This window comes from Pseudomonas sp. TE3899 (assembly GCF_056279105.1).
This window is the reverse complement of sequence record NZ_JBWBQR010000001.1, coordinates 6,300,686-6,531,371: the sequence shown is the minus strand read 5'-3', so window position 1 is coordinate 6,531,371 and position 230,686 is coordinate 6,300,686. Positions and strand designations below refer to the sequence as shown.

The 230,686-nt window shown below is 60.1% G+C and carries 198 protein-coding genes and 1 tRNA gene (2 of these 199 cut by a window edge); 97 read left to right on the top strand and 102 right to left on the bottom strand.

Annotation, left to right across the window (positions count from 1 at the left end; genetic code table 11):
• From ACZ89E_RS29700 to ACZ89E_RS29690, 3 genes are all read left to right on the top strand, one after another.
• Positions 1–1,147 carry the 3' portion of a sensor histidine kinase gene (locus ACZ89E_RS29700; RefSeq protein WP_463258314.1) on the top strand. It extends 620 nt beyond the left edge of the window, so the window shows 1,147 of its 1,767 coding nt (coding positions 621–1,767); its start codon lies beyond the left edge, outside the window; it ends in the stop codon at positions 1,145–1,147.
• Positions 1,141–2,472, top strand: a complete 1,332-nt coding sequence (locus ACZ89E_RS29695; RefSeq protein ID WP_463258315.1) for a sigma-54-dependent transcriptional regulator — start codon at positions 1,141–1,143, stop codon at positions 2,470–2,472. Before ACZ89E_RS29700 ends, ACZ89E_RS29695 begins: the two co-directional genes overlap by 7 nt.
• Positions 2,473–2,751: 279 nt before the next feature.
• Complete coding sequence (locus ACZ89E_RS29690; protein ID WP_149657931.1) at positions 2,752–4,074, top strand: MFS transporter; 1,323 nt, start codon at positions 2,752–2,754, stop codon at positions 4,072–4,074.
• A 135-nt stretch (positions 4,075–4,209) separates the two neighbouring features.
• Here ACZ89E_RS29690 and ACZ89E_RS29685 read toward each other — a convergent pair whose 3' ends face one another.
• A complete protein-coding gene (locus ACZ89E_RS29685) occupies positions 4,210–4,965 on the bottom strand; it encodes a COG4705 family protein (protein WP_149657932.1) in 756 nt (251 codons plus the stop codon).
• Between the two features lie 347 nt (positions 4,966–5,312).
• On the opposite strand from ACZ89E_RS29685, the gene ACZ89E_RS29680 reads away from it, so the two are divergent.
• A complete protein-coding gene (locus ACZ89E_RS29680; protein ID WP_149657933.1) occupies positions 5,313–5,567 on the top strand; it encodes a hypothetical protein in 255 nt (84 codons plus the stop codon).
• A 557-nt stretch (positions 5,568–6,124) separates the two neighbouring features.
• Positions 6,125–6,754: a flavin reductase family protein gene (locus ACZ89E_RS29675; RefSeq protein WP_149657934.1), complete on the top strand. Its 630-nt coding sequence runs from the start codon at positions 6,125–6,127 to the stop codon at positions 6,752–6,754.
• Here the strand turns inward: ACZ89E_RS29675 and ACZ89E_RS29670 are convergent, their stop codons facing one another.
• Both ACZ89E_RS29670 and ACZ89E_RS29665 read right to left on the bottom strand, forming a co-directional pair.
• Positions 6,755–6,985 (bottom strand): hypothetical protein, encoded by a 231-nt coding sequence (locus ACZ89E_RS29670; RefSeq protein ID WP_149657935.1) that lies wholly within the window; start codon positions 6,983–6,985, stop codon positions 6,755–6,757.
• Positions 6,986–7,028: 43 nt separating this feature from the next.
• Positions 7,029–7,382 carry a putative quinol monooxygenase gene (locus ACZ89E_RS29665; protein ID WP_149657936.1) on the bottom strand — a complete coding sequence of 118 codons (354 nt, stop codon included), beginning with the start codon at positions 7,380–7,382 and terminating at the stop codon, positions 7,029–7,031.
• A gap of 334 nt (positions 7,383–7,716) precedes the next feature.
• Between ACZ89E_RS29665 and ACZ89E_RS29660 the strand changes: the two genes are divergently transcribed.
• A complete protein-coding gene (locus ACZ89E_RS29660) occupies positions 7,717–8,646 on the top strand; it encodes an AraC family transcriptional regulator (RefSeq protein WP_149657937.1) in 930 nt (309 codons plus the stop codon).
• Positions 8,647–8,761: 115 nt separating this feature from the next.
• Here ACZ89E_RS29660 and ACZ89E_RS29655 read toward each other — a convergent pair whose 3' ends face one another.
• The 6 genes from ACZ89E_RS29655 to ACZ89E_RS29630 form a co-directional block, all read right to left on the bottom strand.
• Entirely contained in the window at positions 8,762–9,817 is a 1,056-nt protein-coding gene (locus ACZ89E_RS29655; RefSeq protein ID WP_463258318.1) for an ABC transporter ATP-binding protein, read from the bottom strand.
• A gap of 15 nt (positions 9,818–9,832) precedes the next feature.
• A complete protein-coding gene (locus ACZ89E_RS29650) occupies positions 9,833–10,681 on the bottom strand; it encodes an ABC transporter permease (protein ID WP_123409336.1) in 849 nt (282 codons plus the stop codon).
• Entirely contained in the window at positions 10,678–11,589 is a 912-nt protein-coding gene (locus tag ACZ89E_RS29645) for an ABC transporter permease (protein WP_149657939.1), read from the bottom strand. Before ACZ89E_RS29645 ends, ACZ89E_RS29650 begins: the two co-directional genes overlap by 4 nt.
• A gap of 205 nt (positions 11,590–11,794) precedes the next feature.
• Entirely contained in the window at positions 11,795–12,898 is a 1,104-nt protein-coding gene (locus tag ACZ89E_RS29640) for an ABC transporter substrate-binding protein (RefSeq protein ID WP_123409338.1), read from the bottom strand.
• A 218-nt stretch (positions 12,899–13,116) separates the two neighbouring features.
• Positions 13,117–14,565, bottom strand: coding sequence for an aldehyde dehydrogenase family protein (locus ACZ89E_RS29635; RefSeq protein ID WP_476256917.1), 1,449 nt, complete (start codon positions 14,563–14,565; stop codon positions 13,117–13,119).
• Positions 14,562–16,199: a 5-guanidino-2-oxopentanoate decarboxylase gene (locus ACZ89E_RS29630; protein ID WP_149657941.1), complete on the bottom strand. Its 1,638-nt coding sequence runs from the start codon at positions 16,197–16,199 to the stop codon at positions 14,562–14,564. The genes ACZ89E_RS29635 and ACZ89E_RS29630 overlap by 4 nt, the downstream gene beginning before the upstream one ends.
• A gap of 159 nt (positions 16,200–16,358) precedes the next feature.
• On the opposite strand from ACZ89E_RS29630, the gene ACZ89E_RS29625 reads away from it, so the two are divergent.
• Complete coding sequence (locus ACZ89E_RS29625; RefSeq protein ID WP_476256916.1) at positions 16,359–17,243, top strand: LysR substrate-binding domain-containing protein; 885 nt, start codon at positions 16,359–16,361, stop codon at positions 17,241–17,243.
• 28 nt (positions 17,244–17,271) lie between these two features.
• Here the strand turns inward: ACZ89E_RS29625 and ACZ89E_RS29620 are convergent, their stop codons facing one another.
• From ACZ89E_RS29620 to ACZ89E_RS29605, 4 genes are all read right to left on the bottom strand, one after another.
• Positions 17,272–18,294, bottom strand: a complete 1,023-nt coding sequence (locus ACZ89E_RS29620) for an alpha-xenorhabdolysin family binary toxin subunit B (protein ID WP_476256915.1) — start codon at positions 18,292–18,294, stop codon at positions 17,272–17,274.
• A 35-nt stretch (positions 18,295–18,329) separates the two neighbouring features.
• Positions 18,330–19,568 (bottom strand): alpha-xenorhabdolysin family binary toxin subunit A, encoded by a 1,239-nt coding sequence (locus ACZ89E_RS29615; protein WP_476256914.1) that lies wholly within the window; start codon positions 19,566–19,568, stop codon positions 18,330–18,332.
• Positions 19,569–19,916: 348 nt separating this feature from the next.
• A complete protein-coding gene (locus ACZ89E_RS29610) occupies positions 19,917–20,531 on the bottom strand; it encodes an NAD(P)-dependent oxidoreductase (RefSeq protein ID WP_476256913.1) in 615 nt (204 codons plus the stop codon).
• A 165-nt stretch (positions 20,532–20,696) separates the two neighbouring features.
• Complete coding sequence (locus ACZ89E_RS29605) at positions 20,697–21,578, bottom strand: MBL fold metallo-hydrolase (RefSeq protein ID WP_149657946.1); 882 nt, start codon at positions 21,576–21,578, stop codon at positions 20,697–20,699.
• Between the two features lie 113 nt (positions 21,579–21,691).
• On the opposite strand from ACZ89E_RS29605, the gene ACZ89E_RS29600 reads away from it, so the two are divergent.
• Positions 21,692–22,600 (top strand): LysR family transcriptional regulator, encoded by a 909-nt coding sequence (locus ACZ89E_RS29600; RefSeq protein WP_463258326.1) that lies wholly within the window; start codon positions 21,692–21,694, stop codon positions 22,598–22,600.
• A gap of 133 nt (positions 22,601–22,733) precedes the next feature.
• Entirely contained in the window at positions 22,734–22,910 is a 177-nt protein-coding gene (locus ACZ89E_RS29595; RefSeq protein ID WP_166656028.1) for a hypothetical protein, read from the top strand.
• Between the two features lie 9 nt (positions 22,911–22,919).
• On the opposite strand, the gene ACZ89E_RS29590 is transcribed toward ACZ89E_RS29595, so the two are convergent.
• Positions 22,920–23,816 carry a helix-turn-helix domain-containing protein gene (locus ACZ89E_RS29590; protein WP_149657948.1) on the bottom strand — a complete coding sequence of 299 codons (897 nt, stop codon included), beginning with the start codon at positions 23,814–23,816 and terminating at the stop codon, positions 22,920–22,922.
• A 188-nt stretch (positions 23,817–24,004) separates the two neighbouring features.
• On the opposite strand from ACZ89E_RS29590, the gene pobA reads away from it, so the two are divergent.
• Both pobA and ACZ89E_RS29580 read left to right on the top strand, forming a co-directional pair.
• The gene (gene pobA, locus ACZ89E_RS29585; protein ID WP_372242330.1) at positions 24,005–25,189 is read left to right on the top strand and encodes a 4-hydroxybenzoate 3-monooxygenase; all 1,185 of its coding nucleotides are present in this window, start codon (positions 24,005–24,007) and stop codon (positions 25,187–25,189) included.
• 59 nt (positions 25,190–25,248) lie between these two features.
• Positions 25,249–26,766: an MDR family MFS transporter gene (locus ACZ89E_RS29580; protein WP_476256912.1), complete on the top strand. Its 1,518-nt coding sequence runs from the start codon at positions 25,249–25,251 to the stop codon at positions 26,764–26,766.
• A 110-nt stretch (positions 26,767–26,876) separates the two neighbouring features.
• On the opposite strand, the gene ACZ89E_RS29575 is transcribed toward ACZ89E_RS29580, so the two are convergent.
• The 4 genes from ACZ89E_RS29575 to ACZ89E_RS29560 all read right to left on the bottom strand — a co-directional run bounded on the left by ACZ89E_RS29575 (position 26,877) and on the right by ACZ89E_RS29560 (position 30,975).
• Positions 26,877–27,725, bottom strand: coding sequence for a cache domain-containing protein (locus ACZ89E_RS29575; protein WP_463258329.1), 849 nt, complete (start codon positions 27,723–27,725; stop codon positions 26,877–26,879).
• Between the two features lie 291 nt (positions 27,726–28,016).
• Positions 28,017–28,862, bottom strand: a complete 846-nt coding sequence (locus tag ACZ89E_RS29570; RefSeq protein ID WP_149658162.1) for an ATPase — start codon at positions 28,860–28,862, stop codon at positions 28,017–28,019.
• Positions 28,863–28,987: 125 nt separating this feature from the next.
• On the bottom strand, positions 28,988–29,980 hold the full coding sequence (locus ACZ89E_RS29565; protein ID WP_149657952.1) for an NAD-dependent epimerase/dehydratase family protein: 993 nt from the start codon (positions 29,978–29,980) through the stop codon (positions 28,988–28,990).
• Positions 29,981–30,075: 95 nt separating this feature from the next.
• Positions 30,076–30,975: a LysR family transcriptional regulator ArgP gene (locus ACZ89E_RS29560; RefSeq protein ID WP_149657953.1), complete on the bottom strand. Its 900-nt coding sequence runs from the start codon at positions 30,973–30,975 to the stop codon at positions 30,076–30,078.
• Positions 30,976–31,071: 96 nt separating this feature from the next.
• On the opposite strand from ACZ89E_RS29560, the gene ACZ89E_RS29555 reads away from it, so the two are divergent.
• The 3 genes from ACZ89E_RS29555 to ACZ89E_RS29545 all read left to right on the top strand — a co-directional run bounded on the left by ACZ89E_RS29555 (position 31,072) and on the right by ACZ89E_RS29545 (position 33,120).
• Positions 31,072–31,473 carry an ACT domain-containing protein gene (locus tag ACZ89E_RS29555; RefSeq protein ID WP_476256911.1) on the top strand — a complete coding sequence of 134 codons (402 nt, stop codon included), beginning with the start codon at positions 31,072–31,074 and terminating at the stop codon, positions 31,471–31,473.
• A gap of 6 nt (positions 31,474–31,479) precedes the next feature.
• Complete coding sequence (locus ACZ89E_RS29550) at positions 31,480–32,082, top strand: LysE/ArgO family amino acid transporter (RefSeq protein WP_149657955.1); 603 nt, start codon at positions 31,480–31,482, stop codon at positions 32,080–32,082.
• Between the two features lie 441 nt (positions 32,083–32,523).
• Entirely contained in the window at positions 32,524–33,120 is a 597-nt protein-coding gene (locus ACZ89E_RS29545; RefSeq protein WP_008034365.1) for a superoxide dismutase, read from the top strand.
• A 200-nt stretch (positions 33,121–33,320) separates the two neighbouring features.
• Here the strand turns inward: ACZ89E_RS29545 and ACZ89E_RS29540 are convergent, their stop codons facing one another.
• Positions 33,321–33,569, bottom strand: coding sequence for a DUF6124 family protein (locus ACZ89E_RS29540; protein ID WP_149657956.1), 249 nt, complete (start codon positions 33,567–33,569; stop codon positions 33,321–33,323).
• Between the two features lie 1,054 nt (positions 33,570–34,623).
• On the opposite strand from ACZ89E_RS29540, the gene ACZ89E_RS29535 reads away from it, so the two are divergent.
• From ACZ89E_RS29535 to ACZ89E_RS29505, 7 genes are all read left to right on the top strand, one after another.
• A complete protein-coding gene (locus tag ACZ89E_RS29535; protein ID WP_149657957.1) occupies positions 34,624–36,675 on the top strand; it encodes a putative bifunctional diguanylate cyclase/phosphodiesterase in 2,052 nt (683 codons plus the stop codon).
• A 212-nt stretch (positions 36,676–36,887) separates the two neighbouring features.
• Complete coding sequence (locus ACZ89E_RS29530; protein WP_476256910.1) at positions 36,888–38,237, top strand: imelysin family protein; 1,350 nt, start codon at positions 36,888–36,890, stop codon at positions 38,235–38,237.
• Between the two features lie 289 nt (positions 38,238–38,526).
• Positions 38,527–39,954 (top strand): di-heme oxidoreductase family protein, encoded by a 1,428-nt coding sequence (locus tag ACZ89E_RS29525; protein WP_149657959.1) that lies wholly within the window; start codon positions 38,527–38,529, stop codon positions 39,952–39,954.
• Positions 39,955–39,980: 26 nt separating this feature from the next.
• A complete protein-coding gene (locus ACZ89E_RS29520; RefSeq protein WP_149657960.1) occupies positions 39,981–41,045 on the top strand; it encodes an imelysin family protein in 1,065 nt (354 codons plus the stop codon).
• A gap of 14 nt (positions 41,046–41,059) precedes the next feature.
• On the top strand, positions 41,060–42,157 hold the full coding sequence (locus tag ACZ89E_RS29515) for a DUF1513 domain-containing protein (RefSeq protein WP_476256909.1): 1,098 nt from the start codon (positions 41,060–41,062) through the stop codon (positions 42,155–42,157).
• Between the two features lie 264 nt (positions 42,158–42,421).
• On the top strand, positions 42,422–43,570 hold the full coding sequence (locus ACZ89E_RS29510) for an efflux RND transporter periplasmic adaptor subunit (RefSeq protein WP_476256908.1): 1,149 nt from the start codon (positions 42,422–42,424) through the stop codon (positions 43,568–43,570).
• A 13-nt stretch (positions 43,571–43,583) separates the two neighbouring features.
• Positions 43,584–46,619, top strand: coding sequence for a multidrug efflux RND transporter permease subunit (locus tag ACZ89E_RS29505; RefSeq protein WP_149657963.1), 3,036 nt, complete (start codon positions 43,584–43,586; stop codon positions 46,617–46,619).
• A 139-nt stretch (positions 46,620–46,758) separates the two neighbouring features.
• Here ACZ89E_RS29505 and ACZ89E_RS29500 read toward each other — a convergent pair whose 3' ends face one another.
• From ACZ89E_RS29500 to colR, 5 genes are all read right to left on the bottom strand, one after another.
• On the bottom strand, positions 46,759–46,986 hold the full coding sequence (locus tag ACZ89E_RS29500) for a hypothetical protein (RefSeq protein ID WP_133838174.1): 228 nt from the start codon (positions 46,984–46,986) through the stop codon (positions 46,759–46,761).
• Positions 46,987–46,988: 2 nt separating this feature from the next.
• Positions 46,989–47,702, bottom strand: coding sequence for a lipopolysaccharide kinase InaA family protein (locus ACZ89E_RS29495; RefSeq protein ID WP_476256907.1), 714 nt, complete (start codon positions 47,700–47,702; stop codon positions 46,989–46,991).
• 4 nt (positions 47,703–47,706) lie between these two features.
• Complete coding sequence (locus ACZ89E_RS29490; protein ID WP_149658163.1) at positions 47,707–48,375, bottom strand: class I SAM-dependent methyltransferase; 669 nt, start codon at positions 48,373–48,375, stop codon at positions 47,707–47,709.
• A 153-nt stretch (positions 48,376–48,528) separates the two neighbouring features.
• Positions 48,529–49,809, bottom strand: coding sequence for a sensor histidine kinase (locus ACZ89E_RS29485; protein ID WP_149657965.1), 1,281 nt, complete (start codon positions 49,807–49,809; stop codon positions 48,529–48,531).
• The gene (gene colR, locus ACZ89E_RS29480; protein WP_128872610.1) at positions 49,799–50,482 is read right to left on the bottom strand and encodes a two-component system response regulator ColR; all 684 of its coding nucleotides are present in this window, start codon (positions 50,480–50,482) and stop codon (positions 49,799–49,801) included. Before colR ends, ACZ89E_RS29485 begins: the two co-directional genes overlap by 11 nt.
• A 202-nt stretch (positions 50,483–50,684) precedes the next feature.
• Here colR and ACZ89E_RS29475 point away from each other — a divergent pair, with 202 nt between their 5' ends.
• Both ACZ89E_RS29475 and ACZ89E_RS29470 read left to right on the top strand, forming a co-directional pair.
• Positions 50,685–52,634, top strand: coding sequence for an LTA synthase family protein (locus ACZ89E_RS29475; protein WP_463258340.1), 1,950 nt, complete (start codon positions 50,685–50,687; stop codon positions 52,632–52,634).
• A gap of 54 nt (positions 52,635–52,688) precedes the next feature.
• Positions 52,689–53,432 (top strand): phosphatase PAP2 family protein, encoded by a 744-nt coding sequence (locus ACZ89E_RS29470; protein WP_149657968.1) that lies wholly within the window; start codon positions 52,689–52,691, stop codon positions 53,430–53,432.
• Positions 53,433–53,625: 193 nt separating this feature from the next.
• Here the strand turns inward: ACZ89E_RS29470 and groL are convergent, their stop codons facing one another.
• From groL to ACZ89E_RS29450, 4 genes are all read right to left on the bottom strand, one after another.
• Positions 53,626–55,269, bottom strand: a complete 1,644-nt coding sequence (groL, locus tag ACZ89E_RS29465; protein ID WP_149657969.1) for a chaperonin GroEL — start codon at positions 55,267–55,269, stop codon at positions 53,626–53,628.
• A 49-nt stretch (positions 55,270–55,318) separates the two neighbouring features.
• Complete coding sequence (locus tag ACZ89E_RS29460) at positions 55,319–55,612, bottom strand: co-chaperone GroES (protein WP_019827816.1); 294 nt, start codon at positions 55,610–55,612, stop codon at positions 55,319–55,321.
• Between the two features lie 247 nt (positions 55,613–55,859).
• The gene (locus ACZ89E_RS29455; RefSeq protein ID WP_149657970.1) at positions 55,860–56,336 is read right to left on the bottom strand and encodes an FxsA family protein; all 477 of its coding nucleotides are present in this window, start codon (positions 56,334–56,336) and stop codon (positions 55,860–55,862) included.
• A gap of 66 nt (positions 56,337–56,402) precedes the next feature.
• Entirely contained in the window at positions 56,403–57,134 is a 732-nt protein-coding gene (locus tag ACZ89E_RS29450; protein WP_463258342.1) for a HugZ family pyridoxamine 5'-phosphate oxidase, read from the bottom strand.
• Positions 57,135–57,301: 167 nt separating this feature from the next.
• On the opposite strand from ACZ89E_RS29450, the gene ACZ89E_RS29445 reads away from it, so the two are divergent.
• Positions 57,302–58,060, top strand: coding sequence for an SDR family oxidoreductase (locus tag ACZ89E_RS29445; protein ID WP_476256906.1), 759 nt, complete (start codon positions 57,302–57,304; stop codon positions 58,058–58,060).
• 83 nt (positions 58,061–58,143) lie between these two features.
• On the opposite strand, the gene apbC is transcribed toward ACZ89E_RS29445, so the two are convergent.
• Positions 58,144–59,238 carry an iron-sulfur cluster carrier protein ApbC gene (gene apbC, locus ACZ89E_RS29440; protein ID WP_149657973.1) on the bottom strand — a complete coding sequence of 365 codons (1,095 nt, stop codon included), beginning with the start codon at positions 59,236–59,238 and terminating at the stop codon, positions 58,144–58,146.
• 319 nt (positions 59,239–59,557) lie between these two features.
• On the opposite strand from apbC, the gene metG reads away from it, so the two are divergent.
• The 8 genes from metG (at position 59,558) to ACZ89E_RS29400 (ending at position 66,642) form a co-directional block, all read left to right on the top strand.
• The gene (metG, locus tag ACZ89E_RS29435; protein ID WP_476256905.1) at positions 59,558–61,609 is read left to right on the top strand and encodes a methionine--tRNA ligase; all 2,052 of its coding nucleotides are present in this window, start codon (positions 59,558–59,560) and stop codon (positions 61,607–61,609) included.
• Positions 61,610–61,756: 147 nt separating this feature from the next.
• Complete coding sequence (locus ACZ89E_RS29430; protein ID WP_149657976.1) at positions 61,757–62,326, top strand: electron transport complex protein RnfA; 570 nt, start codon at positions 61,757–61,759, stop codon at positions 62,324–62,326.
• On the top strand, positions 62,323–63,534 hold the full coding sequence (rsxB, locus tag ACZ89E_RS29425) for an electron transport complex subunit RsxB (protein WP_476256904.1): 1,212 nt from the start codon (positions 62,323–62,325) through the stop codon (positions 63,532–63,534). The genes ACZ89E_RS29430 and rsxB overlap by 4 nt, the downstream gene beginning before the upstream one ends.
• The gene (locus ACZ89E_RS29420; protein ID WP_149657978.1) at positions 63,521–64,513 is read left to right on the top strand and encodes an RnfABCDGE type electron transport complex subunit D; all 993 of its coding nucleotides are present in this window, start codon (positions 63,521–63,523) and stop codon (positions 64,511–64,513) included. Before rsxB ends, ACZ89E_RS29420 begins: the two co-directional genes overlap by 14 nt.
• The gene (locus tag ACZ89E_RS29415) at positions 64,510–65,121 is read left to right on the top strand and encodes an RnfABCDGE type electron transport complex subunit G (RefSeq protein ID WP_476256903.1); all 612 of its coding nucleotides are present in this window, start codon (positions 64,510–64,512) and stop codon (positions 65,119–65,121) included. Before ACZ89E_RS29420 ends, ACZ89E_RS29415 begins: the two co-directional genes overlap by 4 nt.
• Complete coding sequence (locus ACZ89E_RS29410) at positions 65,114–65,692, top strand: Rnf-Nqr domain containing protein (protein ID WP_149657980.1); 579 nt, start codon at positions 65,114–65,116, stop codon at positions 65,690–65,692. Before ACZ89E_RS29415 ends, ACZ89E_RS29410 begins: the two co-directional genes overlap by 8 nt.
• A 25-nt stretch (positions 65,693–65,717) precedes the next feature.
• Complete coding sequence (nth, locus tag ACZ89E_RS29405) at positions 65,718–66,356, top strand: endonuclease III (RefSeq protein WP_463258346.1); 639 nt, start codon at positions 65,718–65,720, stop codon at positions 66,354–66,356.
• A gap of 106 nt (positions 66,357–66,462) precedes the next feature.
• Positions 66,463–66,642 carry a PA3496 family putative envelope integrity protein gene (locus ACZ89E_RS29400; RefSeq protein WP_149657982.1) on the top strand — a complete coding sequence of 60 codons (180 nt, stop codon included), beginning with the start codon at positions 66,463–66,465 and terminating at the stop codon, positions 66,640–66,642.
• A gap of 43 nt (positions 66,643–66,685) precedes the next feature.
• On the opposite strand, the gene ACZ89E_RS29395 is transcribed toward ACZ89E_RS29400, so the two are convergent.
• A complete protein-coding gene (locus tag ACZ89E_RS29395; RefSeq protein WP_054045186.1) occupies positions 66,686–67,312 on the bottom strand; it encodes a response regulator transcription factor in 627 nt (208 codons plus the stop codon).
• A 566-nt stretch (positions 67,313–67,878) separates the two neighbouring features.
• Between ACZ89E_RS29395 and ACZ89E_RS29390 the strand changes: the two genes are divergently transcribed.
• Positions 67,879–68,601: a hypothetical protein gene (locus ACZ89E_RS29390; RefSeq protein WP_476256902.1), complete on the top strand. Its 723-nt coding sequence runs from the start codon at positions 67,879–67,881 to the stop codon at positions 68,599–68,601.
• A gap of 128 nt (positions 68,602–68,729) precedes the next feature.
• Here the strand turns inward: ACZ89E_RS29390 and ACZ89E_RS29385 are convergent, their stop codons facing one another.
• Positions 68,730–69,947 (bottom strand): argininosuccinate synthase, encoded by a 1,218-nt coding sequence (locus tag ACZ89E_RS29385; protein WP_133840112.1) that lies wholly within the window; start codon positions 69,945–69,947, stop codon positions 68,730–68,732.
• Between the two features lie 128 nt (positions 69,948–70,075).
• Positions 70,076–70,984, bottom strand: coding sequence for a flagellar protein MotY (locus tag ACZ89E_RS29380; RefSeq protein WP_476256901.1), 909 nt, complete (start codon positions 70,982–70,984; stop codon positions 70,076–70,078).
• A gap of 159 nt (positions 70,985–71,143) precedes the next feature.
• Here ACZ89E_RS29380 and pyrC point away from each other — a divergent pair, with 159 nt between their 5' ends.
• Positions 71,144–72,190, top strand: coding sequence for a dihydroorotase (gene pyrC / locus ACZ89E_RS29375; RefSeq protein WP_149657985.1), 1,047 nt, complete (start codon positions 71,144–71,146; stop codon positions 72,188–72,190).
• The gene (gene rnt / locus ACZ89E_RS29370; protein ID WP_133840115.1) at positions 72,187–72,864 is read left to right on the top strand and encodes a ribonuclease T; all 678 of its coding nucleotides are present in this window, start codon (positions 72,187–72,189) and stop codon (positions 72,862–72,864) included. The genes pyrC and rnt overlap by 4 nt, the downstream gene beginning before the upstream one ends.
• Positions 72,865–72,938: 74 nt before the next feature.
• Here rnt and ACZ89E_RS29365 read toward each other — a convergent pair whose 3' ends face one another.
• Positions 72,939–73,541, bottom strand: coding sequence for a peroxiredoxin (locus ACZ89E_RS29365; protein WP_133840116.1), 603 nt, complete (start codon positions 73,539–73,541; stop codon positions 72,939–72,941).
• A 316-nt stretch (positions 73,542–73,857) separates the two neighbouring features.
• Here ACZ89E_RS29365 and ACZ89E_RS29360 point away from each other — a divergent pair, with 316 nt between their 5' ends.
• Both ACZ89E_RS29360 and bfr read left to right on the top strand, forming a co-directional pair.
• Positions 73,858–74,076, top strand: coding sequence for a bacterioferritin-associated ferredoxin (locus ACZ89E_RS29360; RefSeq protein WP_008057530.1), 219 nt, complete (start codon positions 73,858–73,860; stop codon positions 74,074–74,076).
• 198 nt (positions 74,077–74,274) lie between these two features.
• Positions 74,275–74,748 (top strand): bacterioferritin, encoded by a 474-nt coding sequence (bfr, locus tag ACZ89E_RS29355; RefSeq protein ID WP_149657986.1) that lies wholly within the window; start codon positions 74,275–74,277, stop codon positions 74,746–74,748.
• Between the two features lie 173 nt (positions 74,749–74,921).
• Here bfr and grxD read toward each other — a convergent pair whose 3' ends face one another.
• The 3 genes from grxD to ACZ89E_RS29340 form a co-directional block, all read right to left on the bottom strand.
• Positions 74,922–75,263 carry a Grx4 family monothiol glutaredoxin gene (grxD, locus tag ACZ89E_RS29350; protein ID WP_109501982.1) on the bottom strand — a complete coding sequence of 114 codons (342 nt, stop codon included), beginning with the start codon at positions 75,261–75,263 and terminating at the stop codon, positions 74,922–74,924.
• 97 nt (positions 75,264–75,360) lie between these two features.
• Positions 75,361–77,460, bottom strand: a complete 2,100-nt coding sequence (locus ACZ89E_RS29345; RefSeq protein WP_476256900.1) for a molybdopterin oxidoreductase family protein — start codon at positions 77,458–77,460, stop codon at positions 75,361–75,363.
• Positions 77,461–77,593: 133 nt separating this feature from the next.
• The gene (locus ACZ89E_RS29340; protein ID WP_149657988.1) at positions 77,594–77,884 is read right to left on the bottom strand and encodes a hypothetical protein; all 291 of its coding nucleotides are present in this window, start codon (positions 77,882–77,884) and stop codon (positions 77,594–77,596) included.
• A 407-nt stretch (positions 77,885–78,291) separates the two neighbouring features.
• Between ACZ89E_RS29340 and argF the strand changes: the two genes are divergently transcribed.
• The gene (gene argF, locus ACZ89E_RS29335) at positions 78,292–79,212 is read left to right on the top strand and encodes an ornithine carbamoyltransferase (RefSeq protein WP_476256899.1); all 921 of its coding nucleotides are present in this window, start codon (positions 78,292–78,294) and stop codon (positions 79,210–79,212) included.
• The gene (locus ACZ89E_RS29330; protein WP_149657990.1) at positions 79,209–80,318 is read left to right on the top strand and encodes an ABC transporter ATP-binding protein; all 1,110 of its coding nucleotides are present in this window, start codon (positions 79,209–79,211) and stop codon (positions 80,316–80,318) included. Before argF ends, ACZ89E_RS29330 begins: the two co-directional genes overlap by 4 nt.
• A gap of 112 nt (positions 80,319–80,430) precedes the next feature.
• Here ACZ89E_RS29330 and ACZ89E_RS29325 read toward each other — a convergent pair whose 3' ends face one another.
• Positions 80,431–81,213 carry a PhzF family phenazine biosynthesis protein gene (locus ACZ89E_RS29325; RefSeq protein WP_476256898.1) on the bottom strand — a complete coding sequence of 261 codons (783 nt, stop codon included), beginning with the start codon at positions 81,211–81,213 and terminating at the stop codon, positions 80,431–80,433.
• A 15-nt stretch (positions 81,214–81,228) separates the two neighbouring features.
• Positions 81,229–81,699: a Cys-tRNA(Pro) deacylase gene (gene ybaK / locus ACZ89E_RS29320; protein ID WP_149657992.1), complete on the bottom strand. Its 471-nt coding sequence runs from the start codon at positions 81,697–81,699 to the stop codon at positions 81,229–81,231.
• Between the two features lie 369 nt (positions 81,700–82,068).
• Between ybaK and ACZ89E_RS29315 the strand changes: the two genes are divergently transcribed.
• The 13 genes from ACZ89E_RS29315 to ACZ89E_RS29255 all read left to right on the top strand — a co-directional run bounded on the left by ACZ89E_RS29315 (position 82,069) and on the right by ACZ89E_RS29255 (position 95,844).
• On the top strand, positions 82,069–82,920 hold the full coding sequence (locus ACZ89E_RS29315) for an MIP/aquaporin family protein (RefSeq protein WP_169373308.1): 852 nt from the start codon (positions 82,069–82,071) through the stop codon (positions 82,918–82,920).
• A gap of 74 nt (positions 82,921–82,994) precedes the next feature.
• Positions 82,995–84,500, top strand: coding sequence for a glycerol kinase GlpK (glpK, locus tag ACZ89E_RS29310; RefSeq protein ID WP_149657994.1), 1,506 nt, complete (start codon positions 82,995–82,997; stop codon positions 84,498–84,500).
• A 93-nt stretch (positions 84,501–84,593) separates the two neighbouring features.
• Complete coding sequence (locus tag ACZ89E_RS29305; RefSeq protein WP_007916700.1) at positions 84,594–85,349, top strand: DeoR/GlpR family transcriptional regulator; 756 nt, start codon at positions 84,594–84,596, stop codon at positions 85,347–85,349.
• 392 nt (positions 85,350–85,741) lie between these two features.
• Positions 85,742–87,280: a glycerol-3-phosphate dehydrogenase gene (glpD, locus tag ACZ89E_RS29300; RefSeq protein ID WP_149657995.1), complete on the top strand. Its 1,539-nt coding sequence runs from the start codon at positions 85,742–85,744 to the stop codon at positions 87,278–87,280.
• A gap of 419 nt (positions 87,281–87,699) precedes the next feature.
• On the top strand, positions 87,700–88,614 hold the full coding sequence (locus ACZ89E_RS29295; RefSeq protein WP_149657996.1) for a glutamate/aspartate ABC transporter substrate-binding protein: 915 nt from the start codon (positions 87,700–87,702) through the stop codon (positions 88,612–88,614).
• Between the two features lie 193 nt (positions 88,615–88,807).
• Positions 88,808–89,554: an amino acid ABC transporter permease gene (locus ACZ89E_RS29290; protein ID WP_149657997.1), complete on the top strand. Its 747-nt coding sequence runs from the start codon at positions 88,808–88,810 to the stop codon at positions 89,552–89,554.
• Complete coding sequence (locus tag ACZ89E_RS29285) at positions 89,554–90,225, top strand: amino acid ABC transporter permease (protein ID WP_476256897.1); 672 nt, start codon at positions 89,554–89,556, stop codon at positions 90,223–90,225. Before ACZ89E_RS29290 ends, ACZ89E_RS29285 begins: the two co-directional genes overlap by 1 nt.
• Positions 90,222–90,956 carry an amino acid ABC transporter ATP-binding protein gene (locus tag ACZ89E_RS29280; RefSeq protein WP_054045228.1) on the top strand — a complete coding sequence of 245 codons (735 nt, stop codon included), beginning with the start codon at positions 90,222–90,224 and terminating at the stop codon, positions 90,954–90,956. Before ACZ89E_RS29285 ends, ACZ89E_RS29280 begins: the two co-directional genes overlap by 4 nt.
• A 215-nt stretch (positions 90,957–91,171) precedes the next feature.
• Complete coding sequence (gene aauS, locus ACZ89E_RS29275) at positions 91,172–93,073, top strand: two-component sensor histidine kinase AauS (protein ID WP_149658000.1); 1,902 nt, start codon at positions 91,172–91,174, stop codon at positions 93,071–93,073.
• Positions 93,070–94,398 (top strand): two-component response regulator AauR, encoded by a 1,329-nt coding sequence (gene aauR / locus ACZ89E_RS29270; protein WP_149658001.1) that lies wholly within the window; start codon positions 93,070–93,072, stop codon positions 94,396–94,398. Before aauS ends, aauR begins: the two co-directional genes overlap by 4 nt.
• A gap of 8 nt (positions 94,399–94,406) precedes the next feature.
• Positions 94,407–94,736, top strand: a complete 330-nt coding sequence (locus ACZ89E_RS29265; RefSeq protein ID WP_178129047.1) for a GlpM family protein — start codon at positions 94,407–94,409, stop codon at positions 94,734–94,736.
• 339 nt (positions 94,737–95,075) lie between these two features.
• Positions 95,076–95,450: a DMT family transporter gene (locus ACZ89E_RS29260; protein ID WP_149658164.1), complete on the top strand. Its 375-nt coding sequence runs from the start codon at positions 95,076–95,078 to the stop codon at positions 95,448–95,450.
• Positions 95,443–95,844, top strand: coding sequence for an EamA family transporter (locus tag ACZ89E_RS29255; RefSeq protein ID WP_149658003.1), 402 nt, complete (start codon positions 95,443–95,445; stop codon positions 95,842–95,844). Before ACZ89E_RS29260 ends, ACZ89E_RS29255 begins: the two co-directional genes overlap by 8 nt.
• Positions 95,845–96,031: 187 nt before the next feature.
• Here ACZ89E_RS29255 and ACZ89E_RS29250 read toward each other — a convergent pair whose 3' ends face one another.
• Positions 96,032–96,784, bottom strand: a complete 753-nt coding sequence (locus ACZ89E_RS29250) for a MipA/OmpV family protein (protein ID WP_476256896.1) — start codon at positions 96,782–96,784, stop codon at positions 96,032–96,034.
• Between the two features lie 217 nt (positions 96,785–97,001).
• Between ACZ89E_RS29250 and ACZ89E_RS29245 the strand changes: the two genes are divergently transcribed.
• The 5 genes from ACZ89E_RS29245 to ACZ89E_RS29225 all read left to right on the top strand — a co-directional run bounded on the left by ACZ89E_RS29245 (position 97,002) and on the right by ACZ89E_RS29225 (position 103,223).
• Positions 97,002–97,700, top strand: coding sequence for an HAD-IB family phosphatase (locus tag ACZ89E_RS29245; RefSeq protein ID WP_476256895.1), 699 nt, complete (start codon positions 97,002–97,004; stop codon positions 97,698–97,700).
• The gene (locus tag ACZ89E_RS29240; protein WP_054045244.1) at positions 97,693–99,087 is read left to right on the top strand and encodes an aspartate aminotransferase family protein; all 1,395 of its coding nucleotides are present in this window, start codon (positions 97,693–97,695) and stop codon (positions 99,085–99,087) included. Before ACZ89E_RS29245 ends, ACZ89E_RS29240 begins: the two co-directional genes overlap by 8 nt.
• Positions 99,084–99,962: an alpha/beta hydrolase gene (locus tag ACZ89E_RS29235; protein WP_149658007.1), complete on the top strand. Its 879-nt coding sequence runs from the start codon at positions 99,084–99,086 to the stop codon at positions 99,960–99,962. Before ACZ89E_RS29240 ends, ACZ89E_RS29235 begins: the two co-directional genes overlap by 4 nt.
• A gap of 113 nt (positions 99,963–100,075) precedes the next feature.
• Positions 100,076–101,845, top strand: coding sequence for a sensor histidine kinase (locus ACZ89E_RS29230; protein WP_476256894.1), 1,770 nt, complete (start codon positions 100,076–100,078; stop codon positions 101,843–101,845).
• Positions 101,835–103,223: a sigma-54-dependent transcriptional regulator gene (locus ACZ89E_RS29225; RefSeq protein WP_463258356.1), complete on the top strand. Its 1,389-nt coding sequence runs from the start codon at positions 101,835–101,837 to the stop codon at positions 103,221–103,223. The genes ACZ89E_RS29230 and ACZ89E_RS29225 overlap by 11 nt, the downstream gene beginning before the upstream one ends.
• Before the next feature lie 152 nt (positions 103,224–103,375).
• Here the strand turns inward: ACZ89E_RS29225 and ACZ89E_RS29220 are convergent, their stop codons facing one another.
• From ACZ89E_RS29220 to ACZ89E_RS29205, 4 genes are all read right to left on the bottom strand, one after another.
• Positions 103,376–104,284, bottom strand: coding sequence for a hypothetical protein (locus ACZ89E_RS29220; protein ID WP_476256893.1), 909 nt, complete (start codon positions 104,282–104,284; stop codon positions 103,376–103,378).
• Entirely contained in the window at positions 104,281–104,976 is a 696-nt protein-coding gene (locus tag ACZ89E_RS29215) for a hypothetical protein (RefSeq protein WP_149658011.1), read from the bottom strand. The genes ACZ89E_RS29220 and ACZ89E_RS29215 overlap by 4 nt, the downstream gene beginning before the upstream one ends.
• Positions 104,977–105,085: 109 nt before the next feature.
• Positions 105,086–105,751: a DsbA family oxidoreductase gene (locus ACZ89E_RS29210; protein WP_463258358.1), complete on the bottom strand. Its 666-nt coding sequence runs from the start codon at positions 105,749–105,751 to the stop codon at positions 105,086–105,088.
• Between the two features lie 182 nt (positions 105,752–105,933).
• On the bottom strand, positions 105,934–106,953 hold the full coding sequence (locus tag ACZ89E_RS29205) for an alpha/beta fold hydrolase (RefSeq protein ID WP_149658013.1): 1,020 nt from the start codon (positions 106,951–106,953) through the stop codon (positions 105,934–105,936).
• A gap of 266 nt (positions 106,954–107,219) precedes the next feature.
• Between ACZ89E_RS29205 and ACZ89E_RS29200 the strand changes: the two genes are divergently transcribed.
• Positions 107,220–110,462: a hypothetical protein gene (locus tag ACZ89E_RS29200; RefSeq protein WP_476256892.1), complete on the top strand. Its 3,243-nt coding sequence runs from the start codon at positions 107,220–107,222 to the stop codon at positions 110,460–110,462.
• Between the two features lie 105 nt (positions 110,463–110,567).
• Here ACZ89E_RS29200 and metE read toward each other — a convergent pair whose 3' ends face one another.
• The gene (gene metE / locus ACZ89E_RS29195) at positions 110,568–112,880 is read right to left on the bottom strand and encodes a 5-methyltetrahydropteroyltriglutamate--homocysteine S-methyltransferase (RefSeq protein WP_476256891.1); all 2,313 of its coding nucleotides are present in this window, start codon (positions 112,878–112,880) and stop codon (positions 110,568–110,570) included.
• Positions 112,881–112,987: 107 nt separating this feature from the next.
• Here metE and metR point away from each other — a divergent pair, with 107 nt between their 5' ends.
• Positions 112,988–113,905 (top strand): transcriptional regulator MetR, encoded by a 918-nt coding sequence (gene metR / locus ACZ89E_RS29190; protein ID WP_123515140.1) that lies wholly within the window; start codon positions 112,988–112,990, stop codon positions 113,903–113,905.
• 135 nt (positions 113,906–114,040) lie between these two features.
• Here the strand turns inward: metR and ACZ89E_RS29185 are convergent, their stop codons facing one another.
• The 4 genes from ACZ89E_RS29185 to nosR all read right to left on the bottom strand — a co-directional run bounded on the left by ACZ89E_RS29185 (position 114,041) and on the right by nosR (position 117,185).
• Positions 114,041–114,544 carry a GNAT family N-acetyltransferase gene (locus ACZ89E_RS29185; RefSeq protein ID WP_149658016.1) on the bottom strand — a complete coding sequence of 168 codons (504 nt, stop codon included), beginning with the start codon at positions 114,542–114,544 and terminating at the stop codon, positions 114,041–114,043.
• A gap of 2 nt (positions 114,545–114,546) precedes the next feature.
• Positions 114,547–115,185, bottom strand: a complete 639-nt coding sequence (locus ACZ89E_RS29180) for a LysE family translocator (RefSeq protein WP_149658017.1) — start codon at positions 115,183–115,185, stop codon at positions 114,547–114,549.
• Between the two features lie 25 nt (positions 115,186–115,210).
• Positions 115,211–115,633 carry an NUDIX hydrolase gene (locus ACZ89E_RS29175; protein ID WP_476256890.1) on the bottom strand — a complete coding sequence of 141 codons (423 nt, stop codon included), beginning with the start codon at positions 115,631–115,633 and terminating at the stop codon, positions 115,211–115,213.
• Positions 115,634–115,823: 190 nt separating this feature from the next.
• A complete protein-coding gene (gene nosR, locus ACZ89E_RS29170) occupies positions 115,824–117,185 on the bottom strand; it encodes a response regulator c-di-GMP phosphodiesterase, NosR family (protein ID WP_149658019.1) in 1,362 nt (453 codons plus the stop codon).
• A gap of 256 nt (positions 117,186–117,441) precedes the next feature.
• Between nosR and ACZ89E_RS29165 the strand changes: the two genes are divergently transcribed.
• The 5 genes from ACZ89E_RS29165 to ACZ89E_RS29145 are packed head-to-tail and all read left to right on the top strand — an operon-like array spanning position 117,442 to position 125,834.
• Positions 117,442–119,748 carry a putative bifunctional diguanylate cyclase/phosphodiesterase gene (locus ACZ89E_RS29165; protein WP_149658020.1) on the top strand — a complete coding sequence of 769 codons (2,307 nt, stop codon included), beginning with the start codon at positions 117,442–117,444 and terminating at the stop codon, positions 119,746–119,748.
• Positions 119,745–121,619 (top strand): putative bifunctional diguanylate cyclase/phosphodiesterase, encoded by a 1,875-nt coding sequence (locus tag ACZ89E_RS29160; protein ID WP_149658021.1) that lies wholly within the window; start codon positions 119,745–119,747, stop codon positions 121,617–121,619. Before ACZ89E_RS29165 ends, ACZ89E_RS29160 begins: the two co-directional genes overlap by 4 nt.
• A gap of 44 nt (positions 121,620–121,663) precedes the next feature.
• Positions 121,664–122,623, top strand: coding sequence for a cytochrome-c peroxidase (locus tag ACZ89E_RS29155; protein WP_476256889.1), 960 nt, complete (start codon positions 121,664–121,666; stop codon positions 122,621–122,623).
• Complete coding sequence (locus tag ACZ89E_RS29150) at positions 122,620–124,431, top strand: DAHL domain-containing protein (protein WP_476256888.1); 1,812 nt, start codon at positions 122,620–122,622, stop codon at positions 124,429–124,431. Before ACZ89E_RS29155 ends, ACZ89E_RS29150 begins: the two co-directional genes overlap by 4 nt.
• Positions 124,428–125,834, top strand: coding sequence for an ATP-binding protein (locus ACZ89E_RS29145; protein ID WP_476256887.1), 1,407 nt, complete (start codon positions 124,428–124,430; stop codon positions 125,832–125,834). Before ACZ89E_RS29150 ends, ACZ89E_RS29145 begins: the two co-directional genes overlap by 4 nt.
• Before the next feature lie 458 nt (positions 125,835–126,292).
• Here the strand turns inward: ACZ89E_RS29145 and ACZ89E_RS29140 are convergent, their stop codons facing one another.
• Both ACZ89E_RS29140 and ACZ89E_RS29135 read right to left on the bottom strand, forming a co-directional pair.
• Positions 126,293–127,618, bottom strand: coding sequence for an APC family permease (locus ACZ89E_RS29140; protein ID WP_149658025.1), 1,326 nt, complete (start codon positions 127,616–127,618; stop codon positions 126,293–126,295).
• 230 nt (positions 127,619–127,848) lie between these two features.
• Positions 127,849–128,670 (bottom strand): carbon-nitrogen hydrolase family protein, encoded by an 822-nt coding sequence (locus tag ACZ89E_RS29135; RefSeq protein ID WP_476256886.1) that lies wholly within the window; start codon positions 128,668–128,670, stop codon positions 127,849–127,851.
• A 127-nt stretch (positions 128,671–128,797) separates the two neighbouring features.
• Between ACZ89E_RS29135 and ACZ89E_RS29130 the strand changes: the two genes are divergently transcribed.
• Positions 128,798–129,598 (top strand): helix-turn-helix transcriptional regulator, encoded by an 801-nt coding sequence (locus tag ACZ89E_RS29130; RefSeq protein ID WP_476256885.1) that lies wholly within the window; start codon positions 128,798–128,800, stop codon positions 129,596–129,598.
• Positions 129,599–129,749: 151 nt separating this feature from the next.
• Complete coding sequence (locus ACZ89E_RS29125) at positions 129,750–131,369, top strand: FMN-binding glutamate synthase family protein (protein ID WP_149658029.1); 1,620 nt, start codon at positions 129,750–129,752, stop codon at positions 131,367–131,369.
• 21 nt (positions 131,370–131,390) lie between these two features.
• Here the strand turns inward: ACZ89E_RS29125 and ACZ89E_RS29120 are convergent, their stop codons facing one another.
• From ACZ89E_RS29120 to ACZ89E_RS29110, 3 genes are all read right to left on the bottom strand, one after another.
• Positions 131,391–133,001, bottom strand: coding sequence for a glycosyltransferase family 39 protein (locus ACZ89E_RS29120; protein WP_476256884.1), 1,611 nt, complete (start codon positions 132,999–133,001; stop codon positions 131,391–131,393).
• A complete protein-coding gene (locus ACZ89E_RS29115; protein ID WP_476256883.1) occupies positions 133,001–133,405 on the bottom strand; it encodes a GtrA family protein in 405 nt (134 codons plus the stop codon). Before ACZ89E_RS29115 ends, ACZ89E_RS29120 begins: the two co-directional genes overlap by 1 nt.
• Before the next feature lie 107 nt (positions 133,406–133,512).
• Entirely contained in the window at positions 133,513–135,006 is a 1,494-nt protein-coding gene (locus ACZ89E_RS29110) for a glucosyltransferase domain-containing protein (RefSeq protein WP_476256882.1), read from the bottom strand.
• A 227-nt stretch (positions 135,007–135,233) separates the two neighbouring features.
• On the opposite strand from ACZ89E_RS29110, the gene ACZ89E_RS29105 reads away from it, so the two are divergent.
• The gene (locus tag ACZ89E_RS29105) at positions 135,234–136,358 is read left to right on the top strand and encodes an OpgC family protein (protein ID WP_149658032.1); all 1,125 of its coding nucleotides are present in this window, start codon (positions 135,234–135,236) and stop codon (positions 136,356–136,358) included.
• A gap of 178 nt (positions 136,359–136,536) precedes the next feature.
• Here ACZ89E_RS29105 and ACZ89E_RS29100 read toward each other — a convergent pair whose 3' ends face one another.
• Entirely contained in the window at positions 136,537–137,958 is a 1,422-nt protein-coding gene (locus ACZ89E_RS29100; protein WP_054045290.1) for an amino acid permease, read from the bottom strand.
• A gap of 839 nt (positions 137,959–138,797) precedes the next feature.
• Between ACZ89E_RS29100 and ACZ89E_RS29095 the strand changes: the two genes are divergently transcribed.
• The 3 genes from ACZ89E_RS29095 to ACZ89E_RS29085 all read left to right on the top strand — a co-directional run bounded on the left by ACZ89E_RS29095 (position 138,798) and on the right by ACZ89E_RS29085 (position 147,963).
• The gene (locus ACZ89E_RS29095) at positions 138,798–139,256 is read left to right on the top strand and encodes an REP-associated tyrosine transposase (protein WP_476256881.1); all 459 of its coding nucleotides are present in this window, start codon (positions 138,798–138,800) and stop codon (positions 139,254–139,256) included.
• A gap of 434 nt (positions 139,257–139,690) precedes the next feature.
• Complete coding sequence (locus tag ACZ89E_RS29090) at positions 139,691–142,801, top strand: transglycosylase domain-containing protein (RefSeq protein WP_476257080.1); 3,111 nt, start codon at positions 139,691–139,693, stop codon at positions 142,799–142,801.
• A 320-nt stretch (positions 142,802–143,121) separates the two neighbouring features.
• On the top strand, positions 143,122–147,963 hold the full coding sequence (locus ACZ89E_RS29085) for an NEL-type E3 ubiquitin ligase domain-containing protein (RefSeq protein WP_476257079.1): 4,842 nt from the start codon (positions 143,122–143,124) through the stop codon (positions 147,961–147,963).
• A 175-nt stretch (positions 147,964–148,138) separates the two neighbouring features.
• Here ACZ89E_RS29085 and ACZ89E_RS29080 read toward each other — a convergent pair whose 3' ends face one another.
• From ACZ89E_RS29080 to ACZ89E_RS29055, 6 genes are all read right to left on the bottom strand, one after another.
• Positions 148,139–149,350 carry a hypothetical protein gene (locus ACZ89E_RS29080; protein WP_476256880.1) on the bottom strand — a complete coding sequence of 404 codons (1,212 nt, stop codon included), beginning with the start codon at positions 149,348–149,350 and terminating at the stop codon, positions 148,139–148,141.
• Between the two features lie 70 nt (positions 149,351–149,420).
• On the bottom strand, positions 149,421–149,921 hold the full coding sequence (locus ACZ89E_RS29075; RefSeq protein WP_476256879.1) for a CS1 type fimbrial major subunit: 501 nt from the start codon (positions 149,919–149,921) through the stop codon (positions 149,421–149,423).
• 74 nt (positions 149,922–149,995) lie between these two features.
• Positions 149,996–150,739, bottom strand: coding sequence for a molecular chaperone (locus ACZ89E_RS29070; protein WP_149658036.1), 744 nt, complete (start codon positions 150,737–150,739; stop codon positions 149,996–149,998).
• 44 nt (positions 150,740–150,783) lie between these two features.
• A complete protein-coding gene (locus ACZ89E_RS29065; RefSeq protein WP_476256878.1) occupies positions 150,784–151,992 on the bottom strand; it encodes a hypothetical protein in 1,209 nt (402 codons plus the stop codon).
• A 5-nt stretch (positions 151,993–151,997) separates the two neighbouring features.
• The gene (locus tag ACZ89E_RS29060) at positions 151,998–154,520 is read right to left on the bottom strand and encodes a CS1-pili formation C-terminal domain-containing protein (RefSeq protein WP_476256877.1); all 2,523 of its coding nucleotides are present in this window, start codon (positions 154,518–154,520) and stop codon (positions 151,998–152,000) included.
• An 86-nt stretch (positions 154,521–154,606) separates the two neighbouring features.
• A complete protein-coding gene (locus tag ACZ89E_RS29055) occupies positions 154,607–155,101 on the bottom strand; it encodes a CS1 type fimbrial major subunit (protein WP_149658039.1) in 495 nt (164 codons plus the stop codon).
• A gap of 500 nt (positions 155,102–155,601) precedes the next feature.
• Here ACZ89E_RS29055 and ACZ89E_RS29050 point away from each other — a divergent pair, with 500 nt between their 5' ends.
• Together ACZ89E_RS29050 and ACZ89E_RS29045 are read left to right on the top strand one after the other, a co-directional pair.
• Complete coding sequence (locus ACZ89E_RS29050; protein ID WP_476256876.1) at positions 155,602–156,174, top strand: PadR family transcriptional regulator; 573 nt, start codon at positions 155,602–155,604, stop codon at positions 156,172–156,174.
• Positions 156,171–156,959, top strand: a complete 789-nt coding sequence (locus ACZ89E_RS29045) for a siderophore-interacting protein (protein WP_149658041.1) — start codon at positions 156,171–156,173, stop codon at positions 156,957–156,959. Before ACZ89E_RS29050 ends, ACZ89E_RS29045 begins: the two co-directional genes overlap by 4 nt.
• Before the next feature lie 149 nt (positions 156,960–157,108).
• Here the strand turns inward: ACZ89E_RS29045 and ACZ89E_RS29040 are convergent, their stop codons facing one another.
• The 3 genes from ACZ89E_RS29040 to ACZ89E_RS29030 form a co-directional block, all read right to left on the bottom strand.
• Positions 157,109–157,753, bottom strand: a complete 645-nt coding sequence (locus ACZ89E_RS29040) for a Pr6Pr family membrane protein (protein WP_149658042.1) — start codon at positions 157,751–157,753, stop codon at positions 157,109–157,111.
• A gap of 2 nt (positions 157,754–157,755) precedes the next feature.
• Entirely contained in the window at positions 157,756–157,986 is a 231-nt protein-coding gene (locus ACZ89E_RS29035; RefSeq protein WP_007903672.1) for a VF530 family protein, read from the bottom strand.
• 194 nt (positions 157,987–158,180) lie between these two features.
• Positions 158,181–159,569, bottom strand: coding sequence for an aminotransferase-like domain-containing protein (locus ACZ89E_RS29030; RefSeq protein WP_149658043.1), 1,389 nt, complete (start codon positions 159,567–159,569; stop codon positions 158,181–158,183).
• Positions 159,570–159,890: 321 nt separating this feature from the next.
• Here ACZ89E_RS29030 and ACZ89E_RS29025 point away from each other — a divergent pair, with 321 nt between their 5' ends.
• The 11 genes from ACZ89E_RS29025 to cmoB all read left to right on the top strand — a co-directional run bounded on the left by ACZ89E_RS29025 (position 159,891) and on the right by cmoB (position 172,504).
• Positions 159,891–161,090 carry a benzoate/H(+) symporter BenE family transporter gene (locus tag ACZ89E_RS29025; protein ID WP_476256875.1) on the top strand — a complete coding sequence of 400 codons (1,200 nt, stop codon included), beginning with the start codon at positions 159,891–159,893 and terminating at the stop codon, positions 161,088–161,090.
• A gap of 311 nt (positions 161,091–161,401) precedes the next feature.
• Entirely contained in the window at positions 161,402–162,784 is a 1,383-nt protein-coding gene (locus ACZ89E_RS29020; RefSeq protein WP_463258380.1) for a carbohydrate porin, read from the top strand.
• 191 nt (positions 162,785–162,975) lie between these two features.
• Entirely contained in the window at positions 162,976–165,387 is a 2,412-nt protein-coding gene (locus tag ACZ89E_RS29015) for a glucose/quinate/shikimate family membrane-bound PQQ-dependent dehydrogenase (protein WP_463258381.1), read from the top strand.
• Between the two features lie 171 nt (positions 165,388–165,558).
• A complete protein-coding gene (locus tag ACZ89E_RS29010) occupies positions 165,559–165,900 on the top strand; it encodes a hypothetical protein (RefSeq protein ID WP_476256874.1) in 342 nt (113 codons plus the stop codon).
• Positions 165,893–166,231, top strand: a complete 339-nt coding sequence (locus ACZ89E_RS29005; protein ID WP_476256873.1) for a hypothetical protein — start codon at positions 165,893–165,895, stop codon at positions 166,229–166,231. The genes ACZ89E_RS29010 and ACZ89E_RS29005 overlap by 8 nt, the downstream gene beginning before the upstream one ends.
• Before the next feature lie 132 nt (positions 166,232–166,363).
• On the top strand, positions 166,364–168,781 hold the full coding sequence (gene lon, locus ACZ89E_RS29000) for an endopeptidase La (RefSeq protein WP_149658049.1): 2,418 nt from the start codon (positions 166,364–166,366) through the stop codon (positions 168,779–168,781).
• A 175-nt stretch (positions 168,782–168,956) separates the two neighbouring features.
• On the top strand, positions 168,957–169,415 hold the full coding sequence (locus ACZ89E_RS28995) for a hypothetical protein (protein ID WP_149658050.1): 459 nt from the start codon (positions 168,957–168,959) through the stop codon (positions 169,413–169,415).
• Between the two features lie 156 nt (positions 169,416–169,571).
• Positions 169,572–169,964: a protease inhibitor I42 family protein gene (locus tag ACZ89E_RS28990; protein ID WP_149658051.1), complete on the top strand. Its 393-nt coding sequence runs from the start codon at positions 169,572–169,574 to the stop codon at positions 169,962–169,964.
• A 2-nt stretch (positions 169,965–169,966) separates the two neighbouring features.
• Positions 169,967–170,602, top strand: coding sequence for a lysoplasmalogenase (locus ACZ89E_RS28985; RefSeq protein ID WP_149658052.1), 636 nt, complete (start codon positions 169,967–169,969; stop codon positions 170,600–170,602).
• Positions 170,603–170,765: 163 nt separating this feature from the next.
• Positions 170,766–171,545, top strand: a complete 780-nt coding sequence (gene cmoA / locus ACZ89E_RS28980) for a carboxy-S-adenosyl-L-methionine synthase CmoA (protein ID WP_253436962.1) — start codon at positions 170,766–170,768, stop codon at positions 171,543–171,545.
• Positions 171,542–172,504, top strand: a complete 963-nt coding sequence (gene cmoB, locus ACZ89E_RS28975; RefSeq protein ID WP_149658054.1) for a tRNA 5-methoxyuridine(34)/uridine 5-oxyacetic acid(34) synthase CmoB — start codon at positions 171,542–171,544, stop codon at positions 172,502–172,504. The genes cmoA and cmoB overlap by 4 nt, the downstream gene beginning before the upstream one ends.
• A gap of 123 nt (positions 172,505–172,627) precedes the next feature.
• On the opposite strand, the gene tadA is transcribed toward cmoB, so the two are convergent.
• From tadA to treP, 7 genes are all read right to left on the bottom strand, one after another.
• On the bottom strand, positions 172,628–173,122 hold the full coding sequence (gene tadA, locus ACZ89E_RS28970) for a tRNA adenosine(34) deaminase TadA (protein ID WP_149658055.1): 495 nt from the start codon (positions 173,120–173,122) through the stop codon (positions 172,628–172,630).
• A complete protein-coding gene (locus ACZ89E_RS28965) occupies positions 173,122–174,498 on the bottom strand; it encodes a multicopper oxidase family protein (RefSeq protein ID WP_476256872.1) in 1,377 nt (458 codons plus the stop codon). Before ACZ89E_RS28965 ends, tadA begins: the two co-directional genes overlap by 1 nt.
• Before the next feature lie 273 nt (positions 174,499–174,771).
• The gene (locus tag ACZ89E_RS28960; RefSeq protein ID WP_463258387.1) at positions 174,772–175,062 is read right to left on the bottom strand and encodes a PTS sugar transporter subunit IIB; all 291 of its coding nucleotides are present in this window, start codon (positions 175,060–175,062) and stop codon (positions 174,772–174,774) included.
• Positions 175,063–175,064: 2 nt separating this feature from the next.
• Positions 175,065–177,599, bottom strand: coding sequence for a phosphoenolpyruvate--protein phosphotransferase (gene ptsP / locus ACZ89E_RS28955; protein ID WP_476256871.1), 2,535 nt, complete (start codon positions 177,597–177,599; stop codon positions 175,065–175,067).
• A gap of 149 nt (positions 177,600–177,748) precedes the next feature.
• Positions 177,749–178,972 (bottom strand): maltoporin, encoded by a 1,224-nt coding sequence (locus ACZ89E_RS28950; RefSeq protein ID WP_149658059.1) that lies wholly within the window; start codon positions 178,970–178,972, stop codon positions 177,749–177,751.
• Between the two features lie 95 nt (positions 178,973–179,067).
• Positions 179,068–180,717, bottom strand: a complete 1,650-nt coding sequence (treC, locus tag ACZ89E_RS28945; RefSeq protein WP_476256870.1) for an alpha,alpha-phosphotrehalase — start codon at positions 180,715–180,717, stop codon at positions 179,068–179,070.
• Between the two features lie 119 nt (positions 180,718–180,836).
• Positions 180,837–182,279, bottom strand: a complete 1,443-nt coding sequence (gene treP, locus ACZ89E_RS28940; RefSeq protein ID WP_463258390.1) for a PTS system trehalose-specific EIIBC component — start codon at positions 182,277–182,279, stop codon at positions 180,837–180,839.
• Between the two features lie 236 nt (positions 182,280–182,515).
• Between treP and treR the strand changes: the two genes are divergently transcribed.
• Positions 182,516–183,220, top strand: coding sequence for a trehalose operon repressor (gene treR / locus ACZ89E_RS28935; protein ID WP_476256869.1), 705 nt, complete (start codon positions 182,516–182,518; stop codon positions 183,218–183,220).
• Positions 183,221–183,355: 135 nt separating this feature from the next.
• Positions 183,356–187,657, top strand: a complete 4,302-nt coding sequence (locus ACZ89E_RS28930) for a membrane-targeted effector domain-containing toxin (RefSeq protein WP_476256868.1) — start codon at positions 183,356–183,358, stop codon at positions 187,655–187,657.
• Between the two features lie 76 nt (positions 187,658–187,733).
• On the opposite strand, the gene guaA is transcribed toward ACZ89E_RS28930, so the two are convergent.
• The 4 genes from guaA to ACZ89E_RS28910 all read right to left on the bottom strand — a co-directional run bounded on the left by guaA (position 187,734) and on the right by ACZ89E_RS28910 (position 192,595).
• The gene (guaA, locus tag ACZ89E_RS28925; protein ID WP_123410248.1) at positions 187,734–189,311 is read right to left on the bottom strand and encodes a glutamine-hydrolyzing GMP synthase; all 1,578 of its coding nucleotides are present in this window, start codon (positions 189,309–189,311) and stop codon (positions 187,734–187,736) included.
• 126 nt (positions 189,312–189,437) lie between these two features.
• Entirely contained in the window at positions 189,438–190,907 is a 1,470-nt protein-coding gene (guaB, locus tag ACZ89E_RS28920) for an IMP dehydrogenase (RefSeq protein WP_149658064.1), read from the bottom strand.
• Between the two features lie 209 nt (positions 190,908–191,116).
• Positions 191,117–191,665, bottom strand: a complete 549-nt coding sequence (locus ACZ89E_RS28915) for a sugar ABC transporter ATPase (RefSeq protein WP_123410247.1) — start codon at positions 191,663–191,665, stop codon at positions 191,117–191,119.
• A gap of 162 nt (positions 191,666–191,827) precedes the next feature.
• Entirely contained in the window at positions 191,828–192,595 is a 768-nt protein-coding gene (locus ACZ89E_RS28910) for a sulfite exporter TauE/SafE family protein (RefSeq protein WP_149658065.1), read from the bottom strand.
• A gap of 102 nt (positions 192,596–192,697) precedes the next feature.
• Between ACZ89E_RS28910 and ACZ89E_RS28905 the strand changes: the two genes are divergently transcribed.
• From ACZ89E_RS28905 to ACZ89E_RS28895, 3 genes are read left to right on the top strand one after another with little or no spacing between them, the layout of a single operon-like run.
• Complete coding sequence (locus ACZ89E_RS28905; RefSeq protein WP_476256867.1) at positions 192,698–193,582, top strand: LysR family transcriptional regulator; 885 nt, start codon at positions 192,698–192,700, stop codon at positions 193,580–193,582.
• Positions 193,583–193,638: 56 nt separating this feature from the next.
• Positions 193,639–195,018 (top strand): exodeoxyribonuclease VII large subunit, encoded by a 1,380-nt coding sequence (gene xseA / locus ACZ89E_RS28900; protein WP_123410244.1) that lies wholly within the window; start codon positions 193,639–193,641, stop codon positions 195,016–195,018.
• A 3-nt stretch (positions 195,019–195,021) separates the two neighbouring features.
• Positions 195,022–195,843 carry a peptidoglycan DD-metalloendopeptidase family protein gene (locus ACZ89E_RS28895; RefSeq protein ID WP_476256866.1) on the top strand — a complete coding sequence of 274 codons (822 nt, stop codon included), beginning with the start codon at positions 195,022–195,024 and terminating at the stop codon, positions 195,841–195,843.
• Positions 195,844–195,901: 58 nt separating this feature from the next.
• Here ACZ89E_RS28895 and ACZ89E_RS28890 read toward each other — a convergent pair whose 3' ends face one another.
• Positions 195,902–196,123, bottom strand: a complete 222-nt coding sequence (locus ACZ89E_RS28890) for a hypothetical protein (protein WP_476256865.1) — start codon at positions 196,121–196,123, stop codon at positions 195,902–195,904.
• A gap of 166 nt (positions 196,124–196,289) precedes the next feature.
• Between ACZ89E_RS28890 and leuA the strand changes: the two genes are divergently transcribed.
• Positions 196,290–197,972 carry a 2-isopropylmalate synthase gene (leuA, locus tag ACZ89E_RS28885; RefSeq protein WP_149658069.1) on the top strand — a complete coding sequence of 561 codons (1,683 nt, stop codon included), beginning with the start codon at positions 196,290–196,292 and terminating at the stop codon, positions 197,970–197,972.
• A 194-nt stretch (positions 197,973–198,166) separates the two neighbouring features.
• Here leuA and ACZ89E_RS28880 read toward each other — a convergent pair whose 3' ends face one another.
• Entirely contained in the window at positions 198,167–198,958 is a 792-nt protein-coding gene (locus ACZ89E_RS28880; RefSeq protein WP_476256864.1) for an amidohydrolase, read from the bottom strand.
• Complete coding sequence (locus ACZ89E_RS28875) at positions 198,946–200,094, bottom strand: pyridoxal phosphate-dependent aminotransferase (RefSeq protein ID WP_149658071.1); 1,149 nt, start codon at positions 200,092–200,094, stop codon at positions 198,946–198,948. Before ACZ89E_RS28875 ends, ACZ89E_RS28880 begins: the two co-directional genes overlap by 13 nt.
• Positions 200,095–200,269: 175 nt before the next feature.
• Here ACZ89E_RS28875 and ACZ89E_RS28870 point away from each other — a divergent pair.
• Positions 200,270–201,495, top strand: a protein-coding gene (locus ACZ89E_RS28870; protein ID WP_476255158.1) for an IS3 family transposase whose coding sequence is annotated in 2 segments (ribosomal slippage) — positions 200,270–200,621 and positions 200,621–201,495 — 1,227 coding nt in all. Because the reading frame shifts where the segments join, the coding sequence is not laid out codon by codon here.
• Positions 201,496–201,554: 59 nt separating this feature from the next.
• Here the strand turns inward: ACZ89E_RS28870 and der are convergent.
• The 19 genes from der to trmJ form a co-directional block, all read right to left on the bottom strand.
• Positions 201,555–203,024, bottom strand: coding sequence for a ribosome biogenesis GTPase Der (der, locus tag ACZ89E_RS28865; protein ID WP_008147761.1), 1,470 nt, complete (start codon positions 203,022–203,024; stop codon positions 201,555–201,557).
• 140 nt (positions 203,025–203,164) lie between these two features.
• Positions 203,165–204,316 (bottom strand): outer membrane protein assembly factor BamB, encoded by a 1,152-nt coding sequence (gene bamB / locus ACZ89E_RS28860; protein WP_149658073.1) that lies wholly within the window; start codon positions 204,314–204,316, stop codon positions 203,165–203,167.
• The gene (locus ACZ89E_RS28855) at positions 204,309–204,950 is read right to left on the bottom strand and encodes a tetratricopeptide repeat protein (protein ID WP_149658074.1); all 642 of its coding nucleotides are present in this window, start codon (positions 204,948–204,950) and stop codon (positions 204,309–204,311) included. Before ACZ89E_RS28855 ends, bamB begins: the two co-directional genes overlap by 8 nt.
• Before the next feature lie 40 nt (positions 204,951–204,990).
• A complete protein-coding gene (gene hisS, locus ACZ89E_RS28850; protein WP_123410235.1) occupies positions 204,991–206,280 on the bottom strand; it encodes a histidine--tRNA ligase in 1,290 nt (429 codons plus the stop codon).
• A gap of 23 nt (positions 206,281–206,303) precedes the next feature.
• A complete protein-coding gene (gene ispG, locus ACZ89E_RS28845) occupies positions 206,304–207,413 on the bottom strand; it encodes a flavodoxin-dependent (E)-4-hydroxy-3-methylbut-2-enyl-diphosphate synthase (RefSeq protein WP_133840204.1) in 1,110 nt (369 codons plus the stop codon).
• Positions 207,414–207,416: 3 nt separating this feature from the next.
• Positions 207,417–208,448: a RodZ domain-containing protein gene (locus ACZ89E_RS28840; RefSeq protein WP_476256863.1), complete on the bottom strand. Its 1,032-nt coding sequence runs from the start codon at positions 208,446–208,448 to the stop codon at positions 207,417–207,419.
• Positions 208,448–209,206 carry a type IV pilus biogenesis/stability protein PilW gene (gene pilW, locus ACZ89E_RS28835; RefSeq protein ID WP_149658076.1) on the bottom strand — a complete coding sequence of 253 codons (759 nt, stop codon included), beginning with the start codon at positions 209,204–209,206 and terminating at the stop codon, positions 208,448–208,450. Before pilW ends, ACZ89E_RS28840 begins: the two co-directional genes overlap by 1 nt.
• A gap of 12 nt (positions 209,207–209,218) precedes the next feature.
• Positions 209,219–210,367: a dual-specificity RNA methyltransferase RlmN gene (gene rlmN, locus ACZ89E_RS28830; RefSeq protein WP_149658077.1), complete on the bottom strand. Its 1,149-nt coding sequence runs from the start codon at positions 210,365–210,367 to the stop codon at positions 209,219–209,221.
• A gap of 28 nt (positions 210,368–210,395) precedes the next feature.
• On the bottom strand, positions 210,396–210,821 hold the full coding sequence (gene ndk / locus ACZ89E_RS28825; RefSeq protein WP_042560926.1) for a nucleoside-diphosphate kinase: 426 nt from the start codon (positions 210,819–210,821) through the stop codon (positions 210,396–210,398).
• An 88-nt stretch (positions 210,822–210,909) separates the two neighbouring features.
• The gene (gene iscX, locus ACZ89E_RS28820) at positions 210,910–211,110 is read right to left on the bottom strand and encodes a Fe-S cluster assembly protein IscX (protein WP_149658078.1); all 201 of its coding nucleotides are present in this window, start codon (positions 211,108–211,110) and stop codon (positions 210,910–210,912) included.
• Between the two features lie 14 nt (positions 211,111–211,124).
• Positions 211,125–211,466, bottom strand: coding sequence for an ISC system 2Fe-2S type ferredoxin (gene fdx / locus ACZ89E_RS28815; protein ID WP_149658079.1), 342 nt, complete (start codon positions 211,464–211,466; stop codon positions 211,125–211,127).
• Between the two features lie 3 nt (positions 211,467–211,469).
• Positions 211,470–213,332 (bottom strand): Fe-S protein assembly chaperone HscA, encoded by a 1,863-nt coding sequence (gene hscA, locus ACZ89E_RS28810; RefSeq protein WP_476256862.1) that lies wholly within the window; start codon positions 213,330–213,332, stop codon positions 211,470–211,472.
• Positions 213,333–213,383: 51 nt separating this feature from the next.
• The gene (gene hscB / locus ACZ89E_RS28805; RefSeq protein WP_123410227.1) at positions 213,384–213,905 is read right to left on the bottom strand and encodes a co-chaperone HscB; all 522 of its coding nucleotides are present in this window, start codon (positions 213,903–213,905) and stop codon (positions 213,384–213,386) included.
• 8 nt (positions 213,906–213,913) lie between these two features.
• A complete protein-coding gene (gene iscA / locus ACZ89E_RS28800; protein WP_054045385.1) occupies positions 213,914–214,237 on the bottom strand; it encodes an iron-sulfur cluster assembly protein IscA in 324 nt (107 codons plus the stop codon).
• A gap of 34 nt (positions 214,238–214,271) precedes the next feature.
• Positions 214,272–214,658 carry a Fe-S cluster assembly scaffold IscU gene (iscU, locus tag ACZ89E_RS28795; protein ID WP_003443374.1) on the bottom strand — a complete coding sequence of 129 codons (387 nt, stop codon included), beginning with the start codon at positions 214,656–214,658 and terminating at the stop codon, positions 214,272–214,274.
• An 83-nt stretch (positions 214,659–214,741) separates the two neighbouring features.
• Positions 214,742–215,956 carry an IscS subfamily cysteine desulfurase gene (locus tag ACZ89E_RS28790; protein WP_123410226.1) on the bottom strand — a complete coding sequence of 405 codons (1,215 nt, stop codon included), beginning with the start codon at positions 215,954–215,956 and terminating at the stop codon, positions 214,742–214,744.
• Between the two features lie 50 nt (positions 215,957–216,006).
• Positions 216,007–216,498 (bottom strand): Fe-S cluster assembly transcriptional regulator IscR, encoded by a 492-nt coding sequence (gene iscR / locus ACZ89E_RS28785; protein WP_121734138.1) that lies wholly within the window; start codon positions 216,496–216,498, stop codon positions 216,007–216,009.
• A gap of 230 nt (positions 216,499–216,728) precedes the next feature.
• A complete protein-coding gene (gene cysE / locus ACZ89E_RS28780; protein ID WP_149658082.1) occupies positions 216,729–217,505 on the bottom strand; it encodes a serine O-acetyltransferase in 777 nt (258 codons plus the stop codon).
• Between the two features lie 2 nt (positions 217,506–217,507).
• Positions 217,508–218,278: a tRNA (cytosine(32)/uridine(32)-2'-O)-methyltransferase TrmJ gene (trmJ, locus tag ACZ89E_RS28775; protein ID WP_054613614.1), complete on the bottom strand. Its 771-nt coding sequence runs from the start codon at positions 218,276–218,278 to the stop codon at positions 217,508–217,510.
• A 145-nt stretch (positions 218,279–218,423) separates the two neighbouring features.
• Between trmJ and suhB the strand changes: the two genes are divergently transcribed.
• Positions 218,424–219,242 carry a type III secretion system regulator SuhB gene (suhB, locus tag ACZ89E_RS28770; protein WP_092278434.1) on the top strand — a complete coding sequence of 273 codons (819 nt, stop codon included), beginning with the start codon at positions 218,424–218,426 and terminating at the stop codon, positions 219,240–219,242.
• A gap of 241 nt (positions 219,243–219,483) precedes the next feature.
• Here the strand turns inward: suhB and ACZ89E_RS28765 are convergent, their stop codons facing one another.
• The 6 genes from ACZ89E_RS28765 to queA form a co-directional block, all read right to left on the bottom strand.
• Positions 219,484–220,032 carry a glycine zipper 2TM domain-containing protein gene (locus ACZ89E_RS28765; RefSeq protein ID WP_133840635.1) on the bottom strand — a complete coding sequence of 183 codons (549 nt, stop codon included), beginning with the start codon at positions 220,030–220,032 and terminating at the stop codon, positions 219,484–219,486.
• A gap of 120 nt (positions 220,033–220,152) precedes the next feature.
• The gene (gene secF / locus ACZ89E_RS28760; RefSeq protein ID WP_476256861.1) at positions 220,153–221,067 is read right to left on the bottom strand and encodes a protein translocase subunit SecF; all 915 of its coding nucleotides are present in this window, start codon (positions 221,065–221,067) and stop codon (positions 220,153–220,155) included.
• 9 nt (positions 221,068–221,076) lie between these two features.
• Positions 221,077–222,945: a protein translocase subunit SecD gene (secD, locus tag ACZ89E_RS28755; protein WP_476256860.1), complete on the bottom strand. Its 1,869-nt coding sequence runs from the start codon at positions 222,943–222,945 to the stop codon at positions 221,077–221,079.
• 63 nt (positions 222,946–223,008) lie between these two features.
• The gene (gene yajC, locus ACZ89E_RS28750) at positions 223,009–223,347 is read right to left on the bottom strand and encodes a preprotein translocase subunit YajC (protein WP_003185175.1); all 339 of its coding nucleotides are present in this window, start codon (positions 223,345–223,347) and stop codon (positions 223,009–223,011) included.
• A gap of 43 nt (positions 223,348–223,390) precedes the next feature.
• A complete protein-coding gene (gene tgt / locus ACZ89E_RS28745; protein ID WP_476257078.1) occupies positions 223,391–224,506 on the bottom strand; it encodes a tRNA guanosine(34) transglycosylase Tgt in 1,116 nt (371 codons plus the stop codon).
• A 5-nt stretch (positions 224,507–224,511) separates the two neighbouring features.
• Positions 224,512–225,576 carry a tRNA preQ1(34) S-adenosylmethionine ribosyltransferase-isomerase QueA gene (gene queA / locus ACZ89E_RS28740; protein WP_476256859.1) on the bottom strand — a complete coding sequence of 355 codons (1,065 nt, stop codon included), beginning with the start codon at positions 225,574–225,576 and terminating at the stop codon, positions 224,512–224,514.
• A gap of 107 nt (positions 225,577–225,683) precedes the next feature.
• On the opposite strand from queA, the gene ACZ89E_RS28735 reads away from it, so the two are divergent.
• From ACZ89E_RS28735 to ACZ89E_RS28710, 6 genes are all read left to right on the top strand, one after another.
• A tRNA-Leu gene (locus tag ACZ89E_RS28735) sits at positions 225,684–225,768 on the top strand.
• Between the two features lie 209 nt (positions 225,769–225,977).
• The gene (locus ACZ89E_RS28730) at positions 225,978–227,186 is read left to right on the top strand and encodes a tyrosine-type recombinase/integrase (RefSeq protein WP_476256858.1); all 1,209 of its coding nucleotides are present in this window, start codon (positions 225,978–225,980) and stop codon (positions 227,184–227,186) included.
• A gap of 99 nt (positions 227,187–227,285) precedes the next feature.
• Positions 227,286–228,125, top strand: coding sequence for a DUF6387 family protein (locus ACZ89E_RS28725; RefSeq protein ID WP_476256857.1), 840 nt, complete (start codon positions 227,286–227,288; stop codon positions 228,123–228,125).
• Between the two features lie 110 nt (positions 228,126–228,235).
• Positions 228,236–228,445 (top strand): helix-turn-helix transcriptional regulator, encoded by a 210-nt coding sequence (locus ACZ89E_RS28720; RefSeq protein WP_476256856.1) that lies wholly within the window; start codon positions 228,236–228,238, stop codon positions 228,443–228,445.
• 738 nt (positions 228,446–229,183) lie between these two features.
• On the top strand, positions 229,184–229,978 hold the full coding sequence (locus tag ACZ89E_RS28715; protein ID WP_476256855.1) for a Rha family transcriptional regulator: 795 nt from the start codon (positions 229,184–229,186) through the stop codon (positions 229,976–229,978).
• On the top strand, positions 229,975–230,686 hold the 5' portion of the coding sequence (locus ACZ89E_RS28710) for a helix-turn-helix domain-containing protein (RefSeq protein WP_476256854.1). The gene runs 158 nt beyond the window's last position; only the first 712 of its 870 coding nucleotides appear in the window; the start codon lies at positions 229,975–229,977; its stop codon lies off the right edge, out of view. Before ACZ89E_RS28715 ends, ACZ89E_RS28710 begins: the two co-directional genes overlap by 4 nt.

Sequence of the window (230,686 nt, the reverse complement as noted above, 5' to 3'; positions counted from 1 at the left end):
TATCTTCATCGCCAACCAGCCGGGCTGGCGTTATCGCACATTGAAACCGCTGAACGACAGCGATCACACCGAACTCAAAGTCACCCGCCAATACGACAAGCAACCGCTGACACCGCTGGTGTATCAATCGAAACGCCGCTTCGACGACAACAGCGATCTGGCCCGGGTCGAAGGCCCCGACGGCACGGCGGATTACCTGTGGGAATCCCTGCCGCTGCCCGCCGAAGGCTGGACCTTGCACCTGCTGCGCCGCCCGCAAGTTGCGTTCGAAGACAGCCGCAATGCCGCCCTCGCCGCCGCCGGATCGTGGCTGGCGCTGGTGTTTTTGCTGCTGTTCCTCAACCAGCGCTGGCGCCTGGCGAAAATGCGCCAGCGCAGCCGCGAAGAGCTGGAACAACTGGTGGAAGAACGCACCCGCGACTTGCGCACCGCCCAGGATGGTTTAGTGCAATCGGCCAAGCTCGCGGCGCTGGGGCAGATGTCGGCGGCACTGGCTCATGAAATCAACCAGCCGCTGACCGCCCAGCGCATGCAGTTGGCGACCTTGCGTTTACTGCTCGATCACGGCCGGGTCGATGACGCCTACAAGGCGTTGAAACCGGTGGACGACATGCTCACCCGCATGGCCGCGTTGACCGGCCACCTGAAAACCTTCGCCCGCAAAAGCCCCAGCGGCTTGCGTGAACGCCTGGATCTGGCGGCGGTGGTCGATCAGTCCTTGCAGCTGCTCGACGCGCGGCTGCGGGATGAAAACGTCAGCACCGTGCTGCACCTGACCCGCCCGGCGTGGGTGCGTGGCGATGCGATTCGCCTGGAACAGGTGCTGATCAACCTGCTGCGCAACGCCCTCGACGCGGTGCAGGACAAACCGTGCAAACGCCTGGAAATCCGCCTCGAAGCCGACGAACAACTGTGGCGCCTGACCGTCGCCGATAACGGCGGCGGGATTGCCGAAGAGCACCTGCCGAATGTGTTCGATCCGTTCTTCACCACCAAACCGGTGGGTGATGGTCTGGGCCTGGGGCTGGCGGTCTCGTTTGCCATCGTGCATGAATCCGGCGGACGCCTGAGTGCCGCCAATCACGAGAACGGCGCGGTGTTTACCGTGACCTTGCCGATCGATCTGGAGGAACCTGTTCCATGCTGAATTCGGTGATCGTGGTTGACGACGAAAGCAGCATCCGCAGCGCCGTCGAACAATGGCTGAGCCTGTCGGGGTTCGAGGTGCAGCTGTTCAGCCGCGCCGATGAATGCCTGGCGCAACTGCCGGCGCATTTTCCCGGGGTGATCCTCAGCGATGTGCGCATGCCCGGCATGACCGGCCTGGAACTGCTGGCCGAAGTGCAGCGCCGGGATGCCGATTTGCCGGTGATTTTGCTGACCGGTCACGGCGATGTGCCGATGGCCGTGGAAGCCATGCGCGATGGCGCCTACGACTTCCTCGAAAAACCCTTCAGCCCGGAAACCTTGCTCGGCAGTTTGCGGCGGGCCCTGGAGAAACGCCGGTTGGTCCTGGAGAACCGGGCCTTGCACGTCCAGGCCGACAACCGCGCCAAACTCGATGCGACGTTGCTCGGTGTGTCCCGTGGTTTGCAGACCTTGCGCCGACAGGTGCTGGACTTGGCGACGCTGCCAGTCAACGTGCTGATCCGGGGCGAAACCGGCAGCGGCAAAGAGTTGGTCGCCCGTTGCCTGCACGACTTCGGCCCGCGTGCGGACAAGCCGTTCGTGGCGCTGAACTGTGCGGCGATCCCTGAGCAATTGTTCGAGGCCGAGCTGTTCGGGCACGAGAGCGGCGCGTTCACCGGTGCTTCGGGCAAGCGCATCGGCAAGCTTGAATACGCCGACGGCGGCACGCTGTTTCTCGATGAGATTGAAAGCATGCCGTTGGCGCAGCAGGTCAAGTTGTTGCGGGTGTTGCAGGAACAGAAGCTGGAACGCCTGGGTTCGAACCAGAGCATTCGCGTGGACTTGCGGATCATCGCCGCGACCAAACCCGACCTGCTGGACGAAGCCCGGGCCGGGCGCTTTCGCGAGGATTTGGCCTATCGCCTGAACGTCGCCGAACTACGCCTGCCACCGTTGCGCGAACGGCGCGAAGACATTCCGTTGTTATTCGAAACCTTCGCCCAGCACGCCGCCGAACGCCTGGGCCGGACCTTCCCGCCCTTGAGCGGCCCGCAACTGAGCCACCTGCTGAGCCACGACTGGCCGGGCAATGTGCGGGAACTGGCGAACGTGGCTGAGCGACAGGTGTTGGGGCTGGGTGAGCCGGAGCCGGTGGGGATTGATCCTGGCCAGTCGCTGGCAGCGCAACAGGAAGCGTTTGAAGCCCATTGCTTGCGTGCGGCGTTGACCCGGCATAAGGGCGATGTGAAAGCGGTGCTTGAGGAGCTGCAACTGCCGAGGCGGACCTTCAATGAAAAGCTGCAGCGGCATGGGTTGAGCCGGGAGATGTTTATCCCCGAATGATCGTTCCCACGCTCCGCGTGGGAATGCAGCCCGTGACGCTCCGCGTCACTCGTACCTGGGACGCGGAGCGTCCCTTGATGCATTCCCACGCGGAGCGTGGGAACGATCATTAGGCGGAAATCCGCTCATCTGCATCGTCACCTTGAGCGACTATCCGCTCAGCCACCCCCTCCACCCCCTCTAAACCGGCCCTCCTCCCTTTGGCACACCTCCTGCTATAGCCCTTGCAGGCTGCGTTTACACGCGCTCCACAAAAACAATTAAACGAAGGATCCTTCAATGGATAACTCCAACGCCCTGCCGCTTGGGTCGGCCGCCGTGCCTGCCAAAGAAAGAACCACCGCCAGCCGGATCAAATCGATCTTCAGCGGCTCGGTCGGCAACATGGTCGAGTGGTATGACTGGTACGTCTACGCCGCGTTTTCCCTGTACTTCGCCAAGTCCTTCTTCCCCGCCGGTTCCTCCACCGCACAGCTGATGAACACCGCCGCGATCTTCGCCGTGGGCTTCCTGATGCGCCCGATCGGTGGCTGGTTGATGGGCCTCTACGCCGACCGCGCCGGTCGTAAACGTGCGCTGATGGCCTCGGTGTACCTGATGTGCTTCGGCTCGCTGCTGATCGCCCTGAGCCCCAACTATGAAACCATCGGCATCGGCGCGCCGATCCTGCTGGTGTTCGCGCGCTTGCTGCAGGGCCTGTCGGTCGGTGGCGAGTACGGCACCTCGGCCACCTACCTCAGCGAGATGGCGACCAAGGAACGTCGCGGCTTCTATTCCAGCTTCCAGTACGTGACCCTGATCTCCGGCCAGCTCATCGCGTTGGCCGTGCTGATCGTGCTGCAACAGACCCTGACCACCGAACAGCTGTACGCCTGGGGCTGGCGCATTCCGTTCGCCATCGGCGCGCTGTGTGCGGTCGTGGCGCTCTACCTGCGTCGTGGCATGGAAGAGACCGAGTCGTTCAACAAGGTCAAGAAAGAGAAAAAAGAAAGCGCCATGCGCACGCTGATGCGCCATCCCAAAGAGCTGATGACCGTGGTCGGCCTGACCATGGGCGGCACCCTGGCGTTCTACACCTACACCACCTACATGCAGAAATACCTGGTGAACACCGTCGGCATGAGCATCACCGACTCCACCAGCATTTCGGCCGCCACACTGTTCCTGTTCATGTGCCTGCAACCGATCATCGGCGGCTTGTCGGATAAGGTCGGTCGTCGGCCGATCCTGATCGCCTTCGGTGTACTGGGCACGCTGTTCACCGTACCGATCCTGACCACCCTGCACACCATCCAGACCTGGTGGGGCGCGTTCTTCCTGATCATGGCGGCGCTGATCATCGTCAGCGGCTACACCTCGATCAACGCGGTGGTCAAAGCCGAACTGTTCCCGACCGAAATCCGTGCCCTGGGCGTTGGCCTGCCGTACGCGCTGACCGTGTCAATCTTCGGCGGCACTGCCGAATACATCGCGCTGTGGTTCAAGAGCATCGGCATGGAAACCGGTTACTACTGGTATGTCACCGCGTGCATCGCCGTGTCGCTGCTGGTGTACGTGACCATGAAAGACACCCGCAAGCATTCGCGGATCGAGACCGACTGACCGTTACATAGAGGTCGTTTGTATCGGCCCCATCGCGGGCAAGCCTTGCTCCTACGGAGATGAGTCGTTCATAAATTTCTCGAACGGCTTAAAAATGCAGGAGCAAGGCTTGCCCGCGATGGGCGCACCTCGATATCAGGACAACTCGGCCACCGCGCGCTTGCCATATTTGTTCTGCGCGTAAGCCGCCCCCGCAATCATCACCACCAGAATCCCCGCCAACACCAGCGACGAGCCGATGGTGCCGAAGTCCAGACCGCCCTTTTCATGGGGTTTGGTCAGGAAGTCGCCCAGGGTTGCGCCGAACGGTCGTGTCAGCACGAATGCCACCCAGAACAGCAGCACCGACGAAAGCCTGGTGAAGTATTTAAGCAACACAACCACCGCGATGGCCGAGCCGATCACCAGCGCACCACCGGCAAAGCCCAGGCCCGAATCGTCGGCCAGGTAATCACCCAGCGCAGTGCCCAGGGTGTTGGAAAACAGAATCGCCATCCAGTAGAACATCTCGCCGCGAAAGGTCTGGACCTTGCTCACGTTCAGCGAGTCGCCGCTCAAGCGCCACGCCGCGAAAATCCCCAGCAGAATCGCAATCAGGATCATCGAACCGGTGGCGTAGCCCAACCCGAGGGTGCGGTCCATGAAGTCGGACATGGTAGTGCCCGCCGTGCTGGTGGACAGAATCACGATCCAGTACAGCACCGGTTTGTAGGTTTTCGACATCAACTGCGTGATCAGGGTCAGCACGAACACGCTGATCAAAATCAGCGAGCTGATGGCATAGCCGACATTAAGGGTCATCGACAGCAAATCACCGGCGGTTTCCCCCAGGGTCGTCGCGCAGATTTTCATCACCCAGAACGCCAGGGTGATTTGAGGCAGCTTATTCATTACGGGTTGAACTCCAGTGGTCGTGGCAGCCGTTTCTCAGGGTGATGGCCGACGCGCAGACTGGCGGCGAAGCGGTGAAAAATAGGTAAGTGCTGTATGAAAAATCTGTCACGCAAGCCAACGAAACGATTAATCACCGGTTAATGCCCGGAATGCATCCTGCCCTTGTCTGATCGATTCATTGCGATGTGCTCACTCGAACCTTGAAAGCGAGAACGCGTCACGGCCTTAACATCAATTTAATCGATATTTACTAGCATTAATTTGCGCTTTTTAATCAATTTATCGAGCGTAAACTCAACCCCATACCCAAGGCACACCACGCCAACGAACCCGGAGCAACCGCCATGAAAACCCCACTGATCCTCGCCCTGACCCTTTCCGTACTGGCCGGTGGCGCCTTCGCCGCCGATGGTTATGACCGCACCGGCTCTGCCGTAGCTGCCGACGGTTACGACCGTACTGGCTCGGCCACTGTTGCTGCGGATGGCTACGACAAAACCGGTTCCGCTACTTTCGCCGCCGACGGCTACGACAAAACCGGCTCAGCCACCTTCGCGGCCGACGGCTACGATCGCACTGGCTCGGCCACCATCAGCTAACCCCCAAACGCGGCATCACAGCCCGGCTTCGGCCGGGCTTAGTCGTTTCTGGGAGACGCACATTCCCTGTAGGAGCGAGGCTTGCCCGCGAAGGCGGCCGGTCTGACACCTCATCGCTGAATGTGCCGCCGCATTCGCGGGCAAGCCCCGCTCCTACAAAAGGCGGCCGGTCTGACACCTCAACGTTGAATGTGCCGCCGCTTTCGCGGGCAAGCCTTGCTCCTACAAAAGGCGGCCGGTCTGACACCTCAACGTTGAATGTGCCGCCGCATTCGCGGGCAAGCCTCGCTCCTACAAATGGCGGCCGGCCTGTTACCTCATCGCTGAATGTGCCGCCGCATTCGCGGGCAAGCCTTGCTCCTACAAAAGGCGGCCGGTCTGACACCTCATCGCTGAATGTGCCGCCGCATTCGCGGGCAAGCCTTGCTCCTACAAAAGGCGGCTGGCCTGTTACCTCATCGCTGAATGTGCCGCCGTCATCGCGGGCAAGCCTTGCTCCTACAGGGTCGCGCTTGCACTATGCGTTTATCCCGAACATCGCCCCAGGAACCCCAAGCATGCGCGACGACATCCACTACTACGAACCCGCCAACGGCCACGGCCTGCCCCATGACCCGTTCAACGCCATCGTCGGCCCGCGTCCCATCGGCTGGATTTCCTCGCAGGATGCCGACGGCCACCTCAACCTGGCGCCCTACAGCTTCTTCAACGCGTTCAACTACATTCCGCCGATCATTGGTTTTTCCAGCGTCGGGCGCAAAGACAGCCTGAACAACATCGAACAGACCGGCGAATTCGCCTGGAACCTGGCCACCCGACCACTCGCCGAGCAGATGAACCAGAGCTGCGCCATGGTTGCGCCCGACACCAATGAATTCGAACTGGCCGGACTCACGCCCGCCGCCTCCAAAATCATTCAGGTGCCACGGGTCGCCGAAAGCCCGGTGTCCTTCGAATGCAAGGTCACGCAGATCATTCAGTTGCAGCGTGCAGACGGGAATGTGGTGCCGAGCTGGCTGATTCTGGGCGAAGTGGTCGCCGTGCATATCGCCAAGTGGCTGTTGAAGGATGGGGTGTACGACACCGCCGCGGCAGAACCGATTCTGCGCGGCGGCGGGCCGGCGGATTACTTTCAGCTGGGGCCAGAGGCCTTGTTCAAGATGTATCGCCCGGGGGCGAAGAAATAACTACCAGATCAAATCGCTGTCTTCGCTGACGCCTTTGAGCTTGGTCAACTCCAACGCCGCTGCTTCATCGGCTTCGCGCGCCGTGGTGAAGGTTTGTTCTTCAAGCAGCTTGTGAAAACGTGGAGCACCGCTGCCACCGATGGCTTTGACGGCGATTGCCGCGTAATAGCCGCCTTCGCGGGGTACTACGGCTGATACGGCTTCGAATGTTTCAAAGGCTTTGCGTGCCATGGTCGCGCATCCTGGCTAAGTTGAGATTGCCGCCATTAAACCCTCAACCGACCAGTTTGTGCACCTGTGCTTTGGTCTGACCGAGCGCCTGAGCTGCCGAGACGTCCTTGAACGTATGAAAATCCAGGCTGTTGACCACCAGGTCCTGCACCAGCTCGGCAAAAATCTGCATGGCGGGGGTGCTGAAGTACGCGGTCATGGCCTGTTGATGGGTCCAGAAACCGGACACCAGCCACAGGTCGGGATCGCATTGCGAGTGTTGCAAGGCAAAGTTCAGGCAACCGCTGGCCGAACGGGATGGCTCGATCAACGCGCTCAGGCGCGCACCGAGTTCCGCCGAGCGCCCGGCGCGGGCACGAACAAAGGCCATATGACTGACGGGAATCTGCGTAGACATGTTCAACCCTCCCAGGAGTTGCGTGGCAGCCAGGGACGGGCTGCGACAGGATCCAAGGTTAGGCGGCGCGCCTTCGTTGCCGTTAGTCGATTCCTGCCGGCTTGTTGCACAATCCTGCGAGGATGGCCAAATCGCGCTGAATCAACGACTTCGACGTGTCCGGACGATGACACAGCGGTTTCAAGCAAGTTTCAGTCCGGCGGCACTGCTCTGGCAGCACCGTGAAATAACCCAATGCAGAATCAGGCAAGCATCAGGCAGGATGTGTCTACCGCTTTGCCTTGCACAAACTTAAGCTCTGCCCATCAACAACGCCTCACCGAGGATGTCCTGCATGTCGTCGTTCGATCACTTTGAAGCCCCGCTGGATGCCGACATGGAGAAACAGCGCGAGGAACTGGCTGCGATCATCCGCCGCAACACCACGGAGGATGGCAATTACGCCACTGCCGTCGATTCGCTGATCATGTCGCGTCACAGCCAGACCCATCAATTTGCCCCGGTACTGGCGCAACCGGCGCTGTGCATCATGGCCCAGGGGCGCAAGGAAGTGCGGCTGGCCGATGAGGTGTTCAATTACGACCCGCTCAATTATCTGGTGGTCTCGGTCTCGATGCCGGTGAGCGGGCGCGTGGTGACTGTCACCTCCGAGGAACCGATCCTCTCCGTGCGGCTGGACATCGACCCGGCGGAAATCACTGCGCTGATCGCCGACGCCGGCCCCATGGGCGTGCCGACCCGGCCGACCGGGCGCGGGTTGTATGTCGAACGGCTGGACGCGGCCATGCTCGACGCGGTGCTGCGCCTGACCCGTTTGATCGACACGCCCAAAGACATCGCCATGCTCGCGCCGCTGATTCGCCGGGAGATTCTGTATCGCCTGTTGCGCAGCCAGCAGGGCCACCGCCTGTATGAAATCGCCATCGCCAACAGCCAGAGCCATCGCATCAGCCAGGCGATCAAATGGCTCAACGGCCACTATGAACAGCCGTTGCGCATCGATGACCTGGCCAAGGAAGTGAACCTGAGCGTGTCGACCCTGCATCACCGCTTCAAGGCGATGACGGCGATGAGTCCGTTGCAGTATCAGAAGCAACTGCGCTTGCAGGAAGCCCGGCGCCTGATGCTGGCCGAAGGGCTGGAAGCGTCGGCGGCGGGGTATCGCGTCGGGTATGAAAGCCCGTCGCAGTTCAGCCGGGAGTACAGCCGGTTGTTTGGCGCACCGCCGCTGCGGGATTTGGCGCGGATGCGGTTGACGGTATAACCGCCCCCTGTAGGAGCGAGGCTTGCCCGCGAAGGCGTCGTGTCAGTCGACATTAATGCTGGCTGACACGACGCCTTCGCGGGCAAGCCTCGCTCCTACAGATTTTGGGGTGTTTTCAGGCGCTGAGTACGCGGCAGGCTTCGGCCGGCAGCGTCACCGACACCGGATTGCCCACACTCAACCCAAACCCCTGACACGGCGTGCTCAGCGCGGTAAACGACACCCCGGAACACTCCACCGTCGTCTCGATCGTCGCGCCGATATCCCGCACAAACGTCACCTTGCCCAGCAAGCGATTCCCCGCCGTGGCCTGTGGCTGCGACAGTTGCAGGTCCTCAGGGCGAATCAGCATCTTGATCTTCTCCCCCACCACGATGCTGCTGCAAATCGGCACTTCCAGGGCATCGCCACCCGGCAATCCAACCTTGCCGTTGCCCAGTGCGGTGGCCGGAAAGATGTTGCCCGAACCGATAAAGTCCGCGACAAATTCATTGGCCGGGTGCCGGTAAATCTCAATCGGCGTCCCCACCTGCTGCACCTTGTGTTCGCCCAATACCACGACGATATCGGCCATGGTCATGGCTTCACGCTGATCGTGGGTCACCATGATGGTGGTGATGTTCAAGCGTTGTTGCAGTTGACGGATTTCCACCTGCATCGACTCACGCAACTTGGCGTCCAGTGCCGACAGCGGCTCATCGAGCAGGAGGATTTTCGGCCGCGAGGCAATCGCCCGGGCAATCGCTACGCGCTGGCGTTGCCCGCCGGACAGTTTCGCCACCGGTCGATCAATCATTTCCTTGAGTTGAATCAGCTCCAGCAACTCCACCACCCGCGCCTGCTGATCAGCCTTGCTCACCCCGCGCAGTTTCAACGGATAGGCGATGTTCTCCCCCACGGTCATGTGTGGAAACAGCGCCAACGATTGGAAGACCATACCGAAGTTGCGCAGGTGCGCCGGGGTATGGCCGATGTCTTCGCCATCCAGGCGGATCTCACCGCCGCTCAGGGTTTCGAGCCCGGCGATCATCCGCAGCAACGTGGTTTTGCCGCAGCCCGACGGGCCGAGGAAACACACCAGTTTGCCCTCGGGCAAATGCAGGTTTACATCCTTTACCGCGCAGGCCGAGCCGTAGTGTTTCTCGACGTTTTCCAGAATCAGACCAGTCATGTTGCACCTCAAGAATCAGAACGAAACGCCACCTTCACCGACCAGCTTCTCCAGCGCCCAGATCAGGACGAAGTCGATCAGCACGATCAGCACGGCAAACGAGAAAACGGTTGGGTCCAGCGATGACACGGTGCGGCTGTACATCCAGATCGGCACGGTCATGACGTCGATGGTGTAGAGGAAATAGGTCACGGTGAATTCGTTGAACGAGACGATGAACGCCAACAGCATCCCCGCCAGAATCCCCGACTTCATCAGCGGTACCACCACATCGATGATCGCCCGGGTCGGCGAGGCACCGAGCATCTGCGCCGCCTCTTCGACTTCGCTGCCGATGGAGAGCATTGCTGCTGTGCAGTTCTTCACCACGAATGGCAGTGCGAGGATCACGTGGGCGATCACCAGCCGCGAGGTGGTGATCTGGAACGGCAGGCTGTCGAACACCAGCAGCAAGGCCAGGCCCAACACCACCATCGGGAACACCAACGGCAACGACATCAATTGCAGCGCCACGGCTTTGCCACGGAACTCGCAACGGGTCAGTGCGTAAGCCGCCGGCACCGCGATAATCGTGGCGAAGACCATGGTCAGGCACGCCACCATCAGGCTGGTGGTCATGGCTTTGCCGAGGCTCAGCACGTCGCTGGCGTCCGGCGAAACAAAGGTGTGCCAGGCCGCGCGATACCATTGCAGGCTGTAGCTGCTCGGCGGGAAGTCGAGGTTCGACGCGCCGCTGAACGACATCACGATCATCGTCAGGATCGGCAACACCGCCAGCAGCAGGATGAAGCCCGACAGGATGCCAGCGAACTTGCCGGTTTCCCCCGGCAGCAGGCCATAACGTTTTTTGCTCAGGGTGCTCATTGCGAAGCCTCCAGCATGCGCCGACGACGGCCGGTGATGTATTCGGACAAGGTCATGATCGCCAGGGTGGTGACAATCAGCACCACACCGGCAGCGGACGCGGCGGGCCAGTTCATCAGCGGGGCGATCTGGTCATGCACCATGACCGCCAGCATCGGCACCCGCCGACCACCGAGCAGCAGCGGCACCACGAAGCTGCTGGCGTTGTAGGCGAACACCAACGTCGCGCCAGTGATGATCCCCGGCAGACTCATCGGCAACACCACTTGGCGGAACACCTGGAAGCGACTGGCGCCCAGTGTCGCGGCGGCTTCTTCATAAGTGCGAGCGACGCCGCGCATGGCGCTGGCAATCGGCAGCACCGCCAGCGGGAACGCGGTTTGCACCAGGCCCATCAACACGCCGTTCTGGTTGTAGAGCAGCATGATCGGGCGCTTGATCAAACCGATGCCCATCAGCGCCTGATTGAGCATCCCCGCCGGGCCGAGAATCACCAACCAGCCGTAGCTTTGCAGCAGCAGGTTGACCAGCAACGGCAGCAGCACCGCCGCGAGGAAAATCCGTCGGATAAACGGCGAAGTCAGGCGCGACATGGTGTACGCCACCGGAATTGCCAGCAGCACCGCGATCACCGCGCTGAACAGCGCCAGACGCAGGGTCAGCATCAGGGATTTGAGGTAATAGGGTTCCAGTAACTGCGCGTAGCTGGCGAGGCTGAACCCGCTCCATTCCGCGCCTTTGGTGCCGACGCTCATGCGCAACACCAAGAGGCTGGCAGCAATCAGCACGCCGAGAAACAGCATCGACGGCGACAAGAAAAGCCAGGCGCGAGTAGTCGGCGACACGCCCCGGCGTGGACGCGCTGGCGCGGCGGCGAGCGGATGAGTCAGAGGTGGTTGGTGTTCCATAGCAAGGGTCTCGTCAATGGAAAGCAGCAAGACTGCGATTTGAGTAACCCTGTGGCGAGGGAGCTTGCTCCCGCTGGGTCGCGAAGCGGCCCCCATCAATCACCGCGTCGATACAGAAAGGGTCGCGGTGTCTGGTTGTACGGCTGCTGCGCAGCCGAGCGGGAGCAAGCTCCCTCGCCACAAAAGGTCTTTCAAACCTCAGAAATCAGGAAGAAAAGATTTCCGTATAACGACGAATCCATTGGTCATGCACAGTGGCCAGGAAGGCGTTGTCGTGCATGATCGCCTTGTCGGCAATCTGCTCTGGCGTGAGGATGAACGGGCTCTTGCGCGCTTCGGCGGAGATGATCGCCTTGGCGTTGACCGGGCCGTTGTAGATGTCTTCGGCCATCTTGCCCTGCACCAGTGGGTCCAGGGAGTGGTTGATGAAGGCGTAGGCCAGGTCGGTGTCGCCGGGGCGATTCTTTGGCATCACCGACAGCATCAGGTCGGTGTAGAACCCTTCCTTCATGCCGAACGTGGCGCCGAGGCCGTAGTTCGGGTCGCGAATCTGTTTCGGGAAAAACGCCGGAGCGTACAGGCCGCCCATGTCCAGGGAACCGGTGCGGAACAGCTCGGCGATCTGGTTCGGGTTTTCACCCAGCGTAACCACGCGGTCCTTCAACTCCGCGAGTTTCTTGAAGCCCGGCTCGATGTTGTGTTCGTCACCCCCGGCCAGTTTGGCGGCGATGATGATCAGGTCCATCGCTTCGGTCCAGTTCGGCGGCGGCAGGAAGATGTTCGGCGCCAGTTCGGCGTCCCACAGTGCGGCGTAGCTGGTTGGCGCTTCGGTCTGGGTGCGGGTGCTGTAGACCAGGCTGTTGCACCACAGCAGGTAACCGATGCCATGACCGTTGGCGCCGGTGCGGTATTTCTCCGGCACGTCCACCAGGTTGGGGATGCGGTTGAGGTCGGGTTTTTCCAGCAAATCGGCGGCGGCCAGGCCTTCGGCGCCGACGCCGGCCAAGGTGATGATGTCGTACTGCGGACGATCACCGCCGGCCTTGAGTTTGGCGACCATTTCCGAGGTGCTACCGGTGCGGTCGGCGATGACCTTGCAGCCGTACTTAGCTTCGAAAGTCGCCGCGATGTTGCGCAGTGCCGCCAACCCGGTGTCATCGGACCAGGTCAGCAGGCGCAGGGTCTTGCCCTGAAAACGGGTGTCGCTGGCATTGGCACGGATGAAGGGCATGCTCATGGCCGCCGCTGCAACCGAAGCCACGCCCACGGTTTTGATGAATTGCCGTCTGTTCAGATCATGCTGGCCCATGAAGGACTCCCTTTGTTTTTGTAAGTATGAGGTTGGTCGCAACCGTTGCATCCGCGTGCTCGGATCAGCTCGAAGCCCCCGGTTTCAAAGGACTTGAGCTGAGCCGACGGGTTTATCCTGAGGTCGTGCAAAACACCTGACTATCGATAAAAACTCATTGAAGCCATGACGCCAGCGCATGCCTCAGAACGAGGCATGCGCTCACCGTTTTCGAGCGCTTAGACGGCTCGAATCACGTGTTTGATTTCCTGGAAAGCCTGCAACCCCCACGGCCCCAACTCGCGGCCGAGGCTGCTCTGCTTGTAGCCACCCCAGGCGGTCTGCGGGAAGATCACTTGCGGCGCGTTGATCCACACCAGCCCCGCTTGCAGGGCGTTGGCGACCCGATCCGCCGCTTCGACATCGCGGCTGACCACGCTGGCGACCAGGCCGAACTGGCTGTCGTTGGCCAGGGCAATCGCCTCGGCTTCGGAGGCAAAACTGCGTACGCAAATCACTGGACCGAAAATCTCTTCACACCACAGCGCACTGTCGAGGGGCACTTCGGTGAAGATCGTCGGCTGCAAAAAATAACCGCGCGGCAGGTCGGCGGGACGATTGCCGCCACAGATCAGCTTGGCGCCAGCGCTCAAGCCGCGATCGATGTGGCCGAGCACGCGCTGGTATTGCGCCTGATTGACCAGTGCACCCATTTCCACCTTCGGGTCGAACGGGTCGGCCACGCGAATCGCTTCGGCCCGGGCCTGCAAACGAATCAGGAATTCATCCGCCACTTCATCGGCGACCAGCACGCGACTGGTGGCCGAACACATCTGGCCGGCGTTGAAGAAACCACCGCCGCAGGCCAGTTCCACGGCCAGGGCGATGTCGGCGTCTTTCAATACCAGCAGCGAAGATTTGCCGCCCAGTTCCAGGCTTACGCCCTTCACGGTTTCAGCGGCGCGCTGCATGACCTGCACGCCCACCGCGTTACTGCCGGTGAAGGAAATCTTGGCGATGCGCGGATCAGCCGACAGCGGCGCACCGACCGCCAGACCGGTGCCGCAAACCAGGTTGAACACGCCTTTGGGCAGGCCAGCCTCGGCGATGATCGCGGCCAGTTCCAGCTCCGGCAGCGGCGTGACTTCCGATGGCTTGAGCACCACACAGCAGCCGGCGGCCAGGGCCGGGGCGAGTTTCCACGCGGTGGTGACCATCGGGAAATTCCACGGCACGATCAACCCGACCACGCCGCACGGTTCACGGCGCAGGCGTGCGCTGAAATCGTCGGTGGGCAGCTCGACGGTGCTGTCTTGCTTGGCATCGAGCCCTTCGGCTAAACCTGCGTAGTACTCGAAGGTGGCGATCACGTCGTCCACATCGATGGCGGCTTCGAACAGCGGCTTGCCGTTGTTGCTCGACTGCAAATGCATCAGTTGCTCGCGACCGGCCGCCACACCGGCGGCGATGCGGCGCAGGATCGCCCCGCGCTCGGTGCCGGTGGTTTTCGACCAGTCCTTGAAGGCGTTGGTCGCAGCGGCTACGGCGTGCTCGACAGCTTTTTCATCGCCGCCGTTTACGGTGGTCAACAGGGCTTCAGTGGCCGGGTTGATCACACGCAGGTGTTCTTTACCAGCGGACCATTGGCCATTGATGTACAGGCCATCCAGCGTGGTTGGGAAGCTCATTTCGACACCGCCTTCATCCACTGGGTCTGATCGATTTCAATCAGGGTCGGGCCCTGACGGTCCGTGGCGGCGCGCAAGGCGCTGCGCAGTTGCTCGACACCGTTGACCGCTTCAGCCGCACAGCCCAGTGCCTTGGCGACACCGATAAAGTCCGGGGTGTAGATGTCCACGCCCACCGGCTCAATGGCGCGGTTGACCATGTACTTTTTGATTTCTTCGTAGCCCTGGTTATTCCACAGCAACACGATCACTGGCGTGCGCGCTTCCACGGCACTGGCCAGTTCCGGCAGGGTGAATTGCAGGCCGCCGTCGCCGATCAGGCACACAACAGGAGGACGCGAACCGCCCTCGACGCTGCCGCCAAGCCACGCACCAATCGCCGCCGGCAAGGCGTAACCCAAGGTGCCGTAACCGGTGGACGAGTTGAACCAGCGGCGCGGACGCTCCGGGTTGAAGGTCAGGTTGCCGGTGTACACCGGTTGGGTCGAATCGCCGACGAACACCGCGTCCGGCAGTTCGTGCAGCACGGTTTCGAGGAAACGGGTTTGAGCCAGGGTCGGCGCATCCCAGGTCGCGGCGAGTTCTTCACGCAAACGCGCAGCGCGTACCTGGCCCCAATCGTTGCGGCGCTCGGCCAACGACTTGTGTGACAGGGCGCTGAGCAGGGCTTGGGCGGCGTTGCGCGAGTCGGACACCAGCGCCACGTGCGGCGGGTAGTTGCGCACGGTCTGGTCCGGATCGATGTCGACGCGCAGCAGTTTGCCGGGGATTTCGAAGCCGCCGGCGAAGGTCACGTCGTAGTCGGTTTCGGCCAGTTCGGTGCCGATGGCCAACACCACATCAGCTTCCGCGACCAGGGCGCGGGTGGCGACCAGGCTTTGGGTCGAGCCGATCAGCAGCGGGTGATTGGATTCGAGCATGCCTTTGGCGTTGATGGTCAACGCAACCGGGGCGTCGAGCAGTTCGGCCAGTTCAGTCAGCTCGGCGGCAGCGTCGATGGCGCCGCCACCGGCCAGGATCAGCGGGCGTTTGGCACCGGCCAGCAGTTCGGTCATGCGCGACACGGCGGTCGGCGCAGCACCGGCGCGGTCGATGTTGACCGGGACGCTGGCAAGCAGATCGTCGGCCTCTTCCACCAGCACGTCTAACGGAATTTCGATGTGCACCGGACGCGGACGCCCGGCCTGGAACAGCGCAAATGCCCGAGCCAATACGCCCGGCAATTCCGACGCCGACATCAGGGTGTGGGAGAACGCCGCCACGCCGCCGACCAAGGCACTCTGGTTTGGCAGCTCGTGGAGCTTGCCGCGACCGCCGCCCAACTGGTTGCGGGTCTGCACGCTGGAGATCACCAGCATCGGGATCGAATCGGCATACGCCTGGCCCATCGCCGTGGTGATGTTGGTCATGCCAGGGCCGGTGATGATGAAGCACACACCCGGCTTGCCACTGGTGCGCGCGTAGCCGTCGGCCATGAAACCGGCGCCCTGTTCGTGACGCGGCGTGACGTGGTTGATGCTCGAACGGGCCAGCCCGCGATACAGCTCAACGGTATGCACCCCGGGAATGCCGAACACCTGCTCGACCCCGTAGTCTTCGAGTAACTTGACCAATACTTCGCCGCACGTCGCCATGTCTTTGCCCTTTTTGTTCGTTTGAGACGCCGGGCCTGCGCAATGTTTATGATGCGAAGGCAAGCCCAGGGATGGCCTCATTGGAACGGGCGACACGTAGCCGCAACAATGGATAAAAAGTCATACTAGCCATGTCCTCACGTCATACCTTGGGTCCTCATGAAACGATTGCCTCCCCTGCCCGCCCTGCACACTTTTCTGATCACGGCACAGTGCTGCAACTTCACCCGGGCCGCCGAGCAGTTGCACATCACCCAGGGCGCGGTCAGTCGGCAGATCGCCGGGCTGGAAGATCACCTCGGTTATGAGCTGTCCATCCGCCAGGCCCGCGGCCTCGATCTGACGGCGCAAGGACGGGAATGGCTGCCACGGGTGCAGCAGATTTTCGGCTTGATCGGCGAGGCGGTGGAGCAGATCGGCGCCAAGCGCGAAACCCTGCAACTCAAGGCCCCGACCTGTGTCATGCGTTGGTTGTTGCCGCGTTTGATGCAATGGCAAAGGGAACGCCCGGACGTGCCGGTGGAGCTGACGACAACGGTTCGGCATGGCGTGGATTTTCATCGTGAGCAGTTCGATGCGGCGGTGATCTACGGCGTACCGCCAGACACATCACTGGCCTCCCATCGGTTGTTCGATGAGCAACTGACGCCGGTGTGTTCCAAGCCGTACCTCGAAGGGCCGGTGCCGTTGCAGGTGCCGGAGGATCTGGAACAACACATGTTGCTGCACCCGACTCGCGATGAACGGGATTGGAAAGCGTGGCTGGCCTCGGCGGATGTTCAGTTGAGCAATGTCGGCAAGGGCCAGCATTTCGAAACGCTGGACCTTGCGATGTCGATGGCGTCCCAGGGGACAGGCGTGGCGATTGGCGATTGGTCGCTGATTGGTGACGATTTGCAGGCCGGTCGATTGGTCATGCCATTTGAATTGAAAGTACGCACGGGGTTGGCGTACTACCTTGTCCACCCACTGAGACCGACCCCGAGCGCACCGCTGGCTGAATTGCTGGACTGGCTACAAGCCCAGGCCCACGACCTGTCATGAACCTGGGCGCCATTGCACCCTGTGGCGATCAGCGCCAGGTAATGCTCTTGAGATAATCGAGCATCGTTTTATGGCGTCCGGCCAGGTTCTGGATCGATGACGCGTCTTGAATCTGTTGCGGATGGCTTGACAGAATAAAACGCTCAAACGCAGATTGGATCTTTTCCGCCTCTTGCAACCAGTTGCGAGTGATCTGATCGAGGCCGCGAATAGCTTCAAGTTTTTCCAGCTTACTGTTCTGCTCGCCGATCTGCGCCTCAATGGTAGCCAGTTCCTGGCGCACACCTTCGAGTCGGCCGCGCACACCCTCTCTTGCCTGGGTGAGGTTGGCGTAGAGGCGCCCTTCTTCGATGCCTTGCAAGTTACCTTTGAGTCGCTTGAGCACCAGTTCGAGGAACTCGCGATCAGGCTTGCGGGTAGCCACCAATTTAAGCGCAGCTTCTATCTCTTCTGCGCTGGGGATCTGTTTATTGAAGATCTCCAGCCAGCCCGGAGCATTGAACTGCGAGATCTGCAGATCAATGTCGCTTTTCTCCTGCTCAAGCTTTGTGCGGTCATCAGTGAGCACACTCTGAGTCTGGCGCAAACGGGCGAGGTGCGCCGATTCGATTCGATCAAGATCGATTCCAACGTCGGCGAAACGAACCCCGGCCAAGTTGGGCAATGCCCGGCGCAGGTATTCGGTCGCGGTGTTCAAAGGCAGCAGCGCCGCTTCGACCCGACGCACGCAATACTTCACCAGTTCCTCAATTTTCTCTGCCCGTACCCCGGCCGCCACCGTGGTATTGCCCAGGATCTCGTCAACGCGCACCAGAATATTGTTGAACCCGACATTGGTCAGGGCAGCGATTGCTCGCTTGATATCTTCGCCCAAGTGCTGATCGTCGGCGTTGAGTTGGTCCCGAAGATAAAGGCTCTTCTCCTGGACGGCCGGTAAGTGCACAAAGGTTTTATCCGCCACTATCAAGTTGAAATGGCTTTGCGCGGCCTTCATCACCACCCTGTTCGGTAGTGCATAGCCATTCCTATCGTCAAGCGTATTAGCAGTCATAATATTTTTCATCCTTGAAGTATTTAACCAACCATTCAACCAACAACTTCGTTAAAAACCCTGGACAACGCATTGGCATGCCCTTGAATGACACCCCAGGGTTCAATCACTGAATGTAAATCCAGCACCAGCATGCCCAGATCAAGCTCATTATCGAGTTGCAACAATCGATCGGAGGATTCTTCAATACTCACCCAAATAATGGCCCATACATCTTCCAGATTTTTAGCACCGCGCTCAGCGTCACTCATCAGGATTTTCATATCGCTTAGCCGCCCTCCCACTTGATTCAAAAGTTGTGAAAAGCGCGTCTTGCCCATTTTACCCAGCAGTTCGTCCCGATTGGCCAACAGGGTATTTTTCTGTGACCTGACCTTTTCGGCCTGGGATCCGAAGATCCCCCCGGTAATGGCAACCCCGATAGGACCAAACACCAGGCCGGCAAAGGAATAACCGACCAGGTTGTTGTACTCGGCGATTTTTTCCGCGATGTGTGCATCCAGTTCTTTCAGTTGAGCCCTGAGCGCTTCCTCCTGGGCTGGCGCTTCGATACCTGCCTGTTCAACATAGCCCAGCGTGGCCACGACTGCAGGTAGGAGATCTTCTGTTATTTTGCGTGAAAATTCTGAAGCTAACGCTTTGACCGCACTGACACGCTGATAAAAACTCTCGATATCGTTTTTCATTCGCGTGAAATACTTGGCCAGGTTTTGCACCCTTTCGCTGTCGGAGTTGCCCAGGGGAACGGCTGCCAACGCCGCCCGCTCGGCATCATTGAGCGTATGGATCGTACCGCTCAGATCCTTGTAGCCGGCGAAGCTCTTCAAATGCTCGACCACCTGGATTCCGCTGTTTATAAACCCTTTGGAGAAGAGATCCAGACGGCTTCCGAGGTCCTTGGTGTCGCGTTCCAACGTTCCCCAGGAAAGCGCATGTTGATGAATGCGCTGGTGCAGTAACTGGATGTCTCGCGGCTCCAGGCCCTTGACCGTGGATTCGGTGTAACCCAGCAGTTTCTCGACTGCGCCAAGGTCCACCGGCAGGCGCAGACTTGCGCTGACATAACGTTTGATATCAATAATGTTGTGTTTCTGAACAATGAAAGTTCCGTCTTTGTAAGTCGACGCTTCAGCACCGGCCATGACGCCAAAGTATTGCACGGGCACATACTTTGCCGCTTCGGCCATAGTGTCCACGCCCTCCAACTCGGCCACGGCTTGATGTGCCACACGCCTTAATTCATTTTGTAACGCTTGCTTTTTATCGATCAGCATAAAAGACCCAATTAAAAAACCACAACACAATTAATAGATACGCTTGCAGAGCGACTTGTTATTCAGCGCCTACAATATATAACGCGAGATCACACTAACCTGCTGAAGTGGACTATTCAACTACGCCCGAGGAGGCAAACACTGTAGGAAAGCAAACCCCTTTCATGAATGATTTTTAACCCCACGAAAGACTGCGCGCTTAATAACGATTGCAAACCGACAGCACCCAATGCATTGCCCCCAATGAATATTGGCAGGTACGACGCCGATACCAATACCGTTTATTTTCAACCCACAAAAAAAAGCACACGTCACTTGCGTGACGTGTGCCTGATGTTGCTCTATGTATCAGTAACCAACTGTAAATCGCTGACGTGCAAAAACATGTTTTTCAACTTCATCAATGATCGCAATGGCGTAATCGGCAAATGTAATCCAACTGCGACCGTCGGCACTGACCAGCAAATCATCCTTGCCGAGACGAAACTTGCCGGTGCGTTCACCTTCAACAAACTCCGCCGACGGCGACACGAAGGTCCAGTCCAGTTCCTGTTCCTGGCGCAGATTCTCCAGGAACAACGCCCCGGCACTCGCTTCAGCCTTGTACTCCTCGGGGAAACCTTCGCTGTCGATCACGCGACCGCCATTGGGCAGCAACAACGAACCGGCCCCTCCCACCACCAACAGCCGTTTAACCCCGGCCTTCTTCACCGGCCCGATCACGGCGCTGGCCGGCAGGGTCGCGAAGTGTGCGGCGCTGATCACCACGTCATGTCCGGCGACCGCCGCTTGCAAGGCGTCGGCATCCAGCGCATCGACGGTCTTGCTGACCACACCGTCGCGCTGGCCGATCTTCGAGGTATCACGGGCGATGGCGGTAACGCGGTGACCGCGACGCAGGGCTTCTTCCAACAATTGGCTACCGGCGCGACCGGTGGCACCGATGATTGCGATTTTGCTCATGACGTTCTCCAGTGGGCTTGAATGTGTCTGTATAGATCGTTCCCACGCTCTGCGTGGGAATGCCTCAACGGACGCTCCGCGTTCGGCTGTTGATGGGACGCGGAGCGTCCCGGGCTGCATTCCCACGCTGAGCGTGGGAACAATCAGTCGATCAGGTGCGGCGGGTTACCACTTCATCTCGCCCTTGGCGACTTTGGCGCTCAGCTCCAGCGAGCTTTCCTCGCCCAGTGTCGGGTAGCGTTTTTTCATCGCTGCAATCAGCGCGGCAGAATCCTTGGCCTTGGCCGTTTCTTCGTCGAACGCCTTGATGTACTCGGCAGTGAATTGCACGGCCGCCAGGGACCGCGCGCTCTCACCCAGGTAGTGACCCGGCACGATGGTTTTCGGTTTCAGGGTTTCAATCGAATGCAGCGTAGTCAACCAATCGGCATGGGACTGCGCGGTCTGTGTATCCGCCATCCATACGTGGATGTTTTCCGCGACCACCACACCACCGACCACAGCCTTGATCGACGGGATCCACACAAAGCTGCGATCCGGTTGCTTGCCGTCCAGGCCCACCACCTGCAATTTCTGCCCTTCGAGCATCAGGCTGTCGCCCTTGAGCACACCCGGCACGATGGTTTTGGCGGGCACGTCAGCGCCCATTTTCGGGCCCCAGAAGGCGAGTTTGCCGTCGACGGTTTGCTTGATGTGGTCTACGGTCGGTTGCGAGGCCAGCACTTTGGCGTTCGGGAACGCGGCGGTCAGGGTGTCGAGGCCGAAGTAGTAATCCGGGTCACCGTGGCTGATGTAGATGGTGGTCAGTTGTTTGCCGCTGGCGCGGATCTTCTGCACCACTTGCTCGGCCTGGGATTTGCCGAACTGCGCATCCACCAGGATTGCGTCTTTCTCGCCGCTGACCAGCACCGAGGTCACCGGGAAAATCGCCTTGTCGCCCGGGTTGTAAACATCCAGGGTCAGGGTCGATGCGGCTGCCGCGTGAGCAGCAAAGCCGAGGGTGGCGGTTGCCAGGAGAATGCGCTTGATTGCGGTGAAACCGATCATCTGTTGCTCCGTTGTCCAAATGCCGTGCGGCGATGGGGGCAGAGCTTAGTTGCCAATCTCAGTACAAAAAATGCGATGCTGGAACATAGTTTGTTTCTAAAAGTGGGCAAATCATGGATCGTCTTCAAGCAATGCAGGTGTTTGTCTCGGTAGTGGACCTGGGCAGCCAATCGGCGGCGGCCGATCACCTGGACCTGTCGCGGCCGGTGGTGTCACGTTATCTGGCGGAGCTGGAAGATTGGGTCGGCGCCCGGCTGATGCACCGCACCACGCGCAAGTTGAGCCTGACCGCGGCAGGCAGCGAGATCCTGCCGCGCTGTCGGCAGATGCTCGACCTGACCACCGACATGCAAGCCGCCATCAGCGAACCGGACGAAGCACCCCGTGGCCTGCTGCGGATCAGCGTCAGCACCTCGTTCGGCCAGGCGCAACTGGCGGACGCCATGGCCGCGTACGTCAAGCGCTACCCCGGCGTCAGCATCGACATGCAGATGATCGACCGCACGGTGAACCTGGTGGACGAACGCATCGACCTGGCGATCCGCACCAGCAATGACCTCGACCCGAACCTGATCGCCCGGCGCCTGACCGTGTGCCGCTCGGTGATCTGCGCCTCCCCGGCGTATCTGGAAGAACATCCGGCACCACAACGGGTCGAGGACTTGAGCCAGCATAATTGCCTGACCCACTCCTACTTCGGCAAAAGCCTGTGGCATTTCGAGCAGGACGGCGAACAGGTATCGGTGCCGGTGCAGGGCAACATCAGCGCCAACGAGGCCAGCACCCTGCTGCGCGCCACCATGGCCGGCGCCGGCATCGCGATGCTGCCGAGCTACCAGGCCGGCGTGCACATCCACAGCGGCGAACTGATCCGCTTGCTGGCGCATGCCGAGCCGCGGCAGATGAACATGTACGCGGTGTATGCCTCACGCAAACACATGCCGTCGACGATGCGCAGCATGCTCGACTTCCTGGTGCTCAGATTTCCCGAAGAGCCTGAATGGGATAGAGGCAGCTACTAGCTTTGAGCTGCAAGCTGCAAGTTGGAAGCGCGTTGCTTGTAGCTTGTAGCTTGTAGCTTGTAGCTTGCGGCTGCCCCTGTCTGACCTATGCTGAATGTAAGTACCCAAGGGTATTCGTTCAGAGGTCAACGCCATGAACATCAGAACAAGAAGATACCTCGCCATTTTCATCACCTGCGCGGCGACGTTGGCGCTGTATGGCACTGCGGCCTGGCGGGTCGAGCAGTTGCGCAACCTGCCCCGTGAGTTCGCCAGCTGCAACTACGAGCGCTGTATCCCCCACAACGCGACCCTCAACGCCCTTCGCTAGTGAAGAACGTCAGGCCTCGTTGTCCTGATCGGCCTTCAAACGGTCGCGGAAGGCCTTGGGTGAGATCCCCACGCGACGCCTGAAAAGACGCGTGAAATTGGTCGGATCGGAAAACCCCAACACGTCAGACATTTCATAAATAGTCATGCTGGTGTAGGTCAGCAGGCGCTTGGCTTCCAGCAATTGGCGCTCGTGCATGATCTGCAACGCCGGTTGCCCCGCCAGCTCACGGCAGGTGCCGTTGAGGTGCGACACGGAAATCCCCAGCCGATGGGCCAGGTCCTCGACCTTGACGTGCTGGCGGTACGTCTCTTCCACCAGTTGAATAAAGCCGTTGAGGTATTCCCGGGCGCGCTGCGGGCGCTGGCTGGCGTTGCGGCGCTGGATCACCTGGCGGCTGACCCAGACCATGATCACGCTGACCAGCGAATGCATGAGCATTTCCCGGGCCGGTTGATGGCCGGTGTATTCGCTTTGCAACGCCGAAAACAGACTGTTGAGGTACTCGCTGTCCTTGCCCGCCGGATAGCTTTCGGCCTGGGCCAGAGCGTTCTCCGAATTACCCAGTTGTGACTGCAAATGCGCCACCAAGGGTGCGGCCAAGGTCACGACAAACCCTTCGACATCCTCGGAAAAACGATAACCGTGCACCGACAGCGGCGGCAGGATCAGCATCGCCGGGTCGGTCAATTGCGTGCGTTTACCTTCGATTTCAAGCTCTGCCTGACCTTTGAAAACGAAGAGTAACTGGCACAGATCAGCGTGGCGGTGGGGTTTGATTTCCCATTGATGTTCGCGACTGCGTTTGGAAATGGTTTCACAGTGCAGCAAGTCGGGGGTCGGCCAGTCCAGGCTTTCACCGTAGAGCTTGAACACCGGAATCGAAGGCAGGTCAGGCTTGTTCATCACTTCAATCCAGGCCTCGGGGTAGACGGGGCGATAATCGCACCGATTGGCAGAATGTACAGGTATCGGCTCAGTTTTCACCTTCAATTGACAGACTCGCAAGGGAAAAATGCAAGCACTCGATCCATAAAAATTATTCACCGGCTCTGGTCGCGTGACACTTGCGAGTCATAAAAACAATGAAAACGCTGAAGACCCAAATCGCCATCATTGGTGCCGGCCCCTCCGGTTTATTGCTCGGCCAATTGCTGCACAACGCCGGCATCGACACCCTCATTCTTGAACGCCAGACACCGGATTATGTACTCGGCCGAATCCGCGCCGGAGTCCTTGAACAAGGCATGGTAGAGCTGTTGCGCCAGGCCGGCGTGGGTCAGCGCATGGACGCCGAAGGACTGGTGCATGGCGGCTTCGACCTCGCCCTCGATGGCCGCCAGGTTCACATCGACCTGCACGCCCTGACCGGTGGCAAAACCGTGATGATCTACGGCCAGACCGAAGTCACCCGCGACCTGATGGCCGCCCGTCGGGACGCTGGCGCACAGACGATTTATCAAGCAAGCAATGTCGTTCCCCATGGCATGAAAAGCGACGAAGCCTTTGTCACGTTCGAAAAGGATGGCGAGACGTATCGCCTTGATTGCGACTACATCGCCGGTTGCGACGGCTTCCATGGCGTGGCCCGGCAATCGATTCCCGCCGAGTGCCTGAAAGTCTTCGAACGGGTCTATCCGTTCGGCTGGCTGGGGATTTTGGCCGACACGCCGCCGGTCCACGAAGAACTGGTCTACGCCCGCCACGAACGCGGGTTCGCGCTGTGCAGCATGCGTTCAGCGACTCGCACCCGTTATTACCTGCAAGTGCCGGTCGAGGAGAGCGTCGAGGATTGGTCCGATCAACGCTTCTGGGACGAGCTCAAATCCCGTCTGCCCCGGGCGCTGGCGGACAAACTGGTCACCGGGCCGTCCATCGAGAAAAGCATCGCGCCGCTGCGCAGTTTTGTCGTGGAACCGATGCAATACGGGCGGATGTTCCTGGTCGGTGATGCGGCGCACATCGTCCCGCCCACCGGCGCCAAGGGCCTGAACCTGGCCGCCAGCGACGTCAGCACGCTGTTCAATATTCTGCTGAAGGTGTACCGCGACGGGCGTGTGGATTTGCTGGAAAAGTATTCGCAAATCTGCCTGCGCCGGGTGTGGAAAGCCGAGCGGTTTTCCTGGTGGATGACCTCGATGCTGCACCATTTCGAGGAGCACGATGCCTTCAGCCAGCGCATCAGCGCATCGGAGCTGGACTACTTTGTGAACTCCGAGGCGGGTCGAAAAACTATTGCAGAAAATTACGTCGGGCTTCCATACGAGGCTATCGAATAGCCTGCTATCGACTTACACTGGCGAGCATTCACCCGCTCGCCGTGCCCGCAGGTTTTACCGTGACCAATCTGAACCAGCCTGAAACGCCCAAACCGGCCATTCGCAGTGTCTTGATCGCCCTGATGCTGGCGATCTTTCTCGGCGCGCTGGACCAGACCATCGTCGCGGTGTCGATGCCGGCCATTTCCGCGCAGTTCAAGGATGTCAGCCTGCTGGCCTGGGTGATTGCCGGCTACATGGTGGCGATGACCGTGGCGGTGCCGATTTACGGCAAACTTGGCGATCTGTATGGGCGGCGCAAGTTGATGCTGTTCGGCATGGGTCTGTTCACGGTGGCCTCGTTCTTTTGCGGCATGGCCCAGAGCATGGAGCAACTGGTGCTGGCGCGGATCCTTCAGGGCATCGGCGCCGGCGGGATGATTTCGGTCAGCCAGGCGATCATCGGCGACATCGTCCCACCCCGGGAGCGCGGTCGTTATCAGGGTTACTTCAGCAGCATGTACGCGGTGGCCAGTGTCGCCGGGCCGGTGCTCGGCGGGTACATGACCGAATACCTGTCCTGGCGCTGGGTGTTCCTGATCAACCTGCCGCTGGGCCTCGGCGCCTGGCTGGTGGCCAATCGCACGCTGGTGGGGCTGCCGGTGCCGCAACGCAAACCGATCATCGATTATGTCGGCACGGTGCTGATGATCATTGGGTTGACCGCTTTGTTGTTGGGCATCACTCAGGTCGGCCAAGGGCATTCATGGCGCAGCGCCGAAGTGCTCGGCCTGCTCGGTTGCGCGGTGGCGGTACTGGCGCTGTTTGTCTGGCATGAGCGCCGTGCGCGGGAGCCGTTGCTGCCGATGCATTTGTTCGCCAACCGCGACGCGATCTTTTGCTGGTGCACGATTTTCTTCACCAGTTTCCAGGCCATTTCCCTGATCGTGCTGATGCCGTTGCGCTTCCAGAGCGTCACCGGCGCCGGGGCCGACAGCGCCGCGCTGCACCTGTTGCCGCTGGCGATTGGCTTGCCGATTGGCGCCTATTTCGCCGGGCGCCGCACGTCGGTGACCGGACGCTACAAGCCGATGATCCTGACCGGCGCGCTGCTGATGCCGATCTCGATTCTGGGCATGGCGTTCAGTGCACCCCAGGCCTTGTTGATGAGCAGCCTGTTTATGTTGCTCAGCGGAATCGCCAGCGGCATGCAGTTCCCGACGTCATTGGTCGGCACGCAGAATTCGGTGGCGCAACGGGATATCGGCGTCGCCACCAGCACCACCAACCTGTTCCGCTCGCTGGGTGGCGCGGTGGGCGTGGCGCTGATGTCGGCGCTGTTGCTGGCGTTGTTGCAGGATTCGAGTTTCGCCCACCTGGCCGGCTCGACGCTGATTGCCGAGGGGCGTTCGGGGAATGTCTTGCTCGACGGTTTGAACGCCGCGCCGGGGGAAGCGCAGAACGCCTTGCGCGCGGAGTTGCTGCTGACGTTCCGGCATTTGCTGATGGTCAGTGCGGCGGTGTCATTGTTGGGGTTGGCGGCGGCGGTGGCCATGCCGAACAGGGTGTTGCGGGGGCGGGAAGATAAGGTTCGCTAGTCCCCCGCTCCGCGTGGGAATGCCTCAACGGACGCTCCGCGTTCGGCTTTGGATGGGACGCGCAGCGTCCCGGGCTGCATTCCCACGCAGAGCGTGGGAACGATCATTGCTCAAGGGCTGTAATACCCGACAGCCACCAGAAAATGCCCAACCTTCTTCAGATAAGCATGCTTGTCCTCAACCTTCCCGGTCACCGGGTTCTTCCAGCGATACTCGTACTCGCCCTGATCCTGCTTGGCGATCAACGCCAGAATCGGTTCGCCCACCGGTTTGCCTTCCGGGTCGTTGACCTTGCCGAAGTCGGTATTGATCAGCCTTAGATTGGTGCCATGGGCGACGTAGCGCTGGTTATCCAGATCCACCACGAACACATACAAGTCGTCCTGCAAGTAGCCGCCCTTGAGCGAGTTGATCGCCGTCAGCGTGCCCTTCTCATCTTTGGAGAGGTCGGCGGCGGCTTTATCGAGCAAGGCCTGGGCTTGCTGCGCCGATGCGCGGGGCACGTAGTAACCGACCGCCAGGATCCGCTGGCCAATGCGCTGATAGAACACGTGCTTGCGCTCGACCTTGCCGTCGGCCCAGTTCTGCCAGCGGTATTCAGCCTGCTGGATGCCGTTGCCTTCCGGCACTTTCAGGGCGTCCTTGAAGGCTTTCTGCAAATCCGGCGGCAGGGTCTCGGACACGTCGCGCCCGATCAACGCCGAGGACGGCCCACCGCTGGCGAGCATCACGCCTTGGGTGTCGACCACGAAGACGTAACGGTCCTTGTCGACAAACTCTCCCTGTCGGCTGAACGCCGCGAAGGCCTTGTCGCCGTTGTCGTGGTAATACGCCAGGGCTTTTTCCAGCAAGGCCCGGGCCGCCTGGCCGTCATCCTTGGCTGCCGTGGCCGCCTGAACCTGGCCTAGGCTCAGCAACAACATCCCCCCCAACCACGCCAACTTGTGCACAAACCCCATAGCGCATCCCTCGTTCTTGTTGATGTTTCAAGAGCGTAGACGGGGTTGGGGATATGGATGGATATTCAGCGAATCGCGGTGCGCGAGGCGAAAGAGCACTTTGAGGTGAGAGCGCTTTTGTGGCGAGGGAGCTTGCTCCCGCTCGGCTGCGCAGCAGTCGTAAACCCTGAGCATGCGGTGTGCCTGACACACTGCGGGGGAGCGCTTCGCACTCCAGCGGGAGCAAGCTCCCTCGCCACAGGCAAGCCCCTCGCCACAAAAGCGCCTTTGCTACAGATTTGGCGCGGCGGGCTATTTCGCCCGGGCGTTGATCTGCTGCTGCAAATTCTGGATCTGCGCTTGCAGGGTGTTGAGGTTGCGGGTGGTCTGGGCGCGGAAGGCGTCGAACTCGGCGGTGTTGGTCGGGTTTGGCGCGACGGCGGCCGGGCGGTTGTCCTGCTCGCTTTTGAGCACGACGATTTCCTGTTCCAGACGATCGATCGCCGCTGTCGGGTTGCCCTGTTTCTTCAGCGCAGCGATGTCGGCGTTGAGGCTTTTCAGCTCGGCGTCGACTTTGCTGGTGTCGGCCGGCGTGCTTTTCAGGGTCGCCAGGTCCGTGCTCAAGGTTTTCACCTGGGCCTGCAACTGCGCGTTGGCCGCCGTTTGCGCCGTGGTTTGCGCCGTCATCTGCGCCAGACGTTTGTCCAGATCGCTGGTCTGGCCGACCACACCCAGTTGGGCCTGGCTCTGGTCCTGGAGTTTGCTTTCCAGTTGTTTGATTTGCAGTTTCAGCGCTTCGCTGTCGCTGGAGACATTCGACTGGCTGGCCACCACCTTGCCGGAAATGTCCTGCAGGCGCCCCGCCGCTTCCTCACTGATCCGCGCGAAACTTTCCTGGGTCGCCACCAGTTGCTGCTCCATCAGCGAAATCTGCTGGAAGCTCCACCAGGCCAGGCCCGCGAACGCGAAGAACAACGCGCCGACCAAGGCCCACAACGGCCCGGTGCTGGCGCTTTTGACTTTGGTCACCGGCACCGGGCGCGAGTGCACGGTGGTGCGTTCACGGGCGGCCGGTGTGGTTGGGAAATCGTCGTCATCGAGGGGGTCGGCACGCAGGCTCGGTACATCGTCGAAGTCGTCGTTGGCATCGTTACGCATGGACATTGAGGCAACCTTTGTGGAACGCGGTGATGGCGGTGTGCGGCGAAGTATAACCCCCACTGCCGCATGGGTTGACCCTCAACCCCGCACTCGGTTCAGTGTCGGGACAGGTCCTACACCCATCAGCGAATATCCTGAGCCTTCCACCAGACGCAGAATTCATCGAGGGCGGCCCAGAGGCTGACTTTCGGATCGTAGTCCAGATAATGCCGGGCGCGGCTGATGTCCAAGGTGAAATTTTTGTTCATCACCTGCATACCCAAGCGCGACAGGGTCGGCTCGGGGCGCCCCGGCCAGAGTTTGCACACGCCTTCATTGAGCGCCGCGACGCTGTAGGCCAGGCCGTAGGAACGGTAGCGAGTGACCTGTGGGACGTCCATTTTGCGCATCACGTAATTCACCACATCCCACAACGGCACCGGCGCACCGTTGCTGATGTTGTAGGCCTTGCCCAATGCCGAGCCGCTGGCCAGCAAACTGCTGAGCAACGCTTCGTTGAGGTTTTGCATGCTGGTGAAATCGACCTTGTTCAGGCCGTTGCCGACAATCGCCAGGCGCCCCTTGCGCTGCATCTTCAGCAGACGCGGGAAGATGCTCATGTCGCCGGCACCGGTGACGAACCGCGGGCGCAGGGCAATGGTTTCGAGGCCGAATTCCTGGGCGCCGAAGACCTTTTGCTCGGCGAGGTACTTGGTGGCGGCGTAGTGATGCTTGAAACGCTTGGGCACTTGCTCTTCGGTCAGGCCCAGATGATCGCGGCCATCGAAGTAGATCGACGGCGACGACAGGTGCACCAGGCGCCGGACCCGCTGTTTCAGGCAGGCCTCGACCACGTTTTCGGTGACTTGGACGTTGCCCTGGTGAAACTCCTGATAGCGGCCCCACAAACCGACGGCGCCGGCGCAGTGCACCACGGCTTCGACGTCGGCGCACAGGTCGCGCACCAGTTCCGGGTCGCTCAAGTCACCCTGGATAAATTCGGCGCCACGGCGCACCAGGTGCTCGACCCCCTCGGCCCGGCGACCGTTGACCCGCACGTCCAGGCCCTGCTCCAGGGCGAAACGCGCAAAGCGTCCGCCAATGAAGCCGCTTGCGCCGGTGACCAGAATTTTCATGTAAAGCTCCAACAAAGCAGCAGCGAGCTTCAAGCTTCAAGCCGCAAGTTAAAAACACACCGCAAGCACTTCACTTGCAGCTTGCAGCTTGACGCTCATGGCTGCTCTCGGGGCACCAGCCATTGCTTCGACGAACGTACCAATTGGTCAGTGAGTAAACCCAGCAACTGACCGCCATTGCGCCAATGATGCCAGTACAGCGGCACATCGATGGGCTTATCTGGCAACAGCTCTACTAAAACACCTCGTTGCAGCTGCTCGCGCACCTGCAATTCCGGCACCAGGCCCCAGCCCAGCCCGGCTTCCGTGAGGCGGATAAAACCTTCGGATGATGGGCACAGATGGTGTTCGAAACCGCCATCCACGCCGAGAGATGCAAGGTAGCGATGCTGTAGGAAATCATCCGGGCCAAACACCAGCGCCGGGGTGCGCGGCAGCAACTCGGCGCGCACACCGTCGGGGAAATGCCGGGCAATGAACGCCGGGCTGGCCAACGCCCGGTAACGCATGGCGCCCAACAATACGCTGCGAGCCCCGGCCACCGGGCGTTCGCTGGCACAGAGACACGCCGCCACTTCCCCGGCGCGCATGCGTTTGAGGCCCACGGTCTGGTCTTCAACGACCAAGTCCATCAGCAAATGTTGCTCGGCGCAAAAATCCCCCACCGCATCGGCCCACCAGGTGGCGAGGCTGTCAGCGTTGAGGGCGATACGCAGGCGTTCCGGCAGGCCTGCTTCATCCAGCGCCGGCACCAGGGTCAGCAAATCCCGCTCAAGCAAGCGCACTTGCTGCACATGGTTGAGCAAACGCCGACCGATTTCAGTCGGCGCTGGCGGCGTCGCCCGCACCAACACCGGTTGGCCAATCCGCGCTTCCAGCAGTTTGATCCGCTGGGAGATCGCCGATTGCGACAACCCCAGCACCTGGGCGGCGCGTTCGAATCCGGCCTGCTCGACCACGGCGGCCAAGGCAGAAAGCAATTTATAGTCGAACATCAGTTTTCCTAATGAGCGATCAGCACTATTGGTTTTTCTTATACAGCGTAGCGCCGGAGAATGGCCAGCAAGAACTCTTGAACAAGGAATACCGACATGGCTGGCGAAACCTCATTGGCAACCCTGCTGCGCAGCATGAGCCCGCAACTCAACGCCGGCGAGTATGTGTTTTGTACGTTGCGCGACGGCACGCTGCCGGCGGGTCTGGAGATTGTCGGCAGCTTTCGCGAGCAGGAAGGTCTGACCGTCATTCTGGAAAAATCCCACGCCGAAAAGGCCGGTTTCAGCTTCGACTACGTCGCCGCGTGGATCACCTTGAACGTGCACTCGGCCCTGGAAGCCGTCGGCCTCACCGCCGCCTTCGCCACCGCACTGGGCAAGGCCGGCATCAGTTGCAACGTGATCGCCGGTTATTACCACGACCATTTATTCGTCGGCCAGGCCGATGCCGAACGCGCCCTGCACGTGTTGCGGGATCTCGCGGCCAACGGGGAGTAGAAAACCATGTGGCAAAGCTATGTAAATGGCCTGTTGGTCGCGGCGGGGCTGATCATGGCGATCGGCACCCAGAACGCCTTTGTGCTGGCCCAGAGCCTGCGCCGCGAACATCACCTGCCGGTCGCGGCGCTGTGCGTCGTTTGTGATGCGCTGCTGGTGGCTGCGGGCGTGTTCGGTCTGGCGACCGTGCTGGCGCATAACCCGACCTTGCTGGCGGTGGCCCGTTGGGGCGGCGCGGCGTTTCTGATTTGGTACGGTAGCCAGGCATTGCGCCGGGCCTGCGCGAAACAAAGCCTGGAACAGGGCGAAAACCAGACCGTGCGTTCGCTGCGGGCGGTGATGCTCAGTGCGTTGGCGGTGACCCTGCTCAATCCGCACGTTTATCTGGATACGGTTTTGCTGATCGGCTCCCTCGGCGCCCAACAGACCGAGCCCGGCGCCTATGTCGTCGGCGCGGCGAGCGCTTCTTTATTGTGGTTCTTTACGTTGGCGCTGGGCGCGGCATGGTTGGCGCCGTGGCTGGCACGGCCGAGTACCTGGCGGATTCTTGATCTGTTGGTGGCGGTGATGATGTTCACCGTAGCGTTCCAATTAATCACCACGCGCTGATTTATTCCAAAAGGCTAAGGGGATGCCCTCACTAAATGACGGTCGCGCCGCCACCCCGCAAAGCGCAACACTAGGCGTGAGGAGCGAGGTTTGGTGGTTCAAATGAGCGACGAACAACGACGGATTGCGCTTTGCGGGGTGGCGGCCCTTCGGGTTGGAGCTGTGATCGTGCCATGCGACGTTGCGGGACTCGAAGAGGCAAAAAGCATCCTCTTCGTCCCGCGCCTTGCCTGGCACGATCACAGCTCCAACGCGATCCGTCATTTAGTGAGGGCATCCCCTTGAACCTCTATCCCACACAGTTGTTGCGTGGTTATGCCGCACCCCCGGTGCTATGATCCGGTTCGATGCGCCGCAAAGAGTACAAACTCCCCGGCGCTTGTCTGGCCGCCCGTGATCGGCCTTGCGCTCACCGCAACTGACCTGATTAGGAGAATCATCATGGCTTTCGAATTGCCGCCGCTGCCCTACGCACACGATGCCCTGCAGCCGCACATTTCCAAGGAAACTCTGGAATACCACCACGACAAGCACCACAACACCTACGTCGTGAACCTGAACAACCTGGTGCCAGGCACCGAGTTCGAAGGCAAGACCCTGGAAGAAATCGTCAAATCTTCTTCGGGCGGCATCTTCAACAACGCCGCTCAGGTCTGGAACCACACCTTCTACTGGAACTGCCTGGCGCCAAACGCCGGCGGTCAACCGACCGGCGCGCTGGCTGAAGCCATCAACGCTTCGTTCGGTTCGTTCGACAAGTTCAAAGAAGAATTCAGCAAAACCTCCATCGGCACCTTCGGTTCCGGCTGGGGCTGGCTGGTGAAAAAAGCTGACGGTTCCCTGGCCCTGGCCAGCACCATCGGCGCAGGCAATCCGCTGACCAACGGCGACACCCCGCTGCTGACCTGCGACGTCTGGGAACACGCTTACTACATCGACTACCGCAACGTTCGTCCGAAGTACGTCGAAGCGTTCTGGAACCTGGTCAACTGGAAATTCGTGGCTGAGCAGTTCGAAGGCAAAACCTTCACCGCTTAAGATCGAAACCAGTCAAAAAAACCCGGCTTAGGTCGGGTTTTTTATGGGTGCTGGAAAGGCGTAGCCTGTACCGACGCCTTCGCGGGCAAGCCTTGCTCCTACAGGTTTGGGGTTGAATCGCGGTTATGCGCACGACACAAAACCTGTAGGAGCAAGGCTTGCCCGCGAAGAACGATAACGCGGTCAACCTGACGGAATGCCTAGCCCTGCGGGTCGACGATGTCCAACGCCCGATTCACAGCAAGGTCCGCCAGCATGACGACCTGCGCAATGGCCAGTGCCGTGCTGCGTTGGGAACCGCTCAGGTAGGTGGCGAAATCGCTGGCCAGGACACTTGCCGAAGCCAGTGATTCACAGGCGTGGGCCAGGAGGGTTTCGATGTTCATGTCCGGGGAAATCTGGAACATGGGGTTGGGGGTGTAGGGTGGGTCTGGGATTAATTTATCCATAAAAATTCCTCACGCGTTGAGGGCCACCACTTACCGTTCTCACGCGGTGAAGAGGTGGCAGCTATGTGCGGGGTGAGAAAACCGGTCATGGACACCCGGACCAGACAAAAGTCTGCCCGCACACAGCCGCCATAACGCATTTACGACAGGATAAGCTGGCGGCAATTATGCGTGTACGGGTTCTGTATGACCATAAGTTGCCGGGTTCTCACACCCGATCACTGAGGTTTCAGCGACACCCAAAAGGTTATTGAACCCGCTTCCTACGGGCAACCTGAAAACCTCGTGGGAAACGTCCGGTATTTTCGCAACCCATTAAACAAAAAACGGAACGCGGAGCGTCCCTGGCGGCATTCCAACGCGGAGCGTGGGAACGATCAAAACAGAGAACAAAAGCAGAGCGGCATGCACCGCCCGCCCTCACCACTCATTAGGCCGAGCGTTAGCTCGCCTGCTTTTGATCTTGCTCTACCGCCCCTTCGGGAGGCCGAGTGGAGGTTCTGCGCAGTGGGCAGCCCGGCATGGATGCCGGGCTAGCCGCCCCCGGCCATGGATGGCCGATGGCGGCGGGCCCACGGAGCAGGACCGGAGCGAGGGAACACCGAGCCTCAGCGAGGGGCCGGACGCCGGGGCGAGACCTTTTGGTTCCTTTTGGGGCGTTTGCCAAAAGGGACTCGCTGTAAGAGCGAAACCATAAGTGGCCGTAACCGCAGGAATGGATATGTACTCAACCAACAAGAGCCTGGTCGGCCCAGAGGCCGCCAAGCCCCACAAGCCCAGTCGAAATTTCCGACGATGAAACAAGCCGGAAGCCCCTTGCCCCAACGCCACAGCGGACTAACATCAACCCAAAGGAAAAATAGTCCCGATCCCCCTCAAGTTGAAGACCAAAACTACCGACACAGTACAAATAGGACAAACACTCAAAACAACAGAAAATTGGCCAAGCTACAGGCAAAATCCCCAGGGCTGAATTGTCCCTTTGACTGCCATCACGGGATTGCCAATACTCATGGCAACTTGATGCTACCCGCACGGAACAAGGAATAACCCTTTGAAGCTGGAACTCAAGAACAGCTTGTCGGTGAAGTTGCTCCGGGTCGTGCTCCTGTCGGCATTGATCGTCGGCGTGGTCTTGAGCTGCGCGCAGATCGTTTTCGATGCCTATAAAACACGCCAGGCCGTGGCCGGTGATGCCCAGCGCATCCTCGACATGTTCCGCGACCCCTCCACCCAGGCCGTCTACAGCCTGGACCGGGAGATGGGCATGCAAGTCATCGAGGGCCTGTTCCAGGACGACGCCGTGCGCCAGGCCTCCATCGGCCATCCCAACGAAGCCATGCTCGCGCAAAAGTCCCGCGAACTGCAGCATTCCAACAGCCGCTGGCTGACCGACCTGATCCTCGGCCAGGAACGCACGTTCACCACCCAACTGGTGGGTCGTGGGCCCTACAGCGAATATTACGGCGACCTGAGCATCACCCTCGACACCGCCACCTATGGCCAGGGTTTCATCGTCAGCTCGGTGATCATCTTCATTTCCGGTGTCTTGCGCGCCCTCGCCATGGGCCTGGTGCTGTACCTGGTGTACCACTGGCTGCTGACCAAGCCGCTGTCGCGGATCATCGAGCACCTGACCGAGATCAACCCCGACCGCCCCAGCGAACACAAGATTCCGCAGATCAAGGGCCACGAAAAGAACGAACTGGGGATCTGGATCAACACCGCCAACCAGTTGCTCGAATCCATCGAACGCAATACCCATCTGCGCCACGAAGCCGAAAACAGCCTGTTGCGCATGGCCCAGTACGATTTCCTCACCGGCCTGCCGAACCGCCAGCAATTGCAGCAGCAACTGGACAAGATCCTCGTCGATGCCGGCAAGCTGCAACGCCGGGTCGCGGTGCTGGTCGTGGGCCTGGATGACTTCAAGGGCATCAACGAACAATTCAGCTACCAGACCGGCGACCAACTGCTGCTGGCCCTGGCCGATCGCCTGCGCGCCCACAGCGGCCGCCTCGGCGCCCTCGCCCGTCTGGGCGGCGACCAGTTTGCGCTGGTCCAGGCCGACATCGAACAACCTTACGAAGCGGCCGAACTGGCGCAAAGCATCCTCGATGACCTGGAAGCGGCGTTTGCCCTCGATCATCAAGAGATTCGCCTGCGCGCCACCATCGGCATCACCCTGTTCCCCGAGGACGGTGACAGCACCGAGAAGTTGCTGCAAAAAGCCGAGCAGACCATGACCCTGGCCAAGACCCGCTCGCGCAACCGTTATCAGTTCTATATCGCCAGCGTCGACAGCGAGATGCGCCGACGCCGCGAACTGGAAAAAGACCTGCGCGATGCCCTGACCCGCGATCAGTTCTACCTCGTCTACCAACCGCAGATCAGCTACCGCGATCACCGGGTGGTGGGCGTCGAAGCGTTGATTCGCTGGCAGCATCCCGAACACGGGTTGGTACCGCCGGACCTGTTCATCCCGCTGGCCGAGCAGAACGGCACCATCATTGCCATTGGCGAATGGGTGCTGGATCAAGCCTGCAAGCAATTGCGCGAGTGGCATGACCAGGGTTTCGCCGACTTGCGCATGGCGGTGAACCTGTCCACCGTGCAACTGCACCACGCCGAGCTGCCACGGGTGGTCAACAACCTGTTGCAGATCTACCGCCTGCCGCCGCGCAGCCTGGAACTGGAAGTCACCGAAACCGGCCTGATGGAAGACATCAGCACCGCCGCCCAGCACTTGCTGAGCCTGCGCCGCTCCGGTGCGTTGATTGCGATTGACGACTTCGGCACCGGTTATTCATCGCTCAGCTATTTGAAAAGCCTGCCGCTGGACAAGATCAAGATCGACAAGAGCTTTGTGCAGGACCTGCTCGATGACGACGACGATGCCACCATCGTTCGGGCGATCATCCAGTTGGGCAAGAGCCTGGGCATGCAGGTGATTGCCGAAGGCGTGGAAACCGCCGAGCAAGAGGCCTACATCATTTCCGAGGGTTGCCACGAAGGTCAGGGTTACCACTACAGCAAACCACTGCCTGCGCGGGAGTTGAGTGCCTACTTGAAGCAGGCCCAGCGCAGTAACGCGGCTATTTTGTAAAAATCAAAAGATCGCAGCCTTCGGCAGCTCCATGAATCGCATCCCCGCGGAGCTGGCGAAGGCTGCGATCTTTTGATCTACCGCACCAAATTCCTGAATAAGAAATATTTCCAACCACAACCCTTTACACATAATGCGAAAGATTTGCATTATGTCGCAGCTTTGCGCGCCCATAGCGCCATTCCACCCCCAATCGAAGCAGGATGTTCGCCATGATTCGTATGCCTCTGGCTACCGCCAGTCTGTTGGCCATCGCTATTTCCCTCGCCGGTTGCGGCGAAGGCAAAGACAAGGCTGCCGCTCCACAAGCGCCAACACCGGCCGCCAGCACCGCCGCTGCTCCTGCCGTAGCGCCAGCCGCTGCCGGTAAAGTCGACGAAGCCGCCGCCAAAGCTGTGGTCGCGCATTATGCCGACATGGTCTTCGCCGTTTACAGCGATGCCGAATCTACCGCGAAAACCCTGCAAACCGCCGTCGACGCCTTCCTCGCCAAGCCGAACGCCGACACCCTCAAAGCCGCCAAGGCTGCCTGGGTCGCCGCACGCGTTCCTTACCTGCAGAGCGAAGTGTTCCGCTTCGGCAACACCATCATCGACGACTGGGAAGGTCAGGTGAACGCCTGGCCTCTGGACGAAGGCCTGATCGACTACGTCGACAAGACCTACGAACACGCACTGGGTAACCCGGGCGCCACCGCCAACATCATCGCCAACACCGAAGTCCAGGTCGGCGAAGACAAGGTCGACGTCAAAGACATCACCCCGGAAAAACTCGCCAGCCTGAACGAGCTGGGCGGTTCCGAAGCCAACGTCGCCACCGGCTATCACGCCATCGAATTTCTGCTCTGGGGTCAGGACCTGAACGGCACCGGCCCTGGCGCCGGTAACCGTCCGGCTTCGGACTACCTGGAAGGCAAAGGCGCAACTGGCGGTCACAACGATCGTCGCCGCGCCTACCTGAAATCCGTGACCCAACTGCTGGTCAGCGACCTGCAAGAAATGGTCGGCAACTGGAAGCCGAACGTGGCCGACAACTACCGCGCCACCCTGGAAGCCGAGCCAGCCGAAACCGGCCTGCGCAAAATGCTGTTCGGCATGGGCAGCCTGTCCCTGGGCGAACTGGCGGGCGAGCGCATGAAGGTTTCCCTGGAAGCCAACTCCCCGGAAGACGAACAGGATTGCTTCAGCGACAACACCCACAACTCGCACTTCTACGATGCCAAAGGCGTGCGTAACGTGTACCTGGGCGAATACACCCGCGTCGACGGCACCAAAATGACCGGCGCCAGCCTGTCGTCCCTGGTGGCCAAGGCCGACCCGGCTGCCGACACCGCACTGAAAGCCGACCTGGCCGCCACCGAAGCCAAGATCCAGGTCATGGTCGATCACGCCGCCAAGGGTGAGCACTACGACCAGTTGATCGCTGCCGGCAACACTGCAGGCAACCAGATCGTCCGCGACGCCATCGCATCCCTGGTCAAGCAGACCGGTTCGATCGAAGCCGCCGCTGGCAAACTGGGCATCAGCGACCTGAACCCGGACAACGCTGATCACGAGTTCTGATCAACGCTGGCTGAATAAAAAGGCGTCCTTCGGGTCGCCTTTTTCATTCCCGCCAGAACACAATCCCTTGTAGGAGCGAGGCTTGCCCGCGAAGACGGCTTCACATCCAACATCTTTGGTGACTGACACGCCGCTTTCGCGAGCAAGCTTCGCTCCTACATTGGATCGCAGTGACCGCGGTATCCGGGGAAACCTGCCCCACATCAACCAAACGATAATTCCTCTTATTCAAATTCCCCCGTCCTGTTAGACTTTGCGCCCTTATTTTGCTCGCCCGTCAGGAAGTCTGATGCCGTCGTTGCCTCTTCGCTGGTGCACCCTGTTCATGGCCTTGGGCCTGAGTGCCTGCGATGACGCCCCGCGTTTTACAACGGCCGAACCCGGTGAAGCCCGGTCCGGTGGCGCCGCGACGGTGCGCAAGACCGATCAGAATTCGTTTTCCCTGCCCTCGGCCAATCTGCCGCCGTCACGACGGGTGGATTTCAGCGTCGGCAACAGTTTTTTCCGTAGCCCCTGGGTGATCGCCCCGTCGACCACCACCGCCCGGGATGGCCTCGGCCCGCTGTTCAACACCAACGCCTGCCAGAACTGCCACATCAAGGACGGTCGCGGTCACCCGCCGACGCCTGATGCCACCAATGCGGTGTCGATGCTGGTGCGCCTGTCGATCCCGGATGCGCCGGCCTACGCCAAGGTCATCGAGCACCTGGGCGTGGTCCCGGAGCCGGTCTACGGCGGCCAACTCCAAGACATGTCGGTACCCGGCGTCGCCCCGGAAGGCAAAGTCCGAGTCGATTACACGCCCGTGCCGATTCGCTTCAAGGACGGCACCGAAGTCGAACTGCGCAAACCGGTCCTGCAAATCACCCAACTGGGCTACGGCCCGATGCACCCCGACACCCGGTTCTCGGCCCGCGTCGCGCCGCCAATGATCGGCCTGGGCCTGCTCGAAGCGATCCCCGACGAGGCGATCCTGGCCAATGCCGAGGCCCAGGCCAAAGACAAAAACGGCATCGCCGGGCGCCCGAACCAGGTCTGGGACGACGCCCAGCAAAAAACCGTCCTCGGCCGCTTCGGCTGGAAAGCCGGGCAACCGAACCTCAATCAACAAAACGTTCACGCGTTCTCTGGTGATATGGGCCTGACCACCAGCCTGCGACCTTTCGATGACTGCACCGACGCGCAAACCGCCTGCAAACAGGCGCCCAACGGCAATGGCCCGAACGGCGAGCCGGAAGTCAGCGACAACATCCTGCGCCTGGTGCTGTTCTACAGCCGCAACCTCGCCGTGCCCGCTCGCCGCGACATCAATGCGCCGCAAGTGCTGGCCGGCAAGAATCTGTTTTTCCAGGCCGGCTGCCAGTCCTGTCACACGCCGAAATACACCACCGCCGCCAACGCCGCCGAACCTGAACTGGCCAATCAAGTGATTCGCCCCTACAGCGATCTGCTGCTGCATGACATGGGCGACGGCCTGGCCGACAACCGCAGCGAATTTAAAGCCAGTGGCCGCGACTGGCGCACGCCGCCGTTGTGGGGCATTGGCCTGACCCAAGCGGTCAGTGGCCACACCCAGTTCTTGCACGACGGCCGCGCGCGCAATCTGCTTGAAGCCGTGCTCTGGCATGGCGGCGAAGCGAGCGCGGCGCAGCAACAGGTTTTGTCTTTCAATGCCGAGCAGCGCGCTGCGTTGTTGGCGTTTTTGAATTCTCTCTAAGCACTTAAAAGAATCGGGAGCCCGACATGTTCCGTCCCAAACTGTTGTTCACCAGCCTTGCAGCGCTCGCCCTCGGCGCCTGTTCGCCGCAGGATCCGCAAGCCGTCACTTCGGCAGCCATCGCCAAGCAAGTGATCCTGCCGACCTACAGCCGTTGGGTTGATGCCGACCGTCAACTGGCTGTCAGCGCCCTCGCCTACTGCGAAGGCAAGGCCGACCTGGAAACCGCTCGCAAAGATTTCCTGCACGCGCAGAAAGCCTGGGCCGAGCTGCAACCGTTGCTGATCGGGCCGCTGGCCGAGGGCAATCGTGCGTGGCAGGTGCAGTTCTGGCCGGACAAGAAAAACCTGGTCGGCCGTCAGGTCGAGCAACTGGTCACCGCCCAGCCGCAGATCGATGCCGCCGCCCTGGCCAAGTCGAGCGTGGTGGTTCAGGGCCTGTCGGCCTACGAATACATCCTGTTCGACAGCAAGCCTGACGTGGCCAACGACGCGCAGAAAGCCAAGTATTGCCCGCTGCTCAAAGCCATTGGCGAACGCCAGAAACTGCTAGCCGAAGAGATTCTGCAAAGCTGGAACAACACCGACGGTATGCTCGCGCAGATGAGCAAATTTCCGAACCAGCGTTACGCCGATTCCCATGAAGCGATCGCCGATCTGCTGCGGGTACAAGTCACCGCCCTCGACACCTTGAAGAAAAAACTCGGCACGCCGATGGGCCGCCAGACCAAGGGTGTGCCGCAACCGTTCCAGGCCGATGCGTGGCGCAGCCAGTCGTCCCTGACGGGCCTGGAAGCCAGCCTCGCCGCCGCCAAGACCGTGTGGGAAGGTGTCGACAACAAAGGCCTGCGCGGTCTGTTGCCGAGCGAGCAGAAGCCGTTGGCCGACAAGATCGATGCCGCCTACGCCGCTTCGCTCAAACTGTTCGCCAGCAACCAGCGCTCGCTGACCGAAATGCTCAACGACGATGCTGGCCGCCAACAGCTCAACGATCTCTACGACAGCCTCAACGTCGTCCATCGCCTGCACGAAGGCGAACTGGCCAAGGCGCTGGGCATCCAACTGGGCTTCAACGCCAACGACGGTGACTGATGAGGGCGAGTGCCATGCTGCGACGTCAGGCTCTGACTTTAGGTAGTTTGCTGCTGGGAGCAGTGACGCTGGGCGGCTGGACGCTGTTCAAGCACAAGGACAAGAGCCCGCTGCTGCTCTCGGCGCGGGACGATACCGACGGCAAGCATTACGCCGTCGGTTATCGGCTGGATGGCACCCGGGTGTTCGCCACCCAGGTCGGCCAGCGTTGCCACGACATCATCAATCACCCGACCCTGGCGATGGCGCTGTTCGTGGCCCGTCGTCCCGGCACCGAGAGTTACCTGATCGACCTGCGCGACGGCACGTTGCTGCAAACCGTGACCTCACAGCCGAACCGGCATTTCTACGGGCACGCGGTGATCCACAAGGATGGCGAGTTCTTGTACGCCACTGAGAACGACACCTCCGATCCGGGTCGTGGCTTGCTGGGTGTGTATAAGTTCGAAGGTGAGCGACTTATCCACAGCGGTGAGATGCCTACTCACGGCGTCGGCCCGCATCAGGTGTCATGGATGCCCGACGGCGAAACCCTGGTGGTGGCCAACGGCGGGATTCGCACCGAGGCCGAAAGCCGGGTCGAGATGAACCTCAACGCCATGGAACCGAGCCTGGTTTTGATGCAGCGCGACGGCACGCTGTTGAGCAAGGAAACCCTCGCCCAGCAGATGAACAGCGTGCGCCACCTGGGGATTGCCAGCGACGGCACGATCCTCGCCAGCCAGCAATTCATGGGCCCCTCCCATGAGTCGTCGGAGTTGCTGGCGATCAAGCGTCCGGGCCAGCCGTTCGTGGCGTTCCCGGTGCCTGAGCACCAGTTGCAAGCCATGGGGCATTACACCGCCAGCGTCGCGGTGCACAGCGAACTGCGCCTGGTCGCGCTGACCGCGCCACGGGGCAATCGCTTCTTCATCTGGGACCTGGACAGCGGCGAAGTGCGCCTGGATGCGCCGCTGCCGGACTGCGCCGGAGTCGGCGCGGTGGCGGACGGGTTTGTCGTGACCTCGGGTCAGGGCCGTTGCCGGTACTACGATTGCCGTCAGACAGATCTGGTTGCAAAACCGTTGGAGTTGCCGGCGGGGCTCTGGGACAACCACCTTCACCTCATCTGAGCGCCCTCCTCCCCAGTGGGTGAATTTACCCTGTGGCGAGGGGGCTTGCCCCCGTTGGAGCGCGAAGCGCTCCCTTACATTTCTCCAGTCATCCCGCATTTACAGGTTTTACGACGGCTTCGCAGCCGAACGGGGGCAAGCCCCTTCGCCACAAGTTTTGTGTTCGCCCCATTACAGACTGTAATAAGTGCCAGTTGGATTACCCCCCGCACTCGGAGTAATGTTCCGCCTGTCTCACCTGATTTTCTCCAAGGAAGTGGAAATATGCTGCGTCGCCGCATGCTGATCATGTTGGGGGTTGTCCTGCTTATTGTGCTGGCCCTGGGCGGGTACAAGGCCTTTTCGATCTACACGATGGTCCAGGGTTTCGCCAAGCCGAAACCGCCCATCAGCGTCGCCGTGGCCACGGCCGTCGAACAGCCGTGGCAGATGCGCTTGCCCACTGTCGGCACGCTCAAGGCGTTGCAGGGAGTGAACCTGAGCCTGGAGATCGCCGGCACCGTCAAGGAGCTGATGTTCGAGTCCGGGCAGAAGGTCAAGGCCGGGCAACCGCTGCTGCAACTGGACAGCGCCGTGGAGAGTGCCCTGCTGGAAACCGCCCAGGCTGACCTCGGGTTGGCCCAGCTGGATTTCGGGCGTGGCAGTCAGTTGGTCGATAGCCGGGCCATCTCCAAAGGCGAGTACGACCGGCTCTCGGCGCAGTTGCAAAAGAACAAGGCCACGGTCAATCAGCTCAAGGCCTCCCTGGCGAAAAAACGCATCCTCGCGCCGTTCAGTGGCACCATCGGCATCCGTCAGGTTGACGTCGGCGACTACCTCCCCAGCGGCACCATGGTCGCCACCCTGCAAGACCTCAGCAGCCTCTATGTCGACTTCTTCCTGCCCGAACAATCGGTGCCGAAAATCGCCCTCGGCCAACCGATCCAGGTCATCGTCGCGGCTTACCCGTCGCAGAGCTTCCCCGGCACCATCAGTGCGATCAACCCGAAGGTCGAGAACAGCACCCGCAATATTCTGGTGCGTGCGACGCTGGCCAACCCGGACGGCAAGTTGCTGCCGGGCATGTTCGCCAGCCTGCAAGTGATGCTGCCGGATCCGCAAAAGCACATCGTGGTCCCGGAAAGCGCGATCACCTACACCCTCTACGGCAACTCGCTGTACGTGGTCGCGCAGAAAAAAGCCGAGGACGGCACGGTGGAAAAAGATGACAAGGGCCAACCGATCCTGATCGCCGAACGCCGCTTCATCGAAACCGGCGACCGCCGCGATGGCCTGGTGATGATCAACAAAGGCGTGCAGAGCGGCGAACAAGTGGTCACGGCCGGCCAGATCAAACTGGACAACGGCGCACACATTGCCATCAGCGACGACAAGACCCTGACCGATAAGAACAGTCAGCCACGCACTGACTGATCAAGGAATCTTCATGGCTTTTACCGATCCGTTCATCCGCCGCCCGGTGCTCGCCACGGTGGTCAGCCTGTTGATTGTGCTGCTGGGCTTCCAGGCCTGGAGCAAGCTGCCGCTGCGCCAATACCCGCAAATGGAAAACGCCCTGATCACGGTAACCACCGCCTACCCCGGGGCCAACGCCGAAACCATTCAGGGCTACATCACCCAGCCGATGCAGCAGAGCCTGGCGAGCGCCGAGGGCATCGACTACATGACCTCGGTCAGTCGCCAGAACTTCTCGGTGATCTCCGTCTACGCACGCATCGGTTCCAACAGCGACCGCTTGTTCACCGAGTTGCTGGCCAAGGCCAACGAGGTGAAGAACAAGCTGCCCCAGGACGCCGAAGACCCGGTGCTGAGCAAGGAAGCCGCCGACGCCTCGGCGCTGATGTACATCAGTTATTTCAGCAAGGAGCTGAGCAACCCACAGATCACCGATTACCTGTCCCGGGTCATCCAGCCCAAACTGGCGACACTGCCCGGCATGGCCGAAGCCGAGATTCTCGGCAACCAGGTGTTCGCCATGCGCTTGTGGCTGGACCCGGTGAAACTGGCCGGGTTCGGCTTGAGCGCCAGCGATGTGACCAACGCGGTGCGCCAGTACAACTTCCTCTCCGCCGCCGGCGAAGTCAAAGGCGAGTACGTGGTCACCAGCATCAACGCCAACACCGAACTCAAGTCCGCCGAGGCCTTCGCCGCGATTCCGCTCAAGGTCGATGGCGACAGCCGAGTGCTGCTCAGCGATGTCGCGCGGGTCGAAATGGGCGCCGAGAACTACAACGCCATCAGCTCCTTCGGCGGTACACCCTCGGTGTACATCGGCATCAAGGCCACCCCGGGCGCCAACCCGCTGGACGTGATCAAGGAAGTGCGCAAGATCATGCCGGAGCTGGAAGCCCAGTTGCCGCCCAACCTTAAAAGCGAAATCGCCTACGACGCCACGCTGTTTATCCAGGCCTCGATCAACGAGGTGATCAAGACCCTGTTTGAGGCGGTGCTGATCGTCATAGTCGTCGTCTTCCTGTTCCTCGGCGCCCTGCGTTCGGTGGTGATCCCGGTGGTGACCATCCCGCTGTCGATGATCGGCGTGATGTTCTTCATGCAGATGATGGGTTACTCGATCAACCTGCTGACCCTGCTGGCGATGGTGTTGGCCATCGGGCTGGTGGTGGACGATGCGATTGTGGTGGTGGAGAACATTCACCGGCACATCGAGGAAGGCAAGACACCGCTGGACGCTGCCATTGAAGGCGCCCGGGAAATCGCCATGCCCGTGGTGTCCATGACCATCACACTGGCGGCGGTCTATGCGCCGATCGGCTTTCTGACGGGCCTCACGGGGGCGCTATTCAAGGAATTCGCCCTGACGCTGGCCGGGGCGGTGGTGATTTCCGGCATCGTCGCCCTGACCCTGTCGCCGATGATGTGCGCCTATTTGCTGCGCCATGACACCAATCCCAGCGGCCTGGCCCATCGCCTCGACCTGATTTTCGAAGGCCTCAAGCGCCGCTATCAGAGCATGCTGCACGGCACGCTCAATACCCGGCCGGTGGTGCTGGTGTTCGCGGTGATCGTGCTGTGCCTGATCCCGGTATTTTTAAAGTTCGCCAAAACGGAACTGGCACCGGACGAGGACCAGGGCATCATTTTCATGATTGCCAACGCCCCGCAACCGACCAACCTCGACTACCTGAACACTTACACCGACGAGTTCATCACGATCTTCAAGGAGTTTCCCGAGTACTACTCCTCGTTCCAGATCAATGGCTTCAACGGCGTGCAATCGGGTATCGGTGGCTTCCTGCTCAAACCGTGGAACGAGCGCGGCCGCACGCAAATGCAGATCCTGCCCGAAGTTCAGAAAAAGCTGGGGAGCATTCCCGGCTTGCAGATTTTCGGTTTCAACCTGCCGTCCCTGCCGGGCACCGGTGAAGGCTTGCCGTTCCAGTTCATCATCAACACCGCCAACGACTACGCCTCGCTGCTGGACGTGGCGGACCGGGTGAAAAAACGCGCGCTGGAGTCCGGCAAGTTTGCCTTCGTCGACATCGACCTGGCGTTCGACAAGCCGGAAGTGGTGGTGGATATCGACCGCGCCAAGGCCGCGCAGATGGGCGTGTCGATGCAGGACCTCGGTGGCACCCTGGCGACGTTGCTGGGTGAGGCGGAAATCAATCGGTTTACCATCGAAGGGCGCAGCTACAAGGTCATCGCCCAGGTCGAACGGGCCTACCGGGATAACCCTGACTGGCTGAACAATTACTACGTCAAGAACACCAAGGGCGAACTGCTGCCACTGTCGACCCTGATCACCGTGACCGACCGGGCGCGGCCACGGCAGTTGAACCAGTTCCAGCAGCTCAACGCGGCGGCGGTGACCGGGTTCCCGCTGGTCAGCATGGGCGAGGCCATCGACACCGTGCGCCAGATCGCCCAGGAAGAAGCGCCGGTGGGTTTTGCCTTTGACTATGGCGGCACGTCACGGCAATTCGTTCAGGAAGGCAGCGCGCTGTGGGTCACGTTCGCCCTGGCCCTGGCGATCATTTTCCTGGTGCTGGCGGCGCAGTTCGAAAGCTTCCGTGATCCGCTGGTGATTCTGGTCACCGTGCCGCTGTCGATTTGCGGGGCGTTGATCCCGCTGTTCCTCGGCTGGTCGAGCATGAACATCTATACCCAGGTCGGGTTGGTGACGTTGATCGGGCTGATCAGCAAACACGGGATCCTGATCGTGGAGTTCGCCAACAAGCTGCGCAAGGAGAAAGGTCTGACTCCGCGCGAAGCGGTGGAGGAAGCGGCGGCCATTCGTCTGCGGCCGGTGTTGATGACCACCGCGGCGATGGTGTTCGGCATGGTGCCGTTGATTCTGGCCACCGGTGCGGGGGCCGTCAGCCGCTTCGATATTGGCACGGTGATCGCCACGGGGATGTCGATCGGGACGTTGTTTACCTTGTTCGTGCTGCCGTGTGTGTACACGTTGCTGGCCAAGCCCGATAAACCCTCCGTCCGATGATCGTTCCCACGCTCCGCGTGGGAATGCCTCTTGTGACGCTCTGCGTCACGCTTTGGGACGCGGAGCGTGGGAACGATCAACGATCAGCCAAAAAAAAGACCCCGCATCTGCGAGGCCTTTTATTTTGGCTTCAATCTGTTCAACTTTGCGGCCTCAATCCCTGTGAAAGTCCGAACATGAACAGTAACAAGTCATGATCAGGTTGTGTGGCCACGGCTGCTTTGGCAACCCGTGGCAACGGACAGTGAGCGCCATCGTTCACTGCACTGAGGACTTGCGTGCGGGGCTGCTCCCAAGCCGCCACCGCCAATGAAGCAACTGCCAAGGCTCCTAGAAGAAACACACCTCGTGCAATTTCGAGTTTCATCGCTATAAACCCTTGATAGCGCTGCCAAACGCCGTCTCATAAAAGTAGACCAGATTCTTCCAGTCTGTATCGCTGAACGACGAGTGGCGACGCAGCTGCTTCATGTCATGGGCGGCGGCACGCTGGGCGGTCAAACGCTGGCGGCACTTTTCAAGATCGATCAACGCCACTTCCACCGTGGCCGCATCCCCTTCGCCAGTCACCCGCACGAATACGTGTTTGATGTAGATGCAGCTGTGCTGCCAGCGCCCCTTGTGCATGCGGGCCAGGTTCTCGGCCAGTTCCTTGAGGACGCGCTCGTGTACCACTTCGCCATGACGCTCGCGACCGCCACCGGCATACCAGTGTTCGATTTCCTCAAAGCCATCCAGAGACTTGGTAACCAGCAACGCGCGCCATTTGTGCACCGGGTCCCGTTGGGCACCACAGAACACCATTTCCGGCACGCGCACGCCGAGCGCCGTCAAACCGATCAGCGCATCCTGCTCGCGCAATACGGTCGGTCGGCCGAACGGGTGCAACCAACTGCGGTAGATATGCCCGGTCTGACGCTTGGCATACAGCAGTTGCCCGTCGTTGCCCCGGACGCGCTGCACGCCACTTTCCCCGCCGCGACGGACGTTGGGTTCTTCTACCCATTCACCGCGCTGATTCCAGAAATAGTCGAAGCGGTCCTGGGAAGCGACTTCCGTTTCTGCTGCACATTGCACTGCCATCCTGTTACCTCTTGCGTAATACGTAAACTCGCCACATGGCATAGAGCGGTAAAAAGTCCAGTTGTTCCTGGATACGAAAACCCGCCTGTTCGAACTCCTTTTCAACCGTGGTGGCCGGTAACACAAAGCGATTTTGGTAACCTTCCTGCCCGCGCTTTTTCTCGGCGCGCTTGCGCTTCCAGGCCTTGAAATTGCCGTCCACCCACAACGAAATGATCACGCTGTCACGGGTGACACGCTCGAATTCGCGCAGGATGGCCAGTCGATGCTCGGCTTCCCCGATGTGATGGAGCAAACGCATGCAAAAAATGCTGTCGACGGCGTTATCAGGCAAAGCAATGTCGAATGCAGAAGTGTGCAAGGGTTGTACCCGTTTCACCACTTCAGCCGGCTGCGACTGGGTCGCAATTTTCAACATTGATTCGGAGTTGTCGGCTCCGATGATCACCCGATTGGGCTTTTCTGCCAGTAACGGCCAGAAACGCCCGGCACCACTGGGTAAATCGAGGACCAAACCAGGCTCGCCGGCCAGGGTCAGCGCCTTGCGTGCCAGTTGTTCGTCACGCCAATGGGACAATCGACGACCGAGACCGTCCTGGTGCTTGCGCAAATATTTTTGCGCGTGTTGATCGTCGTACTTTTCCGAAAAATCCAGCTTGATCGGGCCCGTCATATCAAATGCTCCTGAATTGCTGATGGCAACCACCTTAGGTAGCGTCATGTCAGCGTCAGGTCATGACTTTGTGAAAACTTCGTTGTGTACAATCACCAAGTATTTCAGGGTTTTACAAGGATTGGATAGTGGCGCGGGGCCACCGCCTTTCAATCAGGCCCGAGGCTTACCCAATTCCACTTCAAAACGGCAGCCGTTTGGTTCCATGGTGGTCAGGCTGACGGTCCAGCCCTGGCTCTCACAGATCCGCTGCACCAGCGACAAGCCCAGCCCCAGGCCTTCGCCACGTTTTTCGGAGCCCCGCACAAAGGGTTCGAACATCGCCTCGCGCTTTTCTTCCGGAATACCGACACCGCTGTCCTCGACGACGAACCCGGTACCTCTCAGGGTGAGGCGAATGAACCCGGTTTCGGTGTAGTGCAGAGCATTGCGCAACAGGTTGCCCATGACCGCATGCAACAGCGTCGCGTTGTAGCCCTGATTCGCAGGACTTCCCCGCTCGAAGTCCAGCGTCAAGCCCTTGGACTCGATCGGCTCACGCCAGAGATTGAGCAGCCCGTCAGCCACCTGGCTGACCGTCTGCTGCGGGGACATGCTGGCGTCTTCATGCTGGGCACGGGCAAGCATCAGGAAGGTTTGCACCAACTCACGCATTTCCTCACAGGCCCTGGCGATGCGCTCGACCTGGGCGCGACCGCGCTGGTCGATGCCAGGGTTTTCCAGCAGCAATTCGCAGGAACTGGCCAAGACCATCAGCGGGGTGCGCAACTCATGACTGACGTCACTGGTGAACAGGCGCTCACGGGTCAAAGCCTGGCGCAGACGTCCGAGCGTGGCGTCGAAGGCCACCGCCAGTTCGCCCACTTCGTCCGCGGCGTAGTCGGGCGCCAAGGGCGGCGCCAAACCCAATAACTGATCGCGATGCCGTACTTGCCGAGCCAGCCGCACCACGGGCGCCATGACTTTGCGCGCCAGGATCCAGCCGAGAAAAACCGCCAGTGCCAGGCTCAGGACGAAGCCCACCAGCACCACGGCAAACAGCACCCGCTCACGCTCCTCGAAATCACTCTGATCCTGCAACAGCACGTACCGCCGGCCGTCGACGACTTCGACCATCGCGTGATACGAGAGCTGCTCGCGAAACACTTCGTGAAAACCCGGTTCCAGGTGACGCAGGTCCTTGGGCAACTCGAAGTCCCCTGGCCCGCCACTGAAATAGAACAGCTGGTCGGGCTCCGGGCGGTGGCTCCAGTCCGAGACGCTGTCCATCAGCAATAGCCGTTGCAAGTCGCCGCCCAGGCCTGCCGAAATCAGTTTCTCTTCCACCAGGTGCACGGTCGCCACGATGCCCATGGCGAAGGCCCCGGCCACCAGCGCGCTCATCAGCGCAAAGGCAATGATGATCCGTTGAGCAAGGCTCTGCTTAAACTCCATCACGGCCCTCGGCCAAGCGATAACCCACACCGTGCACGGTTTGCAGCAAAGGCTTGGCAAAAGGCTTGTCGATCACCTGGCGCAGTTGATGAACGTGGCTGCGCAGGCTGTCGCTGTCCGGGCAATCATCGCCCCACAGGGCTTCTTCAAGGATTTCGCGGCGCAGCACGTGGGGGCTTTTCTGCATCAGCACCGCCAGCAACTTGAGGCCGACCGGATTGAGTTTCAGCAGGCGGCCTTCGCGTGTCACTTCCAGGGTGTCGAGGTCGTAGTTCAGGTCGCCGACCTGCAGGGTACGCCGCCCGCCGCCCTGGGCCCGACGCATGACCGCTTCGATGCGTGCCGCCAGTTCGGACAGGGCGAAAGGTTTGATCAAGTAGTCGTCGGCGCCGGACTTGAAGCCCTGCAAGCGGTCATCCAATTGATCCCGGGCGGTGAGCATGATCACCGGCGTATCACGGCGGGCGTCTTCACGCAGGCGCTTGCACAAGGTATAGCCGTCAATGCCGGGCAGCATGATGTCGAGCACGATCAAGTCGTAATGCTCGGTGGCCGCCAGGTGCAGTCCCGACAAACCATCCTGCGCGCAATCCACGGTGTAGCCCTTGAGCCCCAGGTAGTCCGCCAGATTGGCGAGGATATCGCGGTTGTCTTCAACCAATAGAATTCGCATGGGCACTCCTCCGTACACAGTAACGGCCATCTTCGGCTCGCGCAGCTTACGGCCAAGCGCAGCGCAGGGCTAGGGCCGAAGACCGGATCCATCCATTCGTCCAACAAAATGAAAGACTTAACAAGTTTTTCACTATCGGTTCACAACCTGACTACAGTGGCCCGGTGAAACTCCCGCGCCATTGATATAAGGAATGTAGCCAATGGACTTTTTCAAGACAGCGCCTATGCGCTTTCTGCTGCTCGTCACCAGCGCCTGGCTGGTGATTTTCTCTTTGACCCGGACCGTTCTGCTGCTCACTCACCTGGATGAGGCCGGTAGCGGTTTTGTGTCGGTTTTTGCCATCGGATTTCTTTACGACCTCGGGTTCATTGCCTATGCGGCTTTGCCGATGGGCCTCTACCTGCTGCTCTGCCCGCCCGCCTTGTGGCGTCGCCGGGGCCATCGCTGGTTACTGCAAGGGCTGTTGACCGTCAGCCTGTTTGCCATGCTGTTCACGTCCGTGGCCGAATGGTTGTTCTGGGACGAGTTCGGCGTGCGTTTCAACTTCATCGCCGTGGATTACCTGGTGTATTCCGATGAAGTCTTGAACAACCTGCTGGAGTCGTACCCGATCGGCACGTTGCTGAGCATCCTCGCCGTGCTGGCCGTGGCCCTGAGCTTCGCGTTGCGCAGGGCCTTCAATGCGGCACTGGACGCACCGCTGCCGCCACTGCGTCGACGCCTGGTCAATGCCTTGGGCTTGTTGATCGTCGCCGGCCTGAGCCTGCAACTGCTCAGCCAGGACGCACCGCGCGCCCAGGGTGGCAACGCCTATCAAAATGAATTGGCAAGCAATGGCCCGTACCAGTTCTTCGCCGCGTTTCGCAACAATGAGCTGGACTACCCGCAGTTCTACAAAAGTCTGCCGCCCGACGTCGTGGCCCAGCAGATTCGCGCCGAACTGAGCGAACCTAACGCACAGTTCGTTGGCCAGGACCCACAAGACATCCGCCGCAACATCGATAACCCGGGCACCCCGCGCAAACCCAACATCGTGCTGGTGACCATCGAAAGTTTCAGCGCCAAGTACATGGGCAGCAACGGCGACGAGCGCAACCTGACGCCCAACCTGGATGCCCTGCGCAAACAGAGCCTGTACTTCAATAATTTCTACGCCACCGGCACCCGCACCGATCGCGGCCTGGAAGCCATTACCCTGGCCATCCCGCCGACGCCGGGCCGTTCGATCGTCAAGCGCGTGGGCCGTGAAAGCGGTTTCGCCAGCCTCGGCCAGCAGCTCGGTGCCGTGGGTTACGACAGCGTGTTCGTGTATGGCGGGCGTGGTTACTTCGACAATATGAACGCGTTTTTCAGCGGTAACGGTTATCGCGTGGTTGACCAGAGCAGCGTCGATGAAGCGCAAATTCACTTCAAGAACGCCTGGGGTATGGCTGACGAAGATCTCTACACCCAGACCCTGAAACTGGCCGACGCCGACTACGCCAAACAGCAGCCCTTTCTGCTGCAACTGATGACCACCTCCAATCATCGGCCTTACACCTATCCGGACAATCGCATCGACATCAAGTCCGGCAACGGTCGAGACGGCGCGGTGAAGTACACCGACTATGCCATCGGCCAGTTTCTGGAACAGGCGCGGCAAAAGCCGTGGTTCGACAATACGATTTTCGTGTTCGTCGCCGACCACACCGCAGGCAGCGCCGGTAAGGAAGACTTGCCGATCAGCAACTATCAGATTCCGTTGTTCATCTACGCGCCGAAGCTGATCGAGGCCCGGGAAACCGCACAACTGGCGAGCCAGATTGATCTGGCGCCGACGTTGCTGGGCTTGCTGAACCTGGATTACCAATCGACATTTTTCGGGCGCAATCTGTTGCAGGACAATCCCCTGCCACCGCGCGTCGTGGTCGGCAATTATCAGCACCTGGGGTTGTTCGACGGCAAGGATCTGGCGATCCTGAGTCCGCGCCAGGGCCTGCGCCGGCATGACGACGCACTGACCGAAAGCCGCGAATCGAAGGCCGAGGCCAGCGACCCGTTGATCACCCGCGCCATCACGTACTACCAAAGCGCCAGTTATGGCTTCAAGCAACAGCTGCTTGGCTGGAAAGCGCCCAAGGAGGGCACGCCCCAGGTCAGCGTACGTTAACCGAATGACCCCGGGCTGATGCCCCGGGGCTTTTTCCTACGTTCAGGATCCACCATGTCATCAACTGCTGTTCGCCCCGTGTCCAGGCCGCTCAATTTCTGGGTGTGCCTCGGGGTTCCCGCCATCGCGGCCATCGTGCTGCTGCTGCTCGAACTGACCGATCTGGACATGAATCTGGCCAGGTACTTTTATGATCCGGCGGCCGGGGACTTCATTGGCCGCCACAGCTACTTCCTCGAAGACATCCTGCATGACCGGGCCAAACAGGTGGTCATCGCTTTCTCGGTGTTTGCGGTGATCGGTTTCATCTGCGCGTTTTTTGTCGACAAGCTCAAACCGTTCAAACGGGAGCTGGGTTGCCTGGTGCTGTCGTTGGGCCTGGCCACGTCCTTTGTCACCCCGGTCAAAGTGGTGACAGCGGTGCAATGCCCATGGAGCCTGGAACAGTTCGGCGGCCATGAAACCTACAGCGAACTGCTGAGCCCGCGCCCACACACCGACAAACCGGGCCGCTGCTGGCCGGGTGGTCATGCGGCAACTGGTTTTACGCTGTTTGCGCTGTTCTTTGTGCTGCGCGACCGCCGTCCACGGCTGGCGCGCAAGGCGTTTATCTTTGCCGCGGCGCTGGGCACGGTGTTTTCCATCAGCCGGATGATGCAGGGCGCGCACTTCTTCTCGCACAACGTGTGGACGGCGATTTTCTGCTGGTTGATTTGTCTGGGGTCGTATTACTACATCCTGTATCGACCGGCGGGCAAGGCTGAACGGGTTACCAAGACGCAATCGGTCAGCGTCTGAGCTGACGTCTTCGCGGGCAAGCCTCGCTCCTACAGGATCGTGGTTGTCATCGCGATTGATGACACAACACCTCCCCCTGCAGGAGCGAGGCTTGCCCGCGAAGAGGCCGTAAGAATCAACATACCTTTTGACCAATAATAAAAAACCCCGCCTGCTTTCGCAGGCGGGGTTTTTTTACAGGGGTAAGGCTGGCTTACATCATGCCGCCCATGCCACCCATACCGCCCATGTCTGGCATACCGCCGCCAGCACCGCCTTCTTCCTTGATCTCGGCGATCATGGCTTCGGTGGTGATCATCAGGCTGGCGATGGAAGCCGCTGCCTGAAGCGCCGAACGCGTCACTTTAGCCGGGTCCAGGATGCCCATTTCGATCATGTCGCCGTATTCGCCGGTAGCAGCGTTGTAACCGTAGTTACCCGAACCCTGCTTGACCTTGTCGACTACAACGCTTGGCTCGTCGCCGGAGTTGGCAACGATCTGGCGCAGTGGCGCTTCAACAGCGCGACGCAGCAACTGGATACCAACGTCTTGATCAGCGTTGTCGCCTTTCAGTTCGGAGATAGCCTGCAGAGCGCGAACCAGTGCCACGCCGCCGCCAGGTACCACGCCTTCTTCAACGGCTGCACGGGTAGCGTGCAGGGCGTCTTCAACGCGGGCTTTCTTCTCTTTCATTTCGACTTCGGAACCAGCGCCAACCTTGATCACTGCAACGCCGCCGGACAGCTTGGCCAGACGCTCTTGCAGTTTTTCACGGTCGTAGTCGGACGAAGTGTCAGCCACTTGCTGACGGATTTGCAGAACGCGAGCCTGGATATCAGTCTCAACGCCAGCGCCGTCGATCACGGTGGTGTTTTCTTTGGACAGGATCACGCGCTTGGCATTACCCAGGTGTTCCAGGGTAGTGCTTTCCAGGCTCAGACCGATCTCTTCGGAGATAACGGTACCGCCAGTCAGGACAGCGATGTCCTGCAGCATGGCCTTGCGACGGTCGCCGAAGCCCGGAGCCTTGACGGCTGCGACTTTAACGATGCCACGCATGTTGTTCACAACCAGAGTCGCCAGGGCTTCGCCTTCAACGTCTTCGGCCACGATCAGCAGTGGACGGCCGGCTTTGGCAACGGCTTCCAGTACTGGCAACATTTCGCGGATGTTCGAGATCTTTTTGTCGACCAGCAGGATCAGTGGACCGTCGAGCTCGGCGGTCATGGTCTCTGGCTTGTTGACGAAGTACGGGGACAGGTAGCCACGGTCGAACTGCATGCCTTCAACAACCGACAGTTCGTTTTCCAGGCCCGAGCCTTCTTCAACGGTGATCACGCCTTCTTTACCGACTTTTTCCATGGCTTCGGCAATGATGTCGCCGATGGAGTTGTCGGAGTTGGCCGAGATGGTGCCGACCTGAGCGATGGCCTTGGTGTCAGCGCAAGGCTTGGACAGGGCTTTGAGCTCTTTGACGATAGCGATGGTCGCTTTGTCGATGCCGCGCTTCAGGTCCATCGGGTTCATGCCGGCAGCGACGGCTTTCAGGCCTTCGTTGACGATCGATTGAGCCAGAACGGTAGCGGTGGTGGTGCCGTCGCCTGCGTCATCGTTGGCACGGGAGGCAACGTCTTTGACCAGCTGCGCGCCCATGTTTTCGAAACGGTCTTTCAGTTCGATTTCTTTGGCTACGGAAACGCCGTCCTTGGTGATGGTCGGAGCGCCGAAGCTCTTCTCGATGATCACGTTACGGCCTTTAGGGCCCAGGGTCGCTTTTACTGCGTCAGCCAGGACGTTGACACCGGCGAGCATTTTCTTGCGGGCGGAATCGCCGAATTTAACTTCTTTAGCAGCCATGATCGATATTCCTTAAATACTTTGTAGTAGCGGGAAAATGAGCGGGGAATCAGCCTTCGATAACAGCGAGAATCTCGTTCTCAGCCATTACCAGCAGGTCTTCGCCGTCGACTTTCACTGTGTTGCTGCCGGAGTACGGACCGAACACAACCTTGTCACCCACTTTAACGGCCAGTGCACGCACTTCACCGTTGTCCAGCACGCGGCCGGTACCGACAGCGAGGATCTCGCCGCTGTTGGCTTTTTCAGCAGCCGAACCTGGCAGGACGATACCGCCAGCGGTTTTCTTTTCTTCTTCGCTGCGACGGATGACGACGCGGTCATGCAGAGGACGAAGCTTCATTGTCGATCTCTCCTAATTGTGGTTTTCATCGGCCGGTGTATTCCCGGCGGGTTTAACAAATCCGGCGGTGCCGGGTGCGGTTCGTCGAGCGAACCGCGGAAGTCTGTCTGGCATGATCGCCAGAAACCTTGCGGTGACCGTTACATAAGGGCGCATAAGCTTATTACAAGGGCGGGCCAGCAAATTTTTTCATGTTGTTGCCCGCAAATGAACACGGCACCCGAAGGTGCCGCGCAGCTGAAACGCTTTACTTGGGATCGTGGTGTTCGAACTCGCCTTCGATCACGTCGGGCTCGCGGCCCAACGGCTGACGAGGGGCGGGACCGCCCCGCGGTTGCAGGTCATCGGCGAAGGCACGCTGGCGGATGGCAGCCTCTTCAGCGCGCTGGCGCATCTTGTTCGCCAGCAAACGACGCGACAGCGGCAGCAGCATGATCAGGCCCAGCACGTCTGTGACGAAGCCCGGCAGGATCAACAGACCGCCAGCCAAAGCCAGCATCAAACCTTCAAGCATGGTCTGGGCCGGCAGCTCGCCGCGGTTCAGGCTTTCACGGGCACGCAGTGCAGTGGCCAGACCGGCGATCCGCAGCACGAACACGCCGAGCATCGAGCCGAGAATGATCAACAGCAGGGCCGGAAAAAACCCGATGGCCCCGCTGACCTTGACGAATACGAACAGCTCCAACACCGGAAACAGTACAAAGAGCAATAAAAAAGGGCGCATCAAATGGTTCCTCAACGCAAGAATGCCTTGCCAGTGTTCCCTAGATGACGTCGCCACTTCGTGAATTCAAGCGTCGGCCACTTCATTTTTCGGCCAATGCTCGGCGTGAGCCAGGAAAACCAAGGCTTCCCGGACTTGTGTCGGCGTATTACACGGTGCTTGAAACGGCAACCAGTACAGGCCCTGGCCGATGCGCAGGTGCATGCCTTCGGTGTCGATGCCGGCCAGTTGCGCCGGGGCTGTCGTCGGCAGACCGGCTAGCTCGACGTAGTGGGCGATAGCCTTGGCGTGATCGGCATTCATGTGCTCGACCATGCTCACTTCCGCCTTGCCGGCGAACGGGTTGGCCAGGGTCAGTTGATCGACCCAATGTATCGCGCCGAAACCGCCGATGTAGCGATGACGCACCGGTTTGAGCACCCAGAAATCGAAATCGTGGGCCTTGTGGTAACTCTGGGAATCCGGGAAATAACGGTAATAACGCTCGGCCGCCGCGTCGATGGCCGCCTCATCCTCAAGCTTTTCGGCCTCGGCCAGGTACGTCAGGCGACCGACGGCTTGTGCGTCTTCGGCCCCGCGCTCGCCCACGAACAGTGAGCATTTCGGGTCTTTCTGCAAATTGTGGGTGTGCTGGGCGATGCGGCTGATCAGAATCAGCGGTCGGCCCTGCTCGTCCAGGCAGTACGGAACCACCGAGCCAAAGGGGAAACCGGGCATGGCCTTGGAGTGTGTCGAAAGCACTCCGCGGTATTCCTTGAGAAGCAATTCTCGGGCATTCTTGGCCGCTTCAACGCTCAATTTATGACTCCTTATATAGAATCCGTCGAAAAAACGGACAGGCGCCTGGGGATAAGTATCCAGCACGCCATCGGGGCAGTTCTCATGTGCAGCCAGGCCACATCAGGTGCAGATCGAGAGGCCCTCTACAAGGAAATCACTTTCTGACCTGCTATTAGGGCATGCGAATGCAACTCACTGACAAAGTAATCATTATCACTGGCGGTTGCCAGGGTTTAGGCCGTTCGATGGCCGAGTATTTCGCAGGCTTAGGCGCGAAGCTGGCACTGGTCGATCTGAACCAGGAAAAGCTCGACGACACCGTCGCCGCATGCAAAGCCAAGGGCGTCGAGGCTCGCGCTTATCTGTGCAACGTCGCCAATGAAGAGCAAGTGACGCACATGGTTGCCCAGGTGGCCGAAGATTTCGGCGCGATCCATGGCCTGATCAACAACGCCGGGATCCTGCGCGATGGCCTGCTGATCAAGGTCAAGGACGGCGAAATGACCAAGATGAGCCTGGCCCAGTGGCAGGCCGTGATCGACGTCAACCTCACCGGCGTGTTCCTGTGCACCCGTGAAGTGGCGGCGAAAATGATCGAACTGAAAAACAGCGGCGCAATCATCAATATCTCGTCGATTTCCCGGGCCGGCAATGTGGGCCAGACCAACTACTCCGCCGCCAAGGCCGGTGTCGCCGCAGCGACCGTGACCTGGGCCAAGGAACTGGCGCGCTACGGTATTCGCGTGGCAGGCATTGCGCCGGGCTTTATCGAAACCGAGATGACGTTGGGGATGAAGCCGGAAGCGCTGGAGAAGATGACCGCCGGGATTCCGCTCAAGCGCATGGGCAAGCCGGACGAGATCGCCCATTCGGCGGCGTACATTTTCGAGAACGACTATTACACCGGCCGGATTCTGGAGATGGATGGCGGGTTGCGCATCTAACCGCCGTTGCAGGAGCCAGGCTTGCCGGCGAAGGCGTCATCAAGTCCGCTTTCGCCGGCAAGCCTGGCTCCTGCAAAAGATCATCAATCGTCGCTGATGGTGATATTCGGCATCGCCGGTGTCGCCGCTTCCTGCAACACGATCCGCGCGCCGACATGCCGCGCCAGTTCCTGATACACCATCGCAATCGGGCTGTCCGGCTCAGCGATCACCGTTGGCTTGCCGCCATCGGCCTGCTCGCGGATGGCCATCGCCAGTGGCAACGAGGCCAGCAGTTCGACGCCGTATTGGGTGGCCAGTTTTACCCCACCGCCCTCACCGAACAGATGCTCGGCATGGCCGCAGTTGGAGCAGATGTGCACGGCCATGTTTTCCACCACGCCCAGCACCGGAATGTTGACCTTGCGGAACATTTCCACGCCCTTGCGCGCGTCCAGCAGGGCCAGGTCTTGGGGCGTCGTCACGATGACAGCACCGGCCACCGGGACTTTCTGCGCCAGGGTCAACTGGATGTCGCCGGTACCAGGCGGCATGTCGATGACCAGGTAATCCAGGTCGCCCCACGCGGTCTGGGTCACCAGTTGCAACAGCGCACCGGAAACCATCGGCCCACGCCAGACCATCGGCGTGTTGTCGTCGGTCAGGAAGGCCATGGACATCACTTCGACGCCATGGGACTCGATCGGCACGAACCACTTCTGATCCTTGACCTTCGGTCGGGTGCCTTCGGGGATGCCAAACATGATGCCCTGGCTCGGACCGTAGATGTCCGCATCGAGAATCCCGACCTTGGCGCCTTCGCGGGCCAGGGCCAGGGCGAGGTTGGCGGCGGTGGTGGACTTGCCTACGCCCCCCTTGCCGGAGGCCACGGCGACGACGTTCTTGACGTTGGCCAGGCCCGGGATCTGGGCTTGGGCCTTGTGCGCGGCGATCACGCTGGTGATCTCGACACGCGCGGTGACCACGCCGTCCAGCCCTTCAATCGCCATTTGCAGCAACTGTGCCCAGCCGCTTTTGAACAGACCGGCGGCATAACCCAGTTCCAGTTGGACGCTGACGCGATCGCCCTGGATGTCGATGTTGCGCACGCACCCGGCGCTGACCGGATCCTGGTTCAGGTAAGGGTCGGTGTATTGACGAAGGACGGCTTCCACCGCCGCGCGATTGAGGGCGCTCATGGGCAACTCCGATAACAAGACTGGAAAATCAGGCGGGTATCCTACGCCGGACACGGATTTGTGGCGAACAGATTACTGTGGCTGGAGAGCTTCATGTGGCGAGGGGCTTGCCCCCGTTGGATGGCGGAGCCGCCCCAGCTTTTTTTCTGACCGGGACACCTTCGCTTGCAGATTTTACGACTGCTTCGCAGGCGAACGGGGGCAAGCCCCTCGCCACAAAAGCACGTTTGTAACAATAAGCCCTTGGGGCTCGGGGGTGAAAAATATGCGCCAGCGCTTTATAGTGGCCGACCTCCGTTTCATCAAGTAGCCGAGCCCCATGTCCGAGCCACGCAAGATCCTCGTCACCAGCGCCCTGCCCTATGCCAATGGTTCGATCCATCTTGGCCACATGCTGGAATACATCCAGACCGACATGTGGGTGCGCTTCCAGAAGCACCGCGGCAATCAATGCATCTATGTCTGCGCCGACGACGCCCACGGTTCGGCCATCATGCTGCGCGCGGAAAAGGAAGGCATCACCCCGGAACAACTGATCGCCAACGTCCAGGCTGAACACAGCGCCGACTTTGCCGAGTTCCTGGTGGACTTCGACAACTTCCACTCCACTCACTCTGAAGAAAACCGTGAGCTGTCGAGCCAGATCTACCTGAAACTGCGCGACGCCGGGCACATCGCCCAGCGCTCGATCACGCAGTACTTCGACCCGGAAAAGAAAATGTTCCTGGCCGACCGCTTCATCAAGGGCACCTGCCCGAAATGCGGCACCGAAGACCAGTACGGCGACAACTGCGAAAAATGCGGTGCGACCTACGCCCCCACCGACCTGAAGGATCCGAAGTCGGCGATCTCTGGCGCCACCCCGGTGCTCAAGGATTCCCAGCATTTCTTCTTCAAGCTGCCGGACTTCCAGGAAATGCTGCAAGCCTGGACCCGTAGCGGCACCCTGCAAGACGCGGTCGCCAACAAGATCGCCGAATGGCTGGATGCCGGCCTGCAACAGTGGGACATCTCCCGCGATGCGCCGTACTTCGGTTTCGAGATTCCGGGCGAGCCGGGCAAGTATTTCTACGTGTGGCTGGACGCGCCAATCGGCTACATGGCCAGCTTCAAGAACCTGTGCGCCCGTCGTCCGGACCTGGACTTCGACGCGTTCTGGGCCAAGGATTCCACCGCCGAGCTGTACCACTTCATCGGCAAGGACATCGTCAATTTCCACGCCTTGTTCTGGCCAGCCATGCTCGAAGGCGCGGGTTTGCGCAAGCCGACCGGCATCAACGTGCACGGCTACCTGACCGTCAACGGTCAGAAAATGTCCAAGTCCCGGGGCACCTTCGTCAAGGCCCGGACCTACCTGGATCACCTGTCGCCGGAATACCTGCGCTACTACTACGCGGCCAAGCTGGGCCGTGGCGTCGACGACCTGGACCTGAACCTCGAAGACTTCGTGCAGAAGGTCAACTCCGACCTGGTGGGCAAAGTCGTCAACATCGCCAGCCGTTGCGCCGGTTTCATCCAGAAAGGCAACGCCGGGGTGCTGGTGGCGGGTAACGCCGCGCCGGAACTGACCGACGCCTTCCTGGCTGCCGCGCCAAGCATCGCCGATGCCTACGAGGCTCGCGACTTCGCCCGCGCCATGCGCGAAATCATGGGCCTGGCCGACCGTGCCAACGCCTGGATCGCCGACAAAGCACCGTGGTCGCTGAACAAACAGGAAGGCAAGCACGACGAAGTCCAGGCCATCTGCGCCCTGGGCATCAACCTGTTCCGCCAACTGGTGATCTTCCTCAAGCCCGTGCTGCCGCTGCTGGCCGCCGACGCCGAGGCGTTCCTCAACGTCGCGCCGCTGACCTGGAACGACCACGCCACGCTGCTGAGCAATCATCAGCTCAACGAGTTCAAACCGTTGATGACCCGCATCGACCCGGTAAAAGTGCAAGCCATGACCGACGCCTCGAAAGAAGACCTGACCGCCAGCGCCACCGATACCGGCGAAACTGCACCAGCCGGCAACGGCGAGCTGGTCAAGGAACCGCTGTCGCCGGAGATCGAGTTCGATGCGTTTGCTGCGGTGGACCTGCGTGTAGCGTTGATCATTAAGGCCGAACACGTGGAAGGGGCCGACAAACTGCTGCGCCTGACCCTGGACATCGGTGACGAGCAACGCAACGTGTTCTCCGGGATCAAGAGTGCTTACCCGGATCCGTCCAAGCTCAATGGTCGCCTGACCATGATGATCGCCAACCTCAAGCCACGGAAAATGAAGTTCGGGATTTCCGAAGGCATGGTGATGGCGGCCGGCCCTGGTGGTGAAGAAATCTACCTGCTGAGCCCCGACAGCGGCGCCAAGCCGGGTCAGCGCATCAAGTAAGCGTCGATCTGCAAAACCGATCCCACAGTCGTGCCCGGCATGACTGTGGGATTTTCATGTCTGGCCCATACTGTTTCTCATGGCCGGCCTGATCTTGTAATTATCAGCCCAACGATATGTGGATACGGACGCTTAGGTAACCAGGTCATGACCGAACTGCTCCTTACGCTTATCAGCGCCGCCCTGATCAACAACCTCGTGTTGCAGTGGCCGCTGGGCGTCGATCCACTGTTGGGTGCCGAACAGCGGCAGGTCCATGCGCTGGGCATGGCCACGGCGAGCCTGATGCTGATCGTCGGGATGCTCGGTTATGCGCTCTACCACTGGCTATTGGTGCCGTTGGAGCTGACGGCCCTGCGTCTGTTCGTGTTCCTGCCGCTGAGCGTTCTGCTGATCGCCCCGCTGCTGATGTTGCTGTCCCGATCATGTCCAAAACTGTCGTTCGAAGGCCTCTGGCCCTTGTTGCTCGGCAATGCCGGCGTACTCGGGCTGACCTTGCTCAACGCCCAGGATGACAAGGGATTTTTCCACGCCGCCGCCCTGAGCCTCGGCGCCGGTCTGGGCTTCTGGCTGGTACTGATTCTGTTCAGCGACTTGTGCCAGCGCACGCGTGACAACGATGTTCCCCTGCCCTTTCGTGGCTTGCCGATCCAGTTGATCGGCGCCGGACTGATCGCAGTGGCCTTTCTCGGATTCAGTGGACTGATCAAAACATGAGTCTGATTCAACGCATCGACGCCCTCTTGCCGCAAACCCAATGCGGCAAGTGCGGCCACCCCGGATGCAAGCCCTACGCCGAAGGCATCGCCAGTGGCGAGTCGATCAACAAGTGCCCGCCGGGCGGCAGCGAAACCATCGCCGCCCTGGCCGACTTGCTGAAAGTCCCGGTGCTGGAACTGGACACCAGTCGCGGCTCGGCCCCGGCGCAGATTGCCTACATCCGCGAAGCCGAATGCATCGGCTGCACCAAGTGCATCCAGGCCTGCCCGGTAGACGCCATCGTTGGTGCGGCGAAACTGATGCACACGGTGATCGTCGATGAATGCACTGGTTGCGACCTGTGCGTGGCGCCGTGCCCGGTGGACTGCATCGAGATGCACCCGCTGCCGTTGGCCTCGGTGCTGCCGATTGTCGGCGGCCTGGCGTTCAGCCTTGAAGAACAACGGGCCCGGGCCACCAAGCGCAACCGTGCACGGCGGCGTTTCGAACAGCGCAATGCTCGGTTGCAACGTGAAGAACAACAGAAAGTCACCGAGCGCCAGGCCCGCGCCCAACGTGCCGCACAACCCAGCGAAGTGACGGTCAATCCGGTACAGGCCGCCCTTGAGCGGGTCCGTGCGCAGAAAACCGCGACGGCAGACGCGGCGTTGAAAAAGGCCAAGATCGATCTGGCGATGAGTCGGGCGCAATTGAACAAATCGCTCAAGGCCTTCGGCCATCCACCGACCTTCGAGCAACAATCGCAACTGATCGTGCTGCAACAACAGTTCGAAGCCGCCGAGCAGGCGCTGGCCCAACTGGAAAGCACCGCGCCACCCGCCCCGGCACCGGTTGCCCCGGCGAAAGATGCTGACCTGAAACGGGCGAAAATCCAGCTGGCCATGCGCCGCGCAGAGCTGAAAAAAGCGCAAACCAGCGAAGCCCCGGCGCAGCAGATTGAAGCGTTGGAGAAGGCGTTGAAGAGTGCCGAACAAGCCTTGCACGAGGCCGAAGCGGTCAGCGATCAACCGTTGCCGGACCTGGTGCGCGTCGAAAAACGCCCGATCGACAGCCAGCTTCGACAGCTGAAAACCGAATTGGCCTACGCCCGCGCCGACGTCAGCAAACTTGAACGTCGGGGCGATACGCCTGCCGAGTTGATAGACAACGCGCGCGCCCGACTCCTGGAAGCCGAACGTCTGATGGAGGCCTATGTCGCCCCTTGAATCGGTGGACGAACGCCTTCAGCAGGCCATGAAGCGGGTATTGCTGGCCACCCTTCCGGGGGTGCTGGCGCTGTTTTGGCTGTATGGCTGGGGCGTATTGATCAACCTGATTCTGACGGCCGTGACGGCGCTGGCGGTCGAGGCCGCCGTGCTGAAGTTGCGCCAGCGCCCGCTCAAGCCGACCTTGAGCGACGGCAGTGCCTTGGTCACGGCGACGCTGCTGGCGCTGGCCTTGCCGCCCTATTGCCCGTGGTGGCTGACGGTCAGTGCGGCGGCCGCCGCGCTGCTGTTCGGTAAACATGTGTATGGCGGTGTCGGCAAGAACCCTTTCAACCCGGCCATGCTCGGTTTCGCCCTGATGCTGGTGACCTTTCCCCAACTGATGACGCATTGGCCATCGTCCCATGGCATGGACCTGCTCGGCGGTCTGTCCCAGGTGTTCGGCTTCAGTTTCAGTCAGACCCCGGATGCGTGGGTGCAGGCCACGGCGCTGGACAGCCTGCGCATCAACAAAAGCCTGACCATGGATGAGCTGTTCGCCGGCAACCCGGCGTTCGGGCATTTCGGCGGTCGCGGTGTGGAATGGGTGAACCTGGCGTTTCTGGCCGGTGGTGCGTTTCTGCTGCAGCAACGGGTATTCAGCTGGCATGCGCCGGTGGGCATGCTCGCCAGCCTGTTCGTCATCAGCCTGGTGTGCTGGAACGGCTCGGGCTCCGACTCCCATGGTTCGCCACTGTTTCATCTGCTCACCGGCGCGAGCATGCTCGGTGCGTTCTTTATCGTCACGGAACCGGTGTCCGGCGCCAAAAGCCCCACGGCCCGACTGTTGTTCGGCGTAGGGGTGGGACTGCTGACCTACCTGATTCGAACCTGGGGCGGCTATCCGGACGGCGTGGCTTTTGCCGTGCTGCTGATGAACCTCTGCGTGCCGGCACTGGAGCGATGTGTCGCCGCCCGGCAGGAGCGAACCGCACCATGAATCGGGCGACCAGCGTTGTGATCCTGGTGTTATTGGCCGGCCTTGGAACCGGCGCGACCTACCTGGTGCAACACACCAGCGCGACGCGCATTGCCGCTGAACAGCGCCTGATCGACAGTCGCACGCTGCTGGATATGTTGCCGCCCGGCAGCTACGACAACCAACCGCTGGAACAACCACTCGCCGTTGAAAACATCCCGCTGGGCAACAGCACGTTGCTGGGGGGTTACCGGGCGACCAAATCCGGCCTGCCCAGCGCCGTGTTGCTGCGCAGCCAAACCCTGGGTTACACCAGCGCCATCGAATTGCTGATCGCCATCGACGCCAATGGCAAGCTGCTGGGGGTCAAAACCCTCAAGCAGGCAGAGACACCGGGCCTCGGCGGTCGTCTCGCCGATTGGCCGAATGTCTGGCTGCACCTCTTTACCGGCAAGTCACGCACCGAACCCGCGGACAATGGCTGGGCGTTAAAAAAGGATCAGGGGCAATTCGATCAAATGGCCGGGGCGACCACGACGTCAAGAGCCGTGATCAATGCGATTCATGATGCGTTGCGCTACTTCGATGAACATCGGCAACCGCTGCTGGGGAGTGGCTCCCATGAATAAGGCGTCTGTGCAGAACTCACTGATGCTGGCGCCACTGATCGGCGCCAGCGGCTCCTTGATGACTGCGCTGGGACTGTGGCTGATGTTCGTGGTGGTGATTGCGGCCTATGGCGTCGCAATGGGCCCGTTGCGCGCCCGACTTGCCCCATGGGCACGCCTGCCCGCCGGCGTCCTGCTGGCGGCCACGCTGACCAGTTGCACCGAACTCGCCGGGCAAGCCTGGTCGTTGCAATGGCAGCAACATCTGGGGTTGTATGCGGCGCTTATCGCATTGCAATGTGTGGTGCTGGACAACAATGACTTTTTCCAGAGTCCCTGGCGTGATCGTCTACGCCTGTGTGGCCTGTTCGGCGCGCTGATGGTGGGCCTGGGCCTGCTGCGCGAACTCATCGGCAACGGCACCCTCGGCGCTCATCTGACCTGGCTGACCGGCGGGTTGGATTGGCCCGGCATCGTTCTGACCGCCGACGGCGGCCTGCGCCTGGCCACCTTGGCGCCTGGCGGATTTATTCTGCTGGGGCTATTGATCGCCGGGTGGCAAGCCTGGCCGCGTCCAACGCCCTCAAACTGACCGCTTTCGAGGAAACGCATCACCCATGAATGCCGCAAAACGTTACGAAATCTTCCGCAGGCTGCACGAAGACAACCCGGAGCCGAAGACCGAGCTGGCCTATTCCTCTGCGTTCGAACTGCTGATCGCGGTGATTCTGTCGGCGCAATCCACCGATGTCGGCGTCAACAAGGCCACGGCAAAACTCTATCCGGTAGCCAATACTCCGGCGGCAATTTATGCCCTGGGTGTCGAAGGGCTGACGGAGTACATCAAGACCATCGGCCTGTTCAACAGCAAGGCCAAGAACGTGATTGAAACCTGCCGCTTGTTGGTGGAGCGCCACGGCGGGGAAGTCCCGCAGACCCGCGAGGCGCTGGAAGCGCTACCCGGCGTTGGCCGCAAGACCGCCAACGTGGTGCTCAATACGGCATTCCGCCAGCTGACCATGGCGGTGGACACCCATATTTTCCGGGTCAGCAACCGTACCGGCATTGCCCCTGGCAAAAATGTGGTGGAGGTGGAGAACAAGCTGATGAAGTTCGTGCCCAAGGAGTTTCTACTCGACTCCCACCACTGGCTGATCCTCCACGGGCGCTACGTGTGCCTGGCCCGCAAGCCCCGCTGCGGCAGTTGCCGGATCGAAGACTTGTGCGAATACAAGCAAAAGACCTCGGACGATTGAGGCGCTATTAGAATTATTGATTCACCGATTGAAAAAATCTTTTTTACCCGCCGGGAGAATGTCGATATAAGGAGCGCCAAAGGCAGTCTTAGCCTGGAGTAACAAAATGAGCACTGGCAAAGAGCAATTGGACGTAGAAGACGACTTCGCCCCCGTTGAAGCCGATGACGCTGAACCGGTGGTTGAGGTAGCAAAAACCAACCTGAGCAAGCGCCGCACCATCGACAATCTGCTGGAGGAGCGCCGACTGCAAAAGCAATTGGCCGATTACGATTTTGATTTATGACACCTAAAAGCCTCCCGAAACGGAGGCTTTTTACTTTAAGTCGTCACACCAGGCCATTACGCTGGGCCAGTTCGATCAAGTCCACCAGCGACCGCGCATTAAGCTTCAACAACAACCGGGTCTTGTAAGTACTGACGGTCTTGTTGCTGAGGAACATCCCATCGGCAATCTCCTTGTTTGTCTTCCCTCGGGCCAGTTGTTGCAACACCATCATTTCCCGTCCCGACAAACGATCCACCATATCGGCTTCACTGGCATTGCCCAGACTGGACCGTACCGTATGCAATGCTTGATTGGGAAAGTAACTGTAGCCTGACAATACCGCCTTGATAGCACTCAGTAATTCGGTGAGGTCCTGTTGTTTGCAAACATAGCCGGCGGCCCCCGACTGCATGCACCGCATCGAAAAATGCCCCGGTGCCTGGGAGGTCAGCACTAACACTTTCAACGGCAACGCTACGGAGGTCAGGCGGGCAATGACTTCCAATCCATCCAGTTTCGGTATTCCAATATCCAGAATGACAATATCCGGCATATGTTCACGCGCAAGTTGCAATGCATCCACACCATTATCTGTTTCTGCGATGACTTCGTAGCCATGACGTTCCATTAGCAAACGCACCGCAAGTCGAATGACGGGGTGATCATCCACGATCAGCACTTTATTCATGGGCAAGTCCAATTTTCGCTGTTCGAATTTTTAGAGCCCGCACAATAGCCTAGTCGTTTCACCCATGGCATGCCGCCACCCCCAAGCACCCGCACCGAGAGACATCCCCTACAAGCAACGCGGATTATTCCTACAAAAAAACCTTGAATTTAAGGCACATGAAACCGTGAAATCCTTAAGTGCGCTCAACATCGGGTGTCTTTTTTGTTTCGCCTTACAACCAATACCGCGCATTACCGACAACCGTACAACCCACCCCGCCTCTATTGCCTTCGGCGCCAGTCCTGATAGTAACTAACATTGTGAATATCAATCCCTGTAACACAACGCCAATCGCCAACGATCTACCCACGCTTGAAGAAATGAACACACCCCCTCTAAAACTTTTGAAACAAGAACGCCCAACATCCAAAAACCATGAGCACTACAGTTACTCTATATGACCACAACCTATTATTCGGAACGGACTCTCATTAAAATCAAATACCTTAAAAAGCCAACAACCTTACTCCCGACAAACACGTTTATCCACACGAGAAAAAGACATTACCTTATGAGCAAAAATCATGAAAAAACTCCAAAAGAAAATCACGAACCCAATGACCATCATTGCTATTTTTGCAGCGATCTCAGAAACCTCTGCCGCAATCTCCCTGCCCTTTCTAGATAGCGACGAAAGAGAAATTTATGTCTGGTTCCTGATCAGTTTTCCGTTCTATTTACTCTTTCTTTTTTTTCTCACACTCAACTTCAACTATCGATCGCTGTACGCGCCTTCCGATTTTGGAAAAGACAAGTACTTCGTCAAAGTCATCGATAACGCCGGGCGTTCTGAAAACAGAAAAAGTCCACGCCCGAACGACGCTCCAGCGAAACCGAAAGGCGCCGTGATCACGTCGACCTATGAACGTCCCCTGCCCGGCTTTTCGAACCGGCGCCGAGGGTTTCGCTGGTTCCGGACTGCGCAGGATCCGCCGGCCCGCATCCATCTGCAAACAAGCATCCGGGTTCTACACAGCCTCTATTTGCCGGGAGAGTTGAAGGATTTGAGCATCATTGATACGCGCGGTATGCACACACAGGTGGATGTCACTGCCCTGATGGAAAAAATCCGTCAACCACGCAACCACGCCACGAAAGTGATCGTGTTTCTGGCTTGCAGCCAATCGGAGCAGTTACTGAAGGAAGACACCACACACAGAAGCAAAGGCGCTTGCGAGACCTTATGCGTTGTTTACAACTTGAACTCACAGGACGTGACAGTGCTGGATCAAACGCTTGATGCGTGACCAGAAGAAGTTAATAACTTGAGTAGAAACGAGATAAGCGATGGCAACGAAATGCCAGGCGTAACCACCATTGAAGCTGTGGCCCCGTCGACGACAGGGCCACAGCTTCAATTACTGCGGCAAAGGTCTCAGAACAGCTTGCGGCCCTTGTTGGCTGCAATGCGCATGCGCAAGGCATTGAGCTTGATGAAGCCCGCCGCGTCAGCCTGGTTGTAGGCGCCGCCATCTTCTTCGAAGGTGGCAATGTTGGCGTCGAACAACGATTCATCGGATTTGCGACCGGTGACGATCACGTTGCCTTTGTACAGTTTCAGGCGCACGACGCCATTCACATGGACTTGGGACGCATCGATCATCTGTTGCAGCATCAGACGCTCAGGGCTCCACCAGTAACCGGTGTAGATCAGGCTGGCGTATTTCGGCATCAGCTCGTCTTTGAGGTGAGCCACTTCGCGGTCCAGGGTGATCGATTCGATCGCACGGTGCGCGCGCAGCATGATGGTGCCGCCCGGGGTTTCGTAGCAGCCACGGGACTTCATGCCCACGTAGCGGTTTTCAACGATGTCCAGACGGCCGATGCCGTGTTCGCCACCGATTTTGTTCAGCGTCGCCAGCACGGTGGCCGGGGTCATTTCGACGCCGTCCAGCGCGACGATGTCGCCGTTGCGGTAGGTCAGTTCCAGGTACTGCGCTTTATCAGGAGCGTTCTCCGGGGAGACGGTCCATTTCCACATGTCTTCTTCGTGCTCGGTCCAGGTGTCTTCCAGCACGCCGCCTTCATAGGAGATGTGCAGCAGGTTGGCATCCATCGAGTACGGGGATTTTTTCTTGCCGTGGCGCTCGATCGGGATGTTGTGCTTTTCAGCATAATCCATCAGCTTTTCACGGGAGAGCAGGTCCCACTCGCGCCAAGGAGCGATCACTTTCACGCCTGGCTTGAGTGCGTAGGCGCCGAGCTCGAAACGCACCTGGTCGTTGCCCTTGCCGGTGGCGCCGTGGGAAATGGCGTCAGCGCCGGTTTCGTTGGCGATTTCGATCAGGCGTTTGGCGATCAACGGACGAGCGATGGAAGTACCCAGCAGGTACTCGCCTTCGTAAACGGTGTTGGCACGGAACATCGGGAACACGAAATCACGCACGAATTCTTCGCGCAGATCGTCGATGTAGATTTCTTTTACGCCCATGGCCTGAGCCTTGGCGCGGGCCGGTTCGACCTCTTCGCCCTGACCCAGGTCAGCGGTGAAGGTCACCACTTCACAGTTATAAGTATCCTGCAGCCACTTGAGGATCACCGAAGTGTCCAGGCCGCCGGAATACGCCAGAACGACCTTGTTTACGTCCGCCATGCCATCACTCCACGGGGTTTACGGAAAGCCGTGAAGTCTACCGCTCATACGAAATAATTTACAGTACCGCGACAGCTTATGACGACGAAGCGACAGATTCTTACGAGGGCGCGACGATGACCCGCGAGTCAGGATGTGTGCGCGGCACTCGCGGCAGAGGCTGATTGCGGGGCTGGCTTGTCGGTCGGCGCGACGCGCTCCAGGCGAACCGCGACCCGGCGATTCTTTGCCCGGTTGGCGGCATTGGTGTTCGGCACCAATGGGTAGCGCTCACCGTGGAAACGCATGGTGATCTGCGATTCCTGAAAGCCATTGGCCTTGAAGAAGTCCATCACCGCCAGCGCCCGGCGGCGTGACAGTTCGCGATTGGTCAGGCGATTGCCGCTGTTGTCGGAGTGCCCATCGAGCTCGATGTGATTGACCGTCGGATCGGCTTTCATGAACTCCAGCATCACCTGCAACTTGGCCTTGGCTTGCGGATCAAGGTCAAAGCCTTCGCCGGGAAAACCGATCTCGGACTGTTTCACCTGTTCGAAATTCTGCGGCAACAGCTTGGCTACACAACCCTGATAGTCACTGAACGCCTTGTTGAACTTGACCGGCAGCAAACGCACTTCAGACACTCGACCATCGCCGGAAGCGCGGCGAATGACCGGGCTGCGGCCGTCCATCAAGCCATTGATCAAACGCCCGGCCTGCACCTGAGAACTGTTGAACAGCACATTGCCGCTGCCAATGTAGACCGACCCCAGGTTGATGTCGCCACGCCCCGGTTGCCAAGGCGCAGCGGCCGCGAGCAAGGTCGCGGAACCGCCGCCGATCACCGAGTTGTAGGCCTTGAGGCGAAAGATCGCTTGCTCGCCGGCACGACGCACAAATTCACCGGAACCGAAATCGGTCACCGGCTGGGTCAGGCGGCATTCGAATTTGTCACCTTCGACCGTCCACTCGATGCTCTCCAGACGGGTCTGGAAAGTGAGCGCCATCGCGGGAAGGCTGGCAAACACACTGAGCAAGGCTAAATAACGCTGGCGCACGGGAGGCTCCACTGGCTTCTACAACAAAAAGACCGACACACACATGTTTACGGCATACCTAGTTCATATCGGTACGTTCCTGCAAAACTTGATAGCGAGTGCCTGAGAGAGTCTTTTCCGGTAGCATTCCCCTCAGTTTGACCCGCCTGGAATCCCCTCATGTCCGACCGCCTGACCCTGCTGCGTCCCGACGACTGGCATATTCATCTTCGCGATGGTGCTGTTTTGTCCAATACCGTTGCGGATGTCGCGCGCACCTTTGGTCGCGCCATCATCATGCCCAACCTGGTACCTCCGGTGCGTAACGCCGCTGAAGCCGACGGCTATCGCCAGCGGATTCTCGCTGCACGCCCGGCCGGCAGTCGTTTCGAACCGTTGATGGTGCTGTACCTGACCGACCGCACCCAGCCCGAAGAAATTCGTGAGGCCAAGGCCAGCGGTTTCGTTCACGCCGCCAAGCTGTACCCGGCCGGTGCCACCACTAACTCGGATTCTGGCGTCACCAGCATCGACAAGATTTTCCCGGCGATCGAGGCCATGGCCGAAGTCGGGATGCCGTTGTTGATCCACGGTGAAGTCACCCGTGGCGATGTCGACGTGTTCGACCGCGAAAAAATCTTCATCGATGAGCACATGCGGCGTGTAGTCGAGCGTTTCCCAACGCTCAAAGTGGTGTTCGAACACATCACCACTGCCGACGCCGTGCAGTTCGTCAACGCGGCTGCGGCCAACGTCGGCGCGACCATTACCGCTCACCATCTTCTGTACAACCGCAACCACATGTTGGTGGGCGGGATTCGGCCGCACTTCTACTGCCTGCCGATCCTCAAGCGCAACACCCACCAGGAAGCCCTGCTCGACGCCGCCACCAGCGGCAGTGAGAAGTTCTTTCTCGGCACCGACTCAGCGCCCCATGCCCAGCACGCCAAGGAAGCCGCTTGCGGCTGTGCCGGTTGCTACACCGCTTATGCGGCGATCGAGATGTACGCTGAAGCCTTCGAACAGCGCAATGCGCTGGACAAACTCGAAGCGTTCGCCAGCCTCAACGGCCCGCGCTTCTATGGCCTGCCGGTGAACACCGATCGCATTACCCTGGTCCGCGAAGAGTGGACCGCCCCAACCAGCCTGCCATTTGGCGAGCTGACCGTAATCCCGCTGCGCGCCGGTGAAAAACTGCGCTGGCGCCTGCTGGAGGAACACGCGTGAGTGAAGACCATTTCGACGACGAACAGGACGGTCAAGGCGGTGGAGGCGGTGCTCGTCATCCAATGGCAGCCCGATTCCGTGGTTACCTGCCGGTTGTCGTCGACGTAGAAACCGGTGGTTTCAACTCGGCCACCGACGCCCTGCTGGAGATCGCGGCGACCACCATCGCCATGGACGAAAAAGGCTTCGTGTATCCCGATCACACCTACTTCTTCCGCGTCGAGCCGTTTGAAGGCGCCAACATCGAAGCAGCTGCCCTGGAGTTCACCGGGATCAAGCTCGATCACCCGCTGCGCATGGCCGTGAGTGAAGAAGCGGCGCTGACCGATATCTTCCGCGGCATCCGCAAGGCCCTCAAAGCCAACGGCTGCAAACGGGCGATCCTGGTCGGGCACAACAGCAGCTTCGACCTGGGCTTCCTCAACGCCGCTGTCGCGCGCCTGGACATGAAACGTAACCCGTTTCATCCGTTCTCCAGCTTCGACACCGCCACCCTCGCTGGCCTGGCTTACGGCCAGACTGTCTTGGCCAAGGCCTGCCAGGCAGCCGACATCGACTTCGACGGTCGCGAGGCCCACTCGGCTCGCTACGACACCGAGAAGACGGCTGAGCTGTTCTGCGGCATCGTCAATCGCTGGAAACAAATGGGCGGCTGGGAAGACTTCAACGACTGATCCGGTCGCTGGGTTTATCCCGCCCATAAAAAAACCGGCCTCACGGCCGGTTTTTTTGTGCCTGACGCTTGGGCTTACAGGGCCGCAGCGTGCTCGGTCAGGTAAGCCGCAACACCTTCGGTGGAAGCGGTCATGCCTTTGTCGCCTTTTTTCCAGTTGGCAGGGCAGACTTCGCCGTGCTCTTCGTGGAATTGCAGCGCGTCAACCAGACGGATCAGCTCTTCCATGTTACGGCCCAGCGGCAGGTCGTTGATGATCTGCGAGCGGACAACGCCTTTGTCGTCGATCAGGAACGCACCACGGAATGCAACGCCGTCAGCGGACTGAACGTCGTAGGCCTTCATGATGTCCTGCTTGATGTCGGCAGCCATGGTGTAGCGAACCTGGCCGATACCGCCATTGTTCACTGGGGTGTTGCGCCATGCGTTGTGAGTGAAATGCGAGTCGATCGACACGGCAACCACTTCAACGTTGCGGGCCTTGAAGTCAGCCATGCGGTTGTCCAGAGCGATCAGCTCGGACGGGCAAACGAAGGTGAAGTCCAGTGGGTAGAAGAACACCAGGCCGTATTTGCCTTTGATGGCCGAGGACAGGGTGAAGCTGTCTACGATCTCGCCGTTGCCGAGGACAGCCGGTACGGTAAAGTCTGGGGCTTGTTTGCCTACGAGTACGCTCATTGGATATCTCCTGGTCTAAATAACGTGAAGGAATGGGTTCGCGTCAGCCTGCCACCCGCAAGCGACATCCCTGTGACACGAACCGCCTTCGCAAGGACCGACCATCATACACGGCGTTTTTGAGCTGTCCTCAACGGTTTTTCAGCGGGCTGATAAATTTGGACTCGCTGCGGTTACTGTCGCAATGCCATGTCGGGAACCGTTCGTCAGCCATGGACACTTATAACGGAAAGCTTTCAGAAACCACTTTGACAATCATTCTCGTTAACATTAAGATCCATCGCAATTGAGTCACAACCAGCGACGGTTCTCACTTATGTATGTCTGCCTCTGCACTGGCGTTACCGACGGTCAAATCCGCGATGCAATCTATGAAGGTTGCTGCAGCTATAAGGAAGTCCGTCAGGCCACCGGCGTAGCGAGTCAATGCGGTAAATGTGCCTGCCTTGCCAAGGAAGTGGTGCGCGAAACCCTGACCAAGCTGCAAACTGCCCAAGCCGCGATTCCATTTCCTGTTGAATTTACTGCCGCCTAATTACCGTATTTCAAAGAACCGGACTGATGTCCGGTTTTTTTATGCCCGTAAATCAACCGCTTAGGTTCCAGACGCGGAACACAAACATTCTTATTCCGATTAATTTTCATATAAGTTTCAATAACTTAGGTTTGACACTCTTAATTGCGCGGCTCAAACTCTGCCTCATAGACAGTTAATAAAGGGCAGGCCCCCATCATGAAAGGCGACATTACAGTCATCCAGCATCTCAACAAGATCCTTGCCAATGAGCTGGTCGCGATCAATCAATATTTTCTGCATGCGCGCATGTATGAAGATTGGGGTCTGAATAAGCTCGGCAAGCATGAATACAAAGAATCCATCGACGAGATGAAGCACGCGGACAAGCTGATCAAGCGCATCCTGTTCCTTGAAGGCCTGCCGAACGTCCAGGACCTGGGCAAGCTGCACATCGGCGAGCACACCAAGGAAATGCTTGAGTGCGACCTGCGTATCGAACGCACCGGTCATGCCGATCTCAAGGTCGCGATTGCACATTGTGAAACCGTCGGCGACTTCGGTAGCCGTGAACTGCTCGAAGACATTCTTGAGTCCGAAGAAGAACATATCGACTGGCTGGAAACCCAACTGGGCCTGATCGATAAAGTCGGTCTTGAGAACTATCTGCAATCGCAGATGGGCGAAGAGTAAGTTAGCTTTCGCTGAATTCGAGACACTAAAAAGCCCCGCTCTCTTGTGAGATGCGGGGCTTTTTATTGCCTGCTCTTGTAGGAGCAAGACATGCCCGCGAAGGCGGCGGACCAGTCAACAAATCTGTTGAATGTTAAGCCGCCTTCGCGAGCAAGGCTCCTACAGGAAGCGGATCAGGCTTCGGTCTTGGCAGCAGCGGCTTTTTCCGCAGCGGCTTTGATCGTGGCCTGCAACGAACCGTCAGCAGCCATTTCAGTCATGATGTCGCTACCGCCGACCAGCTCACCGCCAACCCACAGTTGCGGGAAGGTTGGCCAGTTGGCGTACTTTGGCAGGTTGGCGCGGATTTCCGGGTTCTGCAGGATGTCCACGTAAGCAAACTTCTCACCACACGCCATCACGGCCTGCGCAGCCTTCGCGGAGAAGCCACACTGCGGGGCATTCGGCGAGCCTTTCATGTAAAGCAGAATGGTGTTGTTAGCAATCTGCTCTTTAATCGTTTCGATGATATCCATGGAGCACCTCGGCTGAACTTTCCGACTCAAGGGTCGGCACGGTGGCGCATTGTAACGGAAACCCGAGCGCCATGCTCGGTCTCCCCGACAGACATACTCAAGCCACGGTCACCGGCACGCCGTTCAACGCCGCATTGCCCGACAACTCATCAAGTTGACATTCATCCGTCAGGTCATTGGCGCTGGCCCCCGGCTGACTGCTGGCGATCGTCATCTGCACACCCGGCCGCGCATGGCCCCAACCGTGCGGAAGGCTGACCACGCCTTTCATCATATCCAGGCTGCCCACGACTTCAACTTCGATCATCCCGACCCGCGAACTGACCCGCACCCGCTGCCCGTCGCTGAGACCGCGGCTGGCCAGGTCCTCCGGGTGCATCAGCAGTTGATGGCGCGGCTTGCCTTTCACCAGACGGTGATAGTTGTGCATCCACGAGTTGTTGCTGCGCACATGCCGGCGGCCAATCATCAACAGTTCATCGGCGGCCGGGGCTTGTAAGGCGGCGAAGCGCTTTAGGTCGGCAAGGATCGCGGGCGGCGCGGCCTGGAGACGCTGGTTCGGGGTCTTGAGCCGTGGTGTCAGATTCGGTTTAAGCGCGCCCAAATCAACGCCATGGGGATGATCGAACAACGTCGCCAGGGACAACTTGTGCTCCGAAGCATCGCCGTACAGCCCCATGCGCAAGCCACGGTCGATCATCTGCGCCGGGGCGATGGTCGGCTTGAGTTCCTCGCCGGTCTTGGCCGCAAACGCCTTGGCCAGCCCCACGAAAATCTCCCAGTCATGCAGCGCGCCTTCAGGCTTGGCCAGGATCGCCCGGTTGAAGCGCGTGACGTTACGCACGGCAAACATGTTGAACGTGGTGTCGTAGTGATCGTTTTCCAGAGCCGAGGTGGACGGCAGGATCAGGTCGGCGTAGCGCGTGGTTTCATTGATGTAGAGGTCGATGCTGACCATGAACTCCAGCCCGTCCAGCGCCTGCTCCAGTTGGCGGCCGTTGGGCGTGGACAACACCGGGTTGCCCGCCACGGTGATCAGCGCCCGGACCTGCCCTTCCCCGCCGGTGAGCATTTCTTCGGCCAGGGCCGACACCGGCAACTCGCCGCTGTACTCCGGGCGCCCCGACACCCGACTCTGCCACAAGTTGAAATGCCCGCCCGAGGTGGACGCCACCAGATCTACCGCCGGCTCGGTGCACAACGCACCGCCCACACGGTCGAGGTTGCCAGTGACCAGGTTGATCAACTGCACCACCCAATGGCACAACGTGCCGAACGCCTGGGTCGAGACGCCCATGCGCCCGTAGCACACCGCTGACGGCGCGGCGGCAAAGTCCCGGGCCAGTTGGCGAATCTGCTCGGCTGGCACGGCGCACAGCGGACTCATGACCTCGGCAGTGAATCCCGCGACCGCCTCACGCACCTCATCCAGGCCATCCACCGGCAGATGACTGTCGCGGGTCAGGCCTTCGGCGAACAAGGTATTGAGCAGCCCGAATAGCAACGCCGCATCGCCACCGGGGCGCACGAACAGATGCTGATCGGCCATCGCCGCCGTTTCGCTGCGGCGCGGATCGACCACCACCACTTTGCCGCCCCGGGCCTGAATCGCCTTCAGCCGTTTTTCCACATCGGGCACCGTCATGATGCTGCCGTTGGACGCCAGGGGATTACCGCCCAGAATCAGCATGAAATCGGTGTGATCAATGTCCGGGATCGGCAACAGCAAACCGTGGCCATACATCAAATGGCTGGTCAGGTGATGGGGCAACTGATCGACCGAGGTCGCGGAAAAGCGGTTACGGGTTTTCAGCAGGCCTAGAAAGTAATTGCTGTGGGTCATCAACCCATAGTTGTGCACGCTGGGATTGCCCTGGTAGACCGCCACCGCATTCTGCCCATGACGCTCCTGAATGCCTGCCAGGCGTTCGGCTACAAGGTTGAAGGCGTCTTCCCACCCGATGGGCTGCCATTCGCTGCCCACGCGCTGCATCGGCTGGTGCAGGCGGTCCGGATCGTTCTGGATGTCTTGCAGGGCCACAGCCTTGGGGCAGATGTGCCCACGACTGAACGTATCCTGGGGGTCACCCTTGATCGAAGTGATCTGCACCCGGCCTTCGGCCTCTGTGGTTTCGATGGTCAGGCCGCAAATGGCTTCGCACAGGTGGCAGGCACGGTGATGGAGAGTCTTGGTCATGGCCAGTCTCTGTCTTGTTCTGGGCGGCGTTTTCAGCCACGGGAACAAAACTATGGCGCGCGAACCCTAGCTGCGCCAGCAACGTTCGTCTTGTGAATCGGCGGCCATCAGGCCAGCCGATGGCCGTCGCAGATCAGTTCGGCGGCAACCGGGGCGGCGTCTGCAACTGGATTTCCTGGATGGTTTCGATCTGCTCGTGGGCGACATGCACGCCGGTAAGTTCGCCAATCAGGCGCCAGTGTTCGTCGAGCCCGCTGCTGATGGTGGCCATGCGATCGATCATGCGACGACCGGCGGCCTTGGTCACTTCGTCTTCACTGCGCATCAACTCGAAGGACATTGAGGTCATGGACGCAGTGAGATGGGTCAGGGAGCGGGCCGTGAGGCCGAGTAATTCCATTAGTTGCTGTTCTTTCGATTCCATTCCGGAGGCTTCCTGCGTCGCTCGAGACTTAGTTATAACCCAGCACTTTGCTTTAGCAAATGTTTCAGACGAGACACATTGCCACCACGCGACGAGAATCACAGGTCAGAAACCGACTATCGTTGTGCCGTCCCCGCCCCGCTTGATTGCAATGCCCGGCGGGCCCGGTGTACAAATGACGGGCTGCTATCCGGAAACAGGCTTCTAAAGCGCTACTGCGGTCATCCCGTAGCCCCTCTGAATTTCCCTAAAAACCGTAGCCCTATTGGTAAGACGCGACATTTAATTATAAGATCGCGCCTTCCCCTATTTCGTCGCCCCGTGCGGCTTACGCCGCAGGTCTCGCCCGTTTTTCAGTTAAACAAGGCTTTGAGTATCTGCGGTCTGTTGCAAAAAGGTAGTCAATGATGAGCGCAAGGCACTTTCTCTCCCTGATGGATTGCACGCCCGAAGAGCTGGTCAGCGTGATCCGTCGAGGCGTTGAGCTCAAGGACCTGCGTAACCGCGGCGTACTGTTCGAGCCTCTGAAAAACCGCGTCCTGGGGATGATTTTCGAAAAGTCCTCGACCCGCACCCGCATCTCGTTCGAAGCCGGCATGATCCAGCTCGGCGGCCAGGCGATCTTCCTCTCGCCCCGCGATACCCAACTGGGTCGTGGCGAGCCGATCGGCGACTGCGCCATTGTCATGTCGAGCATGCTCGATGCGGTGATGATCCGTACCTTTGCCCACAGCACCCTCACCGAATTTGCCGCCAACTCCCGCGTACCGGTGATCAACGGCCTGTCCGATGATCTGCACCCGTGCCAGTTACTGGCCGACATGCAAACCTTCCTGGAACACCGTGGTTCGATCCAGGGCAAGACCGTGGCCTGGATCGGCGACGGCAACAACATGTGCAACAGCTATATAGAAGCGGCGATCCAGTTCGACTTCCAGTTGCGCATTGCCTGCCCGGAAGGTTACGAGCCAAACCCTGAGTTCGTGGCCAAGGCCGGCGATCGTGTGACCATCGTCCGCGATCCTCAGGATGCCGTGCGTGGCGCGCACCTGGTCAGCACCGACGTCTGGACCTCCATGGGCCAGGAAGAAGAAACCGCCAAGCGCCTGAAGCTGTTCGCGCCGTTTCAGGTTAATCGCGCCCTGCTCGACCAGGCTGCGCCGGACGTGCTGTTCATGCACTGCCTGCCGGCCCACCGTGGCGAAGAAATCAGTCTCGACCTGCTGGACGACCCGCGCTCCGTGGCGTGGGACCAGGCGGAAAACCGTCTGCACGCGCAGAAAGCCCTGCTGGAGTTTCTGGTCACCCCGGCGTACCACAACGCATGAGCCAGCCATTACTGCTCAATCTGCGCAACCTCGCCTGCGGTTATCAGGACCAGCGGGTCGTGCAAAACCTCAACCTGCATTTGAATGCCGGCGACATCGGTTGCCTGCTGGGCTCTTCGGGCTGCGGCAAGACCACCACCCTGCGGGCCATCGCCGGGTTCGAACCGGTGCACGAAGGTGAAATCCAGCTCGGCGGCGAAACCATTTCCAGCGCCGGATTCACCCTCGCGCCGGAGAAGCGCCGGATCGGCATGGTGTTTCAGGATTACGCTCTGTTTCCGCATCTGAGCGTGGCCGAGAACATCGCCTTCGGGATCCGCAAGCATCCACAAAAGGATCGGATTACCGAAGAGCTGCTGGAACTGGTCAACCTGAAAAACCTCGGCAAGCGCTTTCCCCATGAGTTGTCCGGCGGCCAGCAGCAACGGGTCGCACTGGCCCGCGCCCTGGCGCCGGAACCGCAACTGTTGCTGCTCGACGAACCGTTCTCCAACCTCGATGGCGAACTGCGACGCAAGCTCAGCCATGAAGTGCGCGACATTCTCAAGGCCCGTGGCACCAGTGCGATTCTGGTGACCCACGACCAGGAGGAAGCCTTCGCCGTGAGCGATCATGTCGGGGTGTTCAAGGAAGGTCGGCTGGAACAGTGGGATACGCCCTACAACCTGTATCACGAACCCCTGACACCGTTCGTGGCCAGTTTCATTGGCCAGGGTTACTTCATTCGCGGTCAGTTGAGCAGCCCGGAGTCGGTGCAGACCGAGCTCGGTGAGTTGCGCGGCAATCGGGCCTACACCTGGCCGGTGGGCGGCGCCGTCGATGTGTTATTGCGCCCGGACGATATCGTTTATGCGCCGGACAGCGGGTTGAAGGCTCGCATCGTGGGCAAGACGTTCCTCGGCGCTTCGACCTTGTATCGCTTGCAGATGCCGACGGGTGCTCAGCTGGAATCGATCTTCCCGAGCCATGCGGATCATCAGGTGGGCGCAGAAGTCGGGATCCGCGTGGCGGCCGAACATCTGGTGCTGTTCCAGGCATCCGGCAGCACCGCGGCGCAGATTCCTGCGATCGAATCCGGTGTCCGCCGCTACAGCACCGCCAGCTAACACCGAGACCTGTTCCTGTAGGAGCGAGGCTTGCCCGCGAAGGCGTCGTATCAATCGACACCATCATTGGCCGGCCCGACGCCTTCGCGGGCAAGCCTCGCTCCTACAAGGGTCAACCCAGCATCAGCGTTCCGCTCGCCACAAGCATCGCATTCCCGCCAATCTTCACCCGCTCCCCCTCCAGCCGGCAGAACAACTCCCCGCCCCGGGCCGAGCACTGATAGGCCGTCAGACTCGACTTGCCCAAGCGCTTCGACCAGTACGGAATCAGGCTGCAATGGGTTGAGCCGGTCACCGGGTCTTCATTGATGCCGATCGCCGGCGCGAAGTACCGCGAAACAAAATCATGTTTGCCGCCCTTGGCCGTGACGATGGCTCCCGGCCACGGCAGTTTCGCCAGCGCCGCCATGTCGGGCTTGCAATCGAGCACCGCCTGCTCGGATTCCAGCACCACCAACAACTCATTCGAGCCCAACACATCCACGGCTTCCACACCCAGGGCGCGCTCGACATCCAGGGTTACGCCGACTTCCGACGGAACGATTGCCGGAAAATCCAGCCACAGTCGCCCGCCCTCACGGCTGACGCTCAACAGGCCGGATTTGCAGATGAAATCCAGGCGTTCGGCCGGTTCTTTATAGACTTCAAACAGCACGAACGCGCTGGCCAGGGTCGCATGTCCGCACAGCGGCACTTCAGTGGTCGGGGTGAACCAGCGGATATGCCACGCCAAGCCTTCGCGCACCACAAAGGCGGTTTCGGCCAGGTTGTGTTCGGCGGCGATCTTCTGCATCAACTCATCGGCGAGCCAGGCATCGAGCCGATACACCATCGCCGGGTTGCCACTGAACGGCCGATCACTGAACGCATCGACCTGATGAAACTCAAGCTGCATAACCTTCTCCCTGATTCAGGCGCGACCGATATCGGCGAACTTCGCCTGAGTATGTTCGGCCAGTACCGCAGGCGCCAACTCCACTTCCAGACCACGCCGCCCGGCACTGACAAAAATGCTGGCAAAGGGCTGCGCCGATTGATCGATAAAGGTGCGCAGACGCTTCTTCTGCCCCAGCGGGCTGATGCCGCCCAACAGGTAACCGGTCGCTCGCTGTGCCGCTGCCGGATCAGCCATTTCGACTTTTTTCACCCCGGCCGCCTGCGCCAGGTGCTTTAAATCCAGACTTCCGACGACCGGCACCACCGCCACTAGCAATTCGCCTTTCTCACTGGCCGCCAGCAAGGTCTTGAACACTTGCGCCGGGTCCAACCCCAGTTTTTCCGCCGCCTCCAGACCATAGGACGCCGCCTTCGGATCATGTTCGTAACTGTGCACACGATGTTCGGCGCGAACTTTTTTCAACAAATCCAATGCGGGCGTCATGGCAGCTCCAGGCTGGGCGGCAGAAGAAAAACACTGGGCCAGATTCTAGGACATTGATCAGCAAAAGGCTCTATTGCGGCACTATTTCAAAGGCTTGGCGCAGCCCTGCCTGGCGGGTTTCGGACTGGGTCGAAAGGCCATCAACACGATCATTCACGAAGCGAATAGTTTAAATATGACTGATGGTTCACTTTCGACCTTTGACAGCAGCGTTTCTTGTCTATATTTTTTCGAATGCGAATACTGCAGGAATGATCGCGAAGCAGTACCCGGCAGTAAACCAAGATCAGGATGGGGATCCTGACTCGGTGAAAATCGCGCTTTGTCCATGATGACCAGGCGCCAGACAACAACAAAAAGAGGTTTTCGATGACAACTGCTTTGAAACAACCGCCACTCTCGAGCCAATGCATGGCTGAATTCCTGGGCACTGCGCTGTTGATCTTTTTCGGGACGGGGTGTGTTGCTGCGCTCAAGGTCGCGGGTGCCAGCTTTGGCCTTTGGGAAATCAGCATTATCTGGGGCGTTGGCGTCAGCATGGCGATCTACCTGACCGCCGGGGTTTCCGGGGCTCACCTCAATCCTGCCGTGAGTATCGCGCTGAGCATTTTCACTGACTTCGAAAAGCGCAAACTGCCTTTCTACATCATCGCCCAGGTAGCCGGCGCGTTCTGCGGCGCCTTGTTGGTTTACACGCTTTACAGCAACCTCTTCTTCGATTACGAACAAACTCACCATATGGTTCGTGGCACCCAGGCCAGCCTTGAACTGGCGTCGGTGTTCTCCACCTTCCCGCACCCGGCGCTGTCCACAGCCCAGGCGTTCCTGGTTGAAGTGGTCATCACCGCGATCCTGATGGGCGTGATCATGTCCCTGACCGACGACAACAACGGCCTGCCCAAGGGTCCGCTGGCGCCGCTGCTGATCGGCCTGCTGATTGCGGTGATTGGCAGTTCAATGGGGCCGCTGACCGGTTTCGCAATGAACCCTGCACGTGATTTCGGTCCTAAGCTGATGACTTTCTTTACTGGCTGGGGTGAAATTTCCTTCACCGGCGGGCGCGATATCCCGTATTTCCTGATTCCGATCTTTGCACCGATTGTCGGTGCCTGCCTCGGCGCTGCTGCTTATCGCGGGCTGATTGCCCGTCATCTGCCGAGCACCGAACCTGCTACAAAGGACGCAACACCGGCCATTGACGGCAAACCAAGAACTTCTTGATACCGTTGGCGCGTGATCCTGCCCTTTGATCCCGCGCCTGACCTCACTTTCTTTTTTCGTCCAAGGCAATCGACATGACCGATATTCAGAATAAGAACTACATCATTGCCCTTGATCAGGGTACGACCAGCTCCCGCGCGATCATTTTCGACCGTGACGCGAACGTGGTCTGCACCGCCCAGCGCGAATTCGTGCAGCATTACCCGCAAGCCGGCTGGGTCGAACATGACCCGATGGAAATCTTCGCGACCCAAAGCGCCGTGATGGTCGAGGCCCTGGCACAAGCCGGCCTGCATCACGACCAGGTCGCCGCCATCGGCATCACCAACCAGCGCGAAACCACCGTGGTCTGGGACAAGACCACCGGCCGCCCGATCTACAACGCGATCGTCTGGCAGTGCCGCCGCAGCACCGAGATCTGCCAGCAGCTCAAACGCGATGGCCACGAGCAATACATCAGCGACACCACCGGCCTTGTGACAGACCCGTACTTCTCCGGCACCAAGCTCAAGTGGATCCTCGACAACGTCGAAGGCAGCCGTGAACGTGCGCGCAACGGCGAGCTGCTGTTCGGCACCATCGACAGCTGGCTGATCTGGAAATTTACCGGCGGCAAAGTCCACGTCACCGACTACACCAACGCCTCGCGCACCATGCTCTTCAACATCCACTCGCTGGAGTGGGACGCGAAGATGCTGGAGATCCTCGACATCCCACGCGAAATGCTGCCGGAAGTTAAATCGTCGTCGGAAATCTACGGCCACACCAAAAGCGGCATCGCCATCGGCGGTATCGCCGGCGACCAGCAGGCCGCCCTGTTCGGCCAGATGTGCGTCGAGCCAGGCCAAGCGAAAAACACCTACGGCACTGGCTGCTTCCTGCTGATGAACACCGGCGACAAAGCCGTGAAGTCCAAACACGGCATGCTGACCACCATCGCTTGCGGCCCGAAAGGCGAAGTGGCTTATGCGCTGGAAGGCGCGGTGTTCAATGGCGGTTCCACTGTGCAGTGGCTGCGTGATGAACTGAAGATCATCGCCGATGCCACCGACACCGAATACTTCGCCGGCAAGGTCAAGGACAGCAACGGCGTGTACCTGGTGCCGGCGTTCACTGGCCTGGGCGCTCCATACTGGGACCCGTATGCCCGTGGCGCGCTGTTCGGCCTGACTCGCGGCGTGCGCGTGGATCACATCATCCGTGCCGCGCTTGAGTCGATTGCCTATCAGACCCGCGACGTACTCGACGCCATGCAACAGGACTCCGGCGAACGCCTCAAGTCCCTGCGTGTGGACGGCGGTGCGGTAGCGAACAACTTCCTGATGCAATTCCAGGCCGACATCCTCGGCACGCAGGTTGAGCGTCCGCAAATGCGCGAGACCACCGCACTGGGCGCCGCTTACCTGGCTGGTCTGGCGTGCGGCTTCTGGGGCAGCCTGGATGAGTTGCGCGGCAAGGCCGTGATCGAACGCGAATTCGAACCGGCTCTGGAAGAATCGGCGAAAGAAAAACTCTACGCTGGGTGGCTCAAAGCGGTCAGCCGCACCCGCGATTGGGAACCGCATGAAGGCGCTGAATAAGCCAAGCGCGGGACTCTTATAGGGTTGTAACTGGTCGGGAGCGGATTCCTGCGGCATCATGGGCAAATTTTGCGGCAGCCCAAAGGAAGCCCCATGAATCTGCCTCCCCGTCAGCAGCAAATCCTCGAACTGGTCCGCGAACGCGGCTATGTCAGCATCGAGGAAATGGCTACGCTGTTCGTCGTTACACCGCAAACCATCCGCCGCGATATCAATCAGCTCGCGGAAGCCAATTTGTTGCGTCGCTACCATGGCGGCGCGGCCTACGATTCCAGTGTCGAAAACACTGCCTACGCCATGCGTGCCGACCAGATGCGCGATGAAAAGCAGCGTATCGGCGAAGCCATTGCGGCCCAGATCCCCGATCACGCCTCGCTCTTCATCAATATCGGCACCACCACCGAATCGATTGCCCGGGCGTTGCTCAATCACAATCACCTGAAGATCATCACCAACAACCTGCACGTGGCCTCGATGCTCAGCGCCAAGGACGATTTCGATGTCCTGCTGACGGGCGGAAACGTGCGGCGCGACGGTGGCGTGGTCGGTCAGGCGAGTGTCGATTTCATCAACCAGTTCAAGGTGGATTTCGCCTTGGTGGGCATCAGCGGCATCGATGAAGACGGCAGCCTGCTGGACTTCGATTATCAGGAAGTGCGGGTGTCCCAGGCGATCATCGCCAACGCCCGGCAAGTGATCCTGGCGGCGGACTCCAGCAAATTCGGGCGCAACGCCATGATTCGCCTGGGGCCGATCAGCCTGATCGATTGCCTGGTGACCGATCAGCAGCCGGTGCCGGCGTTGGCGCAGTTGTTGAGTCAGCACAAGATTCGGCTCGAGGTTGTTTAACCGCCGAAAGCGATTAAACAACCTGTAGGAGCATGGCTTGCCCGCGAGGGCGGCCTTGGGTGCGCCATCGCGTGCAAGCCTTGCTCCTGCAAAAGTCGCGGCAACTCCCCCTCTTGTACAGATCGTTCCCACGCTCCGCGTGGGAATGCCGCCCGGGACGCTCCGCGTCCCACCTCAAGTGCCGACGCAGAGCGTCTGTTGATGCATTCCCACGCAGAGCGTGGGAATGATCTGCGCGCGAATGTTCGTAAATTTTCCTTTCCCGGCCCTTCGATCAGTATTTTCAATCGAAGTTGACTGGCTGTGCGCGGCTTTATGGGCTACCATTTTCGCAAATGAACATTAATGTTCGAATTCAAATATCGAAAATCATAAAAGCCCGAGGCCAGCCGATGCCCACTTCTACCTTGCCTACGCCCCCTCTCGCCGAGGTCTACGATATCGCCGTCATCGGTGGTGGGATCAATGGCGTGGGGATCGCAGCGGATGCCGCCGGTCGCGGCCTCTCGGTGTTCCTTTGTGAAAAGGACGACCTGGCCAGCCACACCTCGTCGGCCAGCAGCAAGCTGATCCACGGCGGCCTGCGCTATCTCGAACATTACGAATTCCGCCTGGTGCGCGAAGCCCTGGCCGAGCGCGAAGTGCTGCTGGCCAAGGCCCCGCACATCGTCAAGCAGATGCGCTTCGTGTTGCCGCACCGCCCGCACCTGCGCCCCGCGTGGATGATCCGCGCCGGATTGTTCCTTTATGACCACCTGGGCAAGCGGGAAAAACTGGAAGGTTCGAAAAGCCTGAAGTTCGGCCCGGACAGCCCGCTGAAAAGCGAAATCACCAAAGGCTTCGAATATTCCGATTGCTGGGTCGACGATGCCCGCCTCGTGGTACTGAACGCCATGGCCGCCCGCGAGAAAGGCGCTCATGTGCACACCCAGACCCGTTGCGTCAGCGCCCGTCGCGCCAAAGGCCTGTGGCACCTGCACCTGGAGCGCGCCGATGGCAGTCTGTTCTCGATCCGCGCCAAGGCGCTGGTGAATGCCGCCGGCCCGTGGGTGGCCAAGTTCATTCGTGACGACCTGAAGATGGATTCGCCGTACGGCATCCGCCTGATCCAGGGCAGCCACCTGATCGTGCCGAAACTCTACGAAGGCGAACACGCGCACATTCTGCAAAACGAAGATCAGCGCATCGTCTTCACCATTCCGTACCTGAACCACTTCACCCTGATCGGCACCACCGACCGCGAGTACACCGGCGATCCGGCCAAAGTGGCGATCACCGAAGGCGAAACCGATTACCTGCTCAAAGTGGTCAATGCCCACTTCAAAAAGCAAGTCAGCCGCGATGACATCCTGCACAGCTATTCCGGTGTGCGTCCGCTGTGCAACGACGAATCCGACAACCCGTCGGCCGTGACCCGCGACTACACCCTGGCGTTGTCCGGCAGTGGCGAAGAAGCCCCGTTGCTGTCGGTGTTCGGCGGCAAGCTGACCACCTACCGCAAACTGGCCGAGTCGGCGCTGGCGCAACTGGCCCCGTACTTCACCCAGATCAAACCAAGCTGGACCGCGACCGCGACCCTGCCCGGCGGCGAAGACATGACCACCCCGCAAGCCCTGTGCGCGAAGATCCGCGATCAGTTCGACTGGGTGCCGACCGAGATCGCCCGCCGCTGGGCCACCACCTACGGCAGCCGCACCTGGCGCATGCTCGAAGGCGTACAGAGCCTCAGCGACCTGGGCGAACACATCGGCGGCGGTCTCTACACCCGCGAAGTCGACTACCTGTGCAGCGAAGAGTGGGCCACCACCGCCCACGACATCCTGTGGCGTCGCAGCAAGCTCGGCTTGTTCACCACCCCGGATGAACAACAGAAGCTGGCGGATTACCTGAGCAAGGTCGAGCAGAGCCGCAGCAAGATCGAAGCCGCCTGATCGGGCATCCGGTTAAACGAAAGCCCCTGAATCGTGAGATTCAGGGGCTTTTTCGTACCTGTCTGCAGGAGCGAGGCTTGCCCGCGAAAGCGGTGTGTCAGCTACATGAATGTAGGCTACCCCCCTCTTCACGGGCAAGCCTCGCTCCTACAGGGGTTTCGCGCATTCGGTTTTCCGAACACGACTCGCCGGTCGATTCGGTTTACCGGATAGCCAAAGCGTAAATTCAACGCCACAAAAAACTTAATAACCTTTTAAATCAATCACTTGATTCATATCACCTGGCCTGGCACGAGTCATGCTCTACACTCTTGGACGAATGTTCTGTCGTGCCCACCGTTCAGGTGCCGCCACGCATTCGAAGCACAAAAGGGCCGACGCACTGGCTCCATAAAAAAAACAATGTCGAGGAAAATTTGATGCGCATCGTTCCCCATATCCTGGGCGCAGCCATTGCTGCCGCTCTGATTAGCACTCCAGTTTTCGCTGCCGAGCTCACCGGCACACTGAAGAAGATCAAAGAGTCCGGTGTGATCACCCTCGGGCATCGCGATGCTTCCATTCCGTTTTCCTACATCGCTGATGCTTCCGGCAAGCCGATGGGCTACTCCCATGACATCCAGCTGAAAATCGTCGAAGCCATCAAGAAAGACCTCGATTTGCCAAACCTCCAGGTCAAATACAACCTGGTCACCTCGCAAACCCGTATCCCGCTGGTGCAGAACGGCACCGTGGACGTCGAGTGCGGCTCCACCACCAACAACGTCGAGCGTCAGCAGCAAGTTGACTTCTCCGTCGGCATCTTCGAAATCGGTACTCGCCTGCTGTCCAAGAAAGGCTCTGCCTACAAGGACTTCGACGACCTGAAAGGCAAGAACGTCGTGACCACCGCCGGCACCACGTCCGAGCGCATCCTCAAGTCGATGAACGCCGACAAGCAGATGGGCATGAACGTTATCTCCGCCAAAGACCACGGCGAGTCCTTCCAGATGCTGGAATCGGGCCGCGCTGTTGCCTTCATGATGGACGACGCCCTGCTGGCCGGTGAAGCCGCCAAGGCCAAGAAGGCCGATGACTGGGCCGTTACCGGCACGCCACAGTCCTACGAAATCTACGGCTGCATGGTCCGCAAGGGCGACGAGCCGTTCAAGAAAGCTGTCGACGACGCCATCGTGGCCACCTACAAGTCGGGCGAGATCAACAAGATCTACGACAAATGGTTCATGCAACCAATCCCGCCTAAAGGCCTGAACCTGAACTTCCCGATGAGCGACGAGCTCAAGGCCCTGATCGCCAATCCGACCGATAAAGCGGCTGACGACAAGAAGTCCTGATTTCTGACTAACCTTATCTCCTGAGAGGGCCGCTGCCCTTTCAGGAGGTTGTCACTCCCTGCTGGCATATTTTGGAAACACTCGAACCGGTGGCTGTCGAGCCGATCGCGTGTGCCTGACTTTCAAAGTCGGGCGGGAACGGAGCTTCCCCAGGCGGGCACTTGTACATTGATCGATCCGAGGGGAGACCCTAATGAATTACAACTGGGACTGGGGCGTGTTCTTCAAGTCCACCGGCGTGGGCAGCGAGACGTATCTCGACTGGTACATCTCCGGGCTGGGCTGGACCATCGCCATCGCCGTCGTGGCCTGGATTATCGCGCTGTCGCTGGGCTCGATCCTGGGTGTCATGCGTACCGTGCCGAACCGCATCGTATCGGGCATCGCGACCTGCTACGTCGAACTCTTCCGTAACGTGCCGCTGCTGGTTCAGCTGTTCATCTGGTACTTCCTGGTGCCCGACCTGCTGCCGCAAAACCTGCAGGACTGGTACAAGCAGGACCTGAACCCGACCACCTCGGCCTACCTGAGCGTTGTCGTGTGCCTGGGCCTGTTCACCGCCGCCCGGGTTTGCGAACAAGTGCGCACCGGCATCCAGGCCTTGCCGAAGGGCCAGGAATCCGCGGCTCGCGCCATGGGTTTCAAGCTGCCGCAGATCTACTGGAACGTGCTGCTGCCCCAGGCCTACCGCATCATCATTCCACCGCTCACCTCGGAATTCCTGAACGTGTTCAAGAACTCGTCGGTGGCCTCGCTGATCGGCCTGATGGAGCTGCTCGCGCAGACCAAGCAGACCGCCGAGTTCTCCGCCAACCTGTTCGAAGCGTTCACCCTCGCCACGCTGATCTACTTCACCCTGAACATGAGCCTGATGCTGCTCATGCGCCTGGTCGAGAAGAAAGTCGCCGTACCGGGCCTGATCTCCCTAGGGGGTAAATGATGGAATTCGATTTCTCGGGCATCGTCCCGTCCCTGCCGGGTTTGTGGAACGGCATGGTCATGACCCTGCAACTGATGGCGCTGGGCGTCAGCGGCGGGATCATCCTCGGCACGATCCTGGCGCTAATGCGCCTGTCTCACAACAAACTGCTGTCGAACCTCGCCGGCGCGTACGTTAACTATTTCCGTTCGATCCCGTTGCTGCTGGTCATCACCTGGTTCTACCTGGCGGTGCCGTTCGTGCTGCGCTGGATCACCGGCGAAGACACGCCGATCGGCGCCTTCGCGTCCTGCATCGTGGCGTTCATGATGTTTGAAGCGGCGTACTTCTGCGAAATCGTCCGGGCGGGCGTACAGTCGATTTCCAAGGGCCAGATGGGCGCCGCCCAGGCCCTGGGCATGACGTACGGCCAGATGATGCGATTGATCATCCTGCCGCAAGCGTTCCGCAAGATGACCCCGCTGTTGCTGCAACAGAGCATCATCCTGTTCCAGGACACCTCGCTGGTGTACGCGGTCGGCCTGGTGGACTTCCTCAATGCCTCCCGTGCCAGTGGCGACATCATCGGTCGCTCCAACGAGTTCCTGATCTTCGCAGGGCTTACGTACTTCACAATCAGCTTTGCCGCCTCGCTGCTGGTCAAGCGTCTGCAAAAAAGGTTTGCCATATGATCTCTATCAAGAACATCAACAAGTGGTATGGCGACTTCCAGGTACTGACTGATTGCAGCACCGAGGTCAAAAAAGGCGAAGTGATCGTGGTCTGCGGGCCGTCCGGTTCGGGCAAGTCGACCCTGATCAAATGCGTCAACGCCCTGGAACCGTTCCAGAAAGGCGACGTGGTGGTCGATGGCACGTCCATCGCCGACCCGAAGACCGACCTGCCGAAACTGCGTTCGCGCGTTGGCATGGTGTTTCAGCATTTCGAACTGTTCCCGCACCTGTCCATCACCGAAAACCTGACCATCGCGCAGATCAAGGTGCTGGGCCGCAGCAAGGAAGAGGCCACCAAGAAAGGCCTGCAATTGCTGGAGCGCGTCGGCTTGTCGGCTCACGCCCACAAGCATCCCGGCCAACTCTCCGGTGGCCAGCAACAGCGTGTGGCGATTGCCCGTGCGCTGGCGATGGACCCGATCGTCATGCTGTTCGACGAACCGACCTCGGCGCTGGACCCGGAAATGGTCAACGAAGTGCTCGACGTGATGGTGCAACTGGCCCATGAAGGCATGACCATGATGTGCGTAACCCACGAAATGGGCTTCGCCCGCAAAGTGGCCGACCGCGTGATCTTCATGGACCAGGGCAAGATCATCGAAGACTGCAAGAAAGAGGAATTCTTCGGCGACATCAGCCACCGCGCCGAGCGTACGCAGCACTTCCTCAACAAGATTCTGCAGCACTAAAAGCAATACACCGAACTCTGTGGCGAGGGAGCTTGCTCCCGCTGGGTCGCGCAGCGGCCCCAAACCTGCCAATGCCTGCTGTCTGACACACCGCATTGGCCGGTGTAACGACTGCTTCGCAGCCGAGCGGGAGCAAGCTCCCTCGCCACAGGTCCGCGTTCGACTGGAAACCAGAGCAAGCCTGTTGCCACGCTGGTTGACCCAAGGCATCTGTGATGAAATGCGACCCCACTCTCTATCGCGCCGCGCCGCCATCACTCGCCGTGAAACCCCGTCTGATTCGCCATCTGTTCCTGCCGCCGCTGATCATCGCCCTGATGATCGGATTGGGTTACATCGGCTTCTGGGTCAGTGAGCACTACGGGATTCGCAGCCTCAGCGAGAATGGCCAGCGTCAACTTGAGCTGCACGCCCGCGCCGTCGAGAGCGAGATCAGCAAGTACACCTACCTGCCCAGCCTGCTGGAACTCGAATCCAGCGTTTCAAAACTGCTGGATGAGCCGTCGTCGGAAACCCGGCAAACGGTCAATGAATACCTTGAAGGCCTGAACCGACGCAGCCGCAGCCGGGCCATCTACGTCATGGACACCACCGGCCGTGTGCTGGCCACCAGCAACTGGCGCGATGTCGACAGTTACCTCGGTGAAGACCTGTCCTTTCGCGCCTATTTCCAGAACGCCGTGCGCGGTCAGCCGGGGCGTTTCTATGGCATCGGCAGCACCAACGGCGAACCCGGTTATTACCTGGCCCACGGCCTGGAAGAACACGGCAAGATCATCGGCGTCGCCGTGGTCAAGGTCCGGCTCGAAGCCATGGAGGAACGCTGGCAGCGGGCGCGTCTGGAAGCCTTCGTCAGCGATGAGAACGGCATCATCATTCTCTCCAGCGACCCGGCGCGACGCCTCAAATCCGTGGTGCCGCTGAGCGACGAGACCAAGGAAAAACTCGCCCGCAGCTTGCAGTACTACTGGTTCCCGCTGAACGAACTGCAACCCTTGGCCCGGGAAACCCTGGCTGAAGGCGTGGAGAAACTGACCTTCCCCGCCAACAGCGAACTGGCTTCCGACGAACAGGACATCACCTACCTCGCCCAGACCCGGCCGTTGAGCGACACCCCGTGGAATTTCACCCTGCTCACGCCCCTGGCGGATTTGCGCCGTGAGGCGATCAACCAGGGGATTCTGGTGGCGGTGGCGTTTGCCCTGGTGGCGTTCCTGCTGATCGCCTGGAACGAGCGACGCAAGGTCATCGCTACGCGTCTCGCAGCCCGGGAAGCTTTGCAGGAAGCCAACAATCAACTGGAGCGTCGGATTACCGAACGCACCACCGATTTGCGCGCCAGCAACGAACGGCTCAAGGGCCAGATCCGCGAACGGCGTCAGGCCGAAGAGACGTTGCGCCGGGCCCAGGATGAACTGGTCCAGGCCGGCAAACTGGCGGCCATCGGCCAGATGTCCACCAGCATTGCCCATGAATTGAACCAGCCGTTGGCGGCGCTGCGGACCTTGTCCGGCAACACCGTGCGCTTCCTGGAGCGCGGGCAACTGGATGTCGCCAGCACCAATCTCAAGACCATCAACGAACTGATCGACCGCATGGGCCGGATCACCGCCAGCCTGCGCTCCTTCGCCCGGCGTGGTGACGACAAAGGCCAGGCCAGCCTCGGCAAAGCGGTGGACGCGGCCCTGCAACTGCTCGGCAGCCGCATGGAAAGCGCGCATCTGGACCTGCACCGCGACTTCAACGACGTGCAGGTGCAAATCGACCAGACCCGTCTGGAGCAGATCCTGGTCAACCTGATCGGCAATGCCCTTGACGCCATGCAGTCGCAGCCGCTCCCAGCGCTGTGGCTGGAAGGCGAAGAGTACGACGGCAAATATCGCCTGCGGGTGCGCGACAACGGCCACGGCATCGACGCCGAAGCGCGCAAGCATTTGTTCGAACCCTTCTTCACCACCAAACCCGGCGAACAGGGCCTGGGCCTCGGCCTGACCCTCTCCGCCAGCCTGGCCGCGGCCACCGGCGGCCATTTGGGCGTCGAGCACCCGGCCAGCGGTGGTACCACTTTCGTCCTCAGTTTACCGTTGGTAAGCCCCACTCCCGCCGAGCCAATATGAACAACGACCTTAGTGTGCTGATCGTCGAAGACGACCCCCATGTGCTGCTCGGCTGCCAGCAGGCGCTGACCCTGGAAGACATTCCCTGCGTGGGCGTGGGCAGCGCCGAAGAAGCCCTGGAGCGGGTCGGCGACAACTTTGCCGGGATCGTCATCAGCGACATCCGCTTGCCGGGCATCGATGGCCTGGAATTGCTGACCCGGCTCAAGGCCCGGGACCGCAGCCTGCCGGTGGTGTTGATCACCGGTCACGGCGACATCTCCATGGCGGTCGGCGCGATGCAAAAAGGCGCCTACGATTTCATGGAGAAACCCTTCTCCCCGGAACGCCTGGTGGACGTGGCCCGCCGCGCGCTTGAGCAACGCAGCCTCGCTCGCGAAGTCTCGTCGCTGCGTCGGCAACTGGCGGAACGGGATTCCCTCGAAGGCCGGATCATCGGCCGCTCGCCAGCCATGCAGAATCTGCGTGAGCTGATCGCCAACGTCGCCGACACCTCGGCCAACGTGCTGATCGAAGGCGAAACCGGCACCGGCAAGGAATTGGTCGCCCGGTGCCTGCATGACTTCAGTCGCCGCCACACCAAACAATTCGTCGCGCTGAACTGCGGCGGTCTGCCGGAGAACCTGTTCGAAAGCGAAATCTTCGGCCACGAAGCCAACGCCTTCACCGGCGCCGGCAAACGGCGGATCGGCAAGATCGAACACGCCGACGGCGGCACGCTGTTCCTCGATGAAGTGGAAAGCATGCCGCTGCCATTGCAGATCAAACTGCTGCGGGTGTTGCAGGAACGCACCCTCGAACGCCTCGGTTCGAACCAGAGCGTAGCGGTGGATTGCCGGGTGATCGCGGCGACCAAATCCGACCTCGACGAGTCGAGCAAAAAGGGCGAATTCCGTAGCGACCTGTATTACCGCCTCAACGTGGTGACCCTGGAACTGCCGCCGCTGCGCGAGCGCCGCGAAGACATCCTGCAACTGTTCGAACACTTCCTGCAGCAGTCGTCCCTGCGCTTCGACCGCGCGGTGCCGGAGCTGGACAACCAGACCCTGTCCAACCTGATGAGCCACGACTGGCCGGGCAACGTGCGCGAGCTGCGCAATGTCGCCGAGCGTTACGCCCTCGGTTTGCCCGCGTTCAAGAAGTCCGGCGCCAGCGGCAGCAATCAGGGCCTGGCCTTCGCCGAAGCGGTGGAAGCTTTCGAGCGCAACCTGCTCAACGACGCTTTGCAGCGCAGCGGCGGCAACCTGACCCAGGCCAGCCTGGAACTGGGGATGGCCAAGACCACGCTGTTCGACAAGGTTAAAAAGTACGGGTTGAGCCACTGATGGACCTGATTCTCAAAGCCGCACTCGGCGCGGGCGTGGTGCTAATCCTCGCGGCCCTGGCCAAGACCAGAAACTACTACATCGCCGGCCTGGTGCCGCTGTTTCCGACCTTTGCGTTGATTGCGCACTACATCGTCGGCAAGGGCCGTTCGGTGGAGGATCTGAAAACCACCATCGTGTTTGGCATGTGGTCGATCATTCCGTACTTCGTCTATTTGGCGACGTTGTACGTGATGGTCGATCGGATGCGGTTGGAGGCTTCGCTGGCGGTGGCGGCGGTAGGCTGGTTGATTGCCGCGACAGTGCTCGTGTCAGTCTGGGTTCGCCTGCACGCCTGACACCCCTGTAGGAGCGAGGCTTGCCCGCGAAGACGGTGTGTCAGGCAACATTGATGTCGGCTGACAGTCCGTCTTCGCGGGCAAGCCTCGCTCCTACAGGTTTGATTGATCGTTCCCACGCTCTGCGTGGGAATGCCTCTAGGGACGCGGAGCGTCCAGTGACGCGGAGCGTCACGGGCTGCATTCCCACGCAGAGCTTGGGAACGATCATCAGGTGCTGGCCCGCCCCTTGCATTTACCCCCGCAGCCCTCCCGGCCGGCCTTCATGTTCGATGACGTCGGTGTCCGGGGGCGTCTGCCAAAGGGTGAATCCTGACCGTGAACTTCCTAGATCCCGACCTGACCCTCACCGTGGTCCTGCTGGTCGCCTTTTCCATCGTGCTGGACGTTATCGGTCAGCTCTGTTTCAAGCTCGGCCTCGACCGCTTGCCCGAACTCGAAGGCGGGTTTCGGCTGAACGCTTTCTGGGGCCAGGTGTTCAACGCGCCGTTGCTGTGGTGCGGGATCGGCGCCTACACGCTTGAGTTTTTCGTCTGGCTGGAGGCCCTGTCCCGGGCGCCCCTGAGCCTGTTGTTCCCGGCCGGGGCCCTGGCCTATTGCGGCGTGGTGCTGGCGGGCAAAGTCGTGCTCGGCGAAACCGTCAGCCGTCGGCGCTGGCTCGCCACCCTGGTGATTACGTTGGGCGTGATGCTCGTGTGTGCCGGCCATGCGTGATTCGAAATCGATGGATTGGCTGCATGGGCGCCTCGGCACGATCGTGCTCTGGGCGCTGCTGATTATTCTGGAAAGCGCCGGGCAGATTGCGACCAAGGTCGGCGGTGATCAGCTCGGGCAGATGACCTTTACCCTGCACTGGCTGCAAGCCGTGATCGTGGACCCGGGCGTGTTGTTTGCGGTGGGCTGCGGCATCGGCGCGTTTTTCGTATGGATGCTGATTTTGCGGCGCAGCAGTTTGTCCCTGGCGTTTCCCCTGAGTTCATTGGTGTTTGTCGGGGTGTTGCTGGGGTCATGGCTGGGATTGGGTGAGCAGATCAGCGTGCTGCACTGGGTGGGCGTGGTGGTGATCATCGGCGGGATTGCGTTGCTGGCCGAGGGCGAACAAACCTGAAGCCAACACAATCTACTGTGGCGAGGGGGCTTGCCCCCGTTGGGTGGCGAAGCCGCCCCCTATGCAGCTAATGCGGTCCCTCAGGTAAACCGCAACTACCCGGGTTTACGACTGCTTCGCAGCCGAACGGGGGCAAGCCCCCTCGCCACAAAAGCTCGCTCGCCACAGAGGCACCAGTGTGCTCGGGTCAATCGAACTTATAGGCCACCGCCGCCTGCACTTCCCCCTGATCGGCCTGCCCCACCTGTTTGACGATGCTGCTGTCCGCCGCTGAACCGCTCAGATGAATCCAACTGGCACTGGTCAGCAACGACCAATGCGTCGCCAGGGGAAACTCGAAGCTCTGGGTCAACGCCACGTTCTGCCACCCGCCCCCGGCGTTGTACCGGGCGATGCCCGAAGCCTGAGACTCAGCGCCACTCACCCCAAAAAACGCCTGATTTTGCCGCCCATCGGCGAAGTGCGCAGTCAGGTTGCTGCTGCCAATCACCCCGCCACCCAGTGGATAACCGATCTCACCCCCCACTCGCCCGACCACACCATCAGCCCCGCCCACCGCCTCGCCTACCGAAGCAAACACCCGCCAGAAATCAGCTGGCGCGTACTGCACAAAACCGCCGATGACGCCCATGTCCGGCACATCGTGCAAGCCCTGCAAGCTGCCATTGGCGGTGCGCCCCGGCAGGTAATTGGCGAACGGTCCGGCGCTGAAACCGTTGCTCTTCAACGCACTCCAGGTCAGCCCGTCGTCGGTGCTGAGGCTGACATCTCCCCAGTCCAGATCGACATACGGCACCGGCCGGACTTCATGGCGGCTGCCGGTCGGATCATGCGGCTGATAGCTCAACCCCGCCCCCGCCTCCCCGGTGATGCCATCGGCCAAAACACTGGCTGACACGCAAGCCAGCGCCGCAAACAGAGCAACTGTAATCCTCGACATGAGGCCCTTCCTTAACAAGACATGCGCGCATCAATCCTCTTTTCACCCGCCTCGCGCAAGCACTCATGTTGTTTGTAGCGACCTACAAAAATTGTAGCTTCGCCGACACATCATCCCGCCAGAACCCCGTAGATACGGGGCCAAACCCGATTGGCACAGTCCCTGCTCTACCCCTTTGGCAAGCGCAAACAGCGCGCCCTGCCCAATAGGTAAACAGATGAACGATTGGCATATCGTGTGTGATTTCGACGGGACCATCACCCGCACCGACGTGATCGACAGCATCCTCCAGCGCTTCGCCGACCCGAGCTGGGAAGCGATCGAAGACGAGTGGCTGCAAGGCGACATTGGTTCGCGTGAATGCCTCAGCCGCCAGCTCTCGCTGGTCAAGGCCACGCCGACCGAACTGCTCGCCTTTTTCGACACGATCGAAATCGACCCGGACTTCCCCGACTTCGTCGACCACGTGATCGGCCTCGGCGCGTCCCTGGAAGTGGTCAGCGACGGCATCGAGCAAGGCATCGCGCGGATCCTCGCGCGCAATTACGTCAGCCTGCTGCCGATCCTCGCCAACCGCTTGCGCCAACTCGGCCACGACAGCTGGCGCATCGACTTCCCGTATTCCAGCGACGCCTGCCGCGCCGCGTCCGGTAACTGCAAATGCAAGTCCACGCCCAAGGGCAAACGCGTGCTGGTGATCGGTGACGGTCAGTCGGACATGTGCGTGGCCGGCACCGCCGATTTCGTGTTCGCCAAGGATCGCCTGGCCGAACACTGCGAGCGTAACGGCATTGCCTACGCGCGCTTCGACAGCTTCGCCGAACTCCCGGCCCTGCTGGCCAAACTGCCAGCCGCGAGCGCCGCCAACACCACCCCTTTCAACGTCGAAACACAGGAACTCTTCCATCATGTCTGATATTCGAATCGCGACCGCCGAAGACCAGATCCTTCTGGATAAAGAAGCCAAGTACTGCTCCTACGGCGACACCGTGCACTACATCGACCCGCCGCGCATTTTCAGCCGCTGCGAAGGTTCGTACGTGTGGGACACCGAAGACCAGGCCTACCTCGACCTGCAAATGTGGTACTCGGCGGTCAACTTCGGCTACGCCAACCCGCGCCTGAACAACGCGCTGAAACAACAGATCGACACCCTGCCGCAGATCGCCAGCCAGTACCTGCACAAAGGCAAGATCGAGCTCTCGGAAATGATCGCCGTCGATGCCAAGAAAAAATTCGGCCTCGACGGTCGCGTGCACTTCAACGTCGGCGGTTCGCAGTCCATCGAGGACTCGCTGAAAGTCGTGCGCAACGCCACCAACGGCAAGAGCCTGATGTTCGCCTTCGAAGGCGGCTACCACGGCCGCACCCTCGGCGCGTCGTCGATCACCTCCAGCTACCGCTATCGCCGCCGCTACGGCCACTTCGGCGAGCGCGCCAATTTCATCCCCTTCCCGTACCACTTCCGTGGCCCGAAAGGCATGACCAAGGAAGAATACGGCAGCCATTGCGTGCAGCAATTCGCCCGACTGTTCGAGACCGAATACAACGGCGTCTGGGACCCTAAAGTCGGCCAGAGCGAATATGCAGCGTTTTATGTCGAGCCGATCCAGGGCACCGGCGGCTACGTGATCCCGCCGATGAACTTCTACAGCGAACTCAAGCATGTGCTGGATCAGCATGGCATCTTGATGGTGGTCGATGAAATCCAGATGGGCTTCTGGCGCACCGGCAAGCTGTGGTCGATTGAACACTTCGACGTCAAACCCGACGTGATCGTCTTTGGCAAAGCCCTGACCAACGGCCTCAACCCGTTGGGCGGGATCTGGGCCAAGGAAGAACTGATCAACCCGAAAATCTTCCCGCCGGGTTCGACTCACTCCACGTTCGCCTCCAACCCGTTGGGTACGGCGGTGGGCCTGGAAATGTTCAAGATGACCAGCGAAGTCGATTACGGCGCGATGGTCATGGCCAAGGGCAAATACTTCCTTGAAGGCCTGAAAGACCTGCAGAAACGCTACCCGATCATCGGCGACGTCGATGGCCTGGGCCTGGCCCTGCGCTGCGAAATCTGCGGCCCGGACGGTTTCACCCCGGACAAGGCCACCCTGGATTTCATGGTCGACGAAGGCATGAAGGGCGACATTGAAATCGACGGTAAACGCCTGGGCCTGATCCTCGACGTGGGCGGCTACTACAAGAACGTGATCACGTTGGCCCCGTCGCTGGAAATCAGCTACCCGGAAATTGATCTCGGCCTGGCACTGCTTGACCGTTTGCTGCACCGGGCGATGAAAAGATGATGCACGATGAGATCGACATGGGCGAAGGCAACGCCGGTTTCGTTCTCGGCTCGGGTGAGGTCGCGGTGGTGTTGATCCACGGCCTCACCGGCACCCCGACGGAGTTGCGTCGGGTGGCCATGGGCCTGGCGAAAGCCGGACACACGGTTTACGTGCCGACCCTGGCCGGGCACTGCGGGGGCAACGCCGAGTTGCAAGCCACCGGTTGGCGTGACTGGTACGAAAGCGCGCGCAACACCTTCGTCGGCGTACGCCGCAAACACGAGCGGGTGTTCGTCGGCGGCTTGTCCATGGGCGCGGTGTTGTCGATGTACCTGGCCGCCGAACACCCAGGGCAGATCGAAGGCTTGCTGCTGTACTCCACGACCTTGCGTTACGACGGCTGGAGCATCAACAAACTGGCGTTCCTCACGCCGTTGCTGATGCGCATCCCGTTCGGCGTGCACCTGTGCAGCTTCGAAGAAAAACCGCCCTACGGCATCAAGAATGAACGCCTGCGCAGCATCGTCGAGCGCCAGATGAAGGCTGGCGAAAGCAGCCAGGCCGGGTTGCTGACCATGGAAGGCGTGACCGTGCGCGAACTGCACCGGCTCAACGCCGTGGTGAAGAAACGCATGCCCGAAATCACCACGCCGACACTGGTCCTGCATTCGCTCGAAGACGACATCACCAGCCGCTGGAACGCCGATTATGTCGAGCGCAAGCTTGGCGGGCCGGTGGTCAAGGTGCTGCTGGACGACTGCTATCACATGATCACCGTCGACCTGCAATACCACCGGGTGATTGACCTGAGCGTGGACTTTATCCATCAACGTTTCATTCAACAGCGGGCCGCGCCGCAACCGCTGCGCCGGGAGTATCGGCAGCTGGCCTGAGCCGATGGCGACCCCGGTTGCAGACGGGTCGCCACTGGCGGGGCAATGTCGGCTACTGTATTGAACCAGGCAACACCCTTGATCCTGCCATGGCTTTCGACAAGCGAAACCCGATGACCAAACGACCCGTCAACGCCCGACCCTTCGCCCTCTCCGGCTGGAGCCTGCAACGCAAACTGGTGCTGGCCTTCTGGCTGGTCAGCGTGATCCCGACCATGATTGCCGCCGAGCTGGCAGCCACCACGCTGTCGCAGATCTTCGACAGCAACGTGCGCATCTGGCTGCAGGAATCGACCAAGATCGTCGAAGACGAGATCAGCGAAATCCTGCGGGACAACGCCCGGGCCGCGCAGTTGTTTTTGCGCTATACGCGGCCACCGGTTGATCGGTTATCGGTGCGCCACGACCGACTGACCACGGACATCGCCGATTCCATGGGCATCGACGTGGTGGCCCTGGTGCGCAACAGCGATCACAAAGTGGTGTTCAGCACCGCCGCCGATGACATCGTGCGGCAGATCAGCACCGCGCCCAAAGCCGTGTTGCAAACCTTGCAGATCGGCGGCGTCGCGACCGGCACGGTGGTCTCGACCTTTGAGACCGAGCAGGACGGCGTCGATTACAAACTGGTGATTGCCACCTACCTCGACAACAGCTTCCTGACCAGCGTCTCCGACGTGCACTCGCTGGACCTGCGCCTGTACCTGGCCAAGGGCGATGACTTCTCGGAGATCTTTTCCAGCCAGCGCTTCGAGGATCACCCGGCGGCCGTGCCGGAGAACATCGAACGGATCCTGCGCACCACCAAGCTGCCGACCGAACAGTTCACCAGTCGCTACAGCGGCATCTACCGGCCGATCCTCAACGAAAACGGCGACCTGCAAGGCGTGATTTTCAGCGGCCTGCTGCGCCATACCAGCCTGGTAGGACTGGTCAATCAGAGCAACCTGTTCATCCTGATTTTCCTGCTCAGCTCGGCGGCGTCCCTGGCGGTGGGCTGGCTCGTATCCCAGCGTTTGACCAAGCCATTGCGCGGGCTGTCCAACGGCGTGCAAGCGGTGATTGCCGGGGATTATCGCCAGCGCTTGCCGGTGACCGGCGGCGATGAACTGGCGGAGCTGAGCAGCACCTTCAACCACATGAGCGAACGCCTCGGCGAGTTGCAACACCTGGAATCGCAACTGCGCCGCCGCGACCGCTTGCATGCGCTGGGCGAAGTCGCCATGGGCCTGGCCCATGAAATCCGCAACCCGCTGGGCATCATCAAGACCGCCACGCAACTGCTGCACCGGCGCGCCGATTTGCCCGAAACTGACAAGCGTCACCTGGAATACGTGGTCAGCGAAGTCAGCCGCATCAATGACCTGATCACCGATTTTCTCGACTTCGCCAAACCCAGCGCGCCGCTGCGCACCACCCAGCCGGCGCGGCCGTTGGTGGATGAACTGGTGGGGTTCTGCGCCCCGGAACTGGCCAGCCACCACATCGAGGTGTTGATCGACGATCAGGCCCCGGGCGCCACCCTGTATGCCGATGCGCGCCAGCTCAAGCAGGCCGGCCTGAACCTGATCGTCAACGCCATTGACGCCATGCCCGACGGCGGACGCCTGACGATCAGCATCAGCCGTGACGCCAGCCACACCATCCTGCGCGTGGCGGACACCGGCCAGGGCATTGAACCGGACATGCTCGAACGGATCTTTACGCCGTTCGTGACCACCAAGGCTTCGGGCACCGGCCTGGGCTTGGCCAAGGTGTTTTCGATCATGGAAAACCATGGCGGGCACATCGAATGCACCAGTGAAAAAGATGCCGGGGCGACCTTCAGCCTGTACATTCCGGCCCATGGCGACGACTTCGACGAGGCGAGCGATGACACATAACGTACTGGTGGTGGACGACGAGCCCAAGCTCTGCGACCTGCTGGCCTCGGCCCTGAGCCAGAACGAAATCACCGTGTTCACCGCCGGCAATGGCCTGCATGCGCTCAAGGTGCTGGAGTGCGAGGACATCGACCTGGTGATCAGCGACTGGCGCATGCCCGGCATGGACGGCCCGCAATTGCTGGCGGAAATCAAAACCCGCTTTCCGCAGCTGCCGGTGATCGTGATGACCGCCTATAGCACGGTGAAAAACGCCGTGCAGTCGATGCGCAACGGCGCCTTCGACTACATCGCCAAGCCCTTCGACATCGACGAACTGGACATCACCGTCAGCAAAGCCCTGCAATTTCGCGACATCCTCAAAGACAACCAGCGCATGCGCGCCGAACTCGACGAACACCAGCAGATCGACAGCCTGGTGGGCGACAGCCCGAGCTTTCGCCGGGTGTTGCAAGCGATCGATTCGGTGCGCGAAAGCAACGCCACCATCCTGCTGACCGGCGAAAGCGGGACCGGCAAGGAAATGGTCGCCCGGGCCATCCACAAACATGGCAACCGCGCCGACAAACCGTTCGTGGCGGTGAACTGCGCGGCGATCCCCGAGGGCTTGCTGGAAAGCGAAATGTTCGGCCATCGCAAAGGCGCATTTACCGGCGCCGTGGCGGATCGGGTCGGGCGTTTCCAGCAGGCGGACAAGGGCACGCTGTTTCTCGATGAAATCGGTGAAATGCCGCTGGCCTTGCAGGCCAAGATTTTGCGCGCCTTGCAGGAACGGGTGATCGAGCCCGTGGGCGATCCGCGCGAGCGCAAGGTCGATGTGCGGGTGATCGCCGCGACCAACAAGAACCTGCTGGACGCGGTGGCGAACAAGGAGTTTCGCGAGGATTTGTATTACCGCCTCAACGTGTTCCCGATCCCCCTGCCGGCCCTGCGCGAACGGGTCGAAGACATCGCCCCGCTGGCCCGGCACTTCGCCAATACCCTGGGGGCGGCGGCGGGTAAACGCTTTAGCGGGTTCAGCGCCGAAGCGTTGCAGGCGATGGCCAACTATTCGTGGCCGGGGAATATTCGCGAACTGCAGAACTGCGTGGAGCGCGCGACCATTGTCGCCAGCGGCTCGGTGATTGAAGAGGATGATTTGCCGGCGTATCTGTTTGCCTCACGGCCCGCCGACGCGGGTGTGCTGATCGAAAACAACGGCGTGCCGGCGGACCTGGAAGCGGCGCTGGCGCAAGTCGAGCGCAGCTACATCCTGGCGGCCCTGCAGCAGAGCAACGGTGTGCAGGCTGCGGCGGCGCAACTGATCGGGATTTCCGAGCGCAGCTTCTGGTATCGGCTGAAGAAACTGGGGATTCATGTGGACAAGATCGTCCGCTGAAACTGGAGACTCATGATCGTTCCCACGCTCTGCGTGGGAATGCCTCTAGGGACGCTCCGCGTCCAGTGACGCGGAGCGTCACGGGCTGCGTTCCCACGCAGAGCGTGGGAACGATCATCAACAGGGTTATGCAGCGCCCTTTGATCGGCGTGCTACTGCCCATACACCTTGCGCAACTGCGTCGGGCTCATCGCCTCTTCAAACGGCACCGGCACTGACTTCACCGCCCCGTACAGATTGCGATAACGCCAATAATTGCCGTTGTTGGCCAGCTGATAACCCCGCTCGACCACGCGCTGGCCATCGAGGACATAGCGCAAGGTTTCCTGGGCGGCTGGCGGTGGGGTCGGCTGCATCAGGTCGGTGGCCAGCACGCGCATGGACTCGTCGATGCATTCATCGAGCGCCGCCGTGACCTTGCTCAAATCCAGCGTGCCGTCATCGATGCACTGACTGCCGCAACGCCGGATCGGTTGGCTGGCCACTTCGATGCGCATGCGATACAGCGCCGAGCCGGCAATGTCCTGGACCTGCACCTGGTTGATCAGCACAAAACTGCCGCGATCCGGGCCGAGCATCAGTTTCGGTTCGATCACTAAACGCGCGGTGACCTGCCCTTCGCCCTGCTTGAGCCCGGCCACTTGCGACGCCTGTTGATAGCGCTGCTGCAAACGTTCCTGCAATGGCACGCCGCCGAGCAAGTCGGCCATCGGCCGCGCCTCGTTGAGGGCGGTTTTTTCCGCATCGCGCTGCAACGTGCCGCTGCCCATTTGCGTATTGATCACACTGGCCACCAGCAAGCCGGCCAGCCCGGCCGTGTTGCCCGAACTCGCCACCAGGTTGTAACTCGACGACGCCGCTTGTTGGGCAGCCTTGGCATCGATCACCGTGCTGGCGCCGACAAACGCTGGCGGCAGTTGCACATCGACCTTGAGCCCGTGGGCCTGGACGTAAGGCAACGCGCCCTGATCCTTGAAACCGGGCTCGGGGCCCGGTTTCTGCGCACAACCGGCCAGCGTCAGCAACGCCAGCGCGGCAGCGGCCACGCCCGAACGTTTCATTGGGCGAACGGAGTGATCATTTGCTGACGGCTATTGTCCATCGCCTGGTAGAAGGCATTGGACAGGTTGCTGTAGGTCGGCTCATCCCACTCGCCCTGGGCGGCTTGCACCGCGGCGAAAGGCTGGAACCACAGCAGTTTGTTGTCGGCCAGATCGACCACCATGCCCTGCCCGCTCACTTGGGCCATCGGTACGCTGGTCGGCACGATGCTGTAGTAGCTGCGGGTGGCACCGGTGGTGAAGACGTTGACCAACAGCAGGCGATCGACACCGTAAGCCGCTTTGATCGGCGTCAGATCGCGCACGGTATAGCCTTCGCGGAAACTGGCTTCCTTGTATTTCTGCAGATCGACCGGCTCGTCGATGCGCTTGGCCTTGTAACCCTTGGCCTGCAGCTTGGCGACGATGACATCCGGCAGCGTATTGAGGTCGCGGGTTTGCCATTTTTCAACGGTGTCGCTGAGCTTGCTGTTGACGCCCCGGTTGATGGCGTAATCAAGGATCCCCTGGTTACCGGTCAACGCCAGCATCGGCTCCGGCAGCACGGTGATGGCCACGCCGATAGTCGGCTCCTTGGCATCCCAGAATTGGTGGTCCAGCGGTACGGGAGGTTGAACGTGGGCGCAGCCGGTGAGGGTCAGGCAGGCCAATAAGGTGATGGCGGCCCAGGTACGTAGAGCGTGAACGGTCATGGATCAAGTCCCTATGATTGATAACGATGCTGCCTGTGTCGGCAGCGATCGCAGCAACTGTAGTGGCACATTGATATTTTTTTGTCACATATCGCTGGCGAGGCTGGAGTCAGCTGACCGTTCCGCCTTTGGCCTCATTCATGATCTGCCGGATCGCCCCGACAAACGTCTCCACCGGTTGCCCGCCCGTGACCGCGTACTGGCCGTTGAACACCACCGTCGGCACCGAACTCACGCCGCGCGACAGCCACAACTGCTCTTCTTCTTTAACCTCTCGGGTGTATTCATCCGACGCCAGAATCCCCACGGCCCGCTGCCGATCCAGCCCCACACTTTCAGCGATCTGCGCCAGTTGTTGATGATTGGAAGGATTGCCGCCATCGGTGAAGTACGCCTTGAACAACGCCTCTTTCAGATTGAATTGCAGCCCTTCCAGCCCGGCCCAGTAGAGCAAGCGGTGGGCATCGAAGGTGTTGTAGATGCGGCTGTTGCCGTCGGTGCGAAAAGCAAACCCGACCTCGGCGCCACGGGCGCGGATCATCTCGCGGTTTTTCTGCGATTGCTCGGGGGTCGAGCCGTACTTTTCGCTGATGTGTTCGGTGATGTTCTGGCCATCGGGGCCCATGTTCGGGTTTAGCTCGAAGGGCTGGAAGCGGATCTCGGCCTGCACTTCGTCACCCAGCAAATCCAGCGCCTTGGTCAAGCCATACAACCCGACCACGCACCAAGGGCAGGACACGTCGCTGACAAAATCGATTTTCAGGGAATTACTCATCGCAGACCTCGCAGGCTGTTTTGCGCCGCAAAGCTCGAACAATACACCTGACGGGGCCAGGACTGCAGCCCTCCCCTTGTAGGAGCAAAGCTTGCTCGCGAAGAGGCCAGCACATTCAACATGGATGTTGGCTGACACACCGCTTTCGCGAGCAAGCTTCGCTCCTACAGGGGATTGGCGGGTTACAGGAGATTGGGGGTGGCCACCGGCTCGATCTGCGCCCAGTGCGAGGTGTCTTCGCGGTGGGTTTGCAGGTACGGCAACACCGCCGCCAGCAGCGGTTCCTTGAAAGCTTCCTGGAAACGATGGGCCATGCCCGGAATCAGTTTCAACTGACTGCCGCGAATATGCGCCGCCAGGTGCACGCCGTGCATCACCGGCAACAGCGGATCCGCCGTGCCGTGCACCACCAGGGTCGGCACACGCAACTGATTGAGCAACGCCACGCGGCTTGGCTCGGCGAGGATCGCCATGATCTGGCGTTTCACACCCTCAGGGTTGAACGCCCGGTCATACGAGGCCGCCGCTTGCTGCAACAACACCTGCCGATCATCACTCACCGACGGGCTGCTCAGGGCCGCGAGCAAATCGGCTTGTTGCTCCAGCGCCACCTCGCGGTTCGGCGCGCCCCGGCGCGACAGCAACTGCACCAGCGCCGCGCTCGGCGCCGGCAAGCCTTCGGCCCCGGAACTGGTCATGATCAGCGTCAGGCTCTCGACCCGTTGCGGCGCCATGGCCGCCATGTGCTGGGCAATCATCCCGCCCATGCTCGCGCCCAGCACGTGGAATTGCTCGACGTGCAGCGCATCCATCAGCCCCAGCGCGTCCTCGGCCATGTCCGTCAACGTGTACGGCGCCGCCACCGGCAAACCGAGTTTGTAGCGCAGCACTTCGAAGGTCAGGTTGGCGTCGGCCGGGGCCTGGCGCCAGGTCGACAACCCGACATCGCGGTTGTCGTAGCGAATCACCCGAAAGCCCTGCTGACACAAGGCAACCACCACCTCGTCGGGCCAGTGGATCAATTGTCCGCCCAGGCCCATCACCAGCAGCAACGCGGGGTCGGAGGCACGGCCGATGCTCTGGTACGCCAGGCTGACCTGGTCCAGGTCGACATGTTCAGTCGGGACATTGACGTCGCAACGCGAGGCCGCAAAGGACGGCAGGCTGAAAAGCAGCGCCGCCAGGAATAGAAATACACGCATTGAAAAACACCGAAACGCAGAACCCCAGTAGAGCGCGAGTCTGATGAAGTTTGTTCAAGCGCGCTGCCACAGTTGCGTGACAGTTTGATGAAGATTGCCCAGCGGTCATGGGCGCTGATTGCGCCCCCCCCTGCGCCAAGGCAATGACCATTTATCGGAAACCACCCGCTACCTGTTATTTCTGACAGTAGCCACGTCCCGCCTGGAAGCATCCAATCAGCCCTGTACCCATTGCCACTTATGCGCCCGCCACCGGAGCCCGGATCATGAGCACTGATAACCGTAACCAAGAGCCTGCGTTCCCCAGTCCCAACGTCCGCCAGCGCCCGCCGATTGATATTCCGGCAGCGCTGCCCGTTGTCGATGAAGCGATCCCGGGCGTCAATCAGGCCATGGTCAAAGCGCCTGGATTGCAGGTCAGCATCAATTCGGACTCGATCAAACCCGGCGACAATGTGTTGGTGTACATCGACGAGCGCCTGGTCCTGGTGCTGCCGGTCAAGGAAGATTACGCGGGCGCGCCGATCATCCAGTACATCCCGGCCAAGCTGATCCCCGAAGGGGAGATCAGCGTGACTTACCGAGTGAATATCGAGTGGTCCGTGCCGTTGAAGGTGCTGGTCAAAACCCGTTTGCCCGGCGGCATCGATCCAGACCCGGACGCGCCGGGGCATCAACTGTTGGCGGCACCGGAGCTCAGCTCGACCCTGCTCAGCGGCCAGGAGGATGTACCGGTCACGATTGCCCCCTACGAAAACATGTGCCGTGGCGATGTGGTGACGCTGGTGTGCGGCGTGTTCGCCACAACCCATAACGTGAAAGCCGATGAAGTTGGAAAGGCCCTGACCTTTATCCTGCCTAAAGACATTCTGGCCGAGAACGGTGCTGGCGATGGCGTGCTGTACTACAGGATTGATGATGCCGTCGGTAACAGCGCCACGGATCACTCAATGGGCCGATCAATCACGATTCAGGGCGAAGCCAACGAGTCCGCACCGCCGACCGTGGCAGGTGTTGACGAGCAGGACACCCTCTACCTGAGCCAACTGGGGAGCCAGGGGCTCGATATCAGTCTCGATACGCAAGACTTTGCCCCAGGCGATACGCTGACGCTTTTCTGGTTAGGGCTGGACCGTACAGGCGTGTCACACGTGCTCACCGAAACACAAACCCTCAAGACCCCATCGGCGCTGGTTTTCAAGATTGCCAACGCCGATGTCCAGGTCCTGGCCGGCGGCAGCGCCCGGCTTTCCTTTACCCGCACTGACAGCAACGGCGACACGCACTCATTACCTTCGCGGGAAATACTCATCGTGGGTAACACCCGCAGGATCCGTGAGGCGCAGCCTCAGCCGGAAGCCGACACCTTCGCCAGCGCACTCAGCGCACCCGAAAACGGTGTCTTGAGGATCGATGTGCCGATTGTCCAGGGAAGTACTCAGCCTGTGGTCGGGGCGCACTGCGGGGTCTCGATCAGAATTTACGATGACCGGGACCCGAATGGCGCCCTGGTCATCATCGACCCCCTGGTCGGTGGGGCGGAACTGGATGTCATCGACCTCATTCTCAACGGCAGCATTTGCGACACCCTCATCGTTGGAACAGGCCAAGAGAATGCCCGGCACCTGATGAAAATCCCCAATCATCTGCTCAACCCACAAGCCGTCAACTTTCTGGTCGCCATGGTCAGCCGGGTCAGCGGAAACTCCGAGCGTTCCAATCCGCCGTTAAGCATCCTGTACAACGAAATCCGCCCCGGTAACAAAGACCTCAACACCGAGCCAGGACACTCGGAACTGCAACTGAAATTGCCCCAGGACATCATCGACAATGGCCTGGACGCCGCTCGGGCGGTGCAGGATGTCGAAGTAAGCTTTTGTTACCCGTACTGCCGGGCTCATGACGACATCGAGCTGCTAATGGGGACCTCGACGCTGCATTTCAAGGTCTTGCCGAGCGAGGCCACGGAGTTCGGTGTCAGCGCGCCCATCTGCATCAAGCGCCTGTTGACGGCGCAAGACTTCAAGAATGCCGGCGACAGTCCGGATTTTTTGCTCCAGTACACCGTACACGACCAGATCACCAACGGCCCGGATCCGACCGATCCGTACTCGGCACATATCGTTATTGATGTCGATATCGCTGGCGTGCGGCCCCCGGCTCCGGTGTTTTTCGACCACCCGAACGACATGGACTCCAGCCTTATCGACCTGGAGCGGATGGCCGGCGAGCCGCTGAAAATGGTGATCAGGGCCGCCGCCCCTCTGTTTGCGCAAGATGACAGGGTCGACGCCACCTACAGCAGCCCTCCCGACCGTGACTTCACTGTATCGGGGACGGTGGCCGTCCAATTTGGCACCTTCTTGCCGCTGATACTGGATGTGCCCAATCGCCTGGTCATCAGCGGACGACAGGTGACCGGTCGTTATTCGCTATTCAGAAACAACGTACGCGTTGCCGACTCGAAAATTGCCAACGCGCGGGTCATTGGCGTCGGCATACCGGACTTGCCTCCCCCCGTGGTGATCGTCGCACCGGGCGGCGTGCTTGAGCCCAAAGACAACCCGCAAGGGTCCAGGGGGCGGGTCGTCGTTCCGGGGTTCCGTCCGGGCGATGAGGTCCAATTGATTGTGCGCGGCGCCCCCGGGGCCGGTTCCCCGACGTTCGCCCCGGTGGAATTGGACGACAACGGTCTGGCCGATTTTCCACTGGACACAGCGTTTATCCGGGCCAACAGAGGCCGGGTGGTGATCGTGAGTTACCTGTTTATCCGGGGCATCCGGCAGCTGCCATCACGGGAGTTGACGCTCACCGTGAATGACGCGAATGAAACACCGGAAATCACCAGCGTCACGGCTGGCGACGCGGTGGTTGCTGATCGAGCAACGACGTATTACCGCGCCCTGAGTATCAGCGGCACGGCCGATGCGGGGTCAGAGGTAGAGGTGATGGATAACAACACGTCCCTGGGTCGGTTCAGGGTCAATGACAGCGGGGTCTGGACCATTACGGAGCGCACGTTCAGCGTAGCCACCCATAACCTCATCGCAAGAACCACGGATGGTAGCGACCTGGTCTCCGGGACACGCGCGTTCACAGTGCAGGAAGGGCTGGTGCTCGACATTACAAACTTCTACCACCCGAACTACAACTACTGGCAGAAGGGACCAGCGGTTGGGCCTAATGACCTTAGCTTCTTCGTCCACAAACCGGTCAGCCAATACGTGCTGTTCAACAACACCAACACCCATACCTCGAAGGGGATCGTCCTTTACAAGGATTACGACAATCTGACGCCGGGCAAGACTTACACGTTCACGGTCAACGTCGCGCGATACCCGGAACTGTACACAGTCCCCGTCTTGAAATGGCACACCAATGAACGCGCCACTGCAAACCTGACCATCAACCATGCCGAAATGCGCCACTACACCTTGGACTTTATCCCGCGCACACCCAAACGACCGACTGTGCATTTCCAACGATCTGGCCACCGGCACCGGCAATGACTACATCATTGCGTGGATCCAGATTCTGCGGATGAACTAAGGCCAAAAACCCGCTGACCGGCCTTCGGTCAGCGGGTTTCCAGGCGGAGCGTGGGAACGATCAGCTCAGGCCAACTGACTGCGCAACTGCCTTGCGGCCGCGACCATGTTCACCAGCGCCGCTTCGGTCTCCGGCCAGGCCCGGGTCTTCAAGCCGCAATCCGGGTTGACCCACAAGCGCTCCGCCGGAATGCGCTTCACCGCTTTGCTCATCAATTTGACCATCTGCGCCGTGTCCGGCACCCGTGGCGAGTGGATGTCGTAGACGCCCGGGCCGATGTCATTCGGGTAGTCGAAGGCTTCGAAGGCCTCCAGCAATTCCATGTCCGAGCGCGAGGTTTCGATGGTGATCACGTCGGCGTCCATGTCGGCAATCGCCTTGATCACGTCGTTGAATTCGCTGTAGCACATGTGGGTGTGGATCTGGGTTTCGTCCCGCACACCGCTGGCCGTCAGACGGAACGCTTCCACCGCCCAGTCGAGGTATTCCTGCCATTGCGCCCGACGTAGCGGCAAGCCTTCGCGGAACGCGGCTTCGTCGATCTGCACAATCTTGATCCCGGCGTTTTCCAGGTCCGTCACTTCGTCGCGCAGGGCCAGGGCCAGTTGTTGCGCCTGGACTTTGCGCGACACGTCTTCGCGCGGGAACGACCACATCAGCATGGTCACGGGACCTGTGAGCATGCCTTTCATGACCTTGTCGGTCAGGCTCTGGGCGTAGGTGATCCAGTCGACGGTCATGGCGTTCGGGCGGCTGAGGTCGCCGTAGATGATCGCCGGTTTCACGCAGCGCGAACCATAGCTCTGGACCCAGCCGAACCGGGTGAACAGGTAGCCGTCCAGGTGCTCGGCGAAGTACTCGACCATGTCGTTGCGCTCGGCTTCACCGTGCACCAGCACATCCAGGCCCAGGCGTTCCTGGACTTGCACCGCGTGGCGGATTTCGCTGTGCATGGCGTCGGTGTAATCGTTGGCCGACAACTTGCCTTGCTTGAACGCCTGGCGCGCGAGACGGATGGAACCGGTCTGCGGGAACGAGCCGATGGTGGTGGTCGGGAACGCCGGCAGTTGCAGGCGTGCCCGTTGCTGTTCAATGCGTTTTGCGAACGGCGAATGCCGTTGGCTGTCCTGGGCGCCGACCGCGGCGATGCGCGCCTGGACTTCGGCTTTATGGATGCGTGGCGATTGCGCGCGGCTGGCCTGGATCGCGCGGCTCTCGGCCAAAGCGGCTTGCACTTTGGGCGATTGCGGGCTGTTCAAGGCATCACGCAGCACGGCGATTTCACCGCACTTTTGCACGGCGAAGGCCAGCCAGGATTTGAGCTCAGGATCGAGTTTGTCTTCACGCGCCAGATCCACCGGGCTGTGCAGCAACGAGCAGGAACTGCTGACCCACAGGTTGTCGCCAAAACGCTCTTGGGCCGGTTGCAGTTGCGCCAGCACTTGCTCCAGTTCGCAGCGCCAGACGTTGCGCCCGTTGACCAGGCCCACCGAAAGAATCTTGTAGGTCGGCAGGCGATCCAGCACCTGGCCCAGTTGCTCCGGCGCCCGCACCGCATCGATGTGCAGGCCTTGCACCGGCAGGCTGACGGCCAGGCCGAGGTTGTCTTCCAGACCGCTGAAGTAAGTCGCCACGAGTTTTTTCAGCGGCGAGTATTGAAGGATGTGATAGGCGCGCTCGAAGGCACTTTTCCAGGCTTGGGGCAGGTCGAGGGTCAGGATCGGTTCGTCGATCTGCACCCATTCCACGCCTTGTTCGGCGAGGCGACCGAGGATTTCGTTGTAGACCGGCAGCAGGCGTTCCAGCAGGTCGAGTTTGTCGAAGTCATTGCCTTTGGCCTTGCCCAGCCACAGGTAAGTCAGCGGGCCGATGATCACCGGTTTGACGTTGTGGCCCAGGGCCTTGGCTTCGGCGACTTCGTCGAACAGCTGCTCCCAGCTCAGCTTGAATGGTTGGTCAGCACTGAATTCCGGGACCAGGTAGTGGTAGTTGGTGTCGAACCACTTGGTCAGCTCTTGGGCGTATTGCGCTGTGCGGTGTTCGCCGCCGCAGCAGGCGGTGGTCGCGCCACGGGCCATGGCGAACAGGGTGTCGAGGCTCGGCTGGCCGCCGGCGTCCAGGGTGCTGTCGAAACGCTCGGGCACCACGCCGAAGGCCAGGGAATGGCTCAGCACCTGGTCGTACCAGGCGAAATCACCGACCGGCAGCAGGTCGATGCCGGCGTCTTTCTGCAACTGCCAGTGGGTGGCGCGCAATTGGCGGCCGACGGCTTTCAACGCGTCCTGATCGAGATCGCCCTTCCAGTAGGATTCGAGGGCTTTTTTCAGTTCGCGGTCAGCGCCGATGCGCGGGAAACCAAGTGTGTGGGCCAGAGCCATGGTGAAGTTCTCCTTGTAAAAGATGGCCCTATTGTCGACACCCAGGCCAACATGAGACAAACTCAACCTTTTCGTGTTGATCACAAGTTTTCCTCATGGAGCCCCCGGTGCTTGAAATCCGTCACCTGAAGACCCTGCACGCCTTGCGCGAAGCCGATAGCCTGGTGGATGCGGCCGACCGCCTGCACCTGACCCAGTCCGCCCTGTCCCACCAGTTCAAGGAATTGGAGGAGCGCATGGGCATGCCGCTGTTCGTGCGCAAGACCAAACCAGTGCGCTTCACCAGCGCCGGTCTGCGCCTGCTGCAACTGGCCGATGCCACCCTGCCGCTGCTGCGTGGCGCCGAACGGGATATCGCGCGGCTGGCCGGCGGCACTGCCGGACGTTTGCACATGGCCATCGAATGCCACAGTTGCTTCCAGTGGCTGATGCCGACCATCGACCAGTTCCGCGACGCCTGGCCGGAAGTCGAACTCGACCTGGCTTCGGGTTTCTCCTTCGCCCCGCTGCCGGCCCTGGCTCGCGGCGATCTGGATCTGGTGGTGACCTCCGATCCGCTGGAACTGGCCGGGATCACTTACGTGCCGCTGTTCACCTATGAAGCGATGCTTGCGGTGGCCAATCAGCACCGCTTGGCCAACAAGGCCTATATCGTCCCGGAAGATTTGCTCACCGAGACCTTGATCACCTACCCGGTGGAGCGCGATCGCCTGGACATCTTCACCCGTTTCCTGGAGCCGGCCGACGTCGAACCGGCCCAGGTCCGCACCTCGGAACTGACGGTGATGATGATGCAATTGGTAGCCAGCGGTCGCGGCGTGTGCGGCATGCCCCATTGGGCGCTGCATGAATACAGCTCACGGGGTTACGTGAAGGCCAAGCGCCTGGGCGAGAAAGGCTTGTTTGCGACGCTGTACGCGGGGATTCGCGCGGACATGCTGGATGCGCCGTACATGCGCGATTTTTTGCTGACGGCGAAGGACACGTCGTTCTCGACCCTCGACGGCGTCAGCGCCGTTCGCTGAACCATCACACAACACTACCCTTGTGGCGAGGGGGCTTGCCCCCGTCGGAGTGCGCAGCACTCCTATGCTTTTTGGGGCCGCTTCGCGGCCCAACGGGGCCAAGCCCCCTCGCCACAACAGCCCGCCCGCCGGAGATCAGGGGGTGATCTCGCGCCACATGTGGATTTTGTCGAAGTAGTCCTCGCCGACCCGCACCGCCAGTGGCTCCAGCCCGTACTGGATAAAGCCGCAACGCTGGTACAGCTTGAACGCCGCTTCATTACCCGCCGTCACGGTCAATTGAATCAACCTCAATCCGGGATGGTTCTGCGCCTCGGCCAACGCCGCCTGCACCAGTTCAAACCCCACGCCACGCTGGCGGACCTTGCCGGACACATACATGCCGAACAACGTTGCCTTGTGCCGGGCTTTTTCCCGGGGTTCGAAGGCCAGGCCGACGATGCCTGCCAACTGGCCGTCCTCGAAGGCGCCGAACACCACGTCCAGCTTGCCGGTCAGCCTTGATTCCCACCAACTCAGCGGCATGACGGCGCGTTCGCGCACGCTGGAGGTGAAGGCTTGCGGGTGCAGGTCGTAGGCTTCGAGCATCAGCGCCCGATAGTCCAGGGCATGGCTGGCATCCAGTCGTTCAATCCACATGGTCATGCCGTCCTGCGTTGCTCAAGCATCAGCCGCACTGCCAGCGCCGCCAACACGAAACCCATGAAATAGCGCTGCACCGCCAGCCAGGTCGGGTTGTTGACGAACCACGCGGCGATGCCCGCCGCGAACACGGCGATCAGCAGGTTGACGCAGAAACTCACGCTGATCTGAGTCAGCCCGAGGATGATGCTCTGGGTAAATACCGAGCCGTGTTCCGGGCTGATGAATTGCGGGAATACCGAGAGATAGAACACCGCGATCTTCGGGTTCAGGGCGCTGGTCAGAAAGCCCATGGTGATCAGTTTGCGCGACGAATCCGGCGGCAGTTGCTGGGCCTCGAACGGTGAGCGCGCGCCGGGTTTGACTGCCTGCCAGGCCAGCCACACCAGGTACAGGGCGCCGGCCCATTTCAGCACTTCATACGCCATTGGCACCGCCAGGAACACCGCCGTCAAACCGGCCGCCGCCGCGAACAGATGCACAAAGAACCCCGCCACCACACCGAGCAACGAGGTCACTCCGGCCTTGCGCCCCTGACAGATCGAACGGGAGATCAGGTAAATCATGTTCGGCCCCGGCGTCAGTACCATCAGCAACGCGGCGGCGGCGAAGATCAGCCAGTCTTGAAGCGGGATCATGGGGCAGTCCTTGGTCTTGTCTTGATCAGGCGATCGCGGTCAACGAGGCTCGATAAAACGGCAGGATCACGTCCCGTGTCAATGGCGCCAGCGTGAGTTGGCCGTCGGTGGCCGGGTCGATCCAGCGCACCTCTTCGATTTCGGCCGCCGGGCGGACGTCTGCGTCGATGGTCAGCAGAAAGAGTTCGGCCTGGACGACAAAGCCCGGTTCGTTGGCGGCCGGCGCCGAGAACTGGCCCAGAAAAGTGGCGTGCGCCGGGTCGATGACCAGGCCCAGTTCTTCTTCCAGCTCCCGGGCCAAGGCGTGGGCCGGTCGCTCATGGGGCTCGATCTTGCCGCCGGGTTGCATGAAGGCTTCGGTGCCACGTTTGCGGACCAGCAAGGTACGGCCGTCGGGACCGATCAGCAGGGCGGCGGCGATGTGGATGATGCGGGGGGAAGTTGACATGAATTGGCCTCGGTAAAAAGGCCAAAAGCATAACCTGTAGGAGCAAGGCTTGCCTGTGGCGAGGGAGCTTGCTCCCGCTGGGCTGCGAAGCGGCCCCAAAAAGCAGGGGGACTGCTTCGCAGTCCAGCGGGAGCAAGCTCCCTCGCCACAGGCAAGCCCCCTCGCCACAGGTTTTATGTCAGGCAGACGCCTACGAGGTTTCACGCTCCAACAACGCTTCCACTTCCTCAGGGATTTTCACGAATACGCTGTACTTGGCGCCTTCCATGGTTTCAAAGGCAATCAATTTATCCACCAGCGGCCCGTTCAGCACTTTGCCGGCATTGAGCAACAACATGCCGTTGTCGGCGTTGAGGTTGCGCGCCAGGATCATGCCCGGCGCCAGGTCGCGGGTGGTCAGCACTTTGACCGACGGGTCGGCCAGCGTCACGTCACTGAGGTACGCGGAACAGACCTGAATGAAATCCTCGACCAATTCGGGATCGTAGAGCCGCCCGGCATAGCTGCGGATATACACCAGCGCTTCGTCGCTGTTCATCTGCCGCTCAAGGATCAACCCGCGCTGCAGTTCGATGAAATCCACTGCCAGTTTCAGCAACCGCGAACCCAGCGGAATCGCCTCACCCTTGAGCCGGTCCGGAAAGCCGCTGCCGTCCCAGCGCTCCTGGTGGTGCAGGATCAGACGGGCGGCGTCCTTCATCGGGTCGAGGGTCATCAGCAGCGACTCGCTCTGCTTCGGATACTCGCGATAACGGTCGCGATCAAGGTGATGCAGCATGTCCGACGGCGTGATCATCATGCTGTCAGTCCAGCTCAGCTTGCCGATGTTGTAGAGCGCAGCGGCCATGGTCAGGTCGCGGCTGGTGCCTTCGTCCAGGCCGTGGAGTTTGCAGTACACCCGCACCAGTTCGATGATCTGGCGGTTGGTCTGCTTCGCCGGCGGCAGGCGCAGGTTGGCCAGCAACGAGAACACCTCGGTGCCGGTGACATAGCTGTGTTTGAGCTCTTCATAGGCCAGGTCGAGCATGTCGGCGGTCTGTTGCAGCTCGGAAGTACGCGCGGCGACGTGTTTTTCCAGGGTGGAATTGAGGCTTTTCAGTTGATCGTTCTGCTGCCGGGTCAATTGCACCAGGCGCCGGCGTTCGCTTTCGGAATGATGGTGCTCCAGGGCCTGGCGCAAGGTCAGTTGCAGTTCCTCGTCATTCCACGGCTTGCTGATGTAACGGTGGATCTGCCCGTCGTTGATGGCCTTGATGATCGTCGGCAGGTCAGCGTAGCCGGTGAGCAGGATGCGCGTGGTCGCCGGGTACAGCTGATGGATGTGCGCCAGCAACGTGGCGCCATCCATATTGGGCATGCGCGCGTCGCTCATCACCAGGTCAATGGGCTGTTGCGCCATGATTTCCAGGGCCTGGGCGCCACTGGTGGCCAGCAATACGTCATAGGGCTGGCCGCGTAACAGCCGGCGCAGGCTGCTGAGGATTGATTCCTCGTCGTCGACCAGCAACACCTTGGGTTTATCGGTCAAAGTCGTAGGGAGTTGCTCTTCCATGGCGTCACCTCGAGTGAAACGGGCCTATCGCGTGTCAGCCCCCGGCAAACATCCACTCTTGCCGGAGCCTGAGCTACAGGCTAGATGATTTTCAGACACTGCCCGCAACTCATTCATTCCATTCCCCCAAGCGAACTCCGGACAAAGGACTATGCTCAGGTCACTCGGATCCACAATCTGCAACCGTTCGGCCAGGTGATCAGGGAAAGGATGCCCCTATGAACAGACCGTTTCGAACCGCTGTCGCCCAGGGCTCATGCCTATGAATGCGCTCCTGGCACGGACTAACCGGCGAATCCTCATCGTCGACGATACCGCTTCTATCCATCAGGATTTCGCGAAGATCCTCAGCCCGCAGTCGATTGAAGACGACGACCTGGACAACACTGAACGGGCGCTTTTCGGATCAACGGCGGCCATCACGCTGCAAAGCTTTACCCTCGAATCGGCCTTTCAGGGCCTCGAAGCCCTGGACATGGTCGAAACGGCGTTGGCCAACGACATGCCCTACGCCATGGCCTTCATCGACATGCGCATGCCACCGGGCTGGGACGGCCTGGAAACCATCCAACGGCTGTGGCAGGTCGACCCCAAGCTGCAAGTGGCGCTGTGCACCGCGTATTCCGACTATTCCTGGGAAGACATCGACGAACGCCTGGAGCTGGGCGATCGCCTGTTGATCCTGAAAAAACCCTTCGATGCCATTGAAATCCGCCAGATGGCCAGTGCGCTGACCGCCAAATGGCAGATGACCGAAGACGCGGCGCTGAAAATGTCGCTGCTCGAACAAGCCGTCGAAGAACGCACCCTGGAGCTGTCCGATGCCAACATCATTGTGCAAAACAGCCCGACCATCCTCTATCGACTGCGCGGCGAGCCGTCGTTCCCGCTGATGTACATCTCCCACAACATCACCAAGTACGGGCACACCGCGGCCAAACTGGTGGCGTCGGCCAATTGGTCCAAGGAGCTGATTCACCCGGACGACCTGTCCAAGGTCGACATCGCCATGGAGCGGGTGCTGGACCGGCATGCCGAGGGCGCGTCCATTGAGTTCCGCATGCGCACCGGCGACGGTGCCTGGCGCTGGGTCGAGAACCGCTACATCCCGGTGCGTGACGCCGAAGGTCGCTTGCTGGAAGTCGAAGGCATCATCCTCGACATCACCGAACGCCGGCTCGCCGAAGAGAAAATCGCCCTGCTCGCCCGCACCGACGGGCTGACCGGGCTGGCCAACCGCGCGACCCTGATCGAGCGCCTGCACCAGGCGTTCGCCGCCAATCGTCGGGGCGCCACCGCGTTTGCGATTTTTTACCTGGACCTGGACCACTTCAAGCGCATCAACGACACCCTCGGCCACCCGGTGGGCGACCTGTTGCTGCAAGAAGTCGCCCGGCGGATCAAGGCCTGCGTGCGCGAGAACGACGTAGTCGCGCGCCTGGGCGGTGACGAGTTCGCGATCCTGCAACTCGATGTCAGCGACCCGACCCAATCAGCGGCACTCGCAGTGAAGGTCCGCGATGCGCTGGTGCAGCCCTACTCCCTGGGCGGCAACGATGTGCGGGCGTCGGTCAGCATCGGCATCAGCAGCTGCACCCCGGACATGCTCAGTGCGGACAGCCTGCTGACCCAGGCCGACATGGCGCTGTATCGTTCCAAGGAGCAGGGCCGCAATCAGTACCACTTCCATTCCGAGGAGATCAATCAGGAGGTGGTCGAGCGCATGACCATCGCCAGCGACCTGAAAACCGCCATCGACAACGAAGAACTGGAGCTGCATTACTGGCCCGAAGTCGACCTGAGCACCGGCAAGATCCTCGGCATGGAAGCCCAGGTCAGCTGGAACCACCCCACCCGCGGCTTGCTCGAAGGCCCGGCGTTCCTGCCGGCGGCGGAAAAAACCGGGACCATCGTCGCCCTCGGCCATTGGGTGCTGGACCACGCCTGCCAGCAGATGCGCCAGTGGCGCGACGAAGGCATGGCGCCGCCGGTGATTGCGATCAAGCTGTCCCTGGCCCAGCTCAAGAGCGGCCCCGAACTGATCTACGACGTGCTGCGCACCACCGCGCGTTGGGAACTGTGCCCCTGGGACCTGCGCTTCGACGTCACCGAAGCGACCCTGGCCCAGACCAAATGGACCCACAACGATGTGCTGCCGCGCCTGCGGGAGCTGGGGGTGAAGATCGCCATCGACGACTTCGGCACCGAGTATTCCTCGTTCGATTACCTCAAGACCTACCAGGTCAACCACCTGAAACTGGCCCAGGCCTTTATTGACACCGCCGCCCAGGACCCGGCGAGCGCGAACACGTTGCGGGCGATTATCAATTTCGCCCGTGACGTAGGGATCGGAATCATTGCCGAAGGTGTCGAAACCCAGGAGCAACGCAGTTCGCTGATGGCCACAGGTTCGCCGATGAACGCCCAAGGGTATTTCTTCAGCAAAGCGGTCAGCAGCCAACAAGCCGCCGAACTGCTGAAAGCCGGGAGCATCATGCCCTCGGGCAGCGAAACCGGCCCGACCTCGGGCAACTTGCCGCGGTCCACGGAGGACAACGGATGAAGACACCCTTCGTGCGGACCAACCGGCGCATCCTGATCATTGATGACACACCGTCGATCCATCTGGATTTCCGCAAGATCCTCGACCCCGACGCGGAAGAAGAACAGATCCTGGCCGGCACCGAGGAAGCGTTGTTCGGCACGCTGCAACCGGACCGCCTGACCTTCCAGCTCGATTCCGCCTACCAGGGCCAGGAAGCCCTGGAACTGGTCAAGCGCGCCCGGGCCGAAGGTCGCCCGTATGCCCTGGCGTTCACCGACATGCGCATGCCGCCGGGTTGGGACGGGCTGGAAACCATCGAAGAGTTGTGGAAGGCCGATCCCAGCCTGCAAATCGCCCTGTGCACCGCGTATTCGGATTACAGCTGGGAAGCCATGGCCGAACGGCTCGAATTCGGCGATCAGCTACTGGTGCTGAAAAAACCCTTCGACAGCCTGGAAATCCGCCAGATGGCCAGCGCCCTGACCTGGAAATGGCAGATGGCCCAGGACGCGGCGATGAAAGTCCTGAGCCTGGAGCAGACCATCGAGGCCCGGGTGCATGAGCTGCTCAAGGTCTCGCACCTGTTGCAATACGACATCCTCACCGAGTTGCCCAACAGCACCTTGCTCGGCGATCGGCTGAACCAGTCCCTGGCCCTGTCCCGGCGCCATGACAAACAACTGGCGGTGATGTTTCTCGGCCTCGACCGCTTCAAGCGCATCAACAATGCCCTGGGGCACCCGGCCGGCGACGAGATGCTCAAACGCGTCGGCCAGAGCCTGGTGGCCACGGTGCGTGAATCCGACTCGGTGTTTCGCTACGGCTCCGACGAGTTCGTGGTGATCCTGGCCGATATCCGCCACCCGCAGCAGACCAAGGGCATCGCGGAAAAACTGCTGAACGCGATCCGCGCGCCGCAACACATCGCCGGCCACGACCTGAGTGTGACCGCCAGCCTGGGGATCAGCATTTATCCCGAGGACGGCCTCGATGCCATCGTGCTGATCAAGAAAGCCGAAACCGCGATGCGCAACGTCAAGGAAAACGGCCCGAACGATTTCAGTTTTTTCATCGACGAAATGAACCAGCGGGCCCGGGAGCAGCAGAGCATTGAGTCGGGGATTCGGCTGGCCCTGGAGCGCAACGAATTTGTCTTGCACTACCAGCCGAAAATGGACCTGGGCAGTGGCCAGGTGGTGGGCGCCGAGGCGCTGATCCGCTGGAAAAAACCGGGACAAGGCTGGGTCTATCCCTCGGACTTTATCGCGGTGGCCGAAGACAGCGGTTTGATTGTGCCGCTGACCAAATGGGTGATGGCCCAGGCCTGTCGCCAGGCGTGTATCTGGAAGACCGCCGGGCTGCCGAAAATCTGCATTTCGGTGAACGTGTCAGCCATCGATTTTCGCCAGCGCGACTTTGTCGAGAGCATCGAGCTGATCCTCAAGCAGACCGGGATGGACCCGACCTTGCTCGAACTGGAGATCACCGAAGGCGTGTTGATGCAGAACGTCGACGCCACCGTGACCGCCCTGAACCGGATCAAGGCCCTGGGCGTGCGCCTGGCCATCGATGACTTCGGCACCGGTTATTCCAGCCTCAGTTATCTGCGCCGGTTTCCCATTGATGTGCTGAAAATCGACCAGTCATTCATCCGCGGCCTGAGCCGGGACAGCAGCGATGCCGCCCTGGTCAGCGCCATCATCAGTTTGGGCAAGAGCCTCAAGCTGACGGTGATCGCCGAAGGCATCGAAACCCTCGAACAACTGGATTTCCTCAAGGCCCACCACTGCGAGGAAGGCCAGGGTTACTACTTCAGCAAAGCCGTGGCGCCGGACGCTTTTGCGCATTATTTGATGTTGGTGAAGCCGCTGCCTTCAGCCCAGACATGAGCGACGCACGACCACACCCAGGCCAACCGCCAAGGAATTATTCGATGTCGTCCAACCCTGCCTTTGCCGTTGCGGTGTTTGCGTTGGCGATCTGCCTGAGCGCCAGCGGCGCACCGCTGAACGAACCGCTCAAACCGTTACCTCCCGTGCCGCAGCAGAATCCCCAGCGGGTCGAACTCGGTCGCCAGTTATTCAATGAGCCGCGCCTGTCGGTCAACAACAGCGTGTCCTGCGCCGGGTGCCATCGCCTGGAAAGTGGTGGCGCCGATAACAAACAGTTCTCCATCGGCTTCAACGGCCAACCGGTGGCCATCAACACCCCGAGCGTGCTCAACGCCTCCCTCAACTTCCGCCAGTTCTGGAATGGCCGTGCCGCCACCCTGGAAGCCCAGGTCCACGAAGTGGTGCAGAGCCCCAGCGAAATGGGCAGCAACTGGGAGCACGTGGTGCAAACCCTGAGCGCCGACCCGACCTACCACGCCGCGTTCGCCAGCGCCTACCCGGACGGCGTGACCATGGGCAATGTGCAAAACGCCCTGGCCAGCTACGAGCGCACGCTGGTCAGCGCCAATTCGCGCTTCGATCAATACCTGCAAGGCAATACCGACATCCTCACCCTCGAAGAAAAGTACGGCTATCAGCGCTTCAAGGAGTACGGCTGCATTTCCTGCCATCAAGGGGTGAACATCGGCGGCAACATGTTCCAGAAATTCGGGGTCATGGGCGATTACTTCCAGGCCCGGGGCAACCCCACCGAAACCGACCTGGGACGTTACCTGGTGACCAAGGATGAGGAGGACCGCAATGTGTTCAAGGTCCCGAGCCTGCGCAACGTCGCCGTGACCGCGCCGTACTTCCACGACGGCTCGGCGAAAACCCTCGAAGAGGCGGTGGATGTGATGTTCAAGTACCAGCTCGGCCGCGTGCCCTCGAATGACGACAAGGCCCTGATCATCCTGTTCCTCAAGACCCTGACCGGTGAATGGGAGGGCAAGCCATTATGAAAATGTCCCGCCGTCGCAGCCTGGCGCTGCTCAGCCTGGTGGCCCTGGCCCTGGCCTCGATTCTGTTGTTCCTGTACCTCAAATCGAGTTCCGACCAGACCTCGGCCTACACCGACTCCCGGGACTTGATCGGGCGGATGAAACAACTCAACGCGCAATGGGAAACCGAGATTCTCAAGGCGCGGATCACCCTCAATCACAACTACGATCCACTGGTCACACCCCTGACCGAGATGACGCAGTTGTGGGACCGGTTCGAAAACATGGAATCGAGCCATGGGCGCAAGGACTCGCCCGCGTGGAAGGACAGCCACGATGCCTACCTGGCCGCCATCCAGGAAAAAACCCGACTGGTGGAGCAGTTCAAGTCCCACAACGCGGTACTGCGCAACTCGTTGGCGTTTTTGCCCACAGCCGAGGACGACATTCAGCAACCCTTGGCCCAAGTAGTGGATGGCGACCAACTGCAACTGCAGAACATCGCCACCGACACCTATGACTTGCTGCTCAGCGCACTCGAATTCGCGCAAGTGACCTCGGACGACAAGGCCGCTGACATCCTGGTCGGCCTGAACAAACTGGGGGTGAACAAACTGCGGTTGCCAGAACCGTTCCACAGCCCCATCGACATTTTGAGCAATCACATCGCGCTGATCCTGCGGGAGCAACCGATCGTCAACCGCCTGCTGGAAAACATCGAAGCCATCCCCGTGGCCGAACGCCTGGACGACATCACCGGTTTGCTCAACGACGACCAGCGGCAGTCCGATGCGGTGTATCAGCGCTATCACTTCTACATGCTGGTGTTCTCCGTGCTGTTGGTGCTGGTGCTGGTGTACCTGGCGATTCGGCTGATGCGCAGCTACACCGAGATCAGCCGCGTCAACAAAGCGCTGCAAACCGCTAACGACGACCTGGAACTGCGGGTCGAAGAACGCACCCGGGAACTGCGCGATACCCAGAGCGAACTGCTCGACACCGCGCGCCAGGCCGGCATGGCCGAGATCGCCACCAACGTGTTGCACAACGTCGGCAACGTGCTCAACAGCGTGAACATCTCCGCCGACCTGGTCACCCGCAGACTGCGCGGCAGCAAGGCCCTGGGGCTGGGCAAGGCGATGCAACTGATCAACGAACACGCTGCGGACCTGGGCAGCTTTTTGACCGAGGATGCCAAAGGCAAATTGCTCCCCGGCTACCTCAATCAACTGGTGGACGCCATTGCCCTCGAACAACAGGGCATGACCGACGAACTGGCGCAGCTGACCAAAAGCGTGGACCACATCAAGGACATCGTCGCCACGCAGCAGTCCTACGCGGGCGCCAACAGCCTGATGGAGCCGGTGCACATCAGCGAATTGCTGGAGGACGCCCTGCGCATGAACTCCGGCGCCCTGACCCGACACCACGTCACGGTGGTCAAGGAATACGGCGAAGTCCCCCGGGTCATGGGTGACAAACACCGCTTGCTGCTGATCCTGATCAACCTGATCAGCAATGCCAAATACGCGATGTCTGACCTCAGCGACCGTCCACGACAGATGACCCTTGGGGTGAAAATCGTCGACGACAGCGTTCTTCAAGTCAGCGTCAAGGATGATGGTGAAGGCATCCCCAAGGAAAACATGACGCGAATCTTTGCCCACGGCTTTACCACCCGCAAGGAAGGCCATGGTTTCGGCCTGCACAGTTGTGCCCTGGCCGCCATCGAGATGAACGGCCACCTCACCGCCCATAGCGACGGACCGGGCAAAGGCGCACAGTTCACGCTGCAGATCCCTTTGAAAACCGTAGCAGGTGACGCATGAGCGAACTCTCGAATCGACGCATTTTGTTGATCGATGACACACCGTCCATTCATGTCGACTTTCGCAAGATCCTCACCCCGAACCCGGTGCAACACGTGGAACTGGATGAGATGGAAGTGGCGCTGTTCGGCGCCGAAGTCAAATCCGCCAGCGCCCTGTTCGAACTGGACTCGGCCTTCGGCGGCCAGGAAGGCCTGGGCAAACTCAAGTTCGCCATGAAGGAAAACCGTCCCTACGCCATGGCCTTCGTCGACATGCGCATGCCCGATGGCTGGGACGGCGCGCAGACCATCGAACACTTGTGGCAGCAAGACCCGCGCCTGCAAGTGGTGGTGTGCACCGCTTATTCCGATTACTCGTGGGATGAACTGCTCGACCGTCTGCAGGCCCATGACCGGCTGCTGATCCTGAAAAAACCGTTCGACAATATTGAAGTGCAGCAGATGGCCAATACCCTGTTGACCAAATGGGACATGACCGAACGGGCCTCGGTACAAATGCACCACCTGGAGCACCTGGTGGACCAGCGCACGACGGAGTTCAAACAGGCCAGCGGAGCCTTGCAGCGGGAAATCGACGAGCGCAAACAGCTTGAGTCGCAACTGGTGCAATCGGAAAAACTCGCCTCGCTGGGGCAACTGGCCGCCGGCGTCGCCCATGAAATCAACAACCCCATCGGCTTCATTTCCTCCAACCTCGGATGCCTGGAAGGCTACTTCAAGCAACTGCAGGAAATGCTCGACGCCTATCGCAGTGCCGAACAGGCGATTACTTCAACCGAGGTGATGGAGCGATTGGGCGTGCTGCGCGAACGCATCGAGCTGGAGTTCCTGCGCGAGGACATTCCGCTGCTGATCAAGGAGTCCAAGGACGGCATCAGCCGCGTCGGGCAGATCGTCAAGGACCTGAAGGACTTTTCCCGGGTGGACTCGAACCAGGAATGGCAGTGGGCCAACCTGCATCAGGGCATCGACTCGACCCTGAACATCGTCGCCAACGAACTCAAGTACAAGGCCGACGTGGTTAAGGCCTATCAGGTGCTGCCGGAAATCGAGTGCCTGCCGTCGCAAATCAACCAGGTGATCATGAACCTGATCGTCAACGCCTCCCAGGCCATCGGGGCGGAACGCGGCACCATCACCCTGAGCACCGGGATGGCGGGTGAAACCGTGTGGATCGAAGTCGCCGACACCGGCTCGGGCATTGAGCCGCAGACCTTGCAGAAAATCTTCGACCCGTTCTTCACCACCAAACCGATTGGCCAGGGCACCGGGCTCGGGCTGTCGCTGTCGTACGGGATCGTGAAAAAGCACCACGGGGATATTTCCGTGCGCAGCGTCGTCGGGACGGGCACAACCTTCCGCGTCGAACTGCCGGTGCGCCAGACCAAACTGGCAAGCTGAACACCCCCCCCCTGTAGGAGCGAGGCTTGCCCGCGAAGACGGCTGCACATTCAACATCAATGTTGACTGACATACAGCCGTCACCGTAGGAGCAAAGCTTGCTCGCGAAGAACGATGACGCGGTGTGTCAGACCCGACGCCATCGCGAGCAAGCTTTGCTCCTACAGGTACGGGATCGTGAAAAAGCACCACGGGGATATTTCCGTGCGCAGCGTCGTCGGGACGGGCACAACCTTCCGCGTCGAACTGCCGGTGCGCCAGACCAAACTGGCAAGCTGAACACCAGCCCCCTGTAGGAGCGAGGCTTGCCCGCGAAGACGGCTGCACATTCAACATCAATGTTGACTGACATACCGCCGTCACCGTAGGAGCAAAGCTTGCTCGCGAAGAACGATGACGCGGTGTGTCAGACCCGACGCCATCGCGAGCAAGCTTCGCTCCTACAGGGTGTTGTGTCGTTACGTGGCTTCCTGGAAATCCATCTCCGGCGGCTGGCGACGGAACCCGCCCGTCAGCACCGCCAGGTACACCACGCCAATCGCCAGCCAGCTCAGGCCCAGGTAAATCGCCAGGTGATCGAGGCTGACCATCAGCCACAAGTCCGCCACCAGGCCAACAAACGGGAACACCAGGAACAGCACCAGCTCACGCGGGCCTTTTTTCTCGCCGCCGATCCAGTAATGGAAGATCACCGACAGGTTCACCAGGCTGAAGGCCAGGAAGGCGCCGAAGTTGATGAACGAGGTCGAGGTGGTCACGTCCAGTTTCAGCGCGAGCAACGCCACCACGGCGCAGAGCAGGATGCTGTTGACCGGCGTGCCGAAGCGTTCATGCAACGTGCCGAAAAACGATTTGGGCAGCACGCCGTCGCGGCCCATGGCAAAGAGCAACCGCGAACCACTGGCCTGGGCTGACAGGCCCGACGCGAACTGGCCGACGATCAGGCCGATGAGGAAGATCGAGACGAACAGGTCGCCGCCGATGTTGCGGGCAATTTCGTAAGCCGCCGAGTCGACGCTGTCGAACTGGAACGACGGATGGGCGATCTGCACGAAGTACGACACGCCGACGAAAATCAAACCGCCGATCAGGGTGATCAGCATGATCGCCCGGGGAATGGTGCGGCGTGGGTCGCGGGTTTCTTCGGTCAGGGTGCTGACCGCGTCAAAACCGAGAAACGAGTAACAGGCAATGGCCGCGCCGCTCATGATCAACGGCATTTGCATGTCGCCGTTGAAGAACGGTTTGATCGTCCACAACGGTGTGTTCGCGTCGCCGCCGATGTAATGCACGCACAGGGCGACGAAAGCGATCAGTACCAGAAATTGCACCAGCATCAGCAAGGCATTGATGCCGTTGGCCAGTTTCAGGCCGACGATGTTGATCGCGCTGGTGATGCCGATGAACGCCAACACCCAGATCCACTGCGGCACCGCCGGGAAGGCGGAGTTGAGGTAAGCCGCACCGATCAGCCAGATCGCCATCGGCAGGAACAGGTAATCGAGCAGCACCGCCCAACCGGCGATAAAGCCGAGTTTCGGGCTGATGGCTTTGCGCACATAGCTGTAGGCCGAACCGGCCACCGGGAACGCGGCGGCCATGCGCCCGTAGCTCATGGCCGTGAAGAACATCGCCACCAGCGCCGCCAGGTAAGCGGCCGGGACCATGCCGGCGGTGGATTGAGCGAGGATGCCGAAGGTGCCGAGCACAATGATCGGCGTCATGTAGGCGATGCCGAACAGCACCACCGAACCCAATGACAGGGTGCGTTGCAAACGAGCCATGAGCGACTACTCCGAATTTATTAGATTTATGGCAGAGCCGAGTTCGGCGCAAGGTACGGGGTGTTGTGTGATCGTTCCCACGCTCTGCGTGGGAATGCCTCAATGGACGCTCTGCGTCCGCTCTTGGGACGCGGAACGTCCCGGGCTGCATTCCCACGCAGAGCGTGGGAACGATCGGTACAGCGGAATCGCGTTCGGCAGAGCTGCCGAAGGCTGCGATCTTTTGATCTTCAGTTTTTAGGGATCAGTAACTCCCGCCGTCCATTGGCATGCTCGACAATCTCCCCCGGCAACTTCAGCCGCTGATCATCCAGGTACCGATAATCCTGTCGCGCCGCCGCCAATTGGTTCAGGTCCAGCTCAACCGCAAATTGACCCTCCTCGCGCCCGGCTTCGAACAGCAACGTGCCCAGCGGATCCACCAGCGCACTGCCGCCGGCAAACAACAAACCGCCATCGCCGGTTTCCACGCGGTTGACCATCAGCGCAAACGCCTGGTTTTCCTGGGCGCGGGCCATGATCGCGGTGCGGTGGGTCGGGCCGTAGGGGTCCATGTTGCCGTTGGTGACCAGCAGCACTTCGGCGCCCAGTTGCGCCAGGGCACGAGCGGTTTCGGGGAATTCGATGTCGTAGCAAATCAGCAGGCCGACCCGCACCCCGTTCCACAGGCACGTGGCGTAACGGTCGCCGGACTCGTAGACGCCGCGATCCGACGCCCACAAATGCGTCTTGCGATAGCGCAGAGCAATGCCTTCGGGGGTGATCAGCAGCGTGGTGTTGTAGAAACGGCCGTTGTCGTTCTCAGCAATGCCCACCACCACGGCGATCTGGCGTTCACGGGCCGCTGCGAGCACAGCGCTGACGGTCGGGCCGTCCAGCGGCTCGGCGACCTGGGCCACGGTCTCTTCCGACGCGAAGCCCATCAAGTGGCCTTCCGGAAACATGATCAGTTGGGTATCGCTGGCGCAGCCGGCAATCGCAGCCAGGGCGCGTTCGAGGTTGTAAGCCGTGTCATTGTCACGGCCCGCCAATTGGGCGAGTTCGACCTTCATGGGTATTCCTTGTTATGGGCGCCGGGGTTGCAGAAAGATTGCCCGGTCGGTGTCTGTGCGCCAGTATGCGCAGCAAGCAACCGGCCAGGGAATCACGCGGCCGGGGTAACCCGATAGGGGTAGACGCATGACACTCTCGCTGGATGACATCGCCTGGCACCGTTCGGTGGGGCAACTGATCGACGCCCTGGACAAGCCGAACTTCTGGACGCAATTGGTCCGGTTGCTGGACCAATACGTGGATTTCGACAGCTGGGTGGTGCTGCTTTTCAGCGCCGACCAGCACCCGCAGGTCTTCGCCGAATGCCCTGGCGAGGACGGCAGCCCCGACCAACTGTTCCAGGATTACCTGCGCGGCCTGTACTTGCTCGACCCGTTCTACATCGCCTGCCGCGAACAATCGCGCACCGGGCTCTATCGCCTGTCGGAAGTCGCGCCGGAGCACTTCGAGCTGACCGAGTATTACCAGCGCTACTTTCGTCTGAATGTGGTGGCCGACGAAATCCAGTTCAATTGCCAGCTCGAAGGCGAGCGCACGCTATGCCTGTCGCTGGGCAGCAAGCAGCGTTTCAGCGGCCAGCAGATTGCCTTGCTGTCGTTGATCCAGCCGTGGGTGCTCGGCCTGTTGCGCCAGCGCCTGCCCTATGAAATCAACGAAGTCGTGGCCCTGGCCCCCGCACCGCCGCACGCCGACTGGCGGGTGCAACTGGAAGCGTCGGTGCAGCAACTCAAGGGCGCGCAACTGACCGCCCGTGAACTGGACGTCGGAAGGTTGATGCTCAGTGGTTGCTCCAGTAAAGAAATCGCCCGTAAGCTGGAAATCTCCGTAGAAACCGTGAAAGTCCATAAGAAACACATGTACAGCAAGCTGGGGATCAAGTCCCAGTCGGAGCTGTTTTCGATATTCCTGCAAGCGCAAAATGCCTGAAACACCACGGCCCTGTAGGAGCAAAGCTTGCTCGCGATGGCGGTGTGTCAGTCACTGCTAATGTCGACTGACACACCGCTTTCGCGAGCAAGCTTCGCTCCTACAGGGATCGCGTGTTGAACGTAACCGAGTCCGAACCCAGGGAACCCGTATGAGCCTGTCACTCCTGAGCCGCTACGCCTTCTTTGCCGCGTGTGTGATCTTTACCCTCGCCAGCCTGCCCTTCCTGCAACACGACTGGCTCTGGCCGATCACCGCCGTCACCGGCGTGCTGAGCCTCGTCGGCCTGTTCGACCTGCTGCAAAGTCCCCACGCCGTGCGGCGCAACTACCCGATCCTGGGCAATATCCGTTACTTGGTCGAGGGCATTCGCCCGGAAATCCGCCAATACCTGCTCGAATCCGACAGCGACGCCCTGCCCTTCTCCCGGGCCCAGCGTTCGCTGGTGTATTCCCGGGCCAAGAACGAAAGCGCCGACAAACCCTTCGGCACGCTGATCGACGTGTACCAGTCGGGCTTCGAATTCATCGGCCACTCCATGCGCCCGGCGCCGTTGAGTGACCCGAGCGGTTTCCGCGTGATGGTCGGTGGCCCGCAGTGCACTCAGCCGTACTCGGCGTCGGTGTTCAACATCTCGGCCATGAGCTTCGGCTCCCTCAGCGCCAACGCCATCCGCGCGTTGAACCAGGGCGCCAAGCTCGGCAACTTCGCCCACGACACCGGCGAAGGCAGCATCAGCGCCTATCACCGGGAAAACGGCGGTGACCTGACCTGGGAACTGGGCAGCGGCTACTTCGGCTGCCGCACCGCCGACGGCCGTTTCGACCCGGAACGCTTCGCCGCCCAGGCCCAGACGCCGCAAGTGCGCATGATTGAGATCAAGATGAGCCAGGGCGCCAAACCCGGCCACGGCGGGATCCTGCCCAAGCACAAAGTCACCAAGGAAATCGCTGAAACCCGCGGCATCCTGATGGGCGAAGACTGCATTTCGCCGTCGCGGCACAGCGCGTTTTCCACGCCCATCGAACTGATGCACTTCATCCAGCAACTGCGTGAACTGTCCGGCGGCAAACCGGTGGGCTTCAAGTTCTGCCTCGGCCATCCATGGGAATTCATGGGCATCGCCAAAGCCATGCTCGAAACCGGCATCCTCCCGGACTTCATCGTCGTCGACGGCAAGGAAGGCGGCACCGGCGCGGCACCGGTGGAATTCACCGACCACATCGGCGTACCGATGCGCGAAGGCTTGCTGTTCGTCCACAACACGCTGGTGGGCTTGAACCTGCGGGACAAGATCAAACTCGGCGCCAGCGGCAAAATCGTCAGCGCCTTCGACATCGCCAGCGTCCTGGCCATCGGCGCCGACTGGGCCAACTCCGCGCGCGGCTTCATGTTCGCCATCGGCTGCATCCAGTCGCAAAGCTGCCACACCAACAAATGCCCGACCGGTGTCGCGACTCAAGACACTCTGCGTCAGCGCGCATTGGTGGTGCCGGACAAGGCGCAGCGGGTGTTCAACTTTCATCGCAATACGTTGAAGGCGTTGGCTGAAATGCTGGCGGCTGCCGGGTTGGAGCATCCTTCGCAGTTGTCGGCCAAGCATTTGGTACGACGCATGTCGGCGACCGAGATTAAATTGTTCTCGCAGTTGCATGTGTTCTTGAAGCCGGGGGAATTGTTGACCGGGGAAGTGAATGGCGAGTTTTATTCGCGGATGTGGCAGATGGCGCGGGCGGATAGTTTTGAGCCGGGGGAAGTGGCGGCGGCGTAAGCACTGATCAAGGCGCCAGCCTCAAGGTAGGTTGGCGCTATCGGGAACGTACATGCCAGATTCAATTGTCTGAACGGTCGAAGAATTTGGCTGTGCATCGGATGACCCCAACTCGAATAGCTGGAGTTGTGTATCCCCCACAATAAAGGTGCTAATCAAACGCCAACTCTGCGGAACTACAATTTCCTGTGCCCCGCCTATATAGTTCCCTAACATCCAAATCCTTCCAGATCTTGACTTCAGGCCATCCAGATTATCAATAAATATTTCGTTTGCTTTATTCTGAACCAAAGTCCATATCAAGGTGCCATTAGGGCGCGACAGCGTCCCGTCTGCATTCGGTGGAGCGTAAAATTTTGGCGTCACTCCAGTTGTATTGTAATAAACAAATGGAAAGTATAAAAACCCATATGTAATTAATACTTCATCCTCCGTAGCAACTTGCGCATTTAATTGTGCAGAAACAGCATCCATGCTATTTATCTCTTGATGGACAACATGACCCACTCGATGTACGTTATAGATACCAGCACTCTCCATAGAGATTATCAGCACCATGGATATGCAACAGTACAATCTCCAGCGAACCCAATATGTATCCAACGCCAAGGCCATAATCATCGGTAGTCCCAGCGCGGCAAACATAAAATACCGAACGACAAACAGCGGACGAAAAAAAGAAACCAACGCAATGAGAATTAATGGAAACCACGTATAAGTCACAATCAGATAACTATACTTCCTCGGAGTCGAATCGTGCATCATCGCAACTAAAGCAATTACAAACAACGCCACCGGCAAGCTATAAAACAACAAAACATGGAAATCCAGCCCATCCGTGTAACTTACAAACATCCACATCGCTGAAACCACCGCATCGAAATCAGATCGTTCGATCCAGTTAAACCCCGAAAACTCCAACTGATGCAAAAGATTGGGAACCCAAGGCGTAAAAAACAGAGCTATTAATATATTAGCCAGCCACCAGTCCTTTGCGAAGAGATACTTATACGACTCCTCACGCCGGCACATCAGAACCAAAAGATAAGCCCAATACGAAACCAGCCCGACTGCAGCAAAATAGTGGGTATAAAGTCCGGCCATCGCCAGCACCACATACATCGCGAGCGCGAAATTAACACGAGGATTCTTGAGCCAGTATACGAAAGCGATGGTCGCGCCCAGCATTAACAGCCCTAACAAGGCATACATGCGTACTTCTTGGCTATAACGAACAGCAATAGGAAGCAGCGCTAATATCACACCACCCAAAACAGCCGCACGTCGAGTACAGATCAAAGACAGTAACCACATACCCAGCAACACACTCAGACTTCCAGCCATTACGCTAAGGCTCCGCGTAGCAAAAAGTCCATTACCAAAAATAGACATCCAACAATGTAAAACCAGATAATAAAGAGGGGGATGCACGTCTTGGGTCGTATGAAATACAATTTGAGAAGGCGAGTAAGAACTTAAAATCAATGTAAATGCTTCATCCGACCAGACTGGTATTTTGCCCACACCATAGAGCCGCACCACCACTGAAATAAGTAAAATTGAAGTCACTGATAAAATTATTAAGCAAGGCCGTTGTAAACGCACATTCTCCTTGCCCCCTACGCCGTCCACTATTCAGCGCCCTCTTCGTCTAACACCTTCCGTTCGTCTAGTACCCGAAGCAGCACAAACTTCGAAAAGAAGAACCCGCACACAAGGCATAACAATGAAAACAAACTCACCGTCACCAGACCGTGAAGCTGCCATACATCGCCGAGATGCCCGACGCCATAACTCATGACGCCCATAAAACCAATGAACAGCAAATACGCCAACACCGACGTTTTGCTGTCCAGGGTATAGAGCGTATTGACATAGAAGGAAAAGGTCGCCGCGACGCAATAGGCCGCTAAATTACTCGCCGCCTGGCTAAGTTCAGCGGCAGTGGAGAGGACATAAAACAGCTGCCAATGAATAAACGTATTGGCCAATCCAATGAATGCGTAGGTGGAGAATCCTTCCCATAAGGCTTTCATGCCGGCTCCTTGCCGCGTTGCCGTTGCAGGTGCCTTCAAACTAAATTTGTCACCGGGTACCGTCTACTGTCAGAAATTACAGGTCTCACGCTGTTCCGGACCAACGGTCACCAATGCAGTTCAGTGATCGGCTTCGGTTCCTTCATCACGATAAAACCGTAATCCCCGAGCAAATAAATGCGGTAGTACTGGCTATCCACCAGCGGTACAAACCCCTGATACCCGACCCGCGTCGCATTGCGCCGCTCCCGCTCGGCCACCACGTTGGTGATGCCGGCCTTGGGCAAGTTCTCGGCGAGCATGTAGTAGTCGGTGTTCAGCAAATAACGCAGCACCGGCAAGTGCTTGAAGGAACCGGCCGCACCGATCAGCCAGTGATCGGAGTAAGTCACCGACAGGTAAATGCGTTTGGCATCGCGCAGGGCCGGGCGGGAGGCGATGTCGTAGCTCAGGGCGTTGAGCGCGGTGTTGGCGAAGGTCTTCTGCACTACCAGCACCCGGCCATAGGCGAAGGACAGCGAGAGCATGGCCAGCAGCGGGATCAGCAACAGCAGCGGCAGTCGTGGGTGCAAGACCGTCAACGCCAGGTGACTGAAGTAGAACAGCAACAGCAGCACCACGGAAAACCCCATCAGGGTCCGGGCGCCTTCGTTGAAGTCGCGGAAAAACAGCGCGGCGCCGGGCACCAGAAACACCACGACCGGAATAATTAATAAACAAACAAACCCCAACACGGTTTTCCTCGGCCCCGTTTCCTGCCGTCCGATGAGCAGGACAGCGCCGGCCACCGCACACAGCAGCAGCCCCGCGAACACCCAGCCGAAGCCGCCGTGAAACAGCAACATGACCTTTTCCAACACCCGGGCCGTGTTGGTTTCGATTTGCAGCAGTGGCGCCACCTCCCCGTTCAACAGTTGGGTGCGGTGCTGATTCATATAGGCGCCCGCCGTGGCGAAGTAGATCAACCAGGCCAGCGCCACTTGCGCGGCGTTCCAGCCGATCAACCGCCACCACTCGGGCCAGGGCAGTTTGGCGTTGGCGCCGCGCAGCAACTCCAGGGCGCACAAGCCGAGAAACACATTGATGCTGACCTGATACAGCCCCAATGCCAGGGCAATCAGCAGCGCCGGCACCACCAGTTGCTGGACCCGCGAGGCGCTGCGAAAGGTGATCGCAAAAATCACCGCCGCCAGGCTCAGGGCCATGGCCGGCCCGTCGTATTGATACGACAGATTTTGCAGGAAGAACGGGTTGTACCAGAACCCGAGCACCACCAGGCAATGGGTCAGGGTCGGTTCGGCGAAGTAGTGGAAGGTCAGGCGGGTCAATGCCCACGATATGGCCAGGATGGCGATCAGCAAGGGTAAGGGGAAAATGTTCGGCGCCGCACCGCTGAAAGTCAGCCAGTTGTAGAACAGCTGGGTGAACAAGCGGCCCTCCTCCGACCAGCCCATGCCGGCGGCCAGGGAACGCCAGCTGTCATCGATGTAGGGATAGTCCGCAAGGATCAACGGCAGGACGTAGGCAAAGGTCGCCAATAGAAAACACAGCCAGACCCGTCGGCCGCCGAGTTCTCTGTCGAGCCAATCGCTCATCCGCATGTCGATGCCCCTTCGGATGACTGCATTCAATCCGTGAAGCTTTGATCGCAGCGCCGGGCATTCATCACCGCGTTTAAGACGGACGGTGAGCGCGGGCAATATCCCGTAATATCCCGACTTTGCAATTACTCGCCAATCACGCCACCCTGCGCGCCGCCCATTCGCGGCGCGCAACCTTTTGTGCCGCGTAGTACTCCTTTTCAACACCCGTTCAAGAGCCCTCAGTCATGACGTCTGAACGCGATCACCGCATCGACTTTTTTCGAGGCCTGGCCCTGATCTTCATTTTCTGGGATCACGTGCCGCACAACCCCCTCGGCCAAATCACCCCGCGTAACTTCGGTTTCAGCGATGCCGCGGAGATTTTCGTGTTTCTCGCCGGGTACGCGGCGGTCCTGGCCTACGGCAAGATTCTCCAGCGTGACGGTTATCTGGTCGCCTGCCTGAAAATCCTGCGCCGCACCTGGGTGCTGTACGTGGTGCATATCTTTTTGCTGGCGATGCTGATGGGCATCGTGTTCTTCGCCAACAGCCACGTGGAAACCCGTGACCTGGTGGAAGAAATGGGCATGCATCACTTCATCACCAACCCCCAGCAGGCGCTGACGGATGAGTTGCTGTTGCGCTTCAAACCCAACCTTATGGACCCGTTGCCGCTGTACATCGTGCTGCTGGCGGGTCTGCCGTTGGTGCTGCCCCTGCTACTGCGCAAGGCATGGGCGGTGGTGGCGGTGTCGTTGACGGTGTACCTGCTGGCGCCGTGGTTCGGCTGGAACCTGGCCGCCATCAAGGATGGCGTGTGGTACTTCAACCCGGTGGTCTGGCAACTGTTGTTTGTGCTCGGTGGCGCCGCCGCTGTGCATGGGCAGCGCCCGCGACAGCCCGATACTCGACCGCTGCTGCGCCAGCCATTGTTTGTCAGCGCAGCGGTGTACGCGGTGCTCGCCGGGGTGATTACGATCGCCTGGCGCTGGCCGGAAATTCATGACGCCGTGATGCCGGCGTGGCTGAGCAACCTGCTGTACCCGATCAGCAAGACTGACCTGTCGCCGGTGCGATTGCTGCATTTCCTGGCCCTGGCCTACGTCACCGCCAAACTGTGGCCCGACAACGGCTGGACCCGAAACTGGCTGGCGCAGCAGAGTTGCCGCATGGGTCGTTACTCGCTGGAAATCTTCTGCCTGGGCGTGCTGTTGGCGCCGTTGGCGGACATGGTCAATGCCATGACCGACGATGCGTTTGCCATGCAAATCTTCACCGCACTGGTGGGTGCCGGGTTGATGGCGTTGTTGGGGGCCTGGCTGGATTTCAACAAGCGCCTGACCCGGCCGGTGCAAACCGTCATCGCTTGATATCGGCAAGGCACACTTTGTGGCGAGGGGGTGTGGCTGAAGGAATGCAGAGGAGTGCTTCGCACTCCAACGGGGGCAAGCCCCGTCGCCACGAAAGCTCGCTCACCACAGTTCAGCGTTTCATAACAAAAAGCCCCGATCATCACGACCGGGGCTTTTGCATTTCAGGCGTTACCACTCAAGAAGCCGAACGCACCGCACCTTGCGTCGCATTGGTCGGTTGCAGCTTGAACACGTAGAACAACACCGTCAGCAGCACCAGGAACGCCGGCCCCACGTACAGCGCCACCCGAGTGTCCGGGAAGTACGCCATCAGCCCCACCACCAGCACCAGGAACGCCAGCGCCAGGTACGAGCTGACCGGGTACAGCCACATTTTGTATTTCAGCCCGGCCCGTTCGCTGGCGCTCAGGCCTTTGCGGAATTTGAGCTGAGCCAGCAGGATCATCACCCAGGTCCAGATCGCGCCGAAGGTGGCAATTGCCGTCACCCAGACAAAGACTTTTTCCGGAACCATGTAGTTGAGCAGCACGCCCAACAACAGCACGAAGATCGACAACAGCAACGCGCGACGGGGCACGCCGTTGCTGGATGTGGTGGCGAAACCGGCCGGGGCCTGACCGTTCTGCGCCAGGCTGTAGAGCATGCGCCCGGTGCTGAAGATGCCGCCGTTGCACGACGACAGCGCCGCCGTGATTACCACGAAGTTGATGATGCCGGCGGCGGTCTTGATGCCCAGACGCTCGAAGGTCATCACGAACGGACTGCCCTGGGTGCCGATTTCATTCCACGGGTAGATCGACAGAATCACGAACAACGCGCCGACGTAGAACAACAGGATCCGCCAGAACACCGAGCCGATCGCGTTGGGAATGGTCTTCTGCGGGTTCTTCGCTTCGCCGGCGGTCAGGCCGATCATCTCGACGCCGAGGTAGGCGAACATCACCATTTGCAGGGACATCAACACGCCTTGCACGCCATTGGGCATGAAGCCGCCATGGGCCCACAGATTGGAAATCCCCAGGGCCACGCCGTCGTTGCCGAAGCCGAACGCGATCACGCCGATACCGCCGATCACCATTGCAATGATGGTGACGATCTTGATCAGGGCGAACCAGAATTCGAATTCACCGAAGGCTTTGACCGCGATCAGATTGATGGTGCCCATGCTGATCAACGCCGACAGCGCCCAGATCCAGCGCGGCACGTCGGGGAACCAGACGCCCATGTACACCGCCACCGCCGTGATTTCCGCGACGCAGGTCACCAGCCACAGGAACCAGTAATTCCAACCGGTCAGGAAACCGGCCAAGGGGCCGAGGTAGTCTTGGGCATAGCGGCTGAAGGAGCCGGCGACCGGGTTGTGCACGGCCATCTCGCCGAGGGCACGCATGATCACCAGGATCGCCAGACCGCCAATGATGTAGGACAGCATGATCGCCGGGCCGGCCATTTCGATGGCCTTGGCCGAACCGAGGAACAGGCCGACACCGATACAGGCGCCGAGCGCCATCAGGCGAATATGCCGTTCGCCCAGTTCGCGTTTAAGCGGGCCGCCCTGAGCGGTCTCGCCTTGGGGCAGATGATTGCCTGCTGGCATAGGGGTACAACCTCGTCTTGTTATTGGATATGACCACCGAGCATCGAAGCGCCGACCGATAAGCCGTTGCTTGCCTGAAACCGGGCCTGCCTTTTGGGCAAACCCGTCTTGTAGGACAAAACCTGCAAGATCAGCGGGGCGTGCAGTATAAAAAGCTTCCGACAGGGTTTTTCACTCTATAAACCACAACATTCAGCCAGAACTCTCGCTAAAAGCCTGGTTTACGGAGGGGCATTAACTGGCTTTTGCCGCAATAGCCATCGTGAAAAACGGCGGTGAGTATTGCACAGCATTGGTGCATCGTCATGCTTGGACCTAAGTCGGATTTACCCCTCCAAAGGCTCTAACTCAGATCTCTCAGACGTAGACACCCTGTGGCGAGGGGGCTTGCCCCCGTTCGGCTGCGCAGCAGGCGCCAACCCTTCAATGAGTTTTGCCTGACACGCCGCGGTGGCTGTTTTTTGGGCTGCTTCGCAGCCCAGCGCGAGCAAGCTCGCTCGCCACAGGGGGACAGTGTTCGACTGAATAACCTTGCTGGCAGGCATCCGATCCTGGTTCCGAACAAAACTTCAAGCCTCACCCCTCATTGTGGCGAGGGAGCTTGCTCCCGCTCGACTGCGCAGCAGGCGCCAACCCTTCAATGAGTTTTGCCTGACACACCGCGGTGGCTGGTTTTGGGCTGCTTCGCAGCCTAGCGCGAGCAAGCTCGCTTGCCACAGTTGCTGGTCGCCACATTGAGTCCTTCAACCGATTCGGAATTCTCATACAGCAGTTGCCGGCTCAAGTAGGAAGCTGGCGGGCTAGGGTCATTTCAGATCACGGCAAAAGGACGCAATGGAATGCAAAAACATCCAAATTCCCATCGGCTACGTCATGGACGATATTCAGAACAAGGGCGAGGCTATCTGATCACGGCCGTCGTATATCAACGTCGTAAGGTTTTCACTGATTGGCGATTGGGACGACTCTTAGTGGCTGAATTCAGGCGAGCCCATGAACAACAATGGGTCAATTCGATTGCCTGGGTCATCATGCCGGACCACTTTCATTGGCTGGTACAACTTGAGCAGCGCTCCCTGGCGCAACTCATGCAAGCTATAAAATCCCACAGCACATTGAGCATTAACCGAGCATCAGGCACTCAGGGGGCTTTTTGGCAAAGCGGCTATCACGACCGCGCTATCCGCGATGGTGAAGAACTTCTGCCATTTGCTCATTACATCCTCGCCAATCCGGTACGTGCAGGGCTTGTTGAGGAAATCGGCGACTATCCGCTTTGGGATGCTTACTGGCTTTGATAGAACCTCTGAGGCTCCGTGGCGAGGGAGCTTGCTCCCGTTTGAGTGCGCAGCACTCATACAAAGGGTCTGCTGCGCAGCCCAGTGTGAGCAAGCTCGCTCGCCACAGGGGGGCAGTGTTCGACTGAATGGCTTTGGCGGCCGGCATCCGATCCTGGTTTCGAGCAAAACTTCCAAACCTCACCGCTCATTGTGGCGAGGGAGCTTGCTCCCGCTTGAGTGCGCAGCGCTCACACAAAGGGTCTGCTGCGCAGCCCAGTGCGAGCAAGCTCGCTCGCCACAGGGTAGCGTTCGACTTGATAACCTCACTCCCCGTAGCAAACAACCACCCATACGATTTCGAAATTTCTCTATTCACAATTTTTTCACCATCGCCAACCACCGTCTAAGCTTCAGACAAGTCCGATCAATCTGCGTGAATGGATCAGTCGACTATGGGCGCGTTATGGCAAAGCGATTCGAGTAAAACCGTGGTTCCGACTGAACGTGTGGATGATGCGCCTTTACCTGAAAAACCCCGTCGCTCCAAGCACGGCTGGAAGGCGTTCTGGTTGTTGTTGCTGATTATCCTGGTGGTGCTGGGCCTGGCCGCTGCCAAGGAAATGCGCACGTCGAAGTTTCAGGCCCGGGAGGTCAGCAAATTTGCCGCGTCCCTGAGTTATGAGGTGCAACCCGGTCCGAGCGATGCGATTCGCTACCCCGGTGCCGGTCCGTTCGACTTGCGTCTGGGCTACAGCGCCATGGGGGATTTTCTGCCTCGGCTGCTCAAGCGCAACTATGTGATTGCCGCGCAAGCCCGTTTTTCCCCGGCGTTGATGAACTACACCGACAAGGGCTTTTTCGTGCCCTATTCGGAGAAGATCCAGGCCGGGCTGACGATCACCGATTGCCGCGCGGCGCCGTTGTATCAGTTCAATTACCCGCAGCAGCTCTACTCCAGTTTCGAGTCGATTCCACCGGTGGTGGTCAACAGCTTGCTGTTCATCGAGAACCGTTTCCTGCTCGATCCCAAACAGCCCCTGGCCAACCCCGCCGTGGACTGGCCGCGCTTCGGCATGGCCGCATGGTCCCAGGTGGCCAAGTTGATGCATCTGCCGGGGCAGTCGGCCGGCGGCAGTACCCTGGCGACGCAGCTGGAGAAGTACCGCCATTCCCCCGATGGCTTGACCGTGTCCGGCGCGGAGAAGATCCGGCAGATGATTTCCGCCAGCGTGCGGGCTTATCAGCCAGGGCCGCAAACCCTGGAAGTGCGGCAGAACGTGGTGCGTGATTACCTCAACAGCGTGCCGCTGTCGGCCGTCCCCGGCCACGGTGAAGTGCATGGCATGGCCGAAGGCCTGCGAGTCTGGTACGGCGCCGATTTCAACAAGGCCAATGAAACCCTGTCCAGCACCGCCACGGATCCAAAAACCATGGCCGCCAAAGGCCTGGCCCTGCGGGAAATGCTGTCGCTGATGATCGCCCAGCGTCGCCCTTCCCACTACCTGACCAAGGGTCACGAAGAACTGGCCGACCTCACTGACAGCCACATTCGCCTGCTCGCCCTGAACAATGTCATCGATGCACCACTGGCCGCCTCGGCGCTGGCCAGTCAAGTGACGTACCGCGACTGGCAGACCCAGCCGACCCTCCAGCCCATCGAAACCAACAAAGGCATCAGCACCGCCCGCAGCCGCTTGGCGTCGATGCTCAACCGTCCGCTGTATGACCTCGACCGCCTCGACCTGTCGGCCACCAGCACCTTGCAAAGTGACTTGCAGGCCCAGGCCACCGAATACCTCAAGCACCTGGCCGACCCGGTGTTCGCCGGGCAGATCGGCCTGATCGGCGAACGCTTGCTGACCCCCACCAGCACCCAGGCGGTGCGCTACAGCTTTACCCTGTTCGAGCTGACCCCGGACGGCTCCCGCGTGCGGGTGCAGACCGACAGCACCGACCAACCGTTCGACATCAACGAAGGCAGCAAACTGGAACTGGGCTCCACCGCCAAGATGCGGGTGCTGACCACCTACTTGCAGATCATCTCCGAGCTGCACGACAAGTACGGCGACAAGACCGTGGCCGAGCTGAAGAAAACCGACGTGCCGGATCAGGATCGCCTGACCCGCTGGGTGGTCGATTACCTGATCCAGAACACCGACCGCAGCCTGCCGAAAATGCTCGGCGCCGCCCTTGACCGCAAATACTCGGCCAGCCCCGGCGAGGCGTTTTTCACCGGTGGCGGGTTGCACGTGTTCCACAACTTCCGCAACGAAGACAACGGCCGCATGCCGACCCTGCGCGATGCCATCCGCGAGTCGATCAACCTGCCGTTCATTCGGCTGATGCGCGACATCGTGCGCTACACCACCTATTCCGGGCCCAACAGCAGCGCCGAACTGCTCAAGGACGACCGCGACCCACGCCGTCAGGAATACCTGGCGTCGTTCGCCGACAAGGAAGGCACGTCGTTCCTGCTCAAGTTCTGGAAAAAGTACAGAAACAAGGACACTGACGCGCGCCTGGAAACCTTCCTCGACAGCATGCGCCCGACCCCGATTCGCATGGCCGCCGTGCACCGTTACCTCTACCCGGACGCCGAGCAAGCCGCCTTCAACACCTTCGTGCGCGCGCACCTCAAAGGCACCAAAGTCACGGAAAAACTCACCGACGAACGCCTGGAACGGCTCTACCTGAGTTACGGCCCCGGCTCGTATGACCTGCCGGACCAGGGTTTCATCGCCAAGGTCCACCCGCTGGACCTGTGGCTGATCGGTTACCTGCTGGGCCACCCCGACGCCAAGTGGAGCGAGATCGTCAAGGCCAGCCAGTTCGAACGCCAGGAAGTTTATAGCTGGCTGTTCAAGAGCAAACACAAAGGCGCCCGGGACAGCCGCATCCGCACCATGCTCGAGATCGAGGCGTTCCTCGACATTCACCAGCGCTGGCAGAAAGTTGGCTACCCGTTCGATCACCTGGTGCCGTCGCTGGCCACCGCCATCGGCAGCTCCGGCGACCGCCCCGCCGCGTTGGCCGAGTTGATCGGCACCATCCTCAACGACGGCATCCGCATGCCGACCCTGCGCATCGACAGTCTGCATTTTGCGGCCAACACACCGTATGAAACCCAGGTGATCAACGACCCCAACGTCGGCAAACGCGTGATGCCTTCAGAAGTCGCTGCGGCCATGCGCGAGGCCTTGTCCCACGTGGTGGATGCCGGTACTGCAAAACGGGTCTCCGGCAGTTTCAAAACCCCGGACGGCACACCGCTGGCCATGGGCGGAAAGACTGGCACCGGGGATAACCGTATCGAAGCGATTGGCTCTGGCGGCAGGATTCTGAGTTCGAAGTCGATCAACCGCACCGCGACCTTCGTCTTCTATATCGGCGATCACCACTTCGGCACTTTGACCGCGTTCGTGCCGGGTCGCTCAGCGGAACAATTCAAGTTCACCTCGGCGTTGCCCGTGCAAGTGCTCAAGGGCATGGCGCCGATCCTGACCCCGTATTTGCAGCCGGGTCGCAACACGGAGTGCGCGGCGCCGACGATGGCACAACGCTAATGCCGGAGGTCGCCGTGGCGTTTTCCTACGGCGATCACGGCATTGGTTACAAAGGTGGTAATTAATTATTTTCGGCAATCCAATTCCTGATCGTTAACTCGACATTCTTCAACTTCAGGAACAGACATTTAGACTTTTATTCTTCACGCCAGCGGATAGTTTTAGGGCTTCTCCTAACGTGAAGATCATTCAATATGTTTCAGTCACAAACAGTAAACAACTTGGTTGAATCGGACAACTCCGATAACAATAAAGGTCGTCATTACCCCTTCATCAAAGAAACACTCAACAGCGCTTTTACCCAGGCGTCCATTGAAAGAGTGCGGACGTTGGGCAAGGTCCGCCCCGTCCGCGAGTCCTGGTTCAACAGCGCCGACGAAGACCTGGCCAATGCCAACGTGGAATCCTGGACCCGCCAGAATGCGGTGGATCGCCTGCTCACTGTGCTTCAGGACATCCATGCCTTTGCCGAACCTTTGCTCAGGGCTGCACTGCAACGCCAATATGGGCTGAACCTTGATGTACGAGCCACTTGGTTAAATCTGTATATCCCCAAGGAACATCCCTGGTATGTGATTGATACGTCCAAGGGTGTCACCACCCGCAAAGTGTCTTTACTGGATGCGGCACTGCATAACTTCGCAAGTTCCGACACCTTTGAACCTCAATCGGACTTTATTACCCAGCCCGATGAACACGGGCACTTCGAAGTGGTGCCAATCAAACAACAAATGTCGCTCAAACAGTTCCAGACACTGTGCCGCGAGTTGAATATCGGCCGCCGTTACCGGCGTCATCTTCAACAGGTCCTGTTGCCGTCCAGCCCGGTGGCCGCAGGGGCCTTGCAACACTTTGTCATCCTCAACCAGAAGGCCGCGTTCAAGGCCGCCTTGCACCTGGCGCTGCAGACCCGTGACATCAGCCCCCAGGCACACCGCGGGTTGCTGGCCGTGCTCCACGGCTTCCCGAACCTGACCCTGGATGGCAATCTCCTGCAAGCCTGCGACCTGCGCCTGATGGACACCACCCTGACCGGCATCCTGATGTTTACCCCGACGCCATCCCCGCACAATCGCGCGTCCAACCGCATGCTGGCGTACGTCCCCCACGACCCGGAGCACCCCCTCAAGGAATACCCGTCGGCGACCGCTTGCATCGTCGAACTCGGTCGCCAACTGCGGGAGAACAAAAGCCTGCCGTCGACCGGGCAGACCTATCGGCAGTTCTTCAGCCAGTTTGTCGACCAGCAACAGCGCGGGCATTTTTTTGCCGGCCTGGAGCAACGCCTGAGCCAGGTCAAATGGCACGAGTTGGCGCCGACCGATCCCGGCCCGAGCTGGCGTGATACACCGGTGCCCCGGCCCAAACTCGAGGCCAGCGCCGTGCCGGTCACCGGTGCGCTGTGGGAGCATCGGTACCAGCAGGCACTGAACAAGATCCTCAATGATGGCCGTGAGATCGCGGTCTCCACCGGCGATGCCGACAGCCGCTCGCGCTGGGCCTGGTGGGACAATTTCAAGAAAATGCTCTCGGACATTTTCAACGTCGCGCTGATGGTGGTGGCCCCGTTCGTGCCGGGCCTGGGGGAATTGATGCTGGCCTACACCGCCTATCAACTGACCACGAATGTGATCGAGGGCGTGGTCGATCTGGCTGAAGGCCAATGGACGGAAGCCGCCGAGCATGTGATTGGCGTGGTCACCGATGTCGTTCAACTGGCCGCGTTGGGTGTCGGTGGCGCGGTCGGCGACGTGTTCAAACTCAAACTGTCGCCGCTGATCGAAGGCATGACCCCGGTGCAACTGCCCGGCGGTAAAACCAGGCTGTGGAACCCTGACCTCAGCCCGTATGAACAACAGATCCGCCTGGAGCAGGACTCCAAGCCCAATGACCTGGGCCTGCGCAACATCGAAGGCCAGGACATCCTGCTCCTCGACCAAGGGACCTACCACGTCAAAAAAAACCCCGACACCGGCGAGCATCGCATCCAGCACCCCACTCGTCCCGAGGCCTACGCACCGAAAATCAGCCACAACGGCCACGGCGCCTGGCTGCTCGAAGGGGAAAACCCGCGCACCTGGGACGCCTACACCCTGATGAAACGCCTCGGCCATCGCACCGATGGCTTCAACGCCGACCAACTGGAGAACATCCGCCGGGTCAGTGGCACGGACGAAGGGGTGCTGCGCCGCATGCATGTCGAGCAGACCCCGCCACCGTTGCTGCTGGACGACACCCTCAAGCGCTACCAGGCCATCAAGGATATCGCCGTGGTCCGCGAGCAAATTCGCTCGGGGTCGGCCATGGAACCCTCGTCCTACTGGTTCGAACAATTGGTCACTGAACTGCCCGGCTGGCCGGCGGACTACGCGCTGAACGTCTACGAACGCTCCAACCTGACCGGCATGTTCCGCGCCTATGGCAGCGCCCCGGCAACCGCGCGCCGGACGCTGAACCTCAGCCTCGCCGAGGTGATGGCCGGCAGGCTCCCGGAGCGGGTCGCGGGCTTTCTGGACGAGGCGCAACTGGCCCGTTTGCTCGGTGCACACTTGCCCGCCGATGCGCGGGTACAAGCATTGCGTGATCGCTTGATTGCGCGGGTGAATGAGCGCAAGGCCGACCTCGCGGACTACCTGTACCGCGCCAGGGCCATCAGCCAGGACGCCAAGGTCTTGCGCTTGCAACAGCAATACCCGGACTTGCCGACGGACGTCGCCGAAACCCTGTTGGCCGGCGCCGGCAGCAGCGAACTGGCGACACTCGCCGAACCGCAGCGCATCCCCCTGCGCCTCCGGGGCCTGGCGCGTGAATGCGCGTTTGAAACCCGCACGGCGCGGGCCTTTGAAGGTTTCTACCAGCGCGACCGCGTGACCATCGACACCGAACGCCTGGCCCTGAACGTGCTGCGGCTCAACAGCGACACCTTCAACGGATTGCGCATCGAGGTGCGTGACGGCACCTTCGACGGCCCGTTGCGCTGCCGGGTCGGCGCCGATGAGGCCGCGAGCGTCACAGTGCTGGTGCGTGATGAACACGGACGCTACGAGGTGCGTGACCACGAAAACCGCCCGTTGCATCCTGCCTTCAATCTGTACGAGGCGATTCTGCGCGCCATGCCTGAAACGTCGCGCCTGGAACTCGGCTACCGCCCCGGCGAGGGCGCCTGGTTCAAGGAATGGCTGATGGTCAAGGCCGAGCCACCGGCCGCACGGCGCACCGCGTTGCTGGAGCCGCCGATCCGGCCGATGGCCCAGCGCGAGACCCTGCTGCTGTTGCGCGGCCCTGCACTGTCCCGGGAAGCCAGGACAGTTGGGCAACGGGTGCTGGATCTGTATCCGCATTTCAGCGAACAGGACGTGGAGGTTTTTCTTCACTCGTTGCCCCGTGATGCCGACCCCGTCCAGGTGCTCAAGGCCCTGGAGAAAGAATTGAACAAGTTACGCAACGTGCTCAGCACCTGGCAGGAACAGGTGGCGGTGTCCCTGCCCGACGAGGCCGCCATTGCGCCCGATGCCGTCAGGCATGTGGCCGACCGCCTGGTGGAATGCTTCGAGCGAAAACCCCGGGTGTTCGATGAACGCAGTACGTCGCTGAGCGGCGGTTATGCGCTGGACCTGTCCAGCGATCTGCGGCGCTACAACCTGGAACGCTGGTGGAAAAAACTGCCGGACATCAGGCCCTGGCTCGAGCAGATCACCACGCTGAATCTCGATGGCATGGATTTCTCGCTGCGCTCGGACGGGATGTTGCGCAACTTCACCCAACTGCGCCAGTTCAGCGCGCGCCGCTGTGGCCTGACGGGCCTGCCGGCCGGAGTCGGGAAGATGTCCGGCCTCGAAACCCTGCGCCTGAGCGACAACCGCATCCGCCTGACCGAGGAGGCCGTGGCGCAACTGGCCAACCTGACCCGCTTGCAAACCCTGCGCCTGGAATACAACGTGCTGGGCCTGCCACCGAACGTCCAGCGCATGCCGCGCCTGAAGGTCCTCAACCTCGCCTACACGGGCCTCGCCACCTGGCCCGAGGGCTTGCTGAGCCGGCCGCGTCCCCGGGGCTTTTTCCTCGACCTGTCGGGTAACCCGATCAACACCGTTCCCCGGGCCATACGCGGCTCGAGCAATGCGTGGACGGTCGCCCGGACGCGACTGGACGCCCGCCAATTGCTCGACGCCCATCGTCAGACGTTTTATTCGTACCGCCGCTCGGTGGGCCTGCACCGGGAGAACATCTACGAACCGCTGGCGCAACGGGCGCGGGACAAATGGCCGCTCAATGACGACACCTCACTGTGGGGCAATCGCTCCCCTGGCCTGGGCACCTGGCGCGCCGAAGCCTGGGACCACTTGATGAACGAAGCCAACAGCGAAGGGTTTTTCCGGCTCATCGACAGCCTGACCACCTCCGCCGATTACCGGGCCGGCGGCTGGGTGCGGGAACAACTGTCGCGCCGGGTCTGGGAACTGATCGATGCCATGGACCTGGACACGCCCTTGCGCGAAAAGCTGTTCCGCACCGCTGAAAACCCGGAAAACTGCGCGGATGCCCGCTCCGAGCTGTTCAACAGCATGGGGGTGCAGGCGCTGGTGTCCCAGGCTTACGCCTATTCGACGTCGGCGATTGAACTGGAGCCGCGGCTGGTGAAATTGGCCAAAGGTGCGACGCGCCTGGACCGGGTCAACGACATCGCCCGGGCCGATTCCCTGTCGCGCCCCAGCCGGGCCGAAGAGGTGGAAATCTACCTGGCGTATCAAACATCACTGGCGCGACGCCTGGACCTGCCCTGGCAGTCCGACTCCATGCTCTACCGAACTGTCGCGGCGGTGCCGGACGAGGCCATCGACCGGGCCTTTGCCACCGTACTGGAACTGGAAAGCGGCGACGGGCTGGTCAATGGCATGCTCGAACAACCGTTCTGGGAAAACTATTTGCGAGAGACCTACCCCGAGCAATGGCTGGCCAACGACCAGGATTTTGATCAGCAGCTGGACGCCCTGGAAGAACAGCGCAACGCCACCGGCAGCCAGCCAGCGATGAGTGATCAGGCCTACACGACCCGGCTCAATGAGTTGACTTACAACCGACTGACACTGGGCCGCCACCTGACCCGCCGAGCTGCTGAAAAAGCAGGGGCTGGAGGCATAAAGCCGATCAGCCAAGCCTGACACCGAACTTGTGGCCAGGGGGCTGCTGTGGCAGGAGGGCTTGCTGTGGCGAGGGGGCTTGCCCCCGCTGGGCTGCGAAGCGGCCCCTCTCTTTTGCCGGAGAAAGGAGGGGACTGCTGTGCAGTTCAACGGGGGCAAGCCCCCTCGCCACAAGTGCGGTGTCGCGCCTACAGACTCACACCTCCGAATCCCAAATCACAGTGATGTTGCCCTTGTAGGGTCGGCCTGTGCTGTTGCGGATGAAAAACGCGGTATCACGTTCCGGCACTTCGAAATGCAGGGTTCCCGGCTTTCGATCCACATAGACGCCAGGCTGGAACGTCACCGATTCCTCACGGTTCAACAACAATCGATTGACCGGTTTGCCGCTGCTGTCGGTCAGCCCGTGGGGCAGGCTGACGCTGACGGTGACCAGCCCGGCATACCCCGACTCCCGATCAATGATCCCGCAGCCCTCGCTCAGGTCGAGTTCACATTCCAGTTGCATCTTGAACCGCGATGACGCCGAGATGAGGAAGGTCTGGTCACGCAACAGGCGCGTGGGTGGCCGTGCCTGATCGAGCCAACTGCTCCACCCGCCCTTGGGTTCCAGGAGGATTTGAGTACCGCCGGGTGGAAGGTCGACTTTGAGGGTGTGTTGCACATCGAGGACGAAGTCCAGGGTCAGGTTGCTGTCAGTGGGTTGCATGTTGCCGATGTTGAAATCCCCGCCGGGACCGATCTGGTAGTTGATCGACCCGGTATAGAGCCCGCTGGACATGCCCAACGGGTTGGGCGTGCGCAGTTCGTAGGCGAAATCCAGGGTGTCGAAATACATGGCGGGAATCCGGAACGCCGCCACTTTTGTGCAGTTGGCTTCTACGGGGGTTTTCCAGAAAAAACGGTAGGTGGTGTCGCTGTAAGCACCTACACCACTGTACGTACAGGGCGGCGATGCATAAACCCAACTGCTCATCTGCCCGCCCCAGAGTTGCTGGTGCCCTGCGACCGCGGTCGCGGCTCCCGTGAGGTTCATTGCCGTGTCACTCAGCACGTAATCGGAACCTATACCGCTAATGCGCACTTCAACGGTTTCTGTTTCCTGAGTGTCCCGGTTGGTCACCGTCAATCGGCGCCAGCCAGCCGGCACCTTGATCGGTACCTCCGACCCCGGGGCAATGTCAGTACGCGGGTGGAAGCGCTCCGGCAGCCGGATACTGAACATGTCCTGTTGTGTGCACTCCTGCGGGTAGCTGGCGCAGTAACCGCTGTTCGGTGTCTGGTTGATAAACACGTTTTTTTGCGGCTGCGACGAATCCGGCGTGAACAGCGCCCGGATCTCCTGATTGACCGCCAGCGCCGAAGGCGCAACCAGCATCAGTGCCAGTCCGTAGATAGACATTTTCATGGGTTTCAACCTGCCTTCAGATCAGTCGATGTGACATCAGCCAAAAGCCGCAGCACCGCCCCTTGCGGGTCTACCCGCCCGGTGCCTTGGCGTTGAACAACAGCAACACATTGCCGTAGTAATCGCCGGGGCGATAACCGCCCGCCGGCAACTGCGGCTCGATTTCCAGCAAGACCCGCGAGCCCACCGCCGCATCGGCGGCGGACACCACTAGCCGGGGTTCGACGGCGTGACTCAGTTCGACGCCATTGAAGCTGACCCGCAATTGGATATCGTCCGCCGGGTGGCCGTTGCTGAGATAGGGCTGCAACTCCAGGCGCGCTTCGATCGCGCTGGTGTCGTGGCGCACATCAAAATATTTGCGCAGGCTGCCCAGCCGGGAAGTCTCCCTGAGCCAGGGCAGGATCTGCTCGCGGTGAATCCAGTCCGATTGCGCCGGCGTCACATAAAACGAACGCGTCGGCACTGTCAGGCTGACTTCGAACGTGTGCTCCTCGCGCGCCGCCAGTGCCGAAAGACTCATCAGCCCCGTGGCCGCCATCAACGCCGCAACCGTGCATTGCTTGATCATGTTTTGTTACCCACAAAGATTTAACACTGCAGCCCGCGCCCACATGAACCGAGTTTCACCGACTGACATCAGCCTTACCGACTGGCGATTTTCAGCGACTTCTTGCTGTCGCCTTCGATCACCATGAAGCGGTACTCACGTCCCTTCTCTTTGTCGAAACCAAAGGACCTGCCCGCCAACACGTGGTGCTTGGTGGTCGGCCCGCAGTCGTTTTCCTTGCTCAGCGAGCAGCTCTTGAACTCGTCGACCACCAGCACGGTATTGCCGTTGTTGCGCAGTTCATAACGGCTGGCGGTGTCATTGACGGCCGTGTCGTAGCGGGCATTTTGCGGGCGCACGAAAAAGATCGTGCCGAACCCGGTCATCACGTTGACCCCCGCCGACAGGCTCTTTTTATAGTCGTCGCGCTCCTCGCTGCTGATCACGAAATCGTCTTCTTTCTCCGGCACCACGGGGATGAAACGCACACGGAAGTAACGCTCGACGTCACGCTCGCCCATGTACAGCAAACGCGTGCCCTGCATGCCTTGGGCCGGCACGATCAAGCGTGCCGGGCTGGCCATGATGCCCTTGCGCGAGGTGCCGTCCGCCGAGCTTTCGACCGGGATTTCGCGGGACGTACCGTCGGCGTCGTAGACGATTTCCAGGACATTGATCTTGACGAATGCGGTGCTGTCACCGCTGTTGAACACCCGTTTCAGGTAGGTGCTTTTATCGCCATCCAGGTAGTCGTAGACCGTGCCGACATTGATCTGCGGGCCGGCCTGCACCGCCAGGGAAAATGTACCGAGCAACCCCATCAACAACAGAAATCTCATTGCTTTGCGCCTCTTGAAAAATACCTGCGGGCTGACCCGGACGGTCAGACTTCCGAATCCCAGATCACGGTGATGTTGCCCTTGTAGGGCCGCCCCTTGCTGTTGCGCACAAAAAACGCGGTTTCGCGTTCCGCCACGTCGAAATGCAGGGTTCCCGGTTTTCGATCCACGTAGACGCCGGGCTGGAACGTGGCCGAGTCCTCGCGGTTCAACGGCACGCGCATGACCGGTTTGCCGCCGCTGTCGGTCAACCCGTGGGGCAGGCTGACGCTGACGTTGACCAGCCCGGCGTAACCCGACTCACGATCGATGATCCCGCAGCCGTCGGTCAGGTCGAGCTCGCATTCCAGTGACATCTTGAAGCGCGATGACGCCGAGATAAGGAAGGTCTGGTCACGCAACAGGCGGGTCGGCGGACGACCCTGATCGAGCCAGCTGCTCCACCCGCCCTGGGGTTCCAGGACGATGTGATTGCCGCCGGGCGGAATATCGACTTTCAAGGTGTGTTGCACATCGAGCACGAAGTCCAGCGTCAGGTTGCTGTCATTGGCGACCATGTCGCCAATGTTGAAATCCCTGGCCGCGCCGTTGAGCAGGTAATTGATCGACCCGGTGTAGAGCCCGCTGGACATGCCCAGCGGGTTGGGCGTGCGCAGTTCGTAGGCAAAATCCAGGGTGTCGAATGACATGAACGGGATTCGAAACGACGTGACTTTGGTGCAGTCGCCTTCGCTCGGGGTTTTCCAGAAAAACCGATAGGTATTGGGGCCGTAGGCACCGACACCGCTGTAGAGGCAATTGGCCGGTGCATAAACCCAACTCAGTCCACCCCAGAGCTTTCGGTGCCCTTCAAGGATGTCGGTTTCCCCCGTCAGACTGGCGGAGGTATTGCTCAGGACGTAATTGGAACCAATGCCGCTGATGCGCACTTCAACGATTTCCGTTTCCAGGGTGTCGCTGTTGGTCACCGTGATTTGGCGCCAGTAGGCCGGTACGCGGATCGAAACACCCGCCATGGGCAACATGGGGCCTTTGGGGCCGAAATTGATCGGCGCGCGGATGCTGAATGTTTCGTTCATCCTGCACTCGTCCGGGTAGGTGGCGCAGTAACCGCTGTTCGGTGTCTGGTTGATAAAGACATTTTTCTGCGGCTGCGACGGGTCCGGCGTGAACCGCGCCCGGATCTCCTGATTGAACCCCAGCGCAGAAGGCGCGACCAGCGCGAGCGCCAGCCCGTACATACTCATTTTCATAGGTTTCAACCTGCCTTCTGATCGGTCGGCGTGACGTCGGCCAGGGTGTCCGGCGTGCAGCGCAGGTCCCCGATCATCAACACGTTGTTTTCACTGCGATGACGATTGGCATCGAGGCGGAACTGACACAGCAGCTGATTGCCCTGGCGCACTTCCAGGGTCGGTGAAGCGGCGTGCATTTCCATGGAGAAGAAGCCGTCGACCTCGGTCACCCCGCGACTGGCGTGGTTGATCACGTGATGGCCCTTGAGCGGCCGGCCCTGGGCATCCACCAGGCGACCGAGCACGGTGAGGGTTTTCATCACCCGCACCTTGCGGTAATCCACGCCGCCCTTGTTCAGGTGATAACGGGTCCGTTGCGGCTCGATGTTGGCGGCCGGCACGTGATTGCCTTCGAAATCGAAACTCACCGAGCTGTTCTGGTACGCCGTGATCGGGATGAAGTTGCGTCCCGGACGCAGGGCCACGCTGCCGCCGCTGAAGTCGTCGGCGCGCAAGGCGATGCCGTCGATGTCCGATTCCACATCGACAATCAACCCGGCGCCGCGCACATCGCTTTGGCTGGTCAAGGCTATTTGCTGGCTGCCGATGACCAGGGTGCTGTCCAGGTTCAAGCCGCCGGTGAAGTTGTTGTTGTAGGAGGAACGCTGGACAAAACCGTCGCCCCGGACTGCCTCGGTGCGGAACGCGGCCAGGCTCGACAAGCCGACGCCGTACGTGTCCGTGAGTGCAGTGACCGAGACGTTTTGCAGCACGTGGTCCTTCAGGTCCTTGCGCCAGCCCAGGGACGCATTGTTATCGCGCCCGCCTTCACGGGCGGTGCGCGAACCGATGCTGCCGGTGATCTGTTGCCCGGGCGCACCCAGCGCCAGGTTGAGGCTCAGATCGACTCCGCGATTGCGATCATCGCCGCTGCTGAAACTGCCGGGGCGATCGAACAGCGACAAGCGCCAACTGGCATCGCTGCCCCAGAGCACAGTGCGTTGGGTCCAGCCCAGGTCCAGGCCAATCCCCTCGACATTGCCCTCACTGTGGGACACCCGGGCATTGATCGAGCTTTTGCTGCTCAGGCGATGATTGAGCGCCAGGGACGAGTTGCTGGTTTCGCCGATGAACACGTTGCGCTGGCGCACCCGGGTGCCGTCGGGCAGCACATCGTAGATATCCGTGGTGTCGAGCCAGCTGCGGTTATGGCTGATCACCACACTGCCGGAGCCGTAGCTGTACAGGCTTTGCAGATCGACGCCGGTGCCGTGGTCCTCGGTCTGGTAGACGTTGGCATACAGGCTCAGTTGATTGGCCAGGGTCCAGTCGATGGACGTGCCGTACTGCATTTTTTCCCGGATCTGGCGCGCCGACAGCCCGAGAATCACCCGCGGATGCAGCAGGTAATTGACCGAGGCACCGGCCGTGGCACTGCCGCTGGCCTGCTGGTCCCAGTTGCTCAGCAACTTGGTTTCTTCCCCGGCAAACAGGTTATAGCGCCAGCGCTCGTCGAGGTTGCGCCAGTTATTGGGTTTGTAGACCAGCTCCTGGGTGGTGGAGGTCGTCTGGCCGTCTTCGATCAGCCGCACTTCCACTTCGTAGATGCCACCGGGCAACGGCCGGGTGTCGAGGGTCTGCAAACCGGCGGGCACCGATTGGGTATTGATCAGCAAACCCTCGCGATAAATTTCCACCGACGCCTGGCGGTTGGCCGTGACGTAGATCGGATAGATGCTGGGCGCCGGGTTGTTGATCGCCAGGCTGTCGGAGCTGCCATACATGACGCCGACGGTGGTGTCGGGGCTGTTGCCAAACGTGCGCGGTTGGCGGGTCAGCCCTTCGGAATTGGGGGTGAAATAGCCCAGGCGCAGGAACGTGCCCTGCAATTCGCGCTGGGTATAAAGCTCGTGTACCGCGTGGTAAAGCTGATTGTCCGGGCCGCCGAGACGGGCCAGTTGCATATTGAACGTCTGGCTCCAGTTGCCGAGGCTGCCACTGGCTTCCAGGCCGAAGCGTCCGCCCAGGTCCTGGTCCTGACCACCGTTGAGGTTGAGCTGATTGCGCAGCATCAAGCCACTGCTGCCGCCCTCCGGTTGTTCGAAGTACCGCTTGACCTCGGTGTCGCGCTCGGCGTTTTCGGTGAGGATCGACAGCAGCGAGTTTTCCAGGTTGTAGTGCACCGCCAGCAGTTGTTCCGGGCATTGTCGGGTGCAACTGCCCAGGGGCACGCCGGGTTTGAGATAGCTCGCCCAGGTTTCACGCTCGGCGGCGTTGAAGCGGCTGTCGCGGGTGTCGGTGAATTCGAGCAGGGTGATTCGGTCATCCCGGGACAGCACGACCATCGCCTCCCCCAGGGGTTGTTGATCGAGTTCCACACGAACCGCCAGCGGCACATCAAAAAAGTGCTCCTCGAATTCCGCCGGCAAGCCCTTGGCCTGTGCCAGCAGACTTCGCGGTGTAGTACCGGAGGAAACCGGAGCCGCCACCGCGCTGGCACAAAACAACAGCGCAAGCGCAGCCGCGATGGGGGTCATCGGGAACATGAACTCATACTCAGATTGCAAACCAATGGAAATCCGACGGGCAGGACACATTGCCCGCCCGCCGGTTGATGCCAAGTAAGGGTAAGTTAGCGAACACCGCCAACTGGAGGGACGGCATCAAAGACCATGGCCACCGAGCCGGTGTAGTCACCCGGTGCGAAAGTTGTACCTTTGGCGCTGATGAGCAGCGGCGCACGGAAGTTCACATCGGACTCGGATTCACCGGCGACCATTTGCGGCGTGGTGGTCAGTTCCTTGCCACTGATTTGAACTTGCAAGTCGATGGTGTTAGCACCGGAATACAGTTTTGGCGCGGTCACGACACTGGCGTGTACCGAACCGTTGTTGTTGCGCATATCAAAGAAACCTTCGATATTTGCCGGTTTGCCGGTGGTCGGCTGCATGTCCATGCGCTGGTCCTTGTTGACCAGGTCTGGATCGACAGGCACCACGTAGAAACCGTTGGTCGGTACATGGGCGACAATGCTGATCGAGTGACGCGCTTCACCGGCGGCGAATGCCATGGAAGAGGTCAGCGCCAGCAAAGCCAGTGGTGCAGCAACAGTCATTTTCTTGAACATCTTTAAGTACCTGTCTTGTCAATTAAGTGGCTTATTAAAAGTTCAAACCCTGCCATGCCTGCCGGTAGGGGCCTGAACTTTCAACGCCAGCAAATGATCCGCTACCGCCCTCGGAATGTAAGCAAGTAACTTCCGACGGACATGTAGTTAGATGCCCTCGCAACAGGTCGGACAAAAGAACAAAAAAGGCAATTATCGATGGATAACTGTCAGCACTTTCCTACCGACAGTTTTATTAAAAAAACCATACAGCGATATAACGAGTAAATACGGGGCCAACGGCACTTGCGGACTATAAACCGATGAATTAATAGAGTGATAACTTTAACTTTAAAGTTACGCGGCCTTGAGCCACCGAAAAATCGATTTGACGATGCCAGGGCTGACTCGCCAGCCAGGCACCGTTCGTCGGCGTGCGGAAAGGTCTTTCGGAAAAGGTCTTGCGCCGGTCTTAAGATATATCTTAAGTTGTATCTAAATACGACGAGAGCACTGAAAAAATGAGAGACCATCATTCCCACCGCGAACACGGTGACGGCCGCGACGGCTTCGAGAAACGCCCTGGCCGCGAACGCGGCGGACGCGGCCCACGGGTGTTCGCCCCCGGCGATTTGAAATTGCTGTTGCTGGCGCTGATCGCCGAACAGCCGTGCCACGGCTATGACCTGATCCGCCAGATCGAAGGCATGTTCGACGGCGCCTACAGCCCCAGCCCCGGGGTGATCTACCCGACCCTGACCTTCCTCGAAGAAAGCGAAATGATCTCCGGCGACGCCGAGGGTGGAAAAAAACGCTACAGCGTGACCGACGCCGGCCGCCAATCTCTGGGCGACCAGGCAATTGCCCTGGAAGGCGTGCGGATGCGCATCGACGTGAGCAAACGTTCCCTGCGCGGCCATGATCGCCCGGCGGAAATCCACGAGGCGGTGCATAACTTGCGTCATGCCCTGCAACTGCATCACGGGCGCTGGAGTGCCGAAGAAATCGTCCGCGTCGCCGCCCTGCTCAACAACACCGCCAAAGCCATCGTCGACGGCCCTGCCGTTCAAGCCGCCCAGGAGAACGCCGAATGAATGTCGTTTTTGAAAACCAGACCATCCATCGCGTGATGCACGAAATCAAACGCCGTCGGCTGGAGGTGTTGCGAGTGGTCGACCTGACCCCGCGCATGCGCCGCATTACCTTGGGCGGGCCGGAGCTGGCGGGCTTCGTCAGCCTCGGCACCGACGATCACGTCAAACTGCTGTTCCCGCAGAACGCAGCGGAAGCGGCGGCACTGGAAACCCTGGTGCTCGGCGCCGGCAAGACCGATCAACCGCTGCCGGCCATGCGCGACTACACGCCCCGGCGCTACGACCTGGACACCCTGGAACTGGACATCGATTTCGTCCTGCACGGCGACGGCCCTGCCTCGACCTGGGCCGAGCAGGCGCAGCCCGGGCAATTCCTGCACATCGGCGGGCCGCGGGGCTCGATGATCGTGCCGGACATCTTCGACAGCTACCTGCTGATCGGCGACGAAACCGCCCTGCCCGCCATCGCCCGCCGCCTGGAAGGCCTGGCGCCCAACCGCCGGGCGCTGGTGATCATCGAGGTGGAAAACGGCGGTGAGCAACAGACGCTGGAAAGCCCGGCGCAGGTGAATGTCATTTGGGTGTTGCGCGATAACGGCCAGAACAGCCTGCTGAACGCGGTGAAAGAGTTGCAGGTGCCGAGCGGTAATCTGTATGCGTGGGTGGCGACCGAGACCAAGGTTTCACGGCAGATTCGCCGGGTGCTGCTCGATGAGCATGGGCTGGATGAGCAGTTGGTCAAAGCGGTGGGTTACTGGCGGGCGGATGGCACCCTCGAAGAGTGATTGATGTTTGTGGCGAGGGGGCTTGCCCCCGTTCGACTGCGAAGCAGTCGCAAAATCAACAAACGCGATATGCCAGATAAAATTCGTATACAGGTTTTGCCGCCGCTTCGCGGTGCAACGGGGGCAAGCCCCCTCGCCACAGTGGGTGCTCACCTTAACGTTGAGCGCCAGCGATCCAAGCCCACGATCAATAACGCAATCACGACAAACCCCACCAATATCCCCCCCGCATTGAGAAACACCTGTGGATAACCCAGGGCGCTCACATCAATGAACGGATACGGGTAAGCACTCAGCACATGCCCGCGCAGCAGCACATAAGCGAAATACACCAGTGGATAAATCACCCACAGGCCGATATGCGCCAGGCGCAACGTGCCTTTGGGCACGCAGCACCACCAATAGAACAGAAACAGCAGCGGCAGGATGTCGTGCAGCAACTCATCGGCGAGCAGTTGCCAGCCTTCGGGGTGCCAGAGATGGCGCAGCAACAAGCTGTACGCGAGGCCGACCACGGCGATGCTCACGGCGATCCCGCTACTCACCGACGGCTGCAAAAACCAGCGCCGCGCCGCCGACTCCCGCGAGGTCAGTTCGCAGGTCAGCACCACCGCCACCAGGGTATTGGTCAGCACGGTAAAGAAGCTGAAGAAACTCATCAGCCCACCCAACAGACTGGCACCGATTTCCCAGCGGGTGCCGAGTATCAGGTACAGCTGAACGCTCAGGCCAAACCAGCCCAGCACCGCCGCCACGGCAACAAAACGACGCCTCGGGGCAGCTGAAATAAGCATGTTCAGAGCGGACGCTTGGTACGCATCAACTTCACGTACAGGCGTTCGACCTTCTCCCGCGCCCACGGGGTTTTGCGCAGGAAAGTCAGGCTCGACTTGATGCTCGGGTCGCTCTTGAAACAGCGAATATCAATGCGCTCGGCCAGCCCCGACCATTCGTAGTGTTCAACCAGGGCGTTGAGGATCTGTTCCAGGGTCACGCCGTGCAGCGGGTTGTTGTTCTGTTCGGTCATGCCGGGCCTTTGCGCGAAGAAAGAATAAAGAAGCCGCGCACCTTAGCCGAGGGCTTCGTTGGGTGGAAGGACTGCGTTAACTGTAGGTCAACCACCGTGCTTTTGTAGGAGCCAAGCTTGCTGGCGAAGGCGATCTCAAGGACGCCTTCGCCGGCAAGCCGTGCTCCTACAGTTTTAGCGGGAGACGGCGCGGTTCAGTAAAACCGTCGCGGGTCGGTATCGATCAGGCTTGCCAGTTTGGTCAGGGCAAAGCGCAGTTCGTCCTGGCTGGTGGGCGACATCAGCACCAGCCGCACACTGCGGGTCATCCCCGAACGCTCGGCCTGGAACTGCGTACCGCTGAGCACCAGCACACCATTGGCCCGGGCGAGCATCGTGAATTCGTCGCTGGTCCACGGCTCGGGCAAGGTCAGCCAGACGTGGTAGGCATATGGCTGGGTCTTGAGTTCGAAACCGGCAAAGATTTCCCGGGCAATGGCTTGCCGCGCAGCCGCTTCGTTGCGCTGGATGCGGATCAGTTTCTTGTCCAGGCCTTCGGTGATCACGTTGCTGGCCAGTTGCGCGGTCAGCGGCGATGGCATCCACACGCTGCTGCGCACCATCGAAGTCAGGCGCGACAGCAGTTTCGGCGGGCTATACAGATAGCCGATGCGCAACGCCGGCATGACCGACTTCGACAAGCTGGTCAGGTACACCGAACGCTCCGGGGCAAACGCCGACAAAGGCTTGATCGACGGGTCGGTGGCGAGGAAGCCATAGATGTCATCGTCAAGGATGATGAAGTCGAACTCCTCGGCCAATGCCGCGATCTGCGCCCGGCGCTGTTGCGACATGATCGCCGCCGTCGGGTTCTGACAGGTCGCCACGCAGACCAGCATCGCCGGTTTCTCCCGCAGGCACAGTTCGCGCAGCGCCTCGGGGATGATCCCTTCGTCGTCCATCGCCACGCCACCCAGGCGTCGCTCCAGACCATGGGCCAGGGAAATGATGCCGGGGTAGCAAAGTTCTTCGCAGAGCACCAGGTCGCCGGCGTTGGTCAGGGCGCTCATCGCGACCATCAAGCCATGCTGCGCGCCTGCAGTGATCACCACTTGCTGCCATTGCGCATCGGGCAACCACTGGCGCAGAAACTGTGCACCCGCCTCGCGATGCGCCGGGTGACCGCCGTCCGGCGCGTAGTCGAGGGCCCGGGCGAAATCAGTGCTCTTGGCCAGGCCGATCAGGGCATCGCGCAGCCAGTATTCCAGGGTTTCGCTGTAGGGCTTGATGATGGACAGGTCGAGTAATTGCGACTGTCCCAGGTTCAGCGTCGTCGGGACGGGGCTGACCGGCAATTCGCTCGGCGCCTGGCTCTGCACATAAGTGCCGCGCCCCACTTCCCCATGGACCAACCCACGCCGATGGGCCTCGCTGTAGGCGCGACTGATGGTGCCCGGCGTGACCTTCAGCGTGGTGGCCAACTCGCGCAGGGTTGGCAGGCGATCGCCCTGGCTCAACACGCCATTGCTGATATCGCGCGCCAACGCATCGGCAATCGACAAATACATCGGCTGGCTGAACTCGCTTAGCTGGGGAACCCACATGAATGATCGCTGCCCATCGTCGTGAAAAAAATCGGAGCATATCACATCGATGTTCGAGCACTTGTGCAGGGACCAATGGTGAACATTGAGTCGATTGAGTCGATCTTTAAATGAAACAGGCGCAGATAATAAAAAATATTCAGAAGCTAAAAACATTACAAATCAATTAGTTAAATCCACATGATTCGATATTTTTGTCTGACTTGATTTTTCATCATTGAATCAACTCAATTCATTCAAATACACTCATCGCAAATCGAATCAATCAACTCAATCCCACCCTGATCACTGCGCGCCTCTGCCGCGCCAAGTCGAGACATCATGCACACACTCAGAAAGGATCTATCCCTGTCCGCGGTCATTGCAGGCTTCATCGCGGTGATCATTTCCTACGCTGGCCCGTTGATCATCGTGTTTCAGGCCGCCAAGGAAGCGCACCTGCCCAACGACATGGTGTCGTCGTGGATCTGGGCGATTTCCATCGGCAGCGGCATCACCGGCCTGTTCCTGAGCTGGCGCCTGCGCATTCCCGTGATCACCGCGTGGTCGACGCCGGGCGCGGCGTTGCTGGTGTCGATGCTGCCCAGCGTCACCCTGCCCCAGGCCATTGGCGCGTATGTGGTGGCTTCGGTGATCATCGCCGTGGTCGGATTGTCCGGGGCGTTCGACAAACTGATGAGTCGCCTGCCCAAAGCCATCGCCGCCGCCATGCTCGCCGGGATTCTGTTTCGCTTCGGCGCCGAGCTGTTCACCTCGATCAAGCTGCAACCGGCGCTGGTGCTGTCGATGATCGCGGCCTACCTGATCTGCAAACGCTTGTCGCCGCGCTACGCGATTCTGTCGGTGCTAATTGTCGGTTGCGCCGTGGCGGCGTCGTTCGGTGAACTCAACAGCGCTTCGATCACCATCGCGGTGGCGCATCCGGTCTTCACGGCGCCTGAGTGGAGCTGGCACGCGATCATCAACATTGGCCTGCCACTGGCACTGGTGACCCTGACCGGACAGTACGTGCCGGGCATGGCAGTGTTGCGCACCTCGGGCTACAACACCCCGGCGCGCTCGATTATTTCGGTGACCGCAATGGGCTCGATCCTGATGGCGCCGTTCGGCTCCCACGGCTTTAACCTGGCCGCGATTACCGCCGCGATCTGCACCGGTCGCGAAGCCCACGAGGACCGGGACAAGCGCTACATCGCCGGGATTGCCTGCGGGGTGTTCTACATTCTGATGGGCACGTTTGGCGCGACCCTGGCCTCGGTGTTTTCCGCCCTGCCCAAAGAGTTGATCGCCTCCCTCGCCGGACTGGCCTTGTTCGGCGCGATCAGTGCCGGGCTGACCGGAGCGATGGCGGATGAGAAGCAGCGGGAGGCGGCGTTGATTACCTTTCTGGTGACCGCTTCGGGCATGAGTTTCCTCGGGTTGGCTGCGGCGTTCTGGGGTTTGATCTTCGGCCTCGTCGCCCACTTCGTGCTGACCTGGACGCGAGAACGCAAAGTCGCTGCTGTCACCGCGGGCAACTAACCAATACCTGCACACCACAATCCCTGTAGGAGCAAAGCTTGCTCGCGAAAGCGCCGGTTCATTCAACATCAATGTTGAATGCCAGGACGCCTTCGCGAGCAAGCTTCGCTCCTACAAAGGGTATTTTCAGCCTGCGGCGCCCTGTCGCAGACGACTGTTACCAAATCCGAAACGCTGCATGTCAGTAAAAGCGCTTTCTCTCTTTGTCACAGATCATTATCCTGCCGCCCTTAAGCTGAAACGCTTCACTGCCCGCTCCACCTCGTTGCGTTCAGTTCACCCCCCAGAAAAAGATCAAGAATTTCTACTTTATGCCCGACTTTCCATCTCCGCGAGACAGCGCTGTCTGCACCCCTGTGGCCCAGCGAAAAGCCCTGAACCTGATCGGCGGCCTCAGCGCCTTCGGCCTCGCCACCTGCGTTCACGCGGCCCCGGCTTTCGATAGCGAATCGCCGTGGATGCTCGGCGACTGGAACGGCACGCGCACAGAACTTTCGGAAAAAGGCTACGACTTCAAAGTCGATTACACCGGCGAAATGGGCAGCAACCTGCACGGCGGCTATGACCACGACCGCACAGCACGCTACAGCGACCAGTTCGGCCTCGGCACGCACCTGGATCTGCAGAAGATCCTCGGTTGGGACGACGCCGAATTCCAGCTGACCATCACCGAACGCAACGGCAACAACATCAGCAACGACCGGATCAACGACCCACGGGTTGGCGGCTTCACCTCGGCCCAGGAAGTCTGGGGCCGTGGCCAGACCTGGCGCCTGACCCAGATGTGGTACCAGCAGAAATTCTTCGACCAGAAGCTCGACATCAAGGTCGGCCGCTTTGGCGAAGGCGAAGACTTCAACAGCTTCCCCTGCGACTTCCAGAACCTGGCGTTCTGCGGCTCGCAAGTCGGCAACTGGGTCGGAGGCATCTGGTACAACTGGCCAGTCAGCCAGTGGGCGATGCGGGTCAAATATCACCTGACGCCGGAGTTGTACGCGCAGGTCGGCGCCTACGAGCAGAACCCGTCGAACCTCGATCGCGGCAATGGCTTCAAGCTCAGCGGTAGCGGCACCCAGGGCGCGATCCTGCCGATTGAACTGGTGTGGACGCCCAAGCTCAACGGCCTGCCCGGCGAGTACCGCGCCGGTTATTACTACAGCAACGCCAAGGCCACTGACGCCTATAAAGACAGCAATGGTCAGCCTGCGGCCCTGAGCGGCGAAGCCTATCGCAGCGCGTCGAGCAAGCATGGCGTTTGGCTCGGTGTGCAACAGCAGATCACCAGCCGCGCCAGCGACAACTCCCGAGGCTTGAGCGTGTTCGCCAACGGCACGATGCACGACAAGAAGACCAACGCCATCGACAACTATGTCCAGGCTGGCGTCGTCTACAAGGGCTTGTTCGATGCTCGCGCCAAGGACGACATCGGTTTCGCCCTGGCCCGCGTCCACGTCAACCCGGCCTATCGCAAGAACGCCGAGGCGACCAACCAGGCCCGCGCCGTTTATGACTACGACGATCCGTCGTTCCTGCCGCCGCAAGACACCGAATACAGCGCCGAGCTTTATTACGGCGTGCACGTCACGAATTGGCTGACCGTGCGCCCGAACCTGCAATACATCCGCCACCCCGGTGGCGTGGACAAGGTCGATGACGCGCTGATTGGCGGGATCAAGATCCAGTCCTCGTTCTAACCACACCGCAACCCTTGTAGGAGCAAGGCTTGCCCGCGAAGAGGCCATCACATTCAACATTGATGTTGGCTGACACGCCGCCTTCGCGGGCAAGCCTCGCTCCTACAGATTTAACTGAACCATGCCCACGCCAGATCGTCATCTACAGTGAACTTGCGCGGGACTACTTAAACGTCACGGAGAACCACACTATGAGCACTGATGGTGCTTTGAGTCGAAGCCGTCTACTGCCGAGCCTGCTCGGCATCCTGCTTCTGCTAATGGGCCTGGCCATGCTGGCCGGCGGTATCAAGCTGAGCATGCTCGGCGGCTCGCTGTATTACCTGCTGGCCGGTATCGGCATCGCACTGACCGGCGTGCTGTTGATCGCCGCCCGGCGCGCCGCACTGGGCCTGTACGCACTGGTGCTGTTCGCCAGTACCGTGTGGGCGTTGTGGGAAATCGGCCTCGATTGGTGGCAACTGGTGCCGCGTCTGTCGCTGTGGTTTGCGCTGGGTGTGGTCCTGCTGTTGCCGTGGTTCCGCCGACCGTTGCTGCGCGATGGCGCCGCACCGCTGGGCACCGCTGCGTTGAGCGTGGCCGTAGTGCTGGCCGGTGCCACCGCCGTGGCCAGTCAATTCACCCATCCGAATGAAATCTTCGGCGAGTTAGGCCGCGATACCACGGACCTGACCAGCACCGCCCCGGCGATGCCCGACGGCGATTGGCAGGCCTATGGCCGCACCGAATTCGGTGACCGCTACTCGCCGCTGAAGCAGATCACCCCGGCCAACGTCGGTAAGTTGCAGGAAGCCTGGCGCATCCAGACCGGCGACCTGCCGACCGCCGATGACCCGGTGGAGCTGACCAACGAAAACACCCCGCTGAAGGTCAACGGCATGCTCTATGCCTGCACCGCCCACAGCAAAGTGTTGGCGCTGGACCCGGACACCGGCAAGGAACTGTGGCGCTTCGACCCGCAGATCAAGAGCCCGGTGGGCTTCAAGGGCTTCGCCCACATGACGTGCCGTGGCGTCTCTTACTACGACGAGAATGCCTACGCCCAAGCAGGCACTGCCTCGGCCGCCGTCATCTCCGAAGCCGGCAAAGCCGTTGCGCAGGCTTGCCCGCGTCGTTTGTACCTGCCGACCGCCGATGCACGCCTGATCGCACTCAATGCCGACACCGGCAAGGTCTGCGAAGGCTTCGGCACCAACGGCGTGGTTGACCTGACCCAAGGCATCGGCCCGTTCACCGCTGGCGGCTACTACGCCACCTCCCCGGCCGCGATTACCCGCGACCTGGTGATCATGGGCGGTCACGTCACCGACAACGAATCGACCAACGAGCCGTCCGGCGTGATTCGCGCGTTCGATGTGCATGACGGTCACCTGGTCTGGAACTGGGACAGCGGCAACCCGGAGGCCACCGAGCCTTTGGCGCCGGGCAAAACCTACACCCGCAACTCGCCGAACATGTGGTCCCTGGCCAGCGTCGACGAGAAACTGGGCATGGTCTACCTGCCTCTGGGCAACCAGATGCCTGACCAGTACGGTGGCGACCGCATGCCAGGCGCCGAGAAATTCAGCGCCGGCCTCGTTGCTCTCGATTTGGCCACCGGCAAGGTGCGCTGGAATTACCAGTTCACTCACCATGACCTGTGGGACATGGACGTGGGCAGCCAGCCGACCCTGCTGGACCTGAAAACTGCCGACGGCGTGAAGCCGGCGCTGATCGCGCCGACCAAGCAAGGCAGCCTGTATGTGCTCGACCGTCGCGATGGCACGCCGATTGTGCCGATTCGTGAGATACCGGTGCCACAAGGCGCGGTCAAGGGCGACCATACCGCCCCGACCCAGGCTCGTTCGGACCTCAACCTGCTGGCCCCGGAACTGACCGAAAAAGCCATGTGGGGCGCCAGCCCGTTCGACCAGATGCTGTGCCGCATCCAATTCAAGGAACTGCGTTACGAAGGCCAGTACACCCCGCCGTCGTTGCAGGGCAGCCTGGTCTATCCGGGTAACGTCGGTGTGTTCAACTGGGGCAGCGTGTCGGTCGACCCGGTCCGCCAACTACTGTTCACCAGCCCGAACTACATGGCGTTCGTCTCGAAAATGATCCCCCGCGCCGAAGTCGCGGCGGACAGCAAGCGCGAAAGCGAAACGGCTGGCATCCAGCCTAACGCTGGCGCGCCGTACGCCGTGACCATGCACCCGTTCATGTCGCCGTTCGGTGTACCGTGCCAGGCCCCGGCCTGGGGCTATGTCACCGGTATCGACCTGACCACCAACAAAGTGGTGTGGAAGCGCAAAAACGGCACCAGCCGTGACAGTTCGCCAGTGCCTATCGGCCTGCCGATCGGCGTGCCAAGCATGGGCGGCTCGATCGTCACCGCGGGCGGCGTCGGCTTCCTCAGCGGTACCCTCGATCAGTACCTGCGCGCCTATGACGTCAATAGCGGCAAGGAACTGTGGAAGTCGCGCCTGCCGGCCGGCGGCCAAGCCACCCCAATGACCTACACCGGCAAGGACGGCAAACAATACGTATTGCTCGTCGTTGGCGGTCACGGTTCGCTGGGCACCAAGATGGGTGACTATGTGATTGCTTACAAACTGCCGGAATAAGCGTTAGCGGCAGTTGAAAACAGGGCGGTTACCTTCGGTAGCCGCCCTTTTTTGTGCCTGCGGATCCGCTGGTCGGGGCTGGGATGCCGGGGTCAAATCAGGCAAGATCGGGCGTCATGACCGGGACAATGTCCTGTTGAATTGCTGCGCACTCAAGGAGAAATTCCAGGCATGAACCGGCCTCCCCCCTCGCTCGACCTGAGACTGCTCACCGGCAAAATAACTTTCGACGACCTGTCGATCTTGTCCGACCAGCCCCTCGCCAGTCAGATCGACTCGCTCAAGGAAGACCTGCTGCAAGTCGAATACGGCGAGCACCTGCTGCTGGATGTCGGCTGGTATCCCGAGTTCGATAAGGGTGGAGCCTTTCAGGTGGTGGTGATCAAGGATCGGGATTGGGGTCAGCCGCAGTGGACGGGACGGGCGAAAACCCTGGCAGAACTCACCACACGCCTGACCGAAGCACAACGCGAGTTGCACGCATGGCTCGACCGGGAAGACCGCCATGGATAGCCCGACGAAGCAAATTGTCGTCCCGTTAAGTCTGGCAGCCTTGCGGCGCCTGGACTTTGATCAAAGCCTGTCGGGTGACCTCGAAACGTGGGCGTTGAGCGCCGAGCACTACCAGCATCTGTGGGATTCAGGCCTGATCCAGCGCCTCAACAAGGTTCTGGGCTGCTTGATCGATGACCATGAAGACGCCAGCATCCAGGGCGTCACCGCGCTTGAAAGGGTTCAGACCCTGTTGGAGCAGTCAGCCCTGCCGGCAGACCTCAAGGCACGCCTCCAGCAGTTGACCAGCCTGGCTCGCCGCAAAGCCACCGGCCTGTTTTTCTACTTTTGATCGCTCGGCCGAAATATTCAGGGACCCATCACCTGTCAAAACCCTGAACACACCCCCTGAAATATCCACTGCCATTGAAACCACCCCCCACCTGCCCCATCTAAGACCCATACCCCATTGCGCAGGTGCCCCATGAGCGACCAGCAAGAATTTCCTGAAGACCCGAGCGACTACGCCGAAACCGACCACATCGAACACCATTCCACCGGCAAAGGCCTTGCCCTGCCTGGCCAGAACCTGCCGGACAAGGTCTACATCATCCCGATCCACAATCGCCCGTTCTTCCCGGCCCAAGTGCTGCCGGTGATCGTCAATGAAGAGCCGTGGGCCGAAACACTGGACCTGGTGAGCAAATCCGATCATCACTCCCTGGCCCTGTTCTACATGGACACGCCCCAGGAAGATCCGCGTCATTTCGATACCGGCGCGCTGCCGGAGTACGGCACCCTGGTCAAGGTGCACCACGCCAGTCGTGAAAACGGCAAATTGCAGTTCGTCGCCCAGGGCCTGACCCGGGTGCGCATCAAGACCTGGCTCAAGCACCATCGACCGCCGTACCTGGTGGAAGTCGAATACCCGCACCAGCCCACTGAGCCGACCGACGAGGTCAAGGCCTACGGCATGGCGCTGATCAACGCGATCAAGGAACTGCTGCCGCTCAACCCGCTGTACAGCGAAGAGCTGAAGAATTATCTCAATCGCTTCAGCCCCAACGATCCATCGCCCCTGACCGACTTCGCCGCCGCCCTCACCTCCGCCACCGGTGGCGAGTTGCAGGAAGTGCTCGACTGCGTGCCGATGCTCAAGCGCATGGAAAAAGTCCTGCCGATGCTGCGCAAGGAAGTCGAAGTCGCGCGCCTGCAGAAAGAAATCTCCGCCGAAGTGAACCGCAAGATCGGCGAGCATCAGCGCGAGTTCTTCCTCAAGGAACAGCTCAAGGTCATCCAGCAAGAGCTGGGTCTGACCAAGGATGATCGCAGCGCCGACATCGAGCAGTTCGAGCAACGCCTGGAAGGCAAGGTCCTGCCGCCCCAGGCGCAAAAACGCATCGAAGAGGAAATGAACAAGCTGTCGATCCTCGAGACCGGTTCGCCGGAGTACGCAGTCACCCGCAACTACCTCGACTGGGCGACCTCGGTGCCGTGGGGCGTGTATGGCGAGGACAAGCTCGACCTCAAGCACGCACGCAAGGTGCTGGATAAACACCACGCCGGCCTGGACGACATCAAGGACCGCATCCTCGAATTCCTCGCGGTCGGTGCCTATAAAGGCGAGATCAGCGGTTCCATCGTGCTGCTGGTGGGTCCGCCGGGCGTGGGCAAGACCAGCGTCGGCAAGTCCATCGCCGAATCCCTCGGCCGACCGTTCTACCGCTTCAGCCTCGGCGGCATGCGTGACGAGGCCGAGATCAAGGGCCATCGCCGCACCTACATCGGCGCGCAACCGGGCAAACTCGTGCAGGCGTTGAAAGACGTCGAAGTGATGAACCCGGTGATCATGCTCGACGAGATCGACAAGATGGGCCAGAGCTATCAGGGCGACCCGGCCTCGGCGCTGCTGGAAACCCTCGACCCGGAACAGAACGTCGAATTCCTCGACCACTACCTGGACCTGCGCCTGGACCTGTCGAAAGTGCTGTTCGTCTGCACCGCCAACACCCTGGACTCGATCCCCGGCCCGTTGCTCGACCGGATGGAAGTGATTCGCCTGTCGGGCTACATCACCGAAGAAAAAATCGCCATCGCCAAACGTCACCTGTGGCCGAAGCAACTGCAGAAGGCCGGCGTTTCCAAAGGCAGCCTGAGCATCAGCGACAGCGCGTTGAAAGCCTTGATCGACGGATATGCCCGCGAAGCCGGGGTGCGCCACTTGGAAAAAGAACTGGGCAAACTGGTGCGCAAAGCCGTGGTCAAGTTGATCGACGAGCCGAAAGCGGTGATCAAGATCGGCCCCAAAGACCTGGAAGCCTCGCTCGGCCATCCGGTGTTCCGCAACGAGCAAGTCTTGTCCGGCACCGGCGTGATTACCGGGCTGGCCTGGACCAGCATGGGCGGCGCGACCCTGCCGATTGAAGCCACGCGGATTCACACGCTCAACCGGGGCTTCAAACTCACCGGGCAACTGGGCGATGTGATGAAAGAGTCGGCGGAGATTGCCTATAGCTACGTCAGCTCCAACCTGAAGTCGTTTGGCGGCGATCCGAAGTTCTTCGACGAAGCCTTCGTCCACCTCCACGTGCCGGAAGGCGCCACCCCGAAAGACGGCCCGAGCGCCGGCGTGACCATGGCCAGCGCCCTGCTCTCCCTCGCCCGTAACCAGGCACCGAAAAAAGGCATCGCCATGACCGGCGAGCTGACGTTGACCGGGCATGTACTGCCGATTGGCGGGGTGCGCGAAAAGGTGATTGCGGCGCGGCGGCAGAAGATCTTTGAATTGATTTTGCCGGAGCCGAATCGCGGCAGTTTCGAGGAGTTGCCGGATTATTTGAAGGAAGGGATTACGGTGCACTTTGCCAAGCGGTTTGCGGATGTGGCGAAGATATTGTTTTAAACGGTTCAATTGCGCCACTGCCTGACGGGCTTGGGCAGTGAGCGCTTTGATTATAAGAAAGAACACCCCCTCAACAAATCAGCCTTAAAAACTGTCATACCTGACAGTTACCTCTCCATGATTTTCTCTCAGCACACTTCCTGCTCGGCTTTCCACCTATTGAAGGAAGTTACTGATGGCGAAGACCAAAGCAACTCAAGGGGTTTTAGTTGACGGCCAACTAACCATTGAAACAAAAGATATTACAAACCCCACCTCACCGTTACCAATGACAACATTTACCATGACCGCCATGGAATACAAATCCGATAGATTCGAGCCAGGGTTTTATATTACTTGCTATAAAGACAAAGGCCTTTCCAGCGAAAGAAATCTGACTATTAGTTTTCAAACCGGCCACCAGCCCAGCATTGTTGGTTACTCGGAAACTTTCACCTCAGGAACAAATAACCTCCCCTATAGTTTCCAAACAATCAACTACACCGGCAACATCGAAACAATGGTAATAACGCCGGAAAAACGTAGGTATAACGTGATCGATTTCAAAGTTCTGGCAAAAAATATTGATAATAATGAAACCCGTGAACTGACTGGCAGAGGACATATTTCTATCACCGACCTGACGACACCTTAGACTTCAGCGCCCGCCTGCGCGCACTAATGTGACCCGTAAAATGCCTCGAGCCCGTGTAGAGGAATACAGCACGATTGTCCGCGCAGGCAGCGTCACACTTTGTCTCATCTTCAGTTATGCTCGCCGTTCGTCGTGAATGCCGGAGCCACTGACCTTATGTCCCCCACCCGCCTGTTAGTCCCCCTCGCCCTCTCCCTGCTGGCCGGTTGCGCCTCGCAGCAGAGCCAGAACGTGACCGTGGAAAAACAAAGCGAATGCCCGGCCAGGTTGAGCAATGGGCAAAACCTGATCGTGACCCTGCCAAGCAACCCGACCACGGGTTATCGCTGGGCAATCCAGGATTCCGCCGGCGGCGTGTTGCGTGCCCTCAGCCCCGAGGTCTACAGCAACCCCGAAGACGCCGGGATCGTCGGCAGTGCCGGGCTTTCGACCTGGCGCTTTCAGTCTTTCGCCACCGGCACTGGCCGTTTGCGCCTGACCTACTCGCAACCCTGGGCGCCGGAAGTGCCGGCGGTGCAAACCTTCGATTGCGCGATTTCGGTTAACTGATCGTGGGCTGGCTGATTCTGGCGCTGATGGGCGCGGTGACCTTTCTGTATGGGTTGAGCGTACATGCCGCGTTGCTGTGCCTGTTGGTCAAGCCGTTGCCGGTGTTGGCCCTGCTCGGTTGGTTGCACGATGCGCCGCCTACCGAGTATCGACGCTGGATCAGCCTGGGCCTGATTTTCTCCCTGCTCGGCGACGTGCTGCTGGCGTGGCCGGGGGATTTGTTTGTGTTTGGGCTGGGGGCGTTTTTGGTGGCGCATCTGGCGTACCTGAAAGCGTATTTGAGTGATTGCCGACGCTTGGCGTTGTTGCCGTTGGTGTTGGCCGTCGTGGTGGGCGCGGTGCTGCTGGGGATTCTGATTTCCCATGGTTTGGGGCCGTTGCTGGTGCCGGTGATTGTCTATGGCGTGGCGATCAGCGCGATGCTTTGGCGAGCGCTGGCGCGGCTTGGCAGCGATGTGCCCAAGCGCTCGGCGCTGCTGGCGGCGGCGGGCGCGGTGGCGTTTGTGTTTTCCGATAGCGTGATCGGGATCAGCCGGTTTGTGATGCCGTTCGAGGCGGCGCCCTATGTGATCATCCTCAGTTACTGGGTGGGGCAATGGGGGATAACGGCGTCGGCGTTTACTCAAAAACACCGCTGAATCCCTGTGGCGAGGGAGCTTGCTCCCGTTGGGCTGCGCAGCAGACCCAAATCTGGCGAGCGCTGCGCACTCGAACGGGAGCAAGCTCCCTCGCCACAATGGATCGCACTGTCCGCTGCGGTTTATCAGACAACCCGCGCATCCCCCGGTCAATTTGGCTAAAATGCCGGCCTTTTCCACCTACGCCGCTGGAACCGCCGTGAGCAAAGAACCCGATCGCCTTTTCGCCCAGCCTTTGGCCCAGGTGCCTGACTTCGCCTTTAACGAGGACGTGGTGCGGGTGTTCCCGGACATGATCAAGCGCTCGGTGCCGGGTTATCCGACCATCGTCGAAAACCTCGGCGTACTCGCCGCGCAGTTTGCCCAGCCCAACAGCGTGCTCTACGACCTCGGCTCGTCCCTCGGCGCCGTGACCCAGGCCCTGCGCCGTCATGTGCGCACCGACGGTTGCCGGGTGATCGCTGTGGATAACTCGGCGGCGATGGTCGAGCGCTGCCGCGAATACCTCAACGGCCAGGACTCGATGTTCCAGGAGCTGCTGCCGGTGGAAGTGATCGAAGGCGACATCCTCGCGCTGCAATTCCAGCCGGCCTCGGTGGTGGCGCTGAACTTCACCCTGCAATTCATCGCCCCGGACCAGCGCACCGCGTTGCTCTCGCGCATCCGCCAGTCGTTGTTGCCGGGCGGTGCGTTGATCCTGTCGGAGAAGCTGCGCTTCAACGATCCGGAAGAACACGCGTTGCTCACCGACTTGCACGTCGCGTTCAAACGCGCCAACGGCTACAGCGAACTGGAAATCGCCCAGAAGCGCAGCGCCATCGAAAACGTCATGAAGCCCGACAGCCTCGAAGAACACCGCGAACGCCTGTTGGCCGCCGGGTTCTCGAAAGTCGTGCCGTGGTTCCAGTGTCTTAACTTTGCCTCGTTGATTGCCTTGCCATGATTGATCTGTCTCCCCTCGCCCGCCGTCTGGCCGGCACGCCGCTGGCCGATTGGGCCAACACCCTGCAAGCACAACTCGACAAGAAAATGGAGAAGGGCCATGGCGACCTGGAGCGCTGGCAAAGTGCGCTGGACGCCCTGCCGAAGATCCAGCCGAGTGAAGTCGACCTGCTCAACGGCCTGACTCTGGACACCGATTGCGACGACGAAACCCGCGCGCAGATGCGTACCGCGCTGATGGGGTTGTCGCCGTGGCGCAAAGGCCCGTTCGACCTGTTCGGCGTGCACGTCGACACCGAGTGGCGCTCGGACTGGAAATGGTCGCGGGTTGCACCGCACCTGGATTTGAAGGGCAAACGCATCCTCGATGTCGGCTGCGGCAACGGTTACTACATGTGGCGCATGCTCGGCGCCGGGGCCGACAGCGTGATTGGTGTTGACCCGAACTGGTTGTTCTTCTGCCAGTTCCAGGCCGTGCAGCGCTACTTGTCCGAACCCAACGCCTGGCACCTGCCGTTTCCCTTCGAAGACCTGCCGCCAAACATGGAAGGCTTCGACACCGTGTTTTCCATGGGCGTGTTCTACCACCGTCGTTCGCCGATCGAGCACTTGCTGGCGCTAAAGGATTGCCTGGTCAAGGGCGGCGAACTGGTGCTGGAGACGCTGGTGATCGAAGGTGATCAGCAGCAGGTTTTGGTGCCGGAAGATCGTTATGCGCAGATGCGCAACGTGTGGTTCCTGCCGTCGGTGCCGGCGCTGGAGTTGTGGCTGCGCCGGGCCGGGTTTACCGAGGTTCGTTGCGTGGATGTCAGCGTGACCACCGTCGAGGAACAGCGTGGGACGGAGTGGATGAAGTATCAGTCGTTGAGCGATTTCCTTGATCCCGAGGATCACAGCAAAACGATTGAAGGATTGCCGGCGCCGATGCGCGCGGTGATTGTCGCTCGCAAGCCAATCTAATTCCCCCCGCCCCTGATCGTTCCCACGCTCTGCGTGGGAATGCATCCTGTGACGCTCTGCGTCACGCCCGCGAAGGGACGCGGAGCGTCCCGGGCGGCATTCCCACGCAGAGCGTGGGAACGATCAGTCCCTGCTGGCTCTTCGGGCCTTGAAAAACTCGCTAAGCACCGCGCCACACTCCTGCGCCAACACCCCGCCTTCAAACAACACTCGGTGATTCAAGAAACCCTGGGTAAAAAACTGCCCCTGGCTCTGCACAATCCCGGCCTTGGGCTCCAGGGCGCCGTACACCACCCGCGCGATCCGCGAATGCACGATCAGGCCGGCGCACATGCTGCACGGCTCCAGAGTCACGTAGAGGGTGCTGCCGGGCAGGCGATAGTTGCTGGCGGCCAGGGCGGCGGCGCGGATCGCGACCATTTCCGCGTGGGCGCTGGGGTCGTGGCCGCTGATCGGGCAGTTGAAGCCGCGACCGATGATTTCCCCGTCCTGCACCAGCACCGCGCCCACCGGCACTTCGCCAAGGGCCGCGCCCTGGGCGGCGAGGGCCAGGGCTTCGCGCATGAAATCCTGATCGCGGCTGCGGTCGATGATTGCCGCAGGACGAATCTGGCGCATCACGCCACCTCGATGGCGGCCATCAGGCCGGTTTCCATGTGGTCGATCACATGGCAGTGAAACATCCAGACGCCCGGGTTATCCGCCACCAACGCCACTTGCGCGCGCTCGTTCTTGCCCAGCAGGTAGGTGTCGGTGAAGTACGGGATGACCTTGTGCCGGTTCGAGGCAATCACCTTGAAGCTCATGCCGTGCAGGTGAATCGGGTGCTGGTATTGGGTCATGTTCTTCAATTCGAAAATGTAGCTCTTGCCCTTCTCAAGCTTGGCAATCGGGCGGTCGGCGCAGGTCTTGTCGGTAATGTCCCAGGCCTTGCCGTTGATCTGCCACAGGCTTGGCGGCTTGCCGTTGTCGACGTTGACCGACACCGAGCCCACCCATTCGAAATTGAAGTTGAGTTTCTCGGCATTGGCCAGGTCCGGCTCGGCCACCGGGTTGGCGGGCAGCGCGGGCGGCCATTGGGTCGGGGTGTCGCTGTTGGCCACCGAACGCAACGTGCCCAGGCGCACCGGCCCGTTGCGCAAGGATAGCTCTTCACCGGCCGGCGGCGCCTTGATCGCCAGGCAGATACGCATGCCAGGGCCGAGCCAGTATTCCTTGCCCAGCGGGCGCGGTTCGATGGGGTTGCCGTCCAGCGCATAGATCTGCGCTTCGACGCCGGGAATATTGAGGCGATAGGTCAGGGTGTTGTCGAGGTTGAGGAGGCGCACGCGGGTGATTTGCCCGGCGGGCAGGTCGATCACCGCTTGAGGCACGCCATTGATCGTCGACAGCCGCCCCGCCGTGCCGCCACGAGCCGCTTCGCGAGGAATGCTGAAGGCGACGAACGCGCCTTCTTCATCGACGTGCCAGCTCTTGAGGCTCAGGGTCTTTTCGTACTTGAAACCGGTGGGCTCGCGCTCTTCGATGATCAACGGACCAACCAGGCCACGGCCGAGTTCTTCGCTGCTGTTCACGTGCGGGTGATACCAGTAGCTGCCGGCGTCCGGCACGCGGAATTTGTAGTCGAAGTATTCCCCCGGCAACACCGGAAGCTGCGAGACGTAGGGCACGCCGTCCATTTCCAGCGGCAGGCGGATGCCGTGCCAGTGAATGGTGGTGGCGACCGGCAGGTGATTGATGAAACGCACCCGCAGCCATTCGCCCTGACGCACGCGCAACTCGGTGCCCGGCGCCGACGGGCCGAACGCCCAGGCTTGGGTCTTGTGCCCGGCCACCAACTCGACGTCCAGCGGCGCGGCGATCAGTTCGTAGTCGTGGCCCGCATCGGCGTCGGCCATCTTGCCCAGCCAGTAACGCGACGCGCCACCGGCCCCCACGCCAACCACCACAAGACCGGCCAGACCACCGAGTATTTGTCGACGGGTAAAGGACATGAACTCAACTACCTCACGTATCAGCGACAGGCCAGAGGCCCGCAAAAGGCGAATACGATACACCTGCGGTTGAGAAACAGTAAGGGTGGGGCGGCAATGGGACACAGGGGCATCATGGCTGGCAAAGCATCTGTGGCGAGGGAGCTTGCTCCCGCTGGGGCGCGAAGCGGCCCTAAAACCTGCAATCGAGTTTTATTAGACACTCCTCGTCTGATGGTTTTGCGACTGCTTCGCAGCCGAGCGGGAGCAAGCTCCCTCGCCACAGGTGATCGGTTATGGTTTAAGGCCGGTGATCAGGTGCATCACGCCGCCATCCAGCAGCATGACGCCGGGCACCCCCGCCCGATTCAACGCCTGCCGATCCACCCGCCCCACATCCCGCAACTCCACCCGCACCCGGGTCAGCGCCACAGGCTGCTGCGACTTGAGGTTATCCACCCCGCCCAATGCGGCCACGATATCCCCGGCCAAACCTGCAACCGGTTTAACCACCTGCTTGGGCTCATCGGCCACCAGATCCGGGGTCAACGCTTTCCAGAACGCCCGCTGCATTTTCTCGAACATGCTCAGTTCTCCAGAACCAATGAAGTATCGACCGTGGCCTCGTGGTACAGGCGCAACGCCTCGCGCACTTGCTCGGCGCTTTCCAGCCCCAGCACTTGCTGGGCGATGGCCTGGCAATCCGCCAGATCCACTTCGCGCACCGCCGCTTTGACGGCTGGAATCAGCGGCACGCTCACCGACAGCTCATCCACGCCAAGCCCCAGCAACAACGGGGTCGCCAGGGTTTCAGAAGCCAACGCCCCGCACACACCCACCCATTTGCCGTGGGCATGGGCCGCTTTGACGGTGCCGGCTATCAGGCGCAGGACCGACGGGTGAAAGCTGTCGGCCTGACTGGCCAGGCGCGGGTGATCGCGGTCCATGGCCAGGGTGTATTGGGTCAGGTCGTTGGTACCGATGGAGAAGAAATCCACCTCGGGCGCAAACAGGTCCGCCATCAATGCCGCTGCGGGCACTTCGATCATGATCCCCAGCTTCGGCAGTTCCGTGAGCCCCAGCGCCAGCGCCTCTTCTTCCAGCAGTTGCCGGGCCAGACGCAATTCCGAGAGCTGCGCGACCATTGGCAACATGATGTGCAAACGGGCCAGTCCGGCGCTGCTCAGGATCGCCTTGAACTGATCCCGCAGCAGTTGCGGACGCTCCAGGCACAGGCGAATCCCGCGCATGCCGAGGAACGGGTTGGTTTCGCTGTCCATCGGTACATAGGCCAGCGGTTTGTCGCCGCCGACATCCAAAGTGCGCACCACCAGATTGCGATTCGGCCCCAGGGCGCGGGCGATGGCGCTGTAAGTGGACGCCTGTTCGTCGTGGCTTGGCGCGTGGTTGCGGTCCAGATACAGAAACTCCGAACGCAACAGCCCAACACCTTCGCCGCCCAACGTCATGGCTTGCTCGGTTTCCGCCAGCGAGGCGACGTTGGCCGTGACCTCGATGTGATGCCCGTCGCGGGTACACGCGGGGAGCGCGGCGTGGGCCAGTTCATGTTGATGGCGTTTCTGCCGTTGCTGGCGGTTGGCTTGCAGTTGCTCGATGGCGGCCAGGTCCGGGTCGAGGTGCAGTTCGCCCTTGTCGGCGTCGAGCAGCACCTGGGTGCCATTGGTCAGCGTCAGCACTTGCACCGGTAACCCGCAAATCGCCGGCAGGCCAGCGGCGCGGGCCAGAATCGCGACGTGGCTGGTGGCGCCACCGCCCACCGTGGCGAAGCCCAGCACCTTGCGGGTGTCGAGCCCGGCGGTCTGGGAGGGGGTCAGTTGTTCAGCGATCAGGATGGCGCCGTCCGGCAATTCCAGAGCGCTGTCCTCCACGCCGAGGATCCGTTTGAGCACCCGTTGCCCGACATCCGCCAGATCCGCCGCCCGCTCCGCCAGCAGGGCGTTGCCCATGCCCTTGAACAAAGTGGCCGTCGCCTCGGTGGCCGCGCGCCAGGCGAACGCCGCGCTTTTGCCTTCATCGATCAGCCCCTGCGCCACTCCCAGCAAAGTCGGGTCTTCGAGCAGTTCCTGATGCGCCTTGAAGATGTCTGCTTGTGCGATGCCCCTGGCGTTGTCGCGTAACTGTTGCAGGGACGCCTGCGCTTCGGCCAGGCCCTGGGCCAGGTGATCGTGTTCCTCCAGCGGTGTGGTGCCGAGCTCAATGACTTGCAGTGTTTGCTCGGCGATCTGCACCACTTGGCCAAACGCCGATCCGGCGGAGGCACACACGCCGCGCAACACGTTCAGCGTCGGGGTCTCGGTTTCCTTCGCGTCAACCTGGGTCGAGGCCGCGCCGGCTTCACCACAGCCCTTGATCAACAGCTCGGTCAATGTCGTGATCGCCGCTTCAGCATCCGGGCCCGCCGCGCTGACTTGCACCACATCGCCGTGGGCGGTCTGCAACGTCATGATCGCCACCAGGGATTTGGCGTTCACGCTGTCCTGCTGCTTGTGCAGGAAAATGCTCGCGGAAAACTGTTTGGCAGCCTGGGCGAACACCGCCGCCGGGCGGGCGTGCAAGCCGTTCGGGTTGGCTAGCGTCACCGGTTTGGAGAACAGCGCCAGGCCTTCCTCCGGCAACCCTTCATCCATCGTTTGCCCGGTGCTGTGCACGCCCAACAATGGCTGGCCACTGTCGACCACGCCCGTTTCGGGCACCAGCCAGGTGAACGGTTCACCGCTGACCACCAGCATCAAGGTCAACAGACTGCGTGCATGCAAGGCGATGTAATCGGCATCGAACTCGATCAGCGACTGCCCGATATCGACCTGCTCGCCCTCTTCAACCAACCGGGTAAACCCCTTCCCCGCCAGGTTCACCGTGTCGAGGCCGATGTGCATCAACACCTGCACGCCGTTTTCATCGGTGATGCTGACGGCATGGCCGCTGGCCTGCACATTGCTGATGATCCCGGCCAGTGGTGCACACAAGGTATTGGACGTCGGATCGATGCACAGGCCATCGCCGATCACGCGACTGGAGAACACTGGATCGGGTACCTGATCCAGCGGCATCAATACGCCAGATAGCGGCGCATGCAGTTGCAAATGTTGGAGTGTGGCCATGACGTCACCTGCTGTTTTGTTCTTTTAAAAGACGCTGCGATACCCGTAGGAGCGGCTGAAGGCTGCGATCTTTTCTCCTGGACTCGCTTGAGTCTGGAGCGAAAGATCAAAAGATCGCAGCCTTCGGCAGTTCCTACGAGGTTATGCGTTTATTTCCACCAGTATTCGACCTGCATTCCGACATTCGAACCGTGGCGCGCCGTGCCGAAGGCGCCGCTGTCGGACAACGCCGAGCCCGCCGCCAGTTCATTGGCCGCCCGCTTGGCCGCCTCGTTCCAGCTCGCATAGGTGTAATACAGGCGCACTTCGGGGCGCGCCCAGAATTCCGGGCCCTTGGGCGACCAGGTCGGGGCGAAGGTGAACTTGCTCAACTTGCGCGTCCCGCCGGGAGCCTCGACCTGATCGTGACCCAGTTCGGTCACCAGTTTGAACTGCTCGGTGATCGCATAGGCCGGGCGCACGCCGAGGGACAACCAGTTCTGGTCGGCGCCGTCCGGGCGTATGTCTTTCTGATACACCGCCTCGATCTGCCCGCCGAAGCGTGGCGTCACCTGCCAGTCGAAAAACTCGACCACCCGATAGCTTTTATTGCGGTCGTCGAGCTTCACGTCACCGGTATAACCCAACCCGGTGCCGGGGCCTTCGCCGTATTGGAAGGCCAGTTTGTTCTTGCCGCCGAGAAAGCCTTTCTGCACATGCTGGGCGGTAACGGCCCAGCCACGGTGCGCGTCGCGGCTGTCGGGTTTGTCGATGTAGCTCAGGCCCAGTTCCAGCTCGCCGCCGGGGTTGGTGTCGAACCCGGCGACGTTGAAGTCATGCCGGTTGATGTAGTCCTTCTGGTACAGGTTGTCCTTGCGCGAATAGGCATAGCTGTATTTCAGATCGCCGATCAGCACGTCCTCGATACCGCCGCCCGTGGCGCTCTGGTTCCAATAGTAGAAGTCGGAAATGTGGATATCGTTGCGCTTGTAATAACGCCGGCCGGCCCACAGCGAACCGCCGTTGAGGCTCGGCATGTTCGACCATTGCGCGTACAGCTGCGGCATGCGCACCGAACCGTTGTCGCCATTGAACGTCAGGTCCTTGTCGTACTGGTTATACAGCGATGCCATGCCATCGACGCTGACCACCGAGCCGTCATCCAGGGTGTACAAATCCTGGCGTAATTCCAGTTCGGCATACTGTTCGCATTCGTTGCCCAAACGGTATTTGGTCTGTGCGCCCGGCAGTTGAAAACATTGTTGTTTGCCACTGTTCGTCGAGGTCCCGACGCCGCTACGCACGTACCCGCCGAACTCCAGCGCCTGGGCCGAAAGTGGTAAAGCCAGGCACACGCCTGCTGCTACAAGGCTGCGATTTATTGTTGTTTTCATGTGCTACCCCATTATTTTTATTGTGTGCTGCAGCAAAAACGGCGCGCAAAACTCCCCCGCGCAGTGTTCTGCGTGTTTTTAAAACCGGTGTTTTTTTAGTGGTTAGTCAGGTGCAGCACGAACGACTCAAAGGGCCGTAGAAACACCTGCCGATTGCGCGGCGGACAGTCCGGGTAATTGCTGATCACCAGCCGTTGCGACATCCCTTCGCTGAGCACTTCATCCGGCAATTCAACTTCACAGGTTGTGCCGTAGAAGTTGTTCAACACCAGCAATCGCTCATCCTGGCCCTCCCTTGTGTAGGCCCAGACTTGCGTGTGTTCAGGCAGCAATTGCCGGTACACACCGTCGGACATCAGCGCTTCGTTGCGACGCAACGCGATCAACCGGCGGTAGTGATGCAGCACCGATTCCGGGTCGTCGAACTGGCTGGCGACGTTGATCTGCGCGGCGTTGGCCGGCACGCTGATCCACGGCTCGGCGACGCTGAAACCGGCGTTCGGCTCGGCATTCCAGTGCATCGGGGTGCGGCCGTTGTCCCGGGATTTCTGCATGATCGCCGCCATGTTGTCGGCATCGCTGACCCCGGCATCGCGCTGGAGGCGATGGATGTTCAGGGTCTCGACATCGCGGTACTGATCGATGTGATCGAAGCCCGGATTGGTCATCCCCAGCTCTTCGCCCTGGTACACAAACGGCGTGCCCTGGAGGAAGTGCAACGCGGTGCCGAGCATCTTCGCCGACACCACCCGATGCTCGCCGTCGTGACCAAAACGCGACACCACGCGCGGCTGATCGTGGTTACACCAGAACAACGCATTCCAGCCACCGCCGGCCTGCATGCCGGTCTGCCAATCAGAGAGGATGCGCTTGAGTTGCAGGAAGTCGAAGTCGGCGCGAATCCACTTTTGCAGGTTCGGGTAATCGACCTTCAAGTGATGGAAATTGAAGGTCATCGACAGTTCTTTCGACTCCGGTCGCGAGTAGCGAATGCAGTGCTCAAGGCTGGTGGAAGACATCTCGCCGACGTTGATCAGGTCGTGGCCTTCAAACACTTCGCGGTGCATCTGCTGCAAGTACTCGTGGACGTTCGGGCCGTCGGTGTAGAAGCGGCGACCGTCGCTGTTGTCCTCGGGGAAGTCCGCGGGTTTGGAGATCAGGTTGATCACGTCCAGACGGAAACCGCCCACGCCTTTGTCACGCCAGAACCGCATCATCTTGAACACTTCGGCGCGCACCTTGGGGTTGTCCCAATTGAGGTCGGCCTGGGTGTGGTCGAACAGGTGCAGGAAGTACTGGCCGGTCTGGGCCTCGTACTCCCAGGCCGAACCACCGAACTTGGATTCCCAGTTGTTCGGCTGGTCGCGCCAGATATAGAAGTCGCGGTACGGGTTGTCGAGACTGCTGCGGGCCTGCTGGAACCATTCGTGCTCGACCGAGGTGTGGTTGACCACGATGTCGAGCATCAACTTGATCCCGCGTTTGCCGGCCTCGGCAATCAGCAATTCGCAATCAGCCATGGTCCCGTAACTCGGGTCGATGGCGTAGTAATCGCTGATGTCGTAGCCGTTGTCGCGCTGGGGCGAACGCAGGAACGGTGTGATCCACAGGCAATCGACACCCAGCCAGTGCAGGTAGTCGAGCTTGGCCACGACGCCGAGCAAATCCCCGGTCGGGTTGCCGGCGTGGCTGTGAAAGCTTTTCGGGTAGATCTGGTAGATCACCGAACGTTGCCAGTTTTGCATGGCTGAGTTCCTTCAATTGGTTGTGTATTGGCCTTGAGGGCCCCTTCGCGGGCAAGCCTCGCTCCTACATTGGAATGCGTAACCCTGTAGGAGCGAGGCTTGCCCGCGAAGGCGATCTGTCAGGCAACCCGAAACCCCGGCCGGACAATCTTCATGCTCAACCCACAGGTCAAAACAAACGGCACAACCATCGCGATGATCATTCCGATCACGAACGTCGGGATGAATTGCGGAATGATCGAGATAAAACCGGGCAAGCCGCCGACGCCAATCGCCGAGGCCTGGACCTTGTTCATCGACAGGAAGATGCAGCCCAGGGCCGAGCCGATCAGCGCCGAATAAAACGGGAATTTGTAGCGCAGGTTGACGCCGAACATCGCCGGTTCGGTGATGCCGAAGTAAGCGGAAATCGCCGAGGTCGAGGCCATGCTTTTGTCCCGCACGTTGCGGGTCATGTAGAACACCGCCAGTGCCGCGCTGCCCTGGGCGAGGTTGGACATGACGATCATCGGCCAGATGAAGGTGCCGCCCTGGGTCGAAATAAGCTGCAAGTCCACGGCGAGGAACATGTGGTGCATGCCGGTGATCACCAGTGGCGCATAGAGCAGACCAAAGATCGCCCCGCCCACCATCGGCGCCAGGTCAAACAGAGTGACCACGCCTTCGGTGATCAGGATGCCGAGGTGCCGGGTTACCGGACCAATCACCGCCAGCGCCAACACACCGGTGACAACGATGGTGGTGATCGGCACCACCAGCAATTGCACGGCATTCGGCACCCGCGCCCGCAGCCATTTCTCGATGACGCTCATCACGTAGGCCGCCAGCAGGATCGGCAGGATCTGCCCCTGGTAGCCAACCTTCTCGATCTTGAACCAGCCGAAAATATCGAAGTACGGCAGGCTCTGACCGTCGAGCCCGGCCACCGCTTTACCGTAGTTCCAGGCGTTGAGCAGGTCCGGGTGTACCAGCATCAGGCCGAGCACGATGCCGAGGATTTCGCTGCCGCCAAAGCGCTTGGCCGCCGACCAGCCCACCAGCGCCGGCAAGAATACAAACGAGGTGTTGGCCATCAGGTTGATCAGGCTCCAGATGCCATCCAGGCTCGGATACGCATCCAGCAGGGTCTTGCCCTCGATGAACATGCCCTTGGCGCCGATCAGGTTGTTGATGCCCATCAGCAGGCCGGCAATGATCAGTGCCGGCAGGATCGGCATGAACACATCGGAAAACACCCGTACCAGACGCTGCATGGCGTTGATCTTGTCCGCGCTCTTTTGTTTAACGTCGGCGATGGTCGACGCGGCAAGACCGGTTTGCCGGCGCAATTCGGCGTAGACCTTTTCCACTTCGCCGGGGCCGATCACCACCTGGAACAGGCCACCGGTGAAGAACGAGCCTTTGACCAGATCAATCTGGTTCAGCGTGGCGCTGTTGACCAGGCTCGGGTCCTTGAGGGCCAGGCGCAAACGCGTCACGCAGTGCGCGGCCTGCTCAAGGTTGTCGCTGCCACCGAGGCTGACAAGCAGCTCGCTGGCGATATTCGGATAGTCGTGGCTCATGCTTGATCTTCCGCTGTAGTTTTTTGTTATTGGCAGCACGCCGAAACGAAAAGTACTCGTCTGTACGAGTTAAAGCAACAACTCGTACAGACGAGTTTGATTTTGTTTATCCCGGCGCCGGCCGGCGGCGAAATTTCCTACCCACAAAGTCAAAGAAACCTATTGCCGCATGGACAATTGCCTACCCTGCCCTTAAGGTTCAAAACCTTGAGCACAGCGCGGCATAGAGCCATCCCATGAGTAAATACAACCAGATCTACACCGATCTGCTTGCCAGCATCACCACCGAACGTCTGGAACGTGGCGCGCGGTTGCCCTCCGAAACCGAACTGATGGACAGCTACCAGGCGAGTCGCGGCACCGTGCGCAAGGCCATCGAGCAGTTACAGGAGCGTGGCTTCGCGCAGAAAGTCCACGGTAAAGGCACCTTTGTGCTGTCGACCAACCCGATCGAGTTTCAATTGGGAGGCATCGTCAGCTTCCAGGAAACCTATCCACGCCTGGGCAACGACGTCAGCACCGAAGTGGTCGAGTTTGATCAGATACCGCTTGAGGGCGCGCTGCTGGAGCACATCAAGGCCGAGGCAGGCAGCCTGATCACACGGATCAAACGCGTGCGGCGGATCGACGGCAAGCGGGTGATCCTCGACATCAACCATTTCGTCAGCGACGTGATTCCCGGCCTGTCCCGCGAAATCGCCGAACACTCGATCTACGCCTTCATCGAACAGACCCTGCAACTGCAAATCGCCTATGCCCAGCGCACCATCGAAGCGGTGCCCCGGGGCAAGGACGATCAGTTGCTATTGGATCTGGATGGCCAGAGCCATGTGATCGTGGTCAGTAACCAGACGTTTTTGCAGGATGGGCGGCAGTTCGAATACACCGAATCGCGGCATACGCTGGATAAGTTCTACTTTTCGGACGTGGCGCGGCGCTGATTCGTACAAGGTCAACGGTTGTATTCCCTGCTTCAGGTCGACCGGAGCCTGCAATAAACAGCGCCGGATCCGACAGCTTTATTGCCTCTTCCTTGGGATAGTGAGGGTGAAAAACACCTGTCAAGGAAGATAGACATGCTTGCAACGCCCCCCGTTTCTCACGCCCCCGAGTTGCCCGGCTCCGCCGATGCGAAGGCACTCAAGGCGCTGGTCCCGGCGCTGATCGACGCCTGCCCCGACCTGTATGACATGGCGACCACCTTCGCCACGCGCATCCTCAATGACCATGGCATCACCACGCTGAAACCCGATCAGGTCTACTGGCACCGCTTTCACGGCTCCCAAAGCAACGACAAGACATTCACCGGCTGGGAGCACCTGGAACACCCCTACGACTCCATGACCCTGACGCAACTGGTGATCACCCGCTTCACCGTGCACGATCAGGACAACGCCGACCTGCTCGACAACGACTGCGGCTTCTACACCGCAGGGCCCGATGTCGGGGTCTACGACCAGACCAATGAGGTCAAGCTGTTCGGCAGCCAGGTGATGAAAGCGTTCTGGGCGTTCAACTTCCTCGATCATTTCCGGACCAGCGCCGAGACATTCTGGAGCCAGCAGGGCGACACGTTCAGGACCCTGGCCAAATGCACCTTCCTGGCCAAAGCCATCGAGGACCGCGAGGGCGGTCGATTGTCGGATGACAACTTCGCTACGGTGATCAAGGCCTGCGCCAGCAATGTCAGTTGGCCGGTGACCCGGCCAATGCTCGATGCCTCCATCCAGCCAGGCACCGGCTTACGGCTGCGACGCTTGAAAGTCGGCAACTATGTCGCCAGCGATATCCTGTGCATCGTCGACCAGCAGGGGCGGCAGATCCTCTATGTGCCCGGCGAGGTCTGGGGCTTTCATGTACTCGACAGCACCGAGGACCTGCACTGGTGGGTGATGTCCCAGGTCGAACAGCCCGAGAACCGCAAGCGTTTCATGGCGCATTTCCAGGTGGCCGACCACGACATCATGGAAGACACCGCCAGCCTCACCACTGCGCGGAAGTGGTTGCTGGCGGCCTTCCCGGTGGCGAATCTGCTCAGCACGGTTTTCCACGAACCCCATATCGAAAACGTCGGCCTCAACCACGTGCTGGACCTGCTGTTCAGCGCCTGGAGAAACCACGACCACTCCCTGCTCAGCGTGCAGGACGCGTGGATCAGCAACGATCCGTTCACCCACCTGCGTGACGCGACCCACGCGCGCATGCTCAGCGACGCCGGCTACATGATGCATTCCAACGGCGAGCTGCGAAAAAAATTGTGGATCGGTTACCTGAATGCCTTCGGGCGGATGTTCGGTCCGCTGGCGGCGGTGGGCTGGCCGGTGGCCCTGGCAGCGGTAGGGGCCGGCGTTGCGAATGTCGGGCTGAATATCGACCAGGCGGTCAACGGCAAGACACCCACCGAGCGCAAGTCCGGGGTGACCGGCGCTGTATTCGCCGTGATCGACACACTCTTCAACGCGATGTTCCTCAAGACCGGCGAGCGCCTGCCCGAGATCGCCCAGGCCAATGACAGCGTGGCCGGCGAAGAACGGCTGGGAGCCGAGATCGCTGATGAAGAGGAGCCGCCCCTGCTGCACAGCATTGCCCCGGAACGAGTGGCGGCGCTGGGCGAGGAAGACAGCTTCCTGGAATCGCTGCGCGCCGAGATCACCGAGAACACCCGCGAAGGCACGGGGGAGCGCCAGGGCATCATCGAGACCCAGAGTGGCAAGACCTACATCTACCTGCGCCAAGGCCTCACGTCTGCCCACTTCCAGGTGCGTTACGTCAAGGAAGCCAAGGGCTGGCTGATCGTTGACCCGAAGAATCCCTGGTCGTTCTACCGCAATGTGCCGGTGCACCTGAACGAATACAAACGCTGGGAAACTGTCGCCAGCCCAGGCCTCAAGGGCGGCAAGCCGATGTTTGGGTTCAAGCCTTGGGGACGCTCGCCATCGCCCCTGCCGACGGTCGAGACCCCGGCTACCGCCTATGACGTCCCCGAAGCCGAGCGGCCCGACCTGCAACGCATCGCCAACCAGGGCGGTGACTTCAAAGAGCTGGACGAACGTTACTCAGGCGGCCATGACCTGGACGACTTCAACGCGTTACGGCACAGGCTGTATGACGATGCCCGGGCGTTTTTCGCCGATCCGCCGCTGCCGGCCCGTCCTGAAATACCGACGTTCGCCGCCGACGCGCCGCCCAAGGTCATTCTCCAGCGCTTGCTCGGGGACAACCCCGGCCTGGTGATCGGCGAAAACCATGCGAGTGACGCCAGTAAACGTTTCCTGATCGAAAACATGCCGCTACTGGCCAAGCAGAAGGTCAAGACGCTGTACCTGGAGCATGTGCTGACGGATTTCCATCAAGCCGACCTGGACCTGTTCAATCGCACCGGCAAGCTGTCTGAGAACCTGGAGAAATACCTGCGGCGGCTAGACAAGGGCCACCACACTGACCCCACCGGCCGGTACACCTTCCTGGAAGTGGTCAGGAGTGCACAAAAAAATCACTTGCGGGTGCAAGCCATCGATTGCGCGGCCAGTTATCGCAGCAAAGGGTTGCTCGGTGTGGAACTGAACTATCGGCAAACAATGATGAATTTCTTCGCGCGCGGGGTCATTGAGGCCGATCAGGCAGCGCGCGGCGTCCACAAATGGGTGGCGTTGGTAGGTAACAGCCATGCCAATACCTACAAGGGCGTGCCAGGTTTGAGCGAACTGGAAGGCACGGTAGGCCTGCGCATCGAAGATGCGCAGATTGGCGAGGCTCGTGGAATAGAGCCGGATCCCGGGCGCACCACCCTGCAGATGGGCGCTGCGCCTACTACCGTCACGAGCGACCTGCGCCTGCAGTTGGAAACGCCCGTCGAAGTCAGTGCGGCGCGCAAACTCGATGCCAGCATGCCTGTGCCCGGCATGTACCGACTCGCTGAAGAACAGGGACAAACGCTGATCGTCAGCCGGGCTCGCGACGGTTGGATCAAGTGCACACTGCTGCAACAGGATAAGGCCGGTTATTTCTTCAATCGGTCCGAATGGACGGGCCTGAACGGCAAGCACTTCAAGACCCTTGAGAAACTGCACGAAGCCCTTCAGGCCCGGGGCATGATCGAGTCTCAGGCTCCGCTCACGCCGGGCGCATCGGGCACAACCGCCCCTACACCCTCGCAGCCATTCAGCGCCTACGATGTGCCGGCGCAGGACCTCGACGAGACGCACATCAAACTCGCCCGGGACGCTGACGGCCAACTGCAACCCATCAGCCGCGGGCAAAGCCAGATCAACCGCGCACGCCAACGCTTGCTCAACGATGCACAGGCGTTTTTCCGCGCGCCTCGGACACTGCCGCCCCGCCCTCAACTGCCCACTCTGACCCCGGACCTCGATGGCGACACCTTCATCGAACAGGTCCTGGAGCACGCGCCGGGCCTGGTCGTGGGTGAGGCTTCGGGAGGTATCGGCAGCAAGCAGTTTCTGATCGAACACATGCCAGCCTTCAGCAGGGCACAGGCCAAAACCCTGTTTGTCAGGGGCCTGGTCACCGAAACCGACCAGGCCGAGCTCGATGCCTTTCATCGCAGCGGCCACCTGTCCACCGAACTGCGCCAGTCCCTGGAAGCGGCGGACCGCGTGGCGGGCAATGACCCCTCCGGGCGCTTCAATCTGTTGCAACTGGTGCGCACCGCCCAGCGCAACAACCTGCGGGTACAAGCCCTGGACTGCATGGCCAGTTCCCCGCTGAACGGTGACGTGCCGAACGACAGCTATAGCCGTCGCTGGATCAATAACTACCTGACTCACCAGCAGATCCAACGCTATGTGCCCAGCGCCAGCACCGAGCGCTGGGTCGCCCTGGTGGACCCGATGAGCACCAATACCTACCGTGAATTGCCGGGTGTCAGTGAACTGGAAGGCGCCATCAGCTTGCGTATCGAAGACGTGCCCCAAGGCGAAGGTTCAAGCTTCATGGTCGATCCGGGCACCGAGGCGCCTGAAGAACATGTCGCCAACTTTGTCCTGCCTGATCAACAACTGACGACCCAGCTCGGCCCGGTCACCGTCGGCAGCGACATACGCCTGCAACTGGAAACGCCCTGGCTGCATGCCGGCCAGAAGTCGCTCGGTGAGCAGTTGTACGCCGATGGGCTCTACACCCTCAGCAACGCCTCCGGTGAACTCAAACTGATTCACCGCAGCCGCACCCGCGGGCTGGTCTACACGCCGATTCAGACCAACGCGCAAAACAAGCTGTTCATCGACGCTCCAACCTGGCCCGACATCCATCGCAAGCCGTTCGACACACCGTTGGACCTGATGGACGCCCTGAACGCCAACCACATGACCCTGGCCAACTGGTCAAAACCGCTGCGGGTCGTGCCTGCAGTTTCCTGAGATGCAAAAAGGCCGGGTGAACGTCGTTCACCCGGCCTTTGCATGACAGCGTCAGGCCCTCAGGGCCTGTTCGCGATCACTCCCACTCAATCGTCGCCGGCGGCTTGCTCGACACGTCATAAGTGACGCGGGAGATGCCTTCGATTTCATTGATGATGCGGCCGGAAACGGTTTCCAGCAGTTCGTAAGGCAGGTGAGCCCAACGCGCGGTCATGAAGTCGATGGTTTCCACGGCACGCAGGGCCACGACCCAGGCGTAACGACGGCCATCGCCTACAACGCCAACCGATTTCACTGGCTGGAACACCACGAATGCCTGGCTGACTTTGTGGTACCAGTCGGCCTTGCGCAGTTCTTCGATGAAGATGTGGTCGGCGCGACGCAGCAGGTCGGCGTATTCCTTCTTCACTTCACCAAGGATCCGCACGCCCAGGCCCGGGCCCGGGAACGGGTGACGGTAGACCATGTCGTACGGCAGGCCGAGTTCCAGGCCCAGGCGACGGACTTCGTCCTTGAACAGTTCGCGCAGCGGCTCGACCAGTTTCAGGTTCATCTCTTCCGGCAAGCCACCCACGTTGTGGTGCGACTTGATCACGTGGGCCTTGCCGCTTTTGGCGCCAGCCGACTCGATCACGTCCGGGTAGATGGTGCCCTGGGCGAGGTACTTGATGTTGTCCAGTTTGTTGGACTGGGCATCGAAGACGTCGATGAAGGTACGGCCGATGATCTTGCGCTTCTTCTCTGGGTCGCTTTCGCCAGCCAGGTTGTTGAGGAACTGGTCTTCAGCGTTGGCGCGGATCACCTTGACGCCCATGTTCTCGGCGAACATGGCCATCACTTGCTCGCCTTCGTGCAGACGCAGCAGGCCGTTGTCGACGAAGACGCAGGTCAGCTGGTCGCCAATGGCTTTGTGCAGCAGCGCGGCAACCACCGAGGAATCCACACCGCCGGACAGGCCGAGCAGTACGTTGTCGGTGCCGACCTGGGCGCGGATGTTAGCGATGGCGTCTTCGGCGATTTTCGACGGCGTCCACAGGGCTTCGCAGCCGCAGATGTCGAGGATGAAGCGCGAGAGGATGCGACCGCCCTGCTTGGTGTGGGTCACTTCCGGGTGGAACTGCACACCGTAGTAGCCGCGAGCGTCGTCGAACATGCCGGCAATCGGGCAGCTCGGGGTGCTGGCCAGGATGTGGAAGTCCTGCGGCATCTTGGTGACTTTGTCACCGTGGCTCATCCACACGTCGAGGCCGAACAGGCCATCGGCGTCGATGTGGTCTTCGATGCCGTCGAGCAGGCGGCTTTTGCCGACCACGTCTACGCGGGCATAACCGAACTCACGCAGCTCGGAACCTTCGACCTTGCCACCCAGCTGTTCAGCCATGGTTTGCATGCCGTAGCAGATACCGAAGACCGGTACGCCCAGGTCAAACACCGCTTGCGGGCAGCGCGGGCTGTCGGCGACGTGCACGGACTCGGGGCCGCCGGCGAGAATGACGCCTTTTGGAGCGAATTCGCGAATCGCTTCGTCGTCCATGTCGAACGGATGCAGTTCGCAGTACACGCCGATTTCACGCACGCGGCGGGCAATCAGCTGGGTGTACTGGGAACCGAAATCGAGGATCAGGATGCGGTGGGCGTGAATGTCGAGGGCCATGGGAAAAAACTCAAAAAGCAGTTGCTAGCTTCAAGCTGCAAGCTGCAAGTAGTCGGAAGCTGCGCGGTAACTGCGTAAACGCAGTACCGCTTGCAGCTCTTAGCTTGTGGCTTATAGCTGTCGGCTTCAGCCGACCCGATAGTTTGGTGCTTCTTTTGTGATTTGTACGTCGTGCACGTGGGACTCGGCCATGCCTGCGCCGGTGATCCGCACGAACTCAGGCTTGGTGCGCATTTCTTCGATGTCGGCACTGCCGGTGTAGCCCATCGAGGAACGCAGGCCGCCCATCAGTTGATGGATGATGGCGCTCAGGGTGCCCTTGTACGGCACACGCCCTTCGATGCCTTCCGGGACGAGTTTCTCGGCGCCTGCCGAGGAGTCCTGGAAGTAACGGTCGGAGGAACCTTGAGCCTGGGACATGGCGCCCAGCGAACCCATGCCACGGTAAGCCTTGTACGAACGACCCTGGAACAGTTCGATCTCGCCCGGTGCTTCTTCAGTACCGGCGAACATCGAGCCCATCATCACGCAGGAAGCACCGGCTACGATGGCCTTGGACAGGTCACCGGAGAAACGGATACCGCCGTCGGCGATCAACGGCACGCCTGAGCCTTCAAGGGCGGCGGCGACGTTGGCGATGGCGCTGATTTGCGGGACGCCGACACCGGCGACGATGCGGGTGGTGCAGATCGAGCCAGGGCCGATACCGACCTTGACTGCGTCGGCGCCAGCTTCGACCAGGGCCTTGGCGGCAGCGCCGGTGGCAATGTTGCCGCCGATGACCTGCACATCAGGGAAATTCTGTTTGACCCAGCGAACGCGGTCGATCACACCTTTGGAGTGACCGTGTGCGGTGTCGACCACCACCACGTCAACGCCGGCAGCAACCAGTGCCGAAACACGTTCGCCAGTGTCTTTACCGGTGCCGACCGCCGCGCCGACGCGCAGACGACCTTGATCGTCCTTGCTGGCCAGCGGGTAAGCCTTGGCTTTTTCGATGTCGTTGACGGTCATCATGCCTTTGAGGGCAAATTTGTCGTCGACGATCAGGACGCGTTCGATACGGTTTTTGTGCAACAACTCGCGAACGTCGTTCTTGTCGGCGCCTTCCTTGACCGTGACCAGACGCTCTTTAGGCGTCATCACTTCACGGACGGTGGCGTCCAGACGGTTTTCGAAACGTACGTCGCGGGAAGTAACGATGCCGACCAGGTCGCCATCGTGCAGGACCGGAACGCCGGAGATGTTGTGCAGGCGGGTCAGTTCGAACAGTTCACGCACCGTGGCGTCAGCCTCGATGGTGATCGGGTCCTTGACCACGCCGGCTTCGTAACGCTTGACCTTGCGCACTTCGGCAGCTTGCTGCTCGATGGTCATGTTCTTGTGGATGATGCCGATGCCACCTTCCTGAGCCATGGCAATTGCCAGACGGGCTTCAGTGACGGTGTCCATGGCGGCAGAAACCAGAGGAATATTCAGCTCGATGCCACGGGTTAGGCGGGTCTTGAGACTGACTTCGTTAGGAAGCACCTCGGAATAACCGGGCACGAGGAGAATGTCGTCGAATGTCAGAGCTTCTTGGCTGATACGCAGCATCGCGGGGGCTCCCGAGCGGGAAAATGGAAGCGCGCCATTATAGTCAGACACCCCCTCGGGTTCAATGTAAAACTCTGTCTATTATCGATGCAGTGATCGACGGGGCATTTGCCACACAATCCCGTAGGAGCGAGGCTTGCCCGCGAAGGCGTCATCACTGGCGCTAAAAGCTTCGCGGGCAAGCCTCGCTCCTACAGGTTCGGGTTCGATTACAGCTCGACTTTCACCAGGCTCACGGGCTGGTCCAGCCAATCGGCAAATTCATCGATAAAGCTCTGCTTGAACCCCGCCTCGGCCCAGTTGTTGAAGATGAACCCCAGGTTGGAAAAGCCGCATTCCTGCAGGAACAGAAACCCGTTGATGTCATCTTCATGCCCGCATTCAGGGCAGGTGAAGTTGTCGGTGCGCCCCGGCATCCACTCTTCCAGGCTTTCGAACAGCGCCTCGCCGATTTCCTTGCGGCACTCGGCGCACCCCGCTTCGCCCAGAAACCCCTTGGCCGGCGTGTAGATGCAGCGTTTGGTGATGATTTCCAGGCCGTTGACCGGTTCGCCGAACGGCAGCGCTTCCGGGTGCAGCACCACTGCGCGAGCGCCATCGGCCAGCGCGTAGCCCATGCGATTACCGGTGCGCCCGCAGGTGGTCAGTTCTTCCTTGACGATGTTCTTGCGCACCAGCCACCGCACGACCGCCCGGGCCCGGGGTTCGTGTACCGGCAATGTGGAAATTTTCGGGACGATGATGCTTTGGGAATTCATGGTGCAAGCCTACTGCGTCAAATGGGAAGTGCTGCGGCGTGGCGGATGGCGCCTTCGCGGGCAAGCCTCGCTCCTACAAGGATCTGCGCGAAACCTGTAGGAGCGAGGCTTGCCCGCGAAAGCGACAGAACGGCCGGCAGCTTAATCCCTGACACACTCAGGTCAAGTACTCAAATACCGCCCGATCAAGGCAATCCCGCTGGCCAGCACCAACCAGGTCACCAGCCGCACGAACGCTTCCCGAGACAGCTTCATCGTCAACCGTCGGCCGATCCACAACCCCAGCGCCATGGCCGGCAACAAGCACACGGCCAATACCAATAAGGGTAGCTCGGCGTACACCCCCGCGACGGCAAACAGGCTCAAACGCACCACGGTGCTGCAACTGATCAGCGCACTCTGGGTCGCCCGGGCCGCGTCCTTGGGCAAGCGACTGTTCAGATAGATCGCATATAAAAAGCCACCACTGCCAAACAACGCCCCGAACATCCCGCCCACCGTGCCCATCGGCACTGCCCAACCGGCGGACAATTGCGTGGGCCGGGTTTTGACCCACAGGCTGTAAACCGCATAGGCGCTGATAAACAGCCCCATCAACAGCAGCAACAGATCGGATTTCAGATTCAGCAGGAAGATCACCCCCAACGTGCAACCCACCGCCATGCAGGGCAGCAATCGCAGCAGCTCGGGCCTGGCCACGTCCCGCCGCGACGGCAGCAGATTGCCGAACGCCGCGACGAAATCCAGCAGCACCAGCAACGGCACGATTTTCGACAGCGGCATGAACAGGATCAGGATCGGCCCCGCCACCAGCGCGGTGCCAAACCCGGCGATGCCAAACACGATGTACGCCAGGGCAATGCCCAGCCCGATCACCAGCCAATCCGTCGCGCCGAACGGCCATTGGCTCAACAACTCAAGCACATTCATTGGCAGGTTTTTCCTTGAAGACCTGTGGATGACTTTAGCCAGCGCCGAGCCTTGCGACTAATATCTTCAAAGTCGCCCACCCATCTCGAAAAGGCATGCCTTGTGCTTTCTACCCGTCAATTGCGTTATTTCGTGGAAATCGCCGAGTGCGGCAGTTTCAGCGCTGCGGCCGAACGCCTGTTTATTGCGCAGTCGGCCCTGAGCCGGCAGATCAAGGACATGGAAACCCGCCTGCAAACACCGCTGTTCGAACGCACCGCGCGCCAACCTCGTTTGACGGCGGCGGGTGAAGCGTTTTTGCCCCGGGCCAGGAATCTGTTGAATGAGCTGACCAAGGCCAGCGAAATGGCGACCCAGGTCGGCAACGGTCAACTTGGCATTCTGCGCCTGAGCCATTCCAGCACCGTGCCGATGAGCGGGCGGCTACTGCGCGGCATCAGCGTTTATCTCGATCAACATCCCGGCGTGTCCATGGACATCGTCAAACTGTCCTCCGAAGCGCAACTGGAAGAGTTGGCCGAGGGTCGCCTGGACGTCGGTCTGCTGCGCTTGCCGGTGCTGCGCCAGCGCGAAGGCGTGCAGATTGTGCCTCTATATAGCGAACGCTTGCTGCTGGCGGTGCCACCGAATCATCGGCTGGCTGTGGATAACTCAGGGCAAGGTATCGATCTGGCGCAGTTGAAGGATGAAGCGTTTATCTCCATTCCCCATCCGCAGCGCGGTGGCTTGAGCTATCTGTCTGCGGAGTTGTGCATGCGCCAGGGCTTCTTTCCCAAGGCCGCGCGGGTGGTGTCGCGCAAAACCACGCAACTTCAATTGATCCAGGCCGGGTTCGGCATTGCCTTGTTGCCGGAATCGATGCAAGACATCGCCCCGCCGGACATCCATTTCCTGCCGCTGGCGGACTCGGATTGCCTCAGCACCGTCGCCCTCGCCTGCCGGCAAAATCCCACAGCATTGGTCCAACAATTCACACAATCCCTTTAGGCGCAGCCTGCGGGTGATCGTGCATTCCCCTGAAGAATGCCTTTATCATGCGCCCCATGATTAAAGATCCCTTTGCAAGACTCGGCCTGGACCGTGAAGTCCTGACTGTCAGCCAGCTCAACGGCCGCGCGCGGGTGTTGCTGGAAGACGTGTTCAGCAATATCTGGGTCGAAGGCGAAATCTCCAACCTCGCCCGCCCGGCGTCCGGCCACGTGTATTTCACCCTCAAGGACAGCGGCGCCCAGGTCCGTTGCGCACTGTTCCGGCAGAACGCCGCCAAGGTACGGCAGGCGCTGAAGGATGGCCTGGCGGTCAAGGTGCGGGGCAAAGTCTCGCTGTTCGAGGGCCGTGGCGACTATCAACTGATCCTCGACACCGTGGAACCGGCCGGTGACGGTGCCCTGCGCCTGGCCTTCGATGCACTGAAAGAAAAGCTCAGCGCCGAAGGCCTGTTCAGTGCCGAGCGCAAAGTGCCGTTGCCGGCCCATCCGCAACGCATCGGCATCATCAGCTCGCCCACCGGCGCGGTGATCCGCGACATCATCAGCGTGTTCCGCCGCCGGGCGCCGCAGGTGCAACTGACGCTGATCCCCACCGCTGTACAGGGCCGCGAAGCCACCGCACAGATTGTCCGCGCCTTGAAACTGGCGGACGCCCGAGGCTTCGATGCGTTGATCCTGGCCCGTGGCGGCGGTTCGCTGGAAGACCTCTGGTGTTTCAACGAAGAAGCCGTGGCCCGCGCCGTGGATGCCTGTGTGACGCCGATTGTCAGCGCCGTCGGCCATGAAACCGACGTGTCGATCAGCGACTTCGTGGCGGACGTTCGCGCCCCGACGCCTTCTGCTGCTGCCGAATTGTTGGCTCCGGATTCCAGCGACCTGGTGCGTCGGGTCGAAAGCCTGCATCGGCGCCTGGTGATGCGCATCCGCGACCGCTTGATGCGTGATCGCCTGCGCCTGGAAGGCATGTCCCGGCGCCTGCGTCATCCCGGCGAACGCCTGCGCCAGCAAGCGCAACGCCTGGACGATCTGGACATGCGCCTGCGTCGCGCCTTCGAACGCAGCCTCAATACCCGCCGCGAACGCTTGATCCGTCTGGAAACCCGCCTCGCCGGGCAACATCCGGGACGGCAACTGGCGATGCTGCGCCAACGCCTCGACAGCCTCGCGGAACGCCTGCCCCGCTCAATGCGCGAAGGCCTCAAGGCCCGGCGCCTGCAACTGCAAAGCCAGATGCAGACGCTGCATGTGGTCAGCCCATTGGCGACCCTTGGCCGTGGCTACAGCATTTTGCTGGACGAGCGCGGCAACGCGATTCGCAATGCCGCCCAGACCCACCCCGGCCAGCGCCTGAACGCCCGGCTCGGCGAGGGCGAGTTGCAAGTGCGCGTCGAAGACAATCACCTGACGCCTGTCACCCTTTCTCTACTGGATTGATCCATGCCCCGTTTCCTGGCTCCATTGTTGTTGCTGTGCTTGACCTTCAACGCCCACGCCGACAGCTACATCACCCGCCTGCTGAACAAACCGGTGCCGGGGGGCGTGGCGGTCGTGGACTTGGGCGCTGCCGCCCAGGCGCCGAAAGCCACGTATCAGGGCAAACCGGTGCTGGTGGTCAAGGAACAAAGCAACTGGCTGGCCATCGTCGGTGTGCCGCTGACCGTCAAACCGGGCAACCAGCAAGTGAGCAGCGGCGGCCGTAACTTGAGCTTCACCGTCGGCAACAAAAAGTACCCGGAACAGCGCATCACGCTGAAGAACACCCAGCAGGTCAACCCGAACCCGGAGAACCTCAAGCGCATCGAAGGCGAACTGGCCGAGCAGATCCAGGCCTATCGCAGTTTCAGCCCCGTCACCCCGAGCAACCTGTTGCTGGACAAACCGGTCAACGGGCCGCTGTCGAGCAAGTTCGGTGTGCGTCGGTTCTTTAATGGTGAAGAGCGCAACCCTCATGCGGGCCTGGACTTCGCAGTGCCGGCGGGCACACCGATCAAGACCCCGGCGGCGGGCAAGGTGATTTTGATTGGTAACTACTTCTTCAATGGCAACACGGTGTTTGTCGACCATGGCCAGGGCTTTATCAGCATGTTCTGCCACATGTCGAAGATTGATGTGAAGGTTGGCCAGCAATTGGCGCGGGGCGGTGTGGTGGGCAAGGTCGGTTCGACGGGTCGGGCGACCGGGCCGCATATGCACTGGAACGTCAGCCTGAATGATGCGCGGGTGGACCCGGCGATTTTTATTGGGGCGTTTCAGCCTTAAAAAGTCGTTGGGGCTGCCGGCCTCTTCGCGGGCAAGCCTCGCTCCTACAGGACGACGATCACCGCAAACCTGTAGGAGCGAGGCTTGCCCGCGAAGGCGGAATCCCGGGCAACACATCACCAACCTTCAATTGCGCATCCCACAAGCCCCGCGCAAACATCAAAACAATCACTCCACATCCCAGCAATAAAATCTCGCCAATCTCGCCTTTTCGAGTATTCCTCTCAATTTTTTTCGACTGCTTGCCAACCTCAACCCCGGCGGTTAGGGTTGAAGGCATGAAAACCTCTCACACCCTCATTCAGCTTCGCCAGCACCGCAGCCTGTGCCTCGTCAGTGCACGACTGCCAGGCTGAATCGCGGTGCCTCGCCTTACACGTTTTCCCAAACACTTTTGATCCACCGGCAGGCCGCCTTTTTTCGGCCCACACAATAAGGATTTCCCGATGAGCATGCTCAAAGACCCGTCTTCGAAATACCGCGCGTTCCCGACCATCGACATTCCGGACCGCACCTGGCCGTCGAAGACCATCACCGCCGCGCCGATCTGGTGCAGCTCGGACCTTCGCGACGGCAACCAGTCGCTGATCGAGCCAATGGACGCGGCGAAGAAGCTGCGTTTCTGGAAAACCCTGGTGCAGGTCGGCGTGAAAGAAATCGAAGCCTCGTTCCCGGCGGCTTCGCAAACCGACTTCGACTTCGTGCGCACCCTGATCGAAGACGGCCACATCCCGGACGACACCACCATTCAGGTGCTGACCCAGGGCCGTGAAGACTTGATCGAGCGCACTTTCGAATCCCTGCGCGGGGCGAAAAAAGCTATCGTTCACCTGTACAACGCGACCTCCCCTTCCTTCCGCCGCATTGTCTTCAACCAGGACAAGGACGGGATCAAGGCCATCGCCGTGAACGCTGCCAAGCTGTTCGTCAAATACGCCGCCCAGCAGCCGGACACCGAGTGGACCTTCGAATACTCGCCGGAAACCTTCAGCGCCACCGAACTCGAGTTCGCCAAGGAAGTGTGCGACGCGGTGATCGAAGTCTGGAACCCGACGCCTGAGCACAAGGTGATCCTCAACCTGCCGGCCACCGTCGAATGCGCGACCCCGAACATCTACGCCGACCAGATCGAATGGTTCGGCCGTCACATCAACCGTCGTGACAGCGTGATCATCAGCCTGCACACCCACAACGACCGTGGCACCGGCGTGGCCGCCACCGAGTTGGGCCTGATGGCCGGCGCCGACCGTGTCGAAGGCTGCCTGTTCGGTAACGGCGAGCGCACCGGTAACGTCGATCTGGTGACCGTGGCACTGAACCTCTACACCCAGGGCATCCACCCTGAGCTGGACTTCTCCGACATCGATGGCGTGCGCAAAGTCGTCGAAGAGTGCAACCAGATCCAGGTGCACCCACGTCATCCGTACGTCGGCGACCTGGTGCACACCGCGTTCTCCGGCTCGCACCAGGACGCGATCCGCAAGGGCTTCGCCCAGCAGCAACCGGACACCCTGTGGGAAGTGCCGTACTTGCCGATCGACCCGGCCGACATCGGCCGCAGCTACGAGGCGGTGATTCGCGTCAACAGCCAGTCGGGCAAGGGCGGTATCGCTTACCTGCTGGAACAGGAATACGGCATCAGCTTGCCGCGTCGCATGCAGATCGAGTTCAGCCAGGTCGTACAGCGTGAAACCGATCGCCTCGGCCTGGAAATGACTGCCCAGCAAATCCACGCGCTGCTGCACAGCGAATACTTGCAGGCCAACACCCCGTACGCGCTGGTCAGCCATCGCTTGCAGGAAGAAAACGGCAACAGCTCGGTGGAAGTGGAAGTCTCGGGCAAGGGCCAGGGCGAAACCAACCTGCACTGGCGCGGCAAGGGCAACGGCGCCCTGGAAGCGTTGGTGGCCGGTCTGCCGATCCCGGTGGAAATCATGGACTACAACGAACACGCCATTGGCGCGGGCACCAACGCCAAGGCAGCCGCTTATATCGAACTGCGGGTTGAAGGCCAGCGTGCGGTGCACGGCGTAGGGATTGATGAAAACATCACCACGGCGAGCTTCAAGGCGCTGTTCAGCGCGCTGAACCGCTCGTTGAGCCAGCCGCAAGCGAAAGAAGCGGCGTAAGCGTTCGCTGCAATGCAAAAGGCCCCAAGGTGCGAACCTTGGGGCCTTTTTGTTGATCGTTCCTACGCTGATCGCTCCCACGCTCCGCGTGGGAATGCCTCAAGGGACGCTCCGCGTTCCAGCTCCCGAATGGGACGCGGAGCGTCCCGGGATGCATTCCCACGCAGAGCGTGGGAACGATCGGTTACGATCGGTTAGGTGAACTCGAACGTGTCGGCATCCAGATTCGCCGGAAACCGCGTGCGGTAAACCGCCAGTTCTGCCGCATCCAGTACCACCTGAAACACCCCATCAGCCTCCCCGGCACTGAGCAAGGTTTCACCCTGGAAATCCAGCACCTGACTATCACCGGTATACGCAAAGCCCTTGCCGTCGGTGCCAATCCGGTTCACAGCCGCGACATAGCACAGGTTCTCGATGGCTCGGGCCGGCAGTAAGCGGTTCCAATGCTGACGTCGCGCACCCGGCCAATTGGCGGTGTACAGCAGCAGGTCGGTGTCCTGGGCATCACGGCTCCAGACCGGGAAGCGCAGGTCGTAGCAAATCAGCGGCCGAATCCGCCAGCCCTTGAGCTCGAACTGCACCTGGCGCTCGCCGGGGGTGTAGTGGTTGTGCTCGCCGGCCATGCGGAACAGGTGACGCTTGTCGTAATGCGACACCTCGCCGTCCGGCCGCGCCCAGAGCAGGCGATTGCGATGACTGCCATCAGCGGCCTGGACGATGACGCTGCCGGTAATTACCGCCTCAAGCTTCGCAGCCTGAACCCGCAGCCATTTACTGGTCGGACCGTTTTCCGCCTCGGCGAGGGTCTCGGACTGCATGGAAAAGCCAGTGGTGAACATCTCCGGCAGGATAATCAGGTCCGCGCCGCGGGCCTGTTCCAGCAATTGCTCGAAATGCTCCAGGTTGGCCTGGCGGTCGTGCCAGGCCAGGGTGGTCTGGATCAGCGCGATGTTCAGGTTGGGCAGTGCACTCAGATCACGCATAGTTTTGCCGCTGCTTCACGCAGGGTCTCCTCGCGTTTGGCGAAGCACAGGCGCACCAGGCGCTGGCCTTCGGGTGGGTTCTGGTAGAACACCGAGATCGGGATGCTCGCCACGCCGTGTTCGCGGGTCATCCACAGCGCCATCTCGACGTCGTTAAGGTCCGGGCGGATCTGCGAATAATCGACCAATTGGAAATAGGTGCCGGTGACACGGGTCAAGCTAAAGCGCGACGGCGCCAGCAGATCGCAGAACAGGTCGCGCTTGGCCTGGTAGAAACCAGGCAGTTCTTCGACGTGTTCCGGATGCTCAGCCATGAAGTCGGCCAAGGCAAATTGCAGCGGGGTCACGCCGCAGAAGCTCACGTATTGGTGCACCTTGCGCAGTTCCGCCGTGAGGGCTGGCGGTGCGACCACGTAGCCGGTTTTCCAGCCTGTGACGTGGTAAGTCTTGCCGAAGGAACTGACCACGAAGGCGCGTTGATACAGCTCCTCGTGATTCAGAACGCTAACGTGAGGTACGCCGTCGAACACCAGGTGCTCATAGACTTCGTCACTGACGAGGTAGATGTCGCGATCACGAATCAAATCCGCCAACTGATCCAGCTCGGCGCGGCTGATCAGCGCACCGCTCGGGTTGTGCGGCGAATTGATCACGATCATCCGCGTACGCGGCGTTATCGCCTCAGCGAGCTTCTGGAAGTCGATGGCGAAATCATCCAGCCCGAGCTGCACGTGCACGCAGCGGCCTCCGGCCAGCTGCACCGAGGGCTCGTAGCTGTCGTAGCACGGGTCGAAGACGATCACTTCGTCGCCGCTGTGGATAACCGCCTGAATCGCACAGAAGATCGCCTGGGTGGCGCCGGGGGTGACCGTCACTTCATGATCGGCATCCACGCTGACGCCGTAGCTGCGCGCGATCTTCGCTGAAATCTGCTGGCGCAACGCCGGCAGGCCGGTCATCGGCGAATATTGGTTGTGGCCCTGGGCAATATGCCGACCCACCGCATCGCACAACGCCTGGGGCGCATCAAAATCGGGAAAACCCTGGGACAGGTTGATCGCCCCGGTTTGCGCCGCGAGCTGAGACATCTGAGTGAAGATAGTGATGCCGACATTCGGCAGCTTACTGGTGATCATCGGTAGGCCCCTGCAGGTGAGCTGCAAGTTTCAAGCGACAAGCTGCAAGTGGTCAAGCAGCAAACCATCAGACACAAAAAAGGGTCCCCGGACAGGACCCTTTCTGGCTTTTTCTTAAAGCTTGTTCCGTCCTGAATAAGGTTTACACCTTCTGACTTCTCATCAGGAAGGTGCAATGGATACGGGCATAAAACGCAGTCAACGCGATTACACGCTGACTTTTAAATTGTCGGTTGTCGATCAGGTCGAAAAAGGCGAGTTGAGTTATAAAGAGGCTCAACGGCGCTACGGGATTCAGGGTCGGTCGACGGTGTTGGTCTGGCTACGCAAGCATGGTCGACAGGACTGGAGCCAAGGCGCTTCCATTCGCTCCCAGAGGGTCCGACCGATGGACGAGCCTACTTTGCCATTAACTCCCGAGCAGAGAATTAAGGAGCTTGAGGAGCAGTTGGCGCTGGCGAATCAGAAAGCCAAATTCTTTGAAGACGTGGTCGATGTCCTGAAGAACGACTACGGCGTATCCGTTGTAAAAAAGCGGCCCGGCAAGTCGTTGCGCAAACCCAAACCCTGAGTGTCAGCAGGGCTTGCCAGTTTATGGGGATCAGTCGCCAAGCCTTTTACAAACGCGAACGGGTCTATCGAGCTCGGCTCGAGCAGGATCAGAAACTCATGCAGTTTGTGCAGGAGATCCGCGTACGCCAACCCTGCTTAGGCACACGCAAACTGCACTCATTGATGCATGAAAAGCGTGATAAGCCAGAGCTGCACGTTGGCCGGGATCGTTTGTTTGAGGTTTTACGCGAACATCGGCAGTTGGTTCGCAGGAAACGGGCCTACCACAAGACGACCGACAGCCATCATCACTTTCACTGCCATCCCAATCTACTGAAGCCTGGCCCGCAGCAAGTCGCCGCATCCGGTCCGGAACAGGTCTGGGTGGCGGATATTACTTACCTCTCCACCCAACGCGATGATCCGGTCTACCTAAGCCTGGTGACGGATGATTTCTCGAGAAAAATTGTCGGTTATCACGTGCACGGCAGCCTGCATGCCGACTCGGTAGCCCAGGCCTTGCGCATGGCGCTGAAGACGCGTCGAACACGGCAGAAACTGGTCCATCACTCGGATCGAGGTGTGCAGTATTGCTCAGGGCTTTACCAAAAGATCCATGCCAAACACGGCATTACATGCTCGATGACCGATGGTTACGATTGCTATCAAAACGCCAAGGCAGAGCGGGTTAACGGCATCTTGAAAACCGAACTCTTGCTCCACCGTCCGAAAGACTTGGCACAAGCGGAGCAGATGGTGCGGGAGGCAATACTGATCTACAACCAGGAACGCCCACACCTGTCCTTGAAATACAAAACGCCCGATGCGGTGCATCGGGCGTTAGGGTGAAATAGGTGTAAACCTATTTCAGGACTAGACAGCTTGCAGCTTAAAGCTTGACGCTGCTCCTATCTCTTATCGCGGCGCTTCTTATCGGCTTTCTTGTGGTGCGACATCATGCGGCGCTTCTTGTTGACCTGACGGTCGGTGAGCGAGGTCTTGTTGCCTTCGTACGGGTTCTCGCCGCCCTTGAACTCGATGCGGATCGGCGTACCGACCAGCTTCAAGACACGACGGTAAGTGTTTTCCAGATAACGCACGTAAGACTTCGGCACCTTCTCGATCTGGTTACCGTGAATCACGATGATCGGCGGGTTCGCGCCACCCAAGTGGGCATAACGCAGCTTGATCCGGCGGTTGTTGACCATCGGCGGCGCGTGCTCACCGACTGCATCTTCCAGAATCGTGGTCAGGCGGTTGGTTGGCCAGCGGGTAACCGCAGACTTGAACGAGTTCTGTACGGAGGCGTAGAGGTTGCCCACGCCCGTGCCGTGCAGGGCCGAGATGAAGTGGATGTCGGCGTAGTCAACGAAGAACAGACGACGTTGCAGCTCGACTTTCACGAAATCGCGCTCGCTCGGCGTCATGCCGTCCCACTTGTTGATCGCGATGACCAGCGCACGACCCGACTCAATGGCAAAGCCCAGCAGGTTGAGGTCGTGGTCAACCACACCTTCGCGGGCGTCCATCACAAAGATCACCACGTTGGCGTCTTTGATCGCCTGCAGGGTCTTGACCACGGAGAATTTTTCGACTTCTTCGTGGATCTTGCCGCGCTTGCGCACACCGGCGGTGTCGATCAGCGTGTACTTCTCGTCGTTACGCTCGAACGGGATGTAAATGCTGTCGCGGGTAGTGCCGGGCTCGTCATACACGATGACCCGGTCTTCACCGAGCATACGGTTGACCAGGGTCGACTTGCCGACGTTCGGGCGGCCGATGATGGCGATCTTGATCCCGTCTTTTTCGCTTGGGCCAGGAATGCGCTTGGCTTCCTCGCCTTCGGCAACGATCTCTTCCTCGCCTTCTTCCAGCTCGTCATCGTCTTTCGGGAAGTCGCTGAGGGCGATTTCCAGCATCTGGGTGATGCCACGACCGTGGGCGCCGGCGATCGGAATCGCGTGGCCCATGCCCAACGGGGCGAACTCGGCGCGGGCCATTTCCGGGTCGATGTTGTCGACCTTGTTGGCAACCACGTAGGAACGCTTGTTACGTTTGCGCAAATGCTCGGCGATCATCTGGTCGGCGGCGGTGAAACCGGCCTTGGCATCTACCAGGAACAGAACGACATCCGCTTCTTCAATGGCCAGCAGCGACTGCTCGGCCATTTTTTCGTCCATACCGTGCTCGTCACCGGAGATACCGCCGGTGTCGACCAGAATGTAGGAACGCCCTTGCCACTTGGCCTCACCGTATTGGCGATCACGGGTCAGACCGGACAAGTCGCCGACGATGGCGTCGCGAGTCCTGGTCAGGCGGTTGAACAAGGTGGACTTGCCGACGTTCGGTCGGCCCACCAGGGCGATTACGGGAACCATGCGGCTCTCCACTTCGTTAATTCAGAAAATACAAAAGCCGCTGCGAGGCAGCGGCTGGTGCTCGGGGCAGCGCTTGAAGGCGCCGCAAGCCTTGCAGAACAAGGCCGCCTGGGGGTTAAACCCCAAGCATAGTCAAATCTTTACTTAATGGTCAGGGCTTCCAGTTTGCCACTGTTGCCATACACATAAATCGTGTCACCCACCACCAGCGGACGGGCGCGCAGGCCGTCGCTGTCGATGCGCTCGCGGCCGACGAAACGACCGTCCACCTGGCTCAGCAGGTGCAGGTAGCCTTCCATGTCGCCGACTGCAACGTAGCTGGAGAACACTTCCGGAGCCGACAGTTGACGGCGAGCCAGCGAATCGTTGCTCCACAAGGCTGTGGTGGAACGTTCGTCGACGCCTTCAACGGTGCCCGAGGACAGGCTCACGTAGACGCTGCCAAAACCCTGGGCGACACCGGCATAGCTGGAAGCATCACGCTGCCAGAGCTGACGACCGCTTTGCAGGTCCAGTGCCGCAACGCGACCCTGGTAGCTGGCGACGTACAGGGTTTCGCCGGACAGCAGCAGACCGCCGTCGATATCGACCACGCGCTCCAGTTCCGAACGACCCTGTGGAATCGCAACCCGTTGTTCCCACACCGGCACGCCGTTGGAAATATCGAGAGCAACCACTTTACCGGTCGACAGGCCAGCCACCGCGAGGCGGTTGGTGACCACTGGCGCACTGGTGCCGCGCAGGGTCAGGACCGCTGGCGTGCTGTCATACAACCAGCGCTGGGTGCCGGTCGCCGCATCCAGGCCGATCAGACGATCGTCCTGGGTCTGAACCACTACAACGTCGCCGTTGTTGGCTGGCGGCGCGAGGACTTCGCTGGTCACGCGAGCGCGCCATTTCTCTTCGCCGTTGGTCGCGTCCAGGGCAACGATTTCACCCTTGAGCGTACCGATCGTGAGCAGACCGTAACCCACGCCAACGGCGCCGGAAACAGGCAGGTCGAGATCTTTCTTCCATTTGACGTCGCCATTGCTGCGATCCATCGCCACGACTTCACCCGTGACGTCGGCGGCATAGATGGTATCGCCTTCGATGGCCGGCACCAGCATGTTGTAGGTTTCGCCCTGACCGTCACCGATCGAACGACTCCACTGCTTGTGCAGAACCACTTCTTCTTTGAAGTCGGTCAACTCGGCCGGCGGCAATTCTTTTTTGCTGTTGCTGCTGCAACCCGCGGCCAGAACGGCCAGAGCCAGCAATGCTGCATGTTTCCAACGGATCACGTCACGCATCCCCTTTGGCCAGGTCGTCCAGCTTGATTTGGAGGCCGCCGACTGCCGCTTCATCGGACAGTGCTGCCTTGGCTTTTTGATACGCCGTGTTCGCTTCGTCGGTACGACCCAACTGCACCAGCAGGTCGCCCTTGAGTTCTTCGCGAGTGGCCAGGAACGACTTGTCGGCATCGCCTTCAAGCAGTTTCAGAGCGTCTTCGACCTTGTTCTGTGCGGCCAGAACCTGGGCCAGACGCTGACGGGCGATTTCGCCCAGCGCCGGGTTGGCCGGTTTGTCGGTGATGGCTTTCAGCTCGGTGGCCGCATCGTCCAGCTTGCCGCTGTCGACCGCGACTTTCGCCACGAACAGGCTGCCGTATTGCGCGTAGGCCGAACCGCCGAACTCACTGTTGAGCTTGCCGGCCAGGTCCGCAACGCGGGCTGCGTCAGGCTTGCCGTCAGGCGTCAGCGTGGTTTCCAGCAGTTGCTGATAGAGAATCGAGGCGCCTTGCGACTGATTGCTCTGATACTTGTGAAAAGCCTGCCAGCCGAACACGATGACCAGCGCCAACAGGCCGCCAGTGACCAGGGGCTTGCCGTTACGTGTCCACCAGTCTTTCAAATCCGCCAGTTGTTCGTCTTCGGTACTCGACACCCCAATACTCCTTAATCGCTAAATCGGCTGTTTGACAGCTTCAACCCTGCACGACGCAGGTGGCCAGGTGTGCAGCGAGCGCATCCCAGGCAATGCTTTGTTGTTCGCCCTGGCCACGCAGGGGTTTGAAACCTACCACTTGCTGGGCCATCTCGTCGTCACCGAGGATCAGCGCATACAACGCACCGCTCTTGTCGGCTTTCTTGAACTGACTTTTGAAACTGCCGGCACCGGCATTGACTTGCAGGCGCAGGTTGGGCAATTGGTCACGCACACGTTCGCTCAAGGCCAGCCCGGCCAGCTCGGCGGCTTCACCGAAGGCGCAGAGGTAGACGTCGACCTGACGGGAGATCTCTTGCGGGATCTGTTCCAGGGTTTCCAGCAGCAGCACCAGGCGCTCGATCCCCATGGCGAAACCAACGCCCGGGGTCGGCTTGCCGCCCATCTGCTCCACCAGACCGTCGTAACGACCACCGGCACACACGGTGCCCTGGGCGCCCAACTTGTCGGTGACCCATTCGAAAACGGTCTTGCTGTAGTAATCCAGCCCGCGAACCAGCTTCGGGTTGATCACATAAGGAATGCCGGCCGCATCGAGGCGCGCCTTGAGGCCCTCGAAGTGCACGCGGGATTCGTCATCGAGGTAGTCGGCCATTTTCGGCGCGTCGACCAGGACCGCTTGTGTGTCGGCGTTCTTGGTGTCCAGGACCCGCAACGGGTTGGTCTTCAGACGACGCTGGCTGTCTTCATCGAGCTTGTCCAGGCGCGCCGACAGGAACTCGACCAGGGCTTCACGATAACGACCACGGGACTCAGCGGTGCCCAGGCTGTTGAGCTCGAGCTTGACCGCATCACGGATGCCCAGCTCGCCCCACAGGCGCCAGGTCAGGATGATCAGCTCGGCGTCGATGTCCGGACCGTCGAGGTTGAACACTTCGACACCGATCTGGTGGAACTGGCGATAACGACCTTTCTGCGGACGTTCGTGACGGAACATCGGGCCGATGTACCAGAGTTTCTGCACCTGGCCGCCGCCGGTGATGCCGTGCTCGAGCACCGCACGCACGCAGGCCGCCGTGCCTTCAGGGCGCAGGGTCAGGGAATCGCCGTTGCGGTCTTCGAAGGTGTACATCTCTTTTTCGACGATGTCGGTCACTTCACCGATGGAGCGCTTGAACAGCTCGGTGAACTCGACGATCGGCATGCGGATCTGCTTATAACCGTAGTTATCCAGCAAACGCGAGACGGTGCCCTCGAAATGACGCCACAGGGGCGTCTGCTCGGGCAGGATGTCGTTCATGCCACGTATGGCTTGCAGAGACTTGCTCACAAAAAATCCTTAAATTCGTTTGATCAGCCGCGGGCGATTACAGCCGCGTCGGCTTCGACCTTTTCGGCCGCTTTCTGGCGGATCAAGCGTTCAAGCTCATCCACCAGATTGTCATTCGTCAGTTTCTGCGCCGGCTTGCCGTCGATGTAAATCAGGTTGGGCGTGCCGCCGGTCAAGCCGATATGGGCTTCCTTGGCTTCGCCCGGCCCGTTGACCACGCAACCGATGACCGCGACATCCAGCGGCACCAGCAAATCTTCGAGGCGCCCTTCCAGCTCGTTCATGGTCTTGACCACATCGAAGTTCTGCCGCGAGCAGCTCGGGCAGGCGATGAAGTTGATGCCACGGGAACGCAGGTGCAGGGATTTGAGAATGTCGTAGCCGACTTTCACTTCCTCGACCGGGTCAGCCGCCAACGAGATGCGAATAGTATCGCCAATCCCTTCGGCGAGCAGCATACCGAGGCCCACGGCGGATTTCACCGTGCCTGAACGCAAACCACCGGCTTCGGTGATGCCCAGGTGCAGCGGCTGGACGATTTCCTTGGCCAGCAAGCGGTAGGCGGCGACGGCCATGAACACGTCGGATGCCTTCACACTGACCTTGAAGTCCTTGAAATTCAGGCGTTCCAGGTGTTCGACGTGACGCAGGGCCGATTCGACCAGCGCGGCCGGGGTCGGCTCGCCGTATTTCTTTTGCAGGTCTTTTTCCAGGGAACCGGCGTTCACGCCGATGCGGATCGGGATCCCGCGGTCACGGGCGGCATCGACCACTGCACGCACGCGGTCTTCACGACCGATGTTGCCCGGGTTGATGCGCAGGCAGTCAACGCCCAGTTCGGCGACGCGCAAGGCGATCTTGTAGTCGAAGTGGATGTCGGCAACCAGCGGCACCTTGACCAGTTGCTTGATCTTGCCGAACGCCTCGGCGGCGTCCATATCCGGCACGGAAATGCGCACGATATCGACGCCCGCGGCTTCCAGGCGATTGATCTGGGCCACGGTGGCGGCCACGTCATTGGTGTCGCTGTTGGTCATGCTCTGCACAGCGATGGGCGCATCGCCGCCAACAGGCACGTTACCGACCCAGATCTTGCGGGATTCGCGACGTTTGATTGGAGATTCGCCGTGCATGACTTATTGACCCAACTTCAGGCGAGCAGTCTCGCCACTGGTGAACGGAGCGACATCAATCACCTGGCCGTTGTAGCTGACCTGCGCGCCATGGGCAAAGCCCAGGCGCACGGCAAACGGCGGCTTGCCACTGACAGAAACGTTTTCGCCTTTGCGCTTGAGACCGCTCAACAGCACTTTGCCGGAGCCATCGGTCACTTGCGTCCAGCAATCAGCGGTGAACAGCAGCTGAACCTGGCCTTGACCGGCGACTGGCGCGGCGGCGGCAGTCGCGGCGGGAGCAACGGCAGCAGGTGCAACCGGCGCAGCGACGGTCGGTGCCGGAGCGGCTGGCGCTGGAGCAACGGGCGCAGCGACTACCGGGGCGGCGTTGTGAACCGGTGCCGCAGGGGTTGCAGCCGGGGCTACAGGCGCTGGAGCAGGCGCTGCGGCTTCAGCTTCGGCCGGTGCTTCAGTCGATGTCTCGGACTGTGGCAATGCAAGCGTGGTTCCAGCTTCAGTCTGACCTTCCGCGACAGCCTGGTCTTCCGGCTCGTCCAGCGGATGGATCTGGGTGGTGCCGTCGGCGCCTTCGACTTCTACGTGTTCCGGAGCCAGGGTCGCCAGGTCCTTGGTGCGCAAGGACGTTTGATCCTGCCACCAGACAAAACCGCCACCAATCACCGCGATCAGCAACAACAGGCTGACAATGCGCAAAATCGTGTGGGAAACCCGAACCGGCTCTTCGATACGACCCAGGCTGTGGACGTTGCTGCCCTGGGAGTCGGTGCCGGTGGATTGGTCGAACTGCTGGACCAGAACGGTCTGGTCCATGCCGAGCAGTTTGGCGTACGCGCGAATGTAACCACGGGCAAAGGTATGCCCCGGCAGCTTGTCGAAAGCGCCGGCTTCCAGATTCCCCAGGGAATTGACGGTGAGGTTGAGCTTGAGGGCCACTTCGGCCAGCGACCAGCCATTGCTTTCGCGGGCCTGGCGCAATGTCTCACCGGGGTTAACGCGATTCGCTGCTACAACTTCGGGATGCGCCGCTTTCATCATTGCTCCGACAGGTATTGCTGATATTCCGGCGTACCGGGATAGAGTCGTTTTAATTGCAGGCCAAAACTGGCGGCCTTGTCGCGATCTTCAAACACTTTTGCCAGCCGAACGCCGAGCAATAGACTACGTGCATTTTGTTCGGTGAGCAGGCTAAAACGGTCGTAATAGTCACGCGCGGGCACATAATGCCTGTCTTCGTAAGACAACTCAGCCATTTCCAGCAATGCGCGTGGTTGTTGGCGGTTCAAACGCAGGGCTTTTTCCAGTTGCTGCTGGGCCAGGTCACGCTGGCCAAGCTTCGAAGCGGTCATGCCAAGATTTTCGAACACCCGCGAACGCTCAGGATACAGGGTATCGGCGGCGGCCTGCTCAAAGCGCTCGTAGGCTTCCTTGTAACGTTTCTCTTCGTACAGAAAACTGCCGTAGTTGTTCAGGATGCGAGCATCGCCAGGACGGGAGGACAGCGCCTTGCGAAAATGCTGGTCGGCCAGCTCCGGTTCCATCTCGGCCTGGAACACCAGGCCCAACGCCGCGTTGGCGTCAGGGTCGGAATCGTCCAGGTCCAGGGCCTTTTTCAACGGCACCTTGGCCCGCTCGGTCATCCCTTGCTGCAAGTACCCCAGCCCCAGTTGCACGTAGGCGACACGCGCTTCATCGCGGCCCTTGCTGGTCTTCATCGGATTGAAATCGCCCGACAGGACACAACCAGCACAGAGGCTGGCCAACAGCACAAGCAGCGCAAAGCGCAGGGACATAGAGATCCTCTCTTAGTTGTTGTTCGCTGCGTTTTGCGCCATATCGTTTTCGGCGCTCAATTCACGCACCGCGATATAACGCTCGCTGCGACGGGTGCGATCCAGCACCTGTCCTACCAATTGGCCACACGCGGCATCGATGTCTTCGCCGCGCGTGGTGCGCACGGTGACGTTGTAGCCGGCATGGTGAAGCTGATCCTGGAAACGGCGGATGGCGTTATTGCTCGGACGCTCATAGCCGGAATGCGGGAACGGGTTGAACGGAATCAGGTTGATCTTGCACGGTACATTCTTGAGCAACTCGATCATCTCGACCGCGTGCTCAACTTTGTCGTTGATGTCCTTGAGCATGGTGTACTCAATGGTCAGCACGCGTTTTTCGCCCAGGGTCGCCATGTAGCGCTGGCACGACTCGAGCAGCATCTTAAGCGGATACTTTTTGTTGATCGGCACCAATTGGTTACGCAATGCGTCATTCGGTGCGTGCAGCGACAACGCCAGGGACACGTCGATGTGCTTGGCCAGCTCATCGATCATCGGCACCACGCCCGAAGTGGACAGGGTTACGCGGCGCTTGGAGATCCCGTAGCCCAGGTCATCCATCATCAGATGCATGGCGGCCACGACGTTGTCGAAGTTCAGCAGCGGCTCGCCCATGCCCATCATCACCACGTTGGTGATGGCACGGTCGGCGGTCGCCGGGATGCTGCCGAACGATTTATTGGCAATCCACACCTGGCCGATGACTTCGGCGGCGGTGAGGTTGCTGTTGAAACCTTGCTTGCCGGTGGAGCAGAAACTGCAATCCAGGGCACAGCCTGCCTGGGACGAAACGCACAGAGTGCCGCGTTTGCCCTGGGGAATGTACACGGTCTCGACGCAGCTGCCGGACGCCACACGCACCACCCACTTACGGGTGCCGTCGGTGGAAATGTCCTCGCTGACGACTTCAGGACCGCGAACCTCAGCAATCACCTTGAGCTTGTCGCGCAAGGCTTTGCTGACGTTCGTCATGGCGTCGAAATCATCAACGCCAAGGTGGTGAATCCATTTCATTACCTGACCGGCACGGAAACGCTTCTCCCCGATTGAGTCGAAGAATTTTTCCATTTCCAGCTGAGTCAGACCCAGCAGGTTAGTTTTTACAGTCGATGTAGTCATGGATTCACCTTCACTCATAAGCCAATGCTTAGCGAGTGGTTACTTCAGTAGCTGCGAAGAAGTACGAGATTTCGCGAGCAGCAGCGGCTTCGGAGTCCGAACCGTGTACAGCGTTGGCGTCGATCGAATCAGCGAAGTCAGCGCGGATGGTGCCGGCAGCAGCTTCTTTAGGGTTGGTAGCGCCCATCAGCTCACGGTTCAGAGCGATAGCGTTTTCGCCTTCCAGAACCTGAACGACAACCGGACCGGAGATCATGAAGGAAACCAGATCGCCGAAGAAACCACGAGCGCTGTGCTCAGCGTAGAAGCCTTCAGCTTCGGCTTTGGACAGTTGCTTCAGTTTCGAAGCTACAACGCGCAGGCCAGCTTTTTCAAAACGAGTGGTGATCTCGCCGATAACGTTTTTTGCAACAGCGTCAGGCTTGATGATGGAGAAAGTACGTTGAACAGCCATGGTGTAACTCCAGAAACGGTAATTTGTGAAAAATTAAACCCGCGAATTATACGCGGGTTCTTGGGTATTGCCTAACCTGCAGCGTGGCTCAGTCGCGTTCTTCGATCCAGTTGGCCTGAATGGCCTCCAGGATCTTTTCGCCACAATGCTCAGGCTTGTCGTCGAACTCGGGCAATTCCATCACCCATTTGCGCAGATCGACGAAGTTGACCGACATAGGGTCAACGTCGGGCTTGCTTTCAGCCAGCTGGATTGAGATCTCCAGCACATCAGTCCACTTCAGACTCATGACAATTCCTTGAATCAGTGCGGCGCTTCGGCTGCGTGGTTGAGCGAGTATTTCGGAATTTCGACGGTAAGGTCTTCAGTCCCGACAATCGCCTGACAGCCTAGACGAGATTGCGGCTCCAGCCCCCAGGCGCGATCAAGAAAGTCTTCTTCCAGCTCATCAGCTTCTTCGAGCGAGTTGAAACCTTCACGAATGATGCAGTGACAGGTGGTGCAGGCACAAACGCCGCCACAGGCACTTTCCATCTCGATATGGTTGTCATGGGCCACTTCGAGAATGGACTTACCGGTTTCAGCCTCGACAACCATTCCGTCCGGGCAATGCTCGGAGTGAGGCAGAAAAATGATCTGCGGCATCAGTTATTCCTCGATTTCATTCAGGTTGCGCCCCGCCAGCGCGGCTTTCACCGTCGAGTCCAGGCGGCGGGCAGCAAAGGCGTCGGTCACTTGCGACAGACGCTTGGTCTGCTGCTCGATGGCAAAACCATCGGTGCCTTTCATCAATTCGGTCAGTTCCTGCATCTGCAACTCGATGACCATGCGCTCTTCGGCGTCGAGCAGGCGCTCGCCGTCAACATCGAGGGCGCCCTGCACCGCTTCGATCAGGCGCTGGGCATCGACTTGTTGCTCACGCAGTACACGAGCGACTTTGTCGTCGTTGGCGTATTCGAACGAGTCCTTGAGCATCTTGGTGATTTCACCGTCGGTCAGGCCGTAGGACGGCTTGACCTGGATGCTGGCTTCAACGCCCGAACCCAGTTCGCGGGCCGCAACGCTGAGCAAGCCATCGGCATCGACCTGGAAGGTCACGCGAATCTTCGCCGCACCGGCCACCATCGCCGGAATGCCGCGCAATTCGAAGCGGGCCAGGGAGCGGCAGTCGCTGATCAGCTCGCGCTCACCCTGCAGGACGTGAATCGCCATGGCCGACTGGCCATCTTTATAGGTGGTGAAGTCCTGGGCGCGAGCGACGGGGATGGTGGTGTTGCGTGGGATCACCTTCTCCATCAGGCCGCCCATGGTTTCCAGCCCCAGGGACAACGGAATCACATCGAGCAGCAGCAGTTCGCCGCCATCGCGCTTGTTGCCCGCCAGGGTATCGGCCTGGATCGCGGCACCGATGGCCACCACTTGATCCGGATCGATTTCAGTCAGCGGCTGGCGACCGAAGGCTTCGGCAACAGCGTCGCGAACGCGAGGGACGCGGGTCGAACCGCCGACCATGACCACGGCGTGCACGTCATCCAGCTCGATGCCGGAATCACGCACGGCGCGACGGCAAGCTTTCAGGCTGCGGGCAACCATCGGTTCGATCAGCGCATCGAAGGCTTCGCGGGTCAGCTGCGCTTTCCAGTCGCCGTAAGCCACTTCAACGCTGGCGACGGTGGTCAGGGCTTCTTTGGCCGCACAAGCGGCTTGCAGCAGATGACGCTGTGCGCCCGGATCGAGGTCGGCGGACAAACCGGCGCTCTCAATGATCCAGCCAGCAATGGCATGGTCGAAGTCATCGCCGCCCAGGGCGCTATCGCCGCCGGTGGCCAGCACTTCGAACACACCACCGGTCAGGCGCAGAATCGAAATATCGAAGGTACCGCCGCCCAGGTCATAAATGGCGACCAGGCCTTCGGCGTGTTGATCCAGCCCGTAAGCCACAGCAGCAGCGGTCGGCTCATTGAGCAAACGCAGCACGTTCAGGCCGGCCAGTTTGGCCGCATCCTTGGTGGCTTGGCGCTGGGCATCGTCGAAATAGGCCGGAACGGTGATCACCGCACCGACCAATTCGCCACCCAACGTCGCCTCGGCGCGCTGACGCAGCACCTTGAGGATTTCGGCGGAGACTTCGACCGGGCTTTTCGGGCCTTGCACAGTGTCGATGAACGGCATGTGCGACTCGCCGCCGACAAAGCGGTACGGCAGTTGGTCGCCCAATTGCTTGACGTCGGACAGACCACGACCCATCAAGCGCTTGACCGACAGCACGGTGTTCAAGGGATCGGTAGCGGCGGACAGTTTGGCGGATTCGCCCACTTCGACGCGGTCGGCGTGGTAGCGCACGGCGGACGGCAGGATGACCTGCCCGTCAGTGTCGGCCAGAGGTTCGGAAAGACCACTGCGCAACGCAGCGACCAGCGAATTGGTAGTGCCCAAGTCGATCCCCACGGCCAGACGACGCTGGTGTGGTTGAGGACTTTGGCCGGGTTCGGCGATCTGCAGTAGGGCCATCGTAATCAGGACTTATCTGTATATCAGGCGTGCGACCGGAGCGGCACTGGGTTAATCGTCGAGGCGCTCTTCTAACTGGCGCACTTCGTAGGTGAGCTTGTCGAGGAACTGCATGCGCCGCATCAGGCGTTCGGCCTGTTCACGTTGCGCTGCATCATCCCAACAGGCTGCGAAGCTTTCGTTCAGTTCATCCTGCGCCACCTTCAAGCGACGCTTGAACACGGCAATGCCGGCCAGGTCGGCGCTGTCTTGCAGGTCTTCGAGTTCTTCGCGCCATTGCATCTGCTGCAGAAGAAACTCCGGATCATGCACCGTGACCTCCAGCGGCAACTCGCGACCACCCATGGCGAGCAAGTAACGCGCGCGTTTCGGGGGGTTCTTGAGCGTCTGGTAGGCCTCGTTGAGGTTCGCGGATTGCTCGAGCGCCAGGCGCTGCTCGCGCTCGGAAGCGTCGGCAAAGCGGTCCGGATGAACACCGCGCGCCAACTCACGATAGCGCGTGGCCAACTGCTCGAGATCCAGACGGAAGCTCGGCTGCAGTTCAAATAAAGCGAAATGACAAGGAGTACCCACGCGCAGCCTCAGATGTTGAAGCTTTCGCCGCAGCCACATTCACCGCGTACGTTGGGATTGTTGAACTTGAAGCCTTCGTTCAACCCTTCCTTGACGAAATCGAGCTCGGTGCCGTCCAGGTATGAGAGGCTTTTCGGGTCGATGATCACTTTCTCGCCGTGACTTTCGAACACCTGGTCCTCTGCAACCACCTCGTCGACGAACTCCAGCACGTAGGCAAGGCCGGAACAGCCTGTGGTGCGAACACCCAGACGAATCCCTTCACCTTTGCCGCGCCCGTTGAGGGAGCGTCGCACGTGTTGAGCTGCCGCTTCTGTCATGCTGATAGCCATCGGTGACTCCTTACTCGTCGCCAAATCTTGAAAGTCAGATCAAGCCTTTCTTCTGCTTGTAGTCGCGAACGGCCGCTTTGATAGCGTCTTCAGCAAGTACGGAGCAGTGAATTTTCACTGGCGGCAAGGCCAGTTCTTCGGCCAGCTGAGTGTTCTTGATGGTCTCTGCTTCATCCAGAGTCTTGCCTTTCATCCACTCGGTCGCCAGGGAGCTGGAGGCGATAGCCGAACCGCAACCGTAGGTCTTGAACTTGGCGTCTTCGATGATGCCTTGCTCGTTAACCTTGATCTGCAGACGCATCACGTCGCCGCACGCCGGAGCGCCGACCATGCCAGTGCCGACATCCGGGTCTTCCGCGTCCATCTTGCCGACGTTGCGCGGGTTTTCGTAGTGGTCGATGACCTTTTCGCTGTAAGCCATGATTCTTAATCCTCACTCATCAGAGAGTCGCTCTTGAGCCCCATAAACCTGGGTTCACAGGGCCGGTTTGCGGCGACTTGAAATCAGTGTGCCGCCCACTCGATTTTCGAAATGTCGACACCGTCTTTGTACATATCCCACAGCGGCGACAAGGTGCGCAGCTTGGTAACGGCCTCGCAGACTTTCTGCGCGGCGTAGTCGATTTCTTCTTCGGTGGTGAAACGGCCGAAGGTGAAGCGAATCGAGCTGTGTGCCAGTTCGTCGTTGCGGCCCAGGGCGCGCAGTACGTACGAAGGCTCAAGGGAAGCCGAGGTGCAGGCCGAACCGGACGAAACCGCCAGGTCCTTGAGGGCCATGATCAGCGACTCGCCTTCAACGTAGTTGAAGCTCAGGTTCAGGTTGTGCGGTACGCGGGCGGTCATGCTGCCGTTGATGTACAGCTCTTCCAGGCCTTCGACCTGTTTGAAGAAGCGGTCGCTCAGGGCTTTGATGCGCACGTTCTCGGCAGCCATGTCTTCCTTGGCTACACGGAAAGCTTCACCCATGCCGACGATCTGGTGGGTCGCCAGGGTGCCGGAGCGCATGCCACGTTCGTGACCGCCGCCGTGCATGGTCGCTTCGATGCGAACACGCGGCTTGCGGCTAACGTACAGCGCGCCGATGCCTTTAGGGCCGTAGGTTTTGTGGGCAGAGAACGACATCATGTCGACTTTCAGCTTCGACAGGTCGATTTCGACCTTGCCGGTGGACTGAGCCGCGTCAACGTGGAACAGAATGCCCTTGGAGCGGGTCAGTTCGCCGATGGCTTCGATGTCATTGATGGTGCCGATTTCGTTGTTCACGTGCATGACCGAAACCAGGATGGTGTCGTCACGCAGTGCAGCTTCGATCATGGCTGGCGTTACCAGGCCATCGGTCTGAGGCTCGAGGTAGGTCACTTCGAAACCTTCACGCTCCAGTTGGCGCATGGTGTCGAGGACAGCCTTGTGCTCAATCTTGGTGGTGATCAGGTGTTTGCCCTTGGTCGCATAGAAATGCGCCGCACCCTTGATTGCCAGGTTGTCGGACTCGGTGGCACCGGAGGTCCATACGATTTCACGCGGGTCGGCGTTGACCAGGTCGGCGACCTGACGACGGGCGTTTTCGACGGATTCTTCAGCTTTCCAGCCGAACACGTGGGAACGGGACGCCGGGTTACCGAAGTTTCCGTCGACCAGCAGGCATTCACTCATCTTTTGCGCGACACGCGGATCAACCGGGGTGGTCGCAGAGTAATCAAGGTAAATCGGCAATTTCATGGACTATCTCCTAAATCAGGCTGGCTGGCGTGCCGCTAGCTCTTTGGCTGTCATTCGACGGCGGACGCTTCAATCTTGTCCAGGCGTGGCGCCTTGCCATTGCAACGGCGCTGGTCCTGACGCTGGGCTACTTCTTGCACCTCACGGCGAGTCACAAGGTCAGCCAAGCTGATACCGCTCAGAAATTCGTGAATCTGCAGGCTCAGATCGCACCACAAGTGGTGGGTCAGACAGGTGTCGCCTTGATGGCAATCGCCCTGGCCCTGGCATTTGGTTGCATCGACCGATTCGTTTACCGCATCGATCACCTGGGCGACCTGGATGCCCTGCATCTCGCGGGACAACTGGTAGCCACCGCCCGGCCCACGAACGCTGGAAACCAGATTGCTGCGGCGCAATTTGGCGAAAAGCTGTTCGAGGTAGGACAGGGAGATGCCTTGGCGCTCGGAGATATCGGCCAGGGACACCGGCCCGTGCTGCGCGTGCAACGCCAGGTCAAGCATGGCGGTCACGGCGTATCGGCCTTTTGTAGTCAGTCGCATGGACAATTACCACGGAGTTCGGAATGGGGGCGAGTATGCTATTCCCGAGTATTTAAGTCAACTATAAGACCTAGTGCTTTAGTCAGGTTTACCCGCAAAAGAGCGCGCGCATCATAGCAAAGGCTGGCGGCGTATCACCAGCAAATGCGCGTTATCGTTGTTCCCGGGCGAGCCTCGCTCGTACACCTTCCTGTAGGAGCAAGGCTTGCCCGCGAAGAATCCAACTCGGTCTAGCCGGCCTTGGTTTCATCCTTGCCTTTGACGCAGGCGAAGTCTTCTTCGCGCAGCTCAGGCAAATCCTTGGCGCAGTAATTACTACCCAGATCCTTCAGCGCGCCGCACATGCCTTCCAGCCGACCATCAACCGCTTGCAGATGATCGAGCAGTTGACCAATGGCTCGCGCCACCGGGTCCGGCATGTCTTCACCGACACCGTAGGCATCAAAACCGATCTTCTCGGCCATGGCCTTGCGCTTGGCGTCTTGCTCCTCGTCAGACTTGACGATGATCCGCCCCGGAATCCCGACCACCGTCGCACCCGGCGGCACAGCCTTGGTCACTACCGCATTGGAACCGACCTTGGCCCCGGCGCCGACCGTGAACGGCCCAAGCACCTTGGCGCCCGCCCCCACCACAACCCCGTCTTCAAGGGTCGGGTGACGCTTGCCTTTATTCCAACTTGTGCCGCCCAGGGTCACACCTTGGTAAAGGGTGACGTCATTACCGATTTCAGCAGTTTCACCGATGACGATGCCCATGCCATGGTCAATAAAGAAGCGACGCCCCACCTTGGCCCCCGGATGGATCTCGATCCCGGTCAACCAGCGACCAAAGTTCGACACCAGCCGCGCCAGCCACTTCCAGCCCATGCCCCACAGGGCCGAGGACAGGCGATGGATCCAGATGGCATGCATGCCCGGATAGCAAGTCAGGACTTCAAAAGCGTTACGCGCAGCCGGATCACGGTGGAAAACACTCTGGATATCTTCACGCAAACGCTCGAACATTTTTAATCCTTCCGCTTAAGAAGCTCGCCACGGGCCGCTTTCTGGGTTTCCGTGAGGATGCCACGCAATATATTCATTTCCGCCCGGCTGACCGAGCTTCGTCCGTACAACCGACGCAGGCGCGCCATCAAGTGCCGCGGCTTTTCCGGGTCGAGGAATTCGATGGCCACCAGGGTTTGCTCCAGGTGTTCATAGAATCGCTCCAGCTCATCCATGGTCGCCAGTTCGCCACTTTTGGTGGACGCCACTTCATCCTTCTCGACCTTGCTCGGCTGGCCTTGGGCCGCGAGCCAGGACATGCGCACTTCATAACTCAACACCTGCACCGCGGCCCCAAGGTTCAGCGAGCTGAACTCAGGGTCTGATGGGATGTGCACGTGATAATGACATCGTTGCAGCTCTTCATTGGTCAGGCCGGAATCCTCACGACCGAAGACCAAAGCGATCTCTGCACCTTGCGCGGCTTCCTCAACCACTTTCGTACCGCATTCGCGGGGATCGAGCAGCGGCCAGGGAATGCGCCGGTCGCGGGCGCTGGTGCCGAGCACCAGATTGCAGCCGACCAAGGCATCTTCCAAGGTGGCGACGACTTGCGCGTTTTCAAGGATGTCGCCGGCACCGGAGGCGCGGGCATCGGCCTCGTGGTGCGGGAACAACCGCGGTTCGACCAGCACCAGCCGCGACAGGCCCATGTTCTTCATGGCACGCGCAGCCCCGCCGATGTTGCCGGGATGGCTGGTATTAACCAGGACGACACGAATGTTATGCAGCACGGGAGGCGTTCTCGAACACAAAATGGGGAGCAGAATCTTACAGTTCATCCTACCGTTAAGCTATGAAAGCGAACACCGACCTTCACCTGTAGAAAAGTTCTGATAGAATGCCCGGCTTTCTTTAACAACCTTAGGTGACACATCCATGCAGCCCATGCTGAATATCGCGCTGCGCGCCGCCCGCAGCGCCAGTGAATTGATCTTCCGCTCCATCGAGCGCCTGGATACCATCAAGGTCGACGAAAAAGACGCCAAGGATTACGTATCCGAGGTGGATCGCGCCGCTGAGCAGAAAATCATCGACGCGCTGCGCAAGGCTTACCCAAACCACTCGATCCTCGGTGAAGAAACCGGCATGCACGCGGGCAACGGCATCGAAGGTGAAGAGTACCTGTGGATCATCGATCCGCTGGACGGCACCACCAACTTCCTGCGCGGCATTCCTCACTTCGCCGTGAGCATCGCCTGCAAATACCGCGGTCGCCTGGAACACGCTGTTGTTCTGGACCCGGTTCGCCAGGAAGAATTCACCGCCAGCCGTGGTCGCGGCGCTCAACTGAACGGTCGTCGCCTGCGCGTCAGCGGTCGCACCAGCCTCGACGGCGCCCTGCTGGGTACCGGCTTCCCGTTCCGTGATGACCAGATGGACAACCTCGACAACTACCTGGGCATGTTCCGCGCCCTGGTTGGCCAGACCGCCGGTATCCGCCGCGCCGGTTCGGCGAGCCTGGACCTGGCCTATGTGGCTGCCGGTCGTTTCGACGCGTTCTGGGAGTCGGGTCTGTCCGAGTGGGACATGGCTGCAGGCGCCCTGCTGATCCAGGAAGCCGGCGGTTTGGTGAGCGACTTCACCGGCGGTCACGACTTCCTTGAAAAAGGTCACGTTGTTGCTGGTAACACCAAGTGCTTCAAAGCAGTTCTGACGGCGATCCAGCCGCACCTGCCGGCTTCGCTGAAACGCTAAGCGAACGCCCACAAAAAAAGCACCCTTCGGGGTGCTTTTTTATGCCTGGAATTTAGCCGAGGCTGCTGTAAGAGCAAAGCTTGCTCGCGATGGCGTCGCACCTGCCTACATTTTTGGTGGGTGGGGGACCGCTATCGCGAGCAAGCTTTGCTCCTACACGGGGTGTCGCAGGCTGATAAATAGCGGGCACAAAAAAAGCACCCTTTCAGGTGCTTCTTTTTTGAATCCAGCCATCAGTTCATCACTGAGCAGGCTCATTCTGCGACAGGATCAACTTACCTTCCTTGTCGACCGGAATCTGATTGCCCGGATCACGATCCATCCGCACTTTGCCTTCCTTGCCATCCAGCGAATAACGGACGTCGTAGCCGACCACCTTGTCGCTGATGTCATTCACGGTGTTACAGCGAGTCTGGGTCGTGGTGTAGGTATCGCGATTCTGCATACCTTCCTGGACCTTGTTCCCCGCGTAGCCACCGCCGACAGCACCGGCAACGGTCGCGATCTTCTTGCCATTACCGCCGCCAATCTGATTGCCGAGCAAACCACCGCCCACTGCACCCAGGACCGTACCGAGGATCTGGTGTTGATCCTTGACCGGCGCCTGGCGGGTTACTGCAACGTCCTTGCACACTTCACGTGGAGTCTTGATCTGTGTTTTAACCGGTTCAACGGCCAATACTTGCGCATACTCAGGGCCGCTTTTAACCAGGCTGTAGGTGGCAACAGCGCCCCCGGCAGTCACACCGACAGCACCCAGTACCGCACCAACCAGCAACGACTTGTTCACATGAACCTCCTGACCATCACATGCGGATCGTTGTCCGCGCTTCTCCCAGCCTTGGAGCACAAAAAAAGGCGCGAGTTCAACTCGCGCCTTTTTGGGCAGACAGCGTAGAAGCGAGGGCCGTTATGGACGGTCGTCGACTTCCTTATCGGTCGCCGCAGGAGGGATCAGATCCTCGCTGCTCAGGTTCAGCCAGATCAGCACCACGTTCGCGATGTAGATCGACGAGTAAGTACCCGCCAACACACCGATAAACAGGGCGATGGAGAAGCCAAACAGGTTGTCGCCCCCGAAGAACAGCAGCGCCGCGATCGCCAGCAAGGTGGAGATCGACGTCGCCATGGTCCGCAGCAGGGTTTGCGTGGTCGAGATGTTGATGTTCTCGATCAGGCTGGCCTTGCGCAGGACACGGAAGTTCTCACGAACCCGGTCGAATACCACGATGGTGTCGTTGAGCGAGTAACCGATGATCGCCAGTACCGCCGCCAGTACCGTCAGATCGAAGGTGATCTGGAAGAACGACAGGATACCGATGGTCACGATCACGTCGTGAATCAGCGAAACAATGGCACCGACCGCGAACTTCCACTGAAAGCGGAAAGCCAGGTAGATCAGGATGCCGCCCAGCGCCATCAGCATGCCGAGGCCGCCCTGGTCGCGCAGCTCTTCACCGACTTGCGGGCCGACGAACTCAACGCGCTTGACCGTCGCCGGGTTATCGCCGCCAACCTTCAGCAGCGCTTCAGCAACCTGGTGACCCAGTTGCGGGTCTTCGCCAGGCATACGCACCAGCAGATCGGTCGTCGCGCCAAAGCTCTGCACGATGGCTTCGTGGTAACCCGACTCAGTGAGCTGGGTACGCACCTTGGACACATCGGCCGGACGCTCGTAGGTCAGCTCAATGAGCGTACCGCCGGTGAAGTCCAGGCCCCAGTTCATGCCCTTGTGGAAGACGCTGAAAATGGCCAGCGCCGTAAGGAACAATGTGACGCCGAACGCAAAGTTGCGAACGCCCATGAAGTTGATTGTACGTAACATGGCAGCCCCTTAAATCCACAACTTCTTGAAGTCACGACCGCCGAAGATCAGGTTGACCATCGCGCGGGTCACCATGATGGCCGTGAACATCGAGGTAAAGATCCCGAGGGACATGGTCACTGCGAAGCCCTTGACGGGACCGGTGCCCATCGCAAACAGAATCCCGCCGACCAACAGTGTTGTCAGGTTGGCGTCGAGAATCGCGGTGAATGCCCGGCCGAAGCCTTCGTTGATTGCCCGTTGTACCGTCATGCCCGCCGCGATCTCTTCACGAATCCGCGAGAAGATCAGAACGTTGGCGTCGACCGCCATACCCATGGTCAGCACGATACCGGCGATACCCGGCAGGGTCAGCGTTGCACCCAGCAGCGACATCAGGGCCAGCAGCAGCACCATGTTCACGCCCAGCGCGACGGTGGCGATGATGCCGAAGAAGCGGTAGATGGCGATGATGAACAGCGAGACAAACAGCATGCCCCACAGCGATGCATCGATACCCTTGGTGATGTTGTCGGCACCCAGGCTCGGGCCAATGGTGCGCTCTTCAGCGAAGTACATCGGTGCAGCCAGACCACCGGCACGCAGCAGCAGCGCCAGTTCGGACGACTCACCCTGGCCGTTCAGGCCCGTGATGCGGAACTGAGCACCCAGCGGCGACTGGATGGTCGCCAGGCTGATGATCTTCTTCTCTTCTTTGAACGTTTGCACTGCGACGTCTTTCTCGACGCCATCAACCACTTGCTTGGTGTAAGTGGTGACAGGACGTTGCTCGATGAAGATCACCGCCATGCTGCGACCGACGTTGCTGCGGGTTGCGCGGCTCATCAGTTCGCCACCGTGGCCATCCAGACGGATGTTCACTTCTGGCGTGCCGTGCTCGCCGAAGCCAGCCTTGGCGTCAGTCACCTGGTCACCGGTGATGATCAGGCCACGCTCGATCTGTGCCGGCGGACGCTTGCCTTCACGGAACTCGAAGGTTTCGGAAGTGGCTTTCGAAGCACCTGGCTCTGCAGCCAGACGGAACTCAAGGTTGGCCGTCTTGCCGAGGATACGTTTGGCTTCTGCGGTGTCCTGCACGCCCGGCAGCTCAACCACGATGCGGTTGGCGCCCTGACGCTGGACAATCGGCTCGGCAACACCCAGCTCGTTGACGCGGTTACGTACCGTGGTCAAGTTCTGCTTGATGGAGTATTCACGGATTTCCGCCAGCTTGGCCGGGGTCATCGCCAGACGCAGTACCGGTTGGCCATTCAGGTCGGCCGGAACAATGTCGAAATCGTTGAAGTTCTTGCGGACCAGCGCACGGGCCTGTTCGCGGGTTGCTTCGTCAGTGAAGCCCAACTGAATGGCGCCGCCCAGTTGTGGCAGGCTGCGATAGCGCAGTTTCTCTTTACGCAACAGACTCTTGACGTCGCCTTCGTAGACTTTCAAGCGTGCGTCGAGGGCTTTGTCCATGTCCACTTCCAGCAGGAAGTGCACACCACCGGACAAGTCCAGACCCAGCTTCATCGGGTGCGCGCCGAGGCTGCGCAGCCATTGCGGGGTGGTTTGTGCCAGGTTCAGTGCAACGACGTAGTCATCACCCAATGCCTTGCGCACAACGTCTTTGGCCGGCAACTGGTCTTCAGCCTTGGTCAGGCGAATCAGCCCGCCCTTGCCGTTGGCCGACAGCGTGGCTGCCTTGACGTTGATCCCGGATTCCTTGAGCGCCATGCTCACACGATCCAGATCAGCCTGATTGACCAACAGCGCAGTGCTTGCACCGCTGACCTGAATGGCCGGGTCATCAGGGTAAAGATTGGGAGCGGAATAAATCAGACCGACCGCCAGCACCGCCAGGATCAGAATGTATTTCCACAGAGGGTATTTGTTCAGCATCACGCCGCCCGCTTATGACGCGGGGCGCCTTGCGCGCCCCGTCGATTGAGTAGAAGTTGAAACTTAGATCGCTTTGAGCGTGCCTTTTGGCAGCGTGGCGGCGATGGCGCCTTTCTGGAACTTCATTTCCACGGTGTCGGAAACTTCCAGAACTACGAAATCGTCTGCCACTTTAGTGATCTTGCCGGCGATACCACCGGTGGTCACAACTTCGTCGCCTTTTTGCAGGCTGCCGAGCAGGTTCTTCTGTTCTTTGGCGCGCTTGGCCTGTGGACGCCAGATCATCAGGTAGAAGATGACCAGGAAACCGACCAGGAAAATCCACTCGAAGCCGCCACCCATTGGGCCTGCAGCTGCCGGTGCAGCAGCGTCGGCCATGGCATTAGAGATAAAAAAGCTCATTTAGCACTCCAGTTGCAAATGTTGAATCTTGGGGTCAGAAAACTCAGTCCAAAGGCGGAACAGGTAGCCCGCGTTTGGCGTAGAAGGCATCGACAAAGGCGGCCAATGTACCCTGTTGAATAGCCTCGCGCAAACCAGCCATAAGCACCTGGTAATGGCGCAAATTGTGGATGGTATTCAACATGCTACCCAGCATTTCGCCGCACTTGTCCAGATGGTGCAGATAAGCACGGGAGAAGTTCTGGCAGGTGTAGCAATCGCAGGTCGGATCCAGCGGCGAATCATCATGGCGATGGAACGCGTTACGGATCTTCAGCACGCCTGTATCAATGAACAGATGCCCATTGCGGGCATTACGGGTTGGCATCACGCAATCGAACATGTCCACACCGCGGCGCACACCCTCAACCAGATCTTCCGGTTTGCCAACGCCCATAAGGTAACGAGGTTTGTCAGCCGGCATCAGGCCCGGCAGGTAATCCAGCACCTTGATCATCTCGTGCTTGGGCTCGCCCACCGACAGACCTCCAATGGCCAGGCCATCGAAGCCGATCTTGTCGAGGCCTTCCAGGGAGCGCATGCGCAGGTCCTGGTGCATGCCGCCCTGCACGATGCCGAACAGCGCCGCCGTGTTGTCGCCATGGGCGTTTTTCGAACGCAGGGCCCAACGCAACGACAGCTCCATCGACACACGAGCGACGTCTTCGTCAGCCGGGTACGGGGTGCATTCGTCGAAAATCATCACGATGTCGGAGCCCAGGTCACGCTGGACCTGCATCGACTCTTCCGGGCCCATGAACACTTTGGCGCCGTCGACCGGGGAGGCGAAGGTCACGCCCTCCTCCTTGATCTTGCGCATCGCGCCCAGGCTGAATACCTGAAAACCGCCGGAGTCGGTCAGAATCGGGCCTTTCCACTGCATGAAATCGTGCAGGTCGCCGTGCTTCTTGATCACTTCAGTGCCAGGACGCAGCCACAAGTGGAAGGTGTTGCCCAGAATGATTTCCGCGCCGGTGGCGGTGATATCCCGTGGCAACATGCCCTTGACGGTGCCGTACGTGCCCACCGGCATGAAGGCCGGGGTCTCGACGGTGCCGCGTGGGAAAGTCAGACGACCGCGACGAGCCTTGCCGTCAGTGGCCAGCAATTCAAACGACATACGACTCATACAGTGTCCTCAGGGCCCGATTCTTTAGGGGCAGTCGGCGCAGGATTACGCGTGATGAACATCGCATCACCGTAGCTGAAAAAGCGGTAACCATGCTCCACCGCTGCTTTATAGGCAGCCATGGTTTCGGGATAACCGGCGAACGCCGAAACCAGCATCAACAGCGTGGATTCGGGCAAATGGAAGTTGGTGACCAGGGCATCGACCACATGAAACGGCCGGCCCGGGAAGATAAAGATGTCGGTGTCGCCACTGAACGGCTTGAGCACGCCATCGCGGGCGGCGCTTTCCAGGGAACGCACGCTGGTGGTCCCCACCGCCACCACCCGACCACCGCGCGCACGGCAAGCGGCAACGGCATCGACCACGTCCTGGCCGACTTCCAGCCATTCGCTGTGCATGTGGTGATCTTCAAGCTTCTCGACCCGCACTGGCTGGAACGTGCCCGCACCGACGTGCAAGGTCACGAACGTGGTCTCGACGCCCTTGGCCGCAATCGCCTCCATCAGCGGCTGATCGAAATGCAGCCCCGCCGTCGGCGCCGCCACCGCGCCCAGGCGCTCGGCGTACACGGTCTGATAACGCTCGCGGTCCGAACCTTCGTCCGGGCGATCTATATAGGGAGGCAACGGCATGTGCCCGACGCGATCCAGCAGCGGCAACACCTCTTCGGCGAACCCCAACTCGAACAACGCATCGTGCCGCGCCAGCATTTCTGCCTCGCCGCCGCCATCGATCAGGATCTTCGAACCGGGCTTGGGCGACTTGCTGGAACGCACATGGGCCAGTACGCGATGACTGTCGAGCACCCGCTCCACCAGAATTTCCAGCTTGCCGCCGGAAGCCTTCTGGCCAAACAGCCGCGCCGGAATCACCCGGGTATTGTTGAACACCATCAAATCGCCCGGACGCAAATGCTCGAGCAAATCAGTGAATTGACGGTGTGCCAGGGCGCCGCTGACCCCATCCAGGGTCAACAGGCGACTACCGCGACGCTCGGCCAAAGGGTGGCGAGCAATCAGCGAATCAGGGAGTTCGAAAGTAAAGTCAGCAACGCGCATGATGGGGTTCGTCTAGCAGGGGCCGGAAGTCTAGCCGAAATAGTGAAAATTCTCTATGTACCTGATTGACCGACGGTAATCTCACCTCTATACTTCGCCGCCATTGAGCCCTGATGGCGGAATTGGTAGACGCGGCGGATTCAAAATCCGTTTTCGCAAGAAGTGGGAGTTCGAGTCTCCCTCGGGGCACCATGTACATATATCCAGCGGTCCCTACCAGACCTTGGAAAGCAGATAAACCGGCACTTACGCCGGTTTTTTTGTGCCTGCGATTCCCTTGCACTCCCTTGCAAGCCCAACGTTATGTGAGTAGATTCGTGAGTAGATGAGTTTGGTCTAGAAATCTACTCACACATCGACGGGTACTCACTCCCGCCAGCGCTAGCGCTGAGGGGATTGCCGTGGCACTCACCGATACAGCCGCTCGAACAGCGAAACCGCGCGAAAAGCTTTACCGTATGGCAGATGCCGCGGGGCTGTGCCTCGAAGTAACGCCTAGCGGTTCAAAGCTATGGCGATTCCGATATCGCTTCGGCGGCAAAGCTAAAATGATGGGGTTGGGCGCTTATCCCACCGTCACCCTCGCCAAGGCCAGGGAGCGCCGCGAGGATGCCCGTCGCCTACTGGCCAACGGCATAGATCCCACCGCCCACAAACAAGCTGAAAAAACCGCTCAATCCGCCCTCGCTCACACTTTCGAGGAGTTGGCACGCGAGTGGTACGCCTACAACTCACCACGCTGGGCCACCTCCACAGCAGCCAAGGCGCTGCAATATATGGAGGCTGACATTCTCCCCGTTATCGGCCAGCGCCCGGCGCAAGAAGTCACACGACCCGAACTGGTCGCCTTGGTGCGCAAGGTCGAGAAGCGCGGTGCGCTCAACGTCGCCGGAAAAATTCGCCAGTGGTTAAGTCAGATTTTTCGCTACGGTCTTGCCAAGGGCTCAGTGGAGTCGAACCCTGCCACCGACTTGGATGTGGTCGCAGCAATTGCGCCACGAACCAAAAATCACCCACACGTCCCTCTATCAGAAATCCCCATTCTTCTGGGCAAACTCGATGCGGCAAAATGCGATGTCATGACCCGCATCGCGGTGCGCTTGCTTTTATTGACGGGCGTACGCCCCGGAGAACTGCGACACGCACCTTGGAGCGAGATCGATTTGGAGTCAGCCACCTGGACGATACCGGCTGCCCGAATGAAGGCCCGTCGACCGCATGTCGTCCCACTCCCCCACCAGGCGGTGGCCAGTCTGCTGGAGCTCAAGGAGATCACCGGGAGTTACCCCATCGCATTCCCGGGCCGGAACAACCGGGAACGCCCCCAATCCGAAAACACTGTTAACAAGGCACTGCACCAGATTGGCTATGAAGGTCGGCAGACCGGCCACGGATTTCGCCATCTGCTCAGTACCGAGTTAAACAGCCGAGGTTATAACCGGGATTGGATCGAGCGCCAGCTCGCCCACGGCGACCAGGATGAGATTCGCGATACCTACAACCACGCCCACTACCTCGAGCAGCGCCGGCAAATGATGCAAGCCTGGGCTGATTCGATAGAAGCTCTTTGTGCTGGCATAAACGTGGTGAGCATCAAGCGCAAGGCATGACAGCTTTGGCTGGCCTCGCCTATGTGGTGAAAAGCGGACTTCCCATCCGCCTGGTTGGCCGATCCATTCAGAGAAGGGAATGAGCAGGAACATTTAGCAATGGCCAAATTTGCAAGTTTTGATGAACTGCCGAAGTTCTTCGATCTCCATCACTACTCGGCAGCCAGAGAGTTTACCGCCACGGAATGGTTCAGGGTACTCAGCCAAAGATTCCATATGCTCACCCTTTTGGAAGCTGGTCGAGAACTTGAAGAGCGGCATCCAGAGCTCGCCAGAGCGTACAGTGCAGCATTTGCTCGTGATATCCAAAACATGAGGGGAATCGCTGTTGAAGACACTGACATTCCAAATTTCTTTGGCCCCCTTAGCTATGCGCAATATCTTGAGAATGCAACCTGCAGCGTCAGACCGCTGACATTGGCAGATTTTTATTCGCACGCGATTAACACGCCCGGCTATCTTGCGGAGCTAGAAGAGTGGTTGACTGACCCGATTGGCAAATTCGTCATTGGTACTGATATGGACGTCATGGGTCCGCTATTACTCAACGGTCCTTCAGGGACGAGTGATGGACATATAGGCATCGATGCTGATCTGAACCAGCCCGACAACGTTTTGATACATGATTTTACGATTCAGCTTCCAAAAATCCGAGCCGCAACCAATCACTACCCTAGAAAATCAACCTACAGCCCTAAATTCGAGAGTTGGGCACGCTACGGTCTTTTGCCTTATTTGGATTTGAAAATCTGGCAAATGGAAACCGGCACCAAAATCTCGCAGGATGTAATGGCCCTCGCAATTACCCCGCACCGCGACGGGAACAGCTTTCGGACAACAATCGTAACTGCCGAAAAATTAAGGAAAAATCGCTGTCAAGACGTTCTGCAGCTGGCCATCGCGGAACACGCAGCAAAACGCGCTGCCCACCTGGGCTGAGCGAGCACTGACTTTCTGTAACTTTTTACCCACCAAAACTCGCCGCGAAAAAATTCGTTGTTGCGTATTTAATCGTAGCCATGCCTAGCAAACCTCAGGAGGTGCTCGGAATGGCTACTCATGAACCCCACCGTTTTATCCGCATCAAAGAAGTCCTGTCCATCACCTCGTTGAGCCAGTCGGAGCTTTATCGCCGAATCAAGACTGGCACCTTCCCGCCCCAAGTAAAACTGGCTCCAGGCCATTCGGTTTGGGTGCAGTCCGAGGTTGATTCGTGGGTGGCTGAGCGCATTACCGAAGCTCGTACCGAGGTGGCGTGATGAGCAATCAATCGAACTCTCGCATCCTCTTGCTTCACACCTGCCCCTGCTACAGGCAGGGCACAACCGAAAGCGCAATCCGACTGGCGACAAAGGGCAAAACAAGTCCACCCGCGCTCATCACTCGAGAATGGGTGTCGGACCTGCAGCTGAGGTCAGCCTCTGGCAATCCCTCCCCCTCAGAGCCGTCACTCCAATCCCCGGAAAGGACATTGGCACCACCCTCCAGTCGAGGACTGCTAACGATGTTATTCCCCCACCACCAACCTCCGCCCATCAATGCGGATGAAGCCGCTGCATACCGCAGGAAGGCCATTCGCGCTCTGCGCGACAACGCGTCGGTATCCGTCCGCCTCACACGCTATAACCGCCATATGGCAACGGCCCGTTTCCTGGAGGCGAAATCAGCATCCGGTAAAAACCTCGAATGGCCTGAATCCCCTCTTCCCGCATCCAGTCAGGACCTTGGAGGGCCGATCTGATGCGCACCCTTCGACGCTCAACACATGACCGGCGACTTGGAAACTGCCTCGCCAACACCAATCGCCCGCTCCAGATCCATGGTCGCAACGCCAGCATTTTTCGATTGGCACTGCCCCATTAAGAAAAGGGCTTAATCATGATGACTTTCCAACACTGCCCAGTGGCGGTGACACCGAAGGCTCGCCCGAAATTTGAAAAATCGATTCCGGATCGTGCTTGGGCATATTTGTCGGAAACATACTCGAGGGCTGCCAAATGACCAGCGTACCGTCCAAGGGTGGCGATGCGGTCACCATGATCAGTCTGGAACTGGTCGATTTCATCAACAGCCACCGAGCCGAAGGTGCGCCCACTTTGGGGCACAGCGACTTCCTCAAAAAGGTACCCAGGGTTCTGAAAAAAGATGCGGGAAAATTTTCCCACATCTATCTCGACTCAATGAACCGCCGACAAAAATGCTACCGCCTACCCAAGCGTGAGTGTTGCCTCATGGCGATGTCGTACAGTTACGATTTGCAGGCGGCCGTGTTTGACCACATGAGCGAACTGGAACTGCGACTCGCACAGCGGGCCGCTTTCCCCATCCCCCAGACTCGCGCAGATGCGTTGCGCCTGGCGGCCGACCTCGACGAACACAACGCCAGGCTTGTGCTGGAGAACAGAGACCTCAGGCTGGGACTTGAAACCCCTGAGCCGTCTTTCCAGATAGGGCTGACGCCCGTGCAGTTCTGTCGCACCTTGAACGGGGTCAACAGTCAGAAAATCAATCACTTCCTACTGGAGTCCGGCTGGATCTACAACGCCGAAACTGATCCTGATCGCGCGCCGAAATATCGGACCCGAAGTCGTGCCCGCGATAACTATCTGGCCGAAGATGTGCGCAGCATTGCTCGGCCTGGCCAGAAGCCAATCCTGACCTACTCGTTGACGCTGTTGCTGGCGGGTTCCATCCGCCTCCACGAGTGGTACCTGGAGCAAAAGCTGCCGATGAAGTCCAGTTGGGATGGCTCGCTGATGCAGCGCCGGAGCTACCGGGAGGACCTTCAATGAGCACGATGATCATGAGTGCCTGCTGGCCATTGCAGGGCATGAGTGCGACGCAAAAGGCCGTGTTGATCTCGCTGGCAGACAACGCCAATGACGAGGGGGTCTGCTGGCCGTCAGTCCCCAAGATTGCCATCCGTACCTGCCTGTCAGAACGCGCTGTTCAGGGAGGCATCAAATGGCTGTGTTCCACCGGGATATTGTCAGCGGCCGAGCGAATTGGTCGCTCGACTCTCTACACCCTGACCCCCGCAGCCTATGCCCCCCCGCAGGAACTGCGCCCCGCAAATGACGCGCCACATCCCCCGCAGGTACTGCACCCCTCCCCCGCACAAGCTGCACCACCCCCCCGCAGCAGCTGCGCCCAGAACCATCATAGAACCTACAAGGAACCTTCAGCAGAACCGCCATCTTTTTTGCCGGCCCTGATCGGGCAGTCGATCGACGATGCACGTGAAAGGGTTTCAGTGAAGTATCCGAAGGCGCAGGACGACGAAGATCGCAAACAGGCCTGCCGAAATATTTGGACGGCGTACTCGACCGCCTATTTCGACCGGTACCACACCGAGCCCGTTCGCAATCAAAAAGTGAACGGCCAGGTCAACGACCTGCTCAAGCGTTTGGGACGCATCGAAGCACCGCGGGTGGCCGCTTATTTCGTGGGCATCAACGATGCGTTTTTGCTCCGGGGTTGTCACGAATTCGGCGCGTTGC

Bases quoted from the DNA above. Each gene is read 5' to 3' on its own strand.
- ACZ89E_RS29695 (WP_463258315.1), top strand. From the start codon at position 1,141: ATGCTGAATTCGGTGATCGTGGTTGACGACGAAAGCAGCATCCGCAGC.
- ACZ89E_RS29690 (WP_149657931.1), top strand. From the start codon at position 2,752: ATGGATAACTCCAACGCCCTGCCGCTTGGGTCGGCCGCCGTGCCTGCC.
- ACZ89E_RS29685 (WP_149657932.1), bottom strand. From the start codon at position 4,965: ATGAATAAGCTGCCTCAAATCACCCTGGCGTTCTGGGTGATGAAAATC.
- ACZ89E_RS29680 (WP_149657933.1), top strand. From the start codon at position 5,313: ATGAAAACCCCACTGATCCTCGCCCTGACCCTTTCCGTACTGGCCGGT.
- ACZ89E_RS29675 (WP_149657934.1), top strand. From the start codon at position 6,125: ATGCGCGACGACATCCACTACTACGAACCCGCCAACGGCCACGGCCTG.
- ACZ89E_RS29670 (WP_149657935.1), bottom strand. From the start codon at position 6,985: ATGGCACGCAAAGCCTTTGAAACATTCGAAGCCGTATCAGCCGTAGTA.
- ACZ89E_RS29665 (WP_149657936.1), bottom strand. From the start codon at position 7,382: ATGTCTACGCAGATTCCCGTCAGTCATATGGCCTTTGTTCGTGCCCGC.
- ACZ89E_RS29660 (WP_149657937.1), top strand. From the start codon at position 7,717: ATGTCGTCGTTCGATCACTTTGAAGCCCCGCTGGATGCCGACATGGAG.
- ACZ89E_RS29655 (WP_463258318.1), bottom strand. From the start codon at position 9,817: ATGACTGGTCTGATTCTGGAAAACGTCGAGAAACACTACGGCTCGGCC.
- ACZ89E_RS29650 (WP_123409336.1), bottom strand. From the start codon at position 10,681: ATGAGCACCCTGAGCAAAAAACGTTATGGCCTGCTGCCGGGGGAAACC.
- ACZ89E_RS29645 (WP_149657939.1), bottom strand. From the start codon at position 11,589: ATGGAACACCAACCACCTCTGACTCATCCGCTCGCCGCCGCGCCAGCG.
- ACZ89E_RS29640 (WP_123409338.1), bottom strand. From the start codon at position 12,898: ATGGGCCAGCATGATCTGAACAGACGGCAATTCATCAAAACCGTGGGC.
- ACZ89E_RS29635 (WP_476256917.1), bottom strand. From the start codon at position 14,565: ATGAGCTTCCCAACCACGCTGGATGGCCTGTACATCAATGGCCAATGG.
- ACZ89E_RS29630 (WP_149657941.1), bottom strand. From the start codon at position 16,199: ATGGCGACGTGCGGCGAAGTATTGGTCAAGTTACTCGAAGACTACGGG.
- ACZ89E_RS29625 (WP_476256916.1), top strand. From the start codon at position 16,359: ATGAAACGATTGCCTCCCCTGCCCGCCCTGCACACTTTTCTGATCACG.
- ACZ89E_RS29620 (WP_476256915.1), bottom strand. From the start codon at position 18,294: ATGACTGCTAATACGCTTGACGATAGGAATGGCTATGCACTACCGAAC.
- ACZ89E_RS29615 (WP_476256914.1), bottom strand. From the start codon at position 19,568: ATGCTGATCGATAAAAAGCAAGCGTTACAAAATGAATTAAGGCGTGTG.
- ACZ89E_RS29610 (WP_476256913.1), bottom strand. From the start codon at position 20,531: ATGAGCAAAATCGCAATCATCGGTGCCACCGGTCGCGCCGGTAGCCAA.
- ACZ89E_RS29605 (WP_149657946.1), bottom strand. From the start codon at position 21,578: ATGATCGGTTTCACCGCAATCAAGCGCATTCTCCTGGCAACCGCCACC.
- ACZ89E_RS29600 (WP_463258326.1), top strand. From the start codon at position 21,692: ATGGATCGTCTTCAAGCAATGCAGGTGTTTGTCTCGGTAGTGGACCTG.
- ACZ89E_RS29595 (WP_166656028.1), top strand. From the start codon at position 22,734: ATGAACATCAGAACAAGAAGATACCTCGCCATTTTCATCACCTGCGCG.
- ACZ89E_RS29590 (WP_149657948.1), bottom strand. From the start codon at position 23,816: ATGAACAAGCCTGACCTGCCTTCGATTCCGGTGTTCAAGCTCTACGGT.
- ACZ89E_RS29575 (WP_463258329.1), bottom strand. From the start codon at position 27,725: ATGGGGTTTGTGCACAAGTTGGCGTGGTTGGGGGGGATGTTGTTGCTG.
- ACZ89E_RS29570 (WP_149658162.1), bottom strand. From the start codon at position 28,862: ATGCGTAACGATGCCAACGACGACTTCGACGATGTACCGAGCCTGCGT.
- ACZ89E_RS29565 (WP_149657952.1), bottom strand. From the start codon at position 29,980: ATGAAAATTCTGGTCACCGGCGCAAGCGGCTTCATTGGCGGACGCTTT.
- ACZ89E_RS29560 (WP_149657953.1), bottom strand. From the start codon at position 30,975: ATGTTCGACTATAAATTGCTTTCTGCCTTGGCCGCCGTGGTCGAGCAG.
- ACZ89E_RS29555 (WP_476256911.1), top strand. From the start codon at position 31,072: ATGGCTGGCGAAACCTCATTGGCAACCCTGCTGCGCAGCATGAGCCCG.
- ACZ89E_RS29550 (WP_149657955.1), top strand. From the start codon at position 31,480: ATGTGGCAAAGCTATGTAAATGGCCTGTTGGTCGCGGCGGGGCTGATC.
- ACZ89E_RS29545 (WP_008034365.1), top strand. From the start codon at position 32,524: ATGGCTTTCGAATTGCCGCCGCTGCCCTACGCACACGATGCCCTGCAG.
- ACZ89E_RS29540 (WP_149657956.1), bottom strand. From the start codon at position 33,569: ATGGATAAATTAATCCCAGACCCACCCTACACCCCCAACCCCATGTTC.
- ACZ89E_RS29530 (WP_476256910.1), top strand. From the start codon at position 36,888: ATGATTCGTATGCCTCTGGCTACCGCCAGTCTGTTGGCCATCGCTATT.
- ACZ89E_RS29525 (WP_149657959.1), top strand. From the start codon at position 38,527: ATGCCGTCGTTGCCTCTTCGCTGGTGCACCCTGTTCATGGCCTTGGGC.
- ACZ89E_RS29520 (WP_149657960.1), top strand. From the start codon at position 39,981: ATGTTCCGTCCCAAACTGTTGTTCACCAGCCTTGCAGCGCTCGCCCTC.
- ACZ89E_RS29515 (WP_476256909.1), top strand. From the start codon at position 41,060: ATGCTGCGACGTCAGGCTCTGACTTTAGGTAGTTTGCTGCTGGGAGCA.
- ACZ89E_RS29510 (WP_476256908.1), top strand. From the start codon at position 42,422: ATGCTGCGTCGCCGCATGCTGATCATGTTGGGGGTTGTCCTGCTTATT.
- ACZ89E_RS29505 (WP_149657963.1), top strand. From the start codon at position 43,584: ATGGCTTTTACCGATCCGTTCATCCGCCGCCCGGTGCTCGCCACGGTG.
- ACZ89E_RS29500 (WP_133838174.1), bottom strand. From the start codon at position 46,986: ATGAAACTCGAAATTGCACGAGGTGTGTTTCTTCTAGGAGCCTTGGCA.
- ACZ89E_RS29495 (WP_476256907.1), bottom strand. From the start codon at position 47,702: ATGGCAGTGCAATGTGCAGCAGAAACGGAAGTCGCTTCCCAGGACCGC.
- ACZ89E_RS29490 (WP_149658163.1), bottom strand. From the start codon at position 48,375: ATGACGGGCCCGATCAAGCTGGATTTTTCGGAAAAGTACGACGATCAA.
- ACZ89E_RS29485 (WP_149657965.1), bottom strand. From the start codon at position 49,809: ATGGAGTTTAAGCAGAGCCTTGCTCAACGGATCATCATTGCCTTTGCG.
- colR (WP_128872610.1), bottom strand. From the start codon at position 50,482: ATGCGAATTCTATTGGTTGAAGACAACCGCGATATCCTCGCCAATCTG.
- ACZ89E_RS29475 (WP_463258340.1), top strand. From the start codon at position 50,685: ATGGACTTTTTCAAGACAGCGCCTATGCGCTTTCTGCTGCTCGTCACC.
- ACZ89E_RS29470 (WP_149657968.1), top strand. From the start codon at position 52,689: ATGTCATCAACTGCTGTTCGCCCCGTGTCCAGGCCGCTCAATTTCTGG.
- groL (WP_149657969.1), bottom strand. From the start codon at position 55,269: ATGGCTGCTAAAGAAGTTAAATTCGGCGATTCCGCCCGCAAGAAAATG.
- ACZ89E_RS29460 (WP_019827816.1), bottom strand. From the start codon at position 55,612: ATGAAGCTTCGTCCTCTGCATGACCGCGTCGTCATCCGTCGCAGCGAA.
- ACZ89E_RS29455 (WP_149657970.1), bottom strand. From the start codon at position 56,336: ATGCGCCCTTTTTTATTGCTCTTTGTACTGTTTCCGGTGTTGGAGCTG.
- ACZ89E_RS29445 (WP_476256906.1), top strand. From the start codon at position 57,302: ATGCAACTCACTGACAAAGTAATCATTATCACTGGCGGTTGCCAGGGT.
- apbC (WP_149657973.1), bottom strand. From the start codon at position 59,238: ATGAGCGCCCTCAATCGCGCGGCGGTGGAAGCCGTCCTTCGTCAATAC.
- metG (WP_476256905.1), top strand. From the start codon at position 59,558: ATGTCCGAGCCACGCAAGATCCTCGTCACCAGCGCCCTGCCCTATGCC.
- ACZ89E_RS29430 (WP_149657976.1), top strand. From the start codon at position 61,757: ATGACCGAACTGCTCCTTACGCTTATCAGCGCCGCCCTGATCAACAAC.
- rsxB (WP_476256904.1), top strand. From the start codon at position 62,323: ATGAGTCTGATTCAACGCATCGACGCCCTCTTGCCGCAAACCCAATGC.
- ACZ89E_RS29420 (WP_149657978.1), top strand. From the start codon at position 63,521: ATGTCGCCCCTTGAATCGGTGGACGAACGCCTTCAGCAGGCCATGAAG.
- ACZ89E_RS29415 (WP_476256903.1), top strand. From the start codon at position 64,510: ATGAATCGGGCGACCAGCGTTGTGATCCTGGTGTTATTGGCCGGCCTT.
- ACZ89E_RS29410 (WP_149657980.1), top strand. From the start codon at position 65,114: ATGAATAAGGCGTCTGTGCAGAACTCACTGATGCTGGCGCCACTGATC.
- nth (WP_463258346.1), top strand. From the start codon at position 65,718: ATGAATGCCGCAAAACGTTACGAAATCTTCCGCAGGCTGCACGAAGAC.
- ACZ89E_RS29400 (WP_149657982.1), top strand. From the start codon at position 66,463: ATGAGCACTGGCAAAGAGCAATTGGACGTAGAAGACGACTTCGCCCCC.
- ACZ89E_RS29395 (WP_054045186.1), bottom strand. From the start codon at position 67,312: ATGAATAAAGTGCTGATCGTGGATGATCACCCCGTCATTCGACTTGCG.
- ACZ89E_RS29390 (WP_476256902.1), top strand. From the start codon at position 67,879: ATGAAAAAACTCCAAAAGAAAATCACGAACCCAATGACCATCATTGCT.
- ACZ89E_RS29385 (WP_133840112.1), bottom strand. From the start codon at position 69,947: ATGGCGGACGTAAACAAGGTCGTTCTGGCGTATTCCGGCGGCCTGGAC.
- pyrC (WP_149657985.1), top strand. From the start codon at position 71,144: ATGTCCGACCGCCTGACCCTGCTGCGTCCCGACGACTGGCATATTCAT.
- ACZ89E_RS29365 (WP_133840116.1), bottom strand. From the start codon at position 73,541: ATGAGCGTACTCGTAGGCAAACAAGCCCCAGACTTTACCGTACCGGCT.
- ACZ89E_RS29360 (WP_008057530.1), top strand. From the start codon at position 73,858: ATGTATGTCTGCCTCTGCACTGGCGTTACCGACGGTCAAATCCGCGAT.
- bfr (WP_149657986.1), top strand. From the start codon at position 74,275: ATGAAAGGCGACATTACAGTCATCCAGCATCTCAACAAGATCCTTGCC.
- grxD (WP_109501982.1), bottom strand. From the start codon at position 75,263: ATGGATATCATCGAAACGATTAAAGAGCAGATTGCTAACAACACCATT.
- ACZ89E_RS29345 (WP_476256900.1), bottom strand. From the start codon at position 77,460: ATGACCAAGACTCTCCATCACCGTGCCTGCCACCTGTGCGAAGCCATT.
- ACZ89E_RS29340 (WP_149657988.1), bottom strand. From the start codon at position 77,884: ATGGAATCGAAAGAACAGCAACTAATGGAATTACTCGGCCTCACGGCC.
- argF (WP_476256899.1), top strand. From the start codon at position 78,292: ATGAGCGCAAGGCACTTTCTCTCCCTGATGGATTGCACGCCCGAAGAG.
- ACZ89E_RS29330 (WP_149657990.1), top strand. From the start codon at position 79,209: ATGAGCCAGCCATTACTGCTCAATCTGCGCAACCTCGCCTGCGGTTAT.
- ACZ89E_RS29325 (WP_476256898.1), bottom strand. From the start codon at position 81,213: ATGCAGCTTGAGTTTCATCAGGTCGATGCGTTCAGTGATCGGCCGTTC.
- ybaK (WP_149657992.1), bottom strand. From the start codon at position 81,699: ATGACGCCCGCATTGGATTTGTTGAAAAAAGTTCGCGCCGAACATCGT.
- ACZ89E_RS29315 (WP_169373308.1), top strand. From the start codon at position 82,069: ATGACAACTGCTTTGAAACAACCGCCACTCTCGAGCCAATGCATGGCT.
- glpK (WP_149657994.1), top strand. From the start codon at position 82,995: ATGACCGATATTCAGAATAAGAACTACATCATTGCCCTTGATCAGGGT.
- ACZ89E_RS29305 (WP_007916700.1), top strand. From the start codon at position 84,594: ATGAATCTGCCTCCCCGTCAGCAGCAAATCCTCGAACTGGTCCGCGAA.
- glpD (WP_149657995.1), top strand. From the start codon at position 85,742: ATGCCCACTTCTACCTTGCCTACGCCCCCTCTCGCCGAGGTCTACGAT.
- ACZ89E_RS29295 (WP_149657996.1), top strand. From the start codon at position 87,700: ATGCGCATCGTTCCCCATATCCTGGGCGCAGCCATTGCTGCCGCTCTG.
- ACZ89E_RS29290 (WP_149657997.1), top strand. From the start codon at position 88,808: ATGAATTACAACTGGGACTGGGGCGTGTTCTTCAAGTCCACCGGCGTG.
- ACZ89E_RS29285 (WP_476256897.1), top strand. From the start codon at position 89,554: ATGGAATTCGATTTCTCGGGCATCGTCCCGTCCCTGCCGGGTTTGTGG.
- ACZ89E_RS29280 (WP_054045228.1), top strand. From the start codon at position 90,222: ATGATCTCTATCAAGAACATCAACAAGTGGTATGGCGACTTCCAGGTA.
- aauS (WP_149658000.1), top strand. From the start codon at position 91,172: ATGAAATGCGACCCCACTCTCTATCGCGCCGCGCCGCCATCACTCGCC.
- aauR (WP_149658001.1), top strand. From the start codon at position 93,070: ATGAACAACGACCTTAGTGTGCTGATCGTCGAAGACGACCCCCATGTG.
- ACZ89E_RS29255 (WP_149658003.1), top strand. From the start codon at position 95,443: ATGCGTGATTCGAAATCGATGGATTGGCTGCATGGGCGCCTCGGCACG.
- ACZ89E_RS29250 (WP_476256896.1), bottom strand. From the start codon at position 96,784: ATGTCGAGGATTACAGTTGCTCTGTTTGCGGCGCTGGCTTGCGTGTCA.
- ACZ89E_RS29245 (WP_476256895.1), top strand. From the start codon at position 97,002: ATGAACGATTGGCATATCGTGTGTGATTTCGACGGGACCATCACCCGC.
- ACZ89E_RS29240 (WP_054045244.1), top strand. From the start codon at position 97,693: ATGTCTGATATTCGAATCGCGACCGCCGAAGACCAGATCCTTCTGGAT.
- ACZ89E_RS29235 (WP_149658007.1), top strand. From the start codon at position 99,084: ATGATGCACGATGAGATCGACATGGGCGAAGGCAACGCCGGTTTCGTT.
- ACZ89E_RS29230 (WP_476256894.1), top strand. From the start codon at position 100,076: ATGACCAAACGACCCGTCAACGCCCGACCCTTCGCCCTCTCCGGCTGG.
- ACZ89E_RS29225 (WP_463258356.1), top strand. From the start codon at position 101,835: ATGACACATAACGTACTGGTGGTGGACGACGAGCCCAAGCTCTGCGAC.
- ACZ89E_RS29220 (WP_476256893.1), bottom strand. From the start codon at position 104,284: ATGAAACGTTCGGGCGTGGCCGCTGCCGCGCTGGCGTTGCTGACGCTG.
- ACZ89E_RS29215 (WP_149658011.1), bottom strand. From the start codon at position 104,976: ATGACCGTTCACGCTCTACGTACCTGGGCCGCCATCACCTTATTGGCC.
- ACZ89E_RS29210 (WP_463258358.1), bottom strand. From the start codon at position 105,751: ATGAGTAATTCCCTGAAAATCGATTTTGTCAGCGACGTGTCCTGCCCT.
- ACZ89E_RS29205 (WP_149658013.1), bottom strand. From the start codon at position 106,953: ATGCGTGTATTTCTATTCCTGGCGGCGCTGCTTTTCAGCCTGCCGTCC.
- ACZ89E_RS29200 (WP_476256892.1), top strand. From the start codon at position 107,220: ATGAGCACTGATAACCGTAACCAAGAGCCTGCGTTCCCCAGTCCCAAC.
- metE (WP_476256891.1), bottom strand. From the start codon at position 112,880: ATGGCTCTGGCCCACACACTTGGTTTCCCGCGCATCGGCGCTGACCGC.
- ACZ89E_RS29185 (WP_149658016.1), bottom strand. From the start codon at position 114,544: ATGTGGATTGAACGACTGGATGCCAGCCATGCCCTGGACTATCGGGCG.
- ACZ89E_RS29180 (WP_149658017.1), bottom strand. From the start codon at position 115,185: ATGATCCCGCTTCAAGACTGGCTGATCTTCGCCGCCGCCGCGTTGCTG.
- ACZ89E_RS29175 (WP_476256890.1), bottom strand. From the start codon at position 115,633: ATGTCAACTTCCCCCCGCATCATCCACATCGCCGCCGCCCTGCTGATC.
- nosR (WP_149658019.1), bottom strand. From the start codon at position 117,185: ATGGAAGAGCAACTCCCTACGACTTTGACCGATAAACCCAAGGTGTTG.
- ACZ89E_RS29165 (WP_149658020.1), top strand. From the start codon at position 117,442: ATGCCTATGAATGCGCTCCTGGCACGGACTAACCGGCGAATCCTCATC.
- ACZ89E_RS29160 (WP_149658021.1), top strand. From the start codon at position 119,745: ATGAAGACACCCTTCGTGCGGACCAACCGGCGCATCCTGATCATTGAT.
- ACZ89E_RS29155 (WP_476256889.1), top strand. From the start codon at position 121,664: ATGTCGTCCAACCCTGCCTTTGCCGTTGCGGTGTTTGCGTTGGCGATC.
- ACZ89E_RS29150 (WP_476256888.1), top strand. From the start codon at position 122,620: ATGAAAATGTCCCGCCGTCGCAGCCTGGCGCTGCTCAGCCTGGTGGCC.
- ACZ89E_RS29145 (WP_476256887.1), top strand. From the start codon at position 124,428: ATGAGCGAACTCTCGAATCGACGCATTTTGTTGATCGATGACACACCG.
- ACZ89E_RS29140 (WP_149658025.1), bottom strand. From the start codon at position 127,618: ATGGCTCGTTTGCAACGCACCCTGTCATTGGGTTCGGTGGTGCTGTTC.
- ACZ89E_RS29135 (WP_476256886.1), bottom strand. From the start codon at position 128,670: ATGAAGGTCGAACTCGCCCAATTGGCGGGCCGTGACAATGACACGGCT.
- ACZ89E_RS29130 (WP_476256885.1), top strand. From the start codon at position 128,798: ATGACACTCTCGCTGGATGACATCGCCTGGCACCGTTCGGTGGGGCAA.
- ACZ89E_RS29125 (WP_149658029.1), top strand. From the start codon at position 129,750: ATGAGCCTGTCACTCCTGAGCCGCTACGCCTTCTTTGCCGCGTGTGTG.
- ACZ89E_RS29115 (WP_476256883.1), bottom strand. From the start codon at position 133,405: ATGAAAGCCTTATGGGAAGGATTCTCCACCTACGCATTCATTGGATTG.
- ACZ89E_RS29110 (WP_476256882.1), bottom strand. From the start codon at position 135,006: ATGCGGATGAGCGATTGGCTCGACAGAGAACTCGGCGGCCGACGGGTC.
- ACZ89E_RS29105 (WP_149658032.1), top strand. From the start codon at position 135,234: ATGACGTCTGAACGCGATCACCGCATCGACTTTTTTCGAGGCCTGGCC.
- ACZ89E_RS29100 (WP_054045290.1), bottom strand. From the start codon at position 137,958: ATGCCAGCAGGCAATCATCTGCCCCAAGGCGAGACCGCTCAGGGCGGC.
- ACZ89E_RS29095 (WP_476256881.1), top strand. From the start codon at position 138,798: ATGCAAAAACATCCAAATTCCCATCGGCTACGTCATGGACGATATTCA.
- ACZ89E_RS29090 (WP_476257080.1), top strand. From the start codon at position 139,691: ATGGGCGCGTTATGGCAAAGCGATTCGAGTAAAACCGTGGTTCCGACT.
- ACZ89E_RS29080 (WP_476256880.1), bottom strand. From the start codon at position 149,350: ATGAAAATGTCTATCTACGGACTGGCACTGATGCTGGTTGCGCCTTCG.
- ACZ89E_RS29075 (WP_476256879.1), bottom strand. From the start codon at position 149,921: ATGATCAAGCAATGCACGGTTGCGGCGTTGATGGCGGCCACGGGGCTG.
- ACZ89E_RS29070 (WP_149658036.1), bottom strand. From the start codon at position 150,739: ATGAGATTTCTGTTGTTGATGGGGTTGCTCGGTACATTTTCCCTGGCG.
- ACZ89E_RS29065 (WP_476256878.1), bottom strand. From the start codon at position 151,992: ATGAAAATGAGTATGTACGGGCTGGCGCTCGCGCTGGTCGCGCCTTCT.
- ACZ89E_RS29060 (WP_476256877.1), bottom strand. From the start codon at position 154,520: ATGTTCCCGATGACCCCCATCGCGGCTGCGCTTGCGCTGTTGTTTTGT.
- ACZ89E_RS29055 (WP_149658039.1), bottom strand. From the start codon at position 155,101: ATGTTCAAGAAAATGACTGTTGCTGCACCACTGGCTTTGCTGGCGCTG.
- ACZ89E_RS29050 (WP_476256876.1), top strand. From the start codon at position 155,602: ATGAGAGACCATCATTCCCACCGCGAACACGGTGACGGCCGCGACGGC.
- ACZ89E_RS29045 (WP_149658041.1), top strand. From the start codon at position 156,171: ATGAATGTCGTTTTTGAAAACCAGACCATCCATCGCGTGATGCACGAA.
- ACZ89E_RS29040 (WP_149658042.1), bottom strand. From the start codon at position 157,753: ATGCTTATTTCAGCTGCCCCGAGGCGTCGTTTTGTTGCCGTGGCGGCG.
- ACZ89E_RS29035 (WP_007903672.1), bottom strand. From the start codon at position 157,986: ATGACCGAACAGAACAACAACCCGCTGCACGGCGTGACCCTGGAACAG.
- ACZ89E_RS29030 (WP_149658043.1), bottom strand. From the start codon at position 159,569: ATGTGGGTTCCCCAGCTAAGCGAGTTCAGCCAGCCGATGTATTTGTCG.
- ACZ89E_RS29025 (WP_476256875.1), top strand. From the start codon at position 159,891: ATGCACACACTCAGAAAGGATCTATCCCTGTCCGCGGTCATTGCAGGC.
- ACZ89E_RS29020 (WP_463258380.1), top strand. From the start codon at position 161,402: ATGCCCGACTTTCCATCTCCGCGAGACAGCGCTGTCTGCACCCCTGTG.
- ACZ89E_RS29015 (WP_463258381.1), top strand. From the start codon at position 162,976: ATGAGCACTGATGGTGCTTTGAGTCGAAGCCGTCTACTGCCGAGCCTG.
- ACZ89E_RS29010 (WP_476256874.1), top strand. From the start codon at position 165,559: ATGAACCGGCCTCCCCCCTCGCTCGACCTGAGACTGCTCACCGGCAAA.
- ACZ89E_RS29005 (WP_476256873.1), top strand. From the start codon at position 165,893: ATGGATAGCCCGACGAAGCAAATTGTCGTCCCGTTAAGTCTGGCAGCC.
- lon (WP_149658049.1), top strand. From the start codon at position 166,364: ATGAGCGACCAGCAAGAATTTCCTGAAGACCCGAGCGACTACGCCGAA.
- ACZ89E_RS28995 (WP_149658050.1), top strand. From the start codon at position 168,957: ATGGCGAAGACCAAAGCAACTCAAGGGGTTTTAGTTGACGGCCAACTA.
- ACZ89E_RS28990 (WP_149658051.1), top strand. From the start codon at position 169,572: ATGTCCCCCACCCGCCTGTTAGTCCCCCTCGCCCTCTCCCTGCTGGCC.
- cmoA (WP_253436962.1), top strand. From the start codon at position 170,766: ATGCCGGCCTTTTCCACCTACGCCGCTGGAACCGCCGTGAGCAAAGAA.
- cmoB (WP_149658054.1), top strand. From the start codon at position 171,542: ATGATTGATCTGTCTCCCCTCGCCCGCCGTCTGGCCGGCACGCCGCTG.
- tadA (WP_149658055.1), bottom strand. From the start codon at position 173,122: ATGCGCCAGATTCGTCCTGCGGCAATCATCGACCGCAGCCGCGATCAG.
- ACZ89E_RS28965 (WP_476256872.1), bottom strand. From the start codon at position 174,498: ATGTCCTTTACCCGTCGACAAATACTCGGTGGTCTGGCCGGTCTTGTG.
- ACZ89E_RS28960 (WP_463258387.1), bottom strand. From the start codon at position 175,062: ATGTTCGAGAAAATGCAGCGGGCGTTCTGGAAAGCGTTGACCCCGGAT.
- ptsP (WP_476256871.1), bottom strand. From the start codon at position 177,599: ATGGCCACACTCCAACATTTGCAACTGCATGCGCCGCTATCTGGCGTA.
- ACZ89E_RS28950 (WP_149658059.1), bottom strand. From the start codon at position 178,972: ATGAAAACAACAATAAATCGCAGCCTTGTAGCAGCAGGCGTGTGCCTG.
- treC (WP_476256870.1), bottom strand. From the start codon at position 180,717: ATGCAAAACTGGCAACGTTCGGTGATCTACCAGATCTACCCGAAAAGC.
- treP (WP_463258390.1), bottom strand. From the start codon at position 182,279: ATGAGCCACGACTATCCGAATATCGCCAGCGAGCTGCTTGTCAGCCTC.
- treR (WP_476256869.1), top strand. From the start codon at position 182,516: ATGAGTAAATACAACCAGATCTACACCGATCTGCTTGCCAGCATCACC.
- ACZ89E_RS28930 (WP_476256868.1), top strand. From the start codon at position 183,356: ATGCTTGCAACGCCCCCCGTTTCTCACGCCCCCGAGTTGCCCGGCTCC.
- guaA (WP_123410248.1), bottom strand. From the start codon at position 189,311: ATGGCCCTCGACATTCACGCCCACCGCATCCTGATCCTCGATTTCGGT.
- guaB (WP_149658064.1), bottom strand. From the start codon at position 190,907: ATGCTGCGTATCAGCCAAGAAGCTCTGACATTCGACGACATTCTCCTC.
- ACZ89E_RS28915 (WP_123410247.1), bottom strand. From the start codon at position 191,665: ATGAATTCCCAAAGCATCATCGTCCCGAAAATTTCCACATTGCCGGTA.
- ACZ89E_RS28910 (WP_149658065.1), bottom strand. From the start codon at position 192,595: ATGAATGTGCTTGAGTTGTTGAGCCAATGGCCGTTCGGCGCGACGGAT.
- xseA (WP_123410244.1), top strand. From the start codon at position 193,639: ATGATTAAAGATCCCTTTGCAAGACTCGGCCTGGACCGTGAAGTCCTG.
- ACZ89E_RS28895 (WP_476256866.1), top strand. From the start codon at position 195,022: ATGCCCCGTTTCCTGGCTCCATTGTTGTTGCTGTGCTTGACCTTCAAC.
- ACZ89E_RS28890 (WP_476256865.1), bottom strand. From the start codon at position 196,123: ATGCCTTCAACCCTAACCGCCGGGGTTGAGGTTGGCAAGCAGTCGAAA.
- leuA (WP_149658069.1), top strand. From the start codon at position 196,290: ATGAGCATGCTCAAAGACCCGTCTTCGAAATACCGCGCGTTCCCGACC.
- ACZ89E_RS28880 (WP_476256864.1), bottom strand. From the start codon at position 198,958: ATGCGTGATCTGAGTGCACTGCCCAACCTGAACATCGCGCTGATCCAG.
- ACZ89E_RS28875 (WP_149658071.1), bottom strand. From the start codon at position 200,094: ATGATCACCAGTAAGCTGCCGAATGTCGGCATCACTATCTTCACTCAG.
- der (WP_008147761.1), bottom strand. From the start codon at position 203,024: ATGGTTCCCGTAATCGCCCTGGTGGGCCGACCGAACGTCGGCAAGTCC.
- bamB (WP_149658073.1), bottom strand. From the start codon at position 204,316: ATGCGTGACGTGATCCGTTGGAAACATGCAGCATTGCTGGCTCTGGCC.
- ispG (WP_133840204.1), bottom strand. From the start codon at position 207,413: ATGCACGGCGAATCTCCAATCAAACGTCGCGAATCCCGCAAGATCTGG.
- ACZ89E_RS28840 (WP_476256863.1), bottom strand. From the start codon at position 208,448: ATGAAAGCGGCGCATCCCGAAGTTGTAGCAGCGAATCGCGTTAACCCC.
- pilW (WP_149658076.1), bottom strand. From the start codon at position 209,206: ATGTCCCTGCGCTTTGCGCTGCTTGTGCTGTTGGCCAGCCTCTGTGCT.
- rlmN (WP_149658077.1), bottom strand. From the start codon at position 210,367: ATGACTACATCGACTGTAAAAACTAACCTGCTGGGTCTGACTCAGCTG.
- ndk (WP_042560926.1), bottom strand. From the start codon at position 210,821: ATGGCTGTTCAACGTACTTTCTCCATCATCAAGCCTGACGCTGTTGCA.
- iscX (WP_149658078.1), bottom strand. From the start codon at position 211,110: ATGAGTCTGAAGTGGACTGATGTGCTGGAGATCTCAATCCAGCTGGCT.
- fdx (WP_149658079.1), bottom strand. From the start codon at position 211,466: ATGCCGCAGATCATTTTTCTGCCTCACTCCGAGCATTGCCCGGACGGA.
- hscA (WP_476256862.1), bottom strand. From the start codon at position 213,332: ATGGCCCTACTGCAGATCGCCGAACCCGGCCAAAGTCCTCAACCACAC.
- iscA (WP_054045385.1), bottom strand. From the start codon at position 214,237: ATGGCTATCAGCATGACAGAAGCGGCAGCTCAACACGTGCGACGCTCC.
- iscU (WP_003443374.1), bottom strand. From the start codon at position 214,658: ATGGCTTACAGCGAAAAGGTCATCGACCACTACGAAAACCCGCGCAAC.
- ACZ89E_RS28790 (WP_123410226.1), bottom strand. From the start codon at position 215,956: ATGAAATTGCCGATTTACCTTGATTACTCTGCGACCACCCCGGTTGAT.
- iscR (WP_121734138.1), bottom strand. From the start codon at position 216,498: ATGCGACTGACTACAAAAGGCCGATACGCCGTGACCGCCATGCTTGAC.
- cysE (WP_149658082.1), bottom strand. From the start codon at position 217,505: ATGTTCGAGCGTTTGCGTGAAGATATCCAGAGTGTTTTCCACCGTGAT.
- suhB (WP_092278434.1), top strand. From the start codon at position 218,424: ATGCAGCCCATGCTGAATATCGCGCTGCGCGCCGCCCGCAGCGCCAGT.
- secF (WP_476256861.1), bottom strand. From the start codon at position 221,067: ATGTTACGTACAATCAACTTCATGGGCGTTCGCAACTTTGCGTTCGGC.
- secD (WP_476256860.1), bottom strand. From the start codon at position 222,945: ATGCTGAACAAATACCCTCTGTGGAAATACATTCTGATCCTGGCGGTG.
- yajC (WP_003185175.1), bottom strand. From the start codon at position 223,347: ATGAGCTTTTTTATCTCTAATGCCATGGCCGACGCTGCTGCACCGGCA.
- tgt (WP_476257078.1), bottom strand. From the start codon at position 224,506: ATGTCGTTTGAATTGCTGGCCACTGACGGCAAGGCTCGTCGCGGTCGT.
- queA (WP_476256859.1), bottom strand. From the start codon at position 225,576: ATGCGCGTTGCTGACTTTACTTTCGAACTCCCTGATTCGCTGATTGCT.
- ACZ89E_RS28725 (WP_476256857.1), top strand. From the start codon at position 227,286: ATGGCCAAATTTGCAAGTTTTGATGAACTGCCGAAGTTCTTCGATCTC.
- ACZ89E_RS28720 (WP_476256856.1), top strand. From the start codon at position 228,236: ATGGCTACTCATGAACCCCACCGTTTTATCCGCATCAAAGAAGTCCTG.
- ACZ89E_RS28715 (WP_476256855.1), top strand. From the start codon at position 229,184: ATGACCAGCGTACCGTCCAAGGGTGGCGATGCGGTCACCATGATCAGT.